Raw genomic sequence first — 229092 nt, forward strand, 5'->3', positions numbered from 1 at the left:
ACTTTCTCGTGCCTGGTCAATCCGGGGATCGCCGTGCCGGAGGACTCCCGGCGCATCCATGGGATAAACACGGAAGACCTCGCCGGCGCCCCGGAGTTCGGAGAGGCCGGGCGAAGCTTCTCGGCCTTCGCCGGCCACAGGCTGATCATCGGCTATGCCCTGGGCTTCGATCTGGCGATGCTCGAGCGCGAGTTCAGCCGCGCCGGCTTGCCGTGGCAGGCACCACGCGCGCTCGATCTGCGCCATCTCGTCCGCCTCGCCATGCCGGAATTTGCCGAGCATTCCCTCGAGGGGCTGGCGGGGCGGCTCGGCATCGCCGTCAGCGATCGCCACCGGGCCCTGCCCGACGCGAAGCTCGCCGCCCGCATCTATCTTCGTCTCGTGCCCCTCCTGCGCGACCGCCACATCCGCCTGCTGGGCGAAGCCGAGGCGGCCTGCCGCAAGCTTGCGCCGCGCGCCGTGGAGGAAGCGGCGGCGGGCTGGCATTCGCTAGAGCCCCCGGCCGCCGATCCGACCCTGGTGCGCATCGACAGCTATCCCTACCGGCATGTGGCCGCCGACATCATGGCGAGCCCCCCTGCGACCGTGGCGCGCGTGCAAAGCCTGCGCGAGGTGCTGGCCGCGTTTGCGCAAAGCCAGATCAGCTCGATCTTCGTGCGGCCGGATGGGCCGGAGACACGCTGGGGCATCATCACCGAGCGTGACGCGCTGCGCGCCATCGCCGCCGACCCGCAAACCGCGCTCGAGCGCCCGGCCGCCGACATAGCGAGCTTCCCGCTCAAGACCGTGCAGGCGGGCGATTTCGTCTATCGCGCCATTTCGCGCATGAACCGGTGGCAGTTCCGCCATCTGGGCGTCGCCGACGAGGACGGCAATATCGTCGGCGCCCTGTCGGCGCGCGATCTCCTGCGCCAGCGGGCCCAGGACGCGGTGGCGCTCGGCGATGCGATCGAGGAAGCGCGCACCGCCCGCGCTTTGGGCGAAGCATGGTCGCGGCTGACGCTCGTCGCCGCGGCGCTGGTGCGCGAGGAAGTCGATGTCCGCGACATCGCCGCCGTCATTTCAGGCGAGCTGCGCGATCTCACCCGGCGCGCCGCCAAGATCGCCGAGGACGAATTCCGCGCGGCCGGCCGGGGATCCGCGCCTTGCTCCTACTGCTATCTGGTCCTCGGTTCCGGCGGGCGCGGAGAGAGCCTGCTCGCTCTCGATCAGGACAACGCGATCGTCTTTGCCGAGGGCGAGCCCGGCGGCGAAGCGGATCAATGGTTTGCCGCTCTCGGCGAACGCGTCTCGGCCATCCTCAACGCCGCGGGCGTTCCGCTGTGTGCCGGCGGCGTGATGGCAAGCAAAAGCGGGTGGCGCATGTCGCTCGCCCAGTGGCGCCGCAAGGTCGGCACGTGGATGGGACGGCTCGACCCCGAGGACCTGTTGAGCGTCGATATCTTCTTCGATGCCGCCCCCGTTCATGGCGATCTCGCGCTGGGACGGTCACTGCTCGAGGAAAGCCGCAGGGCGGCCGCCCAGGCGCCCGAGCTCACCAAGTTCCTGGCGCTCAGGGCCAGCTCCTTTCAGTCGCCGCTCGGCTGGTTCGGACGTCTGCGCGGCCACGAAGGGCGTGTCGATCTCAAGCTCGGCGGGCTGATGCCGCTGTTCTCGACGGCGCGCGTCCTCGCCCTGCAGAACGGGCTTGACGAAAGATCGACGCCCGCCCGTCTCGAAGCCGCCCGCGATCTGGGCGCGCTGGCGCCCGAGCTCGCATCCGCCCTCATCGCCGCGCACCGGATCCTTCTCGATGCCGTCCTGGCCCAGCAATTGCGCGATATCCGCAGCGGCGTGCCGCTTTCCAACCGCGTCGCGCCCGCAGACCTTCAGGCCGAGCAGCGCGACCGCCTGCGCTGGGCCCTGAAGCAAGTGCCGGATGTGGCAAATGCGCTGGGCGATCCCCTCGCCTGATCCCGCCTTACTCCATCATGGCGACCAGGAACGGCAGCACCAAGGCCGTCACCAGCAAAAGGGCGGCTACGGTCGCGGTCGATCGCGCATACCAGAAATAGGCATCCCGCAGCGCCAGGCCTATGACCTGCTGGGCGACATGGGCCGACGGACGCTGCGAGACTTCGAGCATCAACCAGGTTTCCGTCTTCGCATAAGGCCGTCGCGGCGCGGATAGAGCGCGCATCACCAGAATGGCGGTCATCAGCATGGTCAAAAGACCACCGGATCTGGCGGCGAGATTCGGATCGTAGCTCAGTCCGACCATGGAGCAGAATATGGCAAGGGCGCCGAAGCCACAGGCGCGTCCGACCGAGAGATAGGCGGCTTGCTCGACAGCTTGCATCCCAGGACCTTATCATCGCAGCCGCCCCATGCAGCTCACATTCGCATGATGCCCGGATCAGAGACCCAGGGCCTTCATGATCCCCGGCAATGACGGCAATGTCAGGACCAGAACGCCGGCCAGCCAGACATAGCCCGCCACGGCCGACCGAGATTGTCCGGAGAGACGCTCGTAGAGAGCCGCCGGCACGCCGCCGATCATCAAGGTCAGCGTGGCCGTGATCAGCGAGCTGAGCAGGAAGAGAAGCGGCACGATCACCGGCAGGAACGACGGGTACCATACCGGATGAAGGGCAAAGACGGCGATCAGCGCCGGTGAAAAAATGCCGTTCAGGATGGCAAGGCCGACGATGACGACCAGATGGTGCTGGCTCATTCCACTCTCACCCATTGGAAATGTCCGGCAGCAATCCGAAATGACCGAACAAGGCGACGAGCGCCAGGCGCAGCAGCATGAGCCAAAGCACCGAGAAGATGATCACCACGATGCCCGGCAGCACGGCCGGCGTCACCAGACGCACGGTGCCGACGACCGGCCGGGTGATCGCGACGAAGGCCCGCCAGATATAGTTGGTCCAGTTCTCCGGCACGAAGAACGAAAGCAAGAGCCGGCCGATCAGCGTATACATCACCGCGGCCAGGACGAAGTTCGGCAGATGGAAATACCAATAGGGAAGCAGGGAACTCATCGCGTCCATTCAATCATGGCAAGCGCAAAAAGAAAACGGGGCCCTGAGGCCCCGTCTCGTGTCATGCACCGGGTTCAGTGGACTTCCCGAACCAGGTTGCCGCCTTCCATGAGCTCCTTGCCCTTCGGGCGGCGGATCTCATCGATGAAGTCCTGCATCTGCTTCGAGGGCGCGGCCGTCAGCAGGCTCACCACGATCATGGCGATGAAGCCGGCAGGCAGGCCGAACAGGGCCGAAGAGATATTGCGGACACCGAACCAGTTGGCAATCGCCTGGGCATGCGTATCGAGCGCTTTCCAGGCGGCTGCCTTGGCCTCGGGCGCGGCGCCTTCAAAGGCCGCCTTGAGGTCGTTGAACTTGGTGACCGCCGCTTCCGAGGCGCCCGACAATCCACTCCACATCTCGTAGAAGCCGACCGCATAGTAGCGGGTGCCGACGAGATAATAGACGCAGATACCGAAGCCCGCGATGATGCCGGCGATGGCGCCCCATTTGTTGGCGCGCTTCCACCACACGCCGAGGACGAGAGCCGGGAACAGCCCCGCCGCGGCGAGAGAGAAGGCCCAGGAGACCATCGCCAGGATATCGGCGGGCCTGGTGCTTGCCGTATAGGCGGCAGCCACGGCCACGCCGAAGAGCAGGATGCGCGCCACGACGAGGCGACGCGCCGTCGGCGCATGCGTGTCGATCATCTTGTAGTAGACGTCGTGCGACAGCGCGTTGGCGATGGCGAGCAGCAAGCCGTCCGCCGTCGACAGAGCCGCCGCGAGTCCGCCCGCCGCCACAAGGCCCGCGATGACATAGGGCATGCCCGCGATCTCAGGGGTCGAGAGCACGATCACGTCATTGTCGATCGACAGGCCGGAATGGCCGAGGAGGCCCGAGGTGTTGCCGGCGGCGGTCGAGGCGGCATGGATCGCCGGATTGAATATCTCCTGCGCCGTTATCGCCGCATTGGCCTTGACGGCATCGAACACCACCGCCTTGACCGGATCGACATTGGCGGACCATGCCGCAAGCTCGCTCGTCAGGCCCTTGGACTGCAGCGTCGCCGCGACGCTCGCCATGTCGGCGGCGCCTGCGGCAATCGCCGCCTTCACCGCGCCGATGGTGCCGGCGAGACCTTGCAGCGTGACACCGTAGATCTTCACCAGTCCGAGATTGGAATAGGTGCTGATCCAGGCGGGCAGCTGATCGAGGCTCTGGCCGATCACATTGGTGTAGACTTCGAGCTTCGCGAAGGCCGCGTAGGATGGCGCCGTGAAGTAGAGCAGGAAGATGAAGAACAGCGACCACGCCACCGATTTGCGCGCATCACGCACCGAGGGCGTGGTGAAGTAGCGCATCAGGATGTGCGGCAGCGATGCCGTGCCCACCATCAGGCAGAGGATGAGCGCGAAGTAGTTGAGCTTGTCGTAGGTGAGGAAAGGTGTGATATGCGGCTTCAATGTGTTGGCGACATTGAGGCCCTGCGCCACGATCTCCTGCTCGCGCGCCGTGATGTCCTGCAAAGCCTGGCCGTAGGTGAGCTGCGGAATGGGAATGCCGTAGTTCTTGGCCGACAGGATGACCACCGGGGTGAGATAGGCGACGATCAGCACGATATACTGGGCGACCTGCGTCCAGGTCACCGCGCGCATGCCGCCCAGCATCGAGCAGAGCAGGATGCCGCCGAGGCCGGCATAGACCGCGATCTGGAAGTCGAGGCCGAGGAAGCGCGAGGCGATGATGCCGGTGCCGTAGATCTGCGCCACCACATAAGTGAAGGAGCAGGCGGCGAGCACGATGACGCCCAGGAAGCGCACGAGGTTGCCGTTATAGCGGGCGGCGAGGAAATCCGGCACCGTATAAGCACCGAACTTGCGCAAGAACGGCGCCAGCAGCACCGACACCAGCACATAGCCGCCGGTCCAGCCGAGAACGAAGGCCAGACCGTCATAGCCGAGAGCATAGAGGGTTCCGGCCATGCCGACGAAGGACGCGGCCGACATCCAGTCGGCGCCGGTCGCCATGCCGTTGTAGAAAGCCGGGACCTTGCGGCCGGCCACATAATACTCGGATACCTGCGCCGTGCGCGACAATACGCCGATGACGGCATAGACGAGGATGGTGAAGCCGACGAACAAATAGCCGAGCACGCGGTCCGGAAGGCCCAGTTGCTCGAGGATCGCCAGCAGGATCACGAAGCCCAGGAAGCCGCCGGCATAAATGCCGTAGACCTTGCCGAGGTTGTTGAGAAAGTCGCCGGAGGCGGTTTTTGATTCAGTTGCCATAGGTCATCCCCTCAATCGTCTTCGGCGACGCCAAACTGGCGATCGATCTGATCCTGCCTCCTGGCGAACCAGAAGAGCAGCACGACGAAAGCGATGAGCGATCCCTGCGCGGCCATGTAGAAGCCGAGTGGGAAGCCCAATATGACGATGCTGTTGAGTGAATTGACGAAGAAGTGGATCACGAAGGAGAAGAAGGCCCAGACCGCCAGTGCGATCCACATGAGCCTCGATGTCGCTCCCCAGTGACCTTCGGTATCCGGACCTGCCATTGGCGGTTCCTCCCATTTCCGTGGTCGTTGCGCCCGCGTTCCCCTTTTTCGGGCGGCATTACAACTAACACCAATGACGCAACGGCCTTATTCAACTTTGGACTCATGCGAGAAATCCGTCGGCGCAGGGCAAGGTGGCGGCTTCAACTTTCAGATCATAAATGCCATCATGGCGCATGAGCCTGTGGTCGACCGTCAAAGGCCTTTTCGCTCCCGAGCCCGTCGCAAGCCGTGATCAGCTCAGGGAATTTCTCGCCAGCCGGGCAGCGTTCCTGGTGCAGAAATCGATCATGGAATATGCCCAGGCGCGCGCCAACATGATGTTCTCGACGCTTCTGTCGGAGCCCGCTTTCCTCGCCGCCTATGAGCGCTCGCGCTGGGCCTCCTATCCGGCGGCCTATTCGATGCTGACGGAAATGGCGGAGGGACTGATTCGTCCCCATGCGATACAGCCCCTGCCCGAACTCCATGCGGCCTTCGTCGAGCTCGCGCGTGGCGTATTCGCCGAATATCCCCTCCCGCCCGGCCAGGAGCCGAATTTCTGGCAGGCCGCCATCGAGGCCCTCGATCATGATCTCGGCGCTGCCGGCCTGGGTCCGCCCAAGCCGGTCCATGCAATCCCCGATGCCCGCGCCCGCGAGATTTTCGATCACCTCCCCGTTCACGAGATTCTGCGCCAGCATGACTTCATCATGTTCCGCAACACCTTGCGTTTCCACATGACCGAGATCGGCACCGAATTCACCGAACGCGCGGACATAAAAGGATTGGCGAAGGCGCTTGTCGGCTGACGGCAGCGCGCAACAGTGCCGCGGCGATACCCCTACGACGGACGCACGACCATGGTTGATCCGGTGATGCGCGTCTCGTCGCCAAGACCTGAGCGATCATCGCATGACAAACAGGCCGGCGGCATCTGCCGCCCGGTTTCGTTTCATGATCGACACAGACCTTCGACCAGCGCCGGCACCTGGTCGAAGCGATCGGCCAGGCCGTCAGGCGAGAGCTCGGCCAGAGGCCGCTTGGCATAGCCATAGGTGACGGCGATGACCGGCACGCGCGCAGCCTTGGCCACCGCGACGTCCACCTCGGAATCGCCCACCATCACCGCCGGCCGGCCGGGAGCATCCGACGCCTGGATGGTGCGCAACAGCTGGCGCGGATCGGGCTTCGCCACGCCGAAGGTGTCAGGCCCCGAAACCACCGCAAAGCGGGCGATGAGGCCGAGATCGGCGAGGATCTGGCGCGCATAGGCCTCGAGCTTGTTGGTGCAGACGGCCAGCCGCCATCCTTGGTCGCCGAGTCCGGCAAGCGCCGCCACGACGCCGTCATAGGGCCGGGTGCGGCGCGACAATCTTGCCGCATAGATTTCGCGGAACCGGTCGGCCAAGTGACGCAGCCCGTCGTCTTCAACCGTCACGCCACGCCGCGCCAGGCCCTGGCGCACCAGATTGTCCATGCCGTGACCGATCAAAGCGCGGGCAACATCGAGGCCCAGAGCTTCGCGGCCGTTCTCGATCAGGAGATCATCGAGCGCATCGGCGAGATCGGGCGCGCTGTCGACCAGCGTGCCGTCGAGATCGAAGACGACGATGCCGCGGGGCCGTGCCATCAACCGGCCGCCCTGACCGTCTCGGCGACCAGGCGGCCGACCAGCGCCGCCGCTTCGATCTGCGGCAGATGGCCGACGCCGGCGAGCCGGTGAAGCGCCACATGGCCCGGAAGGTTTGTCGCCTGAGCCGCCGGGATGATGGCGTCCTCGACGCCGACAATCACGCGGCATGGCCCGTCAAAATGATCGAGCGCCTCGCGAATGGAGAAGAGCTGGGTCGAGCCTTCGAACAGTTTCGCCGCGGCGCGCCTCTGGCCGGCCGCGAGCCCGCTTCCCGCCCGCGCCGCCAGCGTCGCCCTGACCATCGCCTGGGGCATTCCGGCGCGATCATGGAAGAGGCTGCCAAGCCAGCTGGCGAGCGCCGCCTCCGTCTGCGCGGCGAGGAAGCCGGCGATGAACTCGCCATCGATCCGGGGCCCGAGGCCGGCCGGCGCCAGAAGCGTCAGCGAGCGCACTTTGGGCTTGCCGCGCCGGGCGATGGCGGCCGCCACGGCGGCGCCCAGCGAATGGCCGACGAGGTGAATGCCGGCCTCTCCCTGCGCCGCCAGGGCCTGGCCGACCTGCGCCACGATGGTTGCGAAATCGGCATCCTCCAGCGGCGGCGAGGCGCCATGTGCCGGCAGATCGAGGCCGCGCATCGGATTGGCGAGGGTCAGATTGCCCAGGAAGGACCGCCACGAGGAAAGATCGGAACCAAAGCCGTGAATGAAGACGATGGGATCGCCCGTGCCGGCCTTGAGATCGCGAAAGGCGATCGCTGCCGCGGCCGTTGGCGTCGCATCAACCACTCCCCTGCGTCCGGCGAGTGCCGCCTCGATGTCACGGCGAATGACGGCGCCCTTGGGACCGCTGCCCATGATGCGCCGGAGCTCGAGCCCGTTGCTTCGGGCGAGCCGGCGCGCCAGCGGTGATGACCTCAGAATTCCGTCAGTTGACGCCGCCGGCATGGCGGCCGGCGCCGATATTGCCGGAGCCGCGGCCGCCGGCATCGTGTTGTCGGCGGCATCGACCGCCTCACCCGGCTCACCCAGAAGCAGCAGGGGCGTCAGCACGGTCGCGACGTCGCCCAGCCTGTAGGGCATATGGATGACCGTTCCGGCGGCGAAGGCCTCCACCTCGAAGCTTGCCTTTTCCGACTCCACCTCGGCGACGAGATCGCCCTTCTTCACCTTGTCGCCGAGCTTCACATGCAAGGCGACGATCTTGGCCTCGGTCAAATCCTGCCCGACCTGAGGAACGAGTACTGGTTCGGCCATAAAGCTCACTCCCGAATTGCGTCACGCCGCCCGGCGTTCGGACTGCTCGACGGCGCGTGCCACGAAGTCCACCGTCTTGCGGGTGGCGCCGGCGAATTCCGCGGCGGTAGCGACGAAGGCGCCGAACTGGCTGAACTCCTCCGGCTTCATGCCGTCCGGCTCATAGGCCTGGCGGAAATAGGGAATGCGCATCAGCCGGTCGAGCACATCCGACGGCGCCTCTTCATCGATCGCGGCGGGATCGAAGGGTGGGAGGCGATCCTCGACCTGCATGAGCTGGGCGATATAGCCGGGTGGGCAGGTATAGACGAAATCGCCGCCGGCGAGCTTGGCGATATGCCAGCTCGATGCCGCATGGTCCGGCCCCGGATCGACGACGCGCATCGAGCATTGCAGCATCTTGCTCGGATGGCCCTGCCGCTTGCCCAGATGATAGGCGCGCTTCATTACCGCGAGCTCGCCATGCAGGACATCTTCCGGCGAGAGAGCTATTCCACGCGCGTCGGCCTGCGCCTTGAGATCGCCGACATTGCCGAGGCGGGCCGACATGTGGGTGATGACCGAGCGCCAGCGGGCGAGATTGATGCCGGCGGCCCTGGCGCGCTTGCGGCCGCGCGACACCGCATTCATGCAGGCGATATATTGCGCGACGGTGAAGGACGTCGTGTTGTTGGTGGAGATGCCGCGCGCGGTCAGCTCCTCGATGACCTGATAGCCCGCCTCGGAACCCGGAATCTTGACCATCACATTGGGGCCCAAGGCCGCGAGCTCGAGTCCCTGCTCCAGCATGCGCCGGCCATTCGACACGAGACGCGGATCGACCTGGCCCGAGAGGAAACCATATTTGCCGCCCGATTTCTCGTAGACGGGCGCGATCATCCGGGCGCCGCGGCGCACGATCTCGAGATAGAGCGCCCAATAGACCGTCTCGACGTCCCGTGTGGAACGCTCGGCGGCGATGCGGCGGATCTCGGCCATCCAGAAATCGGGATCGGCCTGGATCGCCTGCAGCGACAGCGGCGGGTTGGTGGTGACGCCGCGAAATCCCATGACGCCGTCCTGCGCAGCATCGGCATCGAACAGGCGGGTGAGCTGGTCGGTCCAGATCTCACGCTTGCCGGCGGGGGCGCCCTTCAGGAAATCGGCCTTCCAGCCAGGATAGACCAGCGGCGATGAATCCCACCAGATCTCACTGTCGGGATTCGTGGCGGCGAGCCTTTCGAGAACATGCAGCGTCATCTTGCCTTCTCCTCGCGCGGTCACTTTGCCGCGATGGCCATGGGCTGGATATGCAGCGCGCGCCGCGCCGCCCTGATCACATCGTCCTTCTGCGGCACGCTGGCTTTCTCGAGCTCGAGATTGAACGGGATCGGTATGTTGAGGCCGGCCACGATCTCGATCGGCGCATCGAGATCATAGAAGGCCTCTTCCTGGATGATCGAGGCGATATCCGAGGCGACGCCGCCGCGGCGCACCGCCTCCTGCACGATGACGGCGCGGTTCGTCCGGGCAACGGAGGCAAGGATCGTGTCCTTGTCGAGCGGCACCAGCGTGCGCGGATCGACGACCTCGGCCTCGATCCCTTCCTCGGCGAGCGCAGCGGCGGCTTCCAGCGCGCGCGGGACCATGTTCGACCAGGCGATGATGGTGACATCCTTGCCGGGGCGCTTGATGTCGGCCTTGCCGAATTCGACGATATGCTCGCCTTCCGGCACCGGGCCCTTGGTCATGTAGAGATGCTTGTGCTCGAGGAACATCACCGGATCGTCCTGGCGCAATGCGTATTTAAGCAGGCCCTTGGCATCGGCGGGCACCGAGGGCATCACCACCTTGAGGCCCGGTATGTGATAGAAGAGCGCCTCGAGGCTCTGCGAATGCTGGGCGGCGACACCGCCCCCGGCGCCGCCTTGGGTGCGCATCACGAAAGGCACGCGCCCGTCGCCGCCGGTCATCAGGCGGAACTTCGCCGCCTGGTTGACGAGCATGTCCATGCCGAGCATGGCGAAATCGACATAGAGAATCTCGACGATGGGCCTGGCGCCGGCAATGGCGGCGCCGACACCGACGCCGATCATGCCGGCCTCGGCGATCGGCGTGTCGCGCACCCGCTTCGGCCCGTATTTCGCCAGGAGGCCCTCGGTCACCTTGTAGGAGCCGCCGCGCTCGGCGATGCCCTCGCCGATGATGAAGACATCGCCGTTGCGCTGCATTTCCTCATCGATGGCCTCGCGCAAGGCCTCGCGATACATGATCTCCCGCATTGTCATGATCCTTTCGGCTTTGCGTCAGTAAGCGGCCACGAATTCCCGGAACTCGGCGGGCGTGATCTCGCGGCTCTCCTTCGCGAAGCCGACGGCTTCGGCGAATTCGGCCGCGATCTCCGCCTCGATCGCAGCGATGTCGGCCTTGTCGGCGCCGGACATCTCGATGAGCGCGGTGCGCGCCCGGTCGATCGGATCGCGCGCCTTGTAATAAGCGAGGCGCTCCTCCGGCATGTATTTGCCGGGATCGTTCACGTGATGGCCCATATGGCGGAAAGTCTTCGCTTCGATGAGGATCGGTCCCTTGCCGGCGCGGCATTTCTCCACCGCCTCGCGGGTGAGGTGATAGACGGCGAGCGGATCGTTGCCGTCGACCTGATGGCTTTCGACGCCGATGCTCAGGCCGCGCTTGTAGAGATCGGGATCGCGTGTCGCCTCCTCGATCGGCGTCGAGACGGCATACTGGTTGTTCTCGATGACGAGGATGAAGCTCAGATTCCAGATGGCGGCAAGATTGAGCGATTCGAGGAAGGTGCCGTTGTTGGAGGCGCCATCGGTGGTGAAGGTGACGGTCACCGCATCGGACCCCCGAATCTGGGCGGCCAGCGCCGCGCCGACACCGAGCGGCGTGCCGGCCCCGACAATGCCGTTGGCGCCGAGATTGCCCCTGGCGATATCGGCGATGTGCATCGAGCCGCCATAGCCGCGGCAATAGCCCGACTCCTTCTGGAGAAGCTCGGCGACCATGCGCTTCACATCCGCCCCCCAGGCTATGCAATGGCCGTGACCCCTGTGGGTCGAGGCGATGTAGTCGCCCTCCTGCAGGGCCGCGCAGACGCCGGTCGCGATGCCCTCCTGGCCGAGATAGGGGTGGAAATAGCCACGGATCAGACCCTGGCGGTAGAGCTTGATTCCCTCCGTCTCGAAGACCCTGATCCGATAGGCCGTGCGGAAAATTTTCTCCAGAAACTCACGTGAAGGCGCGTTTCTCTTGGCCGCCTCGTCCATTTTCGCGCTCTCCCCGTATTGCCGTTTCTGTGCGAAAACATATGGTTGATGCGATATCTCCTACAACTGAACTGGCGGGCTTGTCGAGAAAATTTTTTGCAAAGAATCATTTTGCCCAAGGTGATGCCCCATCCCCTTCCACAACCTTCAAATGCATCCCAAATGTGAAAAATTCTTTTAACATATTGATTTTAAACAACTATCATGCCTATAGCTGCAAATATTCACAAAAGATGTGGGGTTCTGCGGAGGAAAATTGCTTTCTTGCAATCCCGGCGCTAAGTTGCGGCCATCACCACGCGCTCACTTACCCAGCTGATGACCGATACACATTCGACGGCAGCGACACCCAACGGCGACCTGCTGCACCGCATCCAGGAGCGCTACGGAAATCTGAGGAAATCGGAGCGCGTGGTCGCCGACTATCTGCGCGAGCATTCCGGCAGCCGGCTCAATGCGTCGATCACCGAGCTCGGGCAATTGCTGGGCGTCAGCGAGGCGACGATCAGCCGGGTCAGCCGGGCGCTCGGCTATCAAGGCTATCCCGATCTCAAGCTGTCGCTGGCCGAAGGGTCGCGCCATCGCACCGCCTTCGCCAATGTCCCGGTCGAGATCGACGAGAACGACTCGCTCGTCACCACCAGCGGCAATCTTGCAGCCCTCCTCGCCGCGAGCCTGCAGGGCACGCAGCGCATGCTCGACGGCGCCCGGCTCGAGCGGGCCGTCGAGGCGCTGTGCGCGGCGCGGCGCATCCTGTTCGTCGGCGTCGGCGGTGCCGCCTCCATTTGCGACGAGGCGGCGCATCTCTTCATCAAGGCCGGGCTCGACGCGATCTCCTATCGCGACGGCTATACCCAGACGATCGGCGCCGCCAATATGACGCCGAACGACGTCATGGTCGGCGTCTCGCATACCGGCAAGACCGACACCGTCGCGGTGGCGCTCGATATCGCGCGCGAGAATGGCGCCACCACCATCGCGATCACCAGCGACGCCACATCGCCCGTCGCCAAGGCGGCGCATGTCACGCTCACCACCTGGAACTCCTCGACCCCCTCGATCCCGCTCTATGGCGACTTCCTCGAGGGCCGCATCAGCCAGCTGTTCCTGATCGACCTGCTCTATCTGGGTCTTCTGTTCCGCCTCGGCGCCAAGACCGCCAAGCACCTCAAGGCCACCGGCCAGGCGCTGGAAAAGCATTACCGCCTGCGCGGCGGCGAGCGCTGATCAATACCGCTCCACCAGCGCCCGGCAGTGGGCCAGACCGATCCCGACATCGAGATCCGGCACGACGATGTCCGCCAGGCGGAAATCCTCATCCGCGGTATAGGCCGAGCGAGTGACGATGCAGCGCATGCCGGCGGCCCTGGCGGCGGTGAGGCCGATATGGCTGTCCTCGACGACGACGCAGCGGCGCGGATCGAGCGCCAGCGTCCTCGCCGCGAGATTATAGATCGCCGGATCCGGCTTCTTGGCGGCGACAATGTCGCCGGCGAAGATCGATATGTGCCGGGCGCGCGATGAGCCCAGCATCACCTCGACCAGCCGCGTCACCGCGCGCTCGTTGGAGGTCGAGCATACGGCAAGGCGAAGGCCGGCCGCGATCGCCTCATCCGCCAGCCGGGCGATGCCGGGGCGCAGCGGCAGGCTTCCCGCCTCGATCAATTCCATGAAGAGGTCGGTCTTGCGCTTATGCAGCGCCTTGATCAGGCCATCGCGCTCCGCCGCGGCAACGGACCAGCCGGTCTCGTCGAAATGACGGATCATGCGCTCCTTGCCGCCGGCGGTGGAGAGCAGCTCGGCATAGCGCTCGACCGACCATTGCGCGGCGACGCCCTGCTCGGCGAAGGCGCGGTTGAAGGCGACACGGTGGCCGTCGCGCTCGGTATCGACGAGCACACCGTCGCAATCGAAGATCACCGCGGCAATGGCGCTCATCTCAGGCCCCCGCCCTGCCGACCGAGCCGAAAGCGCGCACCATCGCGCTCACATCGTGCTTCATGGCCTCATACTGGCGGATGATGAAGGGCAAGGGCTCGCCGAGCTTCGGCTTCTCGGTCTTGAGATCGGCGAAGCCATCGATGAAGCAGCGCTTGTGCATGGTCGAGATATTGACCTTGGCGCAGCCGCCGGCGATGCAGCGGTCGAACTGCTCCTGGCTGAGGCCGGTACCGCCATGCAGCGCGATCGGGATATCGACGCGCCGGGTGATGGCGCGCAGCAGGTCATAGGCGATCTTGGGCTCGCCCTTGTAGAAGCCATGCGCCGTGCCGATCGCCGGCGCGAAGACGGCGAGCTTCGGCATCTCCTTGCAGAAGGCGACGCATTCATCGAGATCGGCGAGCAGCGCCTTGTCCTCGGCGACGAATTTGTCGTCCTCGGTGCCGCCAATGGCGCCCATCTCGGCCTCAAGCCCGATGCCGGCCGCTTCGGTCAAACGATAGACTTCGAGCGAGCGCTCGAGATTCTGAGCGAAGGGCAGCGCCGAGCCGTCGAACATCACCGAAGTCCAGCCGGCATCGATGCAGCGCCGGATGACATCGATGTCGCTGCAATGGTCGAGATGAAGGGCGACCGGGATATCGACGCCCTCGGCCAGCATGCGGACCCAGGCGGCAACCGGCGCATAACCCCAATGGCGCACCGTCTTGACCGATACCTGGACGATCACCGGCGCCTTGAGGTCGGCGGCGCCTTCGACGATCGAGCGGGCGCTGTTGTAGTCGATCATGTTGTAGGCGGCGACGCCGTAGCGGCCTGCCTGCGCTTGCTTGAGCATGGGCCGCATCGATATGAGGGGCATTCGACCTCTCCTCTGAAATAAAACATGGACGAGCCGAGGCGGGAGGCGACCCGCCTCGGCTGGGTTTCGGCCGTCGTCCGGTCAGATCTTCGTCTCTTCCAGATATTTGGGGTGGAACAACCGCGTCTTGCCCGACTTCTTGGCTTCATCGTCATAGACGGTGCCCTTCGGCGCCGAGACGATCTCGAGCTGCTGGCCCCAGGGCGCCATGAAGTAGCACCAGGTCAGGCCGAGATTGGGCCCGTCGGTATAGGAAGTCGGCTCGCCCAGCACCTTGACGCCGTTCTTCCTCAGGAAGGCGACCGCTTCCGCCATGTCGTCGACATAGAAGGCGAGGTGATGGCCGCCGATGTCGCTGTTCTTGGGCGGCAGCGGATTCTGGTCGGGCGCCTCATACTGGAAGACCTCGAGATTGGTGCCGTTGCCGCAGCGCAGATAGCGGAACTCGGTGATGACGCAACGCGGATCGACATTGAGATGAACCTTCATCCAGTCGCCATCGGCCTTGAAGTTGGTGGCGGCGGTGAACAGGACTTCGGCTCCCAGGATCTTCTCGAAGAAGTCGCAGGCTTCGTTGATGTCGGGCACCGTGAAGCCGATATGCTCCATGCCGCGCATTCCCGGAATTGGCATTGTGATCTCCTTTTCGTTGCGATGTTTCAGTAGTGGCGCGCCACGAAATCGGCGAGCTGCTGATATTGTCCGGCGGCGGCGATCGCCTCATAGAAGCCGCGATAGATCTGATGCTGGTCGTTGTAGAGATTGCCGGTCTTGCCATTGGGCTCGAACTCGGCCTCGACCTGAACCATGGCGCCGACCGCCTCGTCGATCGTGGCGAAGGCGCCCGAGCCGAAGGCGCCCAGGATCGCAGCGCCGAGAACGGTGCATTCCCTTTCACGGGTGACCCGCGCGGGCTTGCCGATGATATCGGTCATGATCTGCACGAAGCCGTCCGACTTGGTGCCGCCGCCGGTCAGGCGGAAATCATTGATGCCGCCATCGATGTCGCTGTCGAAGGCATCGACCACCATGCGCATCTCATGCGCGCAGCCTTCGAGCAGCGCCCGGATCATGTCCTGACGGTCGTGATAGAGGCCGAGGCCCAGGAAGCCGCCGCGCGAGGCGGCGTCGTAATAGGGCGTGACCTGGCTGGTCAGGAAGGAATGGAAGATCGCTCCCTTGGCGCCGGGCGGCGACTTGCCGGCCTGCTCGACCATGATCGAATAGGGGCTGCGGCCCTGGCGCGAGCTTTCATCGAGCTCGTTGCGGCCGAGATTGTTGCGCCACCATTTGAGACAGGCGCCGAGGCTGAAGGCGGCACCCTCGATATCCCAGGCGCCCGGCACGCCATGGCCGCCCCACCACAGATTGCGCCCCTTGATGCGATCGAGGCTGTCGAGATGCGCTACCATCACGCCCGATGTTCCGACGGTGAACTCGGCCATGCCCTGGCGGATCACGCCGGCGCCGATCGCGGCGCATTGCTGGTCGCCGGCGCCGCGGCATAAAGTGATGCCGGCCGGCAGGCCGGTCGCCTCGGCCGCTTCCTTCGACAGGACACCCGCCTCGCCCGACGGGATGCCGACCGGCGGCAGCCGGTCGCGCCCGATGCCGCACAGGGAGAGGATGCGGTCGCTCCAGTCGAGCTTGCGGATATCCATCATGCCGTTGAGCGTCAGCGAGGCCGGATCGGTAACCCATTCCTCGGCGCCGAGCCGGCGCAGGAAATATTCCTGGCCATTGGCGAACCAGCGCGTCTTGCCGAACAGAGCGGGCTCATTGTCGCGCAGCCAGGCGATCTTCGCCGCCGCCCAGATCGGGCTCAGCTGCATGCCGGTATGGGTCTGATGCTCTTCCGGCGAAATTTCCCTGGCAAAGATGTCGCGATATTTGAGGGCGCGCCCGCAATTCCACACGATCGAATTGGCGAGCGGCCGCTTGTCGTCGTCGAGCATCAGGAACGTGCCGCGCTGGCTCGACAGGCCGACCGAGCGATAGGCCTCGGCCGGCAGATCGGCGTTCTTTACGGCCTGGCGCGAGGCCGAACAGATGCCGGCCCAGACCAATTCGACATCCTGCTCGCTCCAGCCCGGCTTGGGCGATACGCAAGGATATTCCTCGTAGCCATGGCCCAAGGCATTGCCGCGCTCGTCGAAGATCATCACGGTGCAGCCGGTCGTTCCGGCATCGATGCCGACAAACGCCTTGACGCGTCCCTTTGGCATGTTTCCTCCTATGCTTCCTCTGGCATCCATTTCGTCAGGAGTTCGAGAAAACTCCGGCGATCTTTTCGTTGTTGCTCGGACAAGGTCGCGACGAGCTTCGCCTTGTGTTCGATCACATCCTCGGCGCGCGATATGTGGCCGTCGGGGGTGAGCGCGATCAACGTATCGCCGCTGCCGTCCCAGGCCGCATTCACCGGAAAGCCCAAGGGCGCCAGAGCATCGGGCCAGGTGGCGTCGAGTTTTTTCTCGCGCATGCCGTCATGCCAGACGACATAGCAATGGAAATCGCGGATGCCGCCGGCGCGCACCCAGCGGGCAAGCGCCTCAGGCATCGAGGCGACCGCCGGCATGCCCCTGGCGAAATCTCCCGCGGCGAATTCGACATCGGCGTGCCAGCCGACGCGGCGCAGAAGGTCGCGCAATAAGATGTGCTTGCCGGTGCAGGCGCCCCTGCCCGTCTTCAGGACGATGGCGGGATCGCGATTGCCGTCGGATGCATAAATAAGATTGCGCACGGCATGATAGATCGCCGGCACGGAAGGCAGGCTCAGCCCGCCGGCATGGCGGGCAAGGAAGGCATCAAGCTGTTGCGGATAGGACGCTTCTGCTCTCATGACCGTTCCAGCGCAGCTGCGCTTGCCCGGCTCGGCGTGCGGCGCGTCCCGCCCATGATGGATGCCTCCCTGAAAGCAATTTTCTTATTTTCTGTCTTTCCGAGAACTATGCACGAAGGGTCCAGCAGCGTCCAGCAGGATTCACCTATATTTGCAAATTTTTTTCATGAATTGCGCTGACATTCTAGGAGAAACCACCTCCGTCCGGAACGTCTTCAGGTGCCTGCGCCGCAGCCTGAAAATTTCCTTCGGAGACTCCGCCTAGAAAAAAGCCTTGCCGGTGACGGCGTCGAAGGCGTGCCATTTGTCACGATTGACGGTGACATAGCAAGCCTCGCCCGGGGCGCCGGCGAATTCCGGCGCCGTCTTGACCCTTATGCGGGCATCGGCGAGCTCAACCTCGACGATCATGTCGCCGCCCAGGAGCTCATTGACGAAGACCTTGCCGGTGATCGCAGGCTCGGCCGGGCGCGTCATCGATATTGCGAGCGCATCGGGCCTGACCCCCATGCGCACGGTGGCCGCGGTCCCGGCTCCGTTCAGGCATTTCATCTGCTCCGGCTTCAGTGCCAGCGCGAAATCGGGGTGGGTGAGCATGAGCTTGCCGCCGGCATTGGTGATCTCGCAGGTGAGGAAATTCATCGCCGGCTCGCCGACGAATCCCGCCACCCAGGCATTGACCGGCTTGTTGTAGACCTCGCGCGGGGAGCCAAGCTGCTGCAGCTCGCCCTCATGCATGACCGCGATCTGATCGGCCATCGACATGGCTTCGAGCTGGTCATGGGTGACATAGACCATGGTGGTGCCGAGCGTGCGCTGCATGTGCTTGATCTCGCCGCGCATATGCGCCCTGAGCTTGGCGTCGAGATGGGCGATCGGCTCGTCGAACAGGAAGAGCTTGGGCTCGCGTACGATGGCGCGACCGATGGCGACGCGCTGCTTCTGGCCGCCCGACAGTTCCTGCGGCCGGCGCTCCAGCAAATGGCCGATCTCGAGAAGCTTTGCCGCCTGGGTGACGCGGTCCTTGATGCGCGCCCCTTCCTGGCCCCTGAGCTTCAGGGGGTTGGCCATGTTCTCGAACACGGATTTATGCGGATAGAGCGCGTAGTTCTCGAAGACCATGGCGACGTCGCGGTCCTTCGGCGCCAGGTCATTGATGCGCCGGTCGTCGAACAGGATGTCGCCGGCGCTGATATGCTCGAGGCCCGCCACCATGCGCATGGTCGAGGACTTGCCGCAGCCGGAGGGGCCCAGGATCGACAGGAAGCTCCCATCCGGACAATCGATGTTCAGGTCCTTCACGGCGGCGAACTCGCCGTATTTCTTCCACACATTGCGGAACGTTACTCTGGCCATGAAATTCTCCGATTATTCCTTGACCGCGCCCATGGTCAGGCCGGTGACGAGATATCTTCTGATGACGAGGCCGAGCAGCATCATCGGCAATGTGGTGACGACGCCCGCCGCCATGATCGAGCCCCACTGGATATTCTGCGGCTGGACCAGCTCGCGCGTCGCCACCGGGAGCGTCTTGGCGCCGCCCGAGCCGATGATCGCGGCAAACAGGAAATCGTTCCAGGCGAAGAGGATGCACAGCACGATGAAGGCGCCGATGCCGGGCGCCACCAGAGGCAGGATCGCCATGAAGGCCTGGAAGCGCGTGGCGCCATCGACCATCTGGGCCTCCTCGATCGCATAGGGCACGTTGTCGAAGAAGCCCTTCAGGATCCAGATGGCGAAAGGCAGGTTGAAGGTGGTGTAGGCGAGGATCAGCCCCGGCAGAGTGCCGACGAGATCGAGCGAGCGGAAGATGGCATAGAGCGGCACCATCACCGCGACCACCGGCGCCATGCGGGTCGAGATGATCCAGAAGAACAGGTCGCTCTTGCCCTTGAAGTCGATGCGCGACAGCGAATAGGCGGCCATCGAGCCCAGGATCACCGAGATCACCGCCGAGCCGCCGGCCGCCACCAGGCTGTTCGCCATGTAGCGGCTGAAGTCGAGATTGAGGAAGAGATCGCGATAATGCTTGAGCGTCGGGGTGAAATCGAAGAAGACGCCGATGCCCGACCAGTCGCCGACCGCAGGGATCTTGAAGGCCTCGAGCAGGTCCTTGAAGGACGACACGAACATCACGAAGATCGGCAGCAGCGTCCAGACGAGATAGAGCGCGATGAACACGGCCGAAAACCAGCGGAAGCCGCGGGTGAGCGGTGTCTCATATCGGACGACGTCGCGGGAGGCCATGGCTCAGGATTTCCTCGTCTGCTGGCGGTCGAAGACCTTCACCAGGATCATGCCCAGAATGATGGTGACGACGAGCAGCGTCAGAGCGATCGCCGCGCCGCGGCCGAGCTTGAAGAACTTGAACGACACTTCGAACAGATAGATCGGCAATATCTTGGTGGCATTGCCGGGGCCGCCGCCGGTGAGGACGAGGGCCGAATCGATGAAGCGGAAATTGTCCATGAAGCGCAGCATCACCGCGATCAGCAGCACCGGATAGAGATTGGGCAGCGTGATCGAGAAGAAGTTGCGCAGGGGCGAGGCGCCATCGACCATATTGGCCTCGAGCTGGTCCTGCGGAACGCGCTTGAGGCCGGCAAGCGTGATCAGTGTGATGAGCGGCGTCCATTGCCACACATCGACCAGCACGATGCCCAACATCGCCGTGCCGGGGCTGGCGAGGATCGACTTGGCGTCGAGCAGGCCGACGCTCTGGAACAGCCAGTGATACCAGCCGAAGGTGCCGTTATAGAGGAAGTACCAGACGAGACCGGCGACAATCGGCGCCATCATCATCGGCATCAACAGGGTGGTGACGAGGATCTTCTCGAAGCGAGACCCGTTGAGCACGACGGCGAGGAACACGCCGATGCCGATCTGCAAGGCGAGGCACATGAGGCTGTACTGGAAGAGCAGCGTCCAGCCCTTGAGGTATCGCGTGTCGGTGACGAGCCTGGTGAAGTTCTCGAAATTGTTCCAGGTGGCCGAGCCGATCTCCACATCGTGGAGGCTCATATAGATCATCCAGAAGAACGGATAGAGCGAGATGCAGGCGAGCAGCAGGATGGCGGGCGCCATCAGCCAGAAGAAATAGGCCTTGGACGGCGGCGGGTTGAGCTTCGCCGGCTCGGCGATGAGGGACGGCGCCGGGCGCGCCTCGACATTGTCGAGGAGCTGGCGGACGCGAAACAGGCCTTCGCTTTGCCGCAAGGATGGTTCAGGTGAAAGCAAGGTGTCGGTCATCGATCTCGTGTCGGCAGCCGTCATCGACGCGGCAGGTCGGAACGGCAGGGGCTTGCAGCCGGAAAACCGGTCCGGCGGCCGTGACGCCGCCGGACCGGCAGGTTTGAGGAAACTTAGCCCGCCCCATTCAGCTCGTCGAGCTGCGACTGGAGCGACTTGCACGTGTCCTCCGGCGACTGCTCCCCAGAACAGCATTTCTGCACTTCGGCGGCGAGGATCGAGTGATATTCGTTGGCCTGCGGAATCTTGGGGCCAAGCACGAAGTGCGGATCCTTGATGCCGTAGTCATAGACGGGCTCGAAGGTGAGCGCGTTCGGCATGGTGGTGGGACGCACCCTGGCCTTCTTCACCTCGTCCATCGCCAGCACCGACTTGCGGGTCGGCGTGCCGCCGAGGCCCTTCAGCACGTTGAACTGGTTTTCGCGCGACACCGACCAGATGGCGAAGATATAGGCGGCGCGCTTCAGATCCTCGGAGGCATTGTTGTTGATGCCGATGCCGCCGATGCCGCAATTGGTGCCGTTGACGGCCTCGCCGCCATTCTTGATCCAGCTCGCCTCGCCCTTCGGACAGACCGCATAGGCCGTCTTGCCCCCGGCCGCGCGCGATTTCGTCTCGTCCTCGATCGATGCGGCAAATTCGTGATACTGGACCTGCATCGCGATATTGCCGGACTGGTAGACGGTGTTCAGCTCGAGCGTGCCGTTGGCCAGGTTGTCGGGATGCGACACATCGGCCAGCTCCTTGAACCTGGTCATGGTGAGGATCGACTGCTCGTCGCCCCAATTGGTCTTGCCGGGCGTCTTGGAGCCAAGCTTGTCGTCGACCGGCCAGTCGATCCAGCGGCCATTGGCGAAGAGCATGCGCTGGATGTCGAGCTGCGTCGTCCAGGCGAAGGACCCCTGATGCTGGGCGTAGCCATAGGGCACGTCCTTGCCGGCTTCCTTGGCCTTCTTGAAGAAGGCGGCCATGTCGGTCACCTGCTTCCAGGTCGTGTCCTTGGTGAATTCGAGACGGTAGCCATATTCGGCCTCGAAATCCTTGCTGTTCGCCTCGAACAGATCCTGGCGATAGAAGGTGCAGGCGATGGCGGCGTCATAGGGGAGTGCGATGATCTTCCCTTCAGTGTAGAAACGGCCGCAGGCGGAGAGGAAATTCTCGAACCAGGCGTCGTCGCCATAGCCATCGGCATCCTGCGGCAAGGTGTTGTCGCCGAACATGGGCGTGAGGTCGGCGTAGAAATCGGCGAAGGGCGCCCCGATCGGCTTGTCCTGGACATAGTTGAGCACATAGTCCGACTTGCCGCCGCGCAGGTCGATGCCGACCTTCTGCTGCACGACCGGCAGGTCGTCGGTGAGAATGGTGACATCGATGCCGGTCAGATCGGTGAAGGCCTTGATATTGTCGCGGATGGCGAAGGAGGGCGGCGTGTTCTCCGACATGAAGACGAGCTTGGAGCCCGAATATTGCTTCCACTTGGCGTCATCGGAAGACGCGGCCTGGACGCGGCTGCGGGTGACGGTCGATCCGAGGCCCAGCGTCAGCGAGCCGACGCCCAGAGCGGAAGCTGCACCGCCGCCGAGCTCGAGAAATTTGCGGCGGCTGACACGGCTATAGACTGCGTCTTTCGGCACATAAAACATGAATTCCTCCCATCCGGCAGCGTGCGCGCTGAGACCGGCGTTCTGTTTTCGGTTTCGCGGGGCGCATTCGATTGACGCCCTTGTTCCATCGCGTGGTCCGCTGTCGATGGCGCGACCGCGCGCTGGTGGTGCGACGAGGCTTCGTTCCCGTCGAGGAAAGCCTAGCCGTAAACGCCCGATCTTGTAAATTATTTTTTTCTTTTTTCGGGTTTTTCCGATCTCGTTCTGGTTGAAAATTTATCATATTGATTTCAAATACTTTTATTGATCAAATATTTTCAGGAATCCGAAATGGCGTAAAGATCGGCCGCCTTTCCAAGCTGCCGGACGCAATGCTCACGCAAATTTGCGAGCGCCTTTCCGGGCGGCCCAGCTTCGAATCAAGCAAGTGCCGACAACGCGTCTTTCGGCAGCGCCGATCATTCTCTTTCATATAAAAGCATCGGCGAAGCGGCGGCTCATGGCGCGCCAAAGCGGGTTTTACGAAGCGATCAAACCACCATCCGGAACGAGATTTTGAAACTGGACATGGCCAAAACCCTCGCCTATAAACCGGCCCGCTTCTCGTGAGGCCTCGCTTTCGAGGCCCTTCGGCGCCCAGGTAGCTCAGTTGGTAGAGCAGCGGACTGAAAATCCGCGTGTCGGTGGTTCAATTCCGCCCCTGGGCACCATTTCCTGTAGAATGGAAAGCCAGGAAGTCCGGCTCACGCGCCAGCGGAGTGCGAAAACCATGACGATCGAAACCAGCCTTGCGCTTGGCCGCAGCGCCACCATCCCCGCTTCACCCGAAGAGGCCAAGCTCGATGTGGTGCCCAATCCGCAAGGGGGTACGCTCTATCTCACCCGCTTCACCTGCCCCGAATTCACCTCGCTGTGCCCGGTGACCGGGCAGCCCGATTTCGGCCACCTGGTCATCGACTATGCGCCCGACAAGCTGCTGGTTGAATCGAAGTCGCTGAAGCTCTTCCTGCACAGCTTCCGAAATCACGGCGCCTTCCATGAGCATTGCACCGTCTATGTGGCGAAGCGCTTCTGCGAAGCGGCCAGGCCGATCTGGCTGCGCATCGGCGGCTACTGGTATCCGCGCGGCGGCATCCCGATCGATGTGTTCTGGCAGACCGCTGAGCCGCCCAAGGGACTGTGGATCCCGGACCAGGGAGTTCCCGGCTATCGCGGCCGCGGCTGAAGAAAGAGACCACCATGAATGACGACCTTAAAACATTGCGCCAGCGTGAGGGCGTCACCTTTCTCATCGCCTTCGCTCTATGCATTCCGGCAGCGAACTGGCTCATCCTGCATGTGGGAACGACCTGCGCGCCTGACGGCCCATGCCTCATTCCGGTGGCGCCGGGACTGCTGGCACCTTCCGGCGTGCTGATGGTCGGACTCACTTTGGTGCTGCGCGATCTCATCCAGCGCCGCCTCGGCGTCAAGGTGGCGGCGGCCGGCATCATCGCCGGCGCCCTGCTTTCGGCCCTCTTCGCGCCGCCGCAACTTGTCATCGCCTCGGCGGCGGCGTTCCTTCTGTCGGAGACCGCCGACCTTCTCGTCTATACGCCGCTGCAGAGGAAGGGGCTGGTGCTCGCGGTGGCGGCGAGCAGCGTTGTGGGCCTCATCATCGACAGCCTCGTCTTCCTTTATCTGGCTTTCGGCAGCCTCGCTTTCCTCGAAGGCCAGGTGATCGGCAAGGCGTGGATGGTGCTGCTGTCCCTGCCGGTGATCGCCTGGCTCAGACGGCGGGATGAGAGGCTGGGGCTTACGCCGGCATAGGCTTTTTCAGCTTCGCGAGATTCTTGTCGGAAAACCGGCATCCACTTTTCCGGATCATGCGTTACGTCCCGATAAAATAGCGCTGGAACTCGAAATCGGTGATCTGCGCCGCCATCCAGCTGTCGAAGGCTTCCTGCTCGGCCTCGCGGCTCAGCAGGTAATGCGCCTTGAACTCCTCGCCGAAAATTTCCGCAATGAAATCCGACTGGCGGAAGGCCTCGATCGAGCCGCGCAAGCTGCGGGCCAGTGGCGGGCGGCCAAGGCTTGCGGGATTGCCGGGTGCGGCGGGCTCCAGCGCCATTTTCCGCTCGATGCCGTCGAGGCCCGAGGCCAGCATCGCGGCAACGCTCAGATAGGGATTGATGTCGGCGCCAGGCACGCGATGCTCGAGGCGCACCGCCTCGTCGGTCGGCGTGGTGATCGCCCTGATCGCGGCGGTGCGGTTCTCATAGCCCCAGGAGGCATCTTCCGGCGACCAGGCGCCGCGGTCGAAGCGGCGATAGGAATTGATCGTCGGGCGGTACAGCAGATGCGTCTCCGGCAGATGCGCCAAAAGCCCCGCGGTATAATGCTGCGCCAGCGCCGACAATTTACCGGGGGCTTGCGCGAAGCCGTTGCGGCCGTCGCGCCACAGGCTCTGGTGATGGTGCCCGCCGCAGGCGCTTTCGCGCCCCGGCGGCTGGAAGCGCGTCATGAAGGTCGCGACCAGGCCGCGCTCGGCGCAGAACTCGCGCAAATGCAGTTTGGCGCGCATGGCGTCATCGGCAGCCGCCAGCGCCGATTTCGGCGCCAGCGCGAATTCATACATGCCATAGCCATATTCGGTGACCATGGAGGAGACGCCGATATCGAGGCTCTCCATGCGGGTGATGAAGTCGGCGATGAAGGACTGGTAATTGCCGCCGCGCACCAGGTCGTAATTGACATAGGAATGACCCCAGGGCTTCAGCTCGCGATAGCGCCCGGCGCGCATCAGGTCCTCATCGGCATGGAAGATGCCGAATTCATATTCGAGCGCGAAACGCGGCTCATAGCCCAGCTTCAGGCAGCGCTCCTCCTGCCGCTTCAGAATGGCGCGCGGGTCGAGCCCGCAGACGCTGCCGTCGAGATTGAAGGAGTTGAGGATCACCGAGGCAAAGCGCGGGTCCCAGCCATGCTGGCGCACGGTGTCGGGATCAGGCAGCGCCATGATGTTCGGATAGCCATTGTCGTCATTGCTGATCGGACCCGGAAACACCGGAATGCCGGTCGGCGCGCCGTCGCTATGGGCCACGCAATAGAGAATGGCGTTCAGCGCATCGCCATTATAGGAGAGCTTGAAGGGAGCGGTCTTCGAGCGGAAGACGCCATTGACCTCCGCCATATGCACATTGATGAAGCGGGCGCCCTTGCCGGCAAGCTCCTTATGGAGCTGCTGCAGCCTTTGCTTGCGCTCGGCCACCGCTTTGGCGAAATCCGTCGTCATATGGGCTTTCCTTCCGTGATGGCGCGCGGCTGCCGGCGCGCAAAGAGCCGCCAGAGCAGTTCATCCAGCTCCAGCCTTACAAAAATACCGCGCGGGCGAAAGGTCATGCCGAGAACGATGATGGCGCCCATCGCGAGCCCTGAGAGCCCCAGAAGCGGGGGAAGCTGGAAGCCCGCAACGGCGATGCCGCTTTCGACGCTGCGGATCGCCTCGAGCAGCAGCGCCAGCGCGATGCAGCCGAAGACCGCTCCCGACACGGTGCGCATGCCGCCCAGGATCAGCATGGCGAGCGTCGTCATCACCAGCTCGAAATGGAAGGCGCGCGCATTGATCGTGCCCATGAAGAAGGCATAGAGAATGCCGCCCGAGGCGCATATCACGGCGCCGAGGATCCAGGCCAGAAGGCGCAGGCGGAAGACATCGACGCCGAACGCGCGGGCCGCGAGCAGACTTTCGGCACTGGCTCGGAGATGCAATCCCGAGGCGCTGTCCTTGAAGAGGCGCGCAATGATCGTGGCCAGCGTCGCCGCGCCGATGGCGGTCGCAAGGCCGACCACTTGCGGAATGCCGAAGAAGGCCTGGGCGCCCTTGAACAGGTCGGTCCACTGGATGAAGATCGAATGCACCACCATCATCAGGCTGAAGGTCACGATGGTGGCAGCCTCGCCCGAAAGCCTGGCGATGACGAGGCCAGTGAGGGCGGCGATGAGGCCGGTAATGCCGAGGCCCGCTCCCGCGGCGAGCGCCGGGTGCAATACGATATCAGCGAGACCGAAGGGTGCGTCAGGGATGGAAAGCTTCTTCATCGCCACCGGGGTCGCCAGGATCGCCACCGAATAGGCGCCGATGCCGACAAAGGCCCCCTGCCCCAGATTGGCGACCATGGAATTGCCCATGAATATCTGGAGACCCAGCACGATCAGGAGATTGACATAGGCGGCAAAGGCGACGCGCACCAGATAGGCCGGAGCGAAGAGAAGAATGACGATGCCGATGAGGATGACCGGCAGCGCCGTCACCAGCCCGCCGACCAGCGAGCGCATCCACGGGGCCAAGGTTTTCTGCGCTGATCTGGTCTGGGTGGTGACGGACATGCGTCTCAGATCTCCTTGTCGCCGAGCTCGATCCGCCGGGTGAGCAATCCCTCCGGCCGCCACACCAGCAGGCCTGCGATGATGCTGTAGGCGATCGCGTCACGCAGGCCGCCATATTCCTGCGGCAACAGGACGATGATCGCCACATCGAGGAAGCCCAGGAGCATGCCGCCCAGAACGGCGCCGCCGAGCGAGCCGAAGCCGCCGATCACGCAGGCGATGAAGGCCTTGATCACCGGCTGGAAGCCGAAGGTCGGGTCGATGCTGCCACGCCTGGCGATGATGAAGATCGCGGCAATGCCGGCGAGGAGGCCCGACAGAGCGAAGGCCGTGGCGATCACCCGGTTGGCCCTGATGCCCATCAGGCGGACGGTGGAGAATTCGCGCGTCGCCGCCCTGATCGCAAGGCCGAGAGTGGAGTGCTTGAGGAACAGGACGAGGCCGCCGATCGCCAGCGCCACCACGGCAAGCTCGAGGAGCTGCAGCAGCGAAATGGCATAGGGGCCGATGAAGATGGTGCGGCTCAGCTCGCTGAAGACCGGAACCGCGCGCGGACGCGGGGAGATCAGCAGCGTCAGCAGGTTCTGCACCACGATGCTGACGCCAAGTGCGGTGAGAAGGCCGGTGGTGGTCGGCGCGTGGCGCACCGGCCGGAAGGCGATCCGCTCGAACAGCACGGCGACCAAGGCGCCCGCGGCGATGGCGATGGGCGCCACCAGCCAGGGCGAGCCGATGCCGATCAGTATGGCGAGATACATCGAATAGCCGGCGCAGGCGATGATCTCGCCATGGGCGAAGTTCATCAGATTCATGATGGAATAGACGAGCGCCAGGCCGAGCGCGATGAGCGCATATTCCGAGCCGAAGGCGAGCGCGTTCAGGCCTTGCTGGATCGCATAATCCATGTCGCCTCAGTTCCCGAGATACATGTCGATGAGCCGGCGGTCGGAGCGCAGTTCCTCCGCCTTGCCTTCATGGCGGATGATGCCTGACGAGATGACATAGGCGCGATCGGCATGCTTCAGCGCCTGCATGACATTCTGCTCCACCACCAGCAATGTCACGCCCGCTTCCTTGAGGAGCGAGATATAGTCGAACATCTGCGCTACGATGCGTGGTGCGAGGCCGAGCGAGGGCTCATCGAGCATCAGGAGGCGCGGCCGCGACATCATGGAGCGCGCGATCGCCAGCATCTGCTGCTCGCCGCCCGACAAGGTGCCGGCCAGCTGATGGTTGCGCTCGCGCAGAATGGGAAAAAGCCCGAGATACTTCTCGATATCCTGCGCGACACCCTCGCGATCGCGCCTGATCGCGGCGCCGAGGCGGAGATTCTCGGCGACAGTGAGATTGGCGAAGACATGACGACCTTCAGGCGTCATGGTCAGGCCGCGGCGGACACGGTCTTCGGTCGGCAAGGCGCCGATCTCGCGGTCCTCGAAGAGAACCCGGCCCTGGGCCCTTACCAGCCCGGCGATGCCGGAGATGAGCGAGGTCTTGCCGGCCCCATTGGGGCCGAGCAAGGCCACGAACTCACCCCGCCCGATGCGGATCGATGCCGCATCGAGGGCCCGTATGGGGCCATAATGGACGGAGAGACGATTGACCGAAAGCATGCTTCTCCCCCTTTCCGTCATCCCGGCGAAAGCCGGGACCCCCTAAATTCTTTCAATGCGATCAGCGCCGCCCAGATTGCACTTATTCAATGGGTCCCGGCTTTCGCCGGGATGACGAACCATGGCCGGGATGACGAACCATGAAAGAAACTATTTCAGATACGGAATATTGGGCGGCATGACCTCGGTGATGAGAGCCCGCTTGCCGTCGGCGAAGCCGATCACCGGCACCGTCTTGATCGGATAGCTCTGCTTCTCGGCGAAGGAGATGGTCTCGGCGGTGACACCCTTATAGCCGCCCTCGGCGCGGATCGCGTCGCGCAATTTGGCCGGATCGACACTGCCCGCCTTCTTCGCGGCACCGGCGATCACCGCCACCATGTCGCCGCCCAGCGCATCGAAGATGCCATTGACCTTGAAGCCGGCGTCCTTGCACTCTTTCAGGAACTGGTCGATGGCGCCGCCATTGCCGATGACGCCATGGGTGGCGAAGATCACCTTGTCGAGATCGGCTTGCTTGCCGACCGTCGCCTCGAGGGAAGGATCATCGAAGCCGTCGGACCCGGCGATCCAGCCATCATAGCCATTGGCGCGCAATTGCCGGATGAGGATGCCGATATCGGGCAGGATGCCGCTGACATGGATGACATCCGGCTTTTCGCCCAGGGCCTTGATGCTGGCAATCTGCGGCGACCAGTCGGAAATGCCGAAATTATAGCTGAATTTGCCGACCACCTGGCCGCCCGCCTTGGTGAAGGCGTCGCCGAACCATTCGGGCAGCTTCGCCGACCAGGAGCCTGAATCCTCCGAGGTGAGGAGCACGGCCTTGCGCGCGCCCTTGGCATAGGCGACGGCGGCGGTCGCGGCGGCATTGATCGGATCGGGCACGGCGCCGGCAATGAAGTTGCCGGTACCGAGCTCCTGCATCTCGACTTGCGTGTTGGGCGCGGAATAGACGGTGACGTTGTAGCTCTGCGCCATGGTCGTCATCGGAATGAGGGCATCGGGGAAGGGCAGGCCGGTGATGACCTGGGCGCCGGCATCGAGGAATTTCTGGCCAAGCGAGACAGAGAGCTGCGCGTCGGAGCGGTTGTCCTCGACCAGGATCTCCACTTTCGGATCATCGGCCCCTGCCGCCTTGTTCACCTTGTCGGCCATGCAGCGCATGCCTTCGGATTCGGCATAGGGCGTCAGAGGACCGGTCAATGCCACGGCGATGCCGATCTTGACGGTGTCGGCGGCGAAGGCGGTGCCGCCCCCTCCGATGACGAGCCCCAGGGCCATGACCGGTACGAGCTTCTTCAGTTCCATTGTCTTTCCTCCCGTATGTTTTTTTGATGCGGCGCTGCTTCGGCAGCCCCCAGATAGATCTCGGCCACTTTCGGATTGGCGCGGATGAGCTCGGGCGTCCCGATCGCCACCACCTCGCCCATGTCGAGCACGCAGATGCGGTCGCAGACGCTCATGATGAAATGCAGATCATGATCGATGACAAGGAGCGCGCACCGGCTGCGCCGGCGGATGGCGCGCAGCTGATCGGCGAGGGCTGCCGTCTCGTAGTCATTCATGCCGGCCGCCGGCTCATCGAGCAGCAGAAGCTTGGCGCCCAGGGCCTCGGCCCGCGCCAGCTCGAGGCGGCGCTGCTGGCCATAAGGCAATGTGCCGGCCGGACGCCCGGCATCGGCGGCGAGGCCGAAGCGGTCGAGCAGCGCATCGATATCGATGCTGCGCGCGACCTCGGGCCGGTGACGGCGGCAGGTGATGAGACCGACCTCGACATTCTGGCGCACCGTCAGGGACGGGAAGAGACGCAGATTCTGGAAGGTGCGGCCGACACCCTGGCGGGCGGCAAATTCAGGCCCGCGGCCGGTGAGATCGACATCGCCCAGGCGGATCGAACCGCTGTCGGGCTTGAGGACGCCGCTGATGGCATTGACGAGCGTCGACTTGCCGGCGCCATTGGGACCGATCAGGCCCAGAATCTCATCCGCAGCACCGACGAAGCTCACGCCGCGCAAGGCGCGCACGCCCATGAAACTCTTGCTGACGTTGTCGATCGACAGCACGGATCTCCGCGGCCTCCCTCTGGCGCTTATGATTGGTAGCGTTGCGGCGCTGTTATCGAGACAGTCTATTGCCGGATTTTCCAAAATGCAAGAAATTTTCTATTTTGGAAAATTTATCCGCGACGCGTTCCCGGAGCGCCGGCCAGGTCCATGTCTCCCGGCACCGTGTTCGACATCAGAACCACGGCATCCGCCGATCCCACCGCGACATAGGCATGCGGCATGCTGGCATCGAACAGGATGCTGTCGCCGGTCGCCAGCACGGTCGGCTCGTAATGCTCGGTATGGAGGTTGAGCGTGCCTTCGAGCACATGCAGGAACTCCTCGCCCGGATGGCTGCGCCAGCCGCCGCTGTCTTCGACGGTGCGGGCGCTGATCACGACGCGCCAGAAGACATTGCGCTTTTCGCGGAAGTCGCTGCACAGGACCTCAAACCGCATGCCCGGCGTCTGATGCACGATGCCGCCGCCCGCCTGAGTGATCGAGCGGCGCGCGATGGGCGTCTTGTCCGAGGACGAGAGAAAGGCGGTGACCGGCACCTTGAGGAGGCCCGACAGCGTCAAGGCGATGTCGAAAGTGAGCCTGGCCTTGCCGTTCTCGATCTTGGAGAGCTGCGAGACCGACAGCCCGCAGGCAGCGCTCAGCTCCTCGAGAGTGAGACCCTTGGACTTTCTGATTTCGCGAATCTTGGCGAGGACGGTTTTGGACTTCACCAGCGCCTGAGCTCCATTTTTCGAATCCGGCAAATCTAGCCTACCGTCACTGGTCCGACACTGTCCATGAGATGCATTTCCGCCTGCAAAGCGGGAATGAGCGCGTCGGCCATCTTTGCCACATCCGCCGCGGTCCCCAGAAGGTCGTTGCGGATTTCGAGATAGAGACAGGCAAGCCCCTGATCGAGGCCGTAATGGCGCAGCGTATAGCCTTCCGCGGCATGCCAGTCATAGGGCTCGTTGCTGCCGATGACGAACGCCTTCTGCCGGCGCAGCTCGGCAAGGGCCGCATCACCCATCCGGCATTCCTTGCGCCACAGGACGCCGATATCGGTCGGACGCGTCTTGCCGCCCATGACCGGCGTGAAGGTGTGGACGGAGACGACAGCCGGCCTTGCCACCAGAGACGCGCGCATCGCGGCATCGAACGGCAGGCGCGCAATCGCCTCGCGCAAGGCTCTGTCTTCTTCTGTCGCCGCGAGATTGCCGGGCACCGGTATGCCACCCATATCGGGACGCAGGCAGTCCCAGTCGGCGGGGGCGCGATTGAGATCGAGGAACAGGCGCGAAAAATTGGCCATGACGGCCGGCGCTGCGAGTCTTTCGGCAAGAAGCAGGGTCAGCGCGGCGCCGCCAATGTCCCAGGCGAAATGCGTGTCGAGGAATGGAGCGGCAATGCCGAGATTGCGCCAGGGCGGCGGCACGAGATTGCCGGCATGCTCGCAGACGAGCAGCAGCGGTGAAGGTCGCCCCGCCGCGTGGAAGGTGACGGAAGCCTTGGCGAGCGCGTCGCGGTCGCAATCAGGCAAATTCGGTGCGGACATGAAACGCCTTGATATCGCTGGCCTGCCTCAGGCCTTCACGGCCATTGACGCGGCCGAGGCCGGAATTCTTCAACCCGCCCCAGGGCAGATAGAGATCGGCATGATCGCAACGGTTGAGATAGACCGTGCCCGCCTCGATCTCATCGAGGAGCTTCAATCCGGTGTCGCTGTCGGCCGTCCAGACGCTGGCGCTCAGCCCATAGTCGCTGTCATTCATCAGGCGAATGGCCTCGGCATCGTCACGCACGGTCTGGATGGCGACAACAGGACCGAAAGTCTCCTCGCGCATCACCGTCATCGTATGATCGGTGCCGACCAGCATTTCAGGCTCGACATAGGCCTCGCCCGGCAGGGATGTCGGCGACCGCCCGGGCGCCAGGACGCGCCGCGCCCCCCTGGCGACGGCATCGCCAATATGGGTGCGAATGGTTTGGGCGGCGCGCGCACTCACCACCGGACCGATATAGGGCCTGGCATCGATCGGATGATCGATCGTGACCTCGGCCGCCTGCGCGGCAAAGGCCTCGATGAAGCGTGGGGCGATCGCTTCATGCACATAGATACGCTCGACCGAGCAGCAGGACTGGCCGGCATTGGAATAGCTGCCCTCGATCAGCAAGGGGATGGCCTTGTCGAGATCCGCATCGGGGCGGATGTAAGCGGGATCCTTGCCGCCAAGCTCGAGATGGACATGAGTGAAGGTGCCGGCGGCGGCGGTATGGACGCGCCTTCCGCCCGGGACTGAGCCGATGAAATGGACGGAGCGCAACCGCCCGGAGCCAATGACGCGCTCGGCATCGGGATGGGTCATGTCGAGGGCCTGGAAGACGCCAGGCGGCGCGCCCGCTGCGGCAAAGGCTTCCGCCGCAATGTCGCCGATGAGCGGCGTCTGCGGCGAGTGCTTGAAGAGGACGACATTGCCCGCCACCAGCGGACCCGAGACGAGATAGCCCAGCATCGCCACTGGATAGTTCCAGGCACAGATCGACAAGGTCACGCCCAGCGCCACATAGCGGGTGAAGCGTCTGATCCCCGGATCGGCGGCAAACTCCTCATCCGCGAGAGCCACCGCCGCTTCGGCGGTGAGATCGCCGACGAGCTTCAGGCGGGCCGTCTCGTCCGCCTGCCAGAGCGGACGCCCCATCTGCCAGGCGACGGCTTCGGCAAGTGCCGGAGCGCGCCTCGCCATTTCCTCGCCGAAGCGGGCGATGACGGCGATGCGCTCGGCGATGGGCGTGCGCGCCCAACCCTTTGCCGCCGCCTCGGCCCGGGCCAGCGCCGCCTCGATCTCGCGCGAACCCGCATAGAGGCGACGGGCATAGACTCTCCCATCGACCGGTGACACGACGTCGAAGGCCGCACGCTCCGCAATGTCCATTTCTCACCCCTGAAGACTACCGGATGACCAATCTACACGAATTATCCAAAATGGAAAATTTTTTCGTATTCGGCTTTTTTGTGCTATGTAACCCGCATAAAACCAGCGGAGAGAGAATCCATGCCCACGCCAAGCTATGATTTTCGCAACAGAACAGCCGTCGTGACCGGCGCCGGCGGCGGCATGGGCGAGGCGATCACGCTGGCGCTCGCCAAAGCGGGCGCGGCCGTCACCGCGATCGATGTGAAAGCCTGTCCCGACAGCCTGAAGGCCGCAGGCGCTGCCGTGCAGTATGCGCAGGGCGATCTGCGCGATGCGGGCTTTGTCGAGAAGGCCATCCGTGCTGCCTATGACCGCCATGGCCGGCTCGACTATCTCGCCAATGTCGCGGGCGTGCTGTGGTTCGGACGCGACAAGTCGCTGCTCGAGACCGAGCTTTCGGTCTGGGACGAGGTGATGGAGATCAATCTCAAAAGCATGGTGCTGACCAGCCGCGCCGCCACGCCTTTGCTGCGCAAGACGGGCGGCGGCGCCATGGTCCATGTCTCAACCATCCAGTGGATGCGCGGCGATCCGCAGCCGCAGGACGCCTATCAGGCGTCCAAGGCCGCGGTCTGCGCCATGTCGCGCTCGCTCGCCATGCAGCTCGCGGCCGACGGCATCCGCTCCAACAGCATCTGCCCCGGCCCGACATTGACGCCCCTGCAGGCGCGCTGGAACACCGAGCAGATCCGCGGCCAGGTTGCCGATTATGTGCCGCTGAAGCGCATCGGGACCGCGGATGACATGGCGAATGCCGCGCTGTTCCTTCTGTCGGACGGCGCCAGCTACATCACCGGCATCGACCTCGTCGTCGATGGCGGATTGTTGCTCAGAGTTTAGGTTCAGGCTCGGAACGATCATTCGACGCTCCGGCGTGCCGGTCCACGGAACGCCGCGACGGCTCGTGCGTTCTTCCGACATGAATCGCCGCGAAAGGATCAGGCTCACGCTCGAGCATATCAAAGTGACGAAGGCGCTCGCCGCAAGGCTGGCCGAATTCATCGAGCTGGCGCGGAAAGCCGGCTACGAGCCTGTCCATTCGACAAAGACGCTTGCGCGGTTCGAGACGGAGCTCAAGGAACAGCGCCTCGCCCTCGCCCGCCTGACCATCATCAGCCAGAAGGAATTCACGCCGGCTGAAGCAAAACCTGCCGGGGCCGGCCGGCGTGCCGCCTGATACCTGCCCAGCCATCGAAAAGCCCGAAATTGCGCTCTCCATGACGGTTGCGATTCCGCTTGAGAGGGGGCGGAATGGGGACGGGCTTCTCATCGGCTCATCCAGGATGTTCATCCATGCGGAGCGGTGACGCATAAATGGATATTTGCAGGAACTTTTACTCTGTCGCCGCGTTAAGGTTGACCGCAACTGAATTTGTGGCAGCTTCAGAACGTCACGTCGTGGAGAAAAGGAGTAAACGATGGACAGGAGACTGTTTGTTACAGGGCTGTTTGGCGTAGCGGGAGCGGCAGCTCTCGCGACGATCGTGACACCCCGGACGGAGGCGCTGGCGGGCGTGCTCGCCGATGAAACCGCCCCCGGATCAAGCGTCCTTCCCAATCTCGAGGATTTGAAAGCCGACGCCGATGAAAGCGGCGACACCACGCAGGAAGCCGGCGAGCAACTCGCCTGGCACAATGGCTACCGGCATCGCCGCCGGCGCCGTCGGCGCTGGCGCCGCATTTGCCGGCGCTATTGGCGGCATGGGCGCTGGCGTCGCCGTTGCCGCAGGCGGCCGGTGTGGATCTGGCTGTCGATCGGCTGAAGCTCAACGACAATGCAAGGGAGCGGACTCGTCGGGTCCGCTCCCTTTTTTCATGGGCTGACCAGCCCCAGCAGCACCTGATAGGCGGCGTCGATATCGGCACGCACCGCATCGCTCACCTGCTTCTCGTTGCGCGTCTTGAGACCGTCGACCATCATCTGGTGATGGGTGTTCGAGACCTCGTAATTGCCGGAACCGCGCAGCAAGTTGAAGTAGGGGCTGATCTGCAGCCACAGATTCTCGATGATGGTGATCAGCGTCTCCGAGCGCGCGGCGCGATAGATGGCGAAATGCAGCGCGTGGTTGGCGCGCAGGAAAGAGCGCACATCGCCCGCCTGATTGGCGAGGCCCAGCCTGCGATAGAGGTCCTCGATGTCGGCGATCTCGGCATCGGTGATGTTGCGGGCAGCCCACACCGCGGCCAGCGTCTCGACCTCGACGCGGACATTGCGCAGGTCGTTCAGGCTGGCGCGGCTGAGCGGCGGGATGCCGATCGAGCGGCCCGAGACGACGGTCAAGGCATTGGCGGCGGTCAGGCGCTTCAGCGCCTCGCGCACCGGCATGTGGCTCACCTCGAAGGCATCGGCGAGCGACTGGATGGTGACCAGCTGGCCAGGTGCGATCTCGCCATCGAGAATGAGATCGCAGACCTTGCGATAGACCCGGTCCTGCAAGGTCTCGCGGTTGAGCGGAACGACTTTCAGATTTGTCCTGGGATGTTGTGCGCCTGCCATGCCGCTCGCTTCCGTCAGCCCTTCGCGAAATTCCCTCATCCTTTCAGGGCGAATCGCCGCCACCGCAAGGGTGAGCCACACGCCAGAGCTGCAATATTTTGGCTCATTGAAAATAAATCATTGATCTTTGATCAAAACAAGGAAATTATCTGGCGGCTGCCCCGGAACAACAAAGCCAACCGGGGATCGGCGCCAACAATCCTGGGAGGACCCTCATGACGTTATCGAGCCGACTCAAGAAACTTGCTTTGTGCACGGCGCTGGCTGCCGGCCTCGTCGCAACCGCCGGATCGGCGCAAGCCGCCGGGAAGCACAAGATCTTCCTCAGCATGAGCTTCATCGGCAATGACTGGCAGGCGGAAGCCGCCAATATGGTGAAGGCGATGGCCGCCCATAAGAGCCTGGCCGACAAGGTCGACCTGCAGGTGCAGGTGGCGGGCCCCAATGCGCAGCGCCAGATCCAGCAGATCAACGCCATGGTGCAAGCGGGTGCCGAAGCGATCGTGATCTTCCCGATCTCGCCCACCGCCTTGAACCAGGTCGTCAAGAATGCCTGCGACAAGGGCGTCAAGGTCTTCGCCTATGATGCCGAGATCACCGAGCCCTGCGCCTACAATATCTCGATCGACCAGGAGGAAGCGGGCCGCGTCACCGCCGAATGGCTGGTGAAGAAGCTCGACGGCAAGGGCGATATCGTTCTGGTCACCGGCGTGCCCGGCACCTCGGTCGACAATCTGCGCACCAAGGCCGCCAAGGAAGTCTTCGCCAAGCATCCCGACATCAAGATCGTCGGCGAAGCGGTCGGCATGTGGAGCCAGGCGGTCGCGCGCACCGAGCTTTCGAAGATCACCGCGACCCGCAACTGGGACACGATCAGCGGCCTGTGGATGCAGGCCGGCTGCTATACGGCGAATGCCATGCAGCTCGAAGCCGGCAAGACGGCGGAGCAGTTGCTGCCCTGCGCCGGTGAAGGCTCGAATGGCGGACGCATCCAGATGCTGCCCGCCGGCACCGAGGTGGAGAGCGCTGCCGCACCCTATGCGCCGATCGGCGCGCCGCGCATCTCCTATGCATCGCCGCCCTATTCCGGCGGCCTCGCCTTGAAGCTCGCGGTCCAGGCGCTGGAAGGCAAGGATGTGCCGAAGAAGACCGTGCTGCCGCTGCCCGTCGTCACCAATGACACGGTGAAATTGTGCAAGGAAGGCACCTGGCAGGAGATGAAGGACGGCTGCAATGCGTTCCTGCCGTCGCTGGTCTCCAATCCGGGCTGGTTCGCCTCGATCTTCTCGCCGGAGACGCCGGAAATCGGCCTCAACGCGGCGCTTGTCGGTCAGCCGGAAAACTGACCTCATCCGGGCGAGGCCGTCTTCCTCCTCAGGCCTCGCCCGGGCTTTATCCGGTTCGATTCCGCGTCCATGATCGAAGCCATGAACAGCGACAAGCTCGCGGTCAGCGTCAAAGGCGTGCGCAAGGCCTTCGGGCCGACGCTTGCCGTCAATGATGTCTCCTTCGACATCAAGGCCGGCAGCGTGCATGCGCTCCTGGGCGAGAATGGCGCCGGCAAATCGACCATCGTCAAATTGCTGTCGGGCCTCATGCAACCCGATGCCGGCCATATCGAGATCGCGGGGCGGATGGCCAGTCTTTCGTCGCCCCGCGCGGCGCACCGGCATGGCATCCAGACCGCATTCCAGGAAATGACCCTGGTGCCCGACCTCTCGGTGCTCGACAACATGATGCTGCCCTATGCGCCCATGGGCATCACCGGCACCATCAGGCGCCGGTCGGCGCGTGCCGCGATCCAGCGGCATCTGGAGAAGATCGGCTTCAGCATCGATCTCGACGCCGAGACCGGCGAGATCGACCTCGCTCTGCAGCAGAAGATCGAGATCGCGCGCGCCACCTATCGCAATCCCGATATCCTGCTTCTCGATGAACCCACTTCCACGCTTTCCGGCGGCGATGTCGACTGGCTCGGCCAGCTGATCGCCAGCCTCAGGGCGCAGGGCCGGACCATCGTCTTCATCTCGCATCGGCTGCGCGAGGTGCGCGCCTTCTGCGACAGCCTCACCATCCTGCGCAATGGCCAGCACATCATGACCGGGGCGGTCGGCGACATCTCCGACAAGGATGTGATCGAAAAGATCGTCGGGCGCTCCATCGCCCAGACTTTTCCGCCGCGGCCGAGCGATCCGTCCGTCTTCGGGCCGCCGGTACTGTCGGCCCATGATCTCAAGGCCGGCGACAAGCTCGAGGAAGCGAGCTTCGACCTGCGCAAGGGCGAGATCCTCGGCATTGCCGGGCTCCAGGGCATGGGCCAGCTCGATCTGTTCCTCGCCTGCTTCGGCATGGCCACCATCCGGCGGGGCGGGCTCGCGGTCGACGGCCAGCCCGTCACCATCACATCGCCGGTCGATGCCATGCGTCCCAATATCGGCATCGGCTTTCTCCCTGAGGACCGCAAGACCGAAGGTCTCTTCCTCAAGCTCAGCGGCCGCACCAATGCCTCGATCCCGGTGATCGAGCGTTTCTCGCGCTATGGGCTCATCGACAAGAGCGGTGAAGAAAATGCGGTGCGGCAGGCCTTCGATACGGTCGAAGTGAACGAGCGCGCCTTATGGACACAGGCCGGCGCCTTTTCCGGTGGCAACCAGCAGAAGATCGCCATCTCCAAATGGCTGGTGGCGCAAAGCCGCATCCTGCTTCTCTTCGATCCGACGCGCGGCATCGATGTCGGCACCAAGCACGAGCTCTATGTCATGATGCGCGACTTCACCAACCAGGGCGGCGCCATCCTGTTCCATTCGACCGAGGTGCCGGAGCTCGTGCATCTGTGCGACCGGGTGCTGGTGCTCTATGCGGGGCGGATCGTCGCCGAGATCGCCAGCGGCAAATTGAGCGAGAGCGCCATCATGCGCCCGGCGCTCGGCCATGAGGATTCAGCGCCTGAGGATGCCGCCGCATGAGCATGGCCGCAGCAGCACCCTCCTCGCCCGTGCGGCGCCTCCTCGCCACCCATCGCGGCGTCGCTGTCGCGGCGGCCGTCTTTCTCATCCTGATCGCCGTCGTCGATCTGATCAGCGCCGGTCCCCTCACCTATTTCGACATCTCCTTCCTGGCGAGCGGCGGCGCCACCTCGGCGCTGGCCGCCATCGGCCAGACCATCGTCATCCTGTCGGGCGGGTTCGATCTGTCCGCCGGCGCGGTCATCTCGCTGGTCAATGCGGTGCTGGCGCGCTCGATGGACCCCATGAACATGGAAGCCAATGTGCTCCTGTGGACATTGGTCGGCATGGGGATCGGCATGACGACCGGCGCCGTCAACGGCTTCTTCATCGCCGTGCTCCGGTTGCAGCCGATCGTGGTGACGCTCTCCACCATGTTCATCATCCAGGGCGTGACGCTCCTCGTGATGGACAAGCCGGGTGGCTTCGTGTCGCCCTCGCTCGGCACCTTCTATCTGGGCGATGCTATCCCCGGATGGCTTCCCATGCCGATCGCCCTCATCGGCGTGGTGCTGCTCGCCTGGGCCTGGCTCAAGAATACGCGGCTCGGCACCGCGATCTATGCGGTGGGCAGCGACGCCGATGCGGCCGCCGCGGTCGGCGTGTCGACCGTGCTCACGCGCTTCCTCGTCTATGTGATCGCCGGCGGCTGCTATGGCCTGGCCGGCGTCTTCATCAGCGCCCAGACCGGCAGCGGCGATCCCTTGGTCGGCAATCCGCTGCTGCTTTCGATGTTCGCCGCGGTGGTGGTGGGGGGCACCAGGCTCGGCGGTGGGCGTGGCGGGCCATTGGGCAGCGCCATCGGCGCCTATGTGCTGATGATCGTCGTCAATATCCTGCTCGTCCTCAATGTGTCGGCCTATTATTCGACCATTGCCGAGGCCACCATCCTCATCCTGGCAGTCCTCGCCGGTTCAATCTCCCGCACATCGACGCTGGCGCAGCAATTGCGGGTGCTCGGCACCAGGCTTGGCGCAAGGCGCGCCGGCACGCTGGTGTCGCAATTGCGCCAGGACGACCAGCGCCTCGCGATCGCGAAGACCCGCAAGACTGTGGAGGCCGCGGCAAAACCGTCCTTTCTCACGCGCAATGCCGAGATCCTGCGCTATGCCCTGCCCGCTTATGTCTGCTTCATCATCGTCATCCTGGTGACGCAGGCCTGGCTCGGCGGCGCCATCCTCAATCCCGGCTACTGGAATTCGCTGATCGTCCTGTCCTCCTTCCTTGCCATCCTGGCGCTGGGCCAGGGAACGGTGATCCTCACCGGCGGGCTCGATCTCTCGGTGCCCTGGACCATCGGCTTGTGTGGCATCCTGCTTGCCGGCATGGTCAAGGGATCGGATGTGGCGCTGATCTATGCGCTGCCTTTGGTGCTGCTGCTCGCCTGCTTCATCGGCCTCATCAACGGGCTCGGCATCGTGTTTCTCGGCCTCTCGCCCATCGTCATGACGCTCGCCACCAACGGCCTGCTGCAGGGGGCGGCCCTCCTTTATTCCAACGGCACGCCCGACGGCTTCTCATCGCCGATGCTGCGCTGGTTCATGACCGGCAAGATCTGGATCTTCACGCCGGTCGTCTTGTTCATGGTGCTGTTCGTGATCTTCGCCGTGACGCTTCTCGGCCGCACCGCCTTCGGCCGGCGCGTCTATGGCATCGGCAACGGGATCAGGGCGGCCGAGCTTTCCGGCATCGCCGTCGGGCGCACGCTGGTCTTCGTCTATATGCTCTCGGCTTTGTGCTCAGGCCTGGTCGGCGTGCTGCTGACCGGCTTCTCAGGCCAGGCGAGCCTCGGCATGGGCGATGACTATCTCCTGCCCTCGATCGCCGTCGTGGTGGTGGGCGGCGCCCTGATCACCGGCGGGCGCGGCCATTATCTCGGCATGCTGGGCGGTGTGCTGCTGCTCACCGGGCTGCAGACTTTCCTTGCCGGCACGACACTGCCCTATGCGACACGCGCCATCCTGTTCGGCCTCGTGGTGCTGGGCGCGGTGGTGGCGCTCCGCGACAGAAGAAACTAGGAGAAGACCAGAATGAGCAACAAGGCTCCCCAATCGGCCAATGACTTCCTTGCCGGGCTGCAAGGTCAGCGCGTGCTGATCACCGCCGGCGCCTCGGGGATAGGCTTCGCCATCGCCAGCACGCTGTCGAGCCTGGGTGCCCGGGTCGCCATCTGCGATATCGCGGATGCAGCCCTCGCCGATGCGAAGAAGGCCTTGCCGAAACTTCTCGCCACCAAGGCCGATGTCGCGGTCGATGCGGATGTCGCGGCGATGTTCGCGCTGATCGCCAAGGAATGGGGCGGGCTCGATGCCCTCATCAACAATGCCGGCATTGCCGGCCCGACCGGCGGCGTCGATGAGATCTCGCCGGCAGACTGGCGGCGCTGCATCGATGTGTGCCTCACCGGGCAGTTCCTGTGCGCCCGGCTGGCGGTGCCGATGCTGAAGCAGGCGGGCGGCGGGTCGATCGTCAACATGTCCTCGGCCGCCGGACGGCACGGCTATGCTTTCCGCACACCCTATTCCTCGGCCAAATTCGCCATAGTCGGCTTCACCCAGAGCCTCGCCAAGGAGCTCGGCCCCTCGCGCATCCGGGTCAATGCCATCCTGCCCGGCATCGTCGAAGGGCCGCGCATGGACAAGGTGATCGCCGACCGCGCCAGGCAGATCGGCATCAGCCACAAGGACATGGAAGAGCGCTATCTCGAGCGCGTGTCGCTCAGGCGCATGGTCAGCCCCTATGACATCGCCAGCATGGTGGCGTTCCTTCTGTCCGATGCCGGCGTCAATGTCTCAGGCCAATCCCTTGGAGTCGATGGCAATGTCGAAACCCTCTGAACGCTGGAACACAGCCGTCATCGGCTCGGGCTTCATCGGCCGCGCCTGGGCGATCAGCTTCGCGCGCGCCGGCTCGCCTGTGCGCCTGTGGGACCAGGCGGAAGGCGCTGCGCAAAAGGCGCTCGACTATATAGCGGGCGTCCTCGACGATCTCGACCGCAACGACCTCCTCAATGGCGACAAGCCCGCCACCGTGCTCGCCCGCATCACGCCGGCCCAGACCATGGAAGAGGCGCTGGCGCTGGCGACCTATGTGCAGGAGAACACGCCGGAAGTGCTCGCCACCAAGATCAAGGTGTTCGAGGCGCTCGATAAAGCTTCACGGCCTGACGCGATCCTCGCGAGCTCGACCTCGGCCCTCCTGCCGTCGCGCTTCACCGAAGGCCTCAAGGGCCGGGCGCGCTGCGTCGTCGTCCATCCGATCAATCCGCCCTATCTCATCCCCGCCGCCGAGGTGGTGCCCGCCCCATGGACCTCGGCCGAGACGATGGAGCACACGCGCCAGTTCCTGATCGCGGCCGGTCATGCGCCTTTGGTGATGAAGAAGGAGCTCGACGGCTTCATCATGAACCGCATGCAGGGCGCCCTGCTCGAGGAAGCCTTCCGCCTCGTCGCCGATGGCTATGCCAGCGTCGAGGACATCGATATCGGCATCCGCGACGGGCTGGCGCTGCGCTGGTCCTTCATGGGTCCGTTCGAGACCATCGACCTCAATGCGCCGGGCGGGGTGCGCGACTATGCCGAGCGCTATCAGGGCATCTACGAGAATCTGTTCCCGCAGATGCAGCGCCGGGTCGACTGGGTGGGGCCGGTGATGGACGAGATCGAGCCGGAGCGGCGCAAGCGCACACCCGCGACGCAGCTGCAGGAGCGCCAGATGTGGCGCGACAAGAGATTGATGGCATTGGCCGCGCACAAGAAGCGGGCCGCGAAGGAGATCGGAAATTGACTGCACCCAAAGGCAAAGTGATCATCACCTGCGCGGTGACGGGCGCCATCCACACGCCGACCATGTCGCCCTATCTGCCGATCACGCCGGACGAGATCGCCAGGGAAGCGATCGCCGCGGCGGAAGCAGGTGCCGCGATCCTGCATCTTCATGCGCGCAACCCCGAGAACGGCAAGCCCGACCAGACGCCGGAAGCCTTCGCCCGCTTCCTGCCGCGCATCAAGCAGGCGACCAGGGCTGCGATCAACATCACCACCGGCGGCAGCCCCTATATGAAGGTCGAGGAGCGGGTGAAGCCCGCCGCCACCTTCAAGCCGGAGGTCGCCTCGCTCAATATGGGATCGATCAATTTCGGGCTCTATCACCTGGTCGACAAATACAAGAGCTTCAAATTCGACTGGGAGAAGCCGCATCTCGAAGCGACGCGCGATCTCGTCTTCCGCAACAGCTTCAAGGACATCGAATATATCCTCGAGACCTGCTACGGCAACGGCACGCGCTTCGAATTCGAATGCTACGACATCGCGCATCTCTACAATCTGGCGCATTTCGCCGATCGCGGCCTGGTCAAGCCGCCGCTCTTCGTGCAGTCGGTGTTCGGGCTCCTGGGCGGCATCGGCAATCATCCGGAAGATGTCGCCCATATGAAGCGCACCGCCGACCGCCTGTTCGGCGATAGTTTCCGCTGGTCGGTGCTGGGCGCCGGCGCCAGCCAGCTGCGCATCGCGGCCCAGGCGGCTGCCCTTGGCGGCAATATCCGCGTCGGCCTCGAAGACAGCCTGTGGGCCGGCAAGGGCAAGCTCGCCACCTCCAATGCCGAGCAGGTGGCACTGGCGCGCAAGATCATCGAGGGCCTCGGCATGCAAGTGGCGACGCCCGATGAAGCGCGCCAGATCCTCGAGCTGAAAGGCGGCGACAAGGTCGCTTTCTAGGGAGTTCATGATGAATAGGATCGCTCTCACTCCCTCCAACTTCCCTTCTCCCGTCCGAAGGATGGGAGAAGGTGCCCGAAGGGCGGATGAGGGCTCTTTCTCGAACCCCTGTAAAAACTTCAAAAGCACTTCGTGTTTCAGGCAAAGAGCCCTCACCCGGCCTCTCGCCTTCGCGAAGCCGAGATTTCGCCCCGACAGCGCAGATAACTTCCGCTTCTGCGGAGCAAGGTCGGCCCCCCTCTCCCATTGCTCCGCAACGGGCGAGGGGGAAAATATTCGAGAGTCATAGTTCCTAAAAAGGAATCCCCATGCTGCGCATCGAGATCTTCAGCGAGGACCGCAACGCGCTCGGCGAAGGACCTTTATGGGATGTCGCCGAGCAGCGGCTCTACTGGATCGATTCCTACGGACCCGCCGTCTACTCCGCCGATGTGAAGGGCCAGAACCGCCGGCACTGGCCGCTGCCCGAGCCCGTGGGCTCGATCGCCTTGCGCGAGACAGGCGGCGCCATCGTCTCCTTGCGCAGCGGCTTCCATGCGCTCGATTTCAAGACCGGCAAGGTCACGCTCATCGCCGAGACGCAGCCCGGCGAGCTGACGCCGCGCATGAATGACGGCAAGGTCGACCGCCAGGGCCGCTTCATCGCGGGCTCGATGGATTTCGAGGAGCGCAATGGCGTCGGCAAGTTGTTCCGGCTCGATCCCGATCTCTCGGTGCATGAGCTCGACCGCGGCATCGTCTGCTCCAATGGCCCGTGCTTCAGCCCGGACGGCCGGACGCTCTATTTCGCCGATACGGGCAAGAAGCTCATTTATGCCTATGACTATGACATAGCGGCGGGTTCAGTGCGCTCGCGCCGTGTCTTCACCAGCTTCGAGACCTTGCGCGGCCTGCCCGATGGTGCCACCGTCGATGCGGAAGGCTATGTGTGGAGCTGCGAGGTCTATTCCGGCCGGCTGATCCGCTTCGATCCTCAGGGCGTCATCGACCGGATCGTCGGCCTGCCGGTGCAATCGACCACCAGCCTCATTTTCGGCGGGCCTGATCTCGACATCGCCTATGTGACCTCGATGGCGCGGCCGTTCAACAATCAATATCACCGCGAGCGCGAGGCAGGCTGTGTCTTCGCCATACACGGCCTCGGCGTGAAGGGGCTGGCCGAACCGCGTTTCAAAGGCTGACAGAGGAGAGGGAAATGAAGATCGAAGTCCTGGTCGATGTGAAGACGACGCTTGGCGAAGGGCCTCTGTGGGATGTCGAGCAGCAGCGGCTCTACTGGATCGATGCCGCCGGCATGCGGGTCTTCCGGGCCACCGCCCAGGGCACCGAGATCCGCGCCTGGGACGTGCCCTCGCGCGTCGGCTCGATCGCCATCCGCAAGGACGGCAAGGGCGCCATCTGCTCGCTGGCGAAGGGCTTCCATGCGCTCGATTTCGCGACGGGAGACTGTCCGCTCATCGCCGAGATCGAACCGGACCGGCCGACCAACTGGATCAATGACGGCAAGGTCGACCGCGGCGGGCGCTTCTTCGCCGGCACGATGGACAGCCAGGAATCCGGCCCCCATGGCGCGCTCTATCGTCTCGATCCCGATTTCAGCGTGACCAAGGTCGAAACGGGAATCATCGTCTCCAATGGCCCATGCTGGAGCCCGGATGACCGCATCTTCTATTTCGCCGATTCCTGGTCGGGCGAGATCTGGGCCTATGACTATGACAGGAAGACGGGCTCGGTGAAGAACCGTCGCACCTTCGCCAGGCTCGACACCTCGACCGGCGGCGCCGCCGACGGGTCGACCGTCGATGCCGAAGGCTGCCTGTGGAACGCGCAGGTCTATGACGGCAAGCTCATCCGCTACCGGCCCGACGGCAGGGTCGAGCGCGTCATCGACATGCCGGTGAAGAAAGTGACGAGCGTCATGTTCGGCGGACCGAACCTCGATGTCCTCTATGTGACCTCGATGGCGAAGCCGCCGCTGCCGCGCTTCCCGGACGACGGCGTGCTGCGCGGCAGCCTGTTCGCCATCACCGGGCTCGGCATCAAGGGGATTCCAGAGTCGCGGTTCGGCGGCTAGTCCCGCCGCAGCACATTGAATCATCGCTCTCTTCCTCCAAAAAAGCTTGACTTTCGTTTTAGATTGCTCATTCTAGAATGGTTAATTTAGAAAGAATGAGCGATGGCACGCACGCGATTATTCAATGAAAGCAAGGTGCTTGGCGGTGCAATGGATGCGTTCCGGCGCCAGGGTTTCGCCGGCGTGTCGATCAAGGACCTGGAACAGGCCACCGGCCTCACCTCCGGCAGCATATATAATGCCTATGGCGACAAGGACGGCCTCTACCGGGCCGCCTTCAACCACTATATCGACGCCGTCATCCGCACGCGGCTGCGGACCTATGCCGGAGACGATGCCGGCCTCGATGGGCTGGAGCAGCTCTTCCTCTCTTTGCTGCGATCGCCCGATGCGGACGAGCATGGTTGCCTGCTGACCAATGCGGCAGTGGAGTTCGGCGCCGAACCCTCGGTGGCCTCGCAGGGCGTGCAGGAAGGCTTCGCCCTCCTCAAACAAGGCATCGAACGGGTCGTGGCGCGCGAAATGCCTGCCGGCCGTGCCGATGTGATCGTCGCCCGGCTTCTCATTCTCTATCAGGGGATACTGGTGCTGGTGCGGGCCGGCCGGGAAGCAAATGCCTGCGTCACGGTGATCGAGAGCGAATTCAAACAGCTCAGGGAGATGCGGTCATGACGAGCCTCACCCGCCGCTCATTTGTATCCGGCCTTGCCGGCGCTCTCATGGCGCCCGCCCTTGCGCCGCTCTACGCTGCCGGGCCAGCCATGCCTCCCGTCCGCTTCATAGAAAGCAATGGCATCAGGATGGCCGTCTATGAGGCAGGCCGTGGACCTGCTGTCATATTGCTGCATGGTTGGCCCGAGCTCGCCTTCTCCTGGCGCCACCAGATCGCGCCGCTCGCCGCCGCCGGCTATCGCGTCATCGTTCCCGACCAGCGCGGCTTCGGCCTGACCGATGCGCCGCCCAAGGTCGAGGACTATGACCTGGCGCATCTGACCGGCGATCTCGTCGGGTTGCTCGATGCGCTCGGGCTCGAGAAGGCCGTGTTCTGCGGCCATGACTGGGGCGGCCTGGTCGCCTGGCAGATGCCGCTGTTCCATCCAAGCCGTGTCGCCGGCGTCATCGGTCTGAACACACCCTTCATTCCGCATGAGATGCTGTGGCTGCATCCCGATCTCATCCACGGCCTGACGCCGCCCGACAAGCCCTTCGCCGCGAATGAGGCCGCTGATCCGCTCGCGCAGATGCGGCAGATCTACAGCCCGGACATGTATGTGATCATGTTCCATGATGGCGACCGCGCCGACAAGGCGATGGCTCGCGACGTCGAGCGTACCTTCCGCACCATCATGCGCAAGGGCGTCATTACCAGAGCGCAATATATGAAGCTTCCGCCGGCGGCGCGGCACATGGCTTTCTTTTCACAGCTCGAGGCGCCGGAGCCACCGAAGCTCCCCGGCGAGGCGATCCTCGATGCCGACGAACTCGTTGTCTTTGTCGAGAGCTACAGAAGGACCGGCTTCACGCCCGGCATCAACTGGTATCGCAACCTGTCGCGCAATTGGAAGGCGGGTCTAAAGGTCGATCAGACCGTGAAAGTCCCAGCTCTGATGATCGGCGCCGAGGACGACGTCGTGCTGACGCCGGCCATGATGGACGGCATGGAGGCGCATATTCCCGATCTCGAAAAACACGTGATCCCCGGTTGCGGACACTGGTCGCAGCAGGAGAAGCCGGAGGAAGTCACCGCTCTGATGACCGATTGGCTGAGGCGGCGCTTTCCGGGGTAAACCCACTTAGCGGCTAGAAATCATCGGGAAAGATCGACCGGAGATAGAGAAAGCAGGCATTGCGCGCCTGCTTCTGGCCCGCGATGCCGCTGGCATTCACCTGATTGGCGATCCAGAGGCCGTCGATGAGGGCATTCAGGGTGGCGGCGATCACCGTTGCGTCGAGCTTGAGCTTGCGTTCCCTGGCAAGGGCTATCACCTCGGCCTTCACGAAGGCATGATAGCGCGCCTTCAGCTCGGCGAGGCGGCGGCGATAGTCGTGATTGCGCGCCGCTTCCGCCCAGAAGGCACTCCATACCGCGACATGATCTTCATTTGAGATTTCAGGATCGAAATCGAGCAGCACCATGGCCTTGAGCCGGTCGGCGGGCTTGTCCTGGACAGACGGGCGGTTGAGCGCGGCGTCATATTCGGCGACGAGCTGATCGAGCGCCGCCAGGATCAGGCCGTCCTTCGACTTGAAATGAAAGGCGGCGACGCCATAGCTGCAGCCGGCCTCCCTGGCGATGTCATTCATGGTGATGCCGGTAAGGCCCTTGCGCGCGATCACCGTCGCCGCGGCGTCGAGAAGCGAGCGCTTTCGTTCCTGGACCTGATCCTCGCGCGAGGCGATGCGCGCCTTGCCTGCCACGTCCCTCGTCCCTTTCGTCAGGCCTCGGCCGGCTGCTTGAGCTCGGCCGCGGCTTTCAGGATTCCTTGCCGCAAGATGGCGATCATCTCATCGATCTGGGATTTGGTGATGACGAGCGGCGGCGACAGCACGCAGACATTGCCGAGCGGGCGCACCAGAAGGCCAAGATCGAAGCAATGCGTGTCGATGCGGCCGCCGAGTTTCTTGTCGCGGTCGGTCACTTCGGGCGATGCCGTATCGACCAGGCATTCGACGCAGCCGACGAGGCCTGCGACCCTGATATCGGCGACATGGGGAAGATCCCTGAGGCTCCGGAGCGCATCCGCGAAATGGCCGGACACGTCGCGCACATGCTGCAATATGCCGTCCCGCTCGATGACATCCATATTGGCGAGCGCTGCCGCACAGCTCACCGGATGGGACGAATAGGTGTAGCCGTTGCTGTAATAGCTGCCCTTGGCATTCTCGCCCGCCACCTTGTCGAGCAGGCGCTCCGATATGGCAAAGCCCCCTAAGGGCACATAGCCCGAGGTGACGCCCTTGGCGAAAGTGATGATGTCGGGGACGACGCCGAAGACCTTCTCGGAGGCGAACCATTCGCCGCAGCGGCCGAAAGCGGTCACCACCTCATCCGAGATATAGATGATGTCATGCTTCTCGCAGATGGCCTTGATGCGGGCGTGATAGCCTTTGGGCGGAATGATGACGCCACCCGAAGCCAGGAGCGGCTCGGCCAGGAAGGCCGCCACCTTGTCGGGGCCGATGGTCCCGACCGTGTCCTCGAATTCGCGCACCAACTTGTCGAGGAACTGGGCCTCCGTCAGCCCCGGCGCCAGGCGGATATTCGGCGCCGAGATGAAAGTGATGCGGGGCGAGGCGATGTCGAAATTCTGCCAGTTGAAGGCGCGGCCGGAACAGGCGGCAGTGAGGCTGGTGCTGCCGTGATAGCCCTCGCGGCGCACGATGATGTGCTTCTTCTCCGGCCGTCCCAGCACATTGTTATAGAATTCGGTGAAGCGCAGCGCCGAATCCACCGCCGTCGAGCCGCCGGTGGTGAAGAAGACGCGGTTGAGATCGCCGGGCGTCACCTCGGCAATGCGCCGCGCCAGCTCGATGGAGGGTGAGTTGGTCGTGTACCAGGGCGAATTGTAGGAAAGCTTGAGCGACTGGGCCGAGACCGCATCGGCGATCTCCCGGCGGCCATAGCCGATCTGGGTGCACCACATGCCGGCAGGCCCATCGATGATGCGCCGGCCATGGGCATCGACGACATGGATGCCCTCACCATAGGCGATCAAAGGCCGTGTTGCCTTGCCGAGCTTCGCCATTTCCTCGGACGGCGACAGAAGATGACGCTTCGCGTCCTCCAGCGTCTCGCCCGCATTCCACTGCGCGCCCACATTGTCCGGCATGATGCTTCTCCTGGCAGACCCGTCCCAGGATACGAATTCCGCAGACAGCGAGTCAATATTTTTGATTGTTCAATCAATCAATTAATCTCAGATGCGGAAACATCCCTCTTGCAACCATGGGCCAAGCCATGGGATTTGGGAAATATCAGCGTCCGGAGGCATGTCTCCCGTCTGGGCATGACTCGTGCGCACAATGGCGTCGATGACGTGGGAAGGAACTAGAGCGGGTACCTACTGCGGCCTGCCCGGACAGAACATAACCGTGATAGAATGGGTCTTCATGCCGGAGCGACAAGGATCCGGTCGTCAGGATTTATATGCTGTTTGAGCATACCTAGGAGTCCCTCAAGAATCTCTTTCTGGGTCCAATCGACGTGGATGCGTGGGTAATTTCGCTTGGCGCGGAAAGCCCCGAAATCGCCGCGCTGGACCTTCATTGGGTCGCCATCGTCATAAGCTCTTCTTACCCACCAGGCCCACAAATCTGCAGCTTGCAGGGGCAAAAACACAGTGTCGTCCTCAAAGCGAGGGGTGGCACCCATTGCCGCGCCAAAGAGCTCGCGGCGGCTCTTGGCGAACGACTCCCATTGCGTCAGAATAACTTTCTTCTCTGCTTGATTGTCGAAGTAGAAATCAACAGGTTCATCAGTCGGAAGCCCAAATCTGGCTAAATCAGATCGGCGAGCGTTGAAAACATCCAACAACAGCCTTGAGCACATCAAAAACGGATTGGCCACGAAACTCCAATCGATGCCCACGCCGGGAATACTGATTCGCGACATTGCTCTCTTGGCATCCGCAAGATTGTAGGCACATGAGATTGACATTAGAACATGTCGCTCAATGATACGGAAGAAGCCCGGAACCCTCGCGAGACGTTCGGGTGAGGCGGCCATTTCCGACATTTTAAAATGGTAGATGCCTGCTTGGTTGATGGTACCAAAAGGCAGCATCTCCTCCCATTCTTTTGCGAAATGCGCCCACGATTCTGCCGTAGCGATGTGCCCAGCTAGGACGAAAGTGGAGTCCGCCCCTTTGTAACTATCATCGATGAACGCCTGAAGAGCCACAAATTGCCACCCTATCGCTATTGAGGGGCGCATGCCGGCGACCTGCGCGACCACCCGGTCGGCGGTGACTCCCATGATGAGTAACAGGAGTACGCATATCACAGACCCTTAGGCCTTGGCGCGGGAAAGACGATATTGGGTCCATAGTCCCAATATTGTCCTTCCCGCACCCGGTGGAGTATTATTACAGGAGCGGGATATGACCGCGAGTCCTTTCAAGGAGTTGGCCGCTGTTGTTTGCGGCAATAATGGACCGAGGATATTGGCATTGCTTAGGGCGTATCTTGACGCGAGCAACGGCGGCGGCATTTATGCCGTCGGCGGCTTTATCGGCAGGGAGTCCGATTGGAGCGCCGTCGAACCTATTTGGAAGGAGGCGCTGGCCACCTTCCGGCTCGGGGATGATTTTCATCTCGCTGAGATCGTACCCAATTTGGGGCACGAGAAGGGGTCCCTATGCATACTGCATTTCTCCAAGATCATGGGCCGTTCTAACCTTCATGGAATAGGCGCGTCTTGCGAAATTGCACACTGGCAAACCCGCGATACTGGTTATGAGAACCCGTATCACTTCTGCTTCAGTATGGCCTTGAATATTCTCCGCGAGGAAGCGGGGCTGGAGTATGATGGAGAGCCGGTAGCCCTTGTGATTGACGATGATGTTCAACCCCACGACCTTACTGAGGCAATATTTGCGGCCTATCAGAAGGAGTCGGGCGACCAATTCGCGTCACTGACGTTTGGAAGCCGAAAGCGATTTCAACCCATCCAATGCTCCGATTTAGCGGTTGGCGCGCTTCGAAAGGAGTGGCTGGAAGGATTGCTTAGCCACAAGCAGGAAGCAATACGCCAATACTTGGGCGCCATTGGTCCGAAGGCGCGCTTTACGCATTTCTCGGCCGAGACCGAACGCATGGTAAATGAAGTGCTTAACCGCACCTAGGCATAATCCGATCAAAAGGCTCAAGCTCTTTGCCGCTTTCATCGACGCCGATTTAGCGAGCGGTCTCTATGAACCGCTTGCGTTGGGTCTTTTCCTCCGTCCTCGCCTTGTCCGCTTTCCTCTTAGGGCTTTCAGCTTCAGACTTTTGGCCTTGCATGCGTCGCGTATATTATTGTCTCATTGCTCCGAAACTATTCACCCCTGAAAGCTGGCGAGGAAGCGGCGCGCCAGGGGATTGTCGGTGGCGCTGCGCTGGCATACCGCATAGAAGGTCGAATCATAGCTCAAGGCCTTGTCGCACAGGCAGCGCAGTTCGCCGCGCGCCACCCAGGACGCGGCATAGTGCGCCGGCAGATAGCCGATGAAGCCGCCGCTCAGGATGAGGACGAGCTGCGCTTCCATCATCTCGACGGTCGCATCGGCCTGGCGGTGGCCGATGCGCTTCAGATCCTGGCTGTGCAGATAGCCGCGCGCGACAATGGCATGGCGCGCCAGGTTGCGGGCGGCGAGCCTGTCGCTCTCTGCGAACAGCGGATGGCCCCTGGCGCAATAGAACGACTGCTTCTCCACGCAGATCGGCACATAAGAGAGATCGGACCGCCGGGTGAGGCTCGGCATGATGATGATATCGCGGGCGCCGGCGATGAGCTGGGCTTCCAGCTCCTCCGGCCCCGCCACCATGAGATCGATCTGCACCGAAGGGGCGGACTGGCGGAAATGGCCGAAGACGCGGGCCAGCCCCAATTCGGCATTGGTGGCGAGCGCATCGACGGCGCCCAGTCTCACCACGCGCTTGAGATTGGGCGACAGGGCGCCGGCCTGGTTGCTGAAGCGGTCGACCGCCTGGAAGAGCTCGTGCGAGGCGTCATAGACGCTGCGCCCCGCTTCGGTCAGCGCGAAGCCGGAGCGGCCGCGCCGGCACAATCTGGCGCCGAGACGCGCTTCGAGCTCGGCAAGGCTGGTCGAGATGCGCGACTGGCTGAGATTGAGGACGAGCTGGGCCCCGGCAAGCCCTTGCGATTCGACAATGACGCGGAAGATGCGGATGAGCCGCAGATCGACATCGAGGAGCTGACGCATGCGATACTTCTGCTTTCCGGATGTAATGATCTCATCTTGCCTCTTTTTCGATGGTTTCGGAAGCCCATAAGATGGCGGGAAAGAGGGCCGCCCCTAGAGGGACGATCGCCCCGGCTTGTCACCAGATGGGAAGCACTTCTCGGCGCGACAGCAGAGCGCGCCGGACAGGGAGGAAGACAATGACCAGGATTCTCAAGACGCTGTTGATGTGCCTTGCGGCCGGCTGGGCTGCGCTCAGCCTCGCAGGCGGCCCGGCCGGCGCCGAAGTGGGCAATGCCAACAAGGTCACCTGCATGTATCCGGTATGGGTGGGCTTCGGGCCTGTCCATCTCGCCAATGAGCTCGGCTATTTCAAGGAAGAAGGCATCGAGGTCGAGGAGATCCTCGATGACGACATGCCGAATGCGATGGCGGCGATGGAGCGCGGCGATATCGACTGCTATCTGCGCACCGTCGGCGAATATCAGGGCCTCGGCCGGCGCAAGGAGACGCAGGGCATCATCATCGGCACGATCGATCTGTCGACCGGCGGCGATGGCTGGGCGGCCGACCAGTCGATCAAGTCGGTCTGCGATCTCAAGGGCAAGACCATCGCGGTGGAGCCCAACCTGCCGGCACGCCTCATCCTGCAGATGGCGCTGAAGAAGGACTGCAATCTCTCGATCAAGGATACGACGCTCGCCGATATCGCGGCGGCCGATGCGATCGGCATCTTCAGCGATCCCAAGGTGGCGGCGGTCGGCACCTATGAGCCGGTGCTGAGCCAGGTGGTCGCGGCGCATAAGGAGCGCGGCGCCCATGTCCTCGTGTCGTCGAAGGACCAGAAGGATCTCATCCTCGACATCATCATGGCGCATACGGGCGAGCTCAAAGGTAATCCTGATAAATATGTGAAGTTCCTGCGCGCTATCTACAAGGCGGTCGATTATTTCAACGCCAATCAGGAAGCGGCGATCCCGATCATCGCCAAGCAGTTCTCGATCACGGCGGATGACTTCAAGGCGACGCTGCCCAATTTCCGCTACACGCCGCTCGCCGAAGCCAAGGATTTCATCGGCCCGGCCGACAAGGAAGGCCGCGTCTATGAGATCTTCAACGAGGCGATGGATCTCAATCTCGAATTCGGCTCTTCCGATGTGAAGCTTAACCCTGAGGATCATATCGACCGGTCGATCATCAACAAACTCCCGTGACCAGCGGGATGCTCCCGTGGACATGCGCATGGAGGTGACACCACGTAAGGCAGAGGCGGAGCAAAGCCCCGCCCGGCCCGATCGTAAGTCGGCCTGGCGGGATCTCTTCACTTTCCGCGCCGCGGCCCAGCCGCGCCAGGAGCTCTGGCTCGGCGTCGGGGCTTTCCTGCTGGTGCTGGTTGTGTGGTCGATCGTGGCCGAATCGGGCCTCGTCCAGCCGCAGATCCTGCCCTCGCCGCGCGCGGTTGTTGCCGCATGGCTCAGGCTTTTCACGGAAGCCGGCTATCTGGGCGATATCGCCATCAGCGTGGCGCGCGTCTGGGCCGCCTTCCTCGCCTCCGCCGTCATCGCCATCCCGCTCGGCATATTGATGAGCGGCTATCGCTTCGTCACGGCGGTGACCGAGCCCATCATCGACTTCGTGCGCTACCTGCCGGTGCCGGCACTGGTGCCGCTGACCCTCATCTGGCTCGGCATCGGCGAAGGCTCGAAGGTGACACTTCTGTGGATCGGCACCTTCTTCCAGCTCATCCTCCTCATCGCCGATGATGCAAGACGGGTGCCGAAGGAATTCATCGAGACGGGGCGCACGCTGGGCGCTTCCGATGGTGCCCTGATGAAGGACGTGCTGCTCAGGGCGATGCTGCCCAATATGGTCGACAGCCTCAGGATCACGCTCGGCTGGTGCTGGACCTATCTGATCGTCGCCGAGATCGTCGCCTCGAGCTCCGGCATCGGCTATGAATTGTGGACGGCGCGGCGCTACGGCAAGACGCCGGAAGTCTTCGCCGGCATCCTCACCATCGGCATCATCGGCCTCTTCTGCGACCAGGCGATCCGCATGCTGCACCGCCGCTGGTTCCGGTATCTGCAATGATGCAGACCGGAACGAAATCACGCGTGTCACCCTCGCCCCGCTTCAGCGGGGAGAGGGGGGGACCCATTGCGCAGCAATGGGCGGGTGAGGGGCCTGCCGGGAATTGGACTCTGTCCTTCGATCAAACAGCTGAAACTGCATTGCGCGGCCCGTTGCCCCTCACCCTTCCCGCCGCTGCGCGGCGGGCCCCTACCCTCTCCCCGCTGCGCTTCGCTTGCAGGGCGAGGGTGTCAGAGGTACCGCGATGAGCACATCCGCTTTCATCCGCATCAATCAGGTCGCCAAGGCGTTCGCCACGCCCGATGGCGGCACCATCCCGGTGGTGGATCCGCTGTCGATCGACATCAAGGAAGGCGAGTTCGTCGTCTTTGTCGGACCCTCGGGCTGCGGCAAGACGACGGTCATGCGCATGGTGGGCGGGCTCGAGACGCCGAGCGCGGGTGACATCCATCTCGACGGCAAACGGGTCGAGGGACCCAGTCGCGACAAGGGCATGGTGTTCCAGTCCTATTCGTCCTTCCCCTGGCTGACCGTGCTCGGCAATATCCGCTTCGGGCTGCGCTATCGCAACGACATCTCCTCAGCCGAAAAAGAGCGGATCGCCCGCCACTATCTCGCTCTCGTCGGCCTCGGCCAGTTCGCCGATTACACGATCAACCGCATATCGGGCGGCATGCGCCAGCGCGTGGCGATCGCGCGCACGCTGGCCGCCAATCCGCTGGTGCTGCTTATGGACGAGCCCTTCGGCGCGCTCGATGCCCTGAGCCGCGAGCGCCTGCAGATCCAGCTCATGGAGCTGCGCCGGGCCGAGCGCAAGACCGTCATCTTCGTCACCCATGATGTCGATGAAGCCGTGCTGCTCGCCGACCGCATCGTCGTCTTCTCGGCACGGCCGGCGCGCATTCTGGCCGATATCCCGGTCAGCGCCACGCTGCCCGAGAAGCGCAGCCTCGACATTCTCGACATACCGGAATTCCGCCAGATCCGCCGCGAGGTGCTGGCGCTGATCCGCGCGCAGGAGACAGGCCTGGAGGCAGCAGAATAATGGCGGCGTTCGATTTCAGCGGCAAGCGCGTCCTGGTGACGGGCGCAAGCCACGGCATCGGCTATGCGGTGGCGGAGGGCTTCGCGCAAGCGGGTGCGGAGGTCACGATCCTGTCCAGCACGAAGGACATCAGCGAAGCCGCCAGCCGGATCGCAGCCGCTACGGGGCGCAAGATCGGTGCCGAAATCTGCGACATCACCGATCGCGCCGCGGTGCGCCGTTCGGTCGGCGGGCTCGGTCCGCTCGACATCCTGGTCAACAATGCCGGACTCGAGCGCCTCACGCCCATGTATGAGAAGGGCGATGAGGTCGAGCGCCTGTTCGCGCGCATCATCGAGATCAACCTCATCGGCACCTATTATGTGACCCGGCAGGTTCTCGAGCAGATGCCGGAGGGGTCGAACATCATCATCACCGCCTCCATCTGGTCGAAGAGTGCCGCCGCCGATTTCGCCGCCTATGTCACCTCGAAGCACGGCAATCTCGGCTTCATGCGCGTGCTCACCAAGGAGCTGGGTCCCCGCAATATCAGGGTCAATGCCGTATGCCCCGGCTGGGTCAAGACGCGCGCCGCCTTGCGCTCGCTCGCCGAAGTCTCGGCCCGCGCCGATATCAGCGAGGACGACATGCTGGGCCAAATCCTCTCAGGTCAGGCGCTTCCGGGGCTGATGGAGCCCGATGACGTCGCCAATCTCTATCTGTTCCTCGCTTCCGACCTTGCCCGCAACATCACCGGCCAGGCCGTCAATGTCGATCGCGGCGAGGTGATGGCATGACGCTCAAGGACAAGCGCGCTTTGGTGACAGGCGGCGCCAGCGGCATCGGAAGAGCGATCGCCGATGCCTTTGCGGGCGAAGGGGCGCGCGTGACCATCGCCGACCGTGCCGAAGTGGCGGGTGCCGGGTTCGAGGCACGGCGCGTCGATGTGGCGAAGGAAGAGGACGTCATCGGGCTGCTTTCCGGCATGAAGCAAACAGGCGGCATCGACATCCTCGTCAATTGCGCCGGCATCCTGATCGAGAAGCCGCTGCTTGAAACCAGTGTCGTCGATTTCGAGCGGCTGATGGACGTCAATCTCAAAGGTGTGTTCCTCGTCGGACGTGAGGCGCTGCGCCTGATGGTGGCGCAGGATCGCGGTGGCCGGGTGATCAATATCGCCTCCGAGCTCGCCTATCTGGGCCGCGAGAACTGCTCGCTCTATTGCGCCTCGAAAGGCGGCGTCCTGTCGCTGACGCGGTCCTGGGCGCGGGAATTCGCGCCGAAAATCCTGGTCAATGCCATAGCGCCGGGGCCGATCGACACGCCGATGCTCGGGATCGAAATGACATCGCCCGAGACGCTCGCCAAGGAATCGCAGAATCCACTCGGCCGCATCGGGCGACCGGAGGAGATCGCAGCGGCCGCCGTGTTCCTTGCCGGACCTGGCGCCACTTTCATGACCGGCCAATGCGTCAGCCCGAATGGCGGCGCGGCGATGTTCTGACGGAGAAGTAGAATGAGCAAGAGCAACGCGCAGTTCCAGCCGCTCGATTCAGGCCTCGTGCCGCGCTTTGCCGGCCTGCCGACCTTCATGCGCCTGCCGATCGCCAGGCCCGATGAGGTCGATATCGCGCTGGTGGGTGTGCCTTTCGATGGCGGCACCACCAACCGCACCGGCGCCCGCCATGGCCCGCGCGAGATCCGCAACCAGTCAAGCCTGGTGCGCCGCGTCCATCATGTGACCGGCCTTTCGCCCTTCGACCGGATCAAGGCGGGCGATTGCGGCGATGCGCCGATCAACCCGCTCGACCTCATGGAAAGCCTTGACCGCATCCGCGATTTCTTTGCCCAGATCCATGCCGCGCGGACGCGCCCCCTCACCGCCGGCGGCGATCATCTCATCACCTTGCCCATCCTCAGGGCGCTGGCGAGCAAAGGCCCGGTCGGCCTCATCCATTTCGACGCCCATTCCGACACCTATGACAGCTTCTTCGGCAACCGCTACAATCACGGCACGCCCTTCCGCCGCGCCATCGAGGAAGGCCTGCTCGATCCCAAGCGCATGATCCAGATCGGCATCAGGGGCGCCATATCGGATGCTTCCAATTATGATTTCGCCCGCGATGCCGGGGTGCGGATCGTCTTCATCGAGGAATTCGCCGAGCGCGGCGTGAAACCGGTGATGGACGAGGCGCGAAAGCTCGTCGGCGACAAGCCCACTTATGTGACCTTCGACATCGACGCGCTCGATCCCTCGATCGCGCCCGGCACCGGCACGCCCGAAATCGGCGGCATCACCACGCGCGAGGCGCAAGCGCTGGTGCGCCTGCTCGACGGCATCGACATCATCGGTGCCGATCTTGTCGAAGTGTCGCCGCCGCTCGATCCGACCGGCGCCACCGCCCTTGCCGGCGCCACGCTGATGTTCGAGCTGCTCTGCGTCATGGCAAGCTCTGCCGGCAGAAACTGAGCGAGGTTCAAGCGATGATCCAGAATCCCATCCCCTGGCCCAATGGCGCCAAATGCGCCGCCTGCCTCACCTTCGACATGGATGCCGACAGCCTCATCCATGTCGATTATCCCAATGACGGCAACAGCCGCGTCTCGGCCATATCGATGCTGCGCTATGGGCCGACGGTGGCGGTGCCGCGCATCGTCTCGACCTACCGGAAGCTCGGCATCCACCAGACCTTCTTCGTGCCGGCCTGGTGCATCGAGCAATATCCGCAAGCGGTCGAGACCATGCTGAAGGGCGGCCATGAAGTTGCCCATCACAGCTATATCCATGAGAACCCCCTCAACCAGACGCGGGAAGACGAGGCCTTCTGGCTCGATGCCGGCATCGAGGTGATCGAGCGTTTCACCGGCAAGCGCCCGCGCGGCTGGCGGGCGCCGCTCTATAATTTTTCCGGCAATTCGCTCGATCTCCTGCTCGAGCGCGGCTTCCTCTATGACGCCTCGCTGATGGGCGATGACATTCCCTATGTCATCAAGAGCCGCGTCGACGGGCGCACGCTGATCGAGATCCCCGGCCACTGGGGCGTCGATGACTGGCCACAATGGGTGCAGTCCTTCGATCTCAACTACATGATGCCGGTGCGCTCGCCGCGCCAGGGCTTCGAGATCTACAAACAGGAATTCGAGGCGGCTCATGCCTATGGCGGGCTGTGGCTGCCGGTGGTGCATCCTTTCGCCACCGGGCGGCTGGCGCGCTGGCATGTCTTCGCCGAATTCCTGGAGAAGATCATGGCCCAGGGTGACGTGTGGTTCGCTCCGCTTGAAGAGATCGCCGCCCATGTGCGCGGACTGATCGACCAGGGCAAATATTCGCCGCGCGTCGAGCTCATCCCGCAATATCAGGAACCGGTCGGCCGTGTGCTGCCGCGAAGCTGGAGCCGGCAGCTGAAGAAATAGGACCTATCCGATCGACGTCCGGTTTGGTAAGCGCTGGGCCGGCATGATCGGGAAAGACGGTTGATGAGCAGCTTGGCCAGAAGGGCATGGGTCGCCGATGCGGTGGAGGACTATGTCGCGGACATAGCCAGCTGGACCTCCGACCAGGCGGCCGGGACCATCGACGAGCGTATCCATGCGCTGGTGAGCGAGAACCGGCATATCCATGAGCGCGACTGCGTCAATCTCAATCCCGCCGCCAATGTGATGAATCCGCGGGCCGAGGCCCTTCTGGCGCAGGGCCTGAGCTCGCGGCCGTCGCTCGGCTATCCGTCGCAGAAATATGAGATGGGTCTCGAGGCGGTCGAGAAGATCGAGGTCATCACGGCGGCGCTCGCGGCCGAGATCTTCCAGGCGCGGTATGCGGAGATCCGCGTCGGCTCGGGCGCGCTCGCCAATCTCTATGCCTTCATGGCGACGACGAAGCCCGGCGATGACGTCATCGTGCCGCCCGCTTCCATTGGCGGCCATGTCACCCACCAAAGCGCGGGTGCCGCCGGACTCTATGGCCTCACCATCCACGAGGCGCCGGTCGAGCCTGAGCTCTATGGTGTCGATATCGAAAAGCTCGCGCACATGGCGCGGCGCATCCGGCCGAAGCTGATCACGCTCGGCGGCAGCCTCAATCTCCTGCCCTGGAACGTGAAAGCGGTGCGCGCCATCGCCGATGAAGTGGGAGCCCGGATCCTGTTCGATGCCGCCCATCTATGCGGCATGATCGCCGGCGGCACCTGGCCCAATCCGCTGCGCGAGGGCGCCGATCTCATGACCATGAGCACCTATAAAAGCCTTGGCGGCCCGGCTGGCGGACTCGTCGTCACCAATGACAGCGGGCTCGCCGAGCGCCTCGACCATATCGCCTTTCCCGGCCTCACCGCCAATTTCGACGTGGCGAAATCGGCGGCGCTCGCCATCACGCTGCTCGACTGGCGGGAATTCGGCACAGACTATGCCCGCATGATGGTCGATACCGCTGCGGCGCTCGCCGATGCGCTCGCGAGGCTTGGAGTGCCGGTTTTCAGGACATCGCAGGGCTTCACGCAATCGCATCAATTCGCGCTGCGTGCCCGTGGCTTCGGCGGCGGCCAGGCGGTTTCGGCGAAGCTGCGTGAGGCGAATATCCTTGCCTGCGGCATCGGCCTGCCGGAGGCGCCGGTCGAAGGCGACATGAACGGCCTCAGATTCGGAACACCGGAAATCGTGCGTTGGGGCATGCGGCCGGAACATATGCCGGAACTCGCTGGGCTGATCGCCGAGGCGCTCTCGGCCAATGATGCGGCAAGCCTCGCGCCGCGCGTGGCGTCTTTCCGGATGCGTTTCGACAAGCTGGCTTTCGTGCGTTAGGACGACGCCAGGCGTCTCACCACATCGAGAAGCACATTGGCGCCGGCGACGAGATCCGTCTCGGGCGTGAATTCCTTCGGGTTGTGACTGATGCCGCCAATGCTCGGCACGAAAATCATCGCCGAGGGCGCAATGCGCGCGATCATCTGCGCATCATGGCCGGCGCCGGAGGTCATGCGCCGGCAGCTGAGACCGCGCGTTTCGGCGGCCGCTTCGATGCGCGCAACCAGATCCCGGTCGAAAACCACCGGCTCGAAACGGGCGAGACGCTCGGCTGAAATGACGACACCCGTTTCGGCCGCAAGTGCCGCAAGATAATCGGCAAGCGCCTGCTCCTCGGCTTTCAGGCGCACTTCGTCGGGGTCGCGCAGATCGACCGTGAAGATCGCCCGCGCGGGGATGACATTGATGGCGTTAGGCTCGAAGGCGATGGTGCCGACCGTCGCCACGGTTCCGGATCGCGAGGCCGCCGCGCGGCCCTGCAGGAAGGTGATGACGCGCGCCGCGGCGTGGCCCGCATCCTGGCGCAGCGCCATCGGCGTCGTGCCGGCGTGATTGGCAACACCTTCGATGGTGACCCGCTGCCAGGAAATGCCCTGGAGATTCTCGACAGCGCCAATGGCGACGCCTTCACGCTCGAGCACCGGCCCCTGCTCGATATGGAGCTCTAGATAGGCTTCGGGCTGGAGAAAGCCCGGCTCTTCGCGCCCGGCATAGCCAATATGCGCGAGCTCTTCGCCGAGCCTGATGCCGTCCGTGTCCCTGACGGCCAGAGCGTCATCGGCGCCGAGCCCTCCGGCATGGACGAGAGATCCCATCATGTCGGGCGCGAAGCGAACGCCCTCCTCATTGGTGAAGGCCGCGACGACGATGGGCTGCCTCGGCACGAAGCCCGCCTCCTTCAGGGTTTCGACGACTTCGAGCCCCGCCAGGACGCCATAGCAGCCGTCGAAGATGCCGGCATCGATCACCGTGTCGATATGGGAGCCCAGCATCAACGGCTTCGCTTCCGGCGCCTCGGCGTCGTTCCAAAGCGCGAAGATATTGCCGATGCGATCGATCTTCACCGCGAGTCCGGCATCCTTCGCCCAGGCAACGAACTTGTCGCGACCGAGCTTGTCTGCATCGGAAGCGGCAAGCCGGGTGAGCTTGCCGTCGGCCGTCCGGCCGAGCTCGCCCAATTCCCTGAGGCGGGCCAACAGGCGTTCGGGATCGATCGCGAGATTGGTCACCGGATCACCGGCAACTCACGCGGCGCGCGTTTGGTCAGGAGGCGCGGCCCATCCTTCGTCACCGCGATATTCTCTTCATGGACGATCATCTTGCCGGGCGCATATTCCATGCCGGGCTCGATGGTGAGGACCATATTCTCGACGATCAGCGTGCCGTCGCCCAGGCGATGCGAGGGCGGCTCGGTCAATTGCAGGCCGAGGCCGTGGCCGAGGCGGCCGACATTATTGCCGATGGCGCCCGCTGCATCGATGATCTTCGCCATGGCGCGCCAGACATCATCGGTCTTCGCCCCCGGCACCGCGGCGGCGATGCCGGCCTCGGTCGCCTGCCACAAGGCCTCATGCACGCGATGGACCTCATCGGCGACCCGGCCCACCGCGTAGTTGCGGTCGAAATCGCAGAAATAGCCGTCAAAGGTCGATCCCGTGTCAATGAAGAGAATGTCGCCTTCCTCGATCGCGCGGTCATGCGGCCCGCAGACGATCTGCGCCACGCCGCCCGGCCCCGATATGGCCGGCAGGAAGGGCGTCGCATCGGCGCCGCGCCGGGCAATATCGATGCGCAATTTGCGCACCACCTCGCGCTCGCTCTCGCCCATGGAAATCTGCGCTGGCAGCGCCGCATAGGCGTCACTGGCGAGCCCGCATATATAATGTATGTGGTCGATCTCGGCCGGGGTCTTGACCATGCGGATTTCCCAGATGCAAGGCGAACCGTCTTCGATGGCGGAGCCCAGCCTTTGGCGCAATGTGAGAAAATCCGCGACCGGCATGCGCAAGGCCATTTCGCGGCCCATCTCGGCACCGACCCGGCCATGCTTGCGCTTCAGCCCGCCGATCGTCGCGGCGAGAAGCGAAAGGCCGTCATCCTCAGGCACGGGCGCCGGCCAGGTGCGGATATCCTTCACCCAAGTGAGCGCCATTTCGGGCGCGCCGATTTCCGGAATGACGGCGATCGGCGCTCCCTCCAGCGGCACGATGACGAACCAGGGGCGCGTCGGGCTTTCCCAGAACTGGGTGTCGAAGCCGGTGAAATAGCGGATATTGGGCGGCGCGGTCAGCAGAAGCGCATCGAAGCCATGTGCATCCATGATCTTCTGCGCGCGGAGCGTGCGGCGCTCGAATTCAGCCGGGGTGAAACCGCGTCGGGGGATCTTCTGCTCGGTCGCCACTTCATGTCCTTTCGGTCTTGTCAGATATTCCTGGCTGCGCCATCCTTGCAAATATCCGCCTCCTTTCGCAGGGAAATCCGGCGAAAACCTCGCAAAAGCGAATAAGTTCTGCAGCAACTGGACCGGTCCCCCATGAAAAACGATCCGCGCTTTCAGCCTTTCGACGCCAGCAAGACGCCACGCTTCGCCGATATCGCGACATTCCTGCGCACGCCGCGTCATCCGATCGGCCCTGAAATCGATATCGCCATAGCGGGCGTTCCCTTCGACATGGGGGTCAATTTCCGCTCCGGCGCCCGCCACGGCCCGGCCGCCATCCGCGAGGCCTCGCGCATCATCCGCCAGATCCACCCAACCAGCGGCATCGCGCCGTTCCGCCTGTGCAATGTCGCCGATGTCGGGGATGCGACCGTCAATGCGCTCGACCCCGCCGCCAGCATCGGCCTCATCGAGGCCTTCTTCCGCGAGGTTCACGGCGCCGGCGCAACGCCGATCGCCATTGGCGGCGATCATACGATCCCGCTCCCCATCCTGCGCGTCATCGCGCGCGACAATCCGGTCGGCGTCGTCCAGTTCGATTCGCATGCCGACACGCTCGATGAATTGCTGGGCACCAAGATCAATCACGCGACCACCTTCCGCCGCGGCGTCGAGGAAGGGCTGATCGATCCCAGGCGCACGATCCAGATCGGCCTGCGCGGCAGCCGCTTCAGCGAGAATGACATCAAATGGGGCGCCGACGCCGGCTTCCGCATCATCACCATCGATGAATATGAGAAGATCGGGCGCGACGCCGTCATCCGCGAGATCGACCGCGTCATCGGCAAGGGCCGGACCTATGTCACCTTCGACATAGACGGACTTGACGCCGCCTATGCGATGGGTACCGGTGTGCCGGAAGTCGGCGGCTTCTCGGTGCGCGACGCGCAAGTGATGATCCGCTCGCTGCAAGGCAAGCACCTGGTCGGCGCCGATATCTGCGAGGTGGCGCCGGTCTTCGACCCGACCGGCCAGACGGCCCTCAATGCCGCCAATCTCCTGTTCGAGATGCTGTGCGTCATTGCCGACAGCCGGACCAATCACGCCTCGAGATAGCGCTGCACCTCGGCCGCGCTCACCGCCTTGCGGAGGGCTGCGTCCTCGGCCTCGCACAGCGCCGCATAATGCTCGACGAAGGGCGCGCCGAACAGTTCGCGGGCCTTGGCGCTCTGCCGGAATGCCTTGGTCGCCGACAGGAGATCGAGCGGCAGGCGCTCGGCGCCTTGCGGAATCTCGTTGGGGCCGCCGGACGTGATGGGCGGGGCTTCAAGCTGGAGCTTGCGCGCGAGGCCATCGAGGCCTGAGCCCAGCATGGCGGCGATCGCCAGATGCGGGTTGAGGTCGCTGCCCGGCAGGCGCAATTCGAGGCGCGTCATGGCCTCGCTCTCGGCGGCAACCCGCACCGCGGCCGCGTAGTTATAAGGCGCCCAGCTCACCGTCTTCGGCGCCCAGCTTCCCGGCGCCAGACGGCGATAGGCATTCACCGTGTTGCCGATCAGCGGGAAGATCTCAGGCACCGTCGCGATGATGCCGGCAAGGAAGGATTTCGCCTCGGGCGAGAGGCCCTGCGCATCGGCGTGGTCGGCAAAGAGATTGCGGCCCGTCTTGCGCTCGACAAGCGACAGGCTGATATGGCCGCCAATGCCGGGAAAGCCCGCACCCAGCAGCGACATGAAGGACGCCGTCATGCCGCGCCCGCGGCAGAAGGCCTTGGTGAACAGGCGGAAAAAGGCGGCATCATCGGCGGCGCGCATGGCCGGCTTGTGCTTCAACGTCGCTTCGAAGCAGCCAGGCCCCAATTCGACGCTGAGCGAGAAGAGGTCGATATCGCCGGCGGTGAGGCAAGCCTCGAGATCGCTGACGAAACCCGCATGGGTGGCCGCGGTCTGACCCGACCAGCAGCGATTGTCGGGTGCGAAGGGCACGAGATCGGCGAATTTCTTGGCCCGCAGCGACTCGGCTGTCTCATTGAGGACGATGAACTCGAACTCGGTCGCGACATGCGCGTCGAGACCCAATGCGTCAGCCCTGGCGACCTGGCTGGCGAGCACGTTGCGGGGATCTATGGGCGCCTGCGGACCAGCATAGAAGGCAACGAGCGCGGCCGCGTCCTTCTCGAAAGGATAGCGGCGCAGGGAGGCGGCATCGTAGGCGATCGCCTCGCTGCCATAGGGTCCGGGAAACATGATCTGTTCGGCCAGATCCCATTTCGGCAGGACATTAGCGAACAAGGCGGTCTCGGCCTGGCCCAGCAGTTCCTCCCGCCTGAGCCGCCGCTCGCGGAAAATGCCGGCATAATCGAACAGGCCAACATGGACGACATCGGCGTTCAGTGCTGCAAGGGCCTTGGCAAGCTCGGCCCGCAAGCCGGGTGGTCTCGACATCGGAAGCTTCTCCCACAGTGGCCTCAAGTTAAGCACAGGCGCGCGCGCCGGCGGAAGCCCTGCTCACAGAAGATCGATGAGCACCACAAGGACAAGCGCCACGGCCAGAGTCAGATTGATCAGCCGCGACGCCTTCGGGTCACGCAAGATACCGGTGAGGGCCGATCCGGCCAGCGCCCAGAGCGTGTGGATGGCGATGATGGCAAGGCTGAGGATCAGGCATTTGAGGGCGGCATCGATCACGGCATCCGCAGGAACAAGCTTCGCCTTGGCATAGACCGCGCCGATGGCGAGATAGGCCTTGGGATTGGCGATGCCGAGCACCAGGCCCGCAAGCCAGCCGGGCACCGGTTGATCGCGCTGATCGGAGAGCGGCGGCGCTGTGGCGATCCGAAAGGCGAGATAAAGGATATAGAGCGAGGCCGCGATGGTGATCGGCAGAGCAAGCTGCGGCGAGGAGAAGAGCAAGGCCGAGGCGCCGAGCGCCATGGCGAGCAGGACGGCAATAGTGCCAAGATTGATGCCGATGAAATAGGAGAGCGAGCGCCGCAACCCATAGGCGGCCGATACCGCGGTTACGCTCAATGTGGTCGGCCCCGGACTGGCCATCAACGCCGCGGCCGAAAGCAGGAGCGCGATGAGGCCCGGGATGGAAATATCCTGCAGCACATTGCGAGACTAGCGCTCGCCCAAAGCGGGGTCTTGAACGATCGTGCATCTCAGCCTTGTCTATCAAACCGCTTCAGGACATTCAGGGTCATGCGCGAGACCTCATTGTCATAGAAGTTCCAGGCCATGGCGCCGGCCCAGGCGATGGAGCCGGTGGAGAAGACGGCGCCGCCGCCGTCGGTCTCGAAATAGACGAGGTCGGAGCGGATCGCCTCGTTCTGGGTGCCCGACATATCGGGTGTCGGATCGAGCATGTCCTCGGGCGTCATCAGATATATGTCGGTATGCGATCGCGAGCTGCCGAGAATGAGAGCCTGCGGCGGCGTCCCCAAAGTGAAATCGGCACGATCGATTTCCATGCCGGCGGCACCCTTTCCCGAAAGGCCAAAGGCGCCGAATTTGCGACCGGGGCTTCGATCGATGCCGGCAAAGATGAAATCGGCCCGCGGGTCGGAAGCGGCCTCGGTCAGCTCATAGGGCTCGGAAATATCGAAGCCCTGCGAGCTCATGATGAGGCCGGTGAGATGCGTCGAAGGCCTGCCATTGCGCCGCCACAGCCCGCCATATTCGCCGGTGAAGGCGTGATGGAACTGGCCCGGCCCCGGCTCCCATGGTCTTATCCCCGCTTCCGAGCGGCGGCATTCGATGACACCCGGATGCCTGTCGCTGAAGGAGATGCGCCAGTAGAAGCCGTTGCCGCCGAGATATATCAGCTTGCCACCGCGATCGACGAAGCCCTGCACGGCATCGAGCATTTCCAGCGAGTAGTATTCGGGATGGGTGCCGGTCAGCACCACATTATAGCGGCGCAGCAGCGACAGGCCCTCCCTGTGCAGGTCCTCATCGGTGATAACGTCACAATCGATACCGTGATGGTCGAGCCAGCCGGTGATATGGGTGTCGGCATTGAACTGCCAGATATTGGAGCCGAGGCCGCCCAGGAAGCCCTTCACCCCCGGCTGCAGGTCCAGCACCGGCCGGTTGCGCGATGAATGGAAGACGCCGCTGCCATCGGCATGGACTTCATAGAAGGAAAAGCCGAGCTCAGGATGTTCCTGCAGGAAGGCATGATGGCGGTCGATCTCGACCAGCCGTCCCATGCCGACCTCGGTGCCCGGCACATCGAGGCCGAGCCGGTGATTGGCGTAAGCGAGATAGCTCGCCGTCGGCATGAGGAAGCAGACCGTGTTGCCGGTGGCGCCGTGGCGGGGCGGCCTGACCGCGAAGACGCAGTGATAGGCCTGCGTCTCATCATCGTCGGGCACGAGACGAATTGCATAGAGGCCGCTCCTCAGATCGGCGGGAAGCGTCACGGTGAAGTCGGTTACCCATCCGGCATCGGTCATGTCGTCAGCATGGAAGTGAATGGCCGAATAGAGCTCGCTCTGTCGGCGCCAATCCAGGCATTGGCCGGTCCAGCGCCACCCGGTCATGGCGCGGGCCGGACATTGCACGGTCACGCCGTGGAGCTGATGCGGCGAGGCGTCGATGACATCGGTACCCTCCATGGCGCGTGAAAAATCCCAATGCGCGATGAGATCGGGGCTGCGGCTGAGCGTCTGCGGCAGCGCCAGGCGGGTCATGGCTTCAAGCGGTTCGAGGGGACGATCGAACAGGACAGGAGAATCGATCTTGCCGTCGAAGTGCCCCTCGCCCGGCGCCCGCGCGGCGATCATCACCGTGGTCATCTGGCCCTCTAACTTGCGCGGGGCAGCAGACGTCCGGCCGGTCTCCACGATGTGCCCGGCCGGAGACACTGCGCTGAGCTGCAGGGTCTTCGCTGCTTTGTCGCAGGAGACGACAAGCAGCGTCCATTGACCGCGGATAAGCGTTTCCTTGAGCGAGAGCTTCGTTTCACCGAGCCTGGCGCCGGGCCGGCCATTGCTGTCGATCAGGAGCTCCAGGCCGGGATTTGAAAGGAGGAAGATGGTGCGTTCGCCGCTCATGAGCGTGGGCTGGACCGGCACCGCCAGGGTGAAGCTCGCAAGATCGGCCAGCACGTTGCCGCGATCTTCGATCCGCACATAAGAGCCCGGACGGATCGCTTGCCGGCGTGCCGGCCGCACGCCGCCCAGATCGAGCGTGACTGGTTCATCCTTGTAGCCCGGCCCCTGCGGGTGGCGATCACCCTGGATGACGCGGCGCAGATCGGCGCGATAGAAGCGCGCGCCATAGGATGAAGCCTTGACCTCGATTACCTCGCCAGGCGCTGCGCTCAGTGTGTTGGTGTAGGCGATGAGTGAAAGCATGGTCAGACCTCAGGCCCGCCGAGATCGCGCCAGCGGCGCAGGAAGACATCGCGCTCGGCGCTGGCGAGATCATGGTACTCGATACCCGCGATCTCGCTGATCGGTTCGCCGCGCCGGGCCGGAAGGCGGCCGAGTTGCCAGCGCCGATAGGGCTCCTTGCACAGGATGACATATTTGCCCTCGGGCCCCAGGCCCCGCATCACATTGAGGATGCGTTGCAGGCCGGGGCTGCGATAGCCGAAGGGATCGCGCAGGAATTCATGCGCGAAGGGCACATCATCCGCGGTGATCCGATAGCGCGCCATGCAACCTCCCCTTGATTGGCGAGGCGGCCGAAGCCGCCCCGCTTCCGTTTACGCCGCTTTCCTGGCGATGCCGGCATGCACCTCATCGAGCGTGCGCCGCAAGATGCCGAACAGTTCAGCGATCTCCTTTTCGGTGATGATGAAAGGCGGCGCCAGGACGATCGACTGGCCGAGCGGCCGGCAGATCAGGCCGTTCTTCAAGGCCTGACGCGCCACTCTTTCGCTGACATCGAGACTGCCGGCGAAAGGCTCCTTGGTCTTCCTGTCGGCGACCATTTCGAGGGCGCCCATCAGGCCGACACCGCGCGCTTCCCCGACGATCGGATGATCTGCCATGGCGCGCAGATGTTTCTGGAAGGCGGGGGTCACGGCTTTGACATTGGCGAAGGCGCCGCCCTCGAGGATCTCGTCGAGCGCCGTCATGGCAATGGCGCAGCCGACCGGATGCGCGCCCGTGGTGAAGCCCGTCGGCAGCTCCTCATATTTGGCGCAGGCCTTCTCGATCCGCTCGGTCATCTCGGGCGAAAGGATGATGGCGCCCATCGGAAAGAAGCCGGCGGTGATGACTTTCGAGGCCACCACCATATCGGGCTTGATGCCGTAGGTGAGCGAGCCCCAGAATTCGCCGGTGCGGCCGAAGCCGCAGATCACCTCATCGGCGATGAGCGGAATTCCGTATTTCCCCAGCACCGGCTGGATAGCCTGGAAATACCCTTCGGGCGGCGGGATGACGCCGCCCGCGCCCATCACCGGCTCGGCGAAGAAGCCGGCAATATGGTCGGCACCGGTATTGCGGATGGTCTGCTCGAGCTCGAGCGCCAGCCGGGCCGAGAAGTCCTTCTCGCTCTCCCCCGCCTGGGCTTCGCGCCAATGATGCGGACAGGTGAGATGGCGGACCTCCTTGAGCGGAAGCCCCGAGGCCGATTTCACATAGTCCTTGCCGGTGAGGCTCGCCGTCATCACCGTCATGCCGTGATAGGCATTCCTGCGGCTGAGCAGCAGGCGGCGATGCGGCTTGCCCTCCGCTTCCGCCAGGAACCACAGCAGTTTCACCACCGTGTCATTCGCCTCGGAGCCCGAATTGGCATAGAAGACGCGATTCGCCTCCATCGGCGCCAGCTTGACGATGCGCTCGGAAAGATCGAGCGCCGACTGGCCGACCCGGCCGAAGAAGGCGTGATAGGCCGGAAGCCTGGCATAAGCGCGCTGCGCGGTCTCGATCAGTCTCTTGTTGTCGAAGCCGAGCACGACATTCCACAGGCCGGAATTCCCCTCCAGATATTTGCGGCCGCGGTCGTCATAGATATAGACGCCTTCGCCCCTGTCGACGATGACCGGCCCCTGCTCTTCGAGCGTCGGTATGTGCGAGAAAGGATGCAGGAAGGCACTGGGATAGTTGCGTTTACTCATAGGATTGCTCCCGGTTCCATGGTTGCGAATGGACAAAATCGTTCCCTTTCGTCCCGCTGGAGAGCGGGACGATCGGCAAGTTGCTGCGATCTCCTCAGGCCTTCTGGTCAGTTGGCCTTGATGCGCGACCAGGCCCGGTCATAAAGCTTCAGGTCGGTGCCAAGATCCTCGAATATCTGCAGTTTCGCGCGCACCTCGGGCGGCGGATTGATCGCGGGATTGTTCCTGAGCTCGGACGGCAGCAACTCGATCGCCGCCTTGTTGACCGAGCCGTTGGTCAGCATCGTCGTATTGAGGGCAGAGATCTCCGGCCTCAACAGATATTCCATGAACAGCTTGGCGTTATCCTTGTTGGGCGCCGTCTTCAGCATGCACAGATTTTCCTGATACATGGTGGCGCCTTCTTCCGGGATGGCGAAGCCGAGATCGTCCGGTTTCTTGTTCACATTGAGCACGGCGCCGACATACCAGTGCGAGGCGGCCATATCGCCCGACTCGATCAGCGGCACCACATCATAGCGGAAGGCCGCGACATTGGGCTTCTGCTTGAGGATGAACTCCTCGGCGAGCTTGATGTCGGCGGGATCGCGCGAATTCACGGACTTGCCGTTCATGATGAGGCCGACGCCGAGCGTCTCGCGCAAATCGTCGAGCAACGTGATGCGGCCCGGATTCTTCGCGGCATAGTCGAAGAGCTGCTGCCAGGACTTGATATCGCCACCCGCCACTTTCCGGTTGTAGAAGATGCCGACCGGACCCCAGGCATAGGGCAGGCAGAAATCGGCCTTGGGATCCTGCTTGGAGCGGAAGGCCGAGGGATCGATATTCTCGAAGCCCTTGGACTGGTTGATATGGCTTTCCTCGATGAGGCCGAGCTGCAGCATGATGTCGGCCATATGGACCGACGGCCAGATCAGGTCATAGCCCGTGGCGCCGGCCTGGATCTTGGCCAGCATCTCCTCATTGGTCGAATAGGTGTCGAGCGAGACCTTGACGTCGTGCTCCTTGGCGAACTTATCGATCACCTCGGGATTGATGTATTCACCCCAGTTATAGAGATGAAGCTCACCCGCCGCATTGGCGGGGACCGTCGCCAGCACCACCAGTGCCGCGCCCGACAAAACCATATTTTTGAACCAGCTCATTTACTTCCTCCTCTTCCTTTTCAGTTCTTGCGTGATCTGAGATAGAGGCCGGCGCTCGCCACCACGAAGGAGAAGGCGATCAGCAGAACGGCCAAAGCATTGATTTGCGGCCTGATGCCCCGCCGCATCATGGCGAGGATGAAGAGCGGCAAGGTCTGCGTGTCGACGCCGGCGATGAAATAGGTGATGACGACGTCATCGAGCGAGATGATGAAGGCGAGCAGGAAGCCGCCAATGACGCCCGGCATGATCAAGGGCAAGGTCACCCGCCTGAAGGTCGTCAGCGGACCCGCTCCCAGATCGGCAGAGGCGATCTCGAGCGTGTTGTCCATGCCGGCAAGCCGCGCCGCCACGATGATATAGACATAGCTCGACAGGAAGGTGCAGTGGCCGATGATGATGGTGGCGAGGCTGAGCTTGAAGCCGACGCCGACGAAGAAGATCAGAAGTGCTATGCCGAGCACGATATCGGGCATCATCATCGGCAGGAACAGAAGCCCCTGATAGATGCGCTTGCCGATGAAATCATAGCGGGCGGTGGCCAGCGCCGTCGCCGTCCCGATGACGGTGGAGATGGCGCTCGCCGCCAAAGCGACGACCAGGCTGTTGCGCAAGACCTGGAAAATACGGTCGGGATTTTCGGTGAAGGCGGCATCGAATGCCGCGCCCGCCGGTTGCATGCCGAACAAGGTGCGATACCAGTCGAGCGTGAAGCCCTCCCACACCGCCATGTTGATGGCATTGGCATTGAAGGAATAGACGGTGATAAGAGCGAGCGGCGCGTAGAGGAAGACCAGGAACGCCGCGCCATAGAGATTGAGTGCCGCCCAGCCGGGGGAAAGCCGCTGCCTAGGCATGGCCCACCTCCCCCACCGGCTGCGACTTGCCGGCGCGACGCATCCACAGCGCATAGAGCAGAATGAGGACCAGCACGCTCGCCATCACGATCATTGCGAGCGTCGAGCCGAAGGGCCAGTTGCGCGACTGAAGGAACTGCCGCTCGATGACATTGCCGGTCATCTGCACTTTCGAGCCGCCCAGGAAAGCCGGCACGATGAAGTTGCCGAGCGCCGGGATGAAGACGATGACGGCGCCGCCGGCGATGCCGGGCGCGGTCAAGGGCAGGATCACCCGCCTGAAAGTCTGGAAAGGCGTCGCTCCCAGATCCTGCGATGCCTGCACCAGCGACCAGTCGAGCCGCTCGACGCTCGCATAGATGGGCAGGAACATGAAGGGGATGAGCACATAGACAAGTCCGACGATGACCGCGAATTCGGTGAAGATCATGTTGAGCGGCGCATCGATGAGGCCGAGCGACATCAGGGCCGTGTTGATGGCGCCGGTAGGCCGCAACAGCAGAAGCCAGGCATAGATGCGCACCAGCAGGTTGGCGAAGAAGGGCAGCGTGATGGCGAAGAGGACAAGGTTCTTCGCGACGGGCCCCATGCGGCTCACCCAGAAGGCCACCGGATAGCACACGATCAGCGAGACGATGACGGTGATGACGGCGTAATAGACGGAATTGAGGATGATCTGGATATAGAGAGGCTCGAACTCCTCCCCGCCGCCGAGCGGCCAGCCGAAAACGCGGCCATAGCTATAGGGATAGAACGACCAGACGACGCCGCCATAGAGGCCCGGCTCGAGGAGGCTGTAAACCACCATGATGCCGAGCGGAATCAGGAAGAAGGCACCGAGCAGCAAGGTGATGGGCGCGAGAAGAAGGACAACCGCCCGCCGCCGCTGGCTGGTCATGGCGCTTCCAGCCGCCATCACGCCGCCCCGCTCTTCATCAGATGCGGCGACGTCGCCTGGTAATGCAGCGTTACCGTCTGGCCGGCTTTCAGATTCAAGCCGCCGGCGGCGCGTGCATGGCGTTCGAGCGCCATGACCGGCATGCCATTGCCGAGGCGCCCGTGCAGATGAAGATCGGTTCCGACGAAAACGATATTCTCGATCACCGCCACGATGCTTCCTGAAGCAGCGTTCCCGCCCGGCACGAGCGCAAAATGCTCGGGCCGCAGCATGACATCGACCTGCTCGCCGGCGGTGAAGCCGCCGGCCGTCACCGCAATGGCGGGGCCACCCGCGACCTGGACGCGCGCGGCGCCATTGTCCTGTGTGAGCGTGCCGGTGAAGATGTTGCTGGTGCCGATGAAGCCGGCGACGAAACGGCTGGCCGGCTGGTCATAGATCTCGGCCGGGGTGCCGAGCTGCAGGATCCGCCCCTTGTCCATGACCGCGATGCGGTCGGACATGGTCAGCGCCTCCTCCTGGTCATGGGTGACAAAGATGAAGGTGATGCCCACCGTGTGCTGGAGATTTTTCAACTCGATCTGCATCGACTGGCGAAGCTTGCGATCGAGCGCTGACAGCGATTCATCGAGGAGCAGCACGCGCGGCCGGTTGACGAGCGCCCGCGCCAAAGCGACACGCTGCTGCTGGCCACCCGAAAGCTGCGCCGGCTTGCGCCGTTCGAGCCCCGACAGGCCGACAAGCCGCAGCACATCGGCAACCCTTGTCGCTTCCTCGGCGCGGGGAACGCCCGCCACCTGCAGGCCGTAGCCGACATTGCCGGCCACCGTCATATGCGGGAACAGTGCGTAGTTCTGGAACACCGTGTTGAAGGGGCGCCGATGCGCCGGCACGCCGCTCATCGGCCGGCCATCGAGATAGATCTCGCCTTCATCGAGATCCTCGAAGCCCGCAATCGTCTTGAGCAGCGTGGTCTTGCCGCAACCCGAAGGGCCAAGAAGGGTGAGGAATTCGTTGTTCCTGATCGACAAGGTGATGCCGTCGAGCGGCGTCACCACGCCGCTTTCGGGGGTGCGAAACGACTTGCGTACATTATCTACGCGCAGCAACTCGTGATCGGAGGCATGTCGCATCCGGAAAGGCCCACTCCCTGGTGCATTTAAATGCTTCGAACGGCATTTCTTTGCTCTGAAATTATGCTATTATGTCTTTCAACCCATGTAAAGTACAAAATCTAACGTGACCGGCAAACCACCCGCCCTCAGAAGCGAACTGCAGACCGAGCTTGTCAGCCGGATCGGCGAATGGATCCGCTCCCGCGCCCCTGAGAGGACAATGCGCATCCGGGAGGCGGTGCTGTCGCGCGAGCTCGGCGTTTCGCGCACGCCCATCCGCGCCGCCCTGCAACGGCTGGTCGGCGACGGCATTCTCGAAGCGCATGCGCTCGGGGGCTATGTCGTGCTGCAGATGCCGCCCCTTGCCGCCGATCCGGCGGCGCCGGGCGATGAGGCCAGCGGCCTCCACGGCCTGCTGCTGCGCGACATGATCCTCAATGAGCTGCCGGACCCCGCCACCGAAAGCGCGCTGATGCGCCGTTATGATGTCGGCCGTGGCGAGATATTGCGTGCCTTGCGGCGGCTGATGCGCGAAGGCCTCGCCGAGCCTCTGCCCGGAAGAGGCTGGTCGATGCTGAAATTCGACAGCGAGCAGATGCTGAAGAGCTATCACCTGCGTCATGTGCTCGAACCGGCGCTGCTCACCGATCGCGATTATGTGGTGGATCGCGCGGCGCTGGAGCGGCTGAAGGCGGACCATCGGAACGCCCTTCTCGCTTTGTCACCCAGCTCTCCCTGGCGCGAGCTTTTCGAGCTCGACGCCACGTTCCACGAGACGCTGGCGCGCGGCAGCAACAATGATCTCATCGTCGACATCATCCGGCGGCAGAACCGCCTGCGGCGCCTCGCCGAATTCGTCGGCTATTCCCGCCTGGAGCGGATCCGCGACTCGATGGAGGAACATATCGCCATCATCGATGCGCTTCTCGCCGGTGATCCGGCATGGGCATCGGCCCTGATGCGCCGGCATCTGGTGACCTCGCGCGCCGAAACTGCGGAACATTTCAGCCGCGACCTCGAAGCGGCGCGCTCGGCGTCGGGCGGCATCGACAAGCTCAGATAAGTCGGCCGGTACCGTTTGCCGCAAGTCTCATGTCGTGGCGACCGTGCCGCCGACGGCCATGCCGAGATAATCCCAGATGGGCTCGACCTGTCCGTCGAGCATGTGCCTGCCTTCGAGGATGGGATGGCCAAGCGCTTGCCCCTTCCGCGATGTCACCGGTCATGTGCGGCGCGTGCAGGAAGGCATCGATTCGCTCAGGGAAGTCCTGGCCTTCGCCTTCGAAGCGAGCCTGATGATGGGCCAGGCGCAGCAAAGCGCCATCGCCCGCAAGCTCGCGGCCTGGGCCGCCATCCTGGCGGTGCCTCGGCGATCGCCGGCATCTACGGGATGAATTTCGGGAACATGCCGGGCCTCAAATGGCAATATGGCTATTTCGGCGTGGCCGCCGTCATCCTGGTGATCTGCGCCTTCCTCTATTACCGCTTCCGCCACAATAAGTGGCTCTAGGTAAGGACGCCTAAACGAGCCCGCGTTCCCGGGCGATCTCGGCAATGCTTCTGGCGCAGACTTCGACCGTCAGATCGAGATGCTCCTTGCCGGCGACGAGCGGCGGCGCGATCTCGAGCGCCGAGCCGATGGCGCTGGCGATGACGCCGTGCTCGCGCATGCGGGCGACCACCGCTTTCACCGTATCGTCGGCGAAGGGCTCGCGGCTGTCCCTGTCCCGGGTGAAATCGACCGCATGCCAGTAACCGAGGCCGCGCACATCGCCGACGATCGGATGACGGCCGACCGCCCCCCGGAGATTGGCGCCGAATTCAGCACCCAGGGACCGGGCCCGGCCGATGAGGCCGTCGCGCTCCTTGATGGCGATCGTCGCATTGGCGGCGGCGCAGGCGACGGCATGGCCGCTGAATGTATGGACATGACGGAAAACCGGAAGCGCGTCGGCGATCTCATCGCGCGTCATCACCGCGCCGATCGGCGCATAGCCGGCGCTCATCGCCTTGGCCATGTTCATGATATCGGGCTCGATGCCGAAATGCTCAGCGGCGAACCAGTAGCCGGTGCGCCCGAAGCCGGTGATCACCTCATCGATGATCAGAAGCACGCCATAGCGGTCGCAGATCTCGCGCACCCTCTGCCAGTAGCTGCGGGTCGGGATCTGGACGCCATGCGCCTGCATGATGGGCTCGCCGATGAAGGCGGCGACGAGCTCCGGCCCTTCGAACTGGATCTGCCGCTCGAGATGCATGGCGCAGTGTTCCGCATAGGCCTCATCGCTCATCCGATAGGGATTGCGGTAGCACATCGGATTGGCGACGAAGCTGAAACCCGGGGCGCGCGGATCGGGAATGTCGCGCACCCCCAGCCAGTCGGTGACCGACAGCGCGCCCAGCGTCGACCCGTGATAGGCGTTCCAGCGCGAAATGACCTTGTAGGCGCGGGGCTTCGCGGTGCTCTGCTGATATTGCTTGGCAAGCTTGAGCGCCGTCTCGGTGGCCTCCGACCCGCCGCTGACGAAGCAGGTCTTGGACAGCCGCCCCGGCGCCAGCTCGGCAAGCTTGGCGGCCAGCGTCACCGCGGGCTCGCTCAGGAACCGGCAGGTGCCGGAATAATGCAGGCGCATCGCCTGCTCATACATGGCGCGCGGGACCTCCTCGCCGCCATAGCCCAGGGAATTGGCGCGCGAGCTCGAGCTCATCATGTCGAGATAGCGGCGCCCTTCATGGTCGCTGACATGGACGCCCTTGCCTTCGACATAGATGCAGGGACCTTCGCTTTGCAGCTCGGACTGCGGGAAAAGCGAGAACAGAGTGTGCTGATAGGCCTTGCTCACCAGATCCTGCGAATTGACTGTTTGCGCTATGCCCGCCATTTCAATTCCCCCTCGCATATCCCCTTCGTTCATGTGGCAAAGAGCGTATGCACAATGTGGTCCGGTCAAAAGGACCAGCGTCATGCGAAATCGCAGAACCACTTAGGCCAGGCCGCAGGTCCTGCGCCACCCGCTCCCGGTGGCAGAAGGCGCCGGCATTCCGCAATATCAGCAACTCTACCGTCAGAGGCGAGCCCACATCCGCAAGCCCGGCCCGCACGCGTGAGGCGTCAATCAGCGTCCGCTCGCCTTGCAAAGAGGCCTCTTGCATCCAACCAAGACTCAGAGCGTCACCACCTGCCCTTCGTGGATGGAGCGGTCGGCGGCGACGACGATCTTGAGGCTCTTGACCCCGTCATTCATGTGGTCGGTGAGATCGATGTCCTCCTCGATCGCCTTCAGCAGATAGCGCTGCTCGCGCTCGCACAGGCCGTCATGATCGGGCTCGTCCGTCATGTCGATGCGCTCATCGGGCTTCGACATGTCGGCATGGTGCCAGAGGATCTGGTTGGTCTTGGTATGGGCGTTGATGTCGTCCGACTTCACTTGGCCTCCGGTCTCGGCCATGACGATCGACACCGAGCCCTTGGGTCCGATCACATCCTTCACGAAGAAGGCCGTCTCGCTCATCATCGGGCCCCAGCCCGCTTCATACCAGCCGACCGAGCCGTCATCGAAAGTCACCTGCAGCATGCCGTAATTCTGCTTGGCCACCTCGTTGCTGAGGCGCGCCCCGATCGCATGCACCTTGACCGGCTTGGCCTTGGGCGCCATCTGGCACATAATGTCGACATAATGCACGCCGCAATCGACGATGGGCGGGAAACTGTCCATCAGCCGCTTGTGCCAGGCCCAGGTCTCGCCATTGGATTGCTGGTTGAGATTCATGCGGAAGACCAGCGGCGTGCCGAGCTTGCGCGCAATCTCGATGAACTTCACCCAGGACGGATGATGGCGCAGGATATAGCCGATCACCAGCTTGCGCTTTGTGCGCCTGGCCGTCTCGACCACCTTCTCGGCATTGGCGACGCTGTCGGCCAGGGGCTTCTCGACGAAGACATGGGCGCCCGCCTCCATCGCCTTGATGGCGAAATCGGCATGGGTGTCGGGCAAGGTGTTGATCGAGACGACATCGGGCTTGAGCTCCTTGAGCGCGGTGTCGAAGTCGGAGAATTTTTTCGCCCCCTTCAGCGCATCGGGCAGCTGGCGCTGGGCGATGCGCCTTTCGCACACGCCTGCGACCTCGAAACCCGGAATGCGCGTATAGGCCAGCGCATGGCTCATGCCCATATTGCCGAGGCCGACCACCAAAACCCGCTTCTTTGCCATGTCTAGTTTCCTCCGATTCTGATCACATTGCCGGTGCGCGCCGATTCTTCCGCCGCAAGCGTCGCTTCAAGCGCTGCGGCGGCGTCTTCCGGCCGCCCCACGCTCGGCGTCTTCTTATGCAAGGCGCAGCTGGCGAAATAGGCAAATTCCTCGCGCAGCGCGCCGCCGCGCACGCCGTCGAATTCAGGCCAGTAGGTCGTGTCGGGACTATGCAGCTTGTCCTTCGACACAATGCCGAGATTGGGGAAGGTATCCTGCACATGGATGATGCCTTCGGTGCCGATGATCGACATGCGCTCGTCGATATCGAAAGGCGTCTTCTCGGGCATGCACCAGACCGTCTCCAAGGTCGCCGTGGCGCCGCCGGCGAAGCGATACATGGTCTGGCCGATATCGGGGAATTTGAGGCCGCGCACATCGACCGTCTGGGCATAGGCGGATGTGATCCTGTCGCCGGTGAACCACAGCATGAGATCGGTGTCGTGGATCGCATCGCCGACAATGGGGCCGATCTTGTTGAGGATCTCGGGCGTCCAGGCGGCAGGGATATTGCGCCTGGAGCTCATGGCGACGATCCGGCCGATCTTTCCGGCATCGATCGCCTGCTTCGCCATGCGGTAGCGCGGGTTGAAGCGGCAGATATGGCCGACGAGCAGAATGCCTTTGGCGCGTTTGGCGGCGGCGATGATCTTGCTGCAGTCGGCAACAGTCGAAGCCATCGGCTTTTCGAGGAAGACATGCTTGCCGGCCTCGAGCGCCGCAATGGCGGGCTCGGTATGCTGGTCCCACATGGTGACGATCGACACGGCATCGATCTCAGGGTCGGCCAGCATATCGTGATAATCGCGATAGGTTTTCCTGACGCCGAATTTCTGCGCCAGCTGCGCCAGGCGATCGGGCTTGCGCGTGCACAAAGCGGCCAATTCCAGATTGGGCACGCCGACAATGGTGTCGCAATGGATCTCGCCGAACCAGCCCAGCCCGATGACACCGATGCGCAATCTGTCCATGTGTCTCCCCTCAGAATGGTTCGAGCGTCAATTCACGTGCCATGACGATATTGCCGGCCGTCAAGCCGCAATCGACCGGAATTGCCGCCCCGGTGATGGCGCCGGCCGCCTCGGAAGCAAGGAAGCCGATGACGCGCGCCACATCGATCGGCTCGACGATCCGCCCCAGCGGATACCAGCGCATGAGCGTTGCCAGGACCTCGGGATTCTTCTTCGCCCGCTTGTCCCAGAGCGGCGTCCTGACCGTTGCCGGCAGGACGATGTTGGAGCGGATGCCAAAACGGCCATATTCGAGCGCCAGCGAGCGGGTGAGCGAGATCATGCCGGCCTTGGCGGCGCTATAGGCCGGATCGCCCAGTGCGGAAAGTCCGTTGACCGAGCCGACTGCGATGATCGAGCCTTGGCGTTTCTCCTGCATGGCCGGCAGCACGGCATGGGCGCAGTTATAGGCGCCGTTGAGATTGCCGTTCATATCCGCCTGCCAGCCGGCGGGATCGGTGCGCGCCAAGGTGGGATGATCGGAGAAGCCGGCATTGTTGATGAGGATGTCCACCGCCCCCAGCTCGCCGGCAAGATGGGCGAATGCCTTCGCAATCGTCCCGGCATCGCCGATGTCGGCGGTCGCATGGGCGATCTTCGTTCCTTCCCGCCTCAGCTCAGCGGCAAAGGATGCGACGCTGTCCTTCTTGTCGATGGCCGCAATCGCCGCCCCTTCACCTGCAAAGTAACGGCAGACAGCCTGGCCGATGCCGCCCGCAGCGCCGGTGACCGCGACGACCTTGCCCTTGAAGCTCATGCGTATCGGTCCAGGATTTTCATGGCCTTGCCGATCCGCTCGACATTGGCCTGGCGCAAATGGCCCCAATTGTAGAAAGCGAGCTCCTTGACGCCGCCTGCGGCCAGGACTTCGACCCCGGCCAGGAATTCCGCTTCACCGGGAAAATCGGGATGAGCCGGCCGCATGATGCCGCGCAGCTGTCCGACACCGCGCAGCCGTCGCTTTATGTCGAAGAGATCGGCCTTCACCCGCGCCGCGCCCGGCTCATAGAAACAGGCTTCGATGATGCCCGCCGCTTCCGCCTGGGCCTTGAGATCGCTGCCCTCATACCAGGCGCCGCCGGTCGGGCGCGCGACCGAAGGAATGATCGCGATATTGACATCCTTGCGCACGTTCTTGCGAATTTCGCTGATGACTGACGTCACGACTTCGGTGCGCCAGCGGAGGAACTCGCTGAGCTCCTCATCGCCTTGCGTGTCGGCATGCCAGAAGGCGTCCGCCATGTCGGCCGGAAAATCGACATCGCTCGCCAGATAGTCGCTCACATCGCGCACGACGTCAGCCTTCACCCGTCGCACGTCGATCCCCTCCCCCTCCGCATCCTTTACGCAGTGGTCGCAGAAGCACAGGCCGAGAAGGCTGTCGAGCCACCGGTTGGATGCGTTGAGCGCAAATTCATGGTGATAGCCATGCGCATAGGGGAGAAAGCCCGGCGTTTCGAGCGACAGCCCCGAGACGTCGTAGCTTTCAGTCACATCCCTGGCGAGGCCCAGCGCATAGGCGCGGGCGGCGGGGGCCGAGGGACACAGGCTATAGATATATTTATCGCCGAAGGCATTGGTGACAGCCGCCTCGGGGTGGGCGCTGCCGAGCAACGTATTGTGCAGGAGCACCAGCCACACATTGACCGCCATGCGCTTGTCGTCGGTCAATTCGCGCAAAGTATCGCGCTCCTGGAGCATCGTGTTCGCCACCGGCTTGATCGCCCCGTAGCGGGCGGGATCGGCATTGAAATAGACCGTGCCGTCCTCGGGGAAATAGATCTTGCCGGAACGGCCATGCGGCCTCAGGAATTTGCCGGCGTGATAGCTGCCGGCCATGGTCACGGTATCGAGACCCAGCTTCAGGAACTGGTCGGTGGCTTTGCTGACGCCTTCCTCGGCGAGGTCCCAGGCATAGGTGTAGATGGCTCTGTAGCTCATGTCGTTGATTGTCCGGATTGAGGAGTGGCAGGCTCTAGTTCCCGAACCAGCCTTCCTTCAGATAGTGCATATATTCGAAGACGGTGTTGTGCTTGCGGATGAATACGACTTCCAGGAAGTCGCCGACGATGAAAGGCGGGATCAAGATCTCCTGTCCTTCGATATGAGGCGCCAAGGCATCGACGCGGAAGGCGATATGCGGATTGTTGCGGATGATTTCGGGCACTGTCGTTCCCGGCTCATAGCGCAGGAACTCGATGTGCTCGGGATGGTTGCGCGGGTTGGTCACCCATACGCGCGACTGCTCCACCCAGTTCTCGTCGGGCTGGGGCACCGTGGTGGTGATGCCGACATGGTCAAAGACGAACATGGGCGCTGCTCTCCGGCTGGATGGATGAATTGGCGGCGGCCGCATGGACCGCCGCCACCTTAGATCAGAGGGCCGCCTTGATGGCGTCGACATCCACTTTCTTGTAGTCGTCGGACAGCGCGAAGCCATCGGCATCGGCCTTGACCTTGGCCGCGTCGAAGGAATTGGCGACATCGACGAGATCGTTCTTCACCACGTCCTCGACCTTGAAGTCGCCCTGGATCTGGCCGATCTCCTTGGCCGTATCGAAGAAGAGCTGCCAGCTTTCCGGGATGTGATAGCCCCATTTCTTGCGCTCGTCCCAGCGGCCGGCGAAGACATTGGCGAGTTGCATCATCGATTCCGTCGCCACCGACGGGTTCATCTGCGAGGAGAGGCCGGGGAACTGCTCCATGACGATCTGCGTCGCGGCGCGCGGATTCTGGCGCCCGAATTCGAGACCGGCGGCCCAGCCCTGCAAATAGCGGCCATAGACTTCCTTCTTCGCCGCATCCTCGAAATCCGCCTTGCGGATAACGAAGCTGTTGGCGGGAAGCTTGGAGAAGTCGCGTCCGAGGAAATAGTCGAAATCGAGCCCCTGGCCCTTCCACTGGGCGCGCCAGCCTTCCCAGGACAGAGCGGCATCGCCATTGCCCTGCTTGAGGACCGTGCCCCAGGCCGGCCAGCCGCCATCGACATATTTCACCTTGCTGATGTCGACGCCCGCCGCCTTCAGCATCGGATCGCAGATCGACTGCCAGCCGGCGGAGCCGAGCACGATCGTCTTGCCTTCGATGCCCTTGATGTCGGCCGGTTTCTCACCCTTGCGGAAGGCGAAGTCGAACACATCGGCGCCGCCCATATGGAAGACGGAGACGAGCGGGATGCCCTGGGCCAGGCCCAGCGAGAAGACGCCCGGCGAGGGATAGCCCATATCGGCCTGATTCTGGTCGACGAGCTTCACGCAGGCCGTCGCATCGGAAGGCCCGGGCTCGAGCGTCGTCTCGATATCGCCGAAATAGCCGTATTTCTTGCCGACCCAATAGGGGTAGTCGTCGAGCACCTCGATGGTGCCGCGCGGCGACACCCAGCGCACCGTGTCGGCCGCATGGGCCTTGCGCGCGCCGCCCAAGCCGCCCATGGCCGCGACCGAGACGCCCGCGGCGGTCAGGCTCAACAAACGACGCCGTCCAATCATCATCTGATTCATGTCTGGTTTCCTCCTGGTTTGTGCCTTTGTCGTCTTATCGTCGTCACGCACTTGAAAAGTCACTTTTTGGGCATCGGCTTGTCCGAAAACCGCTGCACACTTTTCGGGCCGATGCCATCACGCTTCCCAACTTGCCCACTTCTTGCCGATCCAGAAAAACAGCACATAGATCGATATGCCGATGATCGCGAGGATGAGGATGACGGCGAAGAACTGCGGCATCCGGATGAGCGCCGAATAGTAGGTCAGGCGATTGCCGAGGCCTTCGGCACCGCCCACCATTTCGGCGCCCACGGTGGTGAGAAGGCCGAAGATCGATCCGACCATGAGCCCGACAATGATCATCGGCATGGCCATCGGGATGCGGATCTTGGTGAAGATCTGGAAGGTCGAGGCGCCGAAAGAGCGGGCGAGCGCGATCTTGGCGAGATCGACGCGCCGGAAGCCCGTCGCCGAATTGATCATCACCATCGGGCCCGAAGCCAGCGCCACCGCGATGATGCGCGGCTCGCTGCCGAAGCCCAGCTTCAGGATGAGGAGCGGCACCAGCGCCAGCATCGGCGTCGTGACGAGCAGCAGGATATAGGGCGTCACGATCTTCTCGACGAAGGGGAACTGGGTGATGACGGCGGCCAGGACGAAGCCGATCGAGGCGCCGATGGCGAAACCCACCAGCAGTTCATAGAGCGTCGTGAGCAGATGCGGCCAGATGAATTTCCATTCGGTGAAGAGCGCGGTCACGATCTGGCTGGGCGTGGGCAGCACATATTGCGGCACGCCGAACCATTTGAGCAGGAACTCGGCGCCGCCGATGATGACCACGGCGACGAGGATGATGATCAAGGTCTCGAATTTGGTCCGGTGATCGCCGAGCCCCAGCGACGTGCCGGACAGGCCGACCCCGCCGCCCTCGCTTTTCTTCTTGTTGAATTCCGGGATCTTGTTGCCCAGCGCCTTGTCCACAGTCATTCTCCTCTGAACCTTCTCCGGGTCTTGTTCGGGAGTTCCGCACTCATCCTCCAAACCGTCATCCCGGCGAAAGCCGGGACCTCCTGAATAGAACCAAGCGGGCGGCGCCGCCCGCGTTGAGAGAATTTAATGGGCCCCGGCTTTCGCCGGGGTGACGGATAGTGGATGGGGCGGAGATTTCGCATGCGACAGCCTTCAGTGTTTCTAGGTGATCGCCAGCCCTTCATTGGGGCTGCGGCCATGATCGATGCTCGCCTTGATATGCAAAACGCGCTCGATGAAATCGGGCCTGGTCTGGATATCGACCGGGCGCGGGCGCGGAATGTCGATGTCGAAGATGGAAGCGATGCGGCCGGGCCTCGCCGACATCACGACGACGCGGTCGGCGAGGAAGATCGCCTCGGAAATCGAATGGGTGACGAAGACGATGGTCTTGCCGGTCTCCATCCAGATCTCCTGGATGAGAAGGTTCATCTCATCGCGGGTGAAGGCGTCGAGCGCGCCGAAAGGCTCATCCATCAGCAGCAGCGAGGGATTGACCGAGAGGCTCCTCACGATCGAGGCGCGCTGCTGCATGCCGCCCGACAATTCGCGCGGGAATTTCGTCTCGAAGCCCTTGAGATTGACGCGCCGGAGCAGCGTGTCGACACGCTCCTGGTCCACCTTCTTGCGCTTGAGTTCGAAGGGCAGCGCGATATTGGCGGCGAGATTGCGCCAGGGCAGAAGATTGGCGTCCTGGAAGATCATCGCGATCTCCGGATGCGGCTTGCTGATCTTCTCATGCCCGAGCCTGATCTCTCCCCCGCTCAGGTCGTGCAGCCCGCCCATCGACCACAGCAAGGTCGACTTGCCACAGCCCGAGGGGCCGAGGATGCACAGGAACTCACCATCACGAACCTCGAGCGACACATTGTCGAGGGCATGCACCGAGCCGGTGCGGGTCTGATAATATTTGGTCGCCCCCTCGACGAACATCTTGGTCGCTTTTTTGTCCGCCGCGCCGGGAGCTGTGCGCATATGCGTCGCATCCATCATGGTGTTTCCGACCCTCAACGACTTGCCGCCGCTATTTTATCAAATCATGTTACAAAATTTCAGACTCTGCAATAGCAATTAGTCGGACGCGTCGTGAGAGGTTCCCTGAAAAGCCCGGCAACATAAGGTTCCATGGGAATTCCGGCCGGCTTTGACGGATTCATGGGCACTTATGCGGACGCTTGCCGAATGTCCAAAAGAGTGTAATTTAATTACGAGATTGGAAAGTCCCCAGGACGAAGCGAATGGCGCGGCGGCGCGGCGAGAGAGCGACAGAGCATCCCCCGGCGATCGACATCGTCTCGCGCATCCAGCGCATCGAAAGCGAATTATCCCCATCCGAAAGGCGGGTCGCCGAGATTGTCTGCCGCGATTACGAGGCGGCGACGCGCATGACGATCGCCGATCTTTCCGACAAGGCGAAAGTGAGCCAGCCGACCGTCACGCGTTTCTGCCGTTCGCTCGGCTGCAGCTCCTTCGCCGATTTCAAGATCAAGCTCGCCACCACGCTCACCGTGGCATCCGCCTATCTCAAATCGGACCGTGTCTTCGATGACGATGTCGGCCAGCTCGCCCGCACCGTGATGATGCGCGCGGCGACCGCGGTGCGCGAATGCCTCGACCAGCTCGACACCCAGGTCATCGGGGAGGCGATCGAGGCCCTGGCCAACAGCCGGCGCATCGATCTCTATGGCCAGGGCGGCGGCTCGGCGGCGATGATCGAGGATGCGAAACTGCGCCTGTTCCGGCTCGGCATTCCGGTCGCGGCCTATACTGACGGGCATCAGCAGCGCATGTCGGCGGCGACGCTCAGGCCCGGCGATGCGGTGCTCGCCATCTCCAATAGCGGCCGCTCGAAGCCGGTGGTCGAGGCGGTGGAGATCGCACGTTCCTTCGGCGCCCGCACCATCGCCCTGACACGGCCCGGCACGCCGCTGGCGGAGGCCGCCGACATGCTCATCGCGATCACCATTGCCGAGGGCGACAATGTGCTGGTGCCGACACCGTCGCGCTATGCGCATATGGCTGTGATCGATACGATCGCCGCCGGCGTCGCCGCCAAGCTCGGCACCAAAGCGCGCGAGTCGCTGCGCCGGGTGCGCTATACGCTGGCCCGCATCGGGGTGGCGATCCCGACGCCGGTGACCGATCCGACGCCTTTGATGAAGGATTTCGAGACGCAGGAGTGACAGGGATCCTGCACTCCCTTTGTGAATTCGATTGATTCCAAGAAGTTAGGAAGAGCCTCGGATTGGCGGCCTTCTCGTATTGTTTTTGTTCTTTTATTGTTCTATAAATACCCCATGAGTTCCGTACCGGTAACCCTACCTCATTCTGGAAAGCGGCAGGCCCAGCGACCTGCCAGCCTGGATGATTTGCGCCAGCTTCTCGCCTCGCCGCCCCCGAAATCGCTGAAACGCCCGTGCTTCTCCTTCGAGCTGCCGCTCGACCGGCATCTGCCCCGGCAAGGCCTGTCGCTCGAAAGCGTGCATGAGATCCATGCCGCCACGCCGGAAGACCAGCCGGCGGCGCTGGGCTTCCTCATCGCCCTCATGGCCGCCATCTCTCCCGGCACCGAGCCCCTCTTCATCGTCACGTCGGCGCCAGGACTCCTTTCCACCGGCCGGCTTTACGGCCACGGCCTCAATATGCTCGGGCTCGATCCCGGCCGCATCACGCTGGTCGAAGCGCGCAACGATATCGAAGCGCTCTGGGCCATCGAGGAAATCCTGCATTCGGGGGCCGCCCGGATCACGGCCGGCCTCCTCTCGCGATCGCTCGATCTAAAAAAGAGCCAGCGGCTCAGCCTCGCCGCGCGCGAGGCGCGGCGGCCGCTGCTGGTGCTGCGGCCACCTGATGGGTCGGCCGCGAGCGCCGTCGAAACACGCTGGAGCATTGCGGCGGCACCCGCTCATCGCAGCACCTCCTCAGGCCTCATCGCGCCCTGCTGGCAGGTGAGGCTCGAGCGGTGCCGCAATGGCTGGCCCGGTGAGTTTGTGTTGGAGTGGCATCATGCGTCGCATCGTTTCGGTCTGGCTGCCGCGCTGGCCGATCCTGCGCTTCCTGACAGCGCAGGAGGCCGGCAACTCGGTCACGCCTGACCAGCCTTTCGTTCTCACCGTCGAGGCTTCGGGTGGCCCCCGCATCGCCGCCACGAACCCGGCTGCCGAGAGAAACGGGCTCTTCATCGGCCAGACCCTGAGCGATGCGCGCGCCAAGGCCGGCGGCCTTCTGCAAGTGCGCCCGCTCGAGCCCGAAAATGACGCGCGAGCCTTGCACCGGCTGACACTGTGGGCAACGCGCTACACGCCGGCAGCCGCACCCTGGGGGCCTGAAAATGGCGGCGATGGCTTCTTCCTCGATATCACCGGCTGCGCCCATCTCTTCGGCGGCGAGGCCGCCTTGCTCGATGACCTCATCACGCGCCTCGGGAAATTCCACCTCGCGGCACGCTGCGCCATTGCCGGCACGCCGGGTGCCGCCTGGGCGCTCTCGCATCATGCGCCGCATCTGCCGCTCTGCCTCGGCGAGGGAAAGGAAAGAGCGGCGCTGCGTCCCCTGCCGGTTGCGGCGCTGAGGCTCTGCCCCGACAGCCAGGCGACCTTGCGCCGGCTCGGCTTCAAGCGCATCGGCATGCTGATCGATGCGCCGCGCGCGCCCTTCGCGGCACGCTTCGAGAAGGAGCTGCTCATGCGCCTCGACCAGGCGCTGGGCGTCAGGCCCGAGGCCTTGCATTACATCGCGCCGCCGCCCGTCTATCATGTGCAGCGCTCTTTCCTCGATCCGATCTTCGTGCAGGAGATCATCATCGCGACGGCGCGGAGGCTGGTGGAACGGCTTACCCCTAAGCTGATCCGCGACGCTGTCGGTATCCGGACTCTCAGGCTTACGCTGCATCGCGTCGATGGCGCCGTCCAGCATCTCGATATCGGCCTTGCCGCGCCGACGCGCGATCCCGCCCATATCGCCAGGCTTCTCTCCCTCAAGCTCGACGGCCTGGGGCAAGGGCTTGAGGCCGGTTTCGGCTTCGACTGCATCGGCCTTTCCGTCACCCTGCCCGAAAAGCTTGCGGCCCGGCAAGGCGATCTCGCTTCGCCGCAAGATGAGGGCCCGACAGCGGAGAAGCAGGCCCTCCTCATCGATGCGCTGCGCCAGCGCCTGGGTGCGGAAAGTGTCAGGCAGCTTCTCGCCGTTGAAAGCCATATTCCCGAGCGCGCCGGGATTTCCCGCAAGGCGGAGGAGGCACAGCCCGCCTGGCCCGAGCCCGATGCGGATGACCCGCGGCCGGTCTTGCTTCTGCCGGAAGCGGAAAGTGCTGAGGTCACCGCCCTCATTCCCGACGGTCCGCCGCGGCAATTCCGCTGGCGCGGCAAAGCCCACAGCATAATGGTGGCGCAAGGGCCTGAGCGGATCGCCGATGAATGGTGGCGCAGCGACGCAGATGGCCTGACGCGCGATTATTATTGTCTCGAGAATTCGGCCGGGCAGCGCTTCTGGCTCTATCGCGAAGGCCTTTATGGGCGCGAGACGGCCAGCCCCCGCTGGTTCGTCCATGGCTTTTTCGCGTGAGCCGCGCGATGAGCTACGCCGAACTCGCCGTCACCACCAATTTCTCCTTCCTGCGCGGGGCCTCGCATCCCCAGGAGATGGTCCAGCGCGCCGATGAGCTCGGCCTTGCCGCCATCGGCATTGCCGACCGCAACAGCTTCGCCGGGGTGGTGCGTGCTTATGATGAAGCCCGCAACCGCAAAATCAAATATCTGGTCGGCGTTCGTCTTGTCACGCTGGACGGGTTTGAAGCGCTTGCCTATCCGACCGACCGTGACGCCTATGGCCGCCTCTGCCGCTTGCTGACAGAAGGAAACCGCAAGGCGAAGAAAGCCGAATGCCATATCACTTTCGCCGAGATTTGCGCGGCAAGTGAAGGGCAGATGCTGATCGCTTTGCCGCCACCCAGGCTCGATCGGGCTTTCCTGTCTCATCTCGCGGAGCTCGCGAAAGCTGCCCCCGAGCGGGTCTTTCTCGGCGCCATCCATCGTCACAGGGGTGATGAGAAACAATATTTTGCCAGGCTCGCCGAATGCGCCCGCCAGAACCGGACTCCCCTCGTCGCCCTCAATGACGTCCATTATCACGTTCCCGAGCGGCGGCCGCTTGCCGATGTGCTCACCTGCATCCGCGAGAAATGCACCATCGCGCAGGCAGGCTTCCGGCTCAATGCCAATGCCGAGCGCCATCTCAAGCCGGCAGAGGAGATGCTGCGCCTCTTTGCCGGCCATGAGGATGCCGTCCGGCGCAGCGTCGGGATCGCCCGAAGCTGCCATTTCTCGCTCGGCGATCTCAAATATGAATATCCCGACGAGCCTATACCGCCCGGCAAGACGGCGCAGGAGCATCTGGCCGACCTCGCCTGGGCCGGCGCCAAAAGGCGCTATCCGGATGGCGTGCCGGACGATGTCACCACGAATATCCATGAGGAATTGCGCATCATCGAAAGCCTCGATTATGCCCGCTACTTCCTCACCGTGCATGATGTCGTCGCCTTTGCGCGGGCCGAGAATATCCTCTGCCAGGGACGCGGCTCTGCGGCCAACAGCACGGTGTGCTTCTGCCTCGGCATCACCGAGGTCGATCCCAGATCGACCAAGCTCCTGTTCTCGCGCTTCATCTCGCAGGCGCGCAACGAGCCGCCCGATATCGATGTCGATTTCGAGCATGAGCGGCGCGAGGAGGTCATCCAGTATATCTACAAGCGCTATTCGCGCGAGCGCGCCGCCATCTGCGCCACCGTGGTGCATTACCGCTCGCGCCGCGCCATCCGCGAAGTGGGCCAGGCGCTGGGCCTCACGCCCGATGTCACGGCCACTCTCGCCAAGACGATCTGGGGCTATGGCAGCCATATGCCCGATCAATATGTGCGCGAAGCGGGCTTCGATCCGGGCAATGAGAAAATCCGCCAGGCGGTCGATCTCGCCAATGAGCTCATCGGCTTTCCGCGCCATCTCTCGCAGCATGTCGGCGGCTTCGTGCTCACCCGCAAGCGGCTGGACGAGACCGTGCCGATCGGCAATGCGGCGATGGACGAGCGCACCTTCATCGAATGGGACAAGGACGACATCGACACTTTAGGCCTCATGAAGGTCGATGTGCTGGCGCTCGGCATGCTGAGCTGCATCAGGCGCGGGCTCGAGTTCCTGCGCGCCCATTACGGCCACAAATACAGGAAGCCGTTCCATTCGATCTTCGACCTGCCTTATGAGGATTCCGAGACCTACGAGATGCTGAGCCGGGCCGACTCCGTCGGCGTGTTCCAGGTCGAAAGCCGGGCACAGATGTCGATGCTGCCGCGGCTCAAGCCCAAGGAATTCTACGATCTCGTGGTCGAAGTGGCGATCGTCAGGCCGGGACCCATCCAGGGCAATATGGTGCATCCCTATCTCAAGCGGCGCGACGGCATCGAGAAGACCACCTATCCTTCACCTGATCCCGCTTTCGGGCCGGCAAATGAGCTGGAAGAAGTGCTCAAGCGGACCAAAGGCGTGCCGCTGTTCCAGGAACAGGCGATGCAGATCGCCATCACGGCGGCAGGCTTTGCCCCGCATGAAGCCGATGCGCTGCGCCGATCCATGGCGACCTTCCGCAACAATGGCGATGTCGTGAAGTTTCGCGATAAATTCGTCGACGGCATGACGGCGCGGGGCTATGACGGCGACTTCGCCGAGCGCTGCTTCAGCCAGATCGAAGGTTTCGGCGAATATGGCTTCCCGGAAAGCCATGCTGCGAGCTTCGCGCTCCTCGTCTATGCCTCGGCCTGGATCAAATGCCACCACCCGGATGTGTTCTGCGCCGCCATCCTCAACAGCCAGCCCATGGGCTTCTACCAGCCGGCGCAATTGGTGCGCGATGCGCGTGAGCATGACGTCGTCATCCGCCCCGCCGACGTCAATGAAAGCCAATGGGACTGCACGCTCGAGCCCTTGTCGGCGGAGAGTTGCGCGGTGCGGCTGGGATTCCGCCAGATCGGCGGCCTCAAGGAAGACGAGATCGCAGCGCTCATCACGCATCGCGGCAATGGCTATTCGAGCCTGGAGCAACTGGCGCGACGCAGCGGCGTGACGCGCTTCACCCTCGAAAGGCTGGCGGAGGCCGACGCCTTCACCTCGATGGACCTCGACCGACGGGCGGCTCTGTGGGCCATGCGGCGGCTCGGCCGGCTCGATATCGAACCGGTAAGGAACCAGTCGTCGGCCCAGGACAGCAACCTGCCGCTCTTCGCCCCTCATATCGAGGATGGGCTGTTCGCCGAGCCCCCTGTCGCCTTGCCCCCTATGGAGCTCAGCGAAGAGGTGATGGAGGATTATGAGACCACCGGCCTCTCGCTCAAAGCGCATCCCTGCAGCTTCTTCCGCGCCGAATTGAAGAAGCTTGGGGCGATCACCAGCCGCGAGCATCGCGACGAGAGGCTGAAGCAGGACACGCAGGTCACGGTCGCGGGCCTCGTCCTCATGCGCCAGATGCCGGGCACCGCCAAGGGCGTCGTCTTCATCACCCTCGAAGACGAGACCGGCATCGTCAATGTCATCGTGTGGCCCAAGATCCTGGCGGCAAACCGGCGGGTGGTGATGACGGGCGAATTCCTCGCCATCAAGGGCAGGCTGCAGCGCTCCGGCCTCGTCATCCATGTGATCGCCGAGAGCTTCACCGATCTCACCGTCGAAATGCGAGGACTCCGACAGGAGGAGTCCCCCGAAACCGACATGCCGGCCCTCATCAAGAGCCGGGACTTCCACTAGCCAGCAAGAGAGCGTGAAGCAACCTCACATGAACCGGCTCCTCCCCCTGGATACAACATATCTGTTTCATAAACACTTCTGTTGTGCTACACTATGAACAGCCGTCAGGCTCGACGCTTCCTGTCCCGACTGGGCTGTACTTTCGAGCCGGGCAAACTTCCTCAGCATGAGGCGCCAGGGATCTCGGCAAGGGCCTGTGGCTCAAAATACTGAAGGACCTGGATTTGAAGGAGGATAAATAGTGTTGCGCTATCCCGTTATTCTCAAGAAAGACAGCAATGACACCCTCCTGGTCACGGCACCGGACTTCCCCGAGCTTGTCACTTTCGGCGAAAACAAGGCCGAGGCTCTTGCCCGGGCTGTCGATGCTCTTGCGACCGTCATCCAGGGCCGGATCAGCGACAGAGAAAAGATCCCGAAACCTTCCAAGGCGAAACGCGGTCAGTTTTATGTGAATTTTTCCACACTGATCGCAGCAAAACTGGCCCTCTACGATCTGATGATCAAGACGGAAACGCGGAAAGCCGACCTCGCCCGCAAGCTCGGCGTCCATGCTCCCCAGATCGACCGGCTGCTCGACCTCGATCATGATTCTCGCCTCGATCAGATCGATAGCGCGGTGCGCGCTCTGGGCAAGGAGCTGGAAATCCGGATAGTCGAGGCGGCGTAGAACGAGCTACTCCGCGATCACCTTGCGGATGAGCGCAAAAAGATCGCCCGTCTTGATGGGCTTGCGCAAATAGGCGATGTGATCCTTGCGGATCTCGGCCTGCACCTTGGCGGTCTGATCGGCGGTGACGGCGATGGCGGGTATGGCATGGCCGGCCGCGCGCCTGATCGCGGCGATGGCGTCGGTGCCGGTCCCCTGATCGAGATGATAATCGGCGATGATCAGGTCCGGCGTCTTCTCCAGGCTCTGCAGGGTCTCGAGCGCCTCGCCGATCGACACCGCCGGGATGGCGCGCATGCCCCTTTCCTGCAGGAGCTCCATCATGCCCTCGAGAATGGCGAGGTCGTTCTCGATGACGATGGCGGTGAAGCTCGCAAGGTCGACCGGCAGGCGCTCGGCCGATGCCTTATGCTCCACCCGGCGCGGCGGCGCGCATAGCGGCAACTCGATGGAGAAGCATGATCCCCTGCCGATGACGGATCTGACGGCGATCGGGTGATCGAGCAGCCGGGCAATGCGCCTGACAATGGCAAGCCCCAGCCCCGCCCCTTTCGGGGTATCCGGCACGTCCTGGTTGAGCCGCCGGAACTCCTCGAAGATGAAATCCCGCTTGTCGGCCGGGATGCCGGGCCCCGTATCCCACACTTCGACCGAGATCATCCCACCGCGCCGGCGCGCCCCGACAAGGACGCCGCCCCGCGTCGTATAGCGGACGGCGTTGGATACCAGGTTCTGGATGATCTGGCGCAGCAGCCGAGCATCGCTCAAGCCGTATAGTCCCGAGGGCATGCAGCGCAATCTCAGCTGCTTCTGATCGGCCAGCGGCTGGAACTCGGCCGCAAGCGTCGTCAGTATCTCGGCCACCGACAAGGGCACGATATTGGCCTCGACGCTGCCGCTGTCGTAGCGCGAAATGTCGAGCAGCGTGCCCAGCACTTCCTCGACCGAGCCGAAGGCCTTGTCGACCTTGCCGGCGAAATGCTGCTGGCGCAGATCGAGACCGGTGCCGCCGAGCAGCGAGAGGAAGATCCGCGCCGCATTGAGCGGCTGCAGCACGTCATGGCTGGCGGCGGCGAGGAAGCGCGTCTTGCTCTTGGTCAGCTCCTCGGCCGTGTCGCGCGCCTTGATCAGCTCGACCTCGATGGCCCGCCGCTCGATCACCTCGCGGGTGAGCTCGGCCGTGCGCTCCTCGACCCGCTGCTCCAGCGTCTCCTTCGCCTCGCGCAAGGCGGCGCTGGCGCGGCGCTCCTCGGTGACGTCGGCAAAGCTCACCACGATGCCGCCATCCGGCATGACATTGCCGCTGACGCTCAATATGGATCCATCGCTCTTGCCGAGCTCGATCGAATCGAGATCGGCCGAAGGCGCGCGCAGCCAGCCCGATACCGCCGCGACGCCGGCACCGTCATGAACGAAAACCGATTTGCCCGCCCACTCCCATATGCGCTCGAAGCTGGCGAGCGGCGTCACCAGGCGCAGGGGCAGGCTCAGGAGATCGATGAAGCGGTGGTTCCACGCCTTGAGGCGCAGATCGCTCGCGAACATGCAGATGCCCTGCGGCAGATGATCGAGCGTCGCCTGCAGGATCTTCGACTGCTCATCGAGCTCGCGCTCGCGCCTGAGCCGCTCGGCACGGACGATGTCGGTGATGTCGGTCTGGAAGACCACCGTCGCCCCGGTGTCGGTCTTCTTGTTGGACACCTGGATCCAGCGGTCCTGGGACAGCTTCTGGATGAAGGCGGCATGCGGCTTGCGGAACAGATCGATGCGGGCGGCGCGCCAGGCCTCGGGCGAGCGGTGCTGATCGAGCACGAGGTGCCGGCTCTGCGAGAAGAATTCGGCAATGCGGGGAAACGGTGTCCCCGGCGCAAGCCGCGTCTCGATGTCCGGCAGGAGCGCGCGGAACGGGGTGTTGCACATCACCAGCTCCTCGGCATCGTTGAACAAGGCGAAGCCTTCGCTCACCGCCTCGATCGCCGATGTCAGGTTCTGCTTGGCCTCCTCGGCGTCGTCGCGGGCATCCTCGAGCCTGGCATAGGCGTCGGAAAGATCTTCCAGCGTGCGCTTGAGGTCGCTGGTGCGGGCGCTCACCTGGCCTTCCAGAACGATCGCGGTCTGGAACAGCGAAAAGCCGTTGCCGGAAAAATCGGTCGAGCGCTCGACCCGGCCCATCAGCGCGCGGTTGATCTTCTCCAGCTTGCGCAGACGCTCCTCCAGGGGCTCGGCTGGCTCATGCGCAGGGCGGCGGACGGTCATGCGGTCCGCCGTTCATCACCCTTGCGCTTCGCCCTGCCGATGGCGACGCCGGTGAATGTCTGATTGACATGCATCGAGCGGTATTGCTCGCCATAGGTGCTGAAGCCGACCACACCGTGGCGCTTGAGCACTTGCGAGACATCCAGGCTCTTCTGCTTCTGCTCGGCCTCGAGGCGGCGCAGGATGCAGTCAAATCCCAGGATGAGATCGAGCGCGCCAAGCTCGGCGGCGAGCCTGGTCAGGGCGGCATCGAGATTCCTTGCCATATCATCGCCATCCGCGACGGTCAGCACGAGACCCTCATCGATGCCGCAATAGAAACGCAACGACCCGTCCGCCTCCACCTTCTGTATCGAGCGCACATGATACTCGCCGCCGACCCTGACGACGACCGGATAGGCGGCGAAAGTCATCGGGTTGAGCTCGCGCGCGTCGAGGCCGACCATCTTCGCGTAAGCCGGCGCCGCCGGCTCGGCATTGATCTCCATGACCAGGCGGCGGACCGGATCGGCCTCGGTCACCACCATCTTCTTGTCGGTCGGCCGGAAGTGATCGAGCTTGAACACGGTGAAGGGACAGCTCGTCTCGATCAGGGCGAGGACAGCGGCATTGGTATGGAAGGCGCCATGAGCGAAGACCCAGGTGACGCCGAAATCCAGACCGTCGCCGGCCGAGCCGCCGAACAACGGGACGGGATCGAGGAAGCGGCTGATCGAGGAGACGACCAGCTCCTCCTGCCGGCTCATGCCGTCGATGAGAAGCATGCCGAAAATCTGGTGCGGAACCGAGCGCACCGTAAGGGGGGCGATGTCCAGATCGGCAAACAGGTCCTGCACCACTTCGCTGCCGCGCTCCATGCGGAACCGGTCGAGACCGCAAATGAGGCTTATGCTGGCCTTGTAGTCGTCGCGCCCGAAGCTGACCGCCGTTATGGTGTTCTCGCGATAGCCTTCGGAGGTGATCTCGCCCGCGGTGGTGCAGCCGATCACCTCGACGCCCGGAAATTCGACGGCAATGGCCCGGGCCAGGCTCGGGCGGTCGTAGCTCGGCGAGGCGAAGAAGACGACAAGAGCCATCTCCGGCTGGTCGATCCTGTATGCGAGCTCGCGCACCGCTTCGGCCGGATCGACGGCTGCGGAAAACCCGCGCTTAGCCGGCATGGCGCTGTTCCGCCTGGGTGAAGGCTTCCGGATGATCGACGATCAATCCCTGCAGCTTGAGCTTCTGCATGATGAGCACGGCCTGGGTGCGGTTGTGGATGGCGAGCTTCTTGAAGATGGAGGTGATGTGCGCCTTGACGGTGGTCTCGACGATGTCGAGCTCATAGGCGATCTGCTTGTTGAGCTTGCCCTCGCAAATGAGGCTCAGGACCTTGTATTGCTGCGGGGTGAGCTCACGCAGCCGGGCGAGGATTTCGAGCTCGCGATTGCGCGAGGCCTGGGAGGTGGAGACGGCCCAATCGCCGCCGGCGCTGAAATATTCCTGCCCGTCGATCAATTGCCTGACCGCGGCAATGATGTTCTCGCGCTTCTCGCTTTTGTTGATGAAGCCGGAGGCGCCGAGGTCGCGGATCTGGCGGACGATCTCATCCCCCGACAGGGAAGAAATGATGCAAAGCGGCGTGCGGGGACTGGCCGCCCGCAGGCCGACCACCCCTTCGAAACCGGTCGTATCGGGCATCTTGAGGTCGAGCAGAATGAGATCGGGCCTGATTCCCTGATCCAATGCCCGCCGCGCCGAGGCGATCGAATCGGCCGTTTCGACCTGCGCCGCCGGAAAAGCCGCATGCAGCGCCGCCTCCAGCGCCTCCAGGAAGAGCGGATGATCATCGACGATCAGGAAAAGCGGCGACTGCATGGAACCAGTTTGCACGGTGGAGGAGCTGAGACAAGCGCGCCCGGAAGGGGGGAAGCCGCAATTATCGTAAATGATCCGTCAATGCCCATCGGGTTGAATATTGCCTCGGTGTTCACGGTTGCGGAATGCCCTCCGCCATTTTCACTACTCTCTCAATTTGTCCGTCGGGTACCCAGTATTCTTAGAGCAAATTGACCCCAAAGCACAATTTCCGGATGTCCGTTACTTGCTCCTCGCCTGAAATATCTCAAGTTTTCACTGCATTTAAGGAAGGTTATCCGCGTTTCACTTGGCGTTCGTTAGAGGATACTCGGTAGTTTTTCGCTCGGATAGTTGGTGGACGGTAACTTCCAAATGACCCGGCGCAACAATATTGGGAAAGACTGCCGCGGGGTGGCCGCCCTTGAATTTGCCATCGTGGCCCCGGTCCTGCTGCTCATCCTGCTCGGCATCGCCGCCTATGGCATCTATTTCAGCGCGGTCTCCAGCCTGCAGGAGCTCACCGCCGATGCGGCCCGCGCATCGGTCGCCGGCCTGACGGACACCGAGCGCCAGTCGATCGTCACCACCTATGTCGCCCAATCGAGCCCACAATACCGGCTGCTGCAAAGCCATCCGATCACGGTCACCACAGCGCCCTTTCCCGGCGATCCCACCCGCTACACGGTGACGCTCAGGACCGACATCTCCAACCTGCCGCTTCAGGTGCAGAGCGGCATCATCCCCATGCCTTCGTCCCTCATTCAACGGACGGCGGTCGTGCGCATCGGAGGATATTGAATGAACTTCCGGAACAGGCTCGGATCGCTGTCGCGGTCGGAGGACGGTACGGTTGCGATCATTTCGGCCATCGTCATGACCGTGATGATCGGCTTTGCCGCCATCGCCGTGGATGTCGCCTCCATCCATTTTGACAACCGGCGGCTGCAGGGCGCCACCGATCTTGCCGCCATTGCGGCCGCCAGCAATACGGCCAATGCCACCCAGGCGGCGAGCGCGACCTTCACCGACAATGGCGGCTGGGTGCTCAACTCGCTCACCGTCGAAACCGGAAACTACGACCCCAGCTCGACCAAGCCGCTCGACCAGCGCTTCGTGGCCGACCAGCTGCCGATCAACGCGGCGCGCGTCGTGGCGCGCGCCGATTCACCCATCTATTTCGCGCGCATCTTCCAGAGCAATGACGTCGGCATCGCGGCGAGCGCGATCGCCACCCGGCCGGCCGAAGCGGCTTTCTCGATCGGATCGCGGCTCCTGTCGCTCGAAGGCGGCATCATTAACGCCATCCTCGGCCAGATGCTGGGCGGCAACGTCAATCTGCGCGTCATGGACTACCGCTCGCTTGCCGATGTCGATATCGACCTCCTGAAATTCATGGATCAGCTGGCAATCGAGGCCGATATCGAGGCAGGTACCTATCAGCAGGTGCTCGACGCCGATCTCACGGCGGGCAATATCCTGTCCGCCATGGCCAGGACGGCGCGCACCGACAGCAATCTCGATGCCGCCGAGGCGCTCGAGGACCTGGCGCAGGCATTGAGCGGCAGCACACCGGTCGACCTCACCCGCCTGCTCAGCATCGGCAAGGCCGCCAATGCGCAGATCGGCACATCGTCGCAATATGGGCTCGCCGCGGCGGTGAATGCCCTGCAGATGGTCAACGCGCTGGCGCTCGTGTCCAATGGCACGCATCAGGTCGATGTCGATCTCGGCGCCACCATCCCCGGCCTCACCAACACGCAGCTCAGCCTGGTGATCGGCGAGCCGCCGCAGGGCACGTCCTGGATCACGGTGGGCGAGAAAGGTGCTTTCGTGCGCACCGCGCAGACCCGCATCAAGCTCACCGTCGAGGTGGGCGGAACGGGACTGCTCGCCGCGACCAAGATCAGGCTGCCGATCTTCATCGATGTGGCCTATGCCGAAGGCCGCCTCGCCGCCGTCACCTGCGGCGCCACGCCGGCGACCCACCAGGTCACCGTCGCCACCCAGCCCGGCATTCTCAACACCTGGATCGGCGAAGTCACCAACTTCACCGCCGTGAACGAGACACCCTCCGTCAATGCAGCCCAGCTCGTCGACGTTGCCGGGCTCGTACGCATCAGCGGCAGCGCCCATATCAATGTCGGCAACATGTCGGCGCAAAATCTCGTCTTCAGCGCCACCGACATCTCCAATCGCACCTACAAGACGGCGGTGACGCAGAACTACACACAGTCGCTGGTCACATCCCTGGCCGAGAACCTCAATCTCAGCGTCAACGTCCTCAATCTCCCCGATCTGCTGGGCCTTCTGGCGAACCAGTACAAGGCGCTGGTGCGCTCCCTCCTGCTGCCGGTCACGCCGGCGCTCGACACGATCGTCTACACGACCCTCACTACGCTCGGCATCAGGCTCGGCGAAGCCGACGTCACGGTGCATGGCGTGCGCTGCAACAATCCGGTCGTGGTCCAATAGGTCACGGCCGCGCGACTGCGGCCTTCTTCCGGACCTGGAGCAAATCCCGCCAAAGTTGAAGGCTCTGGCGAATACCTAGCGCGTCGCTGCGGAAAGATTCCGGCAGAAGGCCCTGAGCTGGGCCGCGGCCGACAGACGCTGATCCGCGTCGCGAGTCATGCGCGCGACGATGGTGACGGCGGCGCATATCTCGTCGTCCCAGTTGATGATCGGCGCGGCGATGCCGACATATTGGGGAACGAAGGTGCCGAGCGTCATGGCATAGCCCTGCTCGCGCACCGTGCGGATGATGTCGGCGACGTCGAAATTAATGGACCTCTCGAGCTCGCCTTCCTTCTGCATCTCGGCCGTGACGAAGGGCCCGGTGACACGGTCGGGCAAGTAGGCGAGGAAGACATTGCCGGTCGCCGAGCGCAGCAACGGGAAAACCGACCCCAGGACATCGGGAGATATGAGCGAATCGGCGATGCGCTGCCAACGCACCGCGATCGGTCCCTGATGGCTCCACACCGAGACATGCGCCGGCATCCCGACCTGCTCGACGAGATCCTCGAGCTGATCGCTGACCCGGTTGACGACATCGATGCGGCGGATGGCCGAGGCACCCAGACGGAGGGCAAAAGGCCCAAGATCGTATTTGCCGGAACGCTTCTGCTGCGCGACGAGGCCGCCCGCCACCAGGCTATGGAGATAGCGGTGCGCCTTGCTGGGCGCCATGTTGCAGGCACTGCCGATTTCCTTGAGCGACATGGGTCCCTTGGCCAGGGCCAGGGCCTTGAGAACCGTCATTCCAATGTCGACTGATTGAATGCCGCCGTGATCCCGGCCCGGTGCCGGCGTTGCGTCAGCAAAATCCAGCGCCGCAAGCGCGGCGGATACCTCAGGGTCATGCCGGTTCATGGTTCCTCCCGAACCATTCTCCTGAGCTTACCCCCGCAAGCCCGTATCGATTACCTATGAATTCTAGGTAAGCGCGCTTAATAATATATGTATTTTTCGAATTTGCCAGCAGGTTCAAAGATAATCTTCCCAGATATTTGGCGGTCTGCGCCTTAAATACTATCCGGAAAATGAGCTGCACTAGTTGAAAAATTTCAGATGCTTAATGTTGCTTCTGCGATACTAGTTGTGCCACCTCAAACTTAAGCGTGTATTTGAAATTCATTTGAACCAATCCCTCTGAAACCTGTCCGGACAGGTTTCAGAGGGCCCTGGCTCGCGCCCGCAAGAGGAATTGCGCCAGCATCAGGAGCGCCAGCGAAGTCAACAAAACCGCCGTGCCGATGGCGTTGATCTCCGGCGTGACGCCGCGGCGGATGGAGGAGAAGACATAGATCGGCAGGGTCGTATTGGGGCCGGCGACGAAGAAGGCGATGATGAAATCCTCGAAGGAAAAGGTGAAGGACAGCAGGAAGCCGGCTAGGATCGAGGGCAGGAGGGCGGGCAGGACCACTTGCCGGAAGGTGGCAAAGGGGGTGGCGTAAAGATCCTCGGAGGCCTCGACGAGGCTGCGGTCCATGCCGGCAAGACGCGCCCTGATGATGAGGACGACCACCGCCAGGTTGAACAGGACATGCGCGGCGATGACGGTCCACAGGCCCATCTGCAAACGCGCCATGCCGACCGCCTCGAGCGCCGGATTGACGGCATCGAATACGGTGACGAAGGCGATGAGGGTCGAGATGCCGATCACCACGCCCGGCACCATGATCGCGACATAGATCAGCGCATCGAAGAGCTGGCGCAGCCATCCCCGCATCCGCTCGAGGCCGAGCGCGCACAAGGTGCCGACAACGGTGGCGATGACGGCCGTCGACCCGGCGATCATGAGGCTCGTCACCAGCGCCTTGGTGACGATCGGGTTGGTGAAGGCCCGACCATACCAATCGAGCGAGAAGCCCTGCCAGTCCATCGCATAACGCCCGGCATTGAAGGAGAAGAACACGATCAGCGCGATCGGGGCATAGAGGAAGACATAGATGAAGGCGGCGTAGAGGCGCAAGCTCATGGCTACACCAAAGCGGCGCGGCGCGTGTCGCCGCGGCTCAACACGAAGCGCATATAGACCGCGATGGTGACGAACATGATCGCGACCAGGGCGGTCGAGACCGCCGCTCCGAACGGCCAATTGCGCGATTGCAGAAAGAGATCGACCAGCGCATTGCCGATGAAGAACACTTTGCCGCCGCCCAAAAGCTGCGGCAGGATATATTCACCCATCAGCAGGATGAAGACCAGCATCGAGCCGGTGGCCACGCCCGGCAGCGACAAGGGCAAGGTCACCTGCCAGAAGGTGCGGGGCGCATCGGCGCCGAGATCGGCGGACGCCTCGAGCAGGCGCTTGTCGAGCTTCTCGAGGCTGACATAGATGGGCAGCACCATCAGGGGCAGGAAGCCATAGACGGCGCCGATGAGCACCGCCCAGGGGGTGTTGATGATGCGCACATCGGTCATGCCGATCCAGGCGAGCCAGCTCGGAATGCCTTTCGAGCCCAGGATCATGATCCAGGCATAGTAGCGCAGCAGTTGGCTGGTCCAGAACGGCACGATCACCAGCACGAGGAGCAGCGTGCGCAGCCTCTCATTCGCCTTCACCGCCAGGAAATAGGCCAGCGGATAGGCGAACAGCACCGTCAGCAGCGTGCCGAGAGGAGCGAGGGTCAGAGTATTGATGAATGCCTGCCCGCGCGCCGGGAGATTCGCGTAGTTGTCGAATGTGAAGGCTGGCGCATAGCCGCCGGCTTCGGCGCGCGCGCCGAAGGAATAGATAATGACGACGATGAGCGGCAGGATGAGCAGGAAGAGAAAGAACAGCCCAGCCGGCGCCACCAGCAAGGTGGTGACGACTTTCGATCGGGAGGATGGCAAGGAGGCGGCCATGCAGCTTGATCAAAGCCTCCTCTCCCGTGCTTCTGCACGGGAGAGGAGCAATGGCGGTCACGCCGACTTGAAACGCGCCATGATCTCGGCGCGCAGCGGATTGGTGAGCGTCGCCGCGGCGCCGAATTCGAGATTGGTCAGAAGATCGGCGGCCGGATAGAGGATCGGATTCTCCAGCATCTCCTTGGGCACCAGCTTGTTGGTGCGCGCATCGGTCGAGGGGTAGCCATGCGCCTGCACTTCCTTGGCATTGATCTCGGGCGTCAACAGCCAGTCGATCAGCGCATAGGCGGCTTCCTTGTTGGGGGCGCCCTTCGGGATGGCAAAGTAGTCCGTCCAGATCTCGCCGCCCTCCTTGCCGATCACATACTCCATCTCCGGGAGGTCACGCTTGAGCTGCACCCCGTCGCCGGTCCAGCATACCGACATCCAGGCATCGCCATTGCGCATCGAGGGCTGGTAGTCGGAATTGATGGCGAACAGATGCGGCTTCGCCTCGAGCATCAGCTTCTCGGCCTCGCCCAGCTGCTTCTCGTCATTCGAATTGAAGGAATAGCCGAAATATTTGAGCGCGTTGCCGATGGTGGTGAGCTGGTAGTCATGCACCATGACGCGGCCGGTAAGCGGGCCTTTCGTCAGGTCCCAGAATTCCTTCCAGCTCGCCGGCTTCTGCGTCACATTCTTGGTGTTGATGACGAAGCCGGTGGTGCCCCAGTCCTTGGGCACCGCATAGACCGTGCCGTCGACCGCGCCTTCCGAGGTGAAACGCTGGTCCTGCGTCGCGGGGTCGTAATTGGGCAAGAGCTTGAGATCGAGCGGCTCGATGAGGTCGAGCCCCTTATAGGTGGTGATCGTGTAGTTGGTCGGCACGAAGACGTCCCAGCCGGTCGATCCCGCCTGGAGCTTCGCCAGCATCTCCTCATTGGAGCCGAACACATTCATGTTGATGGTGACGCCGGTCTTCTTGGTGAAGGCGTCGAGATTTTCCTGGTTGTGGTAATTGGGCCAGGTGGTGAGGTTCACCGTGCCCGACAGTGCGGCATAGGCCTTGCGCGGGCGCAAGCCCGGCATGGCGGTGCCGAGCACCGCGGTCGCCAGTCCCAGACCCGTCACGCCGAGAAAGTGGCGGCGCGTGACCGAGCCTTTCTGAAAGCGGCGCAGCTCGTCGAGAAATTTCTGCGGCGTGATGATCTTGTTGTCCGACATCGTTTCCTCCTGTTGTCCCTCGGCCTGCCTAATCCTTTATGAGAACAAGGGCGGCATCGGGCGGCCAGCCGATTGCCACTCTGTCGCCGATCTCGAAGGCCCGAGCCTGGTTGCCCTGACGAGGACTTCTCACCATGAACTCGCCCAGGCGGTCATGCGCCACGAGATATTCCGTCTGCTCGCCGAGAAAGATACGGTTGAGCACCTTCGCCTCGGCCCGAAAGGCAATCTGGTTGGGCAGGTCGCGCTCCGCCGCGGCAAGCCTGATACGTTCCGGGCGCACGCTCACCAGCACGGCATCGCCTTGCCGCGGCGGTGCCGTCGACCTGGACGCGCGGCCCGCCGTCTTCATGCCGTCGACCAGGGCAACCTTGATCAGGCCGTCGCTTGCCTGGCCGGCGGTCCCGGCGAAGAAATTCGATTTGCCGACGAAATCCGCCACATAGCCATTGACCGGCTCGTCATAGAGCTCGCGCGGCGTGCCGGCCTGCACCAGCCTGCCGTCCTTCATGATGCAGACGCGATCCGACATGGAGAGCGCCTCTTCCTGATCGTGTGTCACCAGCAGGAAAGTGATGCCGACATTGCGCTGCAGGTTCTGCAGCTCGATCTGCATGTCATGGCGAAGCTTACGGTCGAGCGCCGCCAGCGGCTCATCGAGAAGAAGCACCGCCGGCCGGTTGATCAAAGCGCGCGCCAGGGCCACGCGCTGCTGCTGGCCGCCCGACAATTCCCAGATGCGCCTCGCGCCATAGCCGGAAAGCCTGACCATCGACAATGCCTCGTCGACCGCCTTGGCGATGCCCTCGCGCGGCGGCCTCGGCGAGCGCTGGCGCAAGCCATAGGACACATTGTCGGCGACATTCAGATGCGGGAACAGCGCATAATGCTGGAACACCATATTGACGGGGCGCCGATAGGCGGGAACGCCGGTGACATTGTCGCCGCGAATGAATACCTCGCCGGCGCTTGGCTGCTCGAAGCCCGCCATCATGCGCAGGCAGGTGGTCTTGCCGCAGCCCGAAGGTCCGAGCAGCGAGACGAACGAGCCTTTGGACAGGTCGAGGTCGACCTTGTCGACAGCCACCACGTCGCCATAGCGCTTGGATACGCCGCGAAACGAAATATCCGGAATGGCGGCCGGCTTCGTCATTGGCGTGGCGCGTCCCTGGCGATCATCTCGAAACTCTACAGCCGGTCTGGCGCCTGAGATAAGGGTGCCGGGCATCAACTTTCATCGCTGGCGTTATATCCCACATTCGCTAAAATGATCGCAGCAGCATGCTGAACTGTATATATCCTAAATGGGATAGGCGGAATGAGGGGCATCGGCGACAAGGCCTGGAATGACAGCCTCGCGGCAACCATCGGCGCCATCGGCACGGCGGATTTCGCCCGGCTCCTGATCGAGGCGCTGAAGCATGTCGTTCCCTTCAATTATTCGGTGATCTTCGCCTATTGCGGCAGCGCCCGGCCGATCGACCTCCATGACAGTTTCCCGGCGGCGAAACGGCGCATCTTCGTCGATGACTACCAGGCCGGTCCCTATCTGCTCGATCCCTTGTTCATCGCGCGGCCCGAGGCCTGGGGGCCGGGGCCGCACCGCGTCGCCGACCTGGCGCCGGACAGGTTCCCGCAGAGCCAGTACTTCCAGTCCTACTACGTTCAGACCGGGCTCTCCGAGGAGATCGCTTTCTTCGCCCGGATCAACCACAAAACGCGCGTCGTGATCTCGCTGATGCGCGATGCGGCGCGGCTGCCGGCCTTCGCCACACGGGAAAGAAAACGGCTGGCGAGCGTCGCCGGACTGGTCGCGGCGGCTTCGGCGCAAAACTGGAAAGACATCGAGGATCGCTTCTCCGGCAGCCGGCGCGACCGCGAGGTCGAGGAGGCCGAGCGCATCCTGGCATCGGCCTTCCACCAGTTCGGCGAGGGCAAGCTCACCCACCGCGAAGCCGAGATCGCCGAACTGGTGCTCAAGGGTAACTCCTCCGAGGCGATCGGCAAGAAGCTCGGCATCGCCACCGGAACCGTGCGCATACATCGCAAGAACATCTATCTGAAGCTCGGCATCTCGTCCCAGGGAGAGCTGTTCTCGCGCTTCGTCGCCTCGATCCCCCGGGCGCTGCCGCCCACAGGCGCGCGCGACGGGAACTGAAGATTCAAGTCGTTTTGGGCACGACAGGCCGGCCCCCGACGCATTAGGCTCCGGCCATGGAAAACACCCGCCCCGCCCTCGACACCAACCAGATGTCCAAGCAGGTTTCGGCCCATGGCCGGCGCGCCGGCGGCCGCGAGGGCCGGCGGATCATGCGCGGCAAGGCCGTTCCCTCCTTCCCCACGCTTCAGCGCAACATCCCGGTCTATGAGATCGTGCCCGACGAGGCGATCGAGCTCATCCACGACGAGTCGCTGAAAATCCTGGAAGAGGTCGGCTGCGAATTCCGCGACGCCGAAGCGATCGCCATGTGGAAAAAGGCAGGCGCCGATGTGCGCGAGACAAGGGTGCGCATCGATCGCGCCCTGCTCATGCAGCTCGTAGGCCGGATCCCGTCCGAATTCGTCCAGCATGCGCGCAATCCGGAGCGCTCGGTGACCATCGGCGGCAAGAACTCGGTCTTCGTGCCGATGTATGGCGCGCCCTATGTGCGCGATCTCGACAACGAGCGGCGCTACGGATCGCTCGAGGATCTGAATAATTTCCACAAGCTCGCCTACATGTCGCCGACGCTGCATTCATCGAGCTCGATCATCTGCGAGCCGATGGAGATCGCGGTGCCGAAGCGGCATCTGCACATCATCCATTCGGCGCTCAAATTTTCCGACAAGCCGTTCATGGGCATCGTCACCGCGAAAGAGCGCGCCGAGGATGTGATGAAGATGGCCGGCATCGTGTTCGGCGAGGATTTCGTGCGCGACAACACCGTCGTCGTGTCGATCACCAATTGCAACTCGCCGCTGGTCTGGGATGCGACGATGCTCGATGCGCTGAAAGTCTATTCGGCGCATAACCAGCCCTGCATCCTGGCGCCCTTCGCGCTGTGCGGAGCTTCCACATCGGCCTCTTCCGTCGGCGCCGTCGCGCAAGTCAATGCCGAGGCGCTGGCCGGCCTTGCCTTCACGCAACTGGTGCGGCCGGGGAGTCCCCAGATCTACGGCCAGTTCATGGTCACCGTCGACATGAAGTCGGGCGCCCCGATGGGCGGTACGCCCGAAGCCGCGCAGATGATGTATCTGATGGGCGCGCTGGCGCGGAAATACAAGCTGCCCTGGCGCACTTCGGGCTTCCATGTCGGCTCGAAGCTCAATGACGCCCAGGCCGGCTATGAAGCGAACATGCTGATGCACGCCGCCATATTGTCGGGCGCCAACTACATCTGGCATGCGGCCGGGTGGCTGGAAGCGGGCCTGTGCGCCGGCTATTCGAAATTCGTCACCGATACCGAGCAGCTCGCCTCCTGGTACAAATATGCGCAAGGCCTGTCCTTCGCCGATTTCAAGGATGCCATGCAGGCGGTGCGCGAAGTGGGGCCGGCCGGGCATTTCCTCGGCACCCAGCATACGCTCGAGCATTTCGAGAGCGCCTTCTTCATGCCGAGCATCATGGATTTCAATTCCTTCGAGCAATGGTCGGCGGAGGGCGCCAAGGACCATGATTTGCGCGGGCGCGAAAAAGCGCGCGCCATGCTCGCCAATTACGAAGAGCCGAAGCTCGATGACGCTATCGATGAGGCCCTGCGCGATTTCATCGCCAGACGCGAGCGGGAGCTTCCCAACAGCGTGAACTAGCGCAACTGCCCGATCGTTTTCTGGAAGAATGCTTCGGCCCGCCGGCGATGCTCCGGCACGACGGCCTGGTGCAGGCGCGGGAACACCTTCTGTGCCTCTATGAATTCATTGTCGATGAAGGCGAGCACGGGTTCGGGCAGCGGGCCCTCTCCCAATTCGCGGGTGACGGCCTTGCGGGCCATGAGATCATCGACGATCTCGATGACCGACGGTGGCGCATCGCAACCGTGGAGCAGCGTCGGGAAATGCATGGGCGCCACCGCCTCTTCCGGATTGTGGCGCAGCCAGCGCAGCGCTGCGGCCGGGCGGAGCGCATAGAATATCTTCTTCTGCGCCACGATGCGGCCGTCGCCGACATGCCGGCGCCTCTGGTCCTCGCCCATATGCAGATAGTGGCGGGCGATCATGTGCCGGTCGGCGACGCCGCGGGCAAGGTCGAGGAATTCCGCGCAGAATGCCGCATCGGCGCCATAGATGATGGGAGATGTCAGCCATTCGACGATGACGGCGTTGCCCTTCAGCAGAAGCTTGAGGGCCTTGCCGAGGTCCCAGCCATTGACGTCGAGCACCGCATCCATTGGCGTCTCGATGACATCGCGGGGCTGCCACAGGGACAGATAGTGCACGAGCGGCCGGACAAAGACGAAGCGACAGTCATAGTCGCTGTCGGGCGAGGGGAATCCCCAGGCCCGGCTGCCGCTTTCGATTGCCAAGGGGATCGCGACCTGGTGGTCGCGGCGAATATCGGCGAGCCGCGCCTCTATCCGCGCGACAACCGCCAAATCCATCCCCGCTCCTATGGCCCTGATCACTGATCCCCCGGCAATTGCACCCCGCATGATGCAGTGGCAAGGTCCTATCATGCCGGACACCAGCAGGACAGATGAGCGAAATCGGGACTTCGGCTTTGCCGATCCGCTCGATGCGCCGATCCCCTATCTGCAAAGGATACGCGACTATTATTCAGGCCTGGGCTATGGCGCGCCCTATCAATGGGCACATTATGCCGATGTGCCTTTCACGCGGCTTGCCAGGCCTTTGCGGGAAAGCCGCATCGCGCTGATCACGACGGCAGCGCCCTATCAGCCCGACAAGGGTGATCAGGGACCGGGCGCTCCCTATAATGCGGCGGCGAAATTCTACCAGGTCTATTCCGGCGACACCGTGCAGGATCATGATCTGCGCATTTCGCACATCGCCATCGACCGCGCCCATACGACGGCGGAAGATCAGGGCAGCTACTTTCCGCTCAAAGCGCTGCGCCGCGCCCGGCAAGAAGGGCTGATCGGCGCGCTGGCCCAACGCTTTCATGGCGCGCCCACCAATCGCAGCCATCGCACGACGCTCGAGATCGATTGCCCGGAAATCGTGCGGCGATGCCAGGCGGATGGAGCGGAGGCGGCCGTGCTCGTGCCCAACTGCCCGGTCTGCCATCAGACGGTGAGCCTCGCCGCGCGGGCGCTCGAGGAGAGCGACATCGCCACCGTCATCATGGGATCGGCGAAAGACATCGTCGAACATGTCGGCGTGCCGCGCCTGCTGTTCACGGATTTTCCGCTCGGCAATTCGGCCGGCCGGCCGCAAGACCCCGCATCGCAGGATCTCACCTTGCGTCTCGCGCTCGAGCTCCTCGAAGCCGCCCCCGCCGCCCGCACCACCGTGCAGTCGCCGTTGCGCTGGAGCGCATCGCCCGCATGGAAGCTCGATTACTCCAATATCGAGCGACTATCTGCGGAAGAGATCGCGCGCCGGCGTGCCGCGTTCGACGCCCAGAAAGCCGTTGCCAAGACTTTAAAATGAGAAAAAATGGGCGGGGGCAGACTGGGCGCAACCATTCACCTTGTCTGCCCCCTGGTGCATGGGGGGAACCCAAGAGCACCTGAAGTTTGCGCAACTGCCTTTTGAGGAGATGGGAGGAACCCCAATCGAACACATTGCGATGCAATATCCATAGCAATGGCCATGCCAGATGCCTGGCAAGGGCTGGAATATTTTATATCTATTTGATATTGCTTAGTAATTTTATTTTCGACTTGCGCGAGCCCTGAAACCGCAGCGGGCGTCGTTGCACTTTCATTGTGCAGTGCAGCGCCCGTTCAGGCAGCAGTCGCCCGCCACTGCGGAATTTTTGATCAAACGGGCCTTGATGTCCTGAGCCACTTGCCGAAGCGGTCCATCGCCTCCGCCAGCTTGGCCGGATCGCGCAGGAAGCACATGCGCAGGAAGCCTTCGCCCCCCGGTCCGAAAGTTCCGCCGGGGGCAAAGCCTACTCCCGCCTCGTCGATGATACGCAAGGTTGTGGCGAGCGAGTCCTTCATGCCCGCGATGGCAAAGAACATATAGAAGGCGCCGCGCGGCAGCTCGAAACGGATCTGCGCATGCTCGCGCAAGGACGCCGCGACGAGATCACGGTTGGCGCGCGCCCTGGCGACCTGCTCGGCGACAAAGTCCTCGCCGATATCGAGGGCGACCGCGCAGCCCTGCTGCAGGAAAGCCGCGGTGCCGGAGGTGTTGTACTGGATGATACGCTCGATGGCGGCACCCACCGCCTTCGGCGCCTGCAGCCAGCCGACCCTCCATCCGGTCATCGCCCAGTTCTTGGAGAAAGTGTTGGCGAGGAGAAGCTGCTCCTCCGTATCGCAGATATCGAGGAAGGATGGCGCCCGGGTCTCACCGGCCTTGCCGTAATAGAAGCGCGAATAGACCTCATCGCCGACGATCCACAGGCCGCGCTTGCGGCATTCATCGCGCACCGCCTTCAGATCATCGAGGCTCGCCGTCCAGCCCAGGGGATTGGACGGCGAATTGAGCACGATCGCCTTGCTGCGGGGCGTGATGGCGGAAAAAAGCCTGTCGAGATCGAGATGCCAGCTTCCATTGGCGAAATCGAGCGGCACCTCGACGGGACGCGCGCCGGAAAGACGCATGGGACCTGCATAATTGGGCCAGGCCGGCGTCGGCAGCACGATCTCATCGCCCTCGCCCGCGATCATCTGCAGGATGGTCTGGATCGCCTGCATGCCGCCACCGGTGACGAAGAAATTCTCCGCGTCGAATGGGCGGCCGTAATGGCGGGTGTGATAGCGCGCCAGCGCTGCCCGCAAGGGCGGGATGCCGCGCTGCCAGGTATAGAAGGTCTCGCCCTTGAGCAGGCTGTCGATGGCCGGGCGGCAAAAGGCCTCCGGTGTGGGCACATTGCCCTCGCCCGACCAGACCGGGATGATGCCGGCCCGCCCGATGCCATGATTGACCGCGGAGATGATGCCGGAATCGGGCTCATCGCGGCTGGCCCGGGTGATGGCATCGAGGAGGGTCTGGGCGGAGGGCATGTCCATGCGGCGGTCCTTTAGCAAAAAGAACCCGGGTGTCGACCACCCGGGTTCGCTGAGCAGGATTGTGAAACTTGCCTACTTCTTGTTGACGAGAGCGTCGCGGATTTCGCCCAGCAGCTTCTCGGAGGGCGTCGGTGCCGGGGGCGGCGCCGGCGGCTCGGCCTTGCGCATCCGGTTGGCAACCTTGACCAACTGGAACAGAACGAAGGCGACGATCAGGAAATTGATCAGCACGGTGAGGAAGCTTCCATAGGCAAAGATAGCACCCTGTTCCTTGGCAGCGGTCAATGTCGGCGCGGTCACATTTGGGGAGAGGCCCCAGAAATAGTTGTTGAAGTCGAGACCGCCGGTAGCCCACCCGACAATCGGCATGATCAGGTCGTCGACAATAGAGGTGACGATTTTGTTAAAGGCGGCGCCGATGATCACGCCGATCGCGAGATCGAAGGCGTTGCCCTTGAAGGCGAAACTCTTGAACTCCTGCCACATGCTGCATCCCCTTCCTGCTGTGCAGACGATGCCCGGTCTAACCCCCGAACAAGGAATTTGTACCTCACTCATGGCGTGGTTGAAAGTCATAGCTGGGCATCGCTAAAGTACCAGAAAAATGACATAAAGCGCGATGTTCTACAGCTGGACCGTCCTGTTCGCGGGTCTCGCCTATGTCGGCCTCCTGTTCGCGGTGGCGAGCTTCGGCGACCGCAAGGCGCGCGGATGGCTGTCCGGAACCCACCGCTCCCTCATCTACGCCCTGTCGCTCGGCGTCTATTGCACCTCCTGGACCTATTTCGGCAGTGTCGGCGTCGCCTCGCGTTCCGGCTTGGACTTCCTGCCCATCTATATCGGACCCATCCTCGTCTTCGTGATCGGCTGGAAACTGCTGCAGACGATCGTCGACATATCGAAGCGGCAGAACATCACCTCGATCGCCGACTTCATCTCGGCGCGCTACGGCAAGAACGAAATGCTGGGCGCCATCGTCGCCCTCATCGCCGCGGTCGGCATCATCCCCTATATCTCGATCCAGCTCAAAGCAGTGTCCTTCGCGCTCGAAACCATGATGACGACGCCGGGCTGGTCGACCGACGGCGCGATGCCGCTCCCGATCACGGAGGACATTGCCTTCTTCGTCACCGTCGCCATGGCCGCCTTCGCCATGCTGTTCGGCACCCGCCATATCGACACGACCGAGCACCAGCACGGGCTGATGATGGCGATCGCGGTCGAATCCATCGTCAAGCTCATCGCCTTCATCGCCGCCGGCCTCTTCATCACCTTTGCCATGATGGGCGGGCCCGCGGCGCTTCTGGACCAGGCCCGCCACGCGCCCGATATCGCACATCTGTTCAGCAAGGGCTTTGCCGGCGGCTCATGGTTCACCCAGACGCTGCTCGCCATGATCGCCATCGTGCTGCTGCCGCGCCAGTTCCACGTCGCGGTGGTCGAGAACGCCGATGCCGGCGACATCAAGCGGGCCGCCTGGCTGTTCCCGCTCTATCTCATCGCCATCAACATCTTCGTCGTGCCGATCGCCATAGCGGGTCTCATCACGTTCAAGCCGGGCATCACCGACGGCGACACTTTCGTGCTGGCGCTGCCGGTGCTCGCCGGCAGCCAGAGCTTCGCCCTCATCGCCTTTCTCGGCGGGCTCTCGGCCGCCACCGCCATGGTCATCGTCGAGGCCGTGGCGCTCTCGATCATGGTCTGCAACAACCTGGTCATGCCGATCATGCTGCGCCGGCACATGGAGCGCGCCCAGATCCATCACGACATGGGCCGCGTGCTGATCACCATAAGGCGCGTCGCCATCGCGGTGATCCTGCTGCTCGCCTACAGCTATTACCGCATGATCGGCTCGACGGCGGCACTTGCCCAGATCGGCCTCATCTCCTTCGCGGCGGTGGCGCAATTCGCCCCGGCCTTCTTCGGCGGCCTCGTCTGGAAGGGTGGCACGGCGAGGGGCGCCATGGCCGGGGTCACGGCGGGCTTCGCGCTATGGGCCTATACGCTGTTCCTGCCGTCCTTCGCGGATGCCGGGTGGATCGACCGGAGCCTCATCACCGAAGGGCCTTTCGGCATCGGCCTGTTCCGGCCGCGCATGCTGTTCAACCTCGCTTTCGACCCCCTCACCCACGGCGTCGTCTGGAGTCTCCTCGTCAATACCGCCGTCTATATCGCGGTCTCGCTGATACGAGCGCCCTCGCGGATCGAGCGGCTGCAGGCCGCCATCTTCGTCACCCGCGATATCCCGCTCGGAACCGCGCCCGGTTTCCGCCTGTGGCGTACTGCTGTCACGGCCGGCGAAGTGGAGGCGACGGTGGCGCGCTATCTCGGTGCCGAACGCACATCCCGCGCCTTCGCCGAAGCGGCGGCTCAGCGCGAGGTCACGCATGACCGCAAGGCCGAGGCCGATATCCGCATGCTGCGTTTCGCCGAGCATCTGCTGGCGAGCGCGGTCGGCACCGCGTCCTCACGCCTTGTGATGGGCCTCCTGCTCGAGCGCCACTCCAAGAACCCGAGGGGCGCGCTGAAGCTCCTCGACGATGCTTCAGCCGCCATCCAGTACAACCGCGATCTCCTGCAGTCGGCCATCGACAATGTCGGCCAGGGCATCGCCGTGTTCGACAGCGAAAGCAAGCTCATCTGCTGGAACGAGCGGTTCTGCGGCCTGCTGGCCTTGCCGGCGGAGATGAGCCGGGTCGGGACGCCGCTCGAGGAGGTCATCGACACCATGCTGCGCTCGGGCGGCATCGAGGCAGCCCGCCTGCCGGAAGCGCGGCTCGACCGGCTGAGCAAGATCACCTCGACGCATCTGCCGGTCATCGAGCATCTGGCCAGGCGCGACATGGTGCTGGAGGTGCATTCGAGCCGGATGCCGGAAGACGGAGGCTATGTGGTGACCTTCACCGACATCACGCAAACGGTCAAGGCGGCAGAGGAGCTCAAGCGCGCCAACGAGACGCTGGAGCGGCGCGTCGAGGAGCGCACTGCCGAGCTCACCCGCCTCAACAGCGAGCTGGCGCATGCCAAATCGGAAGCGGACGCCGCCAATCTCGGCAAGACGAAGTTCATCGCGGCCGCCAGCCACGACATCCTGCAACCGCTCAATGCGGCGCGCCTGTTCACCGCGAGCCTCGTCGAGCGCAAGGTGCGCGGCCGGGAAGGCGAGCTGGTGCGCAATGTCGATGCCTCGCTGGGCGCGGTCGAGGACATCCTGTCGGCGCTGCTCGACATATCGCGTCTCGATGCCGGCGCGCTCAAGCCCGAGGTCTCGGTATTCCCGATCGACGACCTCCTGAAAGCCCTCAAGCTCGAATTCGCACCCGCCGCCGCCGAGCGCGGACTTACGCTTACCGTCGTCACGTCCTCGCTCGCGGTGAAGACCGACCGCAAGCTCCTGCGCCGGGTGCTGCAGAATCTCGTGTCCAATGCGATCAAATACACGAAGAGCGGACATGTGCTCATGGGTTGCCGCCGCCATGGCAGGAGCCTCAGCATCGAGGTGCATGATACCGGCCCCGGCATCGCCGAACAGAATCGAGCCGTCATCTTCCAGGAGTTCGAGCGCCTCGGCCAAGACAGGGGCATGGAACCGGGACTCGGGCTCGGCCTGTCGATCGTCGAGCGCATCGCCAAGATGATGAAGCATCCCTTGCGCCTGACCTCGCGGCCGGGACGCGGCTCCTGCTTCGCCATCAGAATCCCGGTCGCACCGCGCAGCGAGCTCGCCCAGAGCCCGCCCCAGATAACATCACGGCTCACGAGCCGGATCGGCGGCCTCACCGTCCTCGTCGTCGACAATGAACCGCGGATCCTCGATGCCATGCAGTCGCTGCTCGGCGGCTGGGGAGCGCGCGTCGTGGTGGCGCGCAGCATGGCCGAGGCGGTCGGGCTCTTCGCCGCCGAAAGGGGGGCGATCGATGTCATCCTGGCCGACTATCATCTGCATCGAGACGACGGGCTCGCGCTCATCGAGCGCTTGAGAAGCGAGGCGCGCCGGACGATACCGGCGATCCTCATCACCGCCGACCGCTCGCGGCTGGTGCAGGAACGCGCCGCACTCGCCGGCGCCCAGTATCTGCGCAAGCCGGTGCGCCCGGCGGCCCTGCGCGCCGCGCTGGCGCAATTCGCCGCTCAGGCGCAGGCGGCGGAATAGCATCGGACCAAAAAGTTCATGGTCGCCCTACGAGGCGACCATCCAGTTTTATGAGCGCGTGATCAGACGGAAAACCGGTACCCACTTTTCCGGATCACGCTCCTTGCGGTTTTTGGACAATCCGATGCTCAAATGAAAGAGTCAGTCTATGATCGCGTGGCTCTCGCCGTCGATGCGACTGGCGGCGATGACCGCCTGGGTGCGGCTGCCGACATCGAGCTTCTGCAGTATGGCCGAGACATGGGCCTTGACGGTCGCCTCCGACACGCCGAGCTGGAAGGCGATCTGCTTGTTGAGCAATCCCTCCTTCAGCATCATGAGGACACGCATCTGCTGCGGCGTCAGGGTCGCGATCCGCTGCGCAAGGGCGTCGCTTTCGCCGTCACGGGCGGAGCCCGGACCCAGGCCCTCAGGCGCCCATATGCCGCCCTGCAGGATGGCGGCTATGGCGCGGCGCATCTCCTCGACGGCGATCGATTTCGGAATGAAGCCCGAGGCGCCGAGATCGAGCGCCCGGCGAATGACATGGGGCTCGTCGCTGGCCGAGACGACGGCGATCGACACCGCGGGATACTGGGCGCGCAGGAACATGAGGCCGGACAGCCCCTGGACGCCCGGCATCTTGAGGTCGAGGAGGACGAGATCGACATCGCTGTCGCGGTCGAGGCGCTCCGTCACCTGGTCGAGCGTGCCGGCCTCGTCGAGTTTGATGCCCCTGAACGCACCGCTCAGCGCCTGCTTGAGGGCGGCGCGAAACAGTGGATGGTCATCGACAATGATGACCCGGTAACCTGGCATCACTCCTCCCCTTTCATTGGCCAGTTCCGGCTGGCATCTTCTGTTTCCCGCAATCCTATCGCTTCACCCCCGAAAGGCCAAGCTTGCCGATGACCGTCGCGCGACCGCTCTACCCCGAAATAGAACCCTACCGGACCGGCCGGCTCAGGGTCTCCGCCCTGCATGAGATCTACTATGAGGAATGCGGCTCGCCCGCGGGCAAGCCGGTCGTGGTGCTGCATGGCGGGCCGGGCGGTGGCATCGCACCCTTCCTGCGCCGCTTCCACAACCCGCAAGCCCATCGCATCATCCTGTTCGACCAGCGCGGCTGCGGAAGATCGACGCCCTTCGGCGAGCTCAGGGAGAACACGACCTGGGACCTGGTCCAGGACATGGAGCGCCTGCGCGACCATTGCGGGGTGGAGCGCTGGCAGGTGCTGGGCGGCTCCTGGGGCTCGACACTGGCGCTCGCTTATGCCGAGACCCACCCCGAGCGTGTCAGCGAGCTCATCCTGCGCAGCGTCTTCCTGCTGCGCCAGGCCGAACTCCATTGGTTCTATCAGGAAGGCGCCAGCTGGATATTCCCCGATGCCTGGGAAGCCTATCTGGCGCCCATTCCCGAAATGGAACAGAACGACATGATCGCCGCCTATCACAAGCGCCTCACGGGCGGCGACAACGAGGCGCTCATGACATGCGCGCGCGCATGGAGTGTGTGGGAGAGCACGTGCCTGTCGCTGCTGCCCAATCCGGAGCGCGTCACGCAGGCGGCGGATGATCGCTTCGCCTTTGCTTTCGCGCGTATCGAGAACCATTACTTCACACATCGCGGATTCTTCCAGCAGGATGGACAGCTGCTGCTGGCGGCCCATCGTCTCAAGGACATTCCCGGAGTCATCGTGCAAGGGCGCTACGATGTGGTGACACCGATGCACAGCGCCTGGGCTTTGCACAAAGTTTGGCCATCGGCGCGCCTCGACATAGTTGACGACGCGGGACATACTGGAACGGAACCCGGTCTTGCCGCTGCGCTCGTTAACGCTACGGATAGGTTTATTTGAACATTCAACCAAATGTCCTTGGTCCGGTCGCGAATATGCCCGATGTTTGCCACAGTCTCACCAAGAAGTGACCACGAACGGAGATCAGTCTGCTTGACGATCCAGCGGGGGATCAATCGGGCTTTTTGTGCCGAGGGGAGCGGGAGTTCTCCTTTGTGATCCTTCGCTTTGAACCAGTTGGCGCGCGCGGCTCCTGTCGCCGTCCCGAGCTTGCGTGTGCCAAGGACCCGTCCATCCCGTGAGGATGGACGGGTCTCATTTTTTCAGCAGCAGCTTTCGAAACCTCCTATGATGAGCGCGTGTTCGAAGGGTGCTTCGGGGGCGGATCACAGGCATGCCAAAAGACGAAACGCAGGACAGCGCGGCTTCACTCGGCCTCACGGTACGTCTCTATGACGAGCTTACACGGGCGATCCTGGCGGGCGAGCTCCAGCCCGGCGAGAAGCTGAGCGAGCCGGCTATTGCGGCGCAATATGGCGCCAGCCGCGCGCCGGTGCGTGAAGCCATCCGCCGGTTGCAGGAACGCGGGCTCGTGACTTATGTCGCCAATCAGGGCGTCAGGGTTTCCCAGCCGACGGGCGCCGAATTCCTGGCCCTGCTCGATGTCCGGGAAGCGCTGGAGGGCATGGCGGCACGGCTCGCCGCCATCAATATGGATGACGACGAGATCAAGGCGCTTGAAGGCCTGGTTGCCGGCCATCGCGGGCAGATCGAACGCAACCCGCTCGGCGCCTATCTGCAGGAAGAACCCGATACGGATTTCCACATCCATATCGCCAGGGGCAGCGGCAATCTCATCCTGGCCGAGCTTCTCTGCGACGAATTCTATCCGCGCCTGCGGCTGTGCCGACGGCTGCACCGGACGGTGCCGGGACGCGGCCACGAAGCGTGGAAGGAGCATCTTCGCATCACCGACGCCATCGTGCAGCGCGATGGCGAGCTTGCGGAGATCCTCATGCGCCGCCATATCCGCGCCGCCAAGGTGGCGCTGCAGACGGCACTGGCCGCCGCCGCAGCCGCCACGCCGGTGAGGAAGCGGTCCGCGGCGCGATCCAAAGTCCTCAGTTGATCATCAGAGATCATCATCCAAGGCGTGACGGCCACATCGCCATCACGCCTTGGACTCCTGCTGCACTGCCCCACGGAATTTCGTCATGATCATCGGCAGGAAGAACACCAGGACCGCGATGACGAGAAACGACGCCGCGATCGGGGTGCCGACAAGGACGCTCCAGTCGCCCTGGCTCACGGCCAGAGCGCGACGGAGCTGGATTTCGGCCTGGGGCCCGAGAATGAGACCGATCAACGCCGGTGCTATGGGAAAGTCGTAGACGCGCGCCACATAGCCGATGAGGCCCAGGCCGCACATCAGCAGCAGATCCATCCAGGATGTCGAGAGTCCCCAGACGCCGACCAAAGCGAAGACGACGATCCCGCCATAGATATAGGGCCGCGGAATGAGCAGCAGCCTCACCCAGATGCCGACAAGCGGCAGATTGAGCACCAGCAGGATGATGTTGCCGACGAAGAGCGAGGCGATGAGGCCCCACAGAAGATCGGGATTGGTGGCGAAGAGCAGCGGCCCGGGCTGCAGGCCATAATTCTGGAAGGCGGCGAGGAGCACAGCGGCTGTCGCGGTCGAGGGCAGGCCGAGCGTCAGCAGCGGCACCAATATGCCGGCGGCGGCGGCATTGTTCGCGGCCTCCGGCCCCGCCACGCCCTCGATGGCGCCGTGGCCGAATTCCTCGGGCCGCGCGCTGAGGCGCCGCTCCACCGTATAGGAGAGGAAGGTCGGAATCTCGGTGCCGCCTGCCGGCAACGAGCCGATGGGAAAGCCGATCAGCGCGCCGCGCAACCATGGCTTCCAGGAGCGCCTCCAGTCCTCGCGCGTCATCCACGCGCCGCCGGACAGCGGATAGACGACCGCCGCCCTGCGCGACTGCCGGCTCGCCACATAAAGCGTCTCGCCAATGGCGAAGAGGGCGACCAGCACGACGGTGAAGGAGACCCCGTCGAGCAATTCCAATGTGCCGAAAACCATCCGTGACTGGCCGGTCTGGGTGTCGATGCCGATCGTGCCCAGGGCAAGGCCGCAGAAAAGCGCGGTGAAGCCCCTGATGCGCGATGATCCCATCACCACGGCGACCGAGGTGAAGGAGAGGATCATCAGGGCGAAATAGTCCTCCGGCCCAAAAATGAAAGCCAGCTCGGCGATGGCCGGCGCCAGGAAGGTCAAGGCCAGCGTGCCGATGGTGCCGGCCACGAAGGAGCCGACCGCCGCCGTCGCCAAAGCCGCGGCGCCGCGACCGTTGCGCGCCATGCGGCTGCCTTCGATGGCGGTCATCACCGAACCGCTCTCGCCCGGCATATTGAGCAGGATCGAGGTGGTGGAGCCGCCATAGAGGGCGCCATAGAGAATGCCGGCGAACATGATGAAGGCGGATTCAGGCGCCACCTGCGCGGTTACGGGCAGGAGCAGCGCGATGGTGAGCGCCGGCCCGATGCCCGGCAGCACGCCGACCGCGGTGCCGAGGATGCAGCCGACCAGCGCCCAGAACAGATTGATCGGCTGGAGGGCGACGGCAAATCCGCCAAGCAGCTGGTGCAGGACGTCCATGGCTACCACCCCGCCACGGGCAGGAAGGGCCCAAGCTCGATGCCGAGCAGCGAGAAACCATACCAGGAGGCGGCGCCGATCACCGCGCCGATGGCGAGATCGAGAAGCGTGCGGCGCGAGCCGAAGGCGTGGGTCACCAAAGCGAAGGCGAAGATCGCGGTGAGCGGAAAGCCCAGCATCCTGATCGTCGCCAGCGGAACGGCAATGCCGGCAAGGGCCAGGAGAAAGGCCGGCCGGGACGGCGGCGCGGCGGCATCGGCGCCTTCTTCCTCCTGCGGCATGAAGGGCACACCGCGCAGCGCCTGGAGGATCAGCAGCATGCCGAGGATGGCAAGGCCTGCCCCCACCATCCGGATCATGGCTGCAGGCCCGAGGCCGATGAAGTTCGTCGTCGAAGCGATGCCTTGCGCGCCGTGGAGCCAGAGCAGGCCCATGGCGAAGACCGCAGCACCCAGCCACCAGGGGCGCGCCGCAACCGCTTTATCCTTGCGCCGATCGGATGACGGCATGACATCCCCTCCTCGAATCCGCCGGGTGGCGGCGCGGAAGCGCCGCCACCCGAAGCTCAGCCTATTTGAGAATGCCGACTTCCTTGAGCGCGGTGGTCCAGCGCGCATCTTCCGACTTCAGGAAGGCCACGAAATCGTCGCCCGGGAGATAGGCGTCCTCCCAGCCATGGGTCTTGAGGGTCGCCTTCCAGGCGTCGCTCTCATGCAGCTTCTGGAACCGGTCGAGCCATGTCTTGCGTCCCTCGGCACTCAGTCCCGGGGCTCCGACGAAGCCGCGCCAGTTGCCGATCTCGATCGGGATGCCCGTTTCCTTGAGGGTCGGCACATCGAGCCCTTCCACCCGGGCGGGGCCGGTCACCGCAATGATGCGGATGCGGCCGGAAGCGGCGAAATCGCGGAATTCCGAGGCGCCCGATATGGCGGCCTTGATCTTGCCGCCGCCCAGCGAGGCGAGGATCTCGCCGCCGGAGAAGGAGACGAAGTTGATCTTGTCGACCGGGGCGCCTGCCTCCTTGGCGAGGAGCGCCAGGAGAATGTGGTCGACACCGCCGGCCGAGCCGCCGCCGACCGACAGGGCGCCCGGATCCTCTTTGAGCGCCGCGAGGAAATCCTGCGGCGTCTTGATATCCGAATCGGCGGGAACGGCAATGGCATTGTATTCATTGGTCATCCGCACCAGGGGCGTGGTGTCGGCGAGCGAAACCGGCGTCTTGTTGCTGATGATGCCGCCCACCATGATGACGCCGGTGACCAGCAGCGCATTGTCGTCGCCCTGCGCGGTGCGCACGAATTCCGCCAGGCCGATCGTGCCGGCGGCACCGCCCTTGTTGGTGAACGACACGCCGTCCGTGAAGACGCCCGACTTGTTGAAGGCGGCCATGGTCTCGCGGCCGGCGCCGTCCCAGCCGCCGCCGGGATTGGCCGGTATCAGGACTTTCGCCGGCTCGGCCGCGGCGATGCCCGCGCTGAAAGCGAGGGCGAGAATGCCGGTCAGAAAAGATCTCTTGCGCATGGTTTCCTCATCTTTTGTTCTGGTTTGCCGCCTTTGGACCGTCCTAGGCTGGTCATTTTGTTGCCGCGCCGGGCGCGGAGCAGGTGAAGCCTGTCAGCTGCCGGGCTCGCGCAGCGGCATGCCTTCGGGGGTAATGGTGGCGACGATCGAGGCATCGAGCGCCTCGTAATCGGCAAGCCCGATGGCGGCGTAGAGCTCGGCGCGCGTCTGCATCTGATCGACCATCGCCTGGGTTCCACCGTCGCGGGCAAGCGCCGCATAGAGCCTTTCCTGAGCCCGGTTGGCGACACGCAACGACGAGACGGGCCAGATCACCATGCGATAGCCCATCGTCTCGAATTCAGCGGCGGTGAAGAAGGGTGTGCGGCCGAACTCGGTCATGTTGGCCAAGAGCGGCACGCCCGGCATGCGGCGCGCGAATTCACGGAACATCTCGGCGTTGGTGAGCGCTTCGGGGAAGATCGCATCGGCGCCGGCCTCGAGATAGAGCCTGGCCCGCGCCACCGCGCCGTCGAGACCTTCGCTCGCGGCAGCGTCGGTGCGGGCGATGACATAGAGATGCCGGCGGGCGCGCAGGGCGGCTGCGACCTTGGCCGCCATTTCCCGCGGGTCGGCCAGCTTCTTGTCATTGAGATGCCCGCATTTCTTCGGCAGAAGCTGGTCCTCGATCTGGACCGCGGCAGCGCCTGCATCCTCGAAGACGCGCACCATATGCATCACGTTGAGCGCTTCGCCATAGCCGGTGTCGCCATCGACGAGGACCGGCAGGCCGCTCGCCCGCACCACCTGGCGGACGAAGAAGGCGACCTCGTCCACCGTGATGATGCCGAGGTCGGGCAGGCCCATCGATGCCGTCATCGCAGCACCCGACAGATAGATCGCTTCGAAGCCGGCCGCCTTCGCCTGCAATGCCGCCATGCCATTATGCGCGCCGGGGATGCGCAGGATGCCGCCCGCCTCGACCAGCGCGCGGAAACGCTGGCCGGCAGGCTGCGCGGGGAAATCCTGTCCGAGGAGATACGGCATGGCGTTCCTCTCAACCCGCATAGAGATCGACATAGTCATTGACGGCCATCGCCTCGAGCCGCTGCTGGTCGAGCGAAACATCGAGGATCCGCCGCTGCCGCTTGTCGACGAAGCGGCGCGCGAGATTGGCGCGGAACTTGGCTTCGAGCAGCGGAATGCCCTCGCCGCGCCGGCGCTTGTGGCCAATGGGATATTCGACCATGAGCTCGGGCAGCACGGTGCCGTCCTGCAAGGTCACGGTCATCGCGTTGGAGATCGAGCGCTTGTCGGGGTCGTGATAGTCGCGGGTGAAAGCGGGCTCTTCCACGCATTCGATTTTGGCGCGCAAGGCATCGATGCGCGGATCGGCGGCCACCGCGTCCTCATAGTCGGCGGCGGTGAGGCGGCCGAAGATCAGGGGGACGGCAACCATATACTGGATCGTGTGATCGCGGTCGGCCGGGTTGTGAAGCGGCCCGCGCTTGTCGATGATGCGGATGCAGGCCTCATGCGTGCGGATGCGGACCTTGGCGATGTCGGCGGCGCTGCGTCCCATCTGCCTGAGCCGGCCATGGATGGCCATGGCCGCCTCGACCGCGGTCTGGGCATGGAACTCGGCCGGATAGGAGATCTTGAACAGCACATTCTCCATGACATAGGACCCGTAGGGTCTTTGGAACCGGAAAGGCTGGCCACGGAAGGAAACGTCGTAGAAGCCCCAGGTCCTGGCGCTGAGGGCCGAGGGATATCCCATCTCGCCGGTCTGAGCGATGAGCGCCAGGCGTACCGCGCGGCTCGTCGCATCGCCTGCCGCCCAGCTCTTGCGCGAGCCGGCATTGGGCGCATGACGGTAGGTGCGCAGCGCCTGCCCGTCGACGAAAGCGAGCGACAGGGCATTGACGATCTCCTCGCGGCCTAGGCCGAGAAGCCCCGACACCACCGCCGTCGATGCGACCTTGACGAGGATCACATGGTCGATGCCGACCTTGTTGAAGGAATTCTCGAGCGCCAGGCAGCCCTGGATCTCATGGGCCTTGATCATCGCGGTGAGCACGTCGCGCATGGTCAAAGCCGGCCGGCCCGCCGCAAGGGCGGTGCGGGACAGCCAGTCCGCGACGGCAAGGATGCCGCCCAGATTGTCGGAAGGATGTCCCCATTCCGCGGCAAGCCAGCAGTCATTGAAGTCGAGCCAGCGGATCATCGTGCCGATGTTGAAGGCGGCATGAACGGGATCGAGCTGGTAAGGCGTTCCCGGCACGCGGGCGCCATTCGGCACCGTTGTGCCGGCGACGACCGGCCCCAGAAGCTTGGTGCAGGCCGGATAATCGAGCGCCTCGAGGCCACAGCCCAGCGTGTCGAGGAGGCAATTGCGAGCCGTCTCATAAGCGAGGCTGCTGTCGATGCGATAGTTCAGGACATAGTCGGCAATGTCCACGAGCACGCCATCGGGCGCCGGTCGCTCATTGTTGTTCGGGCTGGTCACGCGTTCCCCATCTAGCCGACTGGATTTTGTCGACACTATAGGGGATTATTGCGGAATTTCTATCGAAATATCCAAAGAATACTCGAATTATGTCGACACTCAGAGGGACGTACCATTCTTGGTCTTGCCGTCCATCTCGCGGGCAAAGTCGAGGAAGCGGTCGAACATCTTGCCGAAGATGTCCATCATGCGGTCGACTTCCTGGTCGCTCGGCAGCTTGGTAGGCCCGGCCCCCTTCTCCAGCTCGGCGATACGCGCCTTCAGGCTCTCATTCTCGGCGCGGAGCCGGGCGAGTTCCGCAGCCGCATCAAGGCCGTCATCCTTGATCGTCTGACATTCCCACACGCCCGCCTTGGCGGAGCAAAGCGCCATGACACCGGTCTCGGAATCAAGCCGGAGAAAGCCCTGCTCCACTTTTTCGAGCACATAGCGGCCGGTGATCTCAACAGCACCGGCCCCTGAAAAAGTAGCCAGGACCGTCGCAAGGAAGATGAATTGGCGCAGCATGGCAGACCTCCATGGCCTTACCTTACAGCAAAAGCTGCCGTCTTTATGACGAGACCGTTCTTGTTTTGTATTTCGGGGCGCGAATCGTCTAGGATGCGGCGATGACCCTCGACCAGACCGTTCTCCAGATTGGCGACCACGCCTTCAGCCTCGGCCAGCTTCTGCTCGCCGGCGCCGGCCTGGCTTTTCTCCTCATCATCGTCACGGCGGTGCTGGCCTGGCGCGGCCAGAAGCACCGGCGGGAAGAAAGCCTCGAGACGATGCGGCGCGCCGGCGAGCTCGAATTCCGGCTTGCCGAGATGGCGGGCCAGCTGCGCCACTTCGCCGACCAGACGCAGAGCGGCCAGCAGCATCTCACGCGGGCCCTCGATGAAAGGCTCGACCAGGTGAGCCACCGGCTGGGCCGTGGCCTCAACGAGCAGGCGGAGCGCACCCATCAGTCGCTCAAGCATCTCTATGAGCGCCTCGCCGTCATCGACACGGCGCAGGCCAATCTCACCCAGCTCTCCTCCGAGATGGTCTCGCTCAAGGACATCCTCGCCAACAAGCAGGCGCGCGGGGCTTACGGCCAGGCCAGGATGGAGGCGATCATCCGCGACGGGCTGCATGCCAATGCCTTCACCTTCCAGGCGACCTTGTCGAACGGCTCGCGCCCGGACTGCCTGATCAAATTGCCGGATTCGGAACTGCGCCTGGTGCTCGACGCGAAATTCCCGCTCGAGGCCTTCAATGCGCTCAAGGTCGCGACCGGCGAGGCACCGATCCGCGCCGCCGAGACGCGGCTGCGCAAGGACGTCATCCATCATGTGAAGGACATCGCCGAGAAATACCTGATCGCCGGCGAGACGCATGAGACGGCGATCATGTTCGTGCCGTCGGAATCGATCTATGCCGATCTCTACGAGAAGTTCGAAGACGTCATCCAGAAGGCGCATCGCGAGCGCGTGATCATCGCCTCGCCGAATATCCTGATGCTGCTGATCCAGACCATGCAGGCGATCTTCAAGGACGCGCGCATGCGCGAGCAGGCGGGCGTGATCAAGATCGAGGTGGCGCGGCTGCTCGAGGATGTCGGCCGTCTCAAGGACCGGGTGCTCGACCTGCAGCGCCATTTCGGCCAGGCCAGCGGCGATCTCGAGAAGCTCGGCCTGTCTGCCGACAAGATCACCAAGCGGGGCTTGCGCATCGAGCAGCTCGATGTCGAGGAGCCGGCGAAGGTCGCGAGCGATGAGGCGCAGCTCAGGCTGGTGCAAGGGCGCTAACGGCCAAATCCAGAGCTTCTCTCGTTACCTCAACTAATAGGCTTGCCCGTCGCCGAAGAGGTTTCGGTTGACGGTCAGCAAATGGTTCTTCATGGCCTGGGCCGCGCCGTCGCCATTGCGGGAAAATAGCGCTTGAATGATCAACTCATGTTCGTCGCAATATTGCCGGCGTCGCGGCTCCGAGTAGCTACGGCGCTTGATTTCGATCCATGACGATTGATTGCGCACGACGCGAAGTATGTCATTGAGACAAAGAAGCAGCTCATTTCTCGTCGCGGCAAAAATACGGGTGTGGAACTCGGCATCGAGCCTCTCGAAGCCCATAGGATCGGTTTCCGCGGAAGCCAGGCCATGTGCTTCGCGGATGGCGGCAAGATCAGCTCCCGTCGCGTTCAGTGCCGCGGCAGTCGCAGCATAGGGCTCCACCATCAGCCGCGCGGCCATCACATCCACCGGACCCGTGCCTGAAATTCTCTGGAGCAATGCAAGCATTTCTCCGGTCTCTTGAAGCTTCACGTCGATCCGTATGCTGCTCGCCCGTGTGCTCACTCGCGCCTCCTATTCACCAAAATAATTCCGGCGTCGCGTCGCCAGATGGCTGCGCATGGCCTCATGCGCATCGGTTGCGTTCCGGCTGCGCAAGGCTTTCATAATCTGGATATGCTGTTCGCAATAATGCTGCCGGCGATCCTCGGTGAAAGCGCGCTGCCTGATCGCCATCATAGGTGCTCGATAGCGAACGACCACCAGCAGGCTGTAGAAGTCGATCAGGAACTCGTTGTGGGTCGCGGCGTAGATGCGGGCATGAAATTCATTGTCCCAATGTTCGAAAGTCTCAAGATCGGGCGAGCCGTTGGCTGTCCGGTCAGCTTCGTCGATGAAATCGAGGTCGCGTGAATTGGCGTGGATCGCCGCCGAGGCCGCAACCTGAGGCTCTATGATCAGCCGCAAATTCAGGATGTCGAGCGGACTGGCGCCTGAAACCTTTTCCAGCACCCGGCGCAATTCATCGCTGGCCTGCTGCTTGACGATGGTGCCGCGCCCCACTTCGCGGCTGATCAGATCCTCACTTTCGAGCACCTGCAAAGCATTGCGAATTGTATTGCGGGCCACTCCGAACTCCGTGGCGAGTTGGCGTTCATTAGGGAGCGTTGCCTCGGCCGGCCACATGCCCTCCGCGATACGCGCCTTCATGACACGGGCGATGTCAGCCGCTTTGTGACTTGGCATGGTACATCCTAACTAGACCAATGAGTAAACCATTAGCATGATTGGTTCAAATAAATCCAGATCGAGCCAGCAGTTTCCGAGCTTTTCCACTTGCCACGGTCTTTCTCGTCATGCGATCCTTGATCAAAATGAACCAATGATAAAATTGGTATAGTAAGGGAGAAGATGTGCGGATAGCAACTTTCCACATTGGGGGCGAACGCCGCGTGGGTTGTGTTGACGAGAAGCGTCAATCCATCGCTCCTTTCGATCTCTCGATGGACGAAGCGAAAGAGGGCCTCCTGGCCCTGATCAGCCGCCACGAGATGCCGCGCACCCTCAACCCAATCCCTTTGCGTGAAATCACTCTCGAAGCGCCGATCCCGCGTCCAAGGCGGAATATCTTCTGTGTCGGCAAGAACTACCATGCGCATGCCAAGGAATTCGCCGCGAGTGGATTCGACTCGAGCGCGGCGCAAGGTGCGGTCCCGCAGCACCCGATCATCTTCTCCAAAGTGCCCGAATGCGTCGTCGCCCATCGGGCACCAGTCTATTTCAGCAAGAATGTATCGTCGGCCATCGACTATGAAGCGGAGCTGGCCGTCATCATCGGCAAAGGCGGGCGCGGCATTTCCAAAGAACAAGCGCTGGAGCATGTCTGGGGCTACACCATCCTCAATGACGTGACGGCGCGGGATCTGCAAGGCAAGCACAGCCAATGGCTGATCGGCAAATCGCAGGACACTTTCGGCCCCATGGGACCGTGGGCGGTGACGCGCGATGAAATCGATCTGGCCGACACGCATGTGCGCTGCTGGATCAATGACGAGTTGCGCCAGAACGCAAATACGGCGGCGCTCATCTTCGATGTCCCTACCCTCATTGCGACCATCTCCGAAGGCATCACGCTGATGCCGGGCGACATCATCGCCACCGGAACGCCGGAAGGGGTCGGCATCGGCTACAAGCCGCCGAAATATCTTGTCGCCGGCGATATCATGAAGGTCGAGATCGCCGGCATCGGTGTTCTGGAGAACCAGCTGCAGGAGAAGGCCGCTTGACCACGGTTGCCACCCTGCACCTGAAAGCGGAAGTCGACGGCGAAGGCATTCCCGTCACTTTCGTCCATGGCCTGGGCGGCACGTCCAACAGCTTCCAGACGGTGCTGCATAGCCTGAACGGCCATCGCTGCATCAGGGTGGATCTGCCGGGCTCCGGGCGCTCGCGCCTGCCGCATGAGACGCTCGATATCGCCTATATGGCGCGCGCGGTTGTCGATGCGGCCCAGAGCCTGGGGGCGTTTCCGGGATTTCTCGTCGGCCATTCGATGGGAACCATCGTGTGCCAGCATATCGCCGCCATGAACCCTGTGGCTCTCACCGGCATGGTGCTGTTTGCGCCCATCCTGGAACCAGGCGATGCTGCCCGCCAGCGCATTCGCGATCGGGCGCAAAAGGCGCGCAGCGAGGGAATGAGCGGCGTGGCTGATGCCGTTGTTGCCGCGGGACTCTCGTCCAGCACGAGGTCGAACGCGCCGGTCGCGGCGGCTTTCGTGCGTGAAAGCCACATGCGCCAGGACGCGGAAGCCTTTGCGCAATCCTGTGAAGCCCTGGCCTCCGCCACGGCGGCCGATCTGCGCATGATCCGTTGTCCCACGCTGCTGGTCACGGGTGATGAGGATGGTGTGGCGCCGCCGGCATCGGTCCATGCCATGGCCGAGAAAATGAAGCACGCCAAGGTCAAGGTCCTCGACCGCTGCGGCCATTGGACCATGATCGAAAAGCCGAATGAATGCGCAAGCCTGCTGGCTGATTTTTTGAGGGCCACGCGACACTGACAATCCGTATTACCCGGTAAAAAACAAAAAACGCCGGCTGAAACTGGGAGGACTGAAGATGGCAGATACCGGCAATGGCTGGGACAATGGTTCAGGCAATGTCCTGTTCACCAATGTGCGCATTCTCGACGGCACCGGTGAATACCCTTATTCGGGCGAGCTCCTGGTCCAGGGCAATCGCGTCAAGAGCATCACCAAGGGCAGCTCGCGCTTCTCGTCCTCCAGCTCGATGGCGGGCGGCCAGACGGTCATCGATGGCATGGGTGCCACGCTCATGCCCGGCATGATCGATGCTCACCTGCATCTGTCATGGAACAACGCGCCGGGCATCGATCCCATCCAGATGATGGAAGTCGAGGAACACATGCTGGTCACCATGGAGATGGCCAAGCTCGTGATCGACGCGGGATTTACCTCAGGGCGCGGCGCTGCCGCGGCGAAACCGCGGCTTGATGTCGTGGCCAAGAAATTCATCAACCAGGGCCGCTTCCCGGGTCCCCGTTATCTGGCCGCCGGGCCTGAAATCACCACGGTTGGCGGCCTCGGTGATGCGGCGCCGTCGCATATTCCGCATGAGGGTCTCAATCTCGGCCTGGTGGTGTCAGGGCCCGAAGAGATCCGACGCACGGTGCGCACGCTGATCAAATATGGCGTCGACTCCATCAAGCTCAATCTCTCCGGCGAGGCGATCACCGGCATGGGCGCCGAAGAGACGCCGATGTCGGAAGAAGAGGTGGCCATGGCCGCCAAGGAAGCCAAGTGCCGCGGCAAGATTCTGTCCGCCCATGCGCGTTCCTCCGGCTCGGTCAAGCAGTGCGTTCGCCATGGCATCCAGAATATCTTCCACGCCTCGTTTGCCGATGAAGAAGCGCTCGACATGCTGGAGGCCGCGAAGGACAAGCATATCGTGGCGCCGGGCATTGCGTGGCTGATCAACACCGCGCGGCATGCCGAGCCCTGGGGAATCAAGCCGGGCTCGCCGCTATCGCTCGAATATGAGCGCGAGCTCGAAATGTGCATCGACACGATGAAGAAGATGCATCGCCGCGGCATTCGCATCTGCATCGGCGGCGATTACGGCTTCGCGTGGACGCCGCAGGGCACCAATGCCAAGGATATCCAGACCTTCGTCGAAATGCTCGGCTTCTCTCCCATGGAAGCGATCCAGGCGGCGACGAAATATGGCGGCCACATCATGAACATGGAGCACGAGCTCGGCATGCTCAAGCAGGGCTATCTTGCCGACATGCTGCTGGTCGATGGCGACCCGATCGCCGATGTCCGCATCCTGCAGGACAAGAACCGCATCCTGGCCATCATGAAGGATGGCAAATTCCACCGGGCGCCCAAGATGAATGCGCAGACAAGAAGACTAACCGCATGAACGCCAGCCAGGCAGGCACGCAGCAAGGCGTAACGGCCCGACAGGCCTGGGCCCTCATCGGTCTCCTGGCTGCCGCTGCGTTGGTCTGGCTGTTCCTCGCGGTCTGGCCGGAAGGCCTGGTGAGCTGGATGGGACCGAAGAAAACCTTCGTCAACGCCATATTCAATGGCGTGACCGTCGCCGGACTATATTTCCTGGTCGCCAGCGGCTTCACACTCGTCTTCGGTCTGATGCGCAATGTGAACCTGGCGCATGGTTCCCTGTACCTGCTTGGGGCCTATATCGGTTACTCGGCCGCCAACTGGACGGGATATTGGCTCATCGGCATTGCCGCCGGCATGCTGTCGATGGCGATCGTCGGCGTCCTCTTACAATATTTCGTGTTCCGCAAGCTGGAAGGCGACGATCTGCGCCAGACATTGGTGACCATCGGCATTTCCATCGTCGCCGCCGATCTCATGCTGGCGGTCTGGGGCGGCAACACCTATCAGTTCTCCGTGCCCGAATGGCTGGACGGCGCAATCTCGACGCCGATCATCACCGCCATCAAGTCCAATGGCGATGCCGTCTATATGAAGTATCCCTTCTACCGGCTGATGGTCTTTGTCGCCGCCGTCGTGATCGGCATCGGGCTGTGGCTGATCCTCAACCGCACCCGCGTGGGCATGATGATCCAGGCGGGTGTCGATGACAGGAACATGCTCGCGGCATCGGGCGTCAATGTTCAGCTCGTTTTCGCCGTCGTCTTCGCCATCGGCGCCGGTCTGGCGGGATTTGCCGGTGTCGTCGGTGGATCGGTCCTGTCCGTGGCACCAGGAGAAGATGTGCGCTATCTCCTTGCCTCGCTCGTGGTCGTCATCGTCGGCGGCATGGGGTCGGTTACGGGTGCGGCCGTCGGCGCCTTGCTGGTGGGGCTCGCCGAGCAAATCGGGCTCGTCTATTTCCCGACCTATGGCGTGGTCCTGACCTTCATCATCATGGTGATCGTGCTCGCCATTCGACCTCAAGGCCTTATGGGAGCGGCACGGTGAGCATAACCGACATCGCCACTGGCCCCAGTGCCGTCGACAGGTTTTTCCAGCAACTGGGTGCGGCGCCGGTCATCCTCGCGGTCGCGCTGATCATCTATCCCCTCATCGTCCCCGGCTTCTTCACCTTCCAGATCGGTGGTCAGATCCTCATCCTCGGTATGATCGGCCTTTCACTCATGGTGCTGGCGGGCTATGGCGGCATGGTGAGCCTGGCCCAGCTGACCGTCGCCGGCATCGCCGGCTATGGTCTCGCCATTTTCGGAATAAACAGCGTCGGCATCATGGGCTTCGGCTGGCCCTGGTGGATAGCGGCCCCGATGGCGATTGCGCTGGCGGCGACAGCGGCGGCGCTGATCGGCCTGATCTCGGTGCGCACATCGGGCATCTACACCATCATGATCACGCTGGCGATCGCGACGGCCTTCTATTATTTCGTGAACCAGAATTATACGCTGTTCAACGGCTTTTCCGGCTACCGGGGCATCCAGCCGCCGACGCTGTTCGGATTGTACTGGCGCGATCCGCTGCCCTTCTATTATCTGTGCCTCGCCTCAGCCGCCCTCGCCTATGGCTTGGTGCTGTATGGCGCCAGATCATCCTTCGGATTGGCTTTGCAGGCGACGCGCGACAATCCCCGGCGCATGCGCGCCATTGGCTACAATGTCACGGCGATCAAGGTGTTTGCCTATTTCCTGGCGGGGCTCATCGCCGGAACGGCGGGCGTGCTTTATGTCTGGTTCAACGGGCGCATCTCGCCCGGCACCATCAGCGTCGCCGAGTCGATCGGCATATTGGTGATCGCCGTCATCGGCGGTCTGCGTCACCCGATCGGCCCGTTCCTGGGTGCCGCTGTCTATGTTCTGATGAAGACCTTTGCCATCGACCTGATCGGCGCGGAGCGCTTCAATACGCTCATCGGCTTGGTGTTCCTGGCGATCGTTTTCATCTCACCGGACGGGATTTTGGGACTGTGGCAGAGGCTCAAGCCTCACCTCGCTCCAACATCCCTGCGTCCTCATCATGAGGGCCGCGACTAGAATGCCAAAATCAACCCTGGGAGGAAGTCTATGAAACTGCATCGACGAGCGCTTCTGGCACTCACACTCGCGACAAGCTTGATCGCTCCTTCAGTCGCCATGGCCGACGGCACCATCAAGATCGGCACACTCGCCACGCTGGAAGGTCCTTTCACCGTTCTTGGTCAGGACAGCATGCGTGGCGTCGAGCTGGCCCTGAAGGAACACAACATGATGGCCGGCGGCATGAAGCTTGAAATCATTCAAGGGTCTTCGGACGCTTCGCCCGACAGCGCCGTCAAGGCGGCACGCAAACTCGTCGAACAGGATGGCGTGCAGATCCTCATCGGCCCGCTGTCGGGGGATGAGGGCCTCGCCGTCAAGGATTATGCCAAGACGCAGCCCAACGTGACCTTCGTCAACGGCACGTCGGCTGCCCAGGACACCACGTTGCGCGACCCGGCGCCCAACTTCTTCCGCTTCTCCACCGATGGCGCGCAGTGGATGGCCGGACTGGGCGAATATGCCTTCACCACCAAGGGCTACAAGAAAGCAGCTGTCGTGGCGGAGGACTACTCCTTCCCCTATACGCAGGTGTTCGGCTTCATGGCCGGCTTCTGCAAGGCGGGCGGCAAGGTCCCGTCGAAATCCTGGGTGCCGATCGGCAACAAGGACTTTTCATCGGTCATCGCCAGCATTCCCGATGACGTGGATGCCGTCTATGTCGCCCTCGGCGGCGCCGACGCCGTCAACTTCCTGACGCAATACCAGCAGGCCGGCGGTTCGGCGCCCCTGATCGGCGGGTCGATCACCGTCGACCAGACGGTCTTGGGTTCGGAAGGCAAGACGAAGGATGTCGTGATCGGCACGCCCTCCGCCGGACCGATCTCGGACACGGATGACTCGCCCGCCTGGAAGAAATTCGTGGCCGACTACAAGGCGGCTTTCGCCGACGGCTTCCCGTCGCCGTCGCTTTTCGCCCATGGCTATTATGTCAACACCACGGCTGTCCTGCTTGCCCTCGACCAGGTCAAAGGCGATGTGTCGGGCGATCAGGCCAAGTTCCGCGAGGCGCTGGCGAAACTCTCCTTCGACACGCCGACCGGCAAGGTCAGCCTCGACAAGAACCGCAACGCCATCGCCGACATTTATCTGACGGAGGTGACGAAGCTCGACGACGGCAAGCTCTACAACAAGGTCGTCAAGGTGGTGCCGCAGGTCAATCAGACGCTGGGCATGGATGAAGCCGAGTTCCTGAAACTTGGCGTCGTCGGCCGCGACAACCCTGCCTGCCCGTAAAAGCCCATGACAGCCCAGACTGCCGTCCCTACACTTTCTTCAACCGGCGCTCATGCGCTGGAGCTGGAAGGTGTCGGACGGCAGTTTGGCGCTCTTGTCGCCCTTGAGGGCATTGCCATGAAAGTGGCGGCGGGTGAGCGCCGGGCCGTTCTCGGATCGAACGGGGCGGGAAAGACCACCTTGTTCAACACGATCACCGGCGATTTCCTGCCCAGTTCCGGCAATATCAAGTTCTTCGGCGAGGATATCACGCATTTTCCCGTGCATGAGCGCATCCGCAGGGGCCTGCGCCGCACCTACCAGATCTCCCAGCTGTTCGGAGGCCTGAGTGTCCGCGACAGCGTGTTTCTTGCATGCCGCGGCGTTTCCCGCGGCCGGTTCTCGCTGTTGCGTCCTGCGATCGACGATGCCACCATGGCGCAGGCCGAGCGCATCATTCACGCGACCCATCTCGATCACCTGACGGACAGCCTGGTGTCCGCCTTGAGCCATGGCGAGCAAAGGCAGCTCGAGATCGCGCTCGCGCTTGCCGGTGCGCCGCGCTTCATCCTGTTCGATGAGCCCGCCGCCGGCCTGTCACCGCGCGAGCGGGGCGAGCTCGTTGCGATATTGAATTCTCTGCCGGCGCATATCGGCTACATCATCATCGAACATGACCTCGATGTGGCGCTTAAAGTGTCGACCTATGTCACGATGATGCATAATGGCCGGATGTTCAAGGAAGGCAGCCCAGAGGAAATCGAGGACGATCCGCAGGTGCAGGCGATCTATCTCGGGGGTGGCCATGGCTGACCGCCCCATTCTCCAGGTCACGGATCTGCATGTCTATTACGGCGAATCGCACGCGCTGCAGGGCGTCTCCCTGTCGTTGGAGCGCGGCATTCTTGCGGTGGTGGGCCGCAATGGCATGGGCAAATCCACCTTGTGCAACACCATCATCGGCCTGAGGCGGGCGCGCAGCGGCAGTATCCGGATGGATGGACGTGAAATATCTTCGCTCGCGCCGCATGAGATCAACCGGCTTGGCGTCGGCTATGTCCCGCAGGGACGCCGGGTCTGGCCCAGCCTCACCGTGGATCAGACCCTGCGTTTGGGCATGCATCGCGCCAAGGCCAAGGGCGGCTGGACATTGGAGCGCGTCTATCAGGCCTTCCCGCGCCTGGCTGAACGCAGGAACAGCGGCGGGGCGCAGCTTTCCGGCGGCGAACAGCAGATGCTCGCCATTTCCCGTGCACTCCTGTCCAACCCGAAACTGCTGGTCATGGATGAACCGACGGAAGGTTTGGCGCCGCTCATTGTCGATCAGGTGCGCGAGCTTCTGATCACGCTGGCGAAGGAGGAAGACGTCTCGATCCTCCTGGTCGAGCAGAATATCGGCGTTGCCACATCGGTTTCCGATCGGGTCGCCATCATGGTCAATGGCCGCATCAACCGGGTGATGGACTCGCGCGCCCTCGCGGCCGACCAGCCTTTGCAGCAGCGGCTGCTGGGCGTCGGGCGGCACGCCGAAGAGAACGCGCCGGCGAGCGAGCCCGAAGAAGGCGAGACCACGCGCGAGCGCGTGGCGCAGGTCTACCGCATCGAGCGCCCCAGTGCCGAAGCAACGCCCGGAAATTCCGGCCAGCCAACCTATCGGGCCAATGAGGCCCTGCCCAATCGGTGGGGCATCTCGCTGGTCACTCCCGCAGCACCCGCTTCTCCCGCCGAGGCCAGGGCCGAGCCTGAAAAAATATTCGCCATCGCCAATGCCGAGCGGTTCGGCCGCACCGCTCTGGTTGTCGGGACCTATGATACGAAGGGAGCGGAGCTGCGCTTCATTCGCGACAGGCTACGCAACCTTGGCATTCCGACGCGGACGGTCGACCTGTCGACATCAGGCAAGCCCTCGGCGGCGGATGTCACGCCGGCGCAAGTGGCGTCCATGCATCGCAGCGCTTCCTCCGCCGTGTTCACCAATGACAGAGGGCAATCGGTTGCCGCGATGGCCGAGGCCTTTGCCCGATGGATCGAGCGCGAACGGGGCATTGGCGGCGTCATCTCCGCCGGCGGCTCGGGCGGCACGTCGCTGGCGACGGCGGGCATGCGCAAGCTCCCGGTCGGCATTCCCAAGGTGATGGTGTCGACCGTGGCCTCGGGCGAAGTGGGCGCCTATGTCGGGCCATCTGACATCATGATGATGTATTCGGTCTGCGATGTGCAGGGCATCAACACGATCAGCGAACGGGTTCTGGCAAATGCGGCGCACGCGCTTGCCGGTATGATCGCAGGGTTACCCGACGCGCAGGCCCGGGAAGCCCGTCGCAAGCTGGCGCGGCCGGCGATCGGCATGACCATGTTCGGCGTGACGACGCCGTGCATCCAGGCGGTTCAGAAACGGCTGGAAGGCGATTATGACTGCGTCGTCTTCCACGCCACGGGAACCGGCGGACGCTCGATGGAGAATCTGGCCGATTCCGGATTCCTGAGCGGCTTTCTCGATCTCACAACCACCGAAGTGGCCGATATGATCGTCGGCGGCGTGATGGCCGCCGACAGTGATCGCTTCGGTGCAGCGATCCGCACGGGTCTGCCTTATGTCGGGTCAGTCGGCGCCCTCGACATGGTGAATTTCGGTCCGCGCGACACCGTTCCGGACAAATTCCGCTCGCGCAAATTCGTCATCCACAATCCGAATGTCACGCTGATGCGCACCACCCGGGAGGAGAATCGCGCCTTCGGCCAATGGATCGGCGACCGGCTGAACCAGATGGAGGGCCAGGTCCGCTTCCTGCTGCCCGAGGGCGGCGTTTCTCTGTTGGATTCTCCCGGCAAGGCCTTCCACGATCCGGAAGCCGATGGCGCCCTGTTCGAAGCCATCGAGAAGACGGTGCGGGTCACAACGCGCCGCAAGGTCGAGCGCGTCAGCGGCAACATAAACGACCCCCATTTCGTGGATGCCGCTGTCGCCGCTTTCACGTCCATCTCGCCCCGGCTGGAGAGGAGAGCCTGAATGCGGTTCACCGGCCATCACACGAATTTAAGGCCATCACCTTCGGGTGAGGCCGGTATAAGGGAGTAAGGATCATGGCAGCACAGGCGCTCGGCGCGCTCATCCTCTGGCTGTTGATTGCAGCCATTGTCATCGTCGTCGCAGTGTACATTCTGCGCTGGCTCTATCGCCGCTCCACCAAGGACACCGCCTTTGTCCGGACCGGCTTCGGCGGCGAGAAAGTGGTGGTGAATGGCGGTGCCTTTGTCATCCCCGTGCTGCATGAGACGACGCCGGTGAACATGAATGTCATGCGCATCGACGTGGCCCGCCGGGAAAGCCGCGCGCTCATTACCAAGAACCGCATGCGTGTCGATGTCAGCGCCGAGTTCTTCGTCAAAGTAGGGTCGACGAAAGAGGCCGTCGCCGCCGCCGCCCAGACGCTCAGCCGCCGCACCCTCGATGGCGCCGGCATGCGCGACCTGCTCGAAGGCAAGTTCGCCGGTGCGCTCCGCACCATGGCGGCGCAGATGACGCTCGAAGACATGCATGAGCGGCGCAAGGACTATGCGCAGCTCGTCAAGGAAATGGCGTCCGAGGACCTCGCCCGCAATGGGCTCGATCTCGAAAGCGTCGCCATCGTCGATCTGGATCAGACACGACTCGAATTCTTCGACCCGTCCAACGCGTTCGACGCCGAAGGCCTTACCCAGCTGACCGAATCGATCGAAGGCCGTCGCCGCATGCGCAACGAGATCGAACAGCGCACCCAGGTCGATATCCGCACCCAGAATCTCGATGCGCAGCGCAAGGTGCTCGATATCGATCGCGAGAGCGAATATGCAAGGCTGGCGCAGGAGCAGGAGATCGAGGTTCGCCGCGCCGTGCAACGCACCGAACTAGCCAAGGAGCGGGCTTTGCGCGACCAGGAGTCCGAGCAGGCGCAACTTGCCGCGCGCGAAGAGATCGAGAAGTTCCGGCTGGCGCAGGAACGCAGCATCACCGAGGCGCGCATCAGGAATGAAGAGGATACGCAGCGCCGCGAGATTGCCCGGCGCCGCGGGCTCGAGGAAGTGGAAATGAAGACGCGCGAATTGACCGAGCGCGAGCAGATTGCTCTCGGCCTTTCGCTCGAAGTGGCGCGCATCGAACGCGAGCGGGAGGAAAAGGAATTGGACGTCAAGCGTCGGCGCAGCCTGGAATTGGCCGAGCTCGAGCGCCAGATCGTCCTTGCCGCCAAGGCGGTCGAAGTGACCAAGGCCGAGTCCGAGAAGAAACGGGCGGAGATCGCCTCGGCGCAAGAGCTTGAAGCCAGCCGCATTGCCCAGGAGCGCATTGTCGATCAGGCCAGGCTTGAGCGCGAGCGGGCCCTGGAATCCCTCCAGATCGCCAAACGCCAAGCCTTCGAAGAGGCGGAAATTTCGGCCGGCGAGGAAGTCGAGCGGGCCCGCATCTCCACCGAGCGGGGGTTGAGCGAGGCGCGCATCGTCCGCGACAGCGAATTGCGGCAGCTGACGGTTGAAAAGGACCGGCTGGTCGAAACGGCCGAGCTCCAGAAATCCATCGATCTTGCCAAGAAATCGGCGGAACGCTCACTGGCGATCGTCAATGCCGAGACGGCGCGCGCCAAGGCGGTGCAGGCCGAAGAGCAGGCCTTCACGGCCCGTGAGCGCGAGATTGCCGAGCGCCGGAAGCTCACTGAAATCATCAACGCCCAGCGCGAGGCCGAGCGTGACGCCGTTCGCCTGACGGTCAAGGCGGATTCCGAAAAGAAGGCCGCCACGGCCTTTGCCGACGCAAGGAAGATTTCGGCGCAGGGCGAAGCGGAGTCCGTCAGAATCCTCGCCAAATCTGCCGCCGAGCGCTTCGAAGTGGATGCCAAGGGCCACAGGCAGATGGCGGAGGCCGAGAATGTTCTCTCTGAGGGCGCCCGTCACTCGCGCTATCGCAGCAAGCTCCTCGACAAAGTGGAAGGCATTGTGCGCGAGAGCGTGCGGCCGCTGGAAAATATCGAAGGCATCAAGATACTCCATGTCGATGGCATGAATGGCGGTGCCGGCGGCAACCGTAATGTGACCGATGAAGTGATCGACTCGGCCCTGCGCTACCGCGTCCAGGCCCCGATGATCGACAGCCTCATGAAAGACATCGGCATCGAAGGCGGCAGTGTCGGGCGCATGACGGAGGTTCTGCGCGATGCGAAGGATATCGTGACCCTCACCAAGGAGAAGGGCAAGGGCCGGCCGGAGCGGGGCAAGTCGAAGGCGGCCGACACCGACGACGACAGGGACCGCTGATATGGCGGAGGTCTATGTCTCGAGCGTGATTGCGGCGCCGGCTGGAGCCGTCTGGCTGGCGGTCCGGGATTTCAACGCGCTTCCCGCCTGGGCGCCCTTTGTCGCGGAAAGCCGGATCGAGCAGAATATGAGGCCGGACCAGGTCGGCTGCATCCGCAGTTTCCGATTGAAGGACGGCGGCAGAATCCGCGAGCGGCTGCTGGCGCTCTCCGATTTCGATATGTCCTGCACCTATTCGATCCTTGAAAGCCCAATGGGCGTGGAAAACTACATCGCCACCCTGGCTCTCATTCCCATCACGGACGGCAATGCGACGCTCGCGACGTGGAAGGCGAGTTTTGATGCGCCGCCCGAGCGCGAGGACGGCCTCGTCAGGGACATAGGGCAGAATGTGTTTCAGGCTGCCTTTACGGCGCTCAAATCCCGGTTCGGGCGCTGATCCGCAATGGTCGAGGTGCGCCGGTCGACTGTCGTTGACGCGCCGATCGAGGAGGTCTGGGCGTTGCTGCGCGACTTCAACGGTCATGACACCTGGCATCCCGCCGTGACACGAAGCAGCATCGAGGATAAGGCTCCGGCCGACATGATCGGCGCCGTCCGTGCGTTTCAGCTGGCCGATGGCTCTCATATCCGTGAGCAGCTTCTGGCGCTTTCGGATCGGGAACGAAGCTTCGACTATTGCATCCTCGACGCGCCGGTTCCGCTGATGGGCTATGTCGCCCATGTGAGGCTGTTGCCGGTCACCGATGGCGAACAGACTTTCTGGGAATGGCGATCGAAGTTCACCGCGCCCGGATCGCGTGAGAAGGCCCTGGAAAAGCTCGTCGCCGAGGATATCTACGAGGCGGGTTTCCGCGCCATCAAGCAGCTATTGCGGGGCAAAAGTAAGCCAGCGGCCTCGGTGCCGAGTGCGTCGGCAAGGACCGCGCCTTTGCCGGCCAAGGGTGAAGATAGCGCCCAGGCCATTGTCATGCACGCGCATGGCGGTCCCGACGTGCTGCAATATCAGTCCATTCAGGTCGCGAGGCCCCAGTCTGACGAAGTGCGCATCCGGCAGCGCTTCATCGGCGTGAACTATATCGATGTCTATATGCGCACCGGCTATTTCAATCTCATTTCCCCGCCGGGCATTCCCGGCATGGAAGCTGTCGGCGTGATCGAAAGCGTTGGCTCGAGTGTTTCCGGGTTCAGGCCGGGAGACCGTGTGGCCTATGCCTGTGCGCCGCCGGGCGCCTATACCAATCTGCGGGTGATGAAGGCGGATGTCCTGGTTCATGTGCCGGACTTCCTGAGCGACGAGATTGCCGGCGCCTCCCTGCTGAAAGGAATTACCGCGAGCTTCCTGTTGCATGAAGTTTATCGCGTCAAGCCGGGGCATGTGGTGCTTGTGCACGCGGCGGCAGGTGGAGTCGGGCTCCTTCTTACGCAATGGGCCAAAGCCCTGGGCGCGACCGTCATCGGCACGACGTCCAGCGAGGAAAAGGTCAACCGGATCCGCCAGGCGGGATGCGACCATGCCATCAACTACGCCAGCACCGATTTTGCCCAAGCTGTCCTGGACATCACCGGCGGCGCCGGTGTCGACGTCGTCTATGACGCGGTGGGCCGGGACACGTTCGAGGGTTCGCTGCGGGCGCTCAAGACACGCGGCACATTAGTGAGTTTCGGGCAGGCCTCCGGGGATATCGGGCTTTACGAAATTGGCAAGCTCGCCAACAAGTCGGTCACGCTTTCGCGACCCAATTACGGCCACTACACCGAGACACGCGCGGCAATTCTCATGCATGCCCAAAGATTTTTCTCGATGGTGGAGAAGGGCGCCGTATCGATCGGGTATCCCCGCGTGTTTCGCTTGGCCGAAGCCGCCGCCGCTCATCAAGCGCTGGCGGAGCGCAACACTATCGGATCGATCGTCCTCTCAGCGGAATAGGCTAGCAGCCAGGCGAGGAAAAGCGTGCCCGATAATCATGCGGTGCGACGGCCATCTGTCGGAAGAAGCTGCGCCGCATCGTCTCCTCGGACCCGAAGCCGCAGCGCCGGGCGATCCGCTTCACCGGATCGCGTGTCGTGGCGAGCAACTGGCAAGCGGCCTCGACCCGCAGCTTCTCGACGGCGCGCGCCGGCGTGATGCCCAGATGCTCGCGATAGTGCCGCAACAGGCTGCGTTCGCTCATGCCGGCGCGCCTGGCCAGCATGGGCACCGAAAGATCTTCGGCGAGATGGCCCGCGATCCAGCCATGCAGGTGGTCGAATTCGCGGGTTCGCTCCTGGAAAGACAGCACGGTCGAGAATTGCGCCTGGCCGCCGGGGCGCCTCAGGAACACCACAAGCTCCCGCGCAACGGCAGCGGCTACGGCATGCCCGATATCCTCCTCGACCATGGCGAGTGCCAGGTCGATGCCGGCAGTCACGCCGGCAGAGGTCCACAGGGAGCCGTCGCGGACATAGATCGCGTTCATGTCCACCCGCGTCCTGGCGAAGTCGCGCGCCAGGCGCTCGCAATCGGCCCAGTGGGTGACGGCGCGCTTGCCCTCGAGAAGGCCGGCCGCGCCCAGGAGAAACGCTCCGCTGCAGACCGACGCCACGCGCCGCGCCTTGCGGGCGCGCAGCGCGAGCCAGCCAACGAGTTGCCGGTCTTCGCAGGCCGCGTGAACGCTGGACCCGCCGGCGACGATCAACGTGTCGACCGGCCGGCGTGACGGCGGCAGTTTTCCTGCGAGGATCGGCAGGCCGGCCGATGTCATCACTGGCGTCCGGCGCGCCACCACGCGAATGGCATAGGGCGGCGCATGGCCTGACGCACGCTCGGCATCATTCGCGGAGGCGAAGACCTGAAGAGGTCCCGCAACATCGAGAAGCTGGAGATCGGGAAACACGACGATCTCCACCGACCGGGGCTTTGGCGGAATTCGAGGGTTCTTTGGCATTCGCGCCAGAGCGTAATCCGCTAGCCTGTTCCTGTCCAACAATTGAGAGCGAGGCCCATGGCCCTGGAGCTCAGACCAAACTGCGAATGCTGTGATCGCGATCTTCCACCGGCATCGAAGCTAGCGCGCATCTGTTCCTATGAATGCACCTTCTGCGCCGATTGCGTCGACAAGGTGCTGTTCAATGTCTGCCCGAATTGCGGCGGCGGCTTTGCGCCGCGGCCGATCCGTCCGGCAACCGAATGGCGAGCCGGACTGTCGCTTGCCCTGCGTCCGGCCTCCGGCAGGCGCGTGTCGCTCTCCTATAGCCGCGAGGATATTGCCGACCATAGCCGCCGGATCAGGGACATCCTGCCGGAAGAACGCTGATGGCCGACCAGTTCGCCGCGGCGGCGAGCGGGGCACCGCCGCCCACGCCCGGCATATGGAGGCCGAGATTGAAGAGCGTCACATGGCCCGCAAGATTGCGGGTTTCCTGTTTGGCTTCAGCGACGGCCATTTCCAACTCTCCTCTCGTCGCCCGCATCACTCATGACGGAGATGAGATTGCTCTTGATCCTGGAGAGAAGCCGGATCGCCTCATCGATCTCCGCATCGTTCATGTCCTTCAGATATTCGGCGCGCGTTTCCGCCGCGATGACCTTGAGGGTGTCGAGAAGCGGGTGAGCGGCCGGCAACAGGTAAAGCGACCAGGCGCGCCGATCACTCGGATGAGGGCGGCGCTCGATCAGGCCCGCCTGCTCGAGGCGATCGACCAAGCGGCCGACGGTAATGGGCTCAACCTCGAGGAGCTCGGCGAGCGCTCCCTGGCTCAGGCCTTCCTGGACATGGATCTCTTTCAGAACCTGCCACTGCGCTCGGGTGAGTCCTGTGCCGCGCGCATTCTGATCGAAACGCTTGCGCAGCAAACGCCCGGTATCCATCAGCAAAAGGCCGATTGAAGAGTGTTCGGGTTTCATGATGGCGGAAATCTAGAGTTCCATCATTTAATAAGCAAGATTATAATATCTATTCTTAATGTAAGCTCAGTTATGATCTTGACGCGTGATTGCCGCCGGGTCCGTCAGGACAGCTCAACCGCCCCAGCGCCTAAAAAAGAGGCGAAATTCCTGAATCAGGCAGAAAGGGGCATTTTTTCTTCCCCCCGCTTTCAACTCGTCTATAAAGCGGGCCCTAAATCTAAAGACTTGGAACAGGAGAGAGAGCCATGGCAGTGCGCGTCGCCATCAACGGATTTGGCCGGATCGGCCGCAACATCGTGCGGGCCATTTTCGAATCGGGGCGCAAGGATATCGACGTGGTGGCGGTCAATGATCTCGGCCCCGTCGAAACCAATGCCCATCTGCTGCGCTATGACAGCGTGCATGGCCGCTTCCCGCATGAGGTCGGCGTTGCCGGCGACACGATCTCGATCGGCAAGGAGAAGTTCAAGGTCACCGCCATCAAGGATCCGGCGCAGCTGCCGTGGAAGGATCTCGGCATCGACATCGCCCTCGAATGCACCGGCATCTTCACGTCCAAGGAGAAGGCCTCCGCCCATCTCACCGCCGGCGCCAAGCGGGTGATCGTCTCGGCCCCCGCCGACAATGCCGATCTCACCGTCGTCTATGGCGTCAATCACGACAAGCTCAGCAAGGACCATATCGTCATTTCGAACGCGTCCTGCACGACGAACTGCCTGGCGCCGGTCGCCAAGGTGCTCCACGACGCGGTCGGCATCGAAAAAGGTTTCATGACCACGATCCATGCCTATACCGGCGACCAGCCGACGCTCGATACGATGCACAAGGATCTCTACCGCGCCCGCGCCGCCTCGCTGTCCATGATCCCGACCTCGACGGGTGCCGCCAAGGCCGTCGGCCTCGTTCTGCCCGAGCTCAAGGGCAAGCTCGACGGCGTCTCCATCCGCGTGCCGACACCCAATGTGTCGGTGATCGATTTCAAATTCGTCGCCAAGAAAGCGACCAGCGCCGAGGAGATCAACGGCGCCATCAAGCGGGCGGCCGAGCAGCAGCTCAAGGGCATCCTCGGCTATACCAACGATCCCAATGTCTCGATCGACTTCAACCACAATGCCAATTCGGCGACCTTCCACATGGACCAGACCAAGGTGATGGAAGGCACGCTGGTGCGCGTGCTTGCCTGGTACGACAATGAATGGGGCTTCTCGAACCGCATGGCCGATACGGCCGTCGCCTTCGCCAAGCATATCTGACGATGTCGCGCCCGCTGCGCATCGCGCCGTCCATCCTCTCCGCCGATTTCGCAAGGCTCGGCGATGAGGTGCGCGCCGTCGATGAAGCGGGCGCCGACTGGATCCATATCGATGTGATGGACGGGCATTTCGTGCCCAACATCTCCTTCGGCCCGGTGGTGATGTCCTCGATCCGCCCGGTGACGAAGAGGCCCTTTGACGTCCATCTGATGATCGCGCCGGTCGATCGCTATCTCGAAGCCTTCGCCAAAGCGGGCGCCGACATCATCACCGTCCACGCCGAGGCGGGCCCCCATCTCGACCGTTCGCTGCAGACGGTGAAGGCGCTCGGCAAGAGAGCCGGCGTGGCGCTCAACCCGGCAACGCCCGTCGATCACATCAAGCATGTGCTCGACCGGCTCGACCTCATCCTCATCATGACGGTCAATCCGGGCTTCGGGGGGCAGAGCTTCATTCCGGCGATGATCGACAAGATCCGCGAGACGCGCGATCTCGTCCAGGGCCGCGACATCGATATCGAGGTCGATGGCGGCATCACCGCCGAAACGGCACCGCTTGTGGTCAAGGCCGGCGCCAATGCGCTGGTCGCGGGCTCCGCCGTCTACAAGGGCGACGCCAAGGCCTATGGCCGCAACATCGCCGCGATCAGGACGAGCGCCACCAGCCTCGCGGCTTGAGCTAGACCCGCACGGCTCCTGCCGGCCGGAAGCGGCGCACCGCCAGCGTGCCGATCACGATAAAGATCACGAGGGCGATGGCCTGCGCGATGGCGAAGGGCGGCTCCGAGCCTGTCGGCGCCAGAGCATTGAGGAACGGGACCTTCTGGAAAGCCTGGGCAATGGTCACGAAGATCAGGAGATAGAGGCTCGCCACCATGGCGAGCACATAGATCCAGCGCCAGGCGCCCACAATATGAGCGCGATGGGCCAGGAACCAGGCGATGAGGATCACGGCCGAGACGATACCGGTGGCGAAAGCCGGTGTCACACCCGCGAAAGGAAAGATGAAGCCGGTGAAGGTCACGGCCAGGGCCAGCTCAAAGAACCGCCTCGTCCACCAGTTCGAATGCGCGCCCTGGAAGAGACCCACAATCGCCTTGATGCCGACGCCGATCGCGACAAAACTCAGGATCGTATGCACGATGGTGAGCAGCCAGACATAGAGCATCATTCTCAACCCCCCCGAATAACTCGTTCTACGCTACACCATTTCCGCCAATAATTGAACTGAACCGTCGGTGAAGACCCGGTTCAGTCCACCGACAGTGCCGCCCCCTTAAGCTTTTGTCATTCACGGCCATGCGCCGTGCAACAGGGAGCCCTCAGGCTCCCCATGCTGGAGGTACGCCTATGCTGAACCTGAACCGGATGGTCATCCGGGCCGCCGCCGTCGTGGCATTCGTCGCGGTGGCGAACAGCGCCCAAGCCTATCAATGCAAGACCACCTATGTGCAAGCCGAAGCCCTGGCCAATCTGAAGGTCAAGGCACTCAAGTCGGCGAAGACCTTCTGGTCGCAAGAGGCCAAGGACAAATATGGGCTAGCCTGGTCCGTCTGGAATATCGCGGCATCCAAATCACAGAGCTGCAACTGGACCGGCACGAAGTTCTACTGCATCGTGAAGGCCAAGCCCTGCCTGTATGTCGTTCAGTAATTGACCGGCATGTCCCCTCTCCCCTGCGGGAGAGGGGACAACATTGGGAGAGCTAGCTTTTCGCCACCCAGTCCTTGAAGGCGGCGAGCCAGGATGTGATCACCTTCTTCGTCGCCTCATCCGTCAGCTCGCCATTGGCGAATTTCCTGTCGGCGGAAGCGACAAAGATCTCGGGCTTGGGCATGGTGATCGCCTCGAGGCCGACCAGATTCTGGCGCAGGTGATATTGCGACCGCGCCGTGCCGATCGGCCCTTGCGACGCGCCCATGACGCCGACGCGCTTCCATTTGAACGGATTGCCGGAGCGCGACAGCCAGTCGGTGGCGTTCTTGAGCACGCCCGGCACCGAGAAATTATATTCTGGCGTCGCGATGATGATGCCATCGGCCTGCCTCACCTTTTCCTGCAGGGCTTTGACGCTGGCCGGCAATCCATGCTTGTCCTCCTCATCGCCGTCATAGAGCGGGATGCCGTGGAGCGTGACGATCTCGATCTCCATGTCCTGCGGCGCCAGTTCCTTCACCGCCTTGAGCAGCTGCGTGTTGTAGCTGTCCTTGCGGAGCGCTCCGGTGATGGCGAGGATCTTCATCATGTTCTCCTATTGCAGGTCGAAAAGCAGGATTTCCGATTTTGACTTGGCGGCGAGGCTCAGACTCTCTTCCTTTACGATGGCGAGCCCGTCTCCTTCCATGACAGCCTCGCCATTCACGTCAAGCGCGCCCTTCGCCACCTGCAGCCAATAGCGGCGTCGGGCGTCCAGCGGCTGAGCGAGATCCGCTCCGGCCTCGAGCAGGGCGGCATGGATGGCGGCGTCCTGATGGATTTTCAAGGAGCCCGCGCGCCCGTCCGGCGACGCGATGAGGCGAAACCGGCCGAGCCGGTCGGCTTCCGGGAAATGCTGCTCGGCATAGCCGGGTTTCAACCCCTGCCTTTCCGGAATGATCCAGATCTGGAGGAAGTGGACCGGATCGGTCTTGGACGCATTGAACTCGGAATGACGGATGCCGGTGCCGGCCGACATCAGCTGCACATCGCCCGGCCGGATCACCGAGCCGCTGCCGAGCGAATCGCGGTGGGCAAGCGCGCCGTCGAGCACATAGGAGACGATCTCCATGTCCTTGTGGCCGTGGGTGTCGAAGCCGCCGCCGCCCGCCACGCGATCGTCATTGATGACCCGGAGCGCCCCGAACCCCATGAATTCGGGGTCGTAATACTGGCCGAAGGAGAAGCTGTGATGGCTGTCGAGCCAGCCGAAATCGGCATGGCCCCGGTCCTTGGCTTTGCGATGAGTGATCATGATGGTCTCCCGTTATGGTGATGCCGGATAGATATTCTCAGCCCTGACTAGGACAATCCTTTCCATACGGGATTTATTGTTGCTATAATCGCAACAATATGGACAAGTTGGCGGCCATAAGGGCTTTCGTGTCGGTGGCGGAAGAGGGCGGCTTCACCGCCGCCGCCCAGGAGCTCGGCCTGTCCAAGTCGGCGGCAAGCCGGCAGATCGCCGCCCTCGAGGAGGCCCTGGGGGCGCAGCTCCTCAAGAGATCCACCCGCAGCGTGACGCTCACCGACAGCGGCTATGCCTATCTGGAGCGCTGCCGGGCCGTGCTCGGCGATCTGGAGGAAGCCGACCGGGCGATTGCCGCCCTGCAAAATGAACCGAAGGGCCTGCTCAGGATCAATGCGCCCATGTCCTTCGGCATCAGCCATGCCGCACCCGCCATCGCCGATTTCATGAACCGCTATCCCGACCTCCAGGTGGCGCTCATCCTCAATGACCGCTTCGTCGATCCCTATGATGAGGGCTTCGATGTGACGCTCAGGATCGGCGAGCTCGAGGATTCGAGCCTTGCCGCCCGCAAGCTGGCCCAGATCGAAATGGGCCTCTTCGCCTCGCCTTCCTATGTCGAGAAACATGGAAGGCCACGCGGGCCCGACGATCTCAGATCGCATTGGGCCCTGCATTATGGGAGGCCCACCGGCCAGATCGAATGGGCCCTGCGCGGCGGTGCAAGCCATTCGGTTCCGATCCGCTATCGCCTGTGCTCCAATAATGGCGATGCGCTGCGCATTGCCGCGGCCTCGGGCCTCGGCATCGCTCTCATCCCGGCCTTCCTGGTGCGCGACGAGCTCAGATCAGGCGCCCTCATCGCTCTCCTCGATGGTTTCGAGCCCCGGCCGATCGATCTCTATGCGATCTATCCGCCGACCCGCTTCCTCGCAGCCAAGGTGCGGCTCTTCATCGATTTCCTGGCCGAACGCTTCGCGCGGGCATGGCCTTAGGAGAGGGTTCTCCAAGTCCGGTCACAACAGCGTGAGCAAAGGGCATGCGCAGGATTTTGTCGGCCGAGACAGCGTAAAACACCTATCTGCATTAACAAGGGAGGTTTGCGATGCATCCGCTGATCGATCGCCGTAGCATGCTGCTGAGCGCCGCCGCTTTGGGCGCCGCCGCTTTCACCACAAGCCGATCTGCCGAGGCCGCCGCCCCCATCACAGGCCCAACCGGCTCGCCCTATACGCGCTACAAGGTCGGGGAGTTCGAGATCACCGCCTTCAATGACGGCACGCGCGTCACCGGGAATCCGGAGAAGATCTTCGGCGTCAATCAAAAGCCCGAAGATGTGGGCACAGCAGCCGAAGCGAATTTCCTGCCCAAGGACAGGATGGTCAACAGCTTCACGCCGGTTCTGGTCAATACCGGCAAGGAGCTCGTTCTGTTCGACAGCGGCAATGGCGCCAATGGCCGGCCCGCCACCGGACAGCTCGCGGCGCAGATGAAAGCCGCCGGCGTCGCAGCCGAGGACATTGATGTCGTCGTCATCACCCATTGCCATCCCGACCATATTGGCGGGCTGATGGACAATGGCGCGCCGCTTGCGCCCAAGGCGCGCTATGTGATCGGCGAAGCGGAATATGCCTTCTGGTCGTCGCCCGACCGCGCCAATGGCCCGACCGCCAATGCCGCCAAGATCGTCCAGGCCAATGTCGTGCCCAACAAGGACAAGATGACCTTCGTGAAGAACGAGGGCGAAGTCGTGTCGGGCATCCGCGCCATCGAAGCCTTCGGCCACACGCCGGGCCACATGGCCTGGCATGTCGAGAGCCAGGGCAAACGCATCCTGATCGGCGCTGATTTCTGCAACCACTATGTGCTGTCGATGCAGCATCCCAAATGGCATGTGAGCTTCGATGCCGACAAGGACGGAGCAGTCGCTACGCGGCTCAAGCTGCTCGACATGCTGAGCGCCGATCGCATCCCCTTCACCAGCTATCACATGCCGTTCCCGGCTGTGGGCTTCGTCGAGAAAGGTGCCGGTGACGGCTACCGCTTCGTGCCGGCGAGCTATCAGCTGATGCTGTAGCTCACAGCTTGCCGGAAAACAGCGCAGCGCCGCGCTGGCGCAGGACCGTCAGCGACGTGTAGTCGATGATCGAGAGTCCGCCGTCGACGATCAGGGTCTGGCCGGTCACGAATGATGCTTCAGGACTGGCCAGGAACGCCACGACGGAAGCGATCTCGGCCGGCGAGCCCATGCGGTTGAAGAGGCTCGGCGTCACGCTCCAGCCCGCACCATCGGCAGGCAGATTCTGCGGATCGGCCTTGGTATCGATCCATCCCGGGCTGACGCAATTGGCGCGAATGCCGTGCGGCGCGCCTTCGGCCGCCAGCGAACGAGTCAGGCCTTCGACCGCTGCCTTGGCCACGCAATAAAGTCCCCAATTGCCGTGCAAGGTCGCGGTCGAGGAAATATTCACGATGGCGCCGGCGCCAGCGGCCTTCAGATGCGGGAAGGCATAGGCGGAAACGAAATAGCCGGAGTCGAGATTGGGCCCGCGCATCTTGTCCCAGCGCGTGCCGGGCTCATCCTCGTCCCTGATCCCGGCCCGCAAGCTGCCAAGGCCGGCATTGTTGACGACGACATCCAGGCGACCGAAATGGGCAACGACCTCGCTCACAAGCGCCTGGACGGCCGTCTCCTGCGCCAGGTCGCACTGAAAAAAACGCCCGGTCCAGCCCGCCGCGGCCAGCTCCGCTTCGACGGCCGTTCCCTTTTCCCGGTCACGGCCGACCAGGGCCACGGACGCACCTTCCGCCGCCAGTTTGTGAACAATACCGCGTCCGATTCCGGAATTGCCGCCGGTGACCAATGCCACTTTATTGCTGAAGCGCATTGCCGATCCCGCCCGTGCGCTCAGGCGCTGACCTTGCCCTTGGCCTGGCGCTTCTCGAGGAGACGGGTCAGCCAGTCGGGATCCATTTCCGGCACCGAAGACAGCAGGAGCTCGGTATAGGGCGGGTGCGGGGGTGAGAGAACCTCGGTCTTGAGGCCCTGCTGCACCACGCGGCCCTGATACATCACCACGATCTCATCGGCGATGGCGCGCACCGTCGCGATGTCATGGGTGATGAACAGATAGGAGACATTGGTCTCCTTCTGCAGCTTGAGCAGCAGCTTCAGGATGCCTTCCTGGACGATCTGGTCGAGGGCGGATGTCACCTCGTCGCAGATGATGAGCTCAGGGTCGGCCGCGAGCGCGCGCGCAATGCAGATGCGCTGCTTCTGGCCGCCGGACAATTCGCCCGGCAGACGGTCGATCAGATCCTCGCTCAGCTCGATCTGCTCGAGCAATTCGACCACCTTGCGGTCGCGCTCCTGGCCCTTGAGGCCCAGATAGAATTCGAGCGGCCGGCCGATCACGTCGCGCACCCGCTGGCGCGGATTGAGCGCCGTGTCGGCCGACTGGTAGATCATCTGGATGCGGCGCAGCGTGTCCTTGTCGCGGTCCTTGAGCGCCCGGGGCAGCGGCTTGCCGTTGAAATAGACCTCGCCCTTGCGCGGCGGCAAAAGGCCGGTGATGACGCGCGCCAGCGTCGACTTGCCGGAACCGGATTCACCCACCACCGCGACGGTGCGGCCGCGCGGCACCTGGACCGTCACATTCTCCAGCACCTTGACGATGCCGCCATAGGTGGCATCGACATCATGGACGCGCAGCACGACGTCCTTGCCGGTGCGTTCCGGCATGGCGAGGCTGCGCACCGCCCACAAGGTCTTGGTATAGGCTTCCTTCGGGCTCTTGAGCATCTCGCGCGTCGGCGCTTCCTCGATCAGCTTGCCGTGGCGCAGCACCATGATGCGATGCGCCATCTGGGCGACGACGGCCAGATCATGGGTGATATAGATCGCCGCGGTGTTGAACTGCTCGACGATATCGCGCATCGCCGCCAGCACGTCGACCTGGGTGGTGACGTCGAGCGCCGTGGTCGGCTCATCGAAGATGATGAGATCGGGACGGCAGGACATCGCCATCGCCGTCATGGCGCGCTGCAGCTGGCCGCCCGAGACCTGGTGCGGATAGCGGCTGCCGATCGTGGCGGGATTGGGCAGCTTGAGGCGGGTATAGAGATCCTTGGCGTCGGCCTCCGCCTTGCCGCGGTCGAGCACGTCATGGCCGACCGCCGTCTCGACCGTCTGGTCGATGATGCGGTGCGCCGGGTTGAAGGAGGCCGCGGCACTTTGCGCCACATAGGCGATGCGCGAGCCGCGCAAAGCGCGCCTCTCCTCCTCGCTCGCCTTGCGCAGGTCCTTGCCGTCGAAAATGATGCTGCCGCCGGTGATCTTGCAGCCCGGACGGGCAAAGCCCATGGCGGCGAGCCCGATCGTCGACTTGCCGGCGCCCGATTCACCAATGAGGCCCAGCACCTCGCCGCGCTTGAGGGTCAGGTCGACGCCCTTGACGATCTCATGCCATACATCGTCGCTCTGCCCCGATATCTTGAGATCCCTGATCTCGAGCAGGGTCTCGCCCTTGGTGCGCTTCGCGTCCGACTTCCTGGCGTCACTTTTCATCACGCAATCCGCTTGTCTTGTGCAGGAACCAATCGACGACGAAATTGACCGCGACCGTGAGCAGCGCGATGGCGCCGGCCGGCATCAGCGGCGTGAAATCGCCATAGGTGATGAGCGTCGCGTTCTCGCGCACCATCGAGCCCCAGTCGGCGGTGGGCGGCTGGATGCCGAGGCCGAGAAAGGACAGCGAGCTGATGGTCAGGAAGACGAAGCAGAAGCGCAAGCCGAATTCCGCCACCATGGTCGGCATGATGTTGGGCAGGACTTCCTTGAACAATATCCACACGAGGCCTTCGCCGCGCAGCTTGGCCGCCTCGACATAGTCCATCACCACGACATTCATGGCGACCGAGCGGGCAAGGCGGAAGACGCGGGTCGAGTCGAGCACGGCGATGATGATGATCAGGTTCTTCACCGACGAGCCGAAGATCGACAGGAGGATGAGGGCGAAAATGAGCTGCGGGATGGCCATCAGCGTGTCGACGGCGCGCGACAGGAGCTGGTCGACCCAGCCGCGGAAGATCGAGGCGATGATGCCGAGCCCGCCGCCGATGGCGAAGGCCAGCAAGGTGGTGGCGAGCGCGATGCCGAGCGTATTGCGGGCGCCGAAGAGAAGACGAGTGAACATGTCGCGGCCGAGCTGGTCGGTGCCCAGCCAATGCGCCCAGCTCCATACTTCGAAGGGCTGCTGGCTCACCACCTCGGACTCGCCATAGGGCGCGATCCAGGGCGCGAAGAACGCCACGAAGATGTAGATAGCGATGACGATCATGCCGAACCAGGCGCTCAGGGGCGCCTTCCTCAGCGTTCGCCACACATTCTGCATGACCGTGCGGCGCGCCTTCACCGTGCGCGGCGCAGATCGGGGTGCTGTCTGGTCCACGCTCATCTTGGATGCAGAAGCCTCGGATTGGTGGCGATGGAGATGATATCGGCCAGGAGATTGAGCAGGATATAGGTCACCGCGAAAATCAGCGCGCAGGCCTGCACCACCGGAATGTCGCGCGAGCGCACCGCATCGACCATGGCCTGACCGATGCCCGGATAGACGAAGACGACCTCGACCACGACGGCGCCGACGACGAGATAGGCGAGGTTGAAGGCGACGACATTGGCGATCGGCGCCCAGGCATTGGGCAGCGCATGGCGCAGGATGACCTGGCCCGGCGACACGCCCTTGAGCCGCGCCATCTCGATATAGGGACTGGCCAGCAGGCCGATGATGGCGGCGCGCGTCATGCGCATCATGTGGGCGACGATGACCAGCGTGAGGGTGAGCACCGGCAGCGCCGAGCGTTCCAGCCGCTCGAAGAAGGGCATATCCGCCGACACATTGGACAGCGAGGGGAACCATCTGAGCTGGACCGCCAGGAACAGCATCAATATGTAGGCGACGAAGAATTCCGGGAAGGAAATGGTGGTCAGAGTCGCCGCATTGATGGCGCGATCGAAGAAACTGTTGCGGTAAAGAGCGGCCATCAGACCCAGCCCCAAGGCCAGGGGTACTGCGACCAGCGCCGTGATGCCGGCCAGGAACAGCGTGTTCCAGAGGCGAGGCGCTATGATATCCAGCACGGTGCGGCGGAAGCCGACACGGGACGAAAAGGACGAGCCGAAATCTCCCTGCAGGATGCCGCCGATCCAGTTGAGGTAGCGTTCCACCGGCGGCTTGTCGAGACCGATCTCCTTCTGGAAGGCCTCGACGGTCTCTGGCGTCGCGGCCTGGCCCAGAATGGCCTTGGCGAAGTCGCCCGGCAGGAATTCGATCGCCGAGAAGATGATCAAGGATACGACAAAGAGCGTGATCAGACCGAGGCCGAGACGCTGCAATACCGTTCTCAAGAGTGGATGCATCACTTCATTCCAAAAGGCCGGGCCGCTCCTTGCGAGCGGCCCGGTCCGAGTCACATCACGCCAGCCACCAGCGCTCGGCGATCTTCAGGCCGTCATTCTCCCAGTTGGGAGCGACGTCGCCATGCGCCAGCTTCTTCGAATTGGCGGTGACGAAGTTGTTGAAGACAAGGACGATGACACCGCCATCGTCATGCACGAGCTGCTGCATCTCGGCATAGATGGCGGCGCGCTTGGCCTCGTCGAGCTCGGCGCGGCCCTGGAGCATCAGCTCGTTGAAGCGCTTGTTGTTCCAGAAGGTCTCGTTCCAGGCCGCACCCGCCGCATAGGTGATGGTCATGGTCCAGTCCACCGTAGGGCGGCCGCTCCAATAGGAGGCGCACCAGGGCTTCTTGAGCCACACATTGTCCCAATAGGCGTCCTCGGCCTCGCGGATGACATTGACATCGATGCCGCATTTGGCCGCCGTTTCCTTGATCAGGACACCCGCATCGATGGCGCCGGCAAAAGCGGCATCGGCGACCGAGAGATCTACCTTCAGCGTCTCATAGCCCGCCTTCTTCAGGTGGAACTTGGCCTTGTCCGGATCGTATGTGTATTTGGGCTCGGGATCGACCGAGTATTTGACTGCCTTGGCGATCGGGTTGTCATTGCCGACCGTCGCGTGGTCGAGGAAGATCTTCTTCTGGATCTCCTCGCGGTCGATCGCGTATTTGATGGCGGTGCGCACATCATTGTTGTCGAAGGGCGCCATGGTCGTGTTCATCGGCAGAACATAGTGGCCATAGCCCGAGAGCTCGAGGATCTCGACATCGGGATTGCGCTTCAGAAGATCGAGCGTCTTCAGGTCGGCGCGGCCGATCCAGTCGACATCGCCGGTGGTGAGCGCATTGGTGCGCGCCGCGACATCGGTGATGGCGATGAACTCGACCTCGTCGAGATAGGGCTGGTTCGACTTGTGATAGTTCGGGTTGCGCTTGAGCTTGGCCGACACGCCGGGCTCGAACTTGTCGAGCGTGAAGGGACCGGTGCGCACGCCCGACTGCCAGTCGGACTTGCCGTCCTTGGTCGGCATGATCGGGATGTGATAGTCGCTGACCAGATAGGGGAAGTCGGCGCTGCCGTCCTTCAGCATGAAGACCACATTCTCCGGGCCGTCCGACTTGATGTCGGTGATCGGCTCGAGCAGCGATTTCGCGGCCGACTTGGAATCGGGCCCCATGTGATGGCGGAAGGAATTGACGACGTCGTCGGCGGTGACCGTCTTGCCATCATGGAAGGTCAGGCCCTTGCGCAGCTTGAACACCCATTTCTTGGCGCCGTCCGAGGGCTCGAAGGATTCGGCGAGATCGGGCACGACATTGCCCTTGGCGTCGATCTCGGTGAGGCTGTTCGACAAGGCGCCCCAGAAGGCGCATTGGGTGAAGGTGTCGGGATAGCCGACCGGATCCAGCGTGTCGGTCGTGGCGCCATGGGCCAGGCCGAAACGGGCCGAGCCGCCTTTCTTGGGCTCGGCGCGCACCGCCTTGACGAACATGGCGTTGCCGGCCGCCGCCGTGAAGCCCGCCGCGATGGCGAGCTGGATGAAGTCGCGCCGGGAGACCTTGCCCTTGCCGGCAAGGCGGGTGGCCAGTTGCAGCTTGTGTTCGAGTTCACTCATTGCGGATATCTCCTCCGAAATCGCAAATTTCCAATGCCGGGAAGGAGTGGCCGCAAACTGATGCGCCTTGATGACGGTTTCCGCACTCAATGCCAGGCCGGCACGCGGTCGCCGTACTCCTCCCCGAAATCTTGCAGTTACGCCCTGGGTCTTTTTATTATCTTCGTTGCGTTCAAAAGTGTCATGATGACAGCACCTCGTCAATGGTCATGGCGGCGCACCTCGGGCCGAAAGCGACGATTTCATGCGGCCTGCCGCGGCCAGGTCAAATAGCGACACATTAACGCAAAAACCCGGCGCTGACCGACTCAGGAGGGCACGAGCGCCTTGACGGCATCGAGGGTCTCAGCCTCTTGGACCGGCTTGTCCCAGCGGATGCGATGGACGCGCGGAAAGCGCAGGGCAAGACCGGATTTGTGCCGCGACGAGGTCTGGACGGCATCGAAGGCGATCTCGAGAACGAGACCCGGTTTCACCTGGCGCACCGGGCCGAAGCGCTCGACCGTATTCGTCCTGATCCAGCGGTCGAGCCTGAGCAGCTCCTCATCGGTGAAGCCGGAATAGGCCTTGCCGACCGGCACCAGCTCGTCGGGCGTCTTCCACACGCCGAATGTGTAGTCCGAATAATAGGACGAGCGCTTGCCGGAGCCTCTCTGCGCATACATGAGCACGCAATCGATGGTGAGCGCCGCACGCTTCCACTTGTACCAATGCCCTTTGGGACGTCCGGCCAGATAGGGGCTCGCCTTGCGCTTCAGCATCAGGCCCTCGATGCCGTTTTCGCGCGCCAACTGCCATTTGGATTCGAGCTCGGCAAAGGCGGCGAAGGGCACGAGCGCGCTCACATCGGCGAGGCTCGGACGGAACCGCTCATACCAGGCCTCGAGGTGCTGGCGCCGCTCGATGAAGCTCAGCGTTCGCACATCCTCATTCCCGTCGAACAGAATGTCATAGAGACGGATATGGGCCGGATAGTCCTGCAGCATCCTGCCCGTCACGGTCTTGCGGTTGAGGCGCTGCTGCAGGTCGTTGAAGGAGGCGACGACGCCTTGGCGCAGCACCAGGAGCTCGCCATCGAGAACGCCTTGCGTATGGGCGAAGGCCTGGACGATGTCGGGAAAGGCGGTCGATACGTCATCGCCGGCGCGCGAGAACAGCCTTACATCGCCGGGGCGGGCCGAGAGCTGGACACGGATGCCATCCCACTTCCATTCGGCGGCAACATCTTGCGGCGCAAAGCTCTGCCAGTCGCCGTCCTCGATCGGATGCGCCAGCATCACCGGCCGGAAGGTCGCCTTGCGGCCGGGATCGGGCCTGACGCCACGGCCTTCGAGCCAGGCGAACATGTCGGCATAGGGGGCTGAGACCGCGTGCCAGACCTCCTCGATCTCCTCGACCTCGCGGCCGAAGGTCTGGGCAATGGCCGTCTTGGCGAGGCGGGCGGAGACGCCGACCCGCAGCGCGCCCGACAGCAGCTTCAGCAGCGCGAAGCGGCCCTTGACGTCGAGCCGGCCGAGCAGGCTTTCGAGCACGCGCGGGAATTCCCGCGAGGACGCGGCGCTGACCTCTGCGACCACATCGCTGATCCGGGGCGGCGGCTCGTTGAGGCGGGCATCGGGCCACAGCAGCGACACGGTCTCGGCGGTATCGCCGACATAATCGCGCGACAGGCGATAGAGCAAGGGATCGACATGCGGCGCGAGGATGGTGGCCAGCGTCTTGCGGATGGGAAGCCGCAAGGGCAAGCCATCGGTCAGGGCGCTCAGAGCCCAGCCGCGATCGGGATCGGGCGTCGCGCGGAAGTAATCTTCGAGCAGCTTCAGCTTGGCATTGCGCGCCGTCGTGTATACCAGCCGATCCAGAAGCTCGGCAAAGCTTTGCATTGCTAGCACTCGGCACTATTGAACACTTCTACCCCTCTTCCGTCATCCCGGCGAAAGCCGGGACCCATTGAATATGAGCCGCGTGGGCGGCGCTGCGCGTTCTGAGGCAATTCAGAGAATCCCGGCTTTCGCCGGGAAGACGGATTGGGGGCAGTTACTAATCCCCTTCATCCTCAAATCCGACCAACGCGAGCGCCCTGCCCCGCCTCCCCATGAGCCCGATCTGATGCACCAGCGCGTCCTCCCGGCCATGCGTCACCCAGATCTCTTCAGCACCCGTTTCCTCGATCGTGCGCAGAAGCTCCGGCCAGTCGCAATGATCGGACACGACGAGCGGCAATTCAACGCCGTGCTGGCTGGCGCGGCCCTTCACCCGCATCCAGCCCGAGGCATAGCAGGTCAGGGGATCGGCGAGGCGCCTGGACCAGCGATCGCTCAAGGCGCCCGGGGGACAAAGCACCAATGCCCCTTTCAGTTCCGCAGGCTCGCTGTCCGTCACATTGCGCAAGTCGCCGAGATCGACGCCGAGACGGACATAGAGATCGCAGAGCGCCCGCAGGCCGCCATGCAAATAGACGGGCCGGTGATAGCCCGCCTGGCGCACCAGCGCGATCATGCGCTGGCATTTGCCGAGATTATAGGCGCCGAGGAGATGAGTGCGCTCAGGGTTCGCCGCCAGGGAAGCGACGAGCCGGTGCGCTTCCCTCTCCGCCGGCTCGTGCCGGAAGACGGGCAGGCCGAAAGTCGCTTCGGTGACGAAAAGATCGCAAGGCACGAGCTCGAAAGGAGCACAGGTCGGATCGGGTGAGCGCTTGTAGTCGCCCGACACGACGGCGCGAGTTCCCTGCCAGTCGAGCACGATCTGGGCCGAACCCAATATATGGCCGGCCGGCACCAGCCTCACCGCCACGCCATTGATGGTCTGGCCGCCATTGGCGGCGGCAAAGCTGCCGGCGCAATCCGCGCCATAACGCACCTTCATGATCTCGATGGTTTCATGGGTGGCGAGAACGGCGCCGTGGCCTGAGCGCGCGTGATCGCCATGGCCATGGGTGATGACGGCGCGATCGACCGGCAGATGCGGGTCGATATGGAACTGGCCCGGCTCGCAATAAAGGCCGCGGTCGGTCGGATAGAGCCAGCTCTCGATGCGGGATTTCTGCATGGCACCTCAAATATAGGTTTTATCCTTATTGAGGCATCGCAGTGTCAGCTTCAGTCAGGAAGCCGCGAGGGCAGGCCTTTCACGGATACAGGGAAACTACAGGGAGTTTGCGCGAAAACGCGCTGCCAGGGAATAAGGTCGTACAGAAATAACCTAATGAAAACAGTTGCTTATCACAATCCACCGCCGATCCTGAACAAGACTGCGCGCATGTCGCGAGCAGGAAGCACCCCGGCCGATCCAGGGAACATCCCGCAGCGAAGGCACCGCTCGTTAGTGCTCCCGTCCCATTTCCATCAGGACCTTGCGGGCTTGCGCAGCCACCATGTCCTCTCCCGCATCCAGTGCCCAGACATAGGCGTTGACGAGCAAGAAAGCCGCCCGGTCCATTTCACCTTCGGCGGCGAAGCGTTCTGCGGCGCCCGCATATAAATGCGCCAGCCGACGCTTATCACCGCATGCATGGGCATGGGTGATCTCGCGGTCGAGGTGCTGAAGGGAGTCTCCCATATAGGGCGCTAGGCCATCATCTGCTCGGCAACCCATTCATGGAAGCGATGCGTCGGTCCATCCATGACCGGTGAGAACTTGCCGCCGTCGAAACTGGGCGCATGGCGGCCCTTCTGCATGCGCTCCACCACATCGATGTCCTCAACAAAGATCTCTTTCCACATGTTGGCGTTCTTTTCGCGCATGGAAGCGAAGGACGGCCCGGTCATCGCCTTGTCGGCATAGTAGATCTCGACATGTTCAATGGTGGCGTCCTGCGCCACGGGCTCGAGCTGGATGATGAAGATGTGGTCGTTCTGGAAGCCGACCAGGACATTCGGGAAGACGCACGGATATTCCGCTCCCTTCCTCCACTTTTCCGAAAGCCCGGCAAACTCCCCGAAGCGTTCGCCATTGGGCCCGAAGCTCGGCGTATAGGCGGAGCTGCCCTGGCCGCAGAAAGAGCGCTCGACCATATGATAGTGATCCTCGAGGCGTGAATAGCTGTTGAGGCCCGGATGTATCCAGGGAAGGTGGTAGCTCTCGGCATAGTTCTCCACCGCCAGCTTCCAATTGGCCTTGAGGTCGATCTTGAAGGATGAATCGCCGCCACCATGGTGAAGTGCCACCTGATCGAATTCCTCGAAACGCCTAATGAGATCGGCTGCCGCGTCGCGAAACTCCGGCGCCGATCCTGAAACATTGACGAAAATCATGTCCAGCCAGACGTAAGAGCGCACTTCAAAAAGGCTCAGCTCTTCGCGCCTGATCTCGGGATGGGTGTTGTGCCCGGCGCCGCCGACATGCGGCGTCGTCACCAATGCGCCATCGAGACTGTAACACCATGAGTGATAGGGACAGCGAATGACGGGCCTGCCATTGACCGGCTCGGTGACGAGAACCGCGCCACGATGGCGGCAGACATTCTCGAAGACCCGGATCTGCCCGTCACGACCCCGCGCGATCAGGAGCGGCTGGCCCAAAAATGTGATCGGCCTGAGATCGCCCGGATTGGGCACGTCCTTGCCGAAACCGACGCAGGCCCAGTTGCGCGCGAACACCTTCCGGCGTTCGAGATCATAGACACCCGCCTCGGTGTAGAAAGAGCTGGGCAATCCCCGTGCCGTCGCGACCGGCCGCAGCACCTGGTCGAGATTTATTGAGCTGATCGCGTTCATGGCCTGCCATCCCGACTGATTTTCGGGCGATTAGAGAACCCCAAGGCGCCGCGCACAATGCCAGCAAAACTTAAGTGTGGCTTGAGCTCAGCTCAACGCTGAAGGGCCTTGGCCGAAACGCCGGTCGGCGTCGTGGCGCCGGCATCGATCAGCCAGGCTTTGAGCAGCCTGGCAGCATCGTCGAGCTTGCGATGGTCGTTCCACGTGACATAGAACGCACCCGGCGACAGGACTTTTCCTTTGCCGAAGCGGACAAGACTGCCGTCCTTCAAGAGCGGCGCGATCAAGCCCGACCAGCCGATCGCCACACCCTGATTGTCCATGGCGGCATTCAGAATGCTCACATAATTGTTGGCCGTGCGGGTCTTCAGCTGCTCGACCGGGTGGCCGGCCAGCCGGAACCATTCCTCCCAGGTCGTCCAGGCGGGATCGACCTGATGCAGGTTCAACAAGGGCACGCCGGACAGCGCCGCAAGCGAGGTCGCCGGATGCTGCTTCAGAAATCGCGGGCCGCAGACCGGGATGAGATGGTCCCTGAACAGGAAGGCGGCGCTCTCGTCGGGCCAGGAGCCGCTTCCATATCTGATGCGCAGGTCGATTTCGGCGCGGCGAAGATCATGGGCGTTGTCCGAGACCAGATGATTGATCGTGATATCGGGATGAGCCCTCCAGAAGTCCCCTATCCTCTTCATCAGCCACAGGGAGGCAAATGCCGTGGGAGCGCCGACCGTGACGGCGGTCGCGGCCGCTGTCGACTTGATCTGCCTCAGGGCATTGGAGAACTGGCTGAAGCCGGTCGACAGAACCGAATAGAGCTCGGCCCCCTTGGCGGATATTTCGACGCCGCGGCGCTCTCGGCGCAGCAATGGTCCACCGACAAAGCTCTCGAGACTCCTGACCTGCCGGCTGATGGCTCCGGTCGTGACGTTGAGCTCGGCCGCCGCCCTCGTCATGCTGCGATGGCGCGCCACCGCCTCGAAGGCGGCGAGCGCCGTCAATGACGGCAGATCGTAGAAGCGGCGGACCATGGAAGGGACCGGGAAAGGATCGGGACCCGCATGATAGGTTATGTTGAGATTACTTCAACCCTGCCTGCCCTCCCTGGTCAGGGGGCAAACGGTCCCTGCAGGCCGAGCTTCAGCATCAGCGTGGCATAGATGTTGGAGCATTTGACCAGGTCCGGACCATGCCGCTCCAGCAGGTCCCTGCGCCGCGCAGCATCGGTGGTGGCCGCCAGCGCGCCCCAGATCGCCGCCATTTTTTCCGCCGACTGGCGCGCCGCGGCAAGGCTCGCCTCGTCCGACGCAGCGCGGGAGAGTTCGTCCGCCGTCACCTTGCCGACACAGGGCACGGTCGAGGCGCCGGCATCGACATAGCCCTCAGGCAGCTCGCCTTTGAGGTTGCTGACCCGCCTGTACTCTATGCAATCGAAGATCTGATCGACCGCCTGCCTCGCCCCTTCCACCCGCGAGACATGCTCGGTATCCGCCGCCGCATGCGGCAGGAGCTCGAGCCTTCCCGGATATTTTTTGGCGAGCGCCAGATAGGGCACCATGGGCCCCGAGAGCTGGCCGGTCTTGGCATCCTTGAACAGGTCCGCATCGATCGCGGCGTAGCGCACCTTGCCGGCGCTCATCGCGGCATCGAGCGCTGCGGCGTCCACGAGCTCGCCCCGGTCATAGTTGACGAGAACGGCGCCATCATTCAGCTCATCGAGCACCGAAGCGCTCACCACGCCGGCATTGGTATATTTGCCGGTGGCGGCATTGAGCGGCCCCAGCCCCGTATGCGGCGAAAGCACGTCAGCGCGGCGCGCCGCGTCCTCGGCGGTGGCGGCGAATTCGAAGCCCTCCGATTCGATCCATTCCCTGTGGCGCGGCCGCGCGTGGATCGCCACCTTCATGCCGAAGGCCTGCGCGATGCGGGCAACCTCGCGCCCGATATTGCCGTAACCGAGAACGCCGAGCTTCTTTCCTTCCAGTTTTTCGGTGGGGAATTCGCGCAGGTTCCTGCCGGTATCGAACTCGCCTGCAACCACACGGGCGTGCAATTCATCGACAGGCAAATCGGGCATCACCTTGAGCAGCGCCTTGATCGCCATCTGCGCCGTCGCCCGGCTGTTGAAGGAGGGTGTGTTCATCAAGGGCGCCGTACCGCCCTCGCCATTGCCGCCGCCCCATGAGGCAGAGCCCATATTGCCGGTGCCGGCCCCGATGCGCACGCCGCCGCACGCGAAAACCGACGCCTTGGGCAGGAAGGTCGCCGCGGCGATCACCGCGTCATACTGGCCCTTGTTGGTCTGGGGCAGGATTTCCGCCTCGGTCGACAGGTCCGGCTGGTAGAAGAAATGGATCTTGCCCTTGGCCAGCTTCTTCTCATCGCCAATGGGCCCCTCGTGGAACACACCGCCCTTCTTTTCGACATGGGCCCTGACCTCGCTCGCATCCGGCTTGCCATCGGCGCCGAATCTGAGGCCGACAAGGTCGCACACCAGAACCTTGTAGGCGCGGCTGCGATCATCCTTGCGCTCACGCGCGCCTGAGGTGGCATTGGCCACCGGGAAAGTCTCTCCGAGCTTCGCCAGCTCCTCTTCCAGCACCACGATCTTGGCGCGCAGATAGGCGTATTTCAGGTTATCGAGCAGAGCGAAAATATCCCGCACCGGCCTGATGCCGCCGATCCAGGCGCGATAATCGCCGGGCGTTCCCGGAAACGCGTTGATGTAGCGCGCGACGTCGAGCCCCTTTTCGCGCTCGCCATTCGGATGTGTCGCGCCATCGTAAGCCAGAACCTGCTTGGAGCGCGCGATGATGCGCGCGTGGATCGCAGGGTCCGTGATGTCCGGGTCCTTGACCTTCAGCAGCGTCACCGCCGCGCCCCGGCGCGCGGCATCCGCCACGCCCGGCTCGAACAGCGGATTGTTGGATATCCACTCGTTGATGGCGTCGCGATTGGCGGCCGATCGGCGGTTCATCTGGGCGACATTTCCCACGCGCCTTTCGGTGCGCAGCAGGCCGAAAGTGGTCTCGGCAAAGGCCAGCGTCGAAAAAGTGTTGATGACGCCACCCAGCATCTTATCCTGGGCGGGATCGTAGAACGGGCCCAGATTGACGCTACGCTCGCCGGTGAGCGGCTTCGCGGCATCCATGGGGGGCGCCAGCTTGAGCTGGCGCGGAATGGCCCAGGAGGGCTGCTTCTGGTTCTGCTCGGCAAGCGCCAGCGCCTGCGGCGTGAAGCTCACCAGGAAATAGCCGGAGATGCCGCCGATCGCTTTCTGGAAAGGCATGAACAGGCAGCATTTGCTCATCACCTGCGCCACGAGATCCTGGCCCCAGGGCATGGCGCCCAGCATCGAGGTCGCGTCGAGCACCGCATGGTGCTCGGCCGGATTGCGGTCGAGCCAGTCGATGAGGTTGGCAATGTCGGCAGGCGAATAGGTGGTGGCGCCCGTCGTCTCGTGGCCGACGCCGAAGAAGACCTTTACCCCTGAGCGTTCCAGCGTGTCGGACGAGGGGATTGCGCCTTCCTGCGCCGCGAAGTGGATGCGCGCCTCATCGCCATTCCTGGCATAGCGCATCATCTCCACGATCTGCGCCCCCCAGGATTGACGGAAAAATCCTCCGGCTTTGGCGCCGGCCGATTCAGGGGCCGGCGTATCGATGAAGACATGCTGCGTCTTGTCGTTCACGGTGAGGAGATGCAGCGCCGCCACCGTGAAGCCCGAATGGCCGCCACCCAGGCCTACCGCCATCCGGTTGGACTTCGGAAATTCGAAATAGCGGTGAATCTCGCGCATCATGTCGGCCAGGAACTTGTCCGCCGGATAGCCGCGATGCATGGAGCGGCCGATCTCCGCCGCGGTGAAGGGCCCGAGATCGCGGCCCTTGTCGTCGAGCTTGCGATAATTCTGCTCCAGCCAATGCTCGAATTCGAACCGGGTGAGACGGGCATCGACTTCGTCGGCAACACCGTCGGTGATCGGCCCCACGCCGAAGAACGGATTGGCGGTGCGTTGCGGCGGGCCGGACCTCGTGGCATCGATCGCCGCCGCGCGCTGTCGCTTGAGTTCCGCTGCCAGGCTCATTCAATCCTCCACCCAAACCGGCTCCCCGCGCCCAAGGCGCCAACAAGTCCGGGTTGTAGCCATGGAAAATCGCCGGCCGCAAGCGCATGGCGGCATGATCCGATCACTTAGCGACATGGGCGGGCCCTCGCAGGGTGCACACGGAACGCATCACTGCGCTCATCTTATTAGACCCCGTAGAGCCCTCCTCTCAATTGGGAAAGGCGTGAAATCACGGGAACCCCCTTGGCTTGCGGCCGCCGACCAATGTGCAGGATGCTGCGCCCGCTTCAAGTCCCTCAAGGCGAAGCGCCGGCATGCCGCCGCGCCAGCGGGATCCCAAGAAGAAGATTGAATCCAGCCGACGCTGCCAGGACTACGGCCATGATGACGACCGAAAAGGCGGCTGCCTGCGAGGCCTTGCCCGAATCATCAAGAAGCAGGACCGAAACCGCGGCAACCGTATTTCTCGGCGAGACCAGGAATATGACCGCCGACAACGTGACCATGGCGCGCATGAACAGGAACAGGCCGATAGTGAGCAGCGACGGCAGGAGCAGCGGCAGGGCGATCCGCGCCATGGTGCGCAGGAACGTCGCCCCCAGCATCGCGGAAGCCTCATCGAAGGTGCTGCTGATCTGCTTGATGTTGGTCGTGGCGATGAGGAATGCCTGGGCGTGATAGTGGAAGATCGTGTTGAGGGCGAGAAACCACACCGTCCCGTAGAGCCAATAGATGGGGTTGGCCGGATCGTTGAAGGCCATTATGTAGCCGAGGCCGAGTACCATTCCCGGCACCGCAGCCGGCAGGACAGACAGAAAATACAGCACGCGCGTGAAAGGATTCGAAATCTTCTCGATCATATATGCGTTCAGCACCACGAGCGCCGTGCCGAGCACCGCTGCGATGAGAGACATCCACAGGCTTGTCCACAGCGGCGCATAGCCGTTCTGCACATCGGTCACATAGTGCTTGAGGGTGAGGCTGACGTCATATGGCCAGAGCTTCACGAAGCTCGCCAGCACGACGATGCCAACGATCAGGAGGATGAGGGCGCAGACGAGGACCGCATAGACGAGCGCGCAGATGTCGCGCGGCACGGATTTGCGCAGGACGAGCGGTGACGAGCGTTCGTTGACAAGCGCGGTGTTGCGGCGGGCCACAAGGCGCTCGACGAACATGGCAAGGGCCGCCGGGATGAGAAGAATGATGCCGATGACGGCGCCCAGCCGGAAATTCGCCTGGCCGGAAACCTGGTTGTAGATCTCGGTGGCGAGCACGCTATAGTCTCCCCCGATGACCATGGCATTGCCGAAATCGGTGATAACGATGGTGAATACGACAAAGGCGGCCGACATGACGCCGTAGCGGCTCGCCGGCAGGGTGATCGTGCGGAACAGCCGGAACTCGCTCGCCCCCAGCATGCGTCCGGCTTCATAGAGACGCCCGTCGGTCACCGAGAGGGCGGTGACCATGATCAGCACTGCATGCGGAAAGGCGTAGACGATGTCGGAAATCAGGATCCCCCAGAAACCGTAGATGTCGAGGCGGATGCCGAGAAGATTGCTGACGAGACCGTTGCGGCCGAGGAGAAACTGGACCCCCAGAGCCTGCACCAGCGAAGGCGCGAAAACCGGCAGGAGCGCTGTAAAGCGCCACAGGTTCTTGAGCGGGATCTGAGTGCGCACCAGGGCATAGGCGAAGCCATAGGCAAGGACGACGGTGATGACCGTCGCCGATACGGCGATCAGCAGGCTGCGCCCGGTGATCGTGAGGAAGCGCGGATCGCGGAAGTAGTCGATGAAGTTGCCGAGCCCCCACGTGCCGTCGGCAAGCACGAGGCCTTCACGCAGGATCGCCGCGATGGGGAAGGCGACGAAGATGAAAAGCACGAGCGCGGTAATGCCGAGCGCGCCGGTCCTGAACAGGCGGTCGCCCGTCAAGAGCCGGCGGGAGATGCCCGACGCTCTCTCTCTCATGGAGTCCGCCGCGGTCATGCCGGATACACGTTGAACGCATCGGGCGGCAGGATCAGGCTGATGCGCGAGCCGACCGAAAGTTTGAGGTCATGAACCGTCCGCGCCGGCACCTCGGCGCTGATCTTTTGCGATGGACAAGATAACGGCGCAAGGGTCAGAAGACACTTGCCTCCAAGGAATTCGATCCAGTCCACTTGAGCGTCGAGGACATTGCCGGACTTGCGGCGCCGGTCTTTCTCCGCCGGGCGGGCGATCTCGACCGCCTCCGGCCTGATCGCGATGACGGCCTTGCCGCGCAGCGGCGTCCTGATGCCCGACCGGTCGATGGTGAGCTCATGGCCGACGAAATTGAAGCGGTTCTCACCGATGATCGCGACGTCCAGGAAATTCATGCTGCCGACGAAGCCCGCGACGAAGGGTGTCGCCGGCCGGGAGTAGATTTCGGCGGGCGGCCCCTCCTGGACGATGCGCCCCTCATTCATCACCACGATCTGGTCCGCCATGGTCAGAGCTTCTTCCTGATCGTGGGTGACCATGATCGAGGTGATGCCGAGCGACTGTTGCAGGCGGCGGATCTCGCTGCGCAGTGTGCGGCGCACCTTGGCATCGAGCGCCGACAGCGGCTCGTCGAGCAGCAGCACATGCGGCTTTGGCGCCAGTGCCCGCGCCAGCGCCACACGTTGCTGCTGTCCGCCCGAGAGCATGTGGGGATATTTGCTGCGCTGGTTCTCGACGTCGACCATCGCCAGGAGCTCTCTCACCCGGGCGTCGATGTCGGCGGCGGGCCAACGCCGGCATCTGGGTCCGTAGGCGACATTCTCTTCGACCGTCAGGTTCGGAAACAGGGAGTAGCTTTGGAACACCATGCCGAAATTGCGCTCACGCTCGGGGACGCCGGCCAGACTCTTTCCTCTGAACAGCAAGCTGCCGCTGTCCGCGGTCTCAAGTCCCGCAATCAGTCTGAGAAGCGTGGTCTTGCCGCAGCCCGACGGCCCCAGGAAACAGATGAGCGTGGATGCCGGAACATCCAGTTCGACCGAGTCGACGGCAACGACTTGCCCGAATGTCTTGGTGACGGCGCGCAGCGATATATCCATGGTGACCTTTCGCGAGAGCGGAAAATGTCAAGGCGGCCGCCCCCGCTCGCACGATCCTCCTGCCGCAGTATGAGCGCGCCCCCAGCCGGGAAGCAACCGGGTGGCCGGGAGGACTGCGGCGCCCGACGATGTCAGCGAGCGGCCAAGGCGGGCCGCGACAGGATCGCTACCGCCGTTCAGCGCTCGATTTCAGCCTGCCACTGCTTGAGAATCCGATCCTTGTTGGAGGCGGACCAGGCAAAGTCCATGTTGAACAGGACCTTGGTCACATCCGCCGGCATGCCGGCATCGCGGGCAATCTGGGCCTGCTCGCCGCCGGGCACGGAATTCATTTCAGCACGCTCGCCGTAAAGCTTGGCGGCGGCGGGCGTCAGCAGCCAGGACAGGAACTTCTTGGCGTCTTCCTTGTTCTGGGACGTCTTCATCAGCCCGCTGGTTTCGACTTCGTAGCCCGCCCCTTCCTTGGGAATGACCATGGCGATCGGAAAGCCTTCATTGATCTGCTTGACGGCCGCAAATGCAAAGGAGGTGCCTATGACATATTCGCCAGCGCTTGCCATCCGGCAGGGCTTGGAGCCGGATTTGATGTATTGAGCGACATTCTGGTCAAGCTGCTTGAGGAATTTCCAGCCCGCCTCTTCGCCTTTCATCTGCAGAAGACTGGAAACCTGGAGATAGCCGGTTCCCGAGCTGGCTGCGTTGGGCATGACGATCTCACCCTTGTAGACCGGGTTGAGCAGGTCTTCCCATGATGACGGGATGGGCAGCTTCTTGGCCTCTGCCATCGTCTTGTTGACGCAGAATGCCGCGAAATAGCCGGTGGTTGCGAACCAGCGGCCTTCAGGATCGCGAAAATGCGTGTCAACCTTGTCGATTCCCTGCGGTGAGTAAGCTTCGAGCATTTCCAGGATGCGCGGATCGACCATGTTGGTCACCGCCCAGCCCCAGATGACATCGTGCTGCGGATTGCTCTTCTCGGCCAGAATACGGGCGCCGAGATCGCCGGTCGACAGCCGCAGCAGATGGACGTTGATGTCCGGATGATCCTTGTTGAACGCCTCGATATAGATCTTGGCGTCATCCTCCTCGAGCGATGTGTAAGCCGTTACGTCACCCGCTTGCGCGGCGACTGCCAAGGTTGCCAGGAGCGAAAGCGACAGAAGCGATGTGCGAATGAATTTGGTGTCCATAGCGCGTCCTCACGATCTGATTGTCATTCGACCTCAAGAGAGATTACCAAACGGCAGGATCAATCCATATGTTTAGGTTGTCAATAAATTTGTTTGACCTGCAACATATATGGGTGGTATTTCGCCAAATTCCCTTTGCGATTACCACATATGCCGTTCTGATCAGGCAACCACCACTCGGACACCGCGGCGGCTACAGACTGAAGGACCCCGCGCTCCCAAAGTGGCGAGGCGCGCCAAGCTTCCCGCTTCCGGAACAAGACTGAGAACCCAGCCCAAAGCGGGTTCGACCATCTGCTGACGCGCCCGCCTCGGATCCGCCGATCATGTGATCGTCGCCCGGTATTTCCTCCGCCTCAAGCTCTCTGAGAATCGAGTGCCGCTGAACTGCGGCTGGCAACTAGTATCGAGACATCACCCAAGTCTCGAAGTCCGGTACATGCAATCGCGCGAAGGTTCGACCGACTAAATCCCTGGCACACATTCACCTTCACGCAAAGCACTGTCCCCTACTGCACACGTTGCGCACGCGACTTCTAACTAATTGATTTCTTTGAAATACCCCGCATCCATCAATGGATAGCCTTACGCCCGCCCAAAGCGCTCGTCGAAGGAATAGCCCATGCCGCGCACGGTGCGGATCGGGTCGATCTCGCGGCCGCGCTTGAGGCATTTGCGCAGGCGGCCGACATGCACATCGACGGTGCGCTCATCGACATAGATGTCGCGGCCCCAGACGGCATCGAGAAGCTGCGAGCGGCTGTAGACCCGGCCCGGGCTCTGCATGAGATATTCGAGCAGGCGGAATTCGGTGGGCGACAGAGTGATGTCGCGGGTGGCGCGGGTGACGCGCCTGGTGCGCCGGTCGAGCGCGATATCGCCGGCCTTGAGCCGCTCGGCAATGGCATCGGGATTGACGCGGCGCAGGATCGTCTTGATGCGCGCCAGAAGCTCCGGCACCGAGAAGGGCTTGACGATATAGTCGTCGGCGCCCGTCGCCAGGCCGCGGACGCGCTCATTCTCCTCGCCGCGGGCGGTCAGCATGATGACCGGGATGTCGCGGGTCTCGGGGCGCGAGCGCAGCAGGCGGCAGACCTCGATGCCCGATATGCCGGGCAGCATCCAGTCGAGGACGATGAGGTCGGGGCGCTCTTCATTGACCAGATGGGCGACGTCCTCGCCATTGGCGGTGGCGCGCACCCGGAAGCCCTCCGCCTGCAGATTGTAGGTCAGGAGGATCTGGATCGGTTCTTCGTCTTCGACGATGAGGATGGAAGCTGTCATCAGCGCTCATTCAATGAATCAAAAGCCGTCACACTGGTCGTATCCCGCTTCGGGCGCTCCTCGCGCAGGGTGTGACCATGCACGAGGTAGTAGATGTTCTCGGCGATGTTGGTGGCATGATCGCCGATGCGCTCGAAGTTCTTGGCCCCGAAGAGCAGATGGGTGCAGGGACCGATCATGCGCGGATCCTCCATCATATAGGTGAGGAGCTCGCGGAAGATCGAGTTGTAGAGGGCATCCAGCTCGCCGTCATTGCGCCACACATCGAGCGCCTTGGCGTCATCGGTCGTCGTATAGGCATCGAGAACATCCTTCAGCTCCTCGAGGGAGAGCCTGCCCATGCGCGTCAGGCCGGCGGCGAGCTTGCGCGGCAGCTGCTCGTTGATGGCATGGGTGCGCTTGGCGATGTTCTTGGCAAGGTCGCCGATGCGCTCGAGGTCGGAGGCGACGCGGATCGCCACCATGATCTCGCGCAGGTCGCGCGCCATGGGCTGGCGCTTGGCAATGGTGAGGATGGCACGCTCCTCGAGCTGCAGCTCGAGGGCGTCTATCTTCTCGTCCTGGGCGATCACCACATCGGCGAGCTTGGTATCGCGTTTCGACAACGCTTCGATCGCCTTGGCGAGATGATCCTCGGCGAGCCCGCCCATCTGGGCGAGCATCGTCTTGAGGTTGGCGAGGTCCTCGTCATAGGCCTTGACGATATGATCCGACATAGTCCTGATCTCCAAAGTCTCAGCCGAAGCGGCCGGTAATGTAGTCCTGGGTGCGCTTGTCCTTGGGCGAGGTGAAGATGTCGTCGGTATCGCCGACCTCCACCAGGTTGCCGAGATGGAAAAACGCGGTCAGCTGCGAAACCCGCGCCGCCTGCTGCATCGAATGGGTGACGATGACGATGCAGAAGTTCTGGCGCAACTCGTCGATGAGCTCCTCGATGCGCGCGGTGGCGATCGGATCGAGCGCCGAGCACGGCTCGTCCATCAGGATCACCTGTGGATTGACGGCAATGGCGCGGGCGATGCACAGGCGCTGCTGCTGGCCGCCCGACAGCCCGGTGCCCGGATGATCGAGACGGTCCTTCACTTCCTCGAACAGGCCCGCCTTCTTCAGGCTGGTGACGACGACCTCCTCGAGATCGGTCTTGTTCCTGGCGAGGCCATGGATCTTCGGGCCATAGGCGACATTCTCATAGATCGACTTGGGAAACGGATTGGGCTTCTGGAACACCATGCCGATGCGGGCGCGCAGCTGCACCACGTCGAGATTCTTGTCGTAGATGTCGCGGTTGTCGATCTCGATCCTGCCGGTGACCCGGCAGGACGGAATGGTGTCGTTCATGCGGTTGATCGAGCGCAGGAAGGTCGACTTGCCGCAGCCCGAGGGGCCGATGAAGGCCGAGACGGCGCTGTCGGGGATGTCGATGCTCAGATCCTTGATGGCGTGCTTCTCGCCGTAATAGACGTCGACATTGCGCGCCTTGATCTTGAGCGGCTTCTCGCGCGCGATGCGCGGGGCATTCTCGGCGACCGGGGTTTTTATCATGGCATCCATTTCAGCGGACCCTTTCATACTTACCAGCGGCGCTCGAAGCGCTTGCGCAACAGAATCGCGGCCGCATTCATGACGAACAGAAAGACGAGAAGGACGATGATGGCCCCCGCCGTCTTGGACTGGAAGGCGATCTCGGGCAGGTCGGACCACAGATAGATCTGGATCGGCAGCACGGCCGCCGCATCGGTGAAGCCCGCCGGGACATCGACGATGAAGGCCACCATGCCGATCATCAGCAAAGGCGCCGTCTCGCCCAGCGCATGCGCCATGCCGATGATGGTGCCGGTCATGATGCCGGGCATGGCCAGCGGCAGCACGTGATGGAAGATCGCCTGCTGGTGCGAGGCGCCGACGCCGAGCGCCGCTTCCTTGATCGAGGGCGGCACGGCGCGGAGCGCCGCGCGCGCCGCGATGATGATGGTCGGCAGGACGAGCAGCGCCAGGACCAGGCCGCCGACGAGAGGCGCCGAGCGCGGCAGGCCGAAGAAATTGAGGAACATCGCGAGGCCAAGAAGGCCGAAGACGATCGAGGGGACCGCCGCCAGGTTGTTGATGTTCACCTCGATGAGCTGGGTCAGGCGGTTCTTGGGCGCGAATTCCTCCAGATAGATCGCCGCGGCGACGCCGATCGGCAGGCAGAGGAACAAGGTGACGAGCAGCGTCAGGATGGAGCCCATGAGGGCGCCCCTGATACCGGCAAGCTCCGGCTCGCGCGAGTCGCCGGAAGAGAAGAAGCGCCAGGCGATGCCATTCTCGGCCACGCCCTGCTCCTTCAGCTGCTCGAGCCACAGGGCTTCCTGATCGTCGATGCGCCGGCTGCTTTCAGGCACCGTGAAGCGGACGATGTCCCAGGCGCCCGAGGCAACCGGATCGAGCGATTTGGGAGCGGTGACCGTCTCAGCCGGGATTTCCTTGTCTGTCTCAACCGGGCCCGAGATTCTCAATGCGCCCCCATTCGCCCTTACGATGTCGCCGATCTTGAAGCCGACGGACTCTGGCGAGACGACTGACAGAGTGTAGTTCTCGCCATTCTGCTTGATGGTCAGGCCGTCGATCGGCTTGATGCGCTCGACCCCGGTCTGGCGGCCCTTCATATACTGATCGGCATCGTCGGAGAGCAGCACCGGCACCTTGGCGTCCTGGCCGATGAGGCCCGGATTGCCCATCACCATTTTGCGGAAATCATCGGCGGCGCCCGAGCTCAGCAGGCCCAGCAGCTTCTTGCGGTCGGCGCGCGAGGTTACTTCCGGAAAAAGTGCTCGGAAGGAGTCGCGGACCGGCGTGTCGAAATCGCCGGTGCGAATGACCTTGGGGTCCTTGCTGTTCTGCGGGTCGATCGCCGCCTGGTCGACCTTGACGGAGAGATCGATGCGGCTCTCGAAGAAGGCCGGCAGGCCCCTGGCCAGGATGTCGGCGAAGAGCAGCACCAGGAAGATGGCGGTCACCGCGATGGCGGCGATGCCGTAGAGCTTGAAGCGGCGCTCGGCGCGGTAGCGCTTGGCGACCAGCGCATCATTGTCGCTGAAGCGGCGGGGGGCGGCGATCGCGGTATCAGTCATATTGTTCCCGGTATCTTTGCACGATCTTGAGCGCGATATAGTTGAGGGCAAGCGTGAAGAAGAACAGGACGAGGCCGAGAGCGAAAGCGGAGAGCGTCTTGGCCGAGTCGAATTCCTGATCGCCGACCAGCAAGGTCTTGATCTGCACGGTGACGGTGGTGACCGCCGCCAGCGGGTTGAAGGTGAGGTTGGCGGCCAATCCGGCGGCCATCACCACGATCATCGTCTCGCCGACGGCACGCGAGATCGCCAGCATGAAGGCCGAGACGATGCCGGGCAGCGCCGCCGGGAGAACCACCTTCTTGATGGTCTCGGACCTGGTGGCGCCCATGGCGTAGGATCCGTCGCGCAAGGACTGCGGCACGGCATTGATGACATCGTCCGACAGCGACGACACGAAGGGAATGATCATCATGCCCATCACCAGACCGGCGGCGAGCGCGGATTCGGAAGCCACGTCCAGCCCCAGGGATTCCCCCCAGCCGCGAATGAGCGGCGCCACGGTCAAGGCGGCGAAGAAGCCCAGCACCACGGTCGGGATGCCGGCCAGGATCTCGAGGATCGGCTTGACTACGGCACGGATCCTCGGCGTCGCATATTCGGCCATGTAGATGGCCGAGAACAGGCCCAGGGGGCCGGCCACGAGCATGGCGATGAGGGTTATCAGCAGCGTGCCCGCGATGAGCGGCACGATGCCGAAGGCGCCGGAGGAGCCGACCTGGTCGGCCCGCAGGGCGGTCTGCGGCGACCATTGCAGCCCGAACAGGAAGTCGATCGGCGATACCTTGCTGAAGAAATGCATGGCCTCGAACACCACCGACAGCACGATGCCGATGGTGGTGAGGACGGCGACGGCGGAACAAGCCAGCAGCACATATTTGACGAAACGCTCGAACTGGTTGCGGGCCCGCAATTCAGGCGTGATGCGCCTGAGGCCCCAGAAGACGACAGCGAGGCCGGCGAGCGCGCCGAGGCCGTTCAATCCCCAATAAACGAGGCTGGAAGCCGAGGTGAAGGCCGCGGCGGCCGACTTCAGCGTCTCGCCGGGCTCGCCCTGATAGAGGCCGGCCACCAGATTCTGCACGTCGCGCAAGGCGGCGTCGCGCTGCAGCGGCTCGGCGATGGCCGAAGGATCGAAAGCGCCGAGCGTCTGGCTCACAATATAATGCGACCCCAGGGGGGCGCCGATCATGTAGATCGCCATCATCGCGGTCAGAACCGCGGCGGCAATGAAGAGACCGTGATAGGCGGGAAGCGAATGGAGCGAATTGCCGGCGCCGCTCATGAGGCGGGAGCGCTGGCTTCCCAGGAAGAAGCCGACGAGCACCAGAACGGCGAGAATTGCGAAATAAGTCCCCGACATGACGCGCCCTTGATCCTTGTTACGTCCGCCGTCTCATGATCCGTGCGGCGTTTCGAGCTGTCCCGGCCGGACCATCATGATCCGACCGGGATGAAGAGGTGCGAGACGGCCGGTACATCCGCGGACCGCCTCTTGCGCGCTTCCCGGCGAAGTGGCTCCACTTCGCCACGAGGGAAACGCGCCAGTCTATTCTGAGCAAATCCTCGTCGCCAAAGTCCGAACTTTGGCGGGACTTGCTCCGGCAGCCAGCCTACATCAGCTGGTCGCCCTTGATCGTTTCCATGCCTTCGGCGGCAGCCTTGGTCTTCTTCGCTTCGTCGCCGGGCAGGGTCACCAGGCCCTTGGCGGCGAGATAGCCGTCTTCGCCCATCGCCTTGTCGGAGACATATTCCTTCACGAACTCGACCATGCCGGGGATCGTGCCGACATGCTGCTTCTTCGCATAGATGAAGAGCGGACGGGCGACCTTGTATTCGCCGCTGGCGATCGTCTCATAGGTCGGCGCGCCGCCGTCGATCGAAGCACCCTTGATCTTGTTCTGGTTCTCCTCGAGGAAGGAGTAGCCGAAGATGCCGACCGCCTTCGGATTGGCCTCGAGCTTCTGAACGATGAGATTGTCGTTCTCGCCGGCGTCGATATAGGCGCCGTCCTCGCGGATCGACTTCCACACCGTGTCGAAAGCCTTGGCGTCCGACTTCTTGAGGGCCTTGAGCGAGTCGATCGTCAAGGCGCCCTGCTCCATCACGAGCTCGACGAACGAGTCACGCGTGCCGGAGGTCGGCGGCGGACCCAGCACCTCGATCTTCTCGTCCGGGAGCGACGCATCGACGTCCTTCCAGGTCTTGTAGGGATTGGCGACGAGCTTGCCGTCCTTGTCCGGCACTTCCTTCGCAAGAGCGAGGAACAGCTGCTGCTTGGTGAAGATGAGATCCGGGCCCGTCTTGGAGTTGGCGACGGTCAGGCCGTCGAAGCCGACCTTGATCTCGACGATATCGGTGACGCCATGCTTGGCGCAGTCCTCGAACTCGCTCTTCTTGATCTGGCGCGAGGCGTTGGTGAAATCGGGCTGGTCGGCGCCGATGCCGGCGCAGAACAGCTTCATGCCGCCGCCGGTGCCGGTCGATTCGACGACCGGGGTCTTCATGCCCGAGGTCTTGCCGAACTGCTCGGCGACCGCGGTGGTGAAGGGATAGACCGTCGATGAGCCGACGATGCGGATCTGGTCACGGGCTTGCGCGATGCCAGCCGTCAGGGCCAGAAGGCTTGCAGCCAAAAGTAAGCGTTTCATTCCTTGTCTCCTCTGTATGACGCCTGACTTCCATTAGGCATCCGGCATGAGCGTTATGTGACATCCACGCTACAGGAATATGACAAGTCAACCTGCTGAAATTGCTGCCATTATTTCGATTCTGCAGATACGGCGGGGACCCGAATCGTGAAGCTGCTGCCGACGCCCAGTTCCGACTGGATGCGCAGTTTGGCGCGGTGGCGGTTGAGGATGTGCTTGACGATGGCAAGGCCAAGGCCGGTGCCGCCGCGCGAGCGGCTCTCCTGGGCGCTGATGCGGTAGAAGCGCTCGGTCAGGCGCGGCAGATGCTCCTCGGCGATCCCCGGTCCATGATCGCGCACCGTGAGCTCGCATTCCTCGCCGATCCGCTTGCCCGTCACCTCGATCAGCTTGCCGCCTGCGGCATATTTGATGGCATTCTCGACCAGGTTCTGCACGACCTGCACCAATTCATCCCAATCACCCTGAACGATCAACGGCTCCGCGCCCTCGATCCTGATCTCGACATCCGCATCCTTGGCGAGGCCCGACAAAGTATCGCGCACATGGAGCGCGATCTGACGGAGATCGGCGGTGCCGGTCGGGCGCTCATGGGCATTCATCTCGATGCGGCTGAGCGACAGGAGATCATCGATCAGCCGCTTCATGCGCTCGGCCTGGGTCTGCATCAGAACCAGGAAACGCTCGCGCGAAACCTCGTCTTTCCTGGCCGCGCCCTGCAAGGTCTCGATGAAGCCCAGGAGCGAGGCCAGGGGCGTGCGCAGTTCGTGGCTCGCATGCGCCACGAAATCCGCGCGCATGCGCTCGGTCTGCTGCTCGCGCGTCAGGTCCTTGAGCAAAATGAGCACCGACACGCCGGGCTCGAAGGCGGCCACGGCCGCGACATAGGCTTCGAAATGGCGCGGCAAGGGAACATGCTGCTCATAGTCGACGCGCCTGGTGCCGCCATGCGCCAGCACCGCCTGCATCGCCTCCAATATCTGGGGTGCCCTGATGGCGGAAGACAGATGCTGGCCTTCGGGATCCATGTTCAGGAGATCGCGCGCCTTGCCGTTGGCGCTCTTCACCACGCCATGATCGTCAAGCAGCATGACGGGATCGGGCAGAGCGCCGATCAGCGCCGTCAACGCATCCTGAGCGAAAGTCCGGTCACGCAGCTCCCCGGCAGCGGCAGCAGCCCCGTCGGTCTTTTTCCAAGGCCAGATCATCTGTTCACAGCAAAGCGGGTCAAAGCCCGCACAGTCCGCTTTGCTTATGACAAATTCCTGACGAATGAGAAAGGCCGTAGCGAAATGAGATGCAGGCCGCCATCCTATGCCCGGCGGAACCGTCCCCTGCGCAGCATCAGCTTCAGGTCCCGCAGGATGTGGTCGCCAAGCGACAACGCTTCCCCGAGCTGAACCAAGGCGGAATTGGCCCTGCCTGCATCGGTCACATTCCCGCCGAGCCCGCCCAGCAGCGCGTGGAACTGAGCGACCTCGCGTGCCGTCGAACACCCCAGAAGATCGAGCGTCGAGGCATTCGCCTCAAAGATCGCCGCTCTCGGGATTGAGAACATGAAAGCCTTGGATCCGGAGAGCTCCGATCGCCTTCCGCGAGCCGCCTTGCGCAGTCTCGCTTCCCATCCGTCGATCTCGATGAGCCGCAGGATTCCGGCGATCTCGCCGGCAAGGGCGAAGGCCAGTGCGCGGCGGCGCGTCCGCCGCGAAAATACCAGCACTCCCCCGGCGAGGAGGCCGAAAAGCAACCCTCCCGCAAACGAACCGGCAATCAAAAGGACGAGGGCCATACGACCCACCTTTTCACGTCCCCACTGGATTGGACGCACCTGCATGGTACCACCGACCAGCTTGAATGGAGAGACCTTAAGTTGACGCGCGGCGGAAGAGGTTTTAGAGAAGTTCCACATCCCAAGGGGATGGAGTCCCCCATAACCGCCCGTCAAAGGCTGATGACTCCTACTGCGTGAAGGAATTCGCGGGTAGGATCGAGATCGCCCTGTCCGCGGGTGGCCGCATGGCCCACCTTCACATCAATACCGATGGCGATCCTCAGGACCGCAAAGGACAAAGGTGAGGCAACGTGTTTCGGACCTACATTCTCATCATGATCGGCAGCGCATTGGGCGGAGCCGGCCGCTATTGGTGCTCGGGATTCATCGCGCAGCATTTCGGCGAAACCTTCCCGTGGGGGACGATCATCGTCAATGTCGCGGGCTCGTTCGTCATCGGCTTTGTCGCAACCCTGACCGGACCCGACGGGCGCATATTCGCCGGCACGGACACCCGCCAGTTCATCATGGTCGGCCTGTGCGGCGGCTACACGACCTTTTCATCCTTCAGCCTGCAGACATTGAATCTGATGCGGGACGGCGATTGGCTGCGCGCGACGGGGAATGTCGGAATTTCGGTTATCCTGTGCATGCTCGCGGTTTGGCTGGGCCACATCGCAGCGGCAAGCGTCAATCACCTGAAAGGAGCCTGAGCCGTGCAAATACCGCGTGATGCCGTCCTGCTCCGCATCTTCATCGGCGAGAACGACAAATACGATCACAGGCCGCTTTATGAGGCGATCGTCCTCAAGGCGCGCGAGCTGCATCTGGCGGGGGCGACCGTGCTGCGCGGCCCCATGGGCTTCGGCCATTCGAGCCGCTTGCACACCGCCAAGATCCTGCGGCTGTCCGAGGACCTGCCGCTCATCGTGGAGATCGTCGACAGCGAAGAGAAGATCAACGAGCTGCTCACGGCCCTCAACGGCATGATGCAGAGCGGCCTGATCACCCTCGAAAAGGTCCAGGTTCTGCAATATGGCCTGCCGTCGGCCCAGCCTTAGTCTCCGGCTGGGCCGCTTCATCGGATATGCCGCCCGGGATCATCACACGACGGTGACGGTGGCGCCCAGCTTCACATGGCGGAAGAGCTCGGCAACATCGGCATTGAGCATGCGGATGCAGCCCGACGACGCGGCCTTGCCGATCGAGGACGGCTCGTTGGTGCCGTGAATGCGGTAGATGGTGCTGCCCAGATAGATGGCGCGGGCGCCGAGCGGATTTTCGGGGCCACCCGCCATATGGACCGGCAGGTCGGGACGGCGCTTGCGCATCGTCGCCGGCGGGCGCCAGTCGGGCCACTTCACCTTGGCGGAGACCTGGTTGGTGCCCCGCCATTCGAAGCCGCGCTTGGCCGTCGCGACGCGGTACTTCACCGCCTTGCCATTGCCGAGGATATAATAGAGCGCCTTGTCCCTGGTCACGATCACGATCGAGCCGGGCTTCTGACGCGTCTGGAAATCGACGATCTGGCCGCGCTTGAATTGCGGCGACCGGGTTTCGCTCTGGGCCGGGGGCACCAGCACAACGCCTTCGAACTTGGCCGCCGAGGCCTTGCCGGCTGTCGCAGCGGAAAGGCCCATCACCAGGGCGGCGGCAATCATGAAAGCGCGGGAAGAAACGGGAAGGGCAGTCACGGATAGTCTCCTCTCAATCAGTGAAGGGGGAAACTACAGAGAAGGGACTGAACTCGCCCTGAAACCCATGTTCATCCGCCGTTTATGATTTTTGACAGCGGACGGTCCGCCCTTTATCTCCATTTCCCGACGCCCGCCCTTACAGGATCTCCGCCCATGCAGACCGTCACCACCTTCCCGCGCCAGGTGAAGGAAATCGAGAATATCTGGATCCCCTTGTCCGACGGCGTGAGGCTCGCGGCGCGGCTATGGCTGCCGGAAGACGCCGAGGCGAAGCCGGTGCCGGCGATCCTCGAATACCTGCCCTATCGCAAGCGCGACGGCACCATCGTGCGCGACGCCCTCACCCATCCTTATTTCGCCGGCCACGGCTATGCCTCGATCCGCGTCGACATGCGCGGCAATGGCGACAGCGAAGGCCTGCTCTTCGATGAATATACCAAGCAGGAGCAGGATGACGCGCTCGAAGTGATCCATTGGCTCACCCAGCAGCCCTGGTGCTCAGGCTCGGTCGGGATGATCGGCATCTCCTGGGGCGGCTTCAACGGGTTGCAGGTGGCGGCGCGCAAGCCGCCGGCGCTCAAGGCGATCGTCACCTTGTGCTCGACCGATGACCGCTATCAGGACGACATCCATTATAAAGGCGGCTGCAACATCAACGAGCATATGGCCTGGGCCGCCACCATGTTCGCCTATTCCTCCCGCCCGCCGGATCCCGAGATCGTCGGCGATGCGTGGAAGAAGATGTGGATGGACCGGCTCGAGAACCAGCCGATGCTGATCGTGCCCTGGCTCCAGCATCCGCATCGCGATGAGTACTGGAAGCATGCAAGCGTCTGTGAGGATTTCGGCGCCATCGAAGCCGCCTGCCTCGTCGTCGGCGGCTGGAACGATGCCTATTCCAATGCCATACCGCGCCTGATGACGGGCTTGCGCTCGAGCTGCAAGGCGATCATCGGTCCGTGGATCCATAAATATCCGCATTTCTCGATGGTAGGGCCGCGCGTCGGCTTCCTGCAGGAAGCCCTGCGCTGGTGGGACTTCTGGCTCAAGGGCGAGCCGACCGGGGTCATGCTCGATGCGCCCTATCGCGTCTATGTTATGGATGCGATCAAGCCGACCAACGGACCCGACGAATGGCCGGGCCGGTGGATCTCGGAGCAGGTGTGGAATGCCGGCAATACCGAGATCAAGCACTGGCATCTCAATGAGGACGGGATCGGCGGCGCTGCCGGGCCGGAAGTGCCGCTCACCGTCTCCTCGCCCCAGGATATCGGCCTCGATGGTGGCGATTACTGCATCATGTTCAACGGCTCGGGCTTTCCGGGCAACCAGGTGCGGGACGATGCGGGCTCGCTCACTTTCGATTCCCCCGCCCTCGTCACCGACATGGACATCGTCGGCCAGCCGGCGATCGAGCTCGACTTCAGCGTCGACAGGCCGGTCGCCTTCGTGGCGATACGCCTCAATGATGTATGGCCCACGGGCGAGGTCACGCGCATCACCTGGCAGTTGCAGAATCTCTGCCAGCATGAGAGCCGGGAAAATCCTTCCGCGCTCGAGCCCCACAAGCGCTACCGGATGAAGATCGCGCTCGACGACATCGCCTGGCGCATCCCCAAGGGCCACAAGCTGCGCGTCGCGATCTCGACCACCTACTGGCCGCTGATGTGGCCGGCGCCGGAGCCGGTCAGGCTCACAGTCCATGCCGGCGCCTCGCGCGTGCTGATGCCGATCAGGCGCCAGATCGCCGGCGAGGCCGCGCCGAGCTTCAAGCCGCCGGAAGGGGCCGAGCCCGTCAAGCTGAAAGAGCTCGCGGCGCCGCAAGCCAGCCGCCATGTCACGATGGACGAGAAGACGGCTGAGACGGTCATCGTGGAGAAGGACGACAATGGCCGCTTCGAGATCGACCCGCATGGGCTGATCATCCGGTCCGCCACCGAGAAGACCTATCGCATCAGGCCGGATGACCCGCTGTCGGCCCGGATGGAAACCCACTGGACCGAGGAATTGCAGCGTGGCCAATGGCAGACACGGATCGAGACCTATACGCGCCACGAGGCGACGAAGACGCAGTGGATCATCTGGGGCCTCATCGAGGCCTTCGAGGGCAGCGAGCAGGTATTCCGGCGCGAGTGGAACGAGACGGTCGAGCGCAAGCTGAATTGAGGGCTTAATCCCCTCAGGGCCATCGCATATGAATTCCTGGACCAGGTGAGCCCTCGCCAAGCTTTTCCCCTCGCCCGTTGCGAAGCAATGGGAGAGGGTGCCCGATAGGGCGGGTGAGGGCCCTTAAGCTGGCGTGCTGCAGATCGTTGCGATAGCCTTTCGTCATGGCTCTCACCGAAGAAAAGCGCCTTGAACAGGCCCGCCGATTGCGCCGCAGCCAGACGCCAGCAGAGGCGCGCCTGTGGTCAGGCTTGCGTGGTCGCCGTCTCCAGAACCACAAATTCCATCGCCAATACCCGATCGGACCGTTCACAGTCGATTTTCTGTGCCGTGATGCCCGCCTTGTGGTCGAATTGGATGGCGCGACACATTCGGAGGACCATGAAATCGCCTATGATACCAGGCGGACGGCGTATCTACGATCGCAAGGATACAGAGTTCTTCGTATCCTGAATGACGATGTCTATCATCGCTTCAACGATGTGATGGACATGATCCTGCTGGCTCTGGCTGGTGAGTTTCGAGAAGAGAAGTAAGAGCCCTCACCCGCCCTTCGGGCACCCTCTCCCATTGCTTCGCAACGGGCGAGGGGAAAAACTTGGCGAGGGCTCGCCTGGTCCAGGAATCCATATGCTTTTCCCCTATCCTTGCGGGGGAGAGGGAGGGACCCAATGCGCAGCGTTGGGAGGGTGCGGGGGAACGGACCGTTGTTGGAAAAGGGAATGTGCGTTTTCCATCCCAACATAGCTCTCCCGACCCTGGCGCGCTTGTCTTTCGCCGGCGCGGCACTTATCAAGCGTGATCCGCGGAGATTGCCCCATGCCTGACCTGTCCAGCTTCATTGCTTTCGGCCTGCTCGCGCTCGGCATGGTGCTCACCCCCGGCCCCAATATGATCTATCTCGTGTCGCGCTCGATCAGCCAGGGACGCCAGGCCGGGCTCATCTCGCTGGCGGGCGTGGCGCTCGGTTTCGCCTTCTATCTGCCTTGTGCTGCGCTCGGCATCACCGCCCTGCTGATGGCGGTGCCCTATGCCTATGACGCGCTGCGCTGCGGCGGCGCGCTCTATCTGCTCTATCTTGCCTGGCAGGCCGTCAGGCCCGGCGGCCACTCGCCCTTCCACGTGAAGGCGCTGCCCAAGGACAGCCCGCGCAAGCTTTTCGCCATGGGCTTCCTCACCAATCTGCTGAACCCCAAGATCGCGGTCATGTATCTGTCGCTGCTGCCGCAATTCATAGCCCCCGACCATGGCAGCGTATTCGCCCAGTCGCTGTTGCTCGGCCTCACCCAGATCATGATCAGCATCACGGTCAATTCGATGATCGTCTTCACGGCGGGCTCGATCGCGGTGTTCCTGGCGGGACGGCCCTTGTGGATCTCCATCCAGCGCTGGCTGATGGGAACGGTGCTCGCCGCCCTTGCGCTGCGCATGGCGACGGAAGCCCGGCGGTGAACGTCGAAAGCACTATCCGCATCGCCGCGGCCATCATCTTCGACAAGGCAGGACAGGTTCTCGTCGTGCGCAAGCGCGGCTCGCCCGTCTTCATGCAGCCGGGCGGCAAGATCGAGCCCGGCGAGACGCCGGCGGCGGCGCTCGCCCGCGAATTGCGCGAGGAGATCGGTCTCGTGGTCGAGCGCGACACGCCCCTTTATCTCGGCAGGTTCACCGCCCAGGCCGCCCATGAGAATGGCCGCCTGGTCGAGGCCGAGACTTTCGAGGTCGCGCTCGCCGGCCAGGTCGCCGCGGCTTCCGAGATCGAGGAAATCACCTGGGTCGATCCCTTTGGTCCATTGGATCTGCCACTTGCCATACTGAGCCGCGATCACATGATGCCGCTCGCCCGCAGCCGGAGACAAAAATGAAGACAGTCCTGATCACCGGCGGCAGCCGCGGCATCGGCCGCGAGACCGCGCTCCTGTGCGGCAAGCGCGGCTGGTCGGTCGCCATCAACTATGCCGGAAACACCGACGCCGCCGAAGACACGGCGGAAGCGGTGCGCCGGGTGGGCGGCAAGGCCGTCACCATCAGGGGCGATGTGGCGGTCGAGGCCGATGTCATCGCCATGTTCGACAAAGCGGCGAAGGAGCTGGGCCCGCTCACGGGCGTCGTCGTCAATGCCGGCATCGTGGCCCCCTCGCAGCCGCTTGCCGAGATGAGCCTCGAGCGGCTGGAGCGCATCTTCGATGTCAATGTGCTCGGCGCCTATCTGTGCGCGCGCGAATGCGCCCGCCGCCTGCCGCTGGACCGTGGCGGCCAGGGCGGCGCCGTGGTGCTCGTCTCCTCCGTCGCCTCGCGGCTCGGCTCGCCCTTCGAATATGTCGACTATGCCGGATCGAAAGGCGCCATCGACACGCTGACCATCGGGCTCGCCAAGGAGCTTGCCAGGCAAGGCGTGCGCGTGAACGCGGTCAGGCCCGGCCTCACCGAGACGGAGATCCATGCCAGCGGTGGAGAGCCCGACCGCGCCTGGCGCCTCGGCGCCACGACACCCATGGGGCGGCCGGGACGGGCGGAGGAAATCGCCGAGGCGATCCTCTGGCTATTGAGCGATGAGGCCTCCTATGCGGCCGGCGCCATTCTCGATGTGTCGGGTGGGAGATAAAGCGGATCGCGACAGTGCTACCGGCCTGCCTCATCCACTTATCAACGATTACTCATGGCACTTAGCGCGTGATCAGGAAAAGTGGGTTCCGGTTTTCCGTCCGATCACGCGCCAAGCCTAAGATTCCGATCACGTTTATCAGGTCAGATCGACTCGATCTGACCTGATCGTGATCTAGGTGCCGGTATTTCTTCGTCAGTTCCCCAGGTGTTTAGCCACGCACATATTTCCGGGCCGGTCACGTGACGGCCGTCCTCCTGGTAGGAGACCCATGAGGACATGGCCTCCTGCTTAAAGCTCTCACGGTTACATTTGAGCGATTTCGGCATCGGAGGCTCCAAAATCAAAAATATCGCTTTGATATAGAGCCTCTCGCCGCTTTGTCGATGCCGCTCGATCAGCCGATCGATACCTTGCGGTGGCGGCGGTCCTGCAGCGGCTGGTAGGCGAGCCTCGCGTGATATTCGCAGTAAGGCGAGCCGTCGCGCGGCTTGTGCCCGCAGAAGCAGAAATCCTCAGCCCCCGGATCGCCGATCGGCCATTTGCAGGTCTTGTCGGAGAGATGGAGGATGGTCACCCTCCCATCCTTCGGCAGATCGACCAGCCGCAAGGGTTGCGGTTCCGGAACCGGCAGGGCCCGCGGCTGCGTCTCGGCGCGCAAGGTCGGCTTGAGCGCCGTAGCACCCGTGGTGGGCAGATGGATGGAGGGTGTCGTGCGCCCGGGATGGCCCGGATGGCTCGGTTCCCGGGTGCGGCGCGGACGCGGCACGGAGCTTCTGGGCTGCGGCGCGCGGCCGGAGAGATTGAGCCGGTGCACCTTGCCGATGACGGCGTTGCGCGTGACGCCATTGCCGAGCCGCCCCGCAATCTGGCTGGCGCTCAGCCCCTCGGTCCACAGCCTCTTCAAGAGATCCACCCTCTCATCCGTCCAGGACATCTTATCGCCTCCGTGGCTGGCCCCAATCTCGCTATTCACGCTTAGAATCCCTCACCTTTCGCCGGACCCGCATGACCGGCGTGCATTGCCCAAAAACTGACCTGATGAACGCTACATCTCGTAGCTTGATGGCCTAACCATACTATATACCGTGACTCGCCATCAAGAATCCGGCGCCGACTTTAAGAGGTTTTCCCCAACTTCTAGGGATTTCCCCTTTCAAGCGCCCCAGCGCCGTGCGGTTAACGAAAGGCTAACAGGCACCGGAATCCGGGGTCCATGCGGCGGTTTGACTCAGGTGCGGGGTTGCGCACAGGCTTGTCGTGAATCAGCCCCCATGCCAGCGCGATTGACCCTCAGGGAGGGAACACATATAAGCAAGTCAATCTCGGGCGCCGCCATTCGTGGCGGCATTTTCGTTTGGGCTACACGATGATCACGCCAGTGCTGCCGACCTATAAGCGCGCACCCCTCGCCTTCGACCATGGCAAGGGCATGCGCATCTATACGGCCGAGGGCAAGGAGTATCTCGATTTCGGCGCCGGCGTCGCCGTCACCAGCCTTGGCCATGCGCATCCGCATCTCGTCGAGGCCCTGGCCGAGCAGGCCCGCAAGCTCTGGCACACGTCCAATCTCTATGTGATCCCGGGCCAGGAGAAGCTCGCCAGAAGGCTCACCGAGGCGACCTTCGCCGATACCGTCTTCTTCACCAATTCGGGCGCCGAAGCGCTCGAATGCACGATCAAGATGGCGCGCAAATATCATGCGGCGAAGGGCCATCCGGAGCGCTACCGCATCATCACCTTCGAGGGCGCCTTCCACGGCCGCACCCTGGCGACCATCGCCGCCGGCGGCCAGGCCAAATATATCGAGGGCTTCGGCCCCAAGGTCGACGGCTTTGACCAGGTTCCCTTCGGCGACGAGAAGGCCCTCAACGCAGCCATCACCGACGCGACGGCGGCAATCCTCATCGAGCCGATCCAGGGCGAAGGCGGCATGCGGCCGGTTCCGCCCAAGACGCTGAGGCGCCTGCGCGAGATCTGCGACGAGAACGGGCTACTGCTCCTTCTCGATGAAGTGCAGAGCGGCGTGGGGCGCACCGGCAAGCTCTTTGCCCATGAATGGGCCGGCATCACCCCCGACATCATGGCGATCGCCAAGGGCATTGGCGGCGGCTTTCCGGTCGGCGCCTGCCTTGCCACCGAAGAGGCTGCGCAAAGCATGACGGCCGGCACGCATGGCTCGACCTTCGGCGGCAACCCGCTTGCCATGGCGGTCGGCAATGCGGTGCTCGATGTGATGCTCGCTGACGGCTTCCTGGCGCGGGTGCGCGAGCGCGGCCTGAATCTCAAGCAGAAGCTCGCCCAGCTGAAGGACAGCCATCCCGACATCATCGAGGAAGTGCGCGGCGAGGGCCTGATGATGGGCCTCAAGACCAAGGTGCCGAACACCGATTTCGTGGCCGCCGCCCTCGACCAGCAGCTCCTCACCATCGGGGCGGGCGACAATGTGGTGCGCCTGCTGCCGCCGCTCATCGTCTCTGACGACGATCTCTCCGAGGCGGTGACCAAGCTCGACCGCACCTGCCAGTCCTTCAAGTCCAAGGCTTGAGATTCCGATCATGGCTGGCGACGTTCGTCATTTCCTCGATATTTCCGATTTCAGCAAGGCCGAGCTGCGGCAGGTCCTCGATCGCTCGCAGGCGATGAAGGCGGCGCGCAAGGGCCAGCCCAAGGGGATGGTCGATCAAGGCGCCCCGCTCAAGGGCCGGGCGCTGGCGATGATCTTCCAGCAGCCCTCGACCCGCACGCGGGTGTCGTTCGAAGTGGCGATGCGCCAGCTCGGCGGCGAGGTGCTGGTCATCTCGGCCAATGACATGCAGCTCGGCCGTGGCGAGACCATCGCCGACACGGCGCGGGTGCTGTCGCGCTATGTCGATGCCATCATGATCCGCGCCAAGCGGCACGATCATCTGATGGAGCTCGCCGAGCATGCGACGATCCCGGTGATCAACGGGCTCACCAACAAGTCGCATCCCTGCCAGGTCATGGCCGATGTCATGACCTTCGAGGAGCATCGCGGCCAGGTCGACAAGCATGCGATCGCCTGGGTGGGCGACGGCAACAATGTCGCGACCTCGTGGATCCATGCGATGACCAGGCTCGGCGGCGAATTGCGGCTCGGCTGTCCCAGTGAGCTGCCGCCCGACGCCCAGGCGGTGGACTGGGCCAGGGCGCATGGCGGCAAGGTCAAGGTCACGACCTCGGCCGAGGAAGCGGTGAAGGACGCCGCCTGCGTCATCGCCGATGTCTGGGTCTCGATGCACGACACCGACGCCGCGGCGCGTCACAATATGCTGAAGCCCTATCAGGTGAACCAGACGCTGATGCGCCAGGCGAGGCCCGATGCGCTGTTCATGCATTGCCTGCCCGCCCATCGCGGCGAAGAGGTCACCGCGGAGGTCATGGACGGCCCGCAATCGGTGGTATTTGACGAAGCCGAGAACCGTCTCCATATCCAGAAGAGCATTCTTCTCCGGTGCCTCGGCGCGGAATGACGCCACAAAACATTGCTAGCTTGCGGGCAAGCCTTTCTTGCCGTTGCGTAAACACGTGAACATCATGACCAGCCTGCCCGACAACACCGTTATGCCTTTCGAGATCAAGCCCCTGGGCGTGCGCGGGCGCATCGTGCGCCTAGGCACCGTGGTCGACGACATCCTGCACAAGCATGATTATCCGGCCCCCGTCTCGGCGCTCCTGGCGGAAGCCGTGGCGCTGACCGCCATGCTCGGCGCCTCGCTCAAATTCGACGGCAAGTTCATCCTGCAGACCAACAGCGACGGGCCGGTCGATCTCCTGGTCGCCGATTTCTCATCGCCCGCCGGAATCCGCGGCTATGCGCGCTTCGACCACGGCATGGTGACGAAGCTGGCGCAACCGACGCCGCAGGCCCTTCTCGGCAAGGGCCATCTCGCCATGACGATCGACCAGGGCCAGGGGATGGAGCGCTATCAGGGCATCGTGGCGCTGGGCGGGGTGACGCTGACCGAGGCGGCGCTCGGCTATTTCCAGCAGTCGGAGCAGATCCCGACACGGCTCAGGCTCGCGGCCGGAGCGCTGGCGCAGAGAGGAGCGCGGCCGGAAGCCTGGCGCGCCGGGGCCATCATGGTGCAGCATCTGCCGCGCGACGGCGGCATCAGCCCACAGCCTTTCCATTCAGGCGATGCGCCTGAGGGCCATGAGGACAAGGTCGTCGAGGACGACCACTGGGTGAAGGCCCGGCTGCTGCTCGACACGGTCGAGGACCACGAACTGCTCGATCCGATGCTGACGCCGGAGGAGCTGCTCTACCGGCTCTATCATGAGGATGGCGTGACGGTCTATCCGGCGGTGACGCTTGCCCGCCATTGCACCTGCTCGCGCGACAAGATCAGCGATCTGCTCAAGAGCTTCTCGGACGACGACCGCCAGGCCATGAAGACCAACGGCATCATCGATGTGACCTGTGAATTCTGCTCTACGCACTACCAGTTCGCGCCGGAGGAAGTGGAGCCGGCGGCGCAGGCGACGTGACGCCGCGGGCGCGATCGATCGTGTCATAGTCGACCACCGTCTTGCCGATGGGAAGCAGCGAGGCGACGGCGAGCTTCAGATGCTGGAGCGCGAAGGGAATGCCGATGATGGTGATGCCGAGCGCCACGGCGGCGGTGATGTGCCAGACGGCAAGCCACCAGCCGCACAGCACGAACCAGACGATATTGCCGATGAGGCCGAGCGTGCCGGTGCCGAGGTCATCCCGGCCGGTCAGGTCCTTGCGCGAGATCACATCGCGCCCGAAGGGCCAGAAGGAAAACATCGCCAGCGTGAAGCAGGAGCGCACGAAGGGGATGCCGATGATGGAGAGCGCCATCAGCACGGTCGCCAGCAGCCAGCCGAGGCCGGAGAAGAACCCGCCCAGGATGAACCACAGGATATTCAGCAACAGGGTCATGCCTGCCTCACCTTCGTAAAACCGGCCAAGATATGGGGAGGGAATGGGGCGGGTGCAATGATTTTGCATGCCCCCGCTCTCAACCTCCCCTTCGCATAAAGAAAAAACCTCCGTCATCCCGGCGAAAGCCGGGACCCATTAAATTCTTTCCACCAGGCAACAGCCGCCCGGATTGCGCTTATTCAGGGGGTCCCGGCTTTCGCCGGGATGACGGACTTAAAATGCAAGAGTGGGGCGAGGGTATCAAACGCAATGCCCTATCAGCTTCTTCATGAAGGTCTCGCATTTCTCCATCTCGGAGATGGCGATGAACTCATCGGGCTTGTGCGCTTGCTCGATCGAGCCCGGGCCGCAGATGATCGAGGGAATGCCGATCTCCTGGAAGAGGCCGGCCTCGGTGCAATAGGACACGGCTTCGGTGCCGTTGGCTTCGGCGAGATGCAGCGCCAGATGCTCGGCCGGTGAATTCTCCTCGGGCTTCAGGCCCGGCACGACATTGGTGCGATCGGTCCTGATCCCCGTTTCCGCCGACACTTCCTTCATCGCGGGCTCGAGCGTCCTGGCGAAGCGGTTGAAGCGCTCGGGCACCTCGTCCGGATCGGCGCCCGGCAGAAGCCGCGTCTCCCATTTGAAGGCGCAGCGCCGGGGAATGATGTTCTTGGCCGTGCCGCCCTCGATGAGGCCGACATGCACGGTCGTGTAGGGCGGGCTGAAGCGGCCGGACGGGTCGCCGCGCTCGCGCATGTCGGCGGCGATGCGGCCGATCTCGGAAAGAAGCTCGCCCGCCACCAGGATGGCATTGACGCCCAGATGCGTGCAGCTCGAATGCGCCTCCAGCCCCGTCACGTCGGTGGCGAAAGTGTGGGCGCCCTTATGGGCGTTCACCACCTTCATCAGGGTCGGCTCGCCGACAATGACGGCTTTCGGCCGGGGCAGATGCTCCTTCATGTAGGCGACGAGCGGGCGCACGCCGATGCAGCCCACTTCCTCATCGCAGGAGAGCGCCAGATGGATGGGGGTTCTCAGCTTCGCCGCCTTGAAATCGGGCACCAGCGCCAGCGCGGTGGCGAGAAAGCCCTTCATGTCGCAGGTGCCGCGGCCATAAAGGAGCCCATCCTTCTCCGTCACGGCAAAGGGATCGGTGGACCAGTCCTGGCCGTCGACCGGAACCACGTCGGTATGGCCGGACAGCACGATGCCGCCCGCAATATCGGGGCCGATCGTGGCATAGAGATTGGTCTTCTTGCCGGCCTCGAAATCGACTCTCAGGCTCTTGATGCCCCAGTCGGCGAGATAGGCTTCGACGAAATCGATGAGCGGGAGATTGCCGTCGCGGCTCGTGGTGTCGAAAGCGACGAGGCGGGCCAGCATGTCGCGTGGCGTGAAGCGTGTTGCAGTCATGAGGGTCAGTTTATCGGCCGGTGGGATTGCGGGGAATCGAGTGAAAAGGCGGGAACGTCGACATCGAACATCTCGCCCCGGGTCGTCTCCATCTGATAGGTGCCGACCATGAAGCCGGACGGCGTCGATAAGGGGACGCCCGAGGTATATTCGAAGCTTTCGCCGGGCGCCAGGGTCGGCTGCTTGCCGACGACGCCGTCGCCGATCACTTCCTGCAGCTTGCCGCGGTCATCGGTGATCTTCCAGTGGCGCGAGCGCAAGGTCACGATCTCGATGCCGCGATTCTCGATGGTGATCGTATAGGCCCAGACAAAATGATCGTCATCGGGCCGCGACTGGCTTTGCAGATATTTCGGCCGCACGGTAACATGGATATTGCGCGTGACACTTTCATACATGGCGGCAGTTTAGGTGCGGATGCCCCAGATGGAAATGGATTTACGCGGGGTTTTTTGGCGCATCGGGTGGTCCGAAAACCGGTACCCACTTTTCGGCCCGATGCGCAAAGACGGGTTTTCCACTGCGACGAGATAAAGCTTGCCTAAGCCCGGCGAAGCCCCTCAATAGCAGCATGTCGCAGCCGCAGCGCAAGCCCTCCCCAGACCCTCTCCCCCGCGGGATCCTGCCCGCACGGGCGCTCGCCCAGCTCTGCGAACAGGGTCTCATCGACACCGGACGGCCCCTGGCGCAAGGCCAGATCCAGCCGGCAAGCCTCGATCTGCGGCTCGGCGAATGGGCCTATCGGGTGCGCGCCTCCTTCCTGCCCGGCCCCGGAAGAACCGTCCGCGACCGGCTGGAGCAGCTGCAGCTGCACAAATTCTCCCTCGCCCAGGGGGCGGTGTTCGAGGCGGGCTGCGTCTATATCGTGCCGCTCCTCGAGACGCTGAAGCTGCCCAAGGGCATCTCGGCGGCGGCGAACCCCAAGAGCTCGACCGGCCGGCTCGACATCTTCACCCGCGTCATCGCCGATGAGGCGCGCGAATTCGACAAGATCCCCGAGGCCTATGAAGGCCCGCTCTATGCCGAGATCTCGCCCAGGAGCTTCTCCATCCTGGCGCGCACCGGCTCGCGCCTGTCGCAGATCAGGTTCCGCTCCGGCCCGCCTCTGGCATCGGACGAGATCATTGCGCTGCTGCATGAGAGCGAGGCGCTGATCTCGAGCGGCACCGCCAATATCGACAATGGCATCGCGCTCTCGGTCGATCTCTCGGGCGGCGAGCCATCGGGCCAGCCGGTCGGCTTCCGCGCCAAGCGGCATTCGGGCCTCGTCGATGTCGACAGGACCGGCGCGCTCGACGTCCTCGATTACTGGGAACCGATCTGGCAGAAGAACTCGCTGATCCTCGATCCCGACCAGTTCTATATCCTGGCCTCCAAGGAAGCGGTGCGCGTGCCGCCGACGCATGCGGCCGAGATGGTGCCGTTCAACCCGCTGGTCGGTGAGTTCCGCGTCCACTATGCGGGCTTCTTCGATCCGGGCTTCGGCCATCAGTCGGGCGGCGGCGAGGGTGCCCGCGCGGTTCTCGAAGTGCGCTCGCATGAAGTGCCGTTCATCCTGGAGGACGGGCAGATCATCGGAAGGCTCATCTATGAGCCGCTCACCGAAACGCCGGACCAGGTCTATGGCCAGGGCATCGGCTCGAACTACCAGCGCCAGGGCCTGAAGCTGTCGAAACATTTCAAGCCGTTCACACCGTAGAGCCGCCGTCATGCCCTCTGGACGGACCTCTCCAGACCCGGTATCCATGGCGCGGTCGGGCGGGCGTAGTTCAGTGGTAGAACGACAGCTTCCCAAGCTGTATGTCGAGGGTTCGATTCCCTTCGCCCGCTCCAAAATTTCTGTGTCCAGTCTGAAGACATAGGTGGCAGAGCGTACCTAGGACATGGGTGACAACCCTGGGCCGAAGAGGTTGTCGAAGGTGCAAGGTGATCCATTCGAGTTGGAGGCTGACGATCGGGCTCTCCAAGGCCACTCAAAGCCAAACATGTCCGCCGGATTACGCCTGAGCGGCCGTCACTTCGGCATTCCCGGCCACGGGAAGGTACAATTCGGCCTCGAAGCCACCGGTGGTGTTGCGAATCTCGAACCGCCCGCCCCAGGCCTCGGCAATATCGCCGACGATCGCGAGACCAAGACCCGTGCCGTGCCCGGACCGGTCGAGCCGGCCGCCACGCGAAAGGACCTCCGCCAGCTGTCCCGGCGGGATGCCTTCGCCATCATCGGCAACGGTGAGGACGATGAAGCAGCCTTCGCAGCGCGTTCGAATCGAAACCCGCGCCCGGCCATGGCGCGCGGCATTCTCCGCAAGGTTTCCGACCGCTTCCGCCAGATCATCCGGATCAATCCGGGCCGTCACGCCGGGTGGAATGTCGCTGGACCAATCGAGGCCGGCGCCCGCCGGCGTCCTGATCATGACCGCCACGACCCTTTCAACCACCTCGGCCAGGCGGGCGCAGGCTTCCTGCCCGCCCGCGCCAATGCGGGCCCGGGCAAGCTCACGATCGACATGCCGGCGCATGGCAGTGGCCACCTGCTCGATCTCGGCGGCGATCTCCACTTCCCCCTTCATCCGCAGGCGCTCCACATCGCCGGAAAGCACCTGCAACGGCGTCTTCAAGCCATGTGCCAGATCGCCGGCCCGCGCGCGCGCCTTCTCGATTTGCCGCTCGCGCGCCTCGAGTAATGCGTCGACTTCTTCGGCCAGAGGCACGACCTCGTCCGGGAAGCCCTGGCCGAGCCGACGCGTCTTGTGTTGCCTGATCGCCGAGAGGCGCTTGCGCATGGCGGTGAGCGGCTGCAAGCCGATCGCGATCTGGGCATAGGCCGCAGAGATCAGCAACGCGGCAATCAGGACAAGATAGGGCAGGAGATCGACGGCGAACGCGTGTGTCGCTTTCGCGACATCGGCGGCGTCAAGCGCCACGGCCGCGCGTACGGCACCACCGCCCAGGCGTTCCGGCAGGGTGACGCTGCGCTCGAGGACGATCAGCTGAGCGCCAACCGGGCCCACAATGTGATGCCGATGGACCCCACCGCCGGCAAGTTCGTCTCCCGGCAGCGCGAGCCGGCCGTCCCACAGGGAGCGCGAACGCAGAGTGGTCCCGCCGAGCTGAACCTGCCAGTAGAGCCCGGAGAGCGGCTCCATGAACCGCGGGTCTACAGGCGATCTGGATATGACCGGCACGCCGCTCACGTCGCGATCAAGCCCGGCAACGATCTGGTCGAGATAAACGGCGAGCTCGGCTTCGACGCGGCGCTCGACATGCCGCTCGAACAGGACAGTGAGCCCCAACGCCGACAGCGTGACGGCCGCAAGGATCGAGATTGCTCCCGCCAGCAGGAGGCGAAGGCGCAGCGATCCGCGTCTCATGCGGCCGACCCAGGCATCGAGTAACCGAAGCCGCGCCGGGTTGCGATCGCCCCGGCGCCAAGCTTCCTTCGCAACCGCGCCACCACGGCCTCGAGGGCGTTCGCTTCGTGGCTGTCGTCTGCACCATATAGATGCTCGAGCAGTTCCGGACCCGGAACGACGCGGCCTTTGTGATGCATGAGATAGGAGAGGAGACGGTATTCGAGCGGCGAAAGGGCCATCGGAATGCCGTTGAGGGTGACGCGCATGGCGCGCGTATCAAGGCTTATCGAACCGGATTCGAGTACGGATGTGCCAAAGCCCGCCGAGCGGCGAATCAGGGCGCGGACACGCGCGAGCATTTCTTCCATCTGAAACGGCTTTGGCAGATAGTCGTCGGCTCCCGCATTGATGCCTTCCACGCGTTCAGGCCACGTCCCGCGCGCGGTGAGCACCAGCACCGGCAGCGAACGGCCTGCCGCCCGCCAGCGCTTGAGAACGGCGAGGCCATCCATGCCGGGCAAACCGAGATCGAGGATGATCAGGTCATAGTCCTCCGTCTCGCCGCGGAACCATGCCTCCTCACCATCGCCCACAGTCTCGACCATATAGCCGGCGGCCTGCAAGATGGCGGCAATCTGGCGGGCAATGCGGGTATCATCCTCGACGAGAAGAATGCGCATCATTTCCTCTCGCTCTTCAGCATCTCGCCGGTCAGCGCATCCACATAGATCTCGCGAAGCGCGCCGCCCGACGTCACGACCTTGAGCTCATAGACATAGCGCCCCTGCTCGCGCTCGAGCTCGACGCCGATCACCTTTCCGCCGAGGCGCGGCTGAATCCGGCTGAGGATTTCCGCAAGCGGACGCGCCTTGCCCTGCTCCACCGCGCGGCGGGCCTCGTCGTGATCGTCGTCAGCTTCGTCCTCGGCGCGGGCGGGTTGCGCGGCCGCTGACAGGAATACAAGCATAAGAAAAAGCGCTCTACGGGTCATCATGGTCTTACGTTGCGTTCGATAACGCACCGAATCTGACAAATCCCTGACGTGGATCAAAGGGTGGCTGTCAGGCCGCCCTGGGCAATATCCGCGGCATCGGACGGCAGAAGCCGGTCCGATCATACCGAACGGAGAAAGAAATGAAGAAATTGCTGATTCACCTTGTCCTGGCAGTCGGCTTGATGGGGGGCGCTGGCTCGGCCTTCGCTTCCGATGATGAAACGCAGCTCAATGTGCCGCGCGACAAGTGGCTGACGGTCACGCAGGTCACGGAGAAATTCACGGCCCAGGGCTATGACGTCCGTCAGGTCAAGATCGAGAAAGGCGCCTACGAAGTCTATGCCGTCGCGAAGGACGGCAAGCGCGTCGAAGTGTTGGTCCATCCCGGCACCGGCGAAATTCTCGGCGACGAGGCGGGGGAGGATTGATGACGGGTTTCGACAATGAAGTCGGCGCCGGCGGCGATCAGCCGCCGGCAAGCGACGTCCGCGCAGAGGCCGGGGCGAGAGTCAAGGTCTGGGATCCCATCGTGCGCCTTTTCCACTGGTCGCTGGTCATCGCCTTCACCGCCGCATGGCTGACGGGCGATGAGCTGAAACGCGTTCACGAATGGGCGGGCTACACGATCGTCGCCCTGCTGGCGGTTCGCGTCGTCTGGGGCTTCATCGGCACGCCGTATGCCCGCTTCGGCAATTTCATCTATCGCCCGTCGACGATCGTGAGATTTCTCCTCGACACCGCAAGATTCCGCGCCAGGCGCTATGTCGGCCACAATCCCGCTGGCGGCGCAATGGCCGTCGCTCTCCTGCTCATGCTGGCGGCGACCACGGCAACGGGCATCATGCTGACAAGCGATGCCTATTGGGGTGTCGACTGGGTCGAGGATGCCCATGAGATCGCTGCAAACCTGGCGATCATGCTCGTCGGCCTCCATCTTGCCGGCGTCCTCGTCGCCAGCGTAGAGCATCGCGAAAATCTGGCTGGTGCGATGATCACCGGGTGGAAGCGGCGGCGATGATGGATTCCGGAATGAACACTTCTGTCTCAGCATATTTGACACAGGTCAATGAGGCATCGCCTTCACTGACGCCAATGAAGGCGATGATCGACCCGGCACGGAATGCGACCTCGTGTCAATCGAACTCCCATCTCAGGCCGAAGAAACCGGAACATCCCGATGAGCAGGCTTTCCCACTCCGAAATCCACATGGTGCGCCGCATCGGCTGGCTGCGCGCCGCCGTCCTCGGGGCGAATGACGGGATCGTCTCGACCGCGAGCCTTGTCGTCGGCGTCGCCGCAGCGGGTTCCGCGCGCAGCGCGGTGCTGGTGGCCGGGCTCGCCGGCCTGGTGGCCGGCGCAATGTCGATGGCGGCCGGAGAGTATGTCTCGGTAAGTTCCCAGGCAGACGCCGAAAAAGCCGACATCGCCCGCGAAAGCCGCGAGCTGCGCGATACACCCGATGCCGAGCTCGATGAGCTCACGCATATCTACATGGAGCGCGGTCTCGACAGGGAGCTTGCGCGTCAGGTCGCCACGCAACTCACGGAACGTGACGCGCTCGTCGCCCATGCGCGCGACGAACTCGGCATCTCGGAGATGGTGGCCGCCAATCCTGCCCAGGCCGCCATTGTTTCCGCCCTGACATTTGCCGCGGGCGCCGTCTTCCCTCTCATCGTGGCATTGCTGGCGCCGGCCTCCTGGATCACACTTGCCGTTGCGATGACGACGCTGGCTGCCCTGGCCACTCTCGGAGGGCTTGGGGCATCGGCAGGCGGCGCGGGTATTATCAAAGGTGCGTCGCGGGTGACGTTCTGGGGCGCGCTTGCGATGATCGCCACGGCCGCGGTCGGACGCATCTTCGGCGTGGCGGTGTAGGTCAGGTGATCATTCGACGTTTGTGCCGCGGTCAATCCGACGGTTTGGAAGCCTGCGGCGCTCATAATCAGGGCTACATGCCGAATGCCGTACTTCTCGGCCCGATGCCTCAATCAGGCTTCTGCTTGTGCAGGGCCATCGCCTTCAGATAAGCGAGCACGTCTGCGACCAGCATGTCCGGCTCGGGATGTGCTGAGAAAGCGGGCATGGTGGCGTTGTAGCGGACCGAGCGCGGATCCAGGATCCATTGGTGAATCCATGAATCGGAAAGATATTCGGTGACGCTCATCGGGTAGTTGAGCTCCGGCGCCTTGTTGCCGCCTGCCCCGTTGATCGTGTGGCAAGCCATGCAGTTCTCGCGGAAGGCGATGAAGCCTCTCTTCGCCTGTTCCGATGCGTCCGGCGGTGGGCTCAATCTGGGAAAGCGATCGGCGAAATTCACCAGATCGATGCCGATCATCTGATAGGGCCAACCATTGGCGCCCTCGGCCCGCAGCTCATCCGACTGCAGATTGTCCCAGACAAGATAATAAGGCCCGAGCGGCACGTCCTTCTCGTTCTGGAACCGGTTCTGGGCCTTGAACGCCTGCTGGTCGAGCCGGCGATAAACGAGATAGCCGGCATGACGGCTGAAGCGATCCATGGGGAGAACGGGCTGGTAGCCATCCACGCAGGTGAACAGGACCTCATCGATCTCGCTCCACTGATCTCCGTATATGGCGGCGAACAGCTTCTTCGCCTCAAAGCCCTCATAGGTCACGGTCCTGTCTTCATGCGGCTCCCACACGGTGATCCGCGTGGGCGGCACCTTCCGGCGCAAGTCGTCGAGGCTCAATTGCGCGATCGGTCTGCCGGCGACCGAGAAACTCAAGCGTTGAATTTCCGAGGCAAAGGCGGGCGCGCTCAGCATGCTTATCGCCAACAACACCAGCCAGATCACGCGCATCCGCATCGGCAGCCCGTCAGCGATCGCGACCGGTCATTCGGCGGCTTGAGTCTGGAGCGGCGGCAAGCCTTTGACGACGCCTTTCTGGATGACTTCCGGGTCATAGGCCTTGCGCGCGAAGACCTGGCGCACCATCGGCGCAAAGAAGTCCAGGGGCTCGGATCCGTAATCCGGATCGAAGGACGCCTGGTCCCAACGCTCGCAGAAATCGACGCAGGACTGGTAATAGGGACTGGCCTGGTATTTCTCGCGCTCGAACCGGTTCCAGCCATAGTGATGCGCGTAATAGACCATCTGGAAGGCGCCATGATGCTCGACGGTCCACACCACCTCCTCGCGCAGGAAGGGCCTTATGATCTCGGCGGCGAAATGATCGTGGTTCTGCGGCGCCAGGCCGTCGCCGATATCATGCAGCACGGCGGCGACGACCCAGTCGATGTCGGCCCCTTCGCGGCAGGCGCGCGTCGCCGCCTGCAGGCCATGCTCGAGCCGGGTGATCTTGTAGCCGGGCAGCGTCTCCTCCGCCTGGAAGCCGAGCTCCCGCAGCACCCGGTCGGCGGCGCCCTTATTGTGCTCGAGCTCGAGATCGCGCAGGAACAGATACTCGTCCCTCGTGCCATCCTTCATCCGCGTAAAGTCGACCGATTTCATCGCAGCATCCTCGCCCGTGCGCTGCGCTCATGATATGGGAGACGGCGGCCCGTCTCAATCGGCTTTCTTCGCCGCCTCGTAGCGCGCCTTGTTCTCGTCATTGATCGGATAGAGGCCGGGCAGTGCCGCACCCGCCTGCACTTCCTGCATGATCCAGGCTTCGAGCGCCTCCTGCTCGGCGCCGAGCTTCGCCACCTCATCGACCAAAGCGGCGGGGATCAGCACCGCGCCGTCGTCATCGACCACGATCAGGTCGTCCGGGAAGACCGCGACGCCGCCACAGGCGATCGGCTCCTGCCAGTTGACGAAGGTGAGGCCCGCGACCGAAGGCGGCGATGCCACGCCTTGGCACCAGACGGGGAGCCCGGTCGAGAGAATGCCCGCCACATCGCGCACCGCGCCATCGGTGACCAGCGCCTTGACGCCGCGCTTCGCCATGCGGGCGCAAAGTATGTCGCCGAAAATGCCGGCATCGGTCACGCCGAGCGCGTCGACGACCGCGATGCAGCCCTCGGGCATCGCCTCGATCGCAGCCCGCGTCGAGCGGGGCGAAGCCCATGAGGCGGGCGTCGCCAGGTCTTCGCGCGCCGGCACGAAGCGCAAGGTGAAAGCGCGCCCGACAATGCGGGGCTGGCCGGGCTTCAAGGGCCTGGCGCCGCGCAGCCACACATTGCGCAGGCCCTTCTTCAACAGGATGGTGGTGATGGTCGCCGTCGTGACGCGGGACAGGATGGCAATGGTCTTGGTGTCGTCTTGGGTCATGACCGGTCTTGTGGCGGGAAGCCCGCGGCCGGTCAAGGCGATGCTTCCCCTCTCCCGTCGCTCGCGAGGAAGAGGGGAAGCCTTAAGCAAGCATTGCCGTTACGGCGCGAAGCTGCGGTTCGACTGCGAATCGAGGCTCTTCAGATCCGGCACCGCGCGGGACTTGGCGTCGGCGAAATCGGAGCCGATGCCGACCTTGACGCGATCGAAGGTCTGGGTCTGGGCATTGAGGACCGGGATCACGAAGAACTTCTCGTCGAAGGTCCGCACCCTGGCGCCCAGGAACCTGGCGAGCGCCTTGCACAGCGCATCGCTCGGCACGCCGCCGCCGTTGTAGAGCCAGACTTCCGCATCCACATCCCAGGCCTTCTTGAGCTCGGCGAGCGCCGTCTTGTTCGCCGCCGCCTTCCTCACCTTGTCGAGCGCCGCGGCATTGACGACGCTTGCGCTCATATTGGCCGGCGAGACGCCGGCATGGATGATGCCGCCGGTCGTCTGCATCGTGCCCTTGAGCGCCAGCACGCTGCCGCCGGCATAGGCCAGGAGATTGAGGCGCTTCACCCGCGATTGCAGCGGACCCTGGCCTGCGAAAGTGTGCCGCATCAGCGGCGCGAAGTACTTCACCGTGCTCAGTATGTCGTCCAGCGTTGCGATGGTCTGGGCGAAGGGTTTCGTGGCGTTGGATGCCGAGGTGGCGGCCTTGCCGACCGATTCGAGATCGTCCTCCGAGGGCGACCACGTATTGTTGCCGAGAGCGGTGTCCTCGTCCGTCACCGAGGCGAAGGGATTGGGGAAACCGCCATGCAAGGACAATTCATAGATCGTGGTCGCGGAAGCGCCCGGCTGGCCCGAGCCGCTGCCTTGATGCTGCGCCAGCACCACGCTGCCGGCCGGCAGTCCGAAATTGCCCCAGGTCAGCCGGTTGCGCACGTCGTCGGCCCGGCTCATCGTGCCGGTCGAGCCTCCGACACCCGGCATGAACGACCCGTCGATCACCTCGCCGCCGCCGGAGCTTCCACCATCGCCGCCGCCACCCATGATGGGCCCGCTTGCGCCGCCGCCCGACTCGCCCGGTCCGGGCATCTGCCCGGCCTTCGCATCCATGGCGGAGGCCGTGTTGAGGAGCGCGCCGCCCTCCGAGATGTTCTTGGGCGTGCCGGCATTGGCGCCCGGCAGGCCCATGGCCGCCATGGCGACCTGAGCCGCGATGCGCTGGCTCTCGATGTCCTTCTGCGCCGCCACCGCGAGGTTGGCCGCCGCCTGGCGGCCGGCCTCGGTGCCGGCATTGGTGGCATTGGTCGACAGCGACCCGGCAAGAGCCGCCGTCGCCGCAAGCCCCGACATGTCGCGGAACATGCCGCCATTCTGGATGGCACCCATGGCCGCACCCAGCCCGGTCGGATCGGGCAGCGATGTCGGATTCATGATGTTGAGCACCGGCTGGCCCAGTTGTCCGGGGGTGACGTCGATCGGCTGCGCCCGCGAGGCGAGCTGGATCGCCGAAATCTCCGGCGGCTGCAGCGGAATCGGCGAGTCCTGCCAGTTCCAGAAGCGCGTGGCGTCGAGCTTCTCGGCCGAATTCGAGCGGCCGAGCACCGCTTCGGCGAAGACGCCGCCGGTCGGGATCGGCACCAGTTGCTCGGCCGCCGATTCCGATCCAAGGGTGAGGCCGCGCTCGACGAGCCAGTCCTGCCAGGCACGCCTGGCATTGGCGAGCGGCGTATTGGCCTCCTCGCGCCCGGTCGGCACGCCCAATGCCTCGACAAAGGCCGGCATGCGGAAGACCAGGTAATTGCCGGCGACCATCACCGGATTGGGATCGATCAGATCGGCGACCGGAATGCCCTCGAAGCTGAAGCCCGACAGCAGCAGGGCCGCGGTCGATGAATCGAGCGAACGCCAGATCGCCTGGCTGTAATGCAGACGGTTCTCCTGCAGATGAAGCCTGAGCTCGGTGCCGCTTTCCTGCAGCAAAGCGCGCATCAGCACCTGGCCCGTGGCATTGGCGACGACATCCACCGGCAGGCTGATCGGGAAGCGGGCGCCGCGATAGACGAATTGCAGCGTCACGCGGCCGAGCTGGCGCATCGCCACCGCGCTCGAGACACGCAGCTGGTCGATCTCCTGCAAGGGCACCGGTATGGGTGCGGCCCAGTCGAGCGGGCTGCGCGCGGCAAAAGCGGTGGTGGCGCCAGCATGGGTCGTGATCTGGACGGAAGTCAGCGCGGCAGCAGCGGTTCCCTGCGCCGGCTGCAGGCTGAAGGTCACGCCGACAAGCTCGGCATCGCCCGGCAGGAACACATCCTGGATATTGGGCCTGACCACGCCGCACATGGTGATGCGCGCGGCCCGCGCCAGTTCCTCGCTGCTCCATGAAGTGAGTTCGGGCGGCACGACCGGCGGCGTCGCCACCGGCGGCGGGCGGACGGGACCGCCGCCATCGCCGGGCTCGGGCGGCTCTGGCGGGTCGGGACGGTCCGGCCCCTCGCCGGCGGGCCTTGCGGCGAGGAACGCGGTCGTCGCGGCGGACAGCCGATCGAGCCCGCCGACATGGTCGAAGATATTGATGCGGCGCACCGGCTGCGCCGGCTGCAGGCGGACCATGCCGGGCTCGGTGCTCAGCAATTCGCGCGCCCGCCTCGTCAGCGCCGCATCCGCCAGCACCGCCTGGAAACGCTCGATCGTCGCATCGTTGAACTCGATGAGCTTCATCGGCACGAACAGGCAGCGCTCGACCTGCTGGACCTGCACCATCACGCGATAGATCTCGATCACCTCGAAATACTGCACGGTCAGCGCATGCATGTGATTGTAATTGGCGAGAATGCGCGTCGAGACGCTTTCATGCTCGGTCTCGGAGACCTCCTTGACGATCGAGGCGCGCCGCTCGCGCACCGAAGAGGCCGCCTGCTGGGTCGCGTCCGAGACGCGCTGGCTCATCGAGGCGGAGAGATTGCGCGAGCCCGCCGAGGACGAGAAGCTCTCGGCCGTCGTCGTGGTCTTGGCGGTGGACGCGCTGCCGCCGAAGCTCACCGGCCCGATGCTGATGCCGAGGCCGGCGCCGCCGGCCGATGTCTTCGACGTGCCCGAGCTCTTGGAGAAGCCGCTCTGCACCTCGGTCGCCACCGCGTCCTGCACTTCCGAAATGGCGCGGCTGTGGGTGCTGGCATTGGTCAGTCTTTCCGATTCCGATATCGCTTCCTGGCCGGATGCCGAGGTACGGCGCGACCAGTCGACCACCGCGATGCGCGTGCTTTCGCCGGGCGCCAGGGCGACGCTATGCAGCATGTTGCCGAGCGTTATGCCCTGCGCGAACCACGACTGCGCGAATGTGATGATGGCGCCGACCGCCGGCGCCCGGAAGCCGAAATCGGAGCTGACCGCGGGTGCCAGGTCGACGGGGCCCGCCGTGCCCAGGTCCGTCGTCGTGCCCGGCACCACATGGTCGATGACGACGCTGCGGTAATAATGACGCTCGGTCGGGTATTCGCCGAGCCGCGGCACCAGCTCGCTGACAATGCCGTCGCCGGTTTCGCGCGGCGGAATGGCGGTGTCGAGAATGGCGCGGGCCGAGCGGAAGGCGGGCCAGCGGCCAAGCTCACCCGCGGTCTCGACCTGGAGCCTCGACTTGATCTCGGCCCCGAGCGCCGTGCCGATGTCGCGGAAGACGCTCACATCCTTGTCGAGCAAGGCGGCCGGCGTTATCGCTTCGTCGGCATCGACGATCTCGGCCGGCACCCGGCCGAGCCGCGCCATGGCCGTGTCGCCGACGCCGTCGGCGGCATCGACCAGCTCGGCGCTCACCCGGAAAAGCGGCGAGGCGGCCAGGTCATAGACGGTCCTTATGCCGAGCTTGGCGAGGGTCTGCTCGATCTCGGACGAGACGCCGAGCAAGGTCGATACGGGGGCGCGCAGCGCCGCAAGGGCGTCGAGCTTCGCATGCTTGAGCTTCAAGCCATCGTGAAATGCCATAGGGCCTCCGGTGTGTTGGCGGCGTTCAGTTCCAGAATTTCGGCCGACACAGCCGCGCTCCCAGGCCGTTCCCGTGCGGGACGGCAGGTGATTTCGGTCTCCGAGCGGGAGGGATATTACTTCAGGGCGGAAACGGATTCAGTGGCATTACTCACAGACCGGAGGGAACAAGCCACTGCCTGGAGCGAACAGGATCTTTTGTTTCTATATCAACACGCCAGCATGCGCTGGGCGACGCGCCTGTAGATGGCGCGCGAGGTGACGAGCTTCCCGACCGAGACATGCTCGTCGATGCGCCCGCTCATGCCGATCTCGCCCGGCCCGATGATCACCATCGGCAGGTCAAGCGCCGGGCAGATGATGGCGGCGTCGGAATAATAGGCGACGCCCGACGGACCATCGGCGCGGCCCAGCACATCGGCGCAGGCAGCGAGGCTCTCGGCGACGAAGGGATGATCGTCCGGCGTGTCCACCGGCGGCTTGACGTCGAGCACCTCGAGCGAGATGTGAGGTCCCGCCATGGCGGCGACCTTGCGCATGACCATTTCGGCCGAGAGGCCCGGCACCAGCCGCACATCGACATCGCAGGAGGCTTCGGGCGCGATGAAGGGCGCGCCGACGCCGCCACGGATGAGACCCACCGTGATGGTGGGCGGCTTCAGGTGACGGTGGGCGGGAGCATCGAGATCGAGATCATGCAACCTGTCGATGAAGCGGGCGAGCCGCACGATGGCATTGCCGCGGTCGTCCTTGCGGCCTTCGGTGAAGGCGCCATGCTGGTAGTCGCCTTGCGCGGTGGCGCGGAACCACAAGGGCCCCTTCTCGGCCACGAGGACCGCGAGCCCGGTCGGCTCGCTCACCAGCAGCGCGCCGATGCCGTCGAAGCGGCGGTCGCTCACCAGGCGCTTGGCGCCAAGGCAGCTCGAATTCTCGGCCGCCGAGAAAGCCAGCATGAGGTCGCCCTTAGGTCTCGCTTTCGCCTTGGCCAGATCGATCATGGCCAGCGCCATGGCGGCGAGGCCGCCTTTCATGTCGGCGGACCCCCTCCCATAAAGGAAAGGTCCGTCGATCTCGCCGGCAAAAGGATCGCGGCTCCAGCGCGCGCGCTCGACGCCGATCGTGTCGAAATGGGCGCTCATGGCAAGCCCCGGACGCTCGCCCGTGCCCGGCAGGCGGGCCGACAGATTGACCCGGCCCGGCGCGATCTCATCGAGCACCGGCTCTATGCCGGCGGCGGCAAGCCTGCCCGCCACGATGCGCGCCGCGGCGATCTCGTTGCCGGGCGGGTCGATGGTGTTCTCGGCGATGAGGGCGCGGGTGAGCGCAATCGTTTCCTGGGCGTCATCCGCAAAGGGCATGCGTCAATTCCTTCCATATCGGTCCGTTACGGGAAGCTCACGATCTGCGCCGGCGCGCGATCCAGACCACGAACAATCCGGCCATGGTGAGGAGCAGGCCCCAATAGATCCAGGGCGACTGGTTGATCATGAAGCTCTCGGCCGGATAAGGAAAATAGCCGCTGCCCTGGCCCATCCACACAAGACCGAGCAGGACCATCAGGCTGCCGATGATGGCGAGGACGATGCGGGTCACGCTCCAGCTGCCTCCTTCACAATTTCGAAATCAGCCTGGCCAGCGATTTTTCGGCGACCGGCTGCTTCTCCGCCTCCTTATGCGGCGTCCTCTCGGCGCTCACAAGCGGCCGCTTCTCCAGCTCCTTGACCGGCGTCTTCACCGCGGCCGTCTTCTCCGGTTCCGGACGCTGAGTCTTCGTTACAGCCGCCGGCGGCTTCTTCTCCACTGCCTTGTATGTGCCCGCGGTCGGCTTCTTCTCCGTCTCCGCCGGCTTCTTCTCGTCCTTCGGCCCGATCTGCGGCCTGATGCGCGTTATGCCATGCGGCGTCTTCGTCCAGCGCCTCGTGCCGGTGAAATAATGCAGGACCGCCAGCCAGGTCGCGAGCGAAACCAGGAGCCAGTAGACGGGCGCCGTCAGGATGGTCGCCACCCAGGAGAAGCCGCGGCCGAGGAACAGCGACGATCGCGCCGTCGCGGTCATGGTGATCATGAAAGCGAGCGCTGCCGCTATGCCATAGAGCGCCTGCAGGAACAGCCAGAGCTGCGGTGCTGCGGGCTGGTCGAGCACGATGAGGACGGAAGTGGTGGCGAGCCAGGCGAGGAAGAAGGGATGCGCCAATGCCACGATGATGGAGCCCAGGGTCAGCGCCTGGGTCAGCAGGAAGTTGCGCGCGCCGAGCTCGCGCCACAGTCTCACCGGGCTGCGCAAATTGACGATCGCGGTCTGCAGCGCACCCCTCGTCCAGCGCACCCGCTGGGTCAGCCAGTCGCGCAGGCGCGGCGGCGCCTCCTCGCGCGTCAAAGTCGGGATGAGGGCGGTGCGATAGCCCAGGCGCGCGAGACGCAGGCCTAGGCCCGAATCGCGCGCCACATTATGGGCATCGAAGGCGCCCAGCTGGCGCAGCATCTGGGTGCGGTAATGGATCGAGGCGCCGCAGAACGGAAGCGGCGCCCCGAATTTCGCCAGCCTGGGGAACAAGAGCTTGAAGTGATGCGCATAGTCGAGGGCGCATTGGCGGGTCAGCCAGTTCTCGTTGCGGTTGATGAAGCCGACCTGCGTCTGCAGGCAGGCGACGGTCTTGGGCGCCAGCGCAAAGGTGCCGGCGACGCGGCGCAACTGATCGGCGGCGGGAACGCTGTCGGCGTCATAGACCGCCAGCAATTCGCCGCGCGCGAAGGGCAGCGCGTAGTTCAGGGCCTTGTGCCGGGTCTCCGGCATCCCCCTGGGCACCAGGATCACTTCCATATAGGGCGGCAGGCGCTGCTCCTCGAAGACCTGGCGCGTCGCCTTGTCTTCGGCTTCGAGGACGAGCTTGATATCGAGCTTCGCATGCGGGTAGTCGAAAGCCTGCATGGCGCGCAAGGTCTGCTCGGCGAGTCTCGCCTCGCGCAGCAAGGGAACGAGGATGCTGTAGACCGGCAGATCGGCGTCGTCGATCTTCATGGCCAGCGGCGCGCGCGGCAATTTTGCCGGCAGGAGGCACCAGAGCTTCAAACCCGCCATGAGCAGGAACAGCGCCAGCATGACCGTGAAGGCGACGACGGCGCTGGTCGGGCGGTCCCACATCACGCCAAAGGCGATCAAGGCGAGGCCGAGGGCCAGCCAGAGCGATTGCTTGGCGCCGAAGGGCTGGGCCGCCGACAGGTCGGGATAGCGGTTCGTCAGGCCCGCGACGGCATAGCCCATCAGCTCGCTTTCCTGGCCGGCCTGCAATTCGCGCAGCATCGTGCGCTCATTGGTGATGGCTGAGACCTCGAGCCCCTTCCCGGTGGCATAGGCCTTGGACCGCTCGCCTGCCGCCACATAGGTGACGCGGCCCGGCTCCCAGGATATCGGCACGATACGATGGCGCAGCGCCTGCTGGGCCTCCTGCGGCGTCATGCGCTTGATCGCTTCGAGCAATTCGGCCGAGGTCGGAATTTTCGGCACGACGAAAGACTTGCGAGGCGCAGTCTTGTCTGCGCTCGCGCCGCGTATGGTCTCTTTAGGCCCCGTTGCCACCGTGCCGTCCCGGCTAAAAATGCGGTAAACATCAGCAAGATGTCGGTTTTGACGGCAATTGCAACACAATTCCGCCCCACTCATCCTGTCGTGATTTTCCTGCATTTCGATGACGGGGGACGACCTGCATGAACGACAACCGGCCGATCACGCGGCGCGCGCTGCTGATGCTTTCCGCCGCGGCTGCCATCATCCTGCCGGCACCTGCGGCCCTCGCCGCCGCCCGGACATTGCGCGGCCAGGTCTCCTACCGCGAACGCATCGCCCTGCCGCCCCACGCCCTTCTGGAAGTTCGCCTGCTCGACGTGTCGCTGGAGGATGCACCGGCCAATACGCTGGCGGTGACCAGGGTGAAGACCCGCCATCGCATGCCCATCCCCTATCGCCTGCGCTATGACGAGGCGCGGATCCGGCCGGGGCGCCGATATGCGCTGCAGGCCCGCATCACCGTCAACGGACAGTTGTGGTTCATCACCACCACCCGCCATTCGATCTTCGGCGGCGGGCGCGACGAGACCGACATCTCGGTCGTGCGCGTGAGGTCGGGGGCATCCGAGGTCTCCGGTCCGCGCGGCAAGTGGCTCTGCGAGTCGATCCGCGGCCACGGCGTCATCGACACTGCGCAGACCCTGATCGAGATCGCCGCCGACGGCAGGGTGACCGGCAGCGGCGGCTGCAACCGCATCAGCGGCCGGGCCGAGATCCAGAGCGAGCGCATCACCTTCGGGCCGATGATCTCGACCAAGATGGCCTGCGCTCCCGCCGTCATGGACCAGGAGAGCAAGTTCATGGCGGCGCTGGGCGACGTCCAGCGATTCAAGGTCGATGGCGACAAGGGCAAGCTCATCCTGTTCGGCGCCACCGGCCGGCCCCTTCTCGTGCTCGCCCGGATGTGAGCGGACAGACCGGCGCAGGCTTTTTTTTGCCGCAGGGAGGGAGTAGGTCTGGGCCCTGGCTAGCAGGATTCGCAAACCCTTTCATGACCGTTGGCGTTCTCAGAAATCTCCTTCCATGCCTGATCGCCGTGGCGGGCCTTGCCCTTCCCGCATCCGCCCAGGACACGAATGCGCCCGCGGCGGCCACGGCAGCCACCGAAGAGGCGGCCATCCTGCCGCGCTTCCGCCATATCGATGTCGGCGGCAAGCCGGCGAGCTTCGTGCGGGAGTCGATCATCCTGCTCATCGATGAGGATTTCCCGCCCTTCAGCTATGCCGGTCCCGAAGGCGAGCCCAAGGGCATCGCCGTCGATGCGGCCGAGGCCGCCTGCCAGGAACTCAGGACCAAATGCCAGATCGTGCTCACCTCCTGGGAGGCGCTGTCGGGCGATCTCAACGGGGTCAGCAACGTCGTCGCCGGCTTGCGTGTCGATGACAAGGCGCTGGCGCGCTTCCAGCCCACAAGGCCGATCTACCGCGCGGTCGGGCGCTTCGCGGTGCGCAAGGAAAGCGACATCACCCAGGTGACGCCGGAGCTGCTCGCGGCCAAGCGCATCGGCGTCATCGAGGGCAGCGGCTATGAGGCCTGGCTCAAGAAGAATTTCGCCGATGCGGTGATCGTGCCCTATCCCAGCCTCAGCGAGCTCCAGGAGGCGCTGCGCACCGCCAAGGTCGAGGTCCTGTTCGGCGACGGGCTGCAGCTCGTCTACTGGATGCGCGGCGGCGCCTCGCAGGAGTGCTGCAAATATATCGAGGGCGGCTATTTCGACGATGCCTCCTTCAGCCGGCCCTATGTGTTCCTCATCCGCCGCGGCGATGAGGAGCTGCGGCAGGCCTTCGACTATGCGCTCGACCAGCTGCAGGAGACGGGCGCCTTCGCCAAAATCTTCGCGCGCTATGTGCCGGGACGGTTCTGGTAATTTTGAGGCAATCTCCCTCCGCCGCGCGAAGCGCGGGGAGGGTGGCCGCCCGCAGGGCGGACGGGTGGGGTCCCTCCGCCGACAAGTGTTCGCCACTTGGGCTGTAACAAGCCAATCCTTTGCTTAAGAGACCTCGCTTGCGGAGACACCCCACCCGTCGCGCGTTCCGCGCGCCACCCTCCCCGCCTGCGGTGGTGGAGGGAGAATGGATGCGCATCATTTTCATCGCGCTCTAAGCAAACCACCACCGGTCGAAGAACATGCGGCCGTCGCATTCGTAATTGTCGGCGAGCCTGCCATGCCGCACCTTGGCGCTGGTGGCAAAGACGTCATTGGCGAAGAGCGGAATGACGACACCGCCCTCATCGCGAACCAGAAGCTGCAGGTCGCGATACATGGCCGCGCGCTTGCCCGCATCGAGCTCGGATCTCGCCTCGGCCAGGATCTTGTTGAATTTCTCGTTGCTCCAGGCGCTGTCGTTCCAGCTGGCGCCGGTGGAATAGGCTTGCGAGAGGATGTCGTCGGGCGTCGGCGTGCCGAACCAGTAGGCGGCGCACCAGGGCTTCTTCTGCCAGATATTCGTCCAGTAGCCGTCATTGGGCTCCTGGATGACATTGATGGCGATGTCGGCCTTCTTGGCCTGTGCCGCATAGAGGATGGCGGTATCGACAGCCCCGGTGAAGGCGGCATTGGCGGCGCTCAGATCGACGGCGAGCGAGGCGAGGCCCGCCTGCTTCAGATGGAACTTCGCCTTGTCCGGATCATAGACGCGCTGCTCGATATCGGCGGCGAAGAAGGGATAGGCCGGCGTCAGCGGATGATCATTGCCGACCGTGCCATGCCCGAAGAGGATGGTCTTGAGCAGCGCCTCGCGATCGATGGCATGCTTCAAGGCGAGGCGCACATTGTTGTCGGTGAAGGGCGCGACATTGGTGAGCATCGGGAAGGTGTAGTGCAGCTTGCCGCGCACCTCCTCGACGATGATGCCCACCGTCTGCTTCAGCCGGTCGACGGTCTTGAGATCGAGCCGGTCGATGCCGTCGACCTCGTTGGTGAGCAAGGCATTCTGGCGCGCCGCCGTGTCCTGTATCGAGAGCAATTCGCCGCTGTCGAAATGGCCACGTCCCGCCTGCCAGAAGTTCTTGTTCTTCTCGAGCTCGGTCTTCTCGCCGGGCTTGAAGGATTTCAGCCGGTAGGCGCCGGTGCCGATGCCGGATTGCCAGTCGATCGTCCCGTCATCCCTGGCGGGATATATGCCGAAGCTGAAAGTCGAGAGCTTGAAGGGGATGTCGGCGTCACCCGATTTGAGCCTGATCACGACGGCATGATCGCCATCCGCCTCGATCGAGGTTATGGGATCGACGATCGGCTTGACCGATGAGGTCGATTTCTCGCCGCGATGATGATTGATCGAGGCGACGACATCCTTGGCGGTGAAGCTCCTGCCATTGTGGAACTCGACGCCCTTGCGCAACTTGAATGTCCATTTGGTGGCCCCTTCCGACGCCTCCCAGCTTTCGGCCAGCTTGGGCTGCAGCGACCCGTCGGTCGCCACCTCGGTCAGCATGTTGGTGATCGCATAGGCGACTACAGTCGTGTAGCCATTGTTCACATGCGCCGGATCGAGCGTGTCGGCGGCTTCGCCATGCGCCATGGCAAAGCGCATATGGCCGCCGGCCTTCGGCGTCTCTTCGGCGAAAGCCGGCCCTGCCAAGGTCGATCCCGCCGCGGCGGACAGGCCCAGGAGGCTTAGCCCGCCCAGGAACTCGCGCCTGTCCATGCGTCCCGATTTCATCTCATGTGCCAGCCGGCGCTTGAATGCGTCATCGCTTTTCATGTCTGTATCCCTTCCTCAGCAATAATCGTTCTTTCCCATTTCAGTTCGCGGCTCGGGCAATGGCGTCGCTACCACAGCGAAACCTTCCGCCCGGCCCCCTTTTGCAGAGCCCGGTCATAAAGATGGCGGCCGAGGACGATGTCGCTGATGGCGAAGCCACGGTGCCAGAAGACAATCCGTTCATGGTCGTTTTCACGGGCCGGACGGGCGCCTGAGACGACCTGGCCGATCTCGGCATGCACATGCTCGCGGCGCAGGCGGCCGTCCTTGATGAGTGAATGGAAGGTTCCGCCTTCGCAGCACTGCCGCCAGTCATCGACGATCATCTTGTCGGCGGCGAGAGGCAGCGCCGGATCGACCGCCATGATCCAGCCATAGGTGATGAGGAGAGCGCCGGGCTTGACCATATGGTCGGCGATGAGGATCTGCGGCGTCTCCAGACGCGTCGCCTCGACGATGATGTCGGCATCGGCAACCGCATCCTCGATATGCGCGACGCTCAGCGTCTTGATCCCGAGCTCGGCCTCGATCTCATGGGCCAGCGCATCGCGCGTCTCCGGCCGCTTGCTGGCAATGCGCACCTCGCTCAGATCGAACGAGCCGGCAATGGCGCGGATATTCGCCGCCGCCGTGCCGCGCGCCCCGATATGGGCGAGGATCTTCGCCTTGGGCGCGGCCAGCCGGCGCGCGCCGATGCCGGTCACCGCACCGGTCCTGAGCCAGGTCAGATCGGTCGCATCCATGATGCAGAGCGGAATGCCGGTGCGTGGTTCATAGAGCGTCAGCAAGGCGATCTCGGAGGGCAGGCCATGGCGATAATTGTCGACATAGTCGCCAATGACCTTCACGCCGGCCGTATCGATCGGCCCGGCATAGCCCATCAGGATATTGAAATGGCCATTGTAGCGGTCATCGAGGTGAATATGGCCCTTGGGCGGCAGGACCACCTCACCCGCGCCATGCGCCCGCAATCCCGTCTCGATGATATCCATGATCTGGGGCATCGCGGGCGTCAGGCCGGCAATTTCCCGGCGGTTGAGAAAGAGGAGATCGAGCTGGGGGGACTGCGGCATCAGCGCCTCGGCTCACGCTTGCCGGCATCGAAGAAGGGCCGTTTCGCGACGCGGGCACGCTGATCCCCCGACTTGCCGGCGACACTGAGCAGCGTGCCGAGGCCTGACGCCCCGGCGTCGATGCGGGCATAGCCGATCATGCGCTTCAGCCGTGGCGAATGGACTACGACCGTGGTGCGCCCGACCGGCACGCCGTCCCGGCTCACGACCCGCCCGCCAAAGGCGGCCGCCTCGCCGGTTGCAGCACCCTCTTCGAATTCAAGCCCGACGAGCTTCCAGCTCACTCCTTCGGTAGCAATGCGCCGCAAGGCCGATTTGCCGATGAAATCGACCGGCTTGTCGAGATCGACGAGGCGCTCGAGCCCGACATGGAACGGCGTCGATCGGGCGGGAAAATCGGAGCGCATGGCAATGATGCCGGCTTCGACGCGGCGTATGGTGTTGGGCCCGGTCACTCGCAAATTGGACGGCTTGCCCGCTTCCTTCACCCGGTCCCACAATTCGGCGGCGCGCGACGTGTCGCGTAAATAGATCTCATAGCCCAGGTCGCCGCTCCAGCCTGTGCGCGTCACCATGAGCGGCATGCCGTCGAACTCGGTCTCGATCAGATGATAATATTTGAGGTCGGCGACCTTCTCGCCGAACAGGCGCACCATGATGTCACGCGATTTGTTGCCCTGGATCTGGATGGGGGCGGCTTCCGGCTCCGCGATCTTGACATCCATGCCGGCAAAGCAGGCAACGCCCTTGGCCCAGAGCAGGAGGTCGCTGTCGGCGGCGGACAGCCAGTATCTGTCGCTGTCCAGCCGGTTGAGAACCGGGTCGTTGAGAATATAGCCGTCATTGTCGGTGATCACGACATAGCGGCATTGGCCGACGGCGCAGCTCTTCAGGCTGCGCGGAACCAGCAATTCCAGGAAGGCCTCGGCATCGGGGCCCGAAATCTCGACCTGGCGCTCGGCGGCGACGTCCCACAATGTCGCATCATTGACGAGCGCCCAGTATTCCTCGGTCTGGTCGCCGTAGCGATACGGCATGAACATGTGGTTGAGGACGATATAGGACGCCGCACCATCGCGATGCGCGCAATCGAAAAAGGGAGATTTTTCCAGAGATTGGTCGAGTACGCCAATAAGCACGATTGACCTGCCTTTCATCAGGCAGATCGGACCGTGGACAGTGATTTTCAGACTTTACTCGAGCGCCCGAAAGCTAAGCGAACTACTTTCAGTCGTCAATGAAATTTGCTTTTTCGGCGGCGGGTTGCGCCCTAATCTCCGTTTTTAGCGGCACCTTGGTTGAAGTTCATGTCTCGCAGCAGCGTAGAATTCGTCGAAAACTTGCGGTTCCTCTGCGCGCATTTCAGCTCCGTCGCCGAGGTCTGCCGCAGCCTCGGCATGAACCGCCAGCAATTCAACAAATATCTCAATGGGCATTCGGAGCCGTCGCTGCACAATCTCAAGCGCATCACCGACTTCTTCGGGGTCGACGAATATGAGATCACCTTGCCGCACAAGGAATTTGTTCGTCTCGTCAGACCGAAGCGCGGCCAGGTGCGCGAGACCCAGCTCCTCGAGCAGCTGTTCAGCCAGATCGACCTGGCGAGTGGTGAATCACAGGCGGCACTCGCCGCCTATAGCGGGACCTATGCGGCCTATATCTGCTCGCCGGTCTGGTCCAATCACATCGTGCGCGCGCTGACCACGGTGAGCTTCGACGGCCAGAGCTGCCTCACCAAGAGCCTGCAGCGCCTCTATCTGCCGGGCGGCAGCCGCTCGATGAAAGTCGTCCAGAAATTCAATGGCTTCGTGCGCAATATCCGCGACCGGCTCTATGTCATCGAATATGAGGCGAGCTCGCGGGATCTCGCTTCGTTCACGATCCTCTATCCCTCGCATCGCCGGCAGCTGCAGTTCCTCACCGGCATCATGGTGACCGTCGCGAGCGGCGGCAGCCGGCAGCCCTTCTCAACGCGTGTGGTCTATCAATATCTCGGCAAGGATATCGATTTGAGGCGCGAGATCGCGCGCTGCCATCTCTATCCGGTCGACAGCCCGGACGTGCCGGAGGAAGTCCGCAGCCGCATTGCCGACCGTTCCGATCCGGCGCGGAATTTCCTGCTGGCGCAATCCTACTAATCCTTCTCGACAGGACGCGAGTTGACGCGCAAGCGCTGCGATCAGCTGCGTCATCCCAAATCTCGCGAAATGGCAGCGGCGGCTTCGACCGGTTACGCTTCCCCCGTCAGATCGGCGTTGGACGGTGCTTTACTCGAGCAAGGAATGCACTGAACGTTTCGTCGGGGATCAAGTACTTAATGACGCCACTCAACAGCTGCCGCCTGTTCCTCGGGGCCTGGGAGGACTCATCGCCCGAGGCGATCAGCCGCCTGTTTGCCGAGATGGGCGTCTTCACCAATCCGTTGCAGCCCAGGCCGCTGATCGGCCCGCGGCAGATATTCGATGCCGTCTCGGTGGGACTGGCGAAGATCGAGAATGTCACCATCCGGGTGTCCAACGCTTGGGAGCAAGGCTCGCAAGCCTGCGTCGAAGGCGAGTTCCTGGCGCGCAAGCGCGGCGATGGCGGTCGCTTCGACTTTCCCTTCATGCTGGTGCTCGAATTGGAGGAAGGCAGCGACAAGATCAGCCGCCTCAGCGAATATTTCGATACCGCCAGACTGCGCTAGGGCGAAATCTCCCTCCGCCGCGCAAAGCGCGGGGAGGGTGGCCGCCCGCAGGGCGGACGGGTGGGGTCTCTCCGTCGACAAGTGTCCAATACCTGGCTTGAACCGCTTGCAGGTTTTTTTGCTGCTTAATCTCCCTCGCATAGACACCCCACCCGTCGCGCGTTCCGCGCGCCACCCTCCCCGCCTTCGGCGGCGGAGGGAGAATCGGCGCACGCATGAGGATGTTTAGACCTTGCGGCCGACAGCGTCTGCGATACTGGCCAGGCCTTCCGTCCGCAGCTTTCGGGCCAGCCCTGAGACAATCTCCTCGATCAGCGCCGGCCCCTTGAAGACGAGCGCCGAATAGAGCTGCAGGAGGCTCGCTCCCGCCTCGATCTTGGCGAAAGCGGCCTCGGCGCTGTCGATGCCGCCGACACCGATGATCGGCATGTGCTTGCCCAGCCTTCCGTAAAGCTCAGCCAGCATGCGCGTCGACGGCGCGAAGAGCGGCTTGCCCGACAGGCCGCCGGTCTCGCTCCTATGCGCCGAGCGCAGAGGCGGGCGGGCGATCGTCGTATTTGAGACGATGACGCCATCGACCCGCATGGCGAGAAACACGTCCGCCATGTCGTCGAGATCGGCATCGGCGAGATCGGGCGCGATCTTCACCAGGAGCGGCGGGCAAGCGCGTTTCGCCCGCGCCTCGTTCAACCGGCCCAGCAACGCCTCGAGCTCAGGCTTCGACTGCAGATTGCGCAAGCCCGGCGTGTTGGGGGAAGAGATGTTCACCGTCAGATAGCTTGCAAGGCCGGCAAAAGTCTCGAGGCCTTTGACATAGTCGCCGATGCGGTCGGACGAGTCCTTGTTGGCGCCGATATTGACGCCGATGATGCCGCCCGCGGCGCGGCGCGCCTCCAGCCGGCGGCGCAAGGCGTCATGGCCTTCATTGTTGAAGCCTATGCGGTTGATGACCGCTTCGTCCTCGGCGAGACGGAACAGGCGCGGCCGCGGATTGCCCTCCTGCGGGCGCGGCGTGACGGTGCCCAGCTCGACGAAGCTCAGGCCCTGCGCCAGCATCGGGTCGGGCACTTCGCCGTTCTTGTCGAAACCCGCAGCAAGCCCCAGCGGATGGGCGAAGGAGAGGCCGAAGGCCGCGACGGCGAGCGCGGCCGGCGGCGCCGGCGGCGTATGCCGGGGCGCGAGGCTCAGTGTCTTGATGGTGAAACGATGCGCGCTTTCGGCGTCGAGCGCATGGAGCAGCGGGCGCAGAAGCGGGAAAGCCAGCCGGGCCAGCGCCATCACGGAATGCCTTCGGGAAAGAGATGCGCCGTGTCATGCCAGGGCAGCGGCACAACCGCGTGAGCCTTGTTCACATCGAGCGCGCCATAGAGATGCGGGAAGAGATCGCCGCCCCGAGACTTTTCCCAGCGCAGCCCCTGCCCCAGAGTGTCCGCCTCGATGGCGATGAGAACGAGGTCGCTGCGCCCGGCGAAATGCCGGCGCGCCGTCTCGCGCAGCTGGGGGCCGGCTGAAAAGTGGATGAAGCCATCGCGCAGATCGACCGCCGAACCCTGAAAAACGCCGTCGATCAAGGCTTTTTCCCACTCCTCGCGGTCGCAGATCTTGTAGATCACCGGCATCCGGGCCCCTTTTCGGGTGAGGCTTTAGACCATCCGGCAGCGCCTCGGAACGGCAAAAACACGGCTTTGCGCAGGGTTTTGCGGGACTCGACAAAGTCCACTACTTAAGGTATTATTCCTATAAATACGAAAACACAGAACTACCCAGACGCGGCGAGCGGGAGGCGAGCGTTTTTCGCAGCACTCCCGCTCCAACTTAAAAAAGTCGGATCATCTGAACGTTCCGGATCGCGACATCCGGAGCGTAAGCGATCCAGAGCGGAGCGTTGTCATGTTCACTCACAAGCAAGTCTGGACGGCGATCGATGTCATCGCGGAGCGCTATGGCTTCTCGGCCTCGGGCCTCGCCAAGAAAGCGGGCCTCGACCCGACCTCGTTCAACCCCTCGAAGCGCCATGGTCCGGATGGACGGCCGCGCTGGCCCACCACCGAAAGCATCGCGCGCGTGCTGGAAGCCTCAGGCGCCTCGGTCGAGGAATTCAGCGACCTGCTTGCCGGCCGCAAGGGCCAGCCGCCGAAGCGCCGGCAGATCCCGCTCATCGGCTTCACGCAAGTGGGCAAGAGCGGCTTCTTCGACGATTCGGGCTTTCCGGTCGGCACCTCATGGGACGAGATCGAAGCGCCCGGCATCGTCGACCAGAATGCCTATGCGGTCGAAATCCAGGGCGAGAGCATGCTGCCGGTCTATCGCGAGGGCGATATCGTGATCGTGTCGCCCTCGACCTCGATCCGCAAGGGTGACCGGGTGATCGCGCGTACCACCAATGGCGAAGTGCTGGCGCGCATCCTGCACCGGCAATCCGCCAAGACGGTCGAGCTCGCGGCCTTCAATCCGGCCGAGGAGATCAAGAGCATCGAGATGAAGGATATCGACTGGATCGCCCGCATCATCTGGGCGGGACAGTAGAGCCACCTCCGGACTGCCGGTTGAAAAAACTGGAGACACGCCAGTTACAATTTGACTTTTCGCCTTAGTTAACCTAAGGTTAATCGGCGCGACCGATTTGAGAGTGGGCGACAGGGGCTCAAAAGAGAGGTGTGTCATGCGTAGCAGGCACCAGATCGCGCTTGCATGTGTCCTAACCATCCTTGCCTTTGGCTCGGCGCAAGCCGCGTCGCCGATCGGCACCGCCGTCAGCACATCGACGACGGTCAGTGCCGGCGGGCGCACTTTGCAGAAATCCTCGCCGATCTTCTTCAACGACCTCTTGAGATCGAACGCAACGGGCCTCGGGCAATTCGTCTTCGATGACGGCACCAAGCTCGCCATGGGCCCGTCCGCGTCGCTCAAGATCGATCAGTCGATCTACAAGGGCAAGCGCACGCTGCAGCAGGCGAGCATCCAGGCGTCGAAAGGCGCCTTCCGCTATATCAGCGGCGCCGTATCCGGCCACAAGATCGCAACGCCCTATGGCACGATCGGCATCCGCGGCACCGCCTTCGACTTCACGATCAGAAACGGCAAGGTCTATATCCTCCTGTTCCGCGGCGCGGTGAGTTTCTGCAATGGCGGCACCTGCAAGACCCTCAGGCGTTCCTGCGACTATCTGGTCGGCGGCGGCGGTGGTGTCAGCGATCCCAAACCGTTGAGCACCGCGATAGATTCCGGGCTCAATATCGGCCAGGTCTTCCCGCTCACGGTCAATCAGGGCAAGCTCAACTCGCAATTCCGGCAGGGTACCAAGGGCTGCTACAGCCGTGCGGCCCGGCGGGCACCCAGTGTCATCGGGATTTCGCCGGAAGTTCAGGCCGCGGCGAGCGAGCCGCCCGGAGCGCCGGCGAGTCCCGCCGGCAAATCCAACAAGGGCTTCGGCAATGGCGGCGAGGCCGACGATAACGGCCCGACGGAAACACAGAATCCCGGCAAGGGCAACTCCTTTGGCAGGAACAAATAGGATCAGCCCAATTCGCCCTTGAGCGCCCTGCCGATCAGCGGCAATGAAATCAGCAGGCCGGCGTGTTGAGCTTCAGCAACGCCGGCCTCGATTTTTGTTGGGCAAAGGCTCTTTCAAACCGCTGCGCGCATCATATATCTCCTTGGAGGTAGCAAAGCTGTTCGACCAAGGGGCCGAATGCCGGACCGAGTTCAAAACACGTCCTGTTGGACGTCTCTTTTGTGGACGGCCGTCGCCTTTCTGGCGATCTTTCCCCCCTTCGCGGTCAATTCGACATCGTGGGGCATGCGAGCCATCTGGATCGGCTTCCTGCTGACCGCTGCTTTCTTATGTTTCATGGCGCATCTGCGGGAGCAAGAGGATCCGGAGTTGCACAAATACGCCGAGCTGCAGCGGAATGGCCCCTATGTACGCCGCTATCGGCCGCTCGCCTTCGGTGTCATCCTGATCACCCTTCTGGTCGTCGAAATCCCGGCTGTTGCTGCAACCTATGCGACCCCGGATCGGCCGATCCTGTGGCACGGCACAGAACTGATCGCGCAATGGGGCGAGGCGATTTTTCCACTGATCCCCAAATATGCAACGCAGATAACGCCCCCGCTCGAGCCGCAAGCCCTCTACAAGGTGCAGGCGGTTATGACGCTATTCCTTTTGGCGGGGGCTCTCATTTTCACCATCTACGCGTCCTACATTTTCTGCATGCCGCATGACGAAACCCAGATCCAGCAGCGGGTGGAACAAGCCATGACACCCAGCAGACTTGCCTCTTCCCCCACCGCAATGCTGCTCATCCTGGTGCCCTTCGGAGTCTTCTGCGGCTTTGCAATGTTCCTTGGCTGGTTCGAGTTTGATCCCCAGCCCCACTACCTGACCCACAAGAAATGCTTCATGCAGGCGGGCTGCTATGTTGCAGACGACCTGCTCCTGATCGCAACAGGTTTTGCCCGGATATGCGGAGCCTACGGCTTCTGGCTCGGCGCAATCCTATTTGCGCTCCGGGCATTTGCATCCGACACCGAATGAAGCTCAGCCGAGTTCGCCCTTGAGCGCCTTGCCGATCAGCGCCCTTGTATTGTCGATGCCATAGAGCGCGGCGAAAGACCCGAAGCGCGGGCCTTTCTCCTCGCCGAGCAACACCTGATAGAGCGTGTTGAACCAGGCGAGCGACACGCCGGCCGAGCCGTCCTTCTGCACCGTCCTGTAGGGATCGCGGCGGCCGACATCATAGACGGCCTGCTGGATCTCTTCCGGCGTCGCCGCCTTCGGCAGATTGCCCAGCGCCGCGGACAGATCCTCGAGCGCCTGCTTTTCATCGGCGGTGGCCTGGCGATACTTCTTCTGCGGCTTCACGAAATCCTGGAAATAGCGGATGGCGAAACCCACCAGCGCGTCGAGGCGCGGATGTGTCTCGGGCGACACCTGCGGCGCATAGCGCTTGAGGAAGGCCCACAGCACGTCCTTGCTTTCGGCATTGGCGACCGCCACCAGATTGAGCAGCAGCGCGAAGGACACCGCCTGGGTGCGCCCGCTTTGCTCGGTGACGAGCACTTCGGGTGCGGGCGGCGAGCCTGCATGGATGTGCCACACCGGATTGGTGAGCTTCTGCGCCAGCTCCTGTCGGCCATAGGCCTCGAGGAACGCCTGATAGTCATCGACGGCGCGCGGGATCACGTCGAAATAAAGCTTTTTCGCCTCGCGCGGCTTCGAATACATGAAGAGCTGCAGGCTCTGCGGGTCGGCATAGGTCAGCCATTCATCGATGGTGAGGCCATTGCCCTTCGACTTCGAGATCTTCTGGCCCTTCTCGTCGAGGAAAAGCTCATAGTTGAAGCCGTCGGGCGGCGGCGCGCCCAGCACCTTGCAGATGCGGCTCGCCAGCTTGACCGAGTCGATCAGGTCCTTGCCCGACATCTCATAATCGACATCGAGCGCATACCAGCGCATCGCCCAGTCGGGCTTCCACTGCAGCTTGCAGTGCCCGCCGGTGACCGGCGTCTCATAGGCCTTGCCGGAGGCGGGATCGCGCCAGACGATGGTGCCCGCCTTCACATCGCGGCTCTCGATCGGCACCTGCATGACGACGCCCGATTCCGGATGCACGGGCAGGAAGGGCGAATAGGTCTGCGAGCGCTCCTCGCGCAGCGACGGCAGCATGATCGCCATGATCTCGTCATAGCATTCGAGCGCCCGGAGCAGCGCCTTGTCGAAACGGCCGGCGGCGTAATATTCGGTCGAGCTCGCGAATTCATAGTCGAAGCCGAAGGCATCGAGGAACCGGCGCAGCATCGCATTGTTGTGATGGCCGAAGCTTTCATACTTGCCGAAAGGGTCGGGGATCGAGGTCAGCTTGCGGCCGAGATGCTGGGCAATGAGCTCCTTGTTCGGGATGTTGTCCGGCACCTTGCGCAGGCCATCCATGTCGTCGGAGAAGCACAGCAGCCTTGTCGGGATGTCCGACATGGTGGCGAAAGCGCGGCGCACCATGGAGGTGCGCGCCACCTCGCCGAAAGTGCCGATATGCGGGAGCCCTGAGGGACCATAGCCCGTCTCGAACAGGACTTCCTTAACGGGGTGTTTTTTGCCCTTCACGCGCTCCAGGAGCTTGCGGGCCTCTTCAAAAGGCCACGCCTTGCTGTCGAGAGCGGCGGCGCGAAGGAGCTGGTCGGTCATTTTCCTGTCTTTGCTGATAGAGCCTTGCCCATTTGATCGAATCCTCCGGATACGATCAAATGGGCAAAAGGCTCGAAAACATATTAGCTTGAGCGCTTCCTTATCGCCAAAGTCGAGCAACTTTGGCGGGAAGCGCTCATGAGAAAGCCCGGCAAATCGTTAGCGCGCGATCAGGAAAAGTGGAAGCCGGTTTTCCGTCCGATCGCGCGCCAACTATAGGATTCCGATCACGTTTATCACTTCAGGCCAAAATGGCCTGTAGTGATCGTGATCTAATTTTGCCGGGCTTTGCTCTATAAGCCGTATGGGCTTGCGTCAACCTCAGCGAAGCCTTCTCCAATTTTCCCCCTCGCCCGTTGCGAAGCAATGGGAGAGGGTGGCCGAAGGCCGGGTGAGGGCTCTTTGCCGCAACTACGATAGCTCTTGAAGGTTTGTTCGCTCCGAGAAAGAGCCCTCATCCGCCCTCCGGGCACCTTCTCCCATGCTGCGCACGGGAGAAGGGGAATTGGGGGATCTACCGCGTCAACCTCGGTCGACCGGGAAGGGATTGCGTTCGGCGAAGCCCAGCTGGTGCCAATAGGGATAGGGTGGCGTGGTCAGGCTCGCGGCATCGAGCTTCGCCACCTGATCTTTCGTGAGATTCCAGCCGACGGCGCCGAGATTCTGCCGCAGCTGCTCCTCATTGCGGGCGCCCACGATCACCGTCGATACGGAAGGCCGCTGCAGGAGCCAGTTGAGCGCGATCTGGGGAATGCTCTTGCCCGTCTCCTTCGCCACTTCGTCCAGCGCATCGACGACCTTGTAGAGATATTCGTCCGGCACCGGCGGGCCGTTATCGGCCGTCTTGTGCAGGCGGCTCTGCTTCGGCAGAGGGCTGCCTCTGCGCAATTTGCCGGTGAGCCGGCCCCAGCCCAGCGGCGACCACACCACGCAGCCGACACCCTGGTCGAGAGCGAGCGGCATGAGCTCCAGCTCATAATCGCGCCCGATCAGCGAATAATAGGCCTGGTGCGCGACATAGCGGGAATAGCCATAGCGCTCCTGGAGCCCGAGCGACTTCATCAGGTGCCAGCCGGAGAAATTCGAGCAGCCGAGATAACGGATCTTGCCCTGGCGCACGAGGTCATCGAGCGTCGAGGTCACTTCCTCGATCGGCGTCCTGGCATCGAAGCCATGCAGCTGGAAGAGATCGATATAGTCGGTGCCGAGACGCTTCAGGCTGCCTTCGACCTGCTTGATGAGATGGTAGCGCGATGAGCCGACATCATTGGGCTCATCGGAGAAGCGGAACGTCGCCTTGGTCGAGATCAGCACCTTGTCGCGCCGGCCCTTGATCGCCTTGCCCAGTATCTCCTCGGCAAGGCCGTTCGAATAGACATCGGCGGTGTCGAACATGGTGAGGCCCGCCTCGAGGCAGATGCTGACGAGCTTCGTCGCCTCGTCGACGCCGCTGCCGCCCCAGGCCTTGAAGAATTCATTGCCGCCGCCGAATGTGCCGGTTCCCATGCTGAGGGCAGGCACCGTGAATCCCGAGCCGCCAAGCTGCCTGAACTCCATTCTTCGCACTCCTGATGTGGTATTTGCTTGAAAATGGTTGACGCGAGGCGGGGAAGACGAGCCTCGCGGGATGCGTATCTTCCCGCATCCCCAGCCCGCAAGACAAGGGTCAATCGCGGATGGGTGCCATCCCTGTTTGCGCTGCCTAGCGCGCATCCCGGCGAAGTGGACTCACTTCGCCGAAAAGGATTCGTGCCAAATCAATATGTTGGAGCAAATCCTTATCGCCAAAGTCTCCAACTTTGGCGGGATTTGCTCTAACTTCAGGCAACAGCGAGGTTCTTCCTGAGGAATTCGACGGTGCGGCTCCAGGCCAATTCGGCCGCGTCCTTGTTGTAGCGCGCCGCATTGGCGTCGTTGTTGAAGGCGTGATTGGCGCCGTCATACATGAAGAGCTCATACATCTTGCCATTGTCCTTGAGCGCCTTCTCGAAATCCGGGACGCCGGCATTGATGCGCTCATCGAGCCCGGCATAGTGCAGCAGGAGCGGCGCCTTGATGGATGAAACCTGGTCGGACTTGGGCTGGGCGCCATAATAGACCACGCCCGCCGCCAGCGACGGCTCATTGACTGCAAGCTCACCGACCCTGCCGCCGCCCCAGCAGAAGCCCACCGCCGCGACTTTGCCGGTGCAGTCGGCGCGCGCGGCGAGGGCGGCAAGGCCGGCGCGCGACATGGCCACCGTCTCCTCGGATTTCAGCGTGCCGATAAGGTCGCGCGCCTTGTCCGCGTCATCGGGCGTGCCGCCCTTGATGCTCAGATAATCGGGAGCGAGGGCGAGAAAGCCCTCGGTCGCGAGCCGCCGCGCCACGTCCTTGATATGGGGGTTGAGGCCTCTGTTCTCGGAAATGACGATGACCCCGCCGGCCTTGGGGAATTCCTTCTGCTTGACGAGATAGCCCGAGATCTTGCCGACCGTCGATTCATAAGTGATCGTCTCGGGCAGGATGCGGGTGTCGTTCTCGGCCACCATCTCGGCCCTGACATAGTTGTTCTCGAGCAGCGGCAGGAGCGCCGTGGCCGCCGCCGTGCCGCCCGCCAGTGTCGTCAGTCTCTCGAGGAAATCGCGGCGCTTCATCTGGCCATGCGTGTAGCGGTCGAACAGATCGATATATCTCTGATCCATGGCGTTCCTCCCGGTGGACGACGAACAATGCCTTCGAGATGCGCCAGGTTCCAGACGGGATCGATCACAAAGAGCTGATCAGGCGCCGGCTCCTCGATCTATTCGGCCAGCGTCCCTTGCAATCATGGGCAGAGCCGTGCGATTTGGAAAACTCCATCTTGGAGAGATGCGTCAGGACAAGGATGCTCTGCCTTGCGCCGGCACGCTCCTGGGCCGGACATATGATGCGGGTCCTAGGAATATTCGCAAGGGCACGGTACCCGCCGCGCGCGACGGGAAATTCCCTGCATTTCCCGATCCTGCGCAGCCAGCTCATTGATATTGCTCAGCCGGCTTTTTTCTTGTGAAAATTCCCTGTAATTCCCTGTAAATCCCTGTATTTCGAGTCCCGTCGCACCAACAGAGCGCAAGGAATCACTGCCTATCATTGTCAATGATCACCTGATTTTTCACCGGTGAAACGCTCATGACAACAAGCGCAGCAATCGGCAGAAGCCGTGCGGCGCCCTTCTTCTCGTCAAACTTGGCCTATGCCCCGGCCGGCGATCACTGTATGTTCCGCTTCGAATGCCTCTTTCCGATACATTGCTCTTTCCGCACAGCCAGACGGCGCCCCTCGCCGTCCTCGATGGGGTCGCGCTCAGGCTCGCCAGCGGCCAAAGGCTCGAAGCGGGCGAGGCGCTCACCCATCTCATCCGCGAGCCGCATCTCCTCTGCCATTCGGCCTTCGTCATCGAAAGACTGGGCTTCGCCGCCGAGGCGCCGCGCAGCCTGATCCGCCAGGCGCGCGAGCAGAAGCATCTCGATGTCGCCGAGCTCTTCGCCTTTGCCTGCCCGGCGCGCTTCGCCACGCCGACGCCCAAGGGCCTCGCCCGCTCGCTCAATATCATGACGGGCGGCGATGAAGCGCAGATGCTGCGCGCCGTCGCCGATGACCTGCTGGCGCGGCTGGAAAGCCCCAACTATCCCCATTTGCGCGAGACGGCAGAGATCGCGACCTTCCTCGCCCGCGCCAACTGGCCGTGGGCGCGCGCCGTGATGGCGGCGCTGACGAAGGCCAATCCCCGCCTCGACATCGCGCCCTTCGTCACCGGCCTCAATGTGTGGGACCGGATCGACGAATGGGAAGATGACGGCGGCCGGCCGCCGGGCTCCCATCACGCCATCAAGCCCGAGGAAGCGCGGGACTTCCTCGACCAGCTGCTCGGCAGCGATGCCGAGGCGCGGCTGGCGCAGAAGGACTACGCCGCGACCGCCACCCACGCCTTCCAGCCGCGCGATGACGAGGCGGCGAACCACATCCTCCTCGCCGAAGCGGGCACCGGCCTCGGCAAGACACTCGGCTACCTGGCGCCCTCCTGGCTGTGGGCGCGCAAGAACAGCGCGCCGGTGTGGATCTCGACCTATACCAAGAACCTGCAGCGCCAGATCGACCAGGAGACCCAGCGCATCGTCGCCGATCCGGCCGAGCGGCGCGACCGCATCGTCATCCGCAAGGGGCGGGAGAACTATGTCTGCCTGCTCAACCTGCAGGAGGCCTTCAACCGGATGGGCTCGGCCAATACGCGCTCGGCACTGCTCGCCGCCTTGATCGCGCGCTGGGTGAAAGCGAGCCGCGACGGCGACATGGTGGGCGGCGACTTCCCCTCCTGGCTTCTGCCGCTGTTCAGCGACGTTGCCTTCGATGGCGAAAGCCGCGCGCTGTCGCCGCAGTCGCTCGGCCTCACCGACCGGCGCGGCGAATGCATCTATTCGGCCTGCCCGCATTACCGCAAATGCTTCATCGAGCGCGCCATGGCGCAGGGCCGCAAGGCCGATCTCGTCATCGCCAATCACGCGCTCGTCCTGCGCAAGGCGGCGGTCGATCACGCCATCGGCTACACCACGACCAAGGAAGAGGCCTCGGGCGCGCAGGACCTGCGCCGGCTCGTCTTCGATGAAGGCCACCATCTCTTCGATGCCGCCGACGGCGCCTTCTCCGGACATCTGACCGCCCTCGAGACGGCGGAGCTCAGGCGCTGGCTGCGCGGGCCCGAGACGGCCGGGCGGCGCGGGCGCGGGCTCAAGGACCGGGTCGGCGATCTCGTCGCCGATGACGAGCTTGCCGAGAAGCACATGAAAGCCGTGCTCTCCGCCGCTTATGCCCTGCCGGGGCCCGGCTGGACCCGGCGCATCCAGGCCGGCACGCCGGAAGGGGCGACGGAGGCCTTCCTGTCGCTGGTGCGCCAGCAGGTGCTGGCGCGGGCCGAGCAGAATTCCGGCCAGACGCTCGAGACTGATTGCGCGCCGCTCGCCGAGGGCCTCACCCAGGCGGCGGGCGAGCTTGCCGCCGCCCTGATCGATCTCAAGAAGCCGATGGCCAATCTCGCAGCGGCCCTCGCCCGCAAGCTCGATGACGCGGCGGCCGAGCTTTCGACGCATGACCGCGGCCGCATCGAAGCGGTGGCGCGCTCGCTCCGGCGGCGGGGCGAGCTCATGGTCGGCAGTTGGGTCGACATGATCGAGCGCTTGCTCGACAAGCCCAATGCGCTGTTCGTCGAATGGTTCTCGGTCGACCAGATGTTCGGGCGCGAGGCCGATGTCGGGCTGCACAGCCACTGGATCGATCCGACCGAGCCTTTGGCGCTCGTCGTGCTCAAGGAGGCGGATGGCGTCGTCATCACCTCGGCCACGCTCAAGGACCGTCCGCCCGAGGCGCCGGAAGACTGGACCAATGCCGAGATGCGCACGGGCGCGGTGCATCTGCCCTATCCGGTCAGGCGGGTGAGCTACGATTCGCCTTTCGACTACAAATCGGCGAGCCGCATCATCGTGGTGAACGACGTCAATCGCGAGGACATGGACCAGCTCGCCTCGGCCTATCGCGAGCTCTTCAAAGCCTCGGAAGGCGGTGGCCTTGGTCTCTTCACCGCCATCTCGCGCCTGCGCGCCGTGCACAGGCGCCTGGTGCGGCCCATGGCGCAATCGGGCCTTGCGCTTTATGCCCAGCATGTCGATCCGATGGACACCGGCACGCTGGTCGACATGTTCCGCGCCGAGCGCGATGCCTGCCTCCTCGGCACGGATGCGGTCAGGGACGGGGTCGACGTGCCGGGCGATTCCTTGCGCCTCATCGTGCTCGACCGGGTGCCCTGGGGCACGCCCACCATCCTCGAGCGTGCAAGGCGCCAGGCCTTTGGCGGCCAGGCCTATACCGACATGACGGTGCGGCTGCGGCTGCGCCAGGCCTTCGGCCGGCTGATCCGCCGCCAGGGCGACCGGGGCGCCTTCGTGGTGCTCGATCCCCGCCTTGCGTCGCGCTTCTGCACCGCCTTCCCGCCCGGCATGCGCATCGAGCGTGTCGGGCTTGTCGATGCGATCGACATGGTACGAGATTTCACATAGCGCGGGATGCGAAAAAGTGGTTACCGGTTTTTCGCGAGAATCCCGCGCCAAAATAGTAGAATCGATCACGATGAGTTTGGATCGATTCGATCCAAACTCATCGTGATCTGAGTTCCGCATGACGAAGACCTTGTCCTACAGCTTGTTCGAGACGGCGATCGGCGCCTGCGCCATCGCCTGGGGCGAGCATGGCATCACTGCGGTGAGTCTGCCCGAGGCGCATGCGACGGCGCTGCGGTCGCGATTCGCGAAACGCTTCCCCGAGGCGCAGGAAGACACGCCAACGGCCGCCATCGGCCAGGCGATCGCCCGCATCCAGGCGCTGCTCAAGGGCGAGGCCGATGATCTTGCCGATATCCCGCTCGATGACGCGGACCTGCCCGCTTTCAACAAGCGGGTCTATGCCATTGCCCGGCGCATTCCACCGGGCGCGACCCGCACCTATGGCGAGATCGCCAGGGAGCTCGGCGATCCGCTGCTGGCCCAGAGCGTCGGCCAGGCGCTGGGGCGCAATCCCTTCCCGATCATCGTGCCCTGCCACCGCGTGCTGGCCGCGGGCGGCAAGACCGGCGGCTTCTCGGCGACGGGCGGCATCGAGACCAAATTCCGCATGCTTGCCATCGAGCGCGCAAAAACCGACAATGCGCCCTCCCTCTTCGACGAGCTGCCGCTCAGCCCCCCACCCCGCCGATCCCACTGAAGCAAAGCCCTCTCATGTCACACGAACTCATCCTCACCGGCGGTCGCGTCATCGACCCGTCGCAATCTCTCGATGCCGTCACCGAAGTCGGCTTCGCCAAGGGCAAGGTGTCGGGCATCGGAACGAACCTCAAACGCGACCCTCAGACGAAGATCCAGGACGTCAAGGGCTTCATCGTCACGCCCGGCCTCATCGACCTCCACACCCATGTCTATTGGGGCGGCACCTCGCTCGGCGTCGATCCCGATCTTTATGCGAAGAAGAGCGGCGTCACCACCTCGGTCGATACCGGCTCGGCCGGTCCCGGCAATTTCCCCGGCTTCGCCAGGCATGTGATCGCGCCGTCGCGCTCGCGCATCTATGCCTATCTGCACATATCGCATGCCGGCATCTATGGCTTCTCGCGCGATGTGCATGTGGGCGAAAGCGAGGACATGCGGCTCATGGATCCGCGCGGCGCCGTCAAGGTCGCTGCGGAATATCCCGATGAGATCATCGGTATTAAGGTCAGGGTCGGGCGGCATGCGTCGGGCGACCAGGGTATTGCCCCTCTCGATGTGGCGCTCGATGCCGCCCATGAAGCGGGCATCCCCCTGATGGCGCATATCGACGAGCCGCCGCCGACTTACGAAGACGTGCTGGCGAAGCTTCGGCCGGGCGATGTGCTGACCCATGCCTTCCGGCCTTTCCCGAATTCGCCCGCCACCGCGCAGGGCACGATCAAGCCGGCGGTGCTCGCGGCGCGCAAGCGCGGCGTCCTGTTCGACATCGGCCACGGCATGGGCTCCTTCGCCTTCAAGACGGCGCGCGCCATGCTGGCCAATGGTTTCGAGCCCGACACGATCTCCTCCGACGTGCATGCGCTGTGCATCGACGGGCCGGCGCATGACCTCGTCACCACCATGTCGAAATTCCTCTGCCTCGGCATGGATCTCACCGCCATCATCCGCTCGGCGACCGAGACGCCGGCGCGGGCGATCAAGCGGCATGACCTCGGCACGCTCAAAGTCGGAGCCGCCGGCGATGCTTCATTGATCCGTATCGATGACGGAGATTTCGACTATGTCGATGTCGTTGGCGAGCATCTTGCGGGACAGAAGCGCATCTCGGCGCATGGCATGGTGATGCGCGGCGAATGGTGGGGGTGACCCTCCCTCCGCCACGCGAAGCGTGGGGAGGGTGGCGCGCGTCAGCGCGACGGGTGGGGTGTCGCCGCAGGGGATATTTCTCAGGAGAACCTCCAGACGGAGACACCCCACCCGTCCGCCCTTCGGGCGTCCACCCTCCCCGCGCTTCGCGCGGGGAGGGAGAGTTATCTGGACAAAGACAGCATCTCCCGCTAGCCAGTCGGCCTCAAGCAATTGGAGTTCACCCGTGGCCAAGACCATCAGCACGCATCACGCCTTGATCTATGTCATGGTCACCATCGCCGCCGTCGAGGGCCATCTCGGCGACCGCGAGCTCAAGGCGATCGGCCGCATCGTCAAGCAGCTGCCGATCTTCCGTTCGTTCGATGCCGACAAGCTCACCCATGTGGCGCAGGAATGCGGCGAGATCCTGCAGGACAAGGAAGGGCTCGAAGCGGTATTCGGCCTCGCCGCCGAAGCACTCACCCCCAAATTGCGCGAGACCGCCTATGCGCTGGCGGTCGAGATCGCCGCTTCGGATCTTGCCGTCGGCAAGGAGGAGCTGCGCTTCCTCGCCATGCTGCGCGACCATCTCGGCCTCGACAAGCTCGTCACCGCGGCGCTCGAGCGCGGCGCCATCGCGCGCTACCAGACGGAGTAAACGGGAACTCCCGCTCTCGCCTCGCGTTACAGGAAAGATTGTTTTCCTCAAGCGAGGTTCGACTGAGCACCATCCTGCTGATCCTTGTCCTGACCGGGTGCGCGAATTTCTAGCCGAAGGCTGCTTTTCTCAGCGCCGGCATGCGCAGCGCGAAGAACACGCCGCGCGCGGCGAAGAACACGATCATTGACAGCCATAGGCCGTGATTGCCGTAATATTTTTCGAGCGGCCACCAGGCGATGAAGAACACGATCATTGACAGCAGCATCATGTTGCGCATGTCGGCGGTCTGGGTGGCGCCGGTGAAGATGCCATCATACTGGAAGCAGGCGACGCCGATGAGCGGCGCCAGCGCCGACCAGATGAGATAATGGCGCGCCGTCTCGCGCACATCGGGATTGACGGTCATGGCGTCGATGAGCCAGGGGCCGGCCAGCCAGATGATGGCGAAAGTCAGGAAACCGACGACAATCGCCCAGATCCAGGTGAGCCGCATCGCCGTGGTGAAACGCTGGCGGTCACGCGCGCCGACCGCCTGGCCGACCAGCGCCTCGGTGGCGAAGGCAAAGCCATCGACGAGGAAAGCGGCGACATCGAAGAAATGCATGAGAATGGCATTGGCGGAAATGATGACATCGCTCGCCTTGGCGCCGCGCGCGGTGAACCAGGAGAAAGCCATGACCAGGCAAACCGTCCTGATCATGATGTCGCGGTTGATCGCAAAAGTGCGGATGAGCTTGGCACGGTCGAAAACGCGGGCCCCTTCGAAGCGCGCGCCCATCTGGCGCAGGCGCCGGAACGCAATGAACAGGCCCAGGAGTGCCGCCGCAACTTCGGCAATGAGCACCGCGAGCGCCACGCCATCCGATGTCATGCCGAGCCCCAGCACGAACAATAGGCTCAAGGCGCCATTGATGAGGTTGAGGCAGATCTGGACGATGAAGGCGATGCGGGCGCGGCCCTGGCCGACGAACCAGCCGATGAGGCAGAAATTGATGAGCGCGAAAGGGGCGGAAAAGACCCGGATATAGAAATAGGTCGCGGCATGGCTTTCGACCTCGGCCGACCCTTCGAGAAGGCTGAAAGTCAGCTGGGCAATGAAGGGCGACAGGGCAATGATCGCGAGGCCGGCAATGACGGCAATGATCAGCGCCCGCATCAGCACGGCGACGAGCTCGGCGGCATCGCCGCCGCCGGTCGCCTGGGCCGACAGCCCACCGGTGCCGAGCCTGAGGAACCCGAAGCCCCAGAAGATGAAATTGAAGATGAGGGCGCCGACCGTGATGGCGCCGATATAATAGGCGCCGGGCAATTGGCCGATCACCGCCGTGTTGACGACGCCGATGATCGGCTCCGTCACATTGGAGAGCATGATCGGCACAGCGATGGCGAGGACGCCCCGATGCGTCACCGGTGTCGATTGTGGGGAATGCATTGGCGGAGATTAGAACGATTCCGGCGTGGGTGTCGCGGCCTGCGCCCGCACTGCTGACAGGATATGTCACCAGGCGCCTTGGCATCAGCCGGTGTATTCTGGTTATGTTCGACCCATGGACGACCGCCCGACAGTTCTGCCCAAGATGTTCAGCGACTGGTTCCGGTCGCGCGGCTGGAGCGCGCGCCCGCACCAGCTCGCCGTGCTCGAAAAGGCACAGGCCGGTCTCGATGTGCTGCTCATCTCGCCGACCGGCGGCGGCAAGACGCTGGCCGGCTTCCTGCCGAGCCTCGTCGAGCTCTCGGCCACGCGCCAACGCGACGGCATCCATACGCTCTATGTCTCGCCGCTCAAGGCGCTTGCCGTCGATATCGCCCGCAATCTGGAGGCGCCGGTGAGCGAGATGGGATTGCCCGTCCGGGTCGAGACGCGTACCGGCGACACGCCGCATTCGCGCCGCAAGCGCCAGCGCGAGAAGCCGCCCGACATATTGATCACCACGCCCGAGCAGGTCTCGCTCCTCATCGCCGATGCGGGGGCGGCGCATATGCTGAAGGACCTGCGCGCCGTCGTGCTGGACGAGCTTCACTCGCTCGTCACCTCGAAGCGCGGCGTCCTCCTGTCGCTGGCGCTGTCACGGGTGCAGAGCCTCGCGCCCCGGACGCGGCGGATCGGCCTTTCCGCCACCGTCGCCGATCCCGATGCCCTGCGCGCCTGGTTGACGCCGCAACGGGGAGAGCGCGATCTGGCCGCCCTGGTGCTGGGCACCGCGGGCGCGCAACCGCAGATCAGCATCCTCAAATCGGCCGAGCGGGTGCCGTGGTCCGGGCATATGACCCGCTATGCGATCCCCGATGTCTATGAGGCGATCAAGCGCGCGCGCATGACGCTCGTCTTCGTCAATACACGCGCCCAGGCCGAGATGACCTTCCAGGCTTTGTGGAGCGCCAATGAGGATCATCTGCCGATCGCGCTGCACCATGGCTCGCTCGACGTTGCGCAACGGCGCAAGGTGGAAGCGGCGATGGCGCAGGGAAAATTGCGCGCCGTGGTCTGCACCTCGACGCTCGATCTCGGCATCGACTGGGGCGATGTCGATCTCGTCATCCATGTGGGGGCGCCCAAGGGTTCGAGCCGTCTCCTGCAGCGCATCGGGCGCTCCAACCACCGGCTCGACGAGCCCTCGCAGGCTTTGCTCGTGCCCTCCAACCGCTTCGAGGTGCTCGAATGCGAAGCGGCGCGCCAGGCCGCCGCCGAGGGCGCCCAGGACACCGAATACCCTTCCGTCCTCAAGCTC

Annotated in this window: 212 protein-coding genes, 2 tRNA genes, 3 pseudogenes and 1 riboswitch (2 of these 218 cut by a window edge); of the genes and pseudogenes, 89 read left to right on the forward strand and 128 right to left on the reverse strand. The window is 63.4% G+C overall.

The window, feature by feature from the left end; genetic code table 11:
* On the forward strand, positions 1 to 1953 hold the 3' portion of the coding sequence (locus DT068_RS11660) for a DUF294 nucleotidyltransferase-like domain-containing protein (protein WP_119390011.1). Its footprint begins 153 nt before the window's first position; only the last 1953 of its 2106 coding nucleotides appear in the window; the start codon falls outside the window, past its left edge; its stop codon occupies positions 1951 to 1953.
* A 7-nt stretch (positions 1954 to 1960) separates the two neighbouring features.
* On the opposite strand, the gene DT068_RS11665 is transcribed toward DT068_RS11660, so the two are convergent.
* The 5 genes from DT068_RS11665 to DT068_RS11685 all read right to left on the reverse strand — a co-directional run bounded on the left by DT068_RS11665 (position 1961) and on the right by DT068_RS11685 (position 5568).
* A complete protein-coding gene (locus tag DT068_RS11665; protein ID WP_119390012.1) occupies positions 1961 to 2338 on the reverse strand; it encodes a hypothetical protein in 378 nt (125 codons plus the stop codon).
* A 57-nt stretch (positions 2339 to 2395) separates the two neighbouring features.
* Positions 2396 to 2713: a hypothetical protein gene (locus DT068_RS11670; RefSeq protein WP_119390013.1), complete on the reverse strand. Its 318-nt coding sequence runs from the start codon at positions 2711 to 2713 to the stop codon at positions 2396 to 2398.
* Positions 2714 to 2720: 7 nt separating this feature from the next.
* Positions 2721 to 3026 carry a YggT family protein gene (locus DT068_RS11675; RefSeq protein ID WP_162914150.1) on the reverse strand — a complete coding sequence of 102 codons (306 nt, stop codon included), beginning with the start codon at positions 3024 to 3026 and terminating at the stop codon, positions 2721 to 2723.
* 74 nt (positions 3027 to 3100) lie between these two features.
* Positions 3101 to 5299, reverse strand: a complete 2199-nt coding sequence (locus DT068_RS11680; RefSeq protein ID WP_119390015.1) for a sodium:solute symporter family protein — start codon at positions 5297 to 5299, stop codon at positions 3101 to 3103.
* A gap of 11 nt (positions 5300 to 5310) precedes the next feature.
* Positions 5311 to 5568 (reverse strand): DUF4212 domain-containing protein, encoded by a 258-nt coding sequence (locus tag DT068_RS11685; RefSeq protein ID WP_119390016.1) that lies wholly within the window; start codon positions 5566 to 5568, stop codon positions 5311 to 5313.
* A 161-nt stretch (positions 5569 to 5729) separates the two neighbouring features.
* On the opposite strand from DT068_RS11685, the gene DT068_RS11690 reads away from it, so the two are divergent.
* Positions 5730 to 6359 carry a hypothetical protein gene (locus tag DT068_RS11690; protein WP_162914151.1) on the forward strand — a complete coding sequence of 210 codons (630 nt, stop codon included), beginning with the start codon at positions 5730 to 5732 and terminating at the stop codon, positions 6357 to 6359.
* Positions 6360 to 6502: 143 nt separating this feature from the next.
* On the opposite strand, the gene gph is transcribed toward DT068_RS11690, so the two are convergent.
* The 5 genes from gph to DT068_RS11715 are packed head-to-tail and all read right to left on the reverse strand — an operon-like array spanning position 6503 to position 11705.
* Entirely contained in the window at positions 6503 to 7180 is a 678-nt protein-coding gene (gene gph, locus DT068_RS11695; RefSeq protein ID WP_119390018.1) for a phosphoglycolate phosphatase, read from the reverse strand.
* On the reverse strand, positions 7180 to 8436 hold the full coding sequence (locus DT068_RS11700; RefSeq protein ID WP_119390019.1) for an acetoin dehydrogenase dihydrolipoyllysine-residue acetyltransferase subunit: 1257 nt from the start codon (positions 8434 to 8436) through the stop codon (positions 7180 to 7182). The genes gph and DT068_RS11700 overlap by 1 nt, the downstream gene beginning before the upstream one ends.
* A gap of 21 nt (positions 8437 to 8457) precedes the next feature.
* Positions 8458 to 9675 carry a transaldolase family protein gene (locus DT068_RS11705; protein WP_119390020.1) on the reverse strand — a complete coding sequence of 406 codons (1218 nt, stop codon included), beginning with the start codon at positions 9673 to 9675 and terminating at the stop codon, positions 8458 to 8460.
* Positions 9676 to 9695: 20 nt separating this feature from the next.
* On the reverse strand, positions 9696 to 10703 hold the full coding sequence (locus DT068_RS11710) for an alpha-ketoacid dehydrogenase subunit beta (protein WP_162914152.1): 1008 nt from the start codon (positions 10701 to 10703) through the stop codon (positions 9696 to 9698).
* A gap of 18 nt (positions 10704 to 10721) precedes the next feature.
* On the reverse strand, positions 10722 to 11705 hold the full coding sequence (locus DT068_RS11715; protein WP_119390022.1) for a thiamine pyrophosphate-dependent dehydrogenase E1 component subunit alpha: 984 nt from the start codon (positions 11703 to 11705) through the stop codon (positions 10722 to 10724).
* A 318-nt stretch (positions 11706 to 12023) separates the two neighbouring features.
* Here DT068_RS11715 and DT068_RS11720 point away from each other — a divergent pair, with 318 nt between their 5' ends.
* Positions 12024 to 12932, forward strand: coding sequence for a MurR/RpiR family transcriptional regulator (locus tag DT068_RS11720; RefSeq protein ID WP_119390023.1), 909 nt, complete (start codon positions 12024 to 12026; stop codon positions 12930 to 12932).
* Here the strand turns inward: DT068_RS11720 and DT068_RS11725 are convergent, their stop codons facing one another.
* From DT068_RS11725 to DT068_RS11765, 9 genes are all read right to left on the reverse strand, one after another.
* Positions 12933 to 13643 carry an HAD-IA family hydrolase gene (locus tag DT068_RS11725; protein WP_119390024.1) on the reverse strand — a complete coding sequence of 237 codons (711 nt, stop codon included), beginning with the start codon at positions 13641 to 13643 and terminating at the stop codon, positions 12933 to 12935.
* A gap of 1 nt (position 13644) precedes the next feature.
* On the reverse strand, positions 13645 to 14508 hold the full coding sequence (locus DT068_RS11730; RefSeq protein ID WP_119390025.1) for a class II fructose-bisphosphate aldolase: 864 nt from the start codon (positions 14506 to 14508) through the stop codon (positions 13645 to 13647).
* An 81-nt stretch (positions 14509 to 14589) separates the two neighbouring features.
* Positions 14590 to 15141 (reverse strand): VOC family protein, encoded by a 552-nt coding sequence (locus DT068_RS11735; protein WP_119390026.1) that lies wholly within the window; start codon positions 15139 to 15141, stop codon positions 14590 to 14592.
* A gap of 26 nt (positions 15142 to 15167) precedes the next feature.
* Positions 15168 to 16733 (reverse strand): FGGY-family carbohydrate kinase, encoded by a 1566-nt coding sequence (locus DT068_RS11740; protein WP_162914153.1) that lies wholly within the window; start codon positions 16731 to 16733, stop codon positions 15168 to 15170.
* 8 nt (positions 16734 to 16741) lie between these two features.
* Positions 16742 to 17347, reverse strand: a complete 606-nt coding sequence (locus tag DT068_RS11745; protein ID WP_119390028.1) for a transglutaminase domain-containing protein — start codon at positions 17345 to 17347, stop codon at positions 16742 to 16744.
* 261 nt (positions 17348 to 17608) lie between these two features.
* On the reverse strand, positions 17609 to 18703 hold the full coding sequence (locus tag DT068_RS11750; RefSeq protein WP_119390029.1) for an ABC transporter ATP-binding protein: 1095 nt from the start codon (positions 18701 to 18703) through the stop codon (positions 17609 to 17611).
* A gap of 12 nt (positions 18704 to 18715) precedes the next feature.
* The gene (locus tag DT068_RS11755) at positions 18716 to 19594 is read right to left on the reverse strand and encodes a carbohydrate ABC transporter permease (protein ID WP_119390030.1); all 879 of its coding nucleotides are present in this window, start codon (positions 19592 to 19594) and stop codon (positions 18716 to 18718) included.
* 3 nt (positions 19595 to 19597) lie between these two features.
* Positions 19598 to 20596 carry a carbohydrate ABC transporter permease gene (locus DT068_RS11760; RefSeq protein WP_162914154.1) on the reverse strand — a complete coding sequence of 333 codons (999 nt, stop codon included), beginning with the start codon at positions 20594 to 20596 and terminating at the stop codon, positions 19598 to 19600.
* A gap of 113 nt (positions 20597 to 20709) precedes the next feature.
* A complete protein-coding gene (locus tag DT068_RS11765; protein ID WP_119390032.1) occupies positions 20710 to 22239 on the reverse strand; it encodes an extracellular solute-binding protein in 1530 nt (509 codons plus the stop codon).
* 595 nt (positions 22240 to 22834) lie between these two features.
* Here DT068_RS11765 and DT068_RS11770 point away from each other — a divergent pair.
* The 3 genes from DT068_RS11770 (at position 22835) to DT068_RS11780 (ending at position 24009) form a co-directional block, all read left to right on the forward strand.
* Positions 22835 to 22910, forward strand: a tRNA-Phe gene (locus tag DT068_RS11770).
* A 59-nt stretch (positions 22911 to 22969) separates the two neighbouring features.
* On the forward strand, positions 22970 to 23425 hold the full coding sequence (gene queF, locus DT068_RS11775; RefSeq protein WP_162914155.1) for a preQ(1) synthase: 456 nt from the start codon (positions 22970 to 22972) through the stop codon (positions 23423 to 23425).
* Positions 23426 to 23439: 14 nt separating this feature from the next.
* Positions 23440 to 24009, forward strand: coding sequence for a VUT family protein (locus DT068_RS11780; RefSeq protein WP_119390034.1), 570 nt, complete (start codon positions 23440 to 23442; stop codon positions 24007 to 24009).
* A gap of 61 nt (positions 24010 to 24070) precedes the next feature.
* Here DT068_RS11780 and DT068_RS11785 read toward each other — a convergent pair whose 3' ends face one another.
* From DT068_RS11785 to DT068_RS11825, 10 genes and pseudogenes are all read right to left on the reverse strand, one after another.
* Positions 24071 to 25474, reverse strand: a complete 1404-nt coding sequence (locus tag DT068_RS11785) for a glutamine synthetase family protein (RefSeq protein ID WP_119390035.1) — start codon at positions 25472 to 25474, stop codon at positions 24071 to 24073.
* Positions 25471 to 26568: a branched-chain amino acid ABC transporter permease gene (locus DT068_RS11790; RefSeq protein ID WP_368904674.1), complete on the reverse strand. Its 1098-nt coding sequence runs from the start codon at positions 26566 to 26568 to the stop codon at positions 25471 to 25473. Before DT068_RS11790 ends, DT068_RS11785 begins: the two co-directional genes overlap by 4 nt.
* A 5-nt stretch (positions 26569 to 26573) precedes the next feature.
* A complete protein-coding gene (locus DT068_RS11795; RefSeq protein ID WP_119390037.1) occupies positions 26574 to 27473 on the reverse strand; it encodes a branched-chain amino acid ABC transporter permease in 900 nt (299 codons plus the stop codon).
* 6 nt (positions 27474 to 27479) lie between these two features.
* Positions 27480 to 28181 carry an ABC transporter ATP-binding protein gene (locus DT068_RS11800; protein WP_119390038.1) on the reverse strand — a complete coding sequence of 234 codons (702 nt, stop codon included), beginning with the start codon at positions 28179 to 28181 and terminating at the stop codon, positions 27480 to 27482.
* Between the two features lie 150 nt (positions 28182 to 28331).
* A complete protein-coding gene (locus DT068_RS11805; protein ID WP_119390039.1) occupies positions 28332 to 29492 on the reverse strand; it encodes an ABC transporter substrate-binding protein in 1161 nt (386 codons plus the stop codon).
* On the reverse strand, positions 29483 to 29749 hold the full coding sequence (locus DT068_RS28495) for an ABC transporter ATP-binding protein C-terminal domain-containing protein (protein WP_438816430.1): 267 nt from the start codon (positions 29747 to 29749) through the stop codon (positions 29483 to 29485). The genes DT068_RS11805 and DT068_RS28495 overlap by 10 nt, the downstream gene beginning before the upstream one ends.
* An 18-nt stretch (positions 29750 to 29767) precedes the next feature.
* Positions 29768 to 30247 (reverse strand): annotated as a pseudogene (locus DT068_RS28500) (ABC transporter ATP-binding protein); the annotation flags it as partial.
* Between the two features lie 113 nt (positions 30248 to 30360).
* Positions 30361 to 30960, reverse strand: coding sequence for a helix-turn-helix domain-containing protein (locus DT068_RS11815; protein ID WP_119390256.1), 600 nt, complete (start codon positions 30958 to 30960; stop codon positions 30361 to 30363).
* A gap of 35 nt (positions 30961 to 30995) precedes the next feature.
* A complete protein-coding gene (locus DT068_RS11820; protein ID WP_119390041.1) occupies positions 30996 to 31784 on the reverse strand; it encodes an N-formylglutamate amidohydrolase in 789 nt (262 codons plus the stop codon).
* Entirely contained in the window at positions 31762 to 33162 is a 1401-nt protein-coding gene (locus DT068_RS11825) for an aldehyde dehydrogenase family protein (RefSeq protein ID WP_119390042.1), read from the reverse strand. The genes DT068_RS11820 and DT068_RS11825 overlap by 23 nt, the downstream gene beginning before the upstream one ends.
* A 120-nt stretch (positions 33163 to 33282) precedes the next feature.
* Between DT068_RS11825 and DT068_RS11830 the strand changes: the two genes are divergently transcribed.
* The 3 genes from DT068_RS11830 (at position 33283) to DT068_RS27995 (ending at position 34967) form a co-directional block, all read left to right on the forward strand.
* Positions 33283 to 34044, forward strand: coding sequence for an SDR family NAD(P)-dependent oxidoreductase (locus DT068_RS11830; RefSeq protein WP_119390043.1), 762 nt, complete (start codon positions 33283 to 33285; stop codon positions 34042 to 34044).
* Positions 34045 to 34123: 79 nt separating this feature from the next.
* Complete coding sequence (locus DT068_RS11835) at positions 34124 to 34381, forward strand: hypothetical protein (RefSeq protein ID WP_119390044.1); 258 nt, start codon at positions 34124 to 34126, stop codon at positions 34379 to 34381.
* Positions 34382 to 34622: 241 nt separating this feature from the next.
* On the forward strand, positions 34623 to 34967 hold the full coding sequence (locus tag DT068_RS27995) for a protamine-2 (modular protein) (RefSeq protein ID WP_162914156.1): 345 nt from the start codon (positions 34623 to 34625) through the stop codon (positions 34965 to 34967).
* A 50-nt stretch (positions 34968 to 35017) separates the two neighbouring features.
* Here the strand turns inward: DT068_RS27995 and DT068_RS11840 are convergent, their stop codons facing one another.
* Positions 35018 to 35701 carry a GntR family transcriptional regulator gene (locus DT068_RS11840; protein WP_119390257.1) on the reverse strand — a complete coding sequence of 228 codons (684 nt, stop codon included), beginning with the start codon at positions 35699 to 35701 and terminating at the stop codon, positions 35018 to 35020.
* Between the two features lie 215 nt (positions 35702 to 35916).
* Between DT068_RS11840 and DT068_RS11845 the strand changes: the two genes are divergently transcribed.
* From DT068_RS11845 to DT068_RS11890, 10 genes are all read left to right on the forward strand, one after another.
* Positions 35917 to 37047, forward strand: a complete 1131-nt coding sequence (locus tag DT068_RS11845; protein WP_119390045.1) for a sugar ABC transporter substrate-binding protein — start codon at positions 35917 to 35919, stop codon at positions 37045 to 37047.
* 81 nt (positions 37048 to 37128) lie between these two features.
* The gene (locus DT068_RS11850; RefSeq protein ID WP_368904676.1) at positions 37129 to 38667 is read left to right on the forward strand and encodes a sugar ABC transporter ATP-binding protein; all 1539 of its coding nucleotides are present in this window, start codon (positions 37129 to 37131) and stop codon (positions 38665 to 38667) included.
* Positions 38668 to 38669: 2 nt separating this feature from the next.
* The gene (locus tag DT068_RS11855) at positions 38670 to 40724 is read left to right on the forward strand and encodes an ABC transporter permease (protein ID WP_119390047.1); all 2055 of its coding nucleotides are present in this window, start codon (positions 38670 to 38672) and stop codon (positions 40722 to 40724) included.
* Positions 40725 to 40736: 12 nt separating this feature from the next.
* Positions 40737 to 41543 carry an SDR family oxidoreductase gene (locus tag DT068_RS11860; protein ID WP_119390048.1) on the forward strand — a complete coding sequence of 269 codons (807 nt, stop codon included), beginning with the start codon at positions 40737 to 40739 and terminating at the stop codon, positions 41541 to 41543.
* The gene (locus tag DT068_RS11865) at positions 41527 to 42492 is read left to right on the forward strand and encodes a 3-hydroxyacyl-CoA dehydrogenase (protein ID WP_119390049.1); all 966 of its coding nucleotides are present in this window, start codon (positions 41527 to 41529) and stop codon (positions 42490 to 42492) included. Before DT068_RS11860 ends, DT068_RS11865 begins: the two co-directional genes overlap by 17 nt.
* A gap of 62 nt (positions 42493 to 42554) precedes the next feature.
* Complete coding sequence (gene kce, locus DT068_RS11870; RefSeq protein ID WP_438816431.1) at positions 42555 to 43424, forward strand: 3,5-dioxohexanoate:acetyl-CoA acetone transferase; 870 nt, start codon at positions 42555 to 42557, stop codon at positions 43422 to 43424.
* Positions 43425 to 43732: 308 nt separating this feature from the next.
* Positions 43733 to 44605, forward strand: a complete 873-nt coding sequence (locus DT068_RS11875; protein ID WP_368904678.1) for an SMP-30/gluconolactonase/LRE family protein — start codon at positions 43733 to 43735, stop codon at positions 44603 to 44605.
* 14 nt (positions 44606 to 44619) lie between these two features.
* The gene (locus tag DT068_RS11880; RefSeq protein ID WP_119390051.1) at positions 44620 to 45498 is read left to right on the forward strand and encodes an SMP-30/gluconolactonase/LRE family protein; all 879 of its coding nucleotides are present in this window, start codon (positions 44620 to 44622) and stop codon (positions 45496 to 45498) included.
* Positions 45499 to 45600: 102 nt separating this feature from the next.
* Positions 45601 to 46170 carry a TetR/AcrR family transcriptional regulator gene (locus DT068_RS11885; RefSeq protein ID WP_119390052.1) on the forward strand — a complete coding sequence of 190 codons (570 nt, stop codon included), beginning with the start codon at positions 45601 to 45603 and terminating at the stop codon, positions 46168 to 46170.
* Positions 46171 to 46259: 89 nt separating this feature from the next.
* On the forward strand, positions 46260 to 47285 hold the full coding sequence (locus DT068_RS11890) for an alpha/beta fold hydrolase (RefSeq protein WP_119390259.1): 1026 nt from the start codon (positions 46260 to 46262) through the stop codon (positions 47283 to 47285).
* A gap of 13 nt (positions 47286 to 47298) precedes the next feature.
* Here the strand turns inward: DT068_RS11890 and DT068_RS11895 are convergent, their stop codons facing one another.
* The 3 genes from DT068_RS11895 to DT068_RS11905 form a co-directional block, all read right to left on the reverse strand.
* Entirely contained in the window at positions 47299 to 47916 is a 618-nt protein-coding gene (locus DT068_RS11895) for a TetR family transcriptional regulator C-terminal domain-containing protein (protein WP_119390053.1), read from the reverse strand.
* Positions 47917 to 47933: 17 nt separating this feature from the next.
* Positions 47934 to 49328 (reverse strand): aminotransferase, encoded by a 1395-nt coding sequence (locus DT068_RS11900; protein ID WP_119390054.1) that lies wholly within the window; start codon positions 49326 to 49328, stop codon positions 47934 to 47936.
* A gap of 278 nt (positions 49329 to 49606) precedes the next feature.
* Positions 49607 to 50473: a DUF3800 domain-containing protein gene (locus tag DT068_RS11905; protein ID WP_119390055.1), complete on the reverse strand. Its 867-nt coding sequence runs from the start codon at positions 50471 to 50473 to the stop codon at positions 49607 to 49609.
* Between the two features lie 124 nt (positions 50474 to 50597).
* Here DT068_RS11905 and DT068_RS11910 point away from each other — a divergent pair, with 124 nt between their 5' ends.
* Positions 50598 to 51341, forward strand: a complete 744-nt coding sequence (locus DT068_RS11910) for a hypothetical protein (protein ID WP_119390056.1) — start codon at positions 50598 to 50600, stop codon at positions 51339 to 51341.
* Between the two features lie 195 nt (positions 51342 to 51536).
* Here the strand turns inward: DT068_RS11910 and DT068_RS11915 are convergent, their stop codons facing one another.
* On the reverse strand, positions 51537 to 52421 hold the full coding sequence (locus tag DT068_RS11915) for a LysR family transcriptional regulator (protein ID WP_119390057.1): 885 nt from the start codon (positions 52419 to 52421) through the stop codon (positions 51537 to 51539).
* Positions 52422 to 52600: 179 nt separating this feature from the next.
* On the opposite strand from DT068_RS11915, the gene DT068_RS11920 reads away from it, so the two are divergent.
* From DT068_RS11920 to glyA, 8 genes are all read left to right on the forward strand, one after another.
* Complete coding sequence (locus tag DT068_RS11920) at positions 52601 to 53614, forward strand: ABC transporter substrate-binding protein (protein WP_162914157.1); 1014 nt, start codon at positions 52601 to 52603, stop codon at positions 53612 to 53614.
* Between the two features lie 22 nt (positions 53615 to 53636).
* On the forward strand, positions 53637 to 54491 hold the full coding sequence (locus tag DT068_RS11925) for an ABC transporter permease (RefSeq protein ID WP_368904700.1): 855 nt from the start codon (positions 53637 to 53639) through the stop codon (positions 54489 to 54491).
* Between the two features lie 244 nt (positions 54492 to 54735).
* Positions 54736 to 55536: an ABC transporter ATP-binding protein gene (locus DT068_RS11930; RefSeq protein ID WP_119390060.1), complete on the forward strand. Its 801-nt coding sequence runs from the start codon at positions 54736 to 54738 to the stop codon at positions 55534 to 55536.
* Positions 55536 to 56312, forward strand: coding sequence for an SDR family NAD(P)-dependent oxidoreductase (locus DT068_RS11935; RefSeq protein WP_119390061.1), 777 nt, complete (start codon positions 55536 to 55538; stop codon positions 56310 to 56312). The genes DT068_RS11930 and DT068_RS11935 overlap by 1 nt, the downstream gene beginning before the upstream one ends.
* Complete coding sequence (locus DT068_RS11940) at positions 56309 to 57019, forward strand: SDR family NAD(P)-dependent oxidoreductase (protein WP_119390062.1); 711 nt, start codon at positions 56309 to 56311, stop codon at positions 57017 to 57019. The genes DT068_RS11935 and DT068_RS11940 overlap by 4 nt, the downstream gene beginning before the upstream one ends.
* 12 nt (positions 57020 to 57031) lie before the next feature.
* The gene (speB, locus tag DT068_RS11945) at positions 57032 to 57985 is read left to right on the forward strand and encodes an agmatinase (protein ID WP_119390063.1); all 954 of its coding nucleotides are present in this window, start codon (positions 57032 to 57034) and stop codon (positions 57983 to 57985) included.
* 14 nt (positions 57986 to 57999) lie between these two features.
* Positions 58000 to 58929 carry a polysaccharide deacetylase family protein gene (locus DT068_RS11950; RefSeq protein WP_119390064.1) on the forward strand — a complete coding sequence of 310 codons (930 nt, stop codon included), beginning with the start codon at positions 58000 to 58002 and terminating at the stop codon, positions 58927 to 58929.
* A 63-nt stretch (positions 58930 to 58992) separates the two neighbouring features.
* The gene (gene glyA, locus DT068_RS11955; RefSeq protein ID WP_119390065.1) at positions 58993 to 60312 is read left to right on the forward strand and encodes a serine hydroxymethyltransferase; all 1320 of its coding nucleotides are present in this window, start codon (positions 58993 to 58995) and stop codon (positions 60310 to 60312) included.
* On the opposite strand, the gene DT068_RS11960 is transcribed toward glyA, so the two are convergent.
* Entirely contained in the window at positions 60309 to 61544 is a 1236-nt protein-coding gene (locus tag DT068_RS11960) for a Zn-dependent hydrolase (RefSeq protein WP_119390066.1), read from the reverse strand. The genes glyA and DT068_RS11960 overlap by 4 nt on opposite strands.
* Positions 61541 to 62767 carry a M24 family metallopeptidase gene (locus DT068_RS11965; RefSeq protein WP_368904683.1) on the reverse strand — a complete coding sequence of 409 codons (1227 nt, stop codon included), beginning with the start codon at positions 62765 to 62767 and terminating at the stop codon, positions 61541 to 61543. Before DT068_RS11965 ends, DT068_RS11960 begins: the two co-directional genes overlap by 4 nt.
* 81 nt (positions 62768 to 62848) lie before the next feature.
* Here DT068_RS11965 and speB (DT068_RS11970) point away from each other — a divergent pair, with 81 nt between their 5' ends.
* Positions 62849 to 63811: an agmatinase gene (speB, locus tag DT068_RS11970; RefSeq protein WP_119390067.1), complete on the forward strand. Its 963-nt coding sequence runs from the start codon at positions 62849 to 62851 to the stop codon at positions 63809 to 63811.
* On the opposite strand, the gene DT068_RS11975 is transcribed toward speB (DT068_RS11970), so the two are convergent.
* The 9 genes from DT068_RS11975 to DT068_RS12015 all read right to left on the reverse strand — a co-directional run bounded on the left by DT068_RS11975 (position 63796) and on the right by DT068_RS12015 (position 73805).
* Positions 63796 to 65139: a type I glutamate--ammonia ligase gene (locus DT068_RS11975; RefSeq protein ID WP_119390068.1), complete on the reverse strand. Its 1344-nt coding sequence runs from the start codon at positions 65137 to 65139 to the stop codon at positions 63796 to 63798. The genes speB (DT068_RS11970) and DT068_RS11975 overlap by 16 nt on opposite strands.
* A gap of 63 nt (positions 65140 to 65202) precedes the next feature.
* Positions 65203 to 65808 (reverse strand): LysE family translocator, encoded by a 606-nt coding sequence (locus DT068_RS11980; protein WP_368904684.1) that lies wholly within the window; start codon positions 65806 to 65808, stop codon positions 65203 to 65205.
* A gap of 50 nt (positions 65809 to 65858) precedes the next feature.
* The gene (locus DT068_RS11985; protein ID WP_119390069.1) at positions 65859 to 68057 is read right to left on the reverse strand and encodes a N,N-dimethylformamidase beta subunit family domain-containing protein; all 2199 of its coding nucleotides are present in this window, start codon (positions 68055 to 68057) and stop codon (positions 65859 to 65861) included.
* 2 nt (positions 68058 to 68059) lie between these two features.
* Positions 68060 to 68362, reverse strand: a complete 303-nt coding sequence (locus DT068_RS11990; protein ID WP_119390070.1) for a N,N-dimethylformamidase alpha subunit family protein — start codon at positions 68360 to 68362, stop codon at positions 68060 to 68062.
* Between the two features lie 48 nt (positions 68363 to 68410).
* Entirely contained in the window at positions 68411 to 69772 is a 1362-nt protein-coding gene (locus tag DT068_RS11995; RefSeq protein ID WP_119390071.1) for an aminotransferase, read from the reverse strand.
* A 107-nt stretch (positions 69773 to 69879) separates the two neighbouring features.
* Positions 69880 to 70917 carry an ABC transporter substrate-binding protein gene (locus DT068_RS12000; RefSeq protein WP_119390072.1) on the reverse strand — a complete coding sequence of 346 codons (1038 nt, stop codon included), beginning with the start codon at positions 70915 to 70917 and terminating at the stop codon, positions 69880 to 69882.
* Positions 70918 to 70937: 20 nt separating this feature from the next.
* The gene (locus DT068_RS12005) at positions 70938 to 71774 is read right to left on the reverse strand and encodes an ABC transporter permease (protein WP_119390073.1); all 837 of its coding nucleotides are present in this window, start codon (positions 71772 to 71774) and stop codon (positions 70938 to 70940) included.
* A complete protein-coding gene (locus DT068_RS12010; protein ID WP_368904685.1) occupies positions 71767 to 72672 on the reverse strand; it encodes an ABC transporter permease in 906 nt (301 codons plus the stop codon). Before DT068_RS12010 ends, DT068_RS12005 begins: the two co-directional genes overlap by 8 nt.
* A 17-nt stretch (positions 72673 to 72689) precedes the next feature.
* Complete coding sequence (locus DT068_RS12015) at positions 72690 to 73805, reverse strand: ABC transporter ATP-binding protein (protein WP_119390075.1); 1116 nt, start codon at positions 73803 to 73805, stop codon at positions 72690 to 72692.
* A gap of 106 nt (positions 73806 to 73911) precedes the next feature.
* Between DT068_RS12015 and DT068_RS12020 the strand changes: the two genes are divergently transcribed.
* On the forward strand, positions 73912 to 74850 hold the full coding sequence (locus DT068_RS12020) for a GntR family transcriptional regulator (protein ID WP_119390076.1): 939 nt from the start codon (positions 73912 to 73914) through the stop codon (positions 74848 to 74850).
* A 27-nt stretch (positions 74851 to 74877) separates the two neighbouring features.
* On the opposite strand, the gene DT068_RS28355 is transcribed toward DT068_RS12020, so the two are convergent.
* Positions 74878 to 75006, reverse strand: a complete 129-nt coding sequence (locus DT068_RS28355; RefSeq protein ID WP_368904702.1) for a hypothetical protein — start codon at positions 75004 to 75006, stop codon at positions 74878 to 74880.
* On the opposite strand from DT068_RS28355, the pseudogene DT068_RS12025 reads away from it, so the two are divergent.
* Positions 74993 to 75297, forward strand: a pseudogene (locus tag DT068_RS12025) (CorA family divalent cation transporter); the annotation flags it as partial. The gene DT068_RS28355 and the pseudogene DT068_RS12025 overlap by 14 nt on opposite strands.
* A gap of 10 nt (positions 75298 to 75307) precedes the next feature.
* Here the strand turns inward: DT068_RS12025 and DT068_RS12030 are convergent.
* The 9 genes from DT068_RS12030 to DT068_RS12070 form a co-directional block, all read right to left on the reverse strand.
* Positions 75308 to 76669, reverse strand: coding sequence for an aminotransferase family protein (locus tag DT068_RS12030; RefSeq protein WP_162914158.1), 1362 nt, complete (start codon positions 76667 to 76669; stop codon positions 75308 to 75310).
* A gap of 282 nt (positions 76670 to 76951) precedes the next feature.
* On the reverse strand, positions 76952 to 77998 hold the full coding sequence (locus DT068_RS12035; protein ID WP_119390078.1) for a Gfo/Idh/MocA family protein: 1047 nt from the start codon (positions 77996 to 77998) through the stop codon (positions 76952 to 76954).
* Between the two features lie 2 nt (positions 77999 to 78000).
* On the reverse strand, positions 78001 to 79008 hold the full coding sequence (locus DT068_RS12040) for a Gfo/Idh/MocA family protein (RefSeq protein WP_119390079.1): 1008 nt from the start codon (positions 79006 to 79008) through the stop codon (positions 78001 to 78003).
* 10 nt (positions 79009 to 79018) lie between these two features.
* Positions 79019 to 79804 carry an SDR family oxidoreductase gene (locus tag DT068_RS12045; protein ID WP_119390080.1) on the reverse strand — a complete coding sequence of 262 codons (786 nt, stop codon included), beginning with the start codon at positions 79802 to 79804 and terminating at the stop codon, positions 79019 to 79021.
* Positions 79801 to 80988: a hypothetical protein gene (locus tag DT068_RS12050; protein ID WP_119390081.1), complete on the reverse strand. Its 1188-nt coding sequence runs from the start codon at positions 80986 to 80988 to the stop codon at positions 79801 to 79803. Before DT068_RS12050 ends, DT068_RS12045 begins: the two co-directional genes overlap by 4 nt.
* 34 nt (positions 80989 to 81022) lie before the next feature.
* On the reverse strand, positions 81023 to 81358 hold the full coding sequence (locus DT068_RS12055) for a hypothetical protein (protein WP_119390082.1): 336 nt from the start codon (positions 81356 to 81358) through the stop codon (positions 81023 to 81025).
* Positions 81359 to 81422: 64 nt separating this feature from the next.
* Positions 81423 to 82547 (reverse strand): ABC transporter substrate-binding protein, encoded by a 1125-nt coding sequence (locus DT068_RS12060; protein WP_119390083.1) that lies wholly within the window; start codon positions 82545 to 82547, stop codon positions 81423 to 81425.
* 117 nt (positions 82548 to 82664) lie between these two features.
* The gene (locus DT068_RS12065) at positions 82665 to 83510 is read right to left on the reverse strand and encodes an ABC transporter permease (protein ID WP_368904686.1); all 846 of its coding nucleotides are present in this window, start codon (positions 83508 to 83510) and stop codon (positions 82665 to 82667) included.
* Positions 83511 to 83720: 210 nt separating this feature from the next.
* Positions 83721 to 84533 (reverse strand): ABC transporter ATP-binding protein, encoded by an 813-nt coding sequence (locus DT068_RS12070; protein WP_368904687.1) that lies wholly within the window; start codon positions 84531 to 84533, stop codon positions 83721 to 83723.
* Positions 84534 to 84796: 263 nt separating this feature from the next.
* On the opposite strand from DT068_RS12070, the gene DT068_RS12075 reads away from it, so the two are divergent.
* The 5 genes from DT068_RS12075 to DT068_RS12095 all read left to right on the forward strand — a co-directional run bounded on the left by DT068_RS12075 (position 84797) and on the right by DT068_RS12095 (position 92015).
* Entirely contained in the window at positions 84797 to 85741 is a 945-nt protein-coding gene (locus DT068_RS12075) for a MurR/RpiR family transcriptional regulator (protein WP_119390085.1), read from the forward strand.
* A 186-nt stretch (positions 85742 to 85927) separates the two neighbouring features.
* A complete protein-coding gene (locus DT068_RS12080) occupies positions 85928 to 86653 on the forward strand; it encodes an ImuA family protein (protein WP_119390086.1) in 726 nt (241 codons plus the stop codon).
* Entirely contained in the window at positions 86565 to 88121 is a 1557-nt protein-coding gene (locus DT068_RS12085; protein ID WP_119390087.1) for a Y-family DNA polymerase, read from the forward strand. Before DT068_RS12080 ends, DT068_RS12085 begins: the two co-directional genes overlap by 89 nt.
* Before the next feature lie 8 nt (positions 88122 to 88129).
* Positions 88130 to 91345, forward strand: a complete 3216-nt coding sequence (locus tag DT068_RS12090) for an error-prone DNA polymerase (RefSeq protein WP_119390088.1) — start codon at positions 88130 to 88132, stop codon at positions 91343 to 91345.
* 241 nt (positions 91346 to 91586) lie between these two features.
* Complete coding sequence (locus tag DT068_RS12095) at positions 91587 to 92015, forward strand: type II toxin-antitoxin system HicB family antitoxin (RefSeq protein WP_119390089.1); 429 nt, start codon at positions 91587 to 91589, stop codon at positions 92013 to 92015.
* Positions 92016 to 92021: 6 nt separating this feature from the next.
* Here DT068_RS12095 and DT068_RS12100 read toward each other — a convergent pair whose 3' ends face one another.
* The 3 genes from DT068_RS12100 to DT068_RS12110 are packed head-to-tail and all read right to left on the reverse strand — an operon-like array spanning position 92022 to position 96128.
* On the reverse strand, positions 92022 to 94271 hold the full coding sequence (locus tag DT068_RS12100) for a hybrid sensor histidine kinase/response regulator (RefSeq protein WP_119390090.1): 2250 nt from the start codon (positions 94269 to 94271) through the stop codon (positions 92022 to 92024).
* The gene (gene nosP, locus DT068_RS12105; protein WP_119390091.1) at positions 94268 to 95431 is read right to left on the reverse strand and encodes a nitric oxide-sensing protein NosP; all 1164 of its coding nucleotides are present in this window, start codon (positions 95429 to 95431) and stop codon (positions 94268 to 94270) included. Before nosP ends, DT068_RS12100 begins: the two co-directional genes overlap by 4 nt.
* Positions 95421 to 96128, reverse strand: coding sequence for a response regulator (locus DT068_RS12110; RefSeq protein ID WP_119390092.1), 708 nt, complete (start codon positions 96126 to 96128; stop codon positions 95421 to 95423). Before DT068_RS12110 ends, nosP begins: the two co-directional genes overlap by 11 nt.
* A gap of 393 nt (positions 96129 to 96521) precedes the next feature.
* On the opposite strand from DT068_RS12110, the gene DT068_RS12115 reads away from it, so the two are divergent.
* Entirely contained in the window at positions 96522 to 96908 is a 387-nt protein-coding gene (locus tag DT068_RS12115) for a TadE family protein (RefSeq protein ID WP_162914159.1), read from the forward strand.
* Entirely contained in the window at positions 96909 to 98582 is a 1674-nt protein-coding gene (locus DT068_RS12120; protein ID WP_119390094.1) for a TadG family pilus assembly protein, read from the forward strand. It abuts the gene before it with no gap.
* A 75-nt stretch (positions 98583 to 98657) separates the two neighbouring features.
* Here DT068_RS12120 and DT068_RS12125 read toward each other — a convergent pair whose 3' ends face one another.
* The 5 genes from DT068_RS12125 to DT068_RS12145 form a co-directional block, all read right to left on the reverse strand.
* On the reverse strand, positions 98658 to 99482 hold the full coding sequence (locus tag DT068_RS12125) for an IclR family transcriptional regulator (protein WP_119390095.1): 825 nt from the start codon (positions 99480 to 99482) through the stop codon (positions 98658 to 98660).
* 301 nt (positions 99483 to 99783) lie between these two features.
* Positions 99784 to 100584, reverse strand: a complete 801-nt coding sequence (locus tag DT068_RS12130; protein ID WP_119390263.1) for an ABC transporter permease — start codon at positions 100582 to 100584, stop codon at positions 99784 to 99786.
* 8 nt (positions 100585 to 100592) lie between these two features.
* A complete protein-coding gene (locus DT068_RS12135; protein ID WP_119390096.1) occupies positions 100593 to 101462 on the reverse strand; it encodes an ABC transporter permease in 870 nt (289 codons plus the stop codon).
* A gap of 57 nt (positions 101463 to 101519) precedes the next feature.
* Positions 101520 to 102668: an ABC transporter substrate-binding protein gene (locus tag DT068_RS12140; RefSeq protein WP_119390097.1), complete on the reverse strand. Its 1149-nt coding sequence runs from the start codon at positions 102666 to 102668 to the stop codon at positions 101520 to 101522.
* Between the two features lie 28 nt (positions 102669 to 102696).
* The gene (locus tag DT068_RS12145; protein WP_119390098.1) at positions 102697 to 103821 is read right to left on the reverse strand and encodes an ABC transporter ATP-binding protein; all 1125 of its coding nucleotides are present in this window, start codon (positions 103819 to 103821) and stop codon (positions 102697 to 102699) included.
* A 165-nt stretch (positions 103822 to 103986) separates the two neighbouring features.
* On the opposite strand from DT068_RS12145, the gene DT068_RS12150 reads away from it, so the two are divergent.
* Positions 103987 to 104826, forward strand: a complete 840-nt coding sequence (locus tag DT068_RS12150; RefSeq protein ID WP_119390099.1) for a helix-turn-helix transcriptional regulator — start codon at positions 103987 to 103989, stop codon at positions 104824 to 104826.
* A gap of 92 nt (positions 104827 to 104918) precedes the next feature.
* Positions 104919 to 106457 (forward strand): trimethylamine methyltransferase family protein, encoded by a 1539-nt coding sequence (locus DT068_RS12155; protein WP_119390100.1) that lies wholly within the window; start codon positions 104919 to 104921, stop codon positions 106455 to 106457.
* Here the strand turns inward: DT068_RS12155 and DT068_RS12160 are convergent.
* Complete coding sequence (locus DT068_RS12160) at positions 106454 to 107245, reverse strand: nucleotidyltransferase domain-containing protein (protein WP_119390101.1); 792 nt, start codon at positions 107243 to 107245, stop codon at positions 106454 to 106456. The two genes, DT068_RS12155 and DT068_RS12160, sit on opposite strands and share 4 nt — an antisense overlap.
* Before the next feature lie 73 nt (positions 107246 to 107318).
* Here DT068_RS12160 and DT068_RS12165 point away from each other — a divergent pair, with 73 nt between their 5' ends.
* Positions 107319 to 108257: a glycine/sarcosine/betaine reductase selenoprotein B family protein gene (locus tag DT068_RS12165; protein ID WP_119390102.1), complete on the forward strand. Its 939-nt coding sequence runs from the start codon at positions 107319 to 107321 to the stop codon at positions 108255 to 108257.
* A gap of 332 nt (positions 108258 to 108589) precedes the next feature.
* Here the strand turns inward: DT068_RS12165 and DT068_RS12170 are convergent, their stop codons facing one another.
* Positions 108590 to 109792, reverse strand: coding sequence for a pyridoxal phosphate-dependent aminotransferase (locus DT068_RS12170; RefSeq protein ID WP_368904689.1), 1203 nt, complete (start codon positions 109790 to 109792; stop codon positions 108590 to 108592).
* Between the two features lie 72 nt (positions 109793 to 109864).
* Positions 109865 to 110278, reverse strand: a complete 414-nt coding sequence (mscL, locus tag DT068_RS12175; RefSeq protein ID WP_119390103.1) for a large conductance mechanosensitive channel protein MscL — start codon at positions 110276 to 110278, stop codon at positions 109865 to 109867.
* A 133-nt stretch (positions 110279 to 110411) separates the two neighbouring features.
* On the opposite strand from mscL, the gene DT068_RS12180 reads away from it, so the two are divergent.
* Positions 110412 to 113945 carry a hybrid sensor histidine kinase/response regulator gene (locus DT068_RS12180; protein WP_119390104.1) on the forward strand — a complete coding sequence of 1178 codons (3534 nt, stop codon included), beginning with the start codon at positions 110412 to 110414 and terminating at the stop codon, positions 113943 to 113945.
* A 141-nt stretch (positions 113946 to 114086) separates the two neighbouring features.
* Here DT068_RS12180 and DT068_RS12185 read toward each other — a convergent pair whose 3' ends face one another.
* Positions 114087 to 114743: a response regulator gene (locus tag DT068_RS12185; RefSeq protein ID WP_119390105.1), complete on the reverse strand. Its 657-nt coding sequence runs from the start codon at positions 114741 to 114743 to the stop codon at positions 114087 to 114089.
* 89 nt (positions 114744 to 114832) lie between these two features.
* Between DT068_RS12185 and pip the strand changes: the two genes are divergently transcribed.
* Positions 114833 to 115783, forward strand: coding sequence for a prolyl aminopeptidase (pip, locus tag DT068_RS12190; RefSeq protein ID WP_119390106.1), 951 nt, complete (start codon positions 114833 to 114835; stop codon positions 115781 to 115783).
* A gap of 334 nt (positions 115784 to 116117) precedes the next feature.
* Positions 116118 to 116852, forward strand: a complete 735-nt coding sequence (locus DT068_RS12195; RefSeq protein WP_119390107.1) for a GntR family transcriptional regulator — start codon at positions 116118 to 116120, stop codon at positions 116850 to 116852.
* A 42-nt stretch (positions 116853 to 116894) separates the two neighbouring features.
* On the opposite strand, the gene DT068_RS12200 is transcribed toward DT068_RS12195, so the two are convergent.
* The 6 genes from DT068_RS12200 to DT068_RS12225 all read right to left on the reverse strand — a co-directional run bounded on the left by DT068_RS12200 (position 116895) and on the right by DT068_RS12225 (position 122916).
* The gene (locus tag DT068_RS12200) at positions 116895 to 118400 is read right to left on the reverse strand and encodes a tripartite tricarboxylate transporter permease (protein WP_119390108.1); all 1506 of its coding nucleotides are present in this window, start codon (positions 118398 to 118400) and stop codon (positions 116895 to 116897) included.
* A 2-nt stretch (positions 118401 to 118402) separates the two neighbouring features.
* Positions 118403 to 118909, reverse strand: coding sequence for a tripartite tricarboxylate transporter TctB family protein (locus tag DT068_RS12205; RefSeq protein ID WP_119390109.1), 507 nt, complete (start codon positions 118907 to 118909; stop codon positions 118403 to 118405).
* 61 nt (positions 118910 to 118970) lie between these two features.
* Positions 118971 to 119921, reverse strand: a complete 951-nt coding sequence (locus DT068_RS12210) for a Bug family tripartite tricarboxylate transporter substrate binding protein (RefSeq protein ID WP_119390110.1) — start codon at positions 119919 to 119921, stop codon at positions 118971 to 118973.
* A gap of 93 nt (positions 119922 to 120014) precedes the next feature.
* Positions 120015 to 120947: a methylisocitrate lyase gene (gene prpB / locus DT068_RS12215; RefSeq protein ID WP_119390111.1), complete on the reverse strand. Its 933-nt coding sequence runs from the start codon at positions 120945 to 120947 to the stop codon at positions 120015 to 120017.
* Positions 120948 to 120957: 10 nt separating this feature from the next.
* On the reverse strand, positions 120958 to 122409 hold the full coding sequence (locus tag DT068_RS12220; RefSeq protein WP_119390112.1) for a bifunctional 2-methylcitrate dehydratase/aconitate hydratase: 1452 nt from the start codon (positions 122407 to 122409) through the stop codon (positions 120958 to 120960).
* 99 nt (positions 122410 to 122508) lie between these two features.
* On the reverse strand, positions 122509 to 122916 hold the full coding sequence (locus DT068_RS12225; protein WP_119390113.1) for a hypothetical protein: 408 nt from the start codon (positions 122914 to 122916) through the stop codon (positions 122509 to 122511).
* 101 nt (positions 122917 to 123017) lie between these two features.
* On the opposite strand from DT068_RS12225, the gene DT068_RS12230 reads away from it, so the two are divergent.
* Positions 123018 to 124178, forward strand: a complete 1161-nt coding sequence (locus DT068_RS12230) for a DNA recombination protein RmuC (protein WP_119390114.1) — start codon at positions 123018 to 123020, stop codon at positions 124176 to 124178.
* Between the two features lie 33 nt (positions 124179 to 124211).
* Here DT068_RS12230 and DT068_RS12235 read toward each other — a convergent pair whose 3' ends face one another.
* A complete protein-coding gene (locus DT068_RS12235; protein ID WP_162914161.1) occupies positions 124212 to 124727 on the reverse strand; it encodes a FadR/GntR family transcriptional regulator in 516 nt (171 codons plus the stop codon).
* A 9-nt stretch (positions 124728 to 124736) separates the two neighbouring features.
* On the reverse strand, positions 124737 to 125408 hold the full coding sequence (locus DT068_RS12240; protein WP_119390116.1) for a FadR/GntR family transcriptional regulator: 672 nt from the start codon (positions 125406 to 125408) through the stop codon (positions 124737 to 124739).
* 257 nt (positions 125409 to 125665) lie between these two features.
* Here DT068_RS12240 and DT068_RS12245 point away from each other — a divergent pair, with 257 nt between their 5' ends.
* From DT068_RS12245 to DT068_RS12295, 11 genes are all read left to right on the forward strand, one after another.
* The gene (locus tag DT068_RS12245; RefSeq protein ID WP_368904690.1) at positions 125666 to 126448 is read left to right on the forward strand and encodes a fumarylacetoacetate hydrolase family protein; all 783 of its coding nucleotides are present in this window, start codon (positions 125666 to 125668) and stop codon (positions 126446 to 126448) included.
* A complete protein-coding gene (locus DT068_RS12250; RefSeq protein ID WP_119390118.1) occupies positions 126445 to 127224 on the forward strand; it encodes an alpha/beta fold hydrolase in 780 nt (259 codons plus the stop codon). The genes DT068_RS12245 and DT068_RS12250 overlap by 4 nt, the downstream gene beginning before the upstream one ends.
* A 58-nt stretch (positions 127225 to 127282) precedes the next feature.
* Positions 127283 to 128608: a metal-dependent hydrolase family protein gene (locus DT068_RS12255; RefSeq protein WP_119390119.1), complete on the forward strand. Its 1326-nt coding sequence runs from the start codon at positions 127283 to 127285 to the stop codon at positions 128606 to 128608.
* Positions 128605 to 129639: a branched-chain amino acid ABC transporter permease gene (locus tag DT068_RS12260; RefSeq protein ID WP_119390120.1), complete on the forward strand. Its 1035-nt coding sequence runs from the start codon at positions 128605 to 128607 to the stop codon at positions 129637 to 129639. The genes DT068_RS12255 and DT068_RS12260 overlap by 4 nt, the downstream gene beginning before the upstream one ends.
* Positions 129636 to 130676, forward strand: a complete 1041-nt coding sequence (locus tag DT068_RS12265; RefSeq protein ID WP_368904691.1) for a branched-chain amino acid ABC transporter permease — start codon at positions 129636 to 129638, stop codon at positions 130674 to 130676. The genes DT068_RS12260 and DT068_RS12265 overlap by 4 nt, the downstream gene beginning before the upstream one ends.
* Positions 130677 to 130706: 30 nt before the next feature.
* Positions 130707 to 131954, forward strand: coding sequence for an ABC transporter substrate-binding protein (locus DT068_RS12270; RefSeq protein ID WP_119390121.1), 1248 nt, complete (start codon positions 130707 to 130709; stop codon positions 131952 to 131954).
* Between the two features lie 6 nt (positions 131955 to 131960).
* Positions 131961 to 132746, forward strand: coding sequence for an ABC transporter ATP-binding protein (locus DT068_RS12275; protein ID WP_119390122.1), 786 nt, complete (start codon positions 131961 to 131963; stop codon positions 132744 to 132746).
* Entirely contained in the window at positions 132739 to 134943 is a 2205-nt protein-coding gene (locus tag DT068_RS12280; protein ID WP_119390123.1) for an ABC transporter permease, read from the forward strand. Before DT068_RS12275 ends, DT068_RS12280 begins: the two co-directional genes overlap by 8 nt.
* Before the next feature lie 74 nt (positions 134944 to 135017).
* Positions 135018 to 137219 carry a flotillin domain-containing protein gene (locus DT068_RS12285; protein WP_119390124.1) on the forward strand — a complete coding sequence of 734 codons (2202 nt, stop codon included), beginning with the start codon at positions 135018 to 135020 and terminating at the stop codon, positions 137217 to 137219.
* 1 nt (position 137220) lies between these two features.
* A complete protein-coding gene (locus DT068_RS12290; RefSeq protein WP_119390125.1) occupies positions 137221 to 137658 on the forward strand; it encodes an SRPBCC family protein in 438 nt (145 codons plus the stop codon).
* A 6-nt stretch (positions 137659 to 137664) separates the two neighbouring features.
* Complete coding sequence (locus tag DT068_RS12295) at positions 137665 to 139149, forward strand: zinc-binding dehydrogenase (RefSeq protein WP_119390126.1); 1485 nt, start codon at positions 137665 to 137667, stop codon at positions 139147 to 139149.
* A 1-nt stretch (position 139150) separates the two neighbouring features.
* Here DT068_RS12295 and DT068_RS12300 read toward each other — a convergent pair whose 3' ends face one another.
* Complete coding sequence (locus tag DT068_RS12300; protein WP_119390127.1) at positions 139151 to 140146, reverse strand: GlxA family transcriptional regulator; 996 nt, start codon at positions 140144 to 140146, stop codon at positions 139151 to 139153.
* A gap of 57 nt (positions 140147 to 140203) precedes the next feature.
* On the opposite strand from DT068_RS12300, the gene DT068_RS12305 reads away from it, so the two are divergent.
* On the forward strand, positions 140204 to 140515 hold the full coding sequence (locus DT068_RS12305; RefSeq protein WP_119390128.1) for a DUF1272 domain-containing protein: 312 nt from the start codon (positions 140204 to 140206) through the stop codon (positions 140513 to 140515).
* Here the strand turns inward: DT068_RS12305 and DT068_RS28000 are convergent.
* Positions 140487 to 140645, reverse strand: coding sequence for a hypothetical protein (locus tag DT068_RS28000; RefSeq protein WP_162914162.1), 159 nt, complete (start codon positions 140643 to 140645; stop codon positions 140487 to 140489). The two genes, DT068_RS12305 and DT068_RS28000, sit on opposite strands and share 29 nt — an antisense overlap.
* Positions 140632 to 141105 carry a MarR family winged helix-turn-helix transcriptional regulator gene (locus tag DT068_RS12310; protein WP_119390129.1) on the reverse strand — a complete coding sequence of 158 codons (474 nt, stop codon included), beginning with the start codon at positions 141103 to 141105 and terminating at the stop codon, positions 140632 to 140634. The genes DT068_RS28000 and DT068_RS12310 overlap by 14 nt, the downstream gene beginning before the upstream one ends.
* A gap of 248 nt (positions 141106 to 141353) precedes the next feature.
* Here DT068_RS12310 and gap point away from each other — a divergent pair, with 248 nt between their 5' ends.
* Together gap and rpe are read left to right on the forward strand one after the other, a co-directional pair.
* A complete protein-coding gene (gap, locus tag DT068_RS12315; protein WP_119390130.1) occupies positions 141354 to 142361 on the forward strand; it encodes a type I glyceraldehyde-3-phosphate dehydrogenase in 1008 nt (335 codons plus the stop codon).
* Between the two features lie 2 nt (positions 142362 to 142363).
* Complete coding sequence (rpe, locus tag DT068_RS12320) at positions 142364 to 143038, forward strand: ribulose-phosphate 3-epimerase (protein WP_119390131.1); 675 nt, start codon at positions 142364 to 142366, stop codon at positions 143036 to 143038.
* A 1-nt stretch (position 143039) separates the two neighbouring features.
* On the opposite strand, the gene DT068_RS12325 is transcribed toward rpe, so the two are convergent.
* On the reverse strand, positions 143040 to 143531 hold the full coding sequence (locus tag DT068_RS12325) for a hypothetical protein (RefSeq protein WP_119390132.1): 492 nt from the start codon (positions 143529 to 143531) through the stop codon (positions 143040 to 143042).
* A gap of 179 nt (positions 143532 to 143710) precedes the next feature.
* Between DT068_RS12325 and DT068_RS12330 the strand changes: the two genes are divergently transcribed.
* Positions 143711 to 144013, forward strand: coding sequence for a hypothetical protein (locus tag DT068_RS12330; RefSeq protein WP_119390133.1), 303 nt, complete (start codon positions 143711 to 143713; stop codon positions 144011 to 144013).
* Between the two features lie 52 nt (positions 144014 to 144065).
* Here the strand turns inward: DT068_RS12330 and DT068_RS12335 are convergent, their stop codons facing one another.
* Positions 144066 to 144605 carry an NADPH-dependent FMN reductase gene (locus DT068_RS12335; RefSeq protein WP_368904692.1) on the reverse strand — a complete coding sequence of 180 codons (540 nt, stop codon included), beginning with the start codon at positions 144603 to 144605 and terminating at the stop codon, positions 144066 to 144068.
* Positions 144606 to 144611: 6 nt separating this feature from the next.
* Positions 144612 to 145310, reverse strand: coding sequence for a pirin family protein (locus tag DT068_RS12340; protein WP_119390135.1), 699 nt, complete (start codon positions 145308 to 145310; stop codon positions 144612 to 144614).
* 98 nt (positions 145311 to 145408) lie between these two features.
* Between DT068_RS12340 and DT068_RS12345 the strand changes: the two genes are divergently transcribed.
* Complete coding sequence (locus DT068_RS12345) at positions 145409 to 146299, forward strand: LysR family transcriptional regulator (protein ID WP_119390136.1); 891 nt, start codon at positions 145409 to 145411, stop codon at positions 146297 to 146299.
* A 110-nt stretch (positions 146300 to 146409) separates the two neighbouring features.
* Positions 146410 to 147381 carry an MBL fold metallo-hydrolase gene (locus tag DT068_RS12350; RefSeq protein WP_119390137.1) on the forward strand — a complete coding sequence of 324 codons (972 nt, stop codon included), beginning with the start codon at positions 146410 to 146412 and terminating at the stop codon, positions 147379 to 147381.
* A 1-nt stretch (position 147382) separates the two neighbouring features.
* On the opposite strand, the gene DT068_RS12355 is transcribed toward DT068_RS12350, so the two are convergent.
* The 22 genes from DT068_RS12355 to DT068_RS12460 all read right to left on the reverse strand — a co-directional run bounded on the left by DT068_RS12355 (position 147383) and on the right by DT068_RS12460 (position 175260).
* Entirely contained in the window at positions 147383 to 148192 is an 810-nt protein-coding gene (locus DT068_RS12355; protein ID WP_119390138.1) for an SDR family NAD(P)-dependent oxidoreductase, read from the reverse strand.
* 20 nt (positions 148193 to 148212) lie between these two features.
* Complete coding sequence (locus DT068_RS12360) at positions 148213 to 149871, reverse strand: ABC transporter ATP-binding protein (protein ID WP_119390139.1); 1659 nt, start codon at positions 149869 to 149871, stop codon at positions 148213 to 148215.
* A complete protein-coding gene (locus DT068_RS12365) occupies positions 149861 to 150697 on the reverse strand; it encodes an ABC transporter permease (protein WP_368904701.1) in 837 nt (278 codons plus the stop codon). The genes DT068_RS12360 and DT068_RS12365 overlap by 11 nt, the downstream gene beginning before the upstream one ends.
* Positions 150698 to 150756: 59 nt before the next feature.
* Positions 150757 to 151725: an ABC transporter permease gene (locus DT068_RS12370; RefSeq protein WP_119390141.1), complete on the reverse strand. Its 969-nt coding sequence runs from the start codon at positions 151723 to 151725 to the stop codon at positions 150757 to 150759.
* Positions 151726 to 151780: 55 nt separating this feature from the next.
* On the reverse strand, positions 151781 to 153382 hold the full coding sequence (locus tag DT068_RS12375; protein WP_119390142.1) for an ABC transporter substrate-binding protein: 1602 nt from the start codon (positions 153380 to 153382) through the stop codon (positions 151781 to 151783).
* A 308-nt stretch (positions 153383 to 153690) separates the two neighbouring features.
* A complete protein-coding gene (locus DT068_RS12380; protein WP_119390143.1) occupies positions 153691 to 155265 on the reverse strand; it encodes a cisplatin damage response ATP-dependent DNA ligase in 1575 nt (524 codons plus the stop codon).
* Between the two features lie 157 nt (positions 155266 to 155422).
* Positions 155423 to 156430, reverse strand: a complete 1008-nt coding sequence (locus tag DT068_RS12385; protein WP_119390144.1) for a ligase-associated DNA damage response exonuclease — start codon at positions 156428 to 156430, stop codon at positions 155423 to 155425.
* Between the two features lie 273 nt (positions 156431 to 156703).
* Positions 156704 to 156940: a hypothetical protein gene (locus DT068_RS12390; protein ID WP_119390145.1), complete on the reverse strand. Its 237-nt coding sequence runs from the start codon at positions 156938 to 156940 to the stop codon at positions 156704 to 156706.
* An 8-nt stretch (positions 156941 to 156948) separates the two neighbouring features.
* Entirely contained in the window at positions 156949 to 158097 is a 1149-nt protein-coding gene (locus tag DT068_RS12395; protein ID WP_119390146.1) for an aromatic ring-hydroxylating oxygenase subunit alpha, read from the reverse strand.
* 92 nt (positions 158098 to 158189) lie between these two features.
* Positions 158190 to 159125: a LysR substrate-binding domain-containing protein gene (locus DT068_RS12400; RefSeq protein ID WP_119390147.1), complete on the reverse strand. Its 936-nt coding sequence runs from the start codon at positions 159123 to 159125 to the stop codon at positions 158190 to 158192.
* A gap of 77 nt (positions 159126 to 159202) precedes the next feature.
* Positions 159203 to 162181 (reverse strand): NAD(P)-dependent oxidoreductase, encoded by a 2979-nt coding sequence (locus DT068_RS12405; protein ID WP_119390148.1) that lies wholly within the window; start codon positions 162179 to 162181, stop codon positions 159203 to 159205.
* Between the two features lie 278 nt (positions 162182 to 162459).
* The gene (locus DT068_RS12410; RefSeq protein WP_162914163.1) at positions 162460 to 164139 is read right to left on the reverse strand and encodes an ABC transporter permease subunit; all 1680 of its coding nucleotides are present in this window, start codon (positions 164137 to 164139) and stop codon (positions 162460 to 162462) included.
* Between the two features lie 14 nt (positions 164140 to 164153).
* Positions 164154 to 165236, reverse strand: coding sequence for an ABC transporter ATP-binding protein (locus DT068_RS12415; protein WP_119390150.1), 1083 nt, complete (start codon positions 165234 to 165236; stop codon positions 164154 to 164156).
* 176 nt (positions 165237 to 165412) lie between these two features.
* Positions 165413 to 166426 carry an ABC transporter substrate-binding protein gene (locus DT068_RS12420; protein WP_119390151.1) on the reverse strand — a complete coding sequence of 338 codons (1014 nt, stop codon included), beginning with the start codon at positions 166424 to 166426 and terminating at the stop codon, positions 165413 to 165415.
* A gap of 585 nt (positions 166427 to 167011) precedes the next feature.
* Entirely contained in the window at positions 167012 to 167710 is a 699-nt protein-coding gene (phoB, locus tag DT068_RS12425; RefSeq protein WP_119390152.1) for a phosphate regulon transcriptional regulator PhoB, read from the reverse strand.
* Positions 167710 to 168426: a phosphate signaling complex protein PhoU gene (gene phoU, locus DT068_RS12430; RefSeq protein WP_119390153.1), complete on the reverse strand. Its 717-nt coding sequence runs from the start codon at positions 168424 to 168426 to the stop codon at positions 167710 to 167712. The genes phoB and phoU overlap by 1 nt, the downstream gene beginning before the upstream one ends.
* 19 nt (positions 168427 to 168445) lie before the next feature.
* Positions 168446 to 169252, reverse strand: coding sequence for a phosphate ABC transporter ATP-binding protein PstB (gene pstB, locus DT068_RS12435; RefSeq protein WP_119390266.1), 807 nt, complete (start codon positions 169250 to 169252; stop codon positions 168446 to 168448).
* 29 nt (positions 169253 to 169281) lie between these two features.
* Positions 169282 to 170820 carry a phosphate ABC transporter permease PstA gene (pstA, locus tag DT068_RS12440; RefSeq protein ID WP_119390154.1) on the reverse strand — a complete coding sequence of 513 codons (1539 nt, stop codon included), beginning with the start codon at positions 170818 to 170820 and terminating at the stop codon, positions 169282 to 169284.
* Positions 170813 to 172183 carry a phosphate ABC transporter permease subunit PstC gene (gene pstC, locus DT068_RS12445; protein ID WP_119390155.1) on the reverse strand — a complete coding sequence of 457 codons (1371 nt, stop codon included), beginning with the start codon at positions 172181 to 172183 and terminating at the stop codon, positions 170813 to 170815. The genes pstA and pstC overlap by 8 nt, the downstream gene beginning before the upstream one ends.
* Before the next feature lie 250 nt (positions 172184 to 172433).
* Complete coding sequence (locus DT068_RS12450) at positions 172434 to 173471, reverse strand: PstS family phosphate ABC transporter substrate-binding protein (RefSeq protein WP_119390156.1); 1038 nt, start codon at positions 173469 to 173471, stop codon at positions 172434 to 172436.
* A gap of 110 nt (positions 173472 to 173581) precedes the next feature.
* Positions 173582 to 174679 (reverse strand): ATP-binding protein, encoded by a 1098-nt coding sequence (locus tag DT068_RS12455; protein ID WP_119390157.1) that lies wholly within the window; start codon positions 174677 to 174679, stop codon positions 173582 to 173584.
* Between the two features lie 104 nt (positions 174680 to 174783).
* Positions 174784 to 175260 carry a hypothetical protein gene (locus DT068_RS12460; protein WP_119390158.1) on the reverse strand — a complete coding sequence of 159 codons (477 nt, stop codon included), beginning with the start codon at positions 175258 to 175260 and terminating at the stop codon, positions 174784 to 174786.
* A 116-nt stretch (positions 175261 to 175376) separates the two neighbouring features.
* A riboswitch (Fluoride riboswitch) is annotated at positions 175377 to 175439 on the forward strand.
* Between the two features lie 114 nt (positions 175440 to 175553).
* Between DT068_RS12460 and crcB the strand changes: the two genes are divergently transcribed.
* Positions 175554 to 175955 (forward strand): fluoride efflux transporter CrcB, encoded by a 402-nt coding sequence (gene crcB / locus DT068_RS12465; protein WP_368904693.1) that lies wholly within the window; start codon positions 175554 to 175556, stop codon positions 175953 to 175955.
* A 3-nt stretch (positions 175956 to 175958) separates the two neighbouring features.
* Positions 175959 to 176303 carry a DUF190 domain-containing protein gene (locus tag DT068_RS12470; protein WP_119390159.1) on the forward strand — a complete coding sequence of 115 codons (345 nt, stop codon included), beginning with the start codon at positions 175959 to 175961 and terminating at the stop codon, positions 176301 to 176303.
* Positions 176304 to 176345: 42 nt separating this feature from the next.
* On the opposite strand, the gene DT068_RS12475 is transcribed toward DT068_RS12470, so the two are convergent.
* A complete protein-coding gene (locus tag DT068_RS12475) occupies positions 176346 to 176936 on the reverse strand; it encodes a L,D-transpeptidase (RefSeq protein WP_368904694.1) in 591 nt (196 codons plus the stop codon).
* Between the two features lie 156 nt (positions 176937 to 177092).
* On the opposite strand from DT068_RS12475, the gene DT068_RS12480 reads away from it, so the two are divergent.
* From DT068_RS12480 to DT068_RS12500, 5 genes are all read left to right on the forward strand, one after another.
* Entirely contained in the window at positions 177093 to 179105 is a 2013-nt protein-coding gene (locus tag DT068_RS12480) for a CocE/NonD family hydrolase (RefSeq protein WP_119390160.1), read from the forward strand.
* 164 nt (positions 179106 to 179269) lie between these two features.
* Positions 179270 to 179641, forward strand: coding sequence for an endonuclease domain-containing protein (locus DT068_RS12485; RefSeq protein WP_119390161.1), 372 nt, complete (start codon positions 179270 to 179272; stop codon positions 179639 to 179641).
* A gap of 283 nt (positions 179642 to 179924) precedes the next feature.
* Positions 179925 to 180557, forward strand: coding sequence for a LysE family translocator (locus DT068_RS12490; RefSeq protein ID WP_119390162.1), 633 nt, complete (start codon positions 179925 to 179927; stop codon positions 180555 to 180557).
* Positions 180554 to 180967: an NUDIX hydrolase gene (locus DT068_RS12495; protein WP_119390163.1), complete on the forward strand. Its 414-nt coding sequence runs from the start codon at positions 180554 to 180556 to the stop codon at positions 180965 to 180967. Before DT068_RS12490 ends, DT068_RS12495 begins: the two co-directional genes overlap by 4 nt.
* Complete coding sequence (locus tag DT068_RS12500) at positions 180964 to 181707, forward strand: SDR family oxidoreductase (protein ID WP_119390164.1); 744 nt, start codon at positions 180964 to 180966, stop codon at positions 181705 to 181707. The genes DT068_RS12495 and DT068_RS12500 overlap by 4 nt, the downstream gene beginning before the upstream one ends.
* A 143-nt stretch (positions 181708 to 181850) precedes the next feature.
* Here DT068_RS12500 and DT068_RS28505 read toward each other — a convergent pair whose 3' ends face one another.
* Positions 181851 to 182036 (reverse strand): hypothetical protein, encoded by a 186-nt coding sequence (locus DT068_RS28505; RefSeq protein WP_119390165.1) that lies wholly within the window; start codon positions 182034 to 182036, stop codon positions 181851 to 181853.
* Between the two features lie 68 nt (positions 182037 to 182104).
* Positions 182105 to 182644, reverse strand: a complete 540-nt coding sequence (locus tag DT068_RS12510; RefSeq protein WP_119390166.1) for a GcrA family cell cycle regulator — start codon at positions 182642 to 182644, stop codon at positions 182105 to 182107.
* A 432-nt stretch (positions 182645 to 183076) separates the two neighbouring features.
* On the opposite strand from DT068_RS12510, the gene DT068_RS12515 reads away from it, so the two are divergent.
* The 3 genes from DT068_RS12515 to DT068_RS12525 all read left to right on the forward strand — a co-directional run bounded on the left by DT068_RS12515 (position 183077) and on the right by DT068_RS12525 (position 186219).
* Positions 183077 to 184255 (forward strand): aspartate aminotransferase family protein, encoded by a 1179-nt coding sequence (locus DT068_RS12515; protein ID WP_119390269.1) that lies wholly within the window; start codon positions 183077 to 183079, stop codon positions 184253 to 184255.
* A 10-nt stretch (positions 184256 to 184265) separates the two neighbouring features.
* A complete protein-coding gene (argF, locus tag DT068_RS12520; protein ID WP_119390167.1) occupies positions 184266 to 185201 on the forward strand; it encodes an ornithine carbamoyltransferase in 936 nt (311 codons plus the stop codon).
* Positions 185202 to 185265: 64 nt separating this feature from the next.
* The gene (locus DT068_RS12525; RefSeq protein ID WP_119390270.1) at positions 185266 to 186219 is read left to right on the forward strand and encodes an Hsp33 family molecular chaperone; all 954 of its coding nucleotides are present in this window, start codon (positions 185266 to 185268) and stop codon (positions 186217 to 186219) included.
* A 4-nt stretch (positions 186220 to 186223) separates the two neighbouring features.
* Here the strand turns inward: DT068_RS12525 and DT068_RS12530 are convergent.
* The 3 genes and pseudogenes from DT068_RS12530 to apaG all read right to left on the reverse strand — a co-directional run.
* Positions 186224 to 186637, reverse strand: a pseudogene (locus tag DT068_RS12530) (YccF domain-containing protein); the annotation flags it as partial.
* Positions 186638 to 186880: 243 nt separating this feature from the next.
* Complete coding sequence (gene argE, locus DT068_RS12535) at positions 186881 to 188038, reverse strand: acetylornithine deacetylase (protein WP_119390169.1); 1158 nt, start codon at positions 188036 to 188038, stop codon at positions 186881 to 186883.
* A gap of 5 nt (positions 188039 to 188043) precedes the next feature.
* Positions 188044 to 188436 carry a Co2+/Mg2+ efflux facilitator ApaG/CorD gene (gene apaG, locus DT068_RS12540; RefSeq protein ID WP_119390170.1) on the reverse strand — a complete coding sequence of 131 codons (393 nt, stop codon included), beginning with the start codon at positions 188434 to 188436 and terminating at the stop codon, positions 188044 to 188046.
* A gap of 173 nt (positions 188437 to 188609) precedes the next feature.
* Here apaG and DT068_RS12545 point away from each other — a divergent pair, with 173 nt between their 5' ends.
* Both DT068_RS12545 and DT068_RS12550 read left to right on the forward strand, forming a co-directional pair.
* A complete protein-coding gene (locus DT068_RS12545) occupies positions 188610 to 189737 on the forward strand; it encodes a 2'-deoxycytidine 5'-triphosphate deaminase (protein ID WP_119390171.1) in 1128 nt (375 codons plus the stop codon).
* Positions 189738 to 189796: 59 nt separating this feature from the next.
* A tRNA-Gly gene (locus DT068_RS12550) sits at positions 189797 to 189871 on the forward strand.
* 164 nt (positions 189872 to 190035) lie between these two features.
* On the opposite strand, the gene DT068_RS12555 is transcribed toward DT068_RS12550, so the two are convergent.
* Genes DT068_RS12555 through DT068_RS12565 form a run of 3 tightly spaced genes read right to left on the reverse strand, consistent with a single transcriptional unit; the run spans position 190036 to position 192358 of the window.
* On the reverse strand, positions 190036 to 191409 hold the full coding sequence (locus tag DT068_RS12555; RefSeq protein ID WP_119390172.1) for a sensor histidine kinase: 1374 nt from the start codon (positions 191407 to 191409) through the stop codon (positions 190036 to 190038).
* A complete protein-coding gene (locus DT068_RS12560) occupies positions 191406 to 192071 on the reverse strand; it encodes a response regulator transcription factor (protein WP_119390271.1) in 666 nt (221 codons plus the stop codon). Before DT068_RS12560 ends, DT068_RS12555 begins: the two co-directional genes overlap by 4 nt.
* On the reverse strand, positions 192071 to 192358 hold the full coding sequence (locus DT068_RS12565) for a PepSY domain-containing protein (protein WP_368904695.1): 288 nt from the start codon (positions 192356 to 192358) through the stop codon (positions 192071 to 192073). Before DT068_RS12565 ends, DT068_RS12560 begins: the two co-directional genes overlap by 1 nt.
* 167 nt (positions 192359 to 192525) lie before the next feature.
* Between DT068_RS12565 and DT068_RS12570 the strand changes: the two genes are divergently transcribed.
* The 3 genes from DT068_RS12570 (at position 192526) to DT068_RS12580 (ending at position 194261) form a co-directional block, all read left to right on the forward strand.
* The gene (locus DT068_RS12570) at positions 192526 to 192813 is read left to right on the forward strand and encodes a PepSY domain-containing protein (RefSeq protein WP_119390174.1); all 288 of its coding nucleotides are present in this window, start codon (positions 192526 to 192528) and stop codon (positions 192811 to 192813) included.
* On the forward strand, positions 192813 to 193403 hold the full coding sequence (locus DT068_RS12575) for a cytochrome b/b6 domain-containing protein (protein ID WP_119390175.1): 591 nt from the start codon (positions 192813 to 192815) through the stop codon (positions 193401 to 193403). The genes DT068_RS12570 and DT068_RS12575 overlap by 1 nt, the downstream gene beginning before the upstream one ends.
* Before the next feature lie 159 nt (positions 193404 to 193562).
* Positions 193563 to 194261 carry a VIT1/CCC1 transporter family protein gene (locus tag DT068_RS12580; RefSeq protein ID WP_119390176.1) on the forward strand — a complete coding sequence of 233 codons (699 nt, stop codon included), beginning with the start codon at positions 193563 to 193565 and terminating at the stop codon, positions 194259 to 194261.
* Positions 194262 to 194370: 109 nt separating this feature from the next.
* On the opposite strand, the gene DT068_RS12585 is transcribed toward DT068_RS12580, so the two are convergent.
* The 7 genes from DT068_RS12585 to DT068_RS12615 form a co-directional block, all read right to left on the reverse strand.
* Positions 194371 to 195171, reverse strand: a complete 801-nt coding sequence (locus DT068_RS12585) for a c-type cytochrome (protein ID WP_162914164.1) — start codon at positions 195169 to 195171, stop codon at positions 194371 to 194373.
* A 69-nt stretch (positions 195172 to 195240) separates the two neighbouring features.
* Positions 195241 to 195858 carry an HD domain-containing protein gene (locus DT068_RS12590; protein ID WP_368904696.1) on the reverse strand — a complete coding sequence of 206 codons (618 nt, stop codon included), beginning with the start codon at positions 195856 to 195858 and terminating at the stop codon, positions 195241 to 195243.
* Positions 195859 to 195912: 54 nt separating this feature from the next.
* On the reverse strand, positions 195913 to 196620 hold the full coding sequence (locus DT068_RS12595; RefSeq protein WP_119390273.1) for a ribonuclease activity regulator RraA: 708 nt from the start codon (positions 196618 to 196620) through the stop codon (positions 195913 to 195915).
* A gap of 99 nt (positions 196621 to 196719) precedes the next feature.
* The gene (locus DT068_RS12600; protein ID WP_119390178.1) at positions 196720 to 200592 is read right to left on the reverse strand and encodes a hypothetical protein; all 3873 of its coding nucleotides are present in this window, start codon (positions 200590 to 200592) and stop codon (positions 196720 to 196722) included.
* Between the two features lie 209 nt (positions 200593 to 200801).
* A complete protein-coding gene (locus DT068_RS12605) occupies positions 200802 to 201950 on the reverse strand; it encodes a M20 family metallopeptidase (protein WP_119390179.1) in 1149 nt (382 codons plus the stop codon).
* 37 nt (positions 201951 to 201987) lie between these two features.
* Positions 201988 to 202185, reverse strand: a complete 198-nt coding sequence (locus DT068_RS12610; protein ID WP_119390180.1) for a hypothetical protein — start codon at positions 202183 to 202185, stop codon at positions 201988 to 201990.
* A 16-nt stretch (positions 202186 to 202201) separates the two neighbouring features.
* Positions 202202 to 204097 carry a glycosyltransferase family 2 protein gene (locus DT068_RS12615; RefSeq protein ID WP_162914165.1) on the reverse strand — a complete coding sequence of 632 codons (1896 nt, stop codon included), beginning with the start codon at positions 204095 to 204097 and terminating at the stop codon, positions 202202 to 202204.
* A 200-nt stretch (positions 204098 to 204297) separates the two neighbouring features.
* Between DT068_RS12615 and DT068_RS12620 the strand changes: the two genes are divergently transcribed.
* Together DT068_RS12620 and DT068_RS12625 are read left to right on the forward strand one after the other, a co-directional pair.
* Positions 204298 to 205065 carry a YbaY family lipoprotein gene (locus tag DT068_RS12620; RefSeq protein WP_119390182.1) on the forward strand — a complete coding sequence of 256 codons (768 nt, stop codon included), beginning with the start codon at positions 204298 to 204300 and terminating at the stop codon, positions 205063 to 205065.
* Between the two features lie 83 nt (positions 205066 to 205148).
* A complete protein-coding gene (locus tag DT068_RS12625; protein WP_119390183.1) occupies positions 205149 to 206024 on the forward strand; it encodes a transporter substrate-binding domain-containing protein in 876 nt (291 codons plus the stop codon).
* 232 nt (positions 206025 to 206256) lie between these two features.
* Here the strand turns inward: DT068_RS12625 and DT068_RS12630 are convergent, their stop codons facing one another.
* From DT068_RS12630 to DT068_RS12640, 3 genes are all read right to left on the reverse strand, one after another.
* A complete protein-coding gene (locus tag DT068_RS12630) occupies positions 206257 to 207861 on the reverse strand; it encodes an ABC transporter substrate-binding protein (protein WP_119390184.1) in 1605 nt (534 codons plus the stop codon).
* 68 nt (positions 207862 to 207929) lie between these two features.
* Complete coding sequence (locus tag DT068_RS12635) at positions 207930 to 208934, reverse strand: ornithine cyclodeaminase family protein (RefSeq protein ID WP_119390185.1); 1005 nt, start codon at positions 208932 to 208934, stop codon at positions 207930 to 207932.
* Positions 208934 to 210073 (reverse strand): glycine cleavage T C-terminal barrel domain-containing protein, encoded by a 1140-nt coding sequence (locus tag DT068_RS12640; protein WP_162914166.1) that lies wholly within the window; start codon positions 210071 to 210073, stop codon positions 208934 to 208936. Before DT068_RS12640 ends, DT068_RS12635 begins: the two co-directional genes overlap by 1 nt.
* 168 nt (positions 210074 to 210241) lie before the next feature.
* Here DT068_RS12640 and DT068_RS12645 point away from each other — a divergent pair, with 168 nt between their 5' ends.
* Both DT068_RS12645 and DT068_RS12650 read left to right on the forward strand, forming a co-directional pair.
* A complete protein-coding gene (locus DT068_RS12645; RefSeq protein WP_119390187.1) occupies positions 210242 to 211072 on the forward strand; it encodes a helix-turn-helix domain-containing protein in 831 nt (276 codons plus the stop codon).
* A 179-nt stretch (positions 211073 to 211251) separates the two neighbouring features.
* On the forward strand, positions 211252 to 211620 hold the full coding sequence (locus DT068_RS12650; protein WP_119390188.1) for a nuclear transport factor 2 family protein: 369 nt from the start codon (positions 211252 to 211254) through the stop codon (positions 211618 to 211620).
* Between the two features lie 225 nt (positions 211621 to 211845).
* Here DT068_RS12650 and DT068_RS12655 read toward each other — a convergent pair whose 3' ends face one another.
* Positions 211846 to 212898, reverse strand: a complete 1053-nt coding sequence (locus DT068_RS12655) for a quinone-dependent dihydroorotate dehydrogenase (RefSeq protein WP_119390189.1) — start codon at positions 212896 to 212898, stop codon at positions 211846 to 211848.
* Positions 212898 to 213239 (reverse strand): DUF952 domain-containing protein, encoded by a 342-nt coding sequence (locus tag DT068_RS12660; RefSeq protein ID WP_119390190.1) that lies wholly within the window; start codon positions 213237 to 213239, stop codon positions 212898 to 212900. The genes DT068_RS12655 and DT068_RS12660 overlap by 1 nt, the downstream gene beginning before the upstream one ends.
* A gap of 271 nt (positions 213240 to 213510) precedes the next feature.
* Between DT068_RS12660 and DT068_RS12665 the strand changes: the two genes are divergently transcribed.
* From DT068_RS12665 to DT068_RS12675, 3 genes are all read left to right on the forward strand, one after another.
* Complete coding sequence (locus DT068_RS12665; protein ID WP_119390191.1) at positions 213511 to 214146, forward strand: S24 family peptidase; 636 nt, start codon at positions 213511 to 213513, stop codon at positions 214144 to 214146.
* 136 nt (positions 214147 to 214282) lie between these two features.
* On the forward strand, positions 214283 to 215134 hold the full coding sequence (locus tag DT068_RS12670; RefSeq protein ID WP_119390192.1) for a FecR family protein: 852 nt from the start codon (positions 214283 to 214285) through the stop codon (positions 215132 to 215134).
* Between the two features lie 219 nt (positions 215135 to 215353).
* Positions 215354 to 216157 carry a hypothetical protein gene (locus DT068_RS12675; protein WP_119390193.1) on the forward strand — a complete coding sequence of 268 codons (804 nt, stop codon included), beginning with the start codon at positions 215354 to 215356 and terminating at the stop codon, positions 216155 to 216157.
* Between the two features lie 3 nt (positions 216158 to 216160).
* Here the strand turns inward: DT068_RS12675 and DT068_RS12680 are convergent, their stop codons facing one another.
* The 3 genes from DT068_RS12680 to DT068_RS12690 form a co-directional block, all read right to left on the reverse strand.
* Complete coding sequence (locus DT068_RS12680; protein WP_119390194.1) at positions 216161 to 217804, reverse strand: lysine--tRNA ligase; 1644 nt, start codon at positions 217802 to 217804, stop codon at positions 216161 to 216163.
* A 522-nt stretch (positions 217805 to 218326) separates the two neighbouring features.
* The gene (locus DT068_RS12685; RefSeq protein WP_119390195.1) at positions 218327 to 219361 is read right to left on the reverse strand and encodes an aldo/keto reductase; all 1035 of its coding nucleotides are present in this window, start codon (positions 219359 to 219361) and stop codon (positions 218327 to 218329) included.
* 263 nt (positions 219362 to 219624) lie between these two features.
* Positions 219625 to 220488, reverse strand: a complete 864-nt coding sequence (locus tag DT068_RS12690; protein WP_119390196.1) for a dienelactone hydrolase family protein — start codon at positions 220486 to 220488, stop codon at positions 219625 to 219627.
* A 567-nt stretch (positions 220489 to 221055) separates the two neighbouring features.
* On the opposite strand from DT068_RS12690, the gene DT068_RS12700 reads away from it, so the two are divergent.
* From DT068_RS12700 to DT068_RS12715, 4 genes are all read left to right on the forward strand, one after another.
* Positions 221056 to 223872, forward strand: coding sequence for an ATP-dependent DNA helicase (locus tag DT068_RS12700; RefSeq protein WP_119390198.1), 2817 nt, complete (start codon positions 221056 to 221058; stop codon positions 223870 to 223872).
* A 118-nt stretch (positions 223873 to 223990) separates the two neighbouring features.
* A complete protein-coding gene (locus DT068_RS12705; RefSeq protein ID WP_119390199.1) occupies positions 223991 to 224572 on the forward strand; it encodes a methylated-DNA--[protein]-cysteine S-methyltransferase in 582 nt (193 codons plus the stop codon).
* A gap of 14 nt (positions 224573 to 224586) precedes the next feature.
* Positions 224587 to 225720, forward strand: coding sequence for an amidohydrolase/deacetylase family metallohydrolase (locus DT068_RS12710; protein ID WP_119390200.1), 1134 nt, complete (start codon positions 224587 to 224589; stop codon positions 225718 to 225720).
* Between the two features lie 226 nt (positions 225721 to 225946).
* Positions 225947 to 226360 carry a tellurite resistance TerB family protein gene (locus tag DT068_RS12715; protein WP_119390201.1) on the forward strand — a complete coding sequence of 138 codons (414 nt, stop codon included), beginning with the start codon at positions 225947 to 225949 and terminating at the stop codon, positions 226358 to 226360.
* Positions 226361 to 226469: 109 nt separating this feature from the next.
* On the opposite strand, the gene DT068_RS12720 is transcribed toward DT068_RS12715, so the two are convergent.
* Positions 226470 to 227795, reverse strand: coding sequence for an MATE family efflux transporter (locus DT068_RS12720; protein ID WP_119390202.1), 1326 nt, complete (start codon positions 227793 to 227795; stop codon positions 226470 to 226472).
* A gap of 115 nt (positions 227796 to 227910) precedes the next feature.
* Here DT068_RS12720 and DT068_RS12725 point away from each other — a divergent pair, with 115 nt between their 5' ends.
* Positions 227911 to 229092 carry the 5' end (the start) of a ligase-associated DNA damage response DEXH box helicase gene (locus DT068_RS12725; protein WP_119390203.1) on the forward strand. 1308 nt of this gene lie beyond the right edge of the window, so 1182 of the gene's 2490 nt are visible here — the first part of the coding sequence; it begins with the start codon at positions 227911 to 227913; the stop codon falls past the right edge of the window.

The sequence above is a fragment of the Taklimakanibacter lacteus genome, assembly GCA_003576695.1.
In the GTDB taxonomy this organism is placed as follows: domain Bacteria; phylum Pseudomonadota; class Alphaproteobacteria; order Rhizobiales; family Aestuariivirgaceae; genus Taklimakanibacter; species Taklimakanibacter lacteus.

Bases quoted from the DNA above. Each gene is read 5' to 3' on its own strand.
- DT068_RS11665 (WP_119390012.1), bottom strand. From the start codon at position 2,338: ATGCAAGCTGTCGAGCAAGCCGCCTATCTCTCGGTCGGACGCGCCTGT.
- DT068_RS11670 (WP_119390013.1), bottom strand. From the start codon at position 2,713: ATGAGCCAGCACCATCTGGTCGTCATCGTCGGCCTTGCCATCCTGAAC.
- DT068_RS11675 (WP_162914150.1), bottom strand. From the start codon at position 3,026: ATGAGTTCCCTGCTTCCCTATTGGTATTTCCATCTGCCGAACTTCGTC.
- DT068_RS11680 (WP_119390015.1), bottom strand. From the start codon at position 5,299: ATGGCAACTGAATCAAAAACCGCCTCCGGCGACTTTCTCAACAACCTC.
- DT068_RS11685 (WP_119390016.1), bottom strand. From the start codon at position 5,568: ATGGCAGGTCCGGATACCGAAGGTCACTGGGGAGCGACATCGAGGCTC.
- DT068_RS11690 (WP_162914151.1), top strand. From the start codon at position 5,730: ATGCCATCATGGCGCATGAGCCTGTGGTCGACCGTCAAAGGCCTTTTC.
- gph (WP_119390018.1), bottom strand. From the start codon at position 7,180: ATGGCACGGCCCCGCGGCATCGTCGTCTTCGATCTCGACGGCACGCTG.
- DT068_RS11700 (WP_119390019.1), bottom strand. From the start codon at position 8,436: ATGGCCGAACCAGTACTCGTTCCTCAGGTCGGGCAGGATTTGACCGAG.
- DT068_RS11705 (WP_119390020.1), bottom strand. From the start codon at position 9,675: ATGACGCTGCATGTTCTCGAAAGGCTCGCCGCCACGAATCCCGACAGT.
- DT068_RS11710 (WP_162914152.1), bottom strand. From the start codon at position 10,703: ATGACAATGCGGGAGATCATGTATCGCGAGGCCTTGCGCGAGGCCATC.
- DT068_RS11715 (WP_119390022.1), bottom strand. From the start codon at position 11,705: ATGGACGAGGCGGCCAAGAGAAACGCGCCTTCACGTGAGTTTCTGGAG.
- DT068_RS11720 (WP_119390023.1), top strand. From the start codon at position 12,024: ATGACCGATACACATTCGACGGCAGCGACACCCAACGGCGACCTGCTG.
- DT068_RS11725 (WP_119390024.1), bottom strand. From the start codon at position 13,643: ATGAGCGCCATTGCCGCGGTGATCTTCGATTGCGACGGTGTGCTCGTC.
- DT068_RS11730 (WP_119390025.1), bottom strand. From the start codon at position 14,508: ATGCCCCTCATATCGATGCGGCCCATGCTCAAGCAAGCGCAGGCAGGC.
- DT068_RS11735 (WP_119390026.1), bottom strand. From the start codon at position 15,141: ATGCCAATTCCGGGAATGCGCGGCATGGAGCATATCGGCTTCACGGTG.
- DT068_RS11740 (WP_162914153.1), bottom strand. From the start codon at position 16,733: ATGCCAAAGGGACGCGTCAAGGCGTTTGTCGGCATCGATGCCGGAACG.
- DT068_RS11745 (WP_119390028.1), bottom strand. From the start codon at position 17,347: ATGAGAGCAGAAGCGTCCTATCCGCAACAGCTTGATGCCTTCCTTGCC.
- DT068_RS11750 (WP_119390029.1), bottom strand. From the start codon at position 18,703: ATGGCCAGAGTAACGTTCCGCAATGTGTGGAAGAAATACGGCGAGTTC.
- DT068_RS11755 (WP_119390030.1), bottom strand. From the start codon at position 19,594: ATGGCCTCCCGCGACGTCGTCCGATATGAGACACCGCTCACCCGCGGC.
- DT068_RS11760 (WP_162914154.1), bottom strand. From the start codon at position 20,596: ATGACCGACACCTTGCTTTCACCTGAACCATCCTTGCGGCAAAGCGAA.
- DT068_RS11765 (WP_119390032.1), bottom strand. From the start codon at position 22,239: ATGTTTTATGTGCCGAAAGACGCAGTCTATAGCCGTGTCAGCCGCCGC.
- queF (WP_162914155.1), top strand. From the start codon at position 22,970: ATGACGATCGAAACCAGCCTTGCGCTTGGCCGCAGCGCCACCATCCCC.
- DT068_RS11780 (WP_119390034.1), top strand. From the start codon at position 23,440: ATGAATGACGACCTTAAAACATTGCGCCAGCGTGAGGGCGTCACCTTT.
- DT068_RS11785 (WP_119390035.1), bottom strand. From the start codon at position 25,474: ATGACGACGGATTTCGCCAAAGCGGTGGCCGAGCGCAAGCAAAGGCTG.
- DT068_RS11790 (WP_368904674.1), bottom strand. From the start codon at position 26,568: ATGTCCGTCACCACCCAGACCAGATCAGCGCAGAAAACCTTGGCCCCG.
- DT068_RS11795 (WP_119390037.1), bottom strand. From the start codon at position 27,473: ATGGATTATGCGATCCAGCAAGGCCTGAACGCGCTCGCCTTCGGCTCG.
- DT068_RS11800 (WP_119390038.1), bottom strand. From the start codon at position 28,181: ATGCTTTCGGTCAATCGTCTCTCCGTCCATTATGGCCCCATACGGGCC.
- DT068_RS11805 (WP_119390039.1), bottom strand. From the start codon at position 29,492: ATGGAACTGAAGAAGCTCGTACCGGTCATGGCCCTGGGGCTCGTCATC.
- DT068_RS28495 (WP_438816430.1), bottom strand. From the start codon at position 29,749: ATGAATGACTACGAGACGGCAGCCCTCGCCGATCAGCTGCGCGCCATC.
- DT068_RS11820 (WP_119390041.1), bottom strand. From the start codon at position 31,784: ATGTCCGCACCGAATTTGCCTGATTGCGACCGCGACGCGCTCGCCAAG.
- DT068_RS11825 (WP_119390042.1), bottom strand. From the start codon at position 33,162: ATGGACATTGCGGAGCGTGCGGCCTTCGACGTCGTGTCACCGGTCGAT.
- DT068_RS11830 (WP_119390043.1), top strand. From the start codon at position 33,283: ATGCCCACGCCAAGCTATGATTTTCGCAACAGAACAGCCGTCGTGACC.
- DT068_RS11835 (WP_119390044.1), top strand. From the start codon at position 34,124: ATGAATCGCCGCGAAAGGATCAGGCTCACGCTCGAGCATATCAAAGTG.
- DT068_RS27995 (WP_162914156.1), top strand. From the start codon at position 34,623: ATGGACAGGAGACTGTTTGTTACAGGGCTGTTTGGCGTAGCGGGAGCG.
- DT068_RS11840 (WP_119390257.1), bottom strand. From the start codon at position 35,701: ATGGCAGGCGCACAACATCCCAGGACAAATCTGAAAGTCGTTCCGCTC.
- DT068_RS11845 (WP_119390045.1), top strand. From the start codon at position 35,917: ATGACGTTATCGAGCCGACTCAAGAAACTTGCTTTGTGCACGGCGCTG.
- DT068_RS11850 (WP_368904676.1), top strand. From the start codon at position 37,129: ATGAACAGCGACAAGCTCGCGGTCAGCGTCAAAGGCGTGCGCAAGGCC.
- DT068_RS11855 (WP_119390047.1), top strand. From the start codon at position 38,670: ATGGCCGCAGCAGCACCCTCCTCGCCCGTGCGGCGCCTCCTCGCCACC.
- DT068_RS11860 (WP_119390048.1), top strand. From the start codon at position 40,737: ATGAGCAACAAGGCTCCCCAATCGGCCAATGACTTCCTTGCCGGGCTG.
- DT068_RS11865 (WP_119390049.1), top strand. From the start codon at position 41,527: ATGTCGAAACCCTCTGAACGCTGGAACACAGCCGTCATCGGCTCGGGC.
- kce (WP_438816431.1), top strand. From the start codon at position 42,555: ATGTCGCCCTATCTGCCGATCACGCCGGACGAGATCGCCAGGGAAGCG.
- DT068_RS11875 (WP_368904678.1), top strand. From the start codon at position 43,733: ATGCTGCGCATCGAGATCTTCAGCGAGGACCGCAACGCGCTCGGCGAA.
- DT068_RS11880 (WP_119390051.1), top strand. From the start codon at position 44,620: ATGAAGATCGAAGTCCTGGTCGATGTGAAGACGACGCTTGGCGAAGGG.
- DT068_RS11885 (WP_119390052.1), top strand. From the start codon at position 45,601: ATGGCACGCACGCGATTATTCAATGAAAGCAAGGTGCTTGGCGGTGCA.
- DT068_RS11890 (WP_119390259.1), top strand. From the start codon at position 46,260: ATGCCTCCCGTCCGCTTCATAGAAAGCAATGGCATCAGGATGGCCGTC.
- DT068_RS11900 (WP_119390054.1), bottom strand. From the start codon at position 49,328: ATGCCGGACAATGTGGGCGCGCAGTGGAATGCGGGCGAGACGCTGGAG.
- DT068_RS11905 (WP_119390055.1), bottom strand. From the start codon at position 50,473: ATGGGAGTCACCGCCGACCGGGTGGTCGCGCAGGTCGCCGGCATGCGC.
- DT068_RS11910 (WP_119390056.1), top strand. From the start codon at position 50,598: ATGACCGCGAGTCCTTTCAAGGAGTTGGCCGCTGTTGTTTGCGGCAAT.
- DT068_RS11915 (WP_119390057.1), bottom strand. From the start codon at position 52,421: ATGCGTCAGCTCCTCGATGTCGATCTGCGGCTCATCCGCATCTTCCGC.
- DT068_RS11920 (WP_162914157.1), top strand. From the start codon at position 52,601: ATGACCAGGATTCTCAAGACGCTGTTGATGTGCCTTGCGGCCGGCTGG.
- DT068_RS11925 (WP_368904700.1), top strand. From the start codon at position 53,637: ATGCGCATGGAGGTGACACCACGTAAGGCAGAGGCGGAGCAAAGCCCC.
- DT068_RS11930 (WP_119390060.1), top strand. From the start codon at position 54,736: ATGAGCACATCCGCTTTCATCCGCATCAATCAGGTCGCCAAGGCGTTC.
- DT068_RS11935 (WP_119390061.1), top strand. From the start codon at position 55,536: ATGGCGGCGTTCGATTTCAGCGGCAAGCGCGTCCTGGTGACGGGCGCA.
- DT068_RS11940 (WP_119390062.1), top strand. From the start codon at position 56,309: ATGACGCTCAAGGACAAGCGCGCTTTGGTGACAGGCGGCGCCAGCGGC.
- speB (WP_119390063.1), top strand. From the start codon at position 57,032: ATGAGCAAGAGCAACGCGCAGTTCCAGCCGCTCGATTCAGGCCTCGTG.
- DT068_RS11950 (WP_119390064.1), top strand. From the start codon at position 58,000: ATGATCCAGAATCCCATCCCCTGGCCCAATGGCGCCAAATGCGCCGCC.
- glyA (WP_119390065.1), top strand. From the start codon at position 58,993: ATGAGCAGCTTGGCCAGAAGGGCATGGGTCGCCGATGCGGTGGAGGAC.
- speB (WP_119390067.1), top strand. From the start codon at position 62,849: ATGAAAAACGATCCGCGCTTTCAGCCTTTCGACGCCAGCAAGACGCCA.
- DT068_RS11975 (WP_119390068.1), bottom strand. From the start codon at position 65,139: ATGTCGAGACCACCCGGCTTGCGGGCCGAGCTTGCCAAGGCCCTTGCA.
- DT068_RS11985 (WP_119390069.1), bottom strand. From the start codon at position 68,057: ATGCTTTCACTCATCGCCTACACCAACACACTGAGCGCAGCGCCTGGC.
- DT068_RS11990 (WP_119390070.1), bottom strand. From the start codon at position 68,362: ATGGCGCGCTATCGGATCACCGCGGATGATGTGCCCTTCGCGCATGAA.
- DT068_RS11995 (WP_119390071.1), bottom strand. From the start codon at position 69,772: ATGAGTAAACGCAACTATCCCAGTGCCTTCCTGCATCCTTTCTCGCAC.
- DT068_RS12000 (WP_119390072.1), bottom strand. From the start codon at position 70,917: ATGAGCTGGTTCAAAAATATGGTTTTGTCGGGCGCGGCACTGGTGGTG.
- DT068_RS12005 (WP_119390073.1), bottom strand. From the start codon at position 71,774: ATGCCTAGGCAGCGGCTTTCCCCCGGCTGGGCGGCACTCAATCTCTAT.
- DT068_RS12010 (WP_368904685.1), bottom strand. From the start codon at position 72,672: ATGACCAGCCAGCGGCGGCGGGCGGTTGTCCTTCTTCTCGCGCCCATC.
- DT068_RS12015 (WP_119390075.1), bottom strand. From the start codon at position 73,805: ATGCGACATGCCTCCGATCACGAGTTGCTGCGCGTAGATAATGTACGC.
- DT068_RS12030 (WP_162914158.1), bottom strand. From the start codon at position 76,669: ATGGCGGGCATAGCGCAAACAGTCAATTCGCAGGATCTGGTGAGCAAG.
- DT068_RS12035 (WP_119390078.1), bottom strand. From the start codon at position 77,998: ATGGCAAAGAAGCGGGTTTTGGTGGTCGGCCTCGGCAATATGGGCATG.
- DT068_RS12040 (WP_119390079.1), bottom strand. From the start codon at position 79,008: ATGGACAGATTGCGCATCGGTGTCATCGGGCTGGGCTGGTTCGGCGAG.
- DT068_RS12045 (WP_119390080.1), bottom strand. From the start codon at position 79,804: ATGAGCTTCAAGGGCAAGGTCGTCGCGGTCACCGGCGCTGCGGGCGGC.
- DT068_RS12050 (WP_119390081.1), bottom strand. From the start codon at position 80,988: ATGAGCTACAGAGCCATCTACACCTATGCCTGGGACCTCGCCGAGGAA.
- DT068_RS12055 (WP_119390082.1), bottom strand. From the start codon at position 81,358: ATGTTCGTCTTTGACCATGTCGGCATCACCACCACGGTGCCCCAGCCC.
- DT068_RS12060 (WP_119390083.1), bottom strand. From the start codon at position 82,547: ATGAATCAGATGATGATTGGACGGCGTCGTTTGTTGAGCCTGACCGCC.
- DT068_RS12070 (WP_368904687.1), bottom strand. From the start codon at position 84,533: ATGCGCACAGCTCCCGGCGCGGCGGACAAAAAAGCGACCAAGATGTTC.
- DT068_RS12075 (WP_119390085.1), top strand. From the start codon at position 84,797: ATGGCGCGGCGGCGCGGCGAGAGAGCGACAGAGCATCCCCCGGCGATC.
- DT068_RS12085 (WP_119390087.1), top strand. From the start codon at position 86,565: ATGCGTCGCATCGTTTCGGTCTGGCTGCCGCGCTGGCCGATCCTGCGC.
- DT068_RS12090 (WP_119390088.1), top strand. From the start codon at position 88,130: ATGAGCTACGCCGAACTCGCCGTCACCACCAATTTCTCCTTCCTGCGC.
- DT068_RS12100 (WP_119390090.1), bottom strand. From the start codon at position 94,271: ATGACCGTCCGCCGCCCTGCGCATGAGCCAGCCGAGCCCCTGGAGGAG.
- nosP (WP_119390091.1), bottom strand. From the start codon at position 95,431: ATGCCGGCTAAGCGCGGGTTTTCCGCAGCCGTCGATCCGGCCGAAGCG.
- DT068_RS12110 (WP_119390092.1), bottom strand. From the start codon at position 96,128: ATGCAGTCGCCGCTTTTCCTGATCGTCGATGATCATCCGCTCTTCCTG.
- DT068_RS12120 (WP_119390094.1), top strand. From the start codon at position 96,909: ATGAACTTCCGGAACAGGCTCGGATCGCTGTCGCGGTCGGAGGACGGT.
- DT068_RS12125 (WP_119390095.1), bottom strand. From the start codon at position 99,482: ATGAACCGGCATGACCCTGAGGTATCCGCCGCGCTTGCGGCGCTGGAT.
- DT068_RS12135 (WP_119390096.1), bottom strand. From the start codon at position 101,462: ATGGCCGCCTCCTTGCCATCCTCCCGATCGAAAGTCGTCACCACCTTG.
- DT068_RS12140 (WP_119390097.1), bottom strand. From the start codon at position 102,668: ATGTCGGACAACAAGATCATCACGCCGCAGAAATTTCTCGACGAGCTG.
- DT068_RS12145 (WP_119390098.1), bottom strand. From the start codon at position 103,821: ATGACGAAGCCGGCCGCCATTCCGGATATTTCGTTTCGCGGCGTATCC.
- DT068_RS12150 (WP_119390099.1), top strand. From the start codon at position 103,987: ATGAGGGGCATCGGCGACAAGGCCTGGAATGACAGCCTCGCGGCAACC.
- DT068_RS12155 (WP_119390100.1), top strand. From the start codon at position 104,919: ATGTCCAAGCAGGTTTCGGCCCATGGCCGGCGCGCCGGCGGCCGCGAG.
- DT068_RS12160 (WP_119390101.1), bottom strand. From the start codon at position 107,245: ATGGATTTGGCGGTTGTCGCGCGGATAGAGGCGCGGCTCGCCGATATT.
- DT068_RS12165 (WP_119390102.1), top strand. From the start codon at position 107,319: ATGCCGGACACCAGCAGGACAGATGAGCGAAATCGGGACTTCGGCTTT.
- DT068_RS12170 (WP_368904689.1), bottom strand. From the start codon at position 109,792: ATGGACATGCCCTCCGCCCAGACCCTCCTCGATGCCATCACCCGGGCC.
- mscL (WP_119390103.1), bottom strand. From the start codon at position 110,278: ATGTGGCAGGAGTTCAAGAGTTTCGCCTTCAAGGGCAACGCCTTCGAT.
- DT068_RS12180 (WP_119390104.1), top strand. From the start codon at position 110,412: ATGTTCTACAGCTGGACCGTCCTGTTCGCGGGTCTCGCCTATGTCGGC.
- DT068_RS12185 (WP_119390105.1), bottom strand. From the start codon at position 114,743: ATGCCAGGTTACCGGGTCATCATTGTCGATGACCATCCACTGTTTCGC.
- pip (WP_119390106.1), top strand. From the start codon at position 114,833: ATGACCGTCGCGCGACCGCTCTACCCCGAAATAGAACCCTACCGGACC.
- DT068_RS12195 (WP_119390107.1), top strand. From the start codon at position 116,118: ATGCCAAAAGACGAAACGCAGGACAGCGCGGCTTCACTCGGCCTCACG.
- DT068_RS12200 (WP_119390108.1), bottom strand. From the start codon at position 118,400: ATGGACGTCCTGCACCAGCTGCTTGGCGGATTTGCCGTCGCCCTCCAG.
- DT068_RS12205 (WP_119390109.1), bottom strand. From the start codon at position 118,909: ATGCCGTCATCCGATCGGCGCAAGGATAAAGCGGTTGCGGCGCGCCCC.
- DT068_RS12210 (WP_119390110.1), bottom strand. From the start codon at position 119,921: ATGCGCAAGAGATCTTTTCTGACCGGCATTCTCGCCCTCGCTTTCAGC.
- prpB (WP_119390111.1), bottom strand. From the start codon at position 120,947: ATGCCGTATCTCCTCGGACAGGATTTCCCCGCGCAGCCTGCCGGCCAG.
- DT068_RS12225 (WP_119390113.1), bottom strand. From the start codon at position 122,916: ATGCTGCGCCAATTCATCTTCCTTGCGACGGTCCTGGCTACTTTTTCA.
- DT068_RS12230 (WP_119390114.1), top strand. From the start codon at position 123,018: ATGACCCTCGACCAGACCGTTCTCCAGATTGGCGACCACGCCTTCAGC.
- DT068_RS12240 (WP_119390116.1), bottom strand. From the start codon at position 125,408: ATGCCAAGTCACAAAGCGGCTGACATCGCCCGTGTCATGAAGGCGCGT.
- DT068_RS12245 (WP_368904690.1), top strand. From the start codon at position 125,666: ATGGACGAAGCGAAAGAGGGCCTCCTGGCCCTGATCAGCCGCCACGAG.
- DT068_RS12255 (WP_119390119.1), top strand. From the start codon at position 127,283: ATGGCAGATACCGGCAATGGCTGGGACAATGGTTCAGGCAATGTCCTG.
- DT068_RS12260 (WP_119390120.1), top strand. From the start codon at position 128,605: ATGAACGCCAGCCAGGCAGGCACGCAGCAAGGCGTAACGGCCCGACAG.
- DT068_RS12270 (WP_119390121.1), top strand. From the start codon at position 130,707: ATGAAACTGCATCGACGAGCGCTTCTGGCACTCACACTCGCGACAAGC.
- DT068_RS12275 (WP_119390122.1), top strand. From the start codon at position 131,961: ATGACAGCCCAGACTGCCGTCCCTACACTTTCTTCAACCGGCGCTCAT.
- DT068_RS12280 (WP_119390123.1), top strand. From the start codon at position 132,739: ATGGCTGACCGCCCCATTCTCCAGGTCACGGATCTGCATGTCTATTAC.
- DT068_RS12285 (WP_119390124.1), top strand. From the start codon at position 135,018: ATGGCAGCACAGGCGCTCGGCGCGCTCATCCTCTGGCTGTTGATTGCA.
- DT068_RS12290 (WP_119390125.1), top strand. From the start codon at position 137,221: ATGGCGGAGGTCTATGTCTCGAGCGTGATTGCGGCGCCGGCTGGAGCC.
- DT068_RS12295 (WP_119390126.1), top strand. From the start codon at position 137,665: ATGGTCGAGGTGCGCCGGTCGACTGTCGTTGACGCGCCGATCGAGGAG.
- DT068_RS12300 (WP_119390127.1), bottom strand. From the start codon at position 140,146: ATGCCAAAGAACCCTCGAATTCCGCCAAAGCCCCGGTCGGTGGAGATC.
- DT068_RS12305 (WP_119390128.1), top strand. From the start codon at position 140,204: ATGGCCCTGGAGCTCAGACCAAACTGCGAATGCTGTGATCGCGATCTT.
- DT068_RS28000 (WP_162914162.1), bottom strand. From the start codon at position 140,645: ATGGCCGTCGCTGAAGCCAAACAGGAAACCCGCAATCTTGCGGGCCAT.
- DT068_RS12310 (WP_119390129.1), bottom strand. From the start codon at position 141,105: ATGAAACCCGAACACTCTTCAATCGGCCTTTTGCTGATGGATACCGGG.
- gap (WP_119390130.1), top strand. From the start codon at position 141,354: ATGGCAGTGCGCGTCGCCATCAACGGATTTGGCCGGATCGGCCGCAAC.
- rpe (WP_119390131.1), top strand. From the start codon at position 142,364: ATGTCGCGCCCGCTGCGCATCGCGCCGTCCATCCTCTCCGCCGATTTC.
- DT068_RS12325 (WP_119390132.1), bottom strand. From the start codon at position 143,531: ATGATGCTCTATGTCTGGCTGCTCACCATCGTGCATACGATCCTGAGT.
- DT068_RS12330 (WP_119390133.1), top strand. From the start codon at position 143,711: ATGCTGAACCTGAACCGGATGGTCATCCGGGCCGCCGCCGTCGTGGCA.
- DT068_RS12335 (WP_368904692.1), bottom strand. From the start codon at position 144,605: ATGATGAAGATCCTCGCCATCACCGGAGCGCTCCGCAAGGACAGCTAC.
- DT068_RS12340 (WP_119390135.1), bottom strand. From the start codon at position 145,310: ATGATCACTCATCGCAAAGCCAAGGACCGGGGCCATGCCGATTTCGGC.
- DT068_RS12345 (WP_119390136.1), top strand. From the start codon at position 145,409: ATGGACAAGTTGGCGGCCATAAGGGCTTTCGTGTCGGTGGCGGAAGAG.
- DT068_RS12350 (WP_119390137.1), top strand. From the start codon at position 146,410: ATGCATCCGCTGATCGATCGCCGTAGCATGCTGCTGAGCGCCGCCGCT.
- DT068_RS12355 (WP_119390138.1), bottom strand. From the start codon at position 148,192: ATGCGCTTCAGCAATAAAGTGGCATTGGTCACCGGCGGCAATTCCGGA.
- DT068_RS12360 (WP_119390139.1), bottom strand. From the start codon at position 149,871: ATGAAAAGTGACGCCAGGAAGTCGGACGCGAAGCGCACCAAGGGCGAG.
- DT068_RS12365 (WP_368904701.1), bottom strand. From the start codon at position 150,697: ATGCAGAATGTGTGGCGAACGCTGAGGAAGGCGCCCCTGAGCGCCTGG.
- DT068_RS12370 (WP_119390141.1), bottom strand. From the start codon at position 151,725: ATGCATCCACTCTTGAGAACGGTATTGCAGCGTCTCGGCCTCGGTCTG.
- DT068_RS12375 (WP_119390142.1), bottom strand. From the start codon at position 153,382: ATGAGTGAACTCGAACACAAGCTGCAACTGGCCACCCGCCTTGCCGGC.
- DT068_RS12380 (WP_119390143.1), bottom strand. From the start codon at position 155,265: ATGCAAAGCTTTGCCGAGCTTCTGGATCGGCTGGTATACACGACGGCG.
- DT068_RS12385 (WP_119390144.1), bottom strand. From the start codon at position 156,430: ATGCAGAAATCCCGCATCGAGAGCTGGCTCTATCCGACCGACCGCGGC.
- DT068_RS12390 (WP_119390145.1), bottom strand. From the start codon at position 156,940: ATGGGAGACTCCCTTCAGCACCTCGACCGCGAGATCACCCATGCCCAT.
- DT068_RS12395 (WP_119390146.1), bottom strand. From the start codon at position 158,097: ATGAACGCGATCAGCTCAATAAATCTCGACCAGGTGCTGCGGCCGGTC.
- DT068_RS12400 (WP_119390147.1), bottom strand. From the start codon at position 159,125: ATGGTCCGCCGCTTCTACGATCTGCCGTCATTGACGGCGCTCGCCGCC.
- DT068_RS12405 (WP_119390148.1), bottom strand. From the start codon at position 162,181: ATGAGCCTGGCAGCGGAACTCAAGCGACAGCGCGCGGCGGCGATCGAT.
- DT068_RS12410 (WP_162914163.1), bottom strand. From the start codon at position 164,139: ATGAGAGAGAGAGCGTCGGGCATCTCCCGCCGGCTCTTGACGGGCGAC.
- DT068_RS12415 (WP_119390150.1), bottom strand. From the start codon at position 165,236: ATGGATATATCGCTGCGCGCCGTCACCAAGACATTCGGGCAAGTCGTT.
- DT068_RS12420 (WP_119390151.1), bottom strand. From the start codon at position 166,426: ATGGACACCAAATTCATTCGCACATCGCTTCTGTCGCTTTCGCTCCTG.
- phoB (WP_119390152.1), bottom strand. From the start codon at position 167,710: ATGACAGCTTCCATCCTCATCGTCGAAGACGAAGAACCGATCCAGATC.
- phoU (WP_119390153.1), bottom strand. From the start codon at position 168,426: ATGTCGGATCATATCGTCAAGGCCTATGACGAGGACCTCGCCAACCTC.
- pstB (WP_119390266.1), bottom strand. From the start codon at position 169,252: ATGATAAAAACCCCGGTCGCCGAGAATGCCCCGCGCATCGCGCGCGAG.
- pstA (WP_119390154.1), bottom strand. From the start codon at position 170,820: ATGACTGATACCGCGATCGCCGCCCCCCGCCGCTTCAGCGACAATGAT.
- pstC (WP_119390155.1), bottom strand. From the start codon at position 172,183: ATGTCGGGGACTTATTTCGCAATTCTCGCCGTTCTGGTGCTCGTCGGC.
- DT068_RS12450 (WP_119390156.1), bottom strand. From the start codon at position 173,471: ATGAAACGCTTACTTTTGGCTGCAAGCCTTCTGGCCCTGACGGCTGGC.
- DT068_RS12455 (WP_119390157.1), bottom strand. From the start codon at position 174,679: ATGATCTGGCCTTGGAAAAAGACCGACGGGGCTGCTGCCGCTGCCGGG.
- DT068_RS12460 (WP_119390158.1), bottom strand. From the start codon at position 175,260: ATGGCCCTCGTCCTTTTGATTGCCGGTTCGTTTGCGGGAGGGTTGCTT.
- DT068_RS12480 (WP_119390160.1), top strand. From the start codon at position 177,093: ATGCAGACCGTCACCACCTTCCCGCGCCAGGTGAAGGAAATCGAGAAT.
- DT068_RS12485 (WP_119390161.1), top strand. From the start codon at position 179,270: ATGGCTCTCACCGAAGAAAAGCGCCTTGAACAGGCCCGCCGATTGCGC.
- DT068_RS12490 (WP_119390162.1), top strand. From the start codon at position 179,925: ATGCCTGACCTGTCCAGCTTCATTGCTTTCGGCCTGCTCGCGCTCGGC.
- DT068_RS12500 (WP_119390164.1), top strand. From the start codon at position 180,964: ATGAAGACAGTCCTGATCACCGGCGGCAGCCGCGGCATCGGCCGCGAG.
- DT068_RS28505 (WP_119390165.1), bottom strand. From the start codon at position 182,036: ATGCCGAAATCGCTCAAATGTAACCGTGAGAGCTTTAAGCAGGAGGCC.
- DT068_RS12510 (WP_119390166.1), bottom strand. From the start codon at position 182,644: ATGTCCTGGACGGATGAGAGGGTGGATCTCTTGAAGAGGCTGTGGACC.
- DT068_RS12515 (WP_119390269.1), top strand. From the start codon at position 183,077: ATGATCACGCCAGTGCTGCCGACCTATAAGCGCGCACCCCTCGCCTTC.
- argF (WP_119390167.1), top strand. From the start codon at position 184,266: ATGGCTGGCGACGTTCGTCATTTCCTCGATATTTCCGATTTCAGCAAG.
- DT068_RS12525 (WP_119390270.1), top strand. From the start codon at position 185,266: ATGACCAGCCTGCCCGACAACACCGTTATGCCTTTCGAGATCAAGCCC.
- argE (WP_119390169.1), bottom strand. From the start codon at position 188,038: ATGACTGCAACACGCTTCACGCCACGCGACATGCTGGCCCGCCTCGTC.
- apaG (WP_119390170.1), bottom strand. From the start codon at position 188,436: ATGTATGAAAGTGTCACGCGCAATATCCATGTTACCGTGCGGCCGAAA.
- DT068_RS12545 (WP_119390171.1), top strand. From the start codon at position 188,610: ATGTCGCAGCCGCAGCGCAAGCCCTCCCCAGACCCTCTCCCCCGCGGG.
- DT068_RS12555 (WP_119390172.1), bottom strand. From the start codon at position 191,409: ATGAGACGCGGATCGCTGCGCCTTCGCCTCCTGCTGGCGGGAGCAATC.
- DT068_RS12560 (WP_119390271.1), bottom strand. From the start codon at position 192,071: ATGCGCATTCTTCTCGTCGAGGATGATACCCGCATTGCCCGCCAGATT.
- DT068_RS12565 (WP_368904695.1), bottom strand. From the start codon at position 192,358: ATGCTTGTATTCCTGTCAGCGGCCGCGCAACCCGCCCGCGCCGAGGAC.
- DT068_RS12570 (WP_119390174.1), top strand. From the start codon at position 192,526: ATGAAGAAATTGCTGATTCACCTTGTCCTGGCAGTCGGCTTGATGGGG.
- DT068_RS12575 (WP_119390175.1), top strand. From the start codon at position 192,813: ATGACGGGTTTCGACAATGAAGTCGGCGCCGGCGGCGATCAGCCGCCG.
- DT068_RS12580 (WP_119390176.1), top strand. From the start codon at position 193,563: ATGAGCAGGCTTTCCCACTCCGAAATCCACATGGTGCGCCGCATCGGC.
- DT068_RS12585 (WP_162914164.1), bottom strand. From the start codon at position 195,171: ATGCTGAGCGCGCCCGCCTTTGCCTCGGAAATTCAACGCTTGAGTTTC.
- DT068_RS12590 (WP_368904696.1), bottom strand. From the start codon at position 195,858: ATGAAATCGGTCGACTTTACGCGGATGAAGGATGGCACGAGGGACGAG.
- DT068_RS12595 (WP_119390273.1), bottom strand. From the start codon at position 196,620: ATGACCCAAGACGACACCAAGACCATTGCCATCCTGTCCCGCGTCACG.
- DT068_RS12600 (WP_119390178.1), bottom strand. From the start codon at position 200,592: ATGGCATTTCACGATGGCTTGAAGCTCAAGCATGCGAAGCTCGACGCC.
- DT068_RS12605 (WP_119390179.1), bottom strand. From the start codon at position 201,950: ATGCCCTTTGCGGATGACGCCCAGGAAACGATTGCGCTCACCCGCGCC.
- DT068_RS12620 (WP_119390182.1), top strand. From the start codon at position 204,298: ATGAACGACAACCGGCCGATCACGCGGCGCGCGCTGCTGATGCTTTCC.
- DT068_RS12625 (WP_119390183.1), top strand. From the start codon at position 205,149: ATGACCGTTGGCGTTCTCAGAAATCTCCTTCCATGCCTGATCGCCGTG.
- DT068_RS12630 (WP_119390184.1), bottom strand. From the start codon at position 207,861: ATGAAAAGCGATGACGCATTCAAGCGCCGGCTGGCACATGAGATGAAA.
- DT068_RS12635 (WP_119390185.1), bottom strand. From the start codon at position 208,934: ATGCCGCAGTCCCCCCAGCTCGATCTCCTCTTTCTCAACCGCCGGGAA.
- DT068_RS12645 (WP_119390187.1), top strand. From the start codon at position 210,242: ATGTCTCGCAGCAGCGTAGAATTCGTCGAAAACTTGCGGTTCCTCTGC.
- DT068_RS12650 (WP_119390188.1), top strand. From the start codon at position 211,252: ATGACGCCACTCAACAGCTGCCGCCTGTTCCTCGGGGCCTGGGAGGAC.
- DT068_RS12655 (WP_119390189.1), bottom strand. From the start codon at position 212,898: ATGGCGCTGGCCCGGCTGGCTTTCCCGCTTCTGCGCCCGCTGCTCCAT.
- DT068_RS12660 (WP_119390190.1), bottom strand. From the start codon at position 213,239: ATGCCGGTGATCTACAAGATCTGCGACCGCGAGGAGTGGGAAAAAGCC.
- DT068_RS12665 (WP_119390191.1), top strand. From the start codon at position 213,511: ATGTTCACTCACAAGCAAGTCTGGACGGCGATCGATGTCATCGCGGAG.
- DT068_RS12670 (WP_119390192.1), top strand. From the start codon at position 214,283: ATGCGTAGCAGGCACCAGATCGCGCTTGCATGTGTCCTAACCATCCTT.
- DT068_RS12680 (WP_119390194.1), bottom strand. From the start codon at position 217,804: ATGACCGACCAGCTCCTTCGCGCCGCCGCTCTCGACAGCAAGGCGTGG.
- DT068_RS12685 (WP_119390195.1), bottom strand. From the start codon at position 219,361: ATGGAGTTCAGGCAGCTTGGCGGCTCGGGATTCACGGTGCCTGCCCTC.
- DT068_RS12690 (WP_119390196.1), bottom strand. From the start codon at position 220,488: ATGGATCAGAGATATATCGATCTGTTCGACCGCTACACGCATGGCCAG.
- DT068_RS12700 (WP_119390198.1), top strand. From the start codon at position 221,056: ATGCCTCTTTCCGATACATTGCTCTTTCCGCACAGCCAGACGGCGCCC.
- DT068_RS12705 (WP_119390199.1), top strand. From the start codon at position 223,991: ATGACGAAGACCTTGTCCTACAGCTTGTTCGAGACGGCGATCGGCGCC.
- DT068_RS12710 (WP_119390200.1), top strand. From the start codon at position 224,587: ATGTCACACGAACTCATCCTCACCGGCGGTCGCGTCATCGACCCGTCG.
- DT068_RS12720 (WP_119390202.1), bottom strand. From the start codon at position 227,795: ATGCATTCCCCACAATCGACACCGGTGACGCATCGGGGCGTCCTCGCC.